Source organism: Flavobacterium sp. FG19, assembly GCF_057809475.1.
This window is the reverse complement of sequence record NZ_JBMDKA010000006.1, coordinates 57,672-236,108: the sequence shown is the minus strand read 5'-3', so window position 1 is coordinate 236,108 and position 178,437 is coordinate 57,672. Positions and strand designations below refer to the sequence as shown.

Annotated in this window: 150 protein-coding genes, 3 tRNA genes and 1 other RNA gene (1 of these 154 cut by a window edge); 54 read left to right on the top strand and 100 right to left on the bottom strand. The window is 36.0% G+C overall.

All coding sequences use genetic code 11. The features are described 5' to 3' along the window. Positions 1 to 98 precede the first annotated feature (98 nt). The 3 genes from ACODST_RS08715 to ACODST_RS08705 form a co-directional block, all read right to left on the bottom strand. A complete protein-coding gene (locus ACODST_RS08715; RefSeq protein WP_488931729.1) occupies positions 99 to 710 on the bottom strand; it encodes a hypothetical protein in 612 nt (203 codons plus the stop codon). Between the two features lie 360 nt (positions 711 to 1,070). Continuing rightward, entirely contained in the window at positions 1,071 to 2,504 is a 1,434-nt protein-coding gene (locus tag ACODST_RS08710) for a rubredoxin (protein WP_488931728.1), read from the bottom strand. A 276-nt stretch (positions 2,505 to 2,780) separates the two neighbouring features. Beyond that, the gene (locus ACODST_RS08705; RefSeq protein ID WP_488931727.1) at positions 2,781 to 6,296 is read right to left on the bottom strand and encodes a molybdopterin-dependent oxidoreductase; all 3,516 of its coding nucleotides are present in this window, start codon (positions 6,294 to 6,296) and stop codon (positions 2,781 to 2,783) included. Between the two features lie 173 nt (positions 6,297 to 6,469). Between ACODST_RS08705 and ACODST_RS08700 the strand changes: the two genes are divergently transcribed. Beyond that, the gene (locus ACODST_RS08700) at positions 6,470 to 7,174 is read left to right on the top strand and encodes a Crp/Fnr family transcriptional regulator (protein WP_488931726.1); all 705 of its coding nucleotides are present in this window, start codon (positions 6,470 to 6,472) and stop codon (positions 7,172 to 7,174) included. 123 nt (positions 7,175 to 7,297) lie between these two features. Here ACODST_RS08700 and ACODST_RS08695 read toward each other — a convergent pair whose 3' ends face one another. The 12 genes from ACODST_RS08695 to nirB form a co-directional block, all read right to left on the bottom strand. Further along, positions 7,298 to 7,615 (bottom strand): type II toxin-antitoxin system RelE/ParE family toxin, encoded by a 318-nt coding sequence (locus ACODST_RS08695; RefSeq protein ID WP_488931725.1) that lies wholly within the window; start codon positions 7,613 to 7,615, stop codon positions 7,298 to 7,300. Then, positions 7,615 to 7,848: a hypothetical protein gene (locus ACODST_RS08690; RefSeq protein WP_488931724.1), complete on the bottom strand. Its 234-nt coding sequence runs from the start codon at positions 7,846 to 7,848 to the stop codon at positions 7,615 to 7,617. The genes ACODST_RS08695 and ACODST_RS08690 overlap by 1 nt, the downstream gene beginning before the upstream one ends. A gap of 103 nt (positions 7,849 to 7,951) precedes the next feature. Next, positions 7,952 to 8,575: a class I SAM-dependent methyltransferase gene (locus ACODST_RS08685; protein ID WP_488931723.1), complete on the bottom strand. Its 624-nt coding sequence runs from the start codon at positions 8,573 to 8,575 to the stop codon at positions 7,952 to 7,954. A gap of 146 nt (positions 8,576 to 8,721) precedes the next feature. Next, positions 8,722 to 9,312, bottom strand: a complete 591-nt coding sequence (locus ACODST_RS08680) for a hypothetical protein (RefSeq protein ID WP_488931722.1) — start codon at positions 9,310 to 9,312, stop codon at positions 8,722 to 8,724. Between the two features lie 123 nt (positions 9,313 to 9,435). Beyond that, complete coding sequence (locus ACODST_RS08675) at positions 9,436 to 9,798, bottom strand: hypothetical protein (protein WP_488931721.1); 363 nt, start codon at positions 9,796 to 9,798, stop codon at positions 9,436 to 9,438. Positions 9,799 to 9,936: 138 nt separating this feature from the next. Continuing rightward, complete coding sequence (locus tag ACODST_RS08670; RefSeq protein WP_488931720.1) at positions 9,937 to 11,190, bottom strand: alginate export family protein; 1,254 nt, start codon at positions 11,188 to 11,190, stop codon at positions 9,937 to 9,939. A 79-nt stretch (positions 11,191 to 11,269) separates the two neighbouring features. Beyond that, a complete protein-coding gene (locus ACODST_RS08665; protein ID WP_488931719.1) occupies positions 11,270 to 12,769 on the bottom strand; it encodes an MFS transporter in 1,500 nt (499 codons plus the stop codon). Positions 12,770 to 12,867: 98 nt separating this feature from the next. Continuing rightward, complete coding sequence (locus tag ACODST_RS08660) at positions 12,868 to 13,527, bottom strand: response regulator (protein WP_488931718.1); 660 nt, start codon at positions 13,525 to 13,527, stop codon at positions 12,868 to 12,870. A gap of 730 nt (positions 13,528 to 14,257) precedes the next feature. After that, the gene (locus tag ACODST_RS08655; protein WP_488931717.1) at positions 14,258 to 16,060 is read right to left on the bottom strand and encodes a sensor histidine kinase; all 1,803 of its coding nucleotides are present in this window, start codon (positions 16,058 to 16,060) and stop codon (positions 14,258 to 14,260) included. Positions 16,061 to 16,066: 6 nt separating this feature from the next. Then, positions 16,067 to 16,651, bottom strand: coding sequence for a DUF4202 domain-containing protein (locus tag ACODST_RS08650; RefSeq protein WP_488931716.1), 585 nt, complete (start codon positions 16,649 to 16,651; stop codon positions 16,067 to 16,069). Positions 16,652 to 16,919: 268 nt separating this feature from the next. Then, a complete protein-coding gene (gene nirD, locus ACODST_RS08645) occupies positions 16,920 to 17,297 on the bottom strand; it encodes a nitrite reductase small subunit NirD (protein WP_488931715.1) in 378 nt (125 codons plus the stop codon). Between the two features lie 355 nt (positions 17,298 to 17,652). Then, a complete protein-coding gene (gene nirB / locus ACODST_RS08640; RefSeq protein ID WP_488931714.1) occupies positions 17,653 to 20,166 on the bottom strand; it encodes a nitrite reductase large subunit NirB in 2,514 nt (837 codons plus the stop codon). Between the two features lie 268 nt (positions 20,167 to 20,434). On the opposite strand from nirB, the gene ACODST_RS08635 reads away from it, so the two are divergent. Then, positions 20,435 to 21,208, top strand: a complete 774-nt coding sequence (locus tag ACODST_RS08635; protein ID WP_488931713.1) for an META domain-containing protein — start codon at positions 20,435 to 20,437, stop codon at positions 21,206 to 21,208. Positions 21,209 to 21,333: 125 nt separating this feature from the next. Here the strand turns inward: ACODST_RS08635 and ACODST_RS08630 are convergent, their stop codons facing one another. Together ACODST_RS08630 and ACODST_RS08625 are read right to left on the bottom strand one after the other, a co-directional pair. Continuing rightward, a complete protein-coding gene (locus ACODST_RS08630; protein WP_488931712.1) occupies positions 21,334 to 22,620 on the bottom strand; it encodes a DUF2130 domain-containing protein in 1,287 nt (428 codons plus the stop codon). Positions 22,621 to 22,935: 315 nt separating this feature from the next. Continuing rightward, entirely contained in the window at positions 22,936 to 23,817 is an 882-nt protein-coding gene (locus ACODST_RS08625) for a LysR family transcriptional regulator (protein ID WP_488931711.1), read from the bottom strand. Between the two features lie 308 nt (positions 23,818 to 24,125). Here ACODST_RS08625 and ACODST_RS08620 point away from each other — a divergent pair, with 308 nt between their 5' ends. Next, positions 24,126 to 24,833, top strand: coding sequence for a class I SAM-dependent methyltransferase (locus tag ACODST_RS08620; protein WP_488931710.1), 708 nt, complete (start codon positions 24,126 to 24,128; stop codon positions 24,831 to 24,833). Between the two features lie 79 nt (positions 24,834 to 24,912). Here ACODST_RS08620 and ACODST_RS08615 read toward each other — a convergent pair whose 3' ends face one another. From ACODST_RS08615 to ACODST_RS08600, 4 genes are all read right to left on the bottom strand, one after another. Continuing rightward, positions 24,913 to 25,374 (bottom strand): DUF3291 domain-containing protein, encoded by a 462-nt coding sequence (locus ACODST_RS08615; protein ID WP_488931709.1) that lies wholly within the window; start codon positions 25,372 to 25,374, stop codon positions 24,913 to 24,915. 138 nt (positions 25,375 to 25,512) lie between these two features. After that, positions 25,513 to 25,791, bottom strand: a complete 279-nt coding sequence (locus ACODST_RS08610; RefSeq protein WP_488931708.1) for a putative quinol monooxygenase — start codon at positions 25,789 to 25,791, stop codon at positions 25,513 to 25,515. 2 nt (positions 25,792 to 25,793) lie between these two features. After that, entirely contained in the window at positions 25,794 to 26,399 is a 606-nt protein-coding gene (locus ACODST_RS08605) for an NAD(P)H-dependent oxidoreductase (protein WP_488931707.1), read from the bottom strand. A 399-nt stretch (positions 26,400 to 26,798) separates the two neighbouring features. Beyond that, the gene (locus ACODST_RS08600) at positions 26,799 to 27,785 is read right to left on the bottom strand and encodes an aldo/keto reductase (protein ID WP_488931706.1); all 987 of its coding nucleotides are present in this window, start codon (positions 27,783 to 27,785) and stop codon (positions 26,799 to 26,801) included. 117 nt (positions 27,786 to 27,902) lie between these two features. Between ACODST_RS08600 and ACODST_RS08595 the strand changes: the two genes are divergently transcribed. Next, on the top strand, positions 27,903 to 28,748 hold the full coding sequence (locus ACODST_RS08595) for an AraC family transcriptional regulator (protein ID WP_109194259.1): 846 nt from the start codon (positions 27,903 to 27,905) through the stop codon (positions 28,746 to 28,748). Between the two features lie 223 nt (positions 28,749 to 28,971). Here ACODST_RS08595 and ACODST_RS08590 read toward each other — a convergent pair whose 3' ends face one another. The 3 genes from ACODST_RS08590 to ACODST_RS08580 form a co-directional block, all read right to left on the bottom strand. Then, positions 28,972 to 30,027 (bottom strand): SMI1/KNR4 family protein, encoded by a 1,056-nt coding sequence (locus ACODST_RS08590; RefSeq protein ID WP_488931705.1) that lies wholly within the window; start codon positions 30,025 to 30,027, stop codon positions 28,972 to 28,974. A 24-nt stretch (positions 30,028 to 30,051) separates the two neighbouring features. Then, positions 30,052 to 30,813 carry a C40 family peptidase gene (locus ACODST_RS08585; protein WP_488931704.1) on the bottom strand — a complete coding sequence of 254 codons (762 nt, stop codon included), beginning with the start codon at positions 30,811 to 30,813 and terminating at the stop codon, positions 30,052 to 30,054. Between the two features lie 65 nt (positions 30,814 to 30,878). Further along, positions 30,879 to 32,057 carry an acetyl-CoA C-acyltransferase gene (locus tag ACODST_RS08580; RefSeq protein WP_488931703.1) on the bottom strand — a complete coding sequence of 393 codons (1,179 nt, stop codon included), beginning with the start codon at positions 32,055 to 32,057 and terminating at the stop codon, positions 30,879 to 30,881. 239 nt (positions 32,058 to 32,296) lie between these two features. On the opposite strand from ACODST_RS08580, the gene ACODST_RS08575 reads away from it, so the two are divergent. The 4 genes from ACODST_RS08575 (at position 32,297) to ACODST_RS08560 (ending at position 33,182) form a co-directional block, all read left to right on the top strand. Further along, positions 32,297 to 32,380: transfer RNA gene (locus ACODST_RS08575), tRNA-Ser, on the top strand. A 14-nt stretch (positions 32,381 to 32,394) separates the two neighbouring features. Continuing rightward, positions 32,395 to 32,469, top strand: a tRNA-Pro gene (locus tag ACODST_RS08570). A gap of 14 nt (positions 32,470 to 32,483) precedes the next feature. Continuing rightward, a tRNA-Arg gene (locus tag ACODST_RS08565) sits at positions 32,484 to 32,557 on the top strand. A 103-nt stretch (positions 32,558 to 32,660) separates the two neighbouring features. After that, entirely contained in the window at positions 32,661 to 33,182 is a 522-nt protein-coding gene (locus ACODST_RS08560) for an ATP/GTP-binding protein (protein WP_488931702.1), read from the top strand. Positions 33,183 to 33,242: 60 nt separating this feature from the next. Here ACODST_RS08560 and ACODST_RS08555 read toward each other — a convergent pair whose 3' ends face one another. The 5 genes from ACODST_RS08555 to ACODST_RS08535 all read right to left on the bottom strand — a co-directional run bounded on the left by ACODST_RS08555 (position 33,243) and on the right by ACODST_RS08535 (position 36,958). Next, positions 33,243 to 34,244, bottom strand: coding sequence for a type I glyceraldehyde-3-phosphate dehydrogenase (locus tag ACODST_RS08555; RefSeq protein ID WP_488931701.1), 1,002 nt, complete (start codon positions 34,242 to 34,244; stop codon positions 33,243 to 33,245). A gap of 152 nt (positions 34,245 to 34,396) precedes the next feature. Then, on the bottom strand, positions 34,397 to 35,335 hold the full coding sequence (locus ACODST_RS08550; protein ID WP_488931700.1) for a ring-cleaving dioxygenase: 939 nt from the start codon (positions 35,333 to 35,335) through the stop codon (positions 34,397 to 34,399). A 337-nt stretch (positions 35,336 to 35,672) separates the two neighbouring features. Next, entirely contained in the window at positions 35,673 to 36,023 is a 351-nt protein-coding gene (locus tag ACODST_RS08545) for a cupin domain-containing protein (RefSeq protein WP_488931699.1), read from the bottom strand. After that, the gene (locus tag ACODST_RS08540) at positions 36,023 to 36,643 is read right to left on the bottom strand and encodes an alpha/beta hydrolase (protein WP_488931698.1); all 621 of its coding nucleotides are present in this window, start codon (positions 36,641 to 36,643) and stop codon (positions 36,023 to 36,025) included. Before ACODST_RS08540 ends, ACODST_RS08545 begins: the two co-directional genes overlap by 1 nt. A gap of 24 nt (positions 36,644 to 36,667) precedes the next feature. Beyond that, the gene (locus tag ACODST_RS08535) at positions 36,668 to 36,958 is read right to left on the bottom strand and encodes a GNAT family N-acetyltransferase (protein WP_488931697.1); all 291 of its coding nucleotides are present in this window, start codon (positions 36,956 to 36,958) and stop codon (positions 36,668 to 36,670) included. Positions 36,959 to 37,338: 380 nt separating this feature from the next. On the opposite strand from ACODST_RS08535, the gene ACODST_RS08530 reads away from it, so the two are divergent. Then, positions 37,339 to 38,016 carry a CBS domain-containing protein gene (locus ACODST_RS08530; protein WP_488931696.1) on the top strand — a complete coding sequence of 226 codons (678 nt, stop codon included), beginning with the start codon at positions 37,339 to 37,341 and terminating at the stop codon, positions 38,014 to 38,016. 186 nt (positions 38,017 to 38,202) lie between these two features. Next, entirely contained in the window at positions 38,203 to 39,339 is a 1,137-nt protein-coding gene (locus tag ACODST_RS08525; RefSeq protein ID WP_488931695.1) for a T6SS phospholipase effector Tle1-like catalytic domain-containing protein, read from the top strand. On the opposite strand, the gene ACODST_RS08520 is transcribed toward ACODST_RS08525, so the two are convergent. Then, on the bottom strand, positions 39,320 to 39,928 hold the full coding sequence (locus ACODST_RS08520) for an NAD(P)-binding domain-containing protein (protein WP_488931694.1): 609 nt from the start codon (positions 39,926 to 39,928) through the stop codon (positions 39,320 to 39,322). The genes ACODST_RS08525 and ACODST_RS08520 overlap by 20 nt on opposite strands. Before the next feature lie 341 nt (positions 39,929 to 40,269). On the opposite strand from ACODST_RS08520, the gene ACODST_RS08515 reads away from it, so the two are divergent. Continuing rightward, complete coding sequence (locus ACODST_RS08515) at positions 40,270 to 41,250, top strand: YheT family hydrolase (RefSeq protein ID WP_488931693.1); 981 nt, start codon at positions 40,270 to 40,272, stop codon at positions 41,248 to 41,250. 149 nt (positions 41,251 to 41,399) lie between these two features. On the opposite strand, the gene ACODST_RS08510 is transcribed toward ACODST_RS08515, so the two are convergent. The 20 genes from ACODST_RS08510 to ACODST_RS08415 are packed head-to-tail and all read right to left on the bottom strand — an operon-like array spanning position 41,400 to position 69,372. Next, the gene (locus ACODST_RS08510; protein ID WP_488931692.1) at positions 41,400 to 42,701 is read right to left on the bottom strand and encodes an ATP-binding protein; all 1,302 of its coding nucleotides are present in this window, start codon (positions 42,699 to 42,701) and stop codon (positions 41,400 to 41,402) included. Then, the gene (locus ACODST_RS08505) at positions 42,698 to 43,393 is read right to left on the bottom strand and encodes a hypothetical protein (RefSeq protein WP_488931691.1); all 696 of its coding nucleotides are present in this window, start codon (positions 43,391 to 43,393) and stop codon (positions 42,698 to 42,700) included. Before ACODST_RS08505 ends, ACODST_RS08510 begins: the two co-directional genes overlap by 4 nt. Further along, positions 43,386 to 47,468, bottom strand: a complete 4,083-nt coding sequence (locus tag ACODST_RS08500) for an eCIS core domain-containing protein (RefSeq protein ID WP_488931690.1) — start codon at positions 47,466 to 47,468, stop codon at positions 43,386 to 43,388. Before ACODST_RS08500 ends, ACODST_RS08505 begins: the two co-directional genes overlap by 8 nt. A gap of 21 nt (positions 47,469 to 47,489) precedes the next feature. Then, positions 47,490 to 48,929, bottom strand: coding sequence for an eCIS core domain-containing protein (locus ACODST_RS08495; protein ID WP_488931689.1), 1,440 nt, complete (start codon positions 48,927 to 48,929; stop codon positions 47,490 to 47,492). A gap of 56 nt (positions 48,930 to 48,985) precedes the next feature. Next, the gene (locus ACODST_RS08490; RefSeq protein WP_488931688.1) at positions 48,986 to 49,861 is read right to left on the bottom strand and encodes a DUF6734 family protein; all 876 of its coding nucleotides are present in this window, start codon (positions 49,859 to 49,861) and stop codon (positions 48,986 to 48,988) included. A 3-nt stretch (positions 49,862 to 49,864) separates the two neighbouring features. After that, positions 49,865 to 50,431, bottom strand: coding sequence for a hypothetical protein (locus ACODST_RS08485; RefSeq protein WP_488931687.1), 567 nt, complete (start codon positions 50,429 to 50,431; stop codon positions 49,865 to 49,867). 12 nt (positions 50,432 to 50,443) lie between these two features. Further along, positions 50,444 to 52,129, bottom strand: a complete 1,686-nt coding sequence (locus tag ACODST_RS08480; RefSeq protein ID WP_488931686.1) for a contractile injection system tape measure protein — start codon at positions 52,127 to 52,129, stop codon at positions 50,444 to 50,446. Next, positions 52,130 to 55,576: a hypothetical protein gene (locus ACODST_RS08475; RefSeq protein ID WP_488931685.1), complete on the bottom strand. Its 3,447-nt coding sequence runs from the start codon at positions 55,574 to 55,576 to the stop codon at positions 52,130 to 52,132. It lies immediately after the preceding gene. Between the two features lie 12 nt (positions 55,577 to 55,588). Further along, entirely contained in the window at positions 55,589 to 58,291 is a 2,703-nt protein-coding gene (locus tag ACODST_RS08470; RefSeq protein ID WP_488931684.1) for a hypothetical protein, read from the bottom strand. After that, positions 58,279 to 61,599, bottom strand: coding sequence for a baseplate J/gp47 family protein (locus ACODST_RS08465; RefSeq protein WP_488931683.1), 3,321 nt, complete (start codon positions 61,597 to 61,599; stop codon positions 58,279 to 58,281). The genes ACODST_RS08470 and ACODST_RS08465 overlap by 13 nt, the downstream gene beginning before the upstream one ends. 7 nt (positions 61,600 to 61,606) lie before the next feature. Next, the gene (locus ACODST_RS08460) at positions 61,607 to 62,017 is read right to left on the bottom strand and encodes a GPW/gp25 family protein (protein ID WP_488931682.1); all 411 of its coding nucleotides are present in this window, start codon (positions 62,015 to 62,017) and stop codon (positions 61,607 to 61,609) included. Positions 62,018 to 62,019: 2 nt separating this feature from the next. Further along, positions 62,020 to 62,310, bottom strand: coding sequence for a PAAR domain-containing protein (locus ACODST_RS08455; RefSeq protein ID WP_488931681.1), 291 nt, complete (start codon positions 62,308 to 62,310; stop codon positions 62,020 to 62,022). A 4-nt stretch (positions 62,311 to 62,314) separates the two neighbouring features. Next, positions 62,315 to 64,060, bottom strand: a complete 1,746-nt coding sequence (gene vgrG / locus ACODST_RS08450) for a type VI secretion system tip protein VgrG (RefSeq protein WP_488931680.1) — start codon at positions 64,058 to 64,060, stop codon at positions 62,315 to 62,317. Further along, the gene (locus ACODST_RS08445) at positions 64,060 to 64,743 is read right to left on the bottom strand and encodes a CIS tube protein (RefSeq protein ID WP_488931679.1); all 684 of its coding nucleotides are present in this window, start codon (positions 64,741 to 64,743) and stop codon (positions 64,060 to 64,062) included. The genes vgrG and ACODST_RS08445 overlap by 1 nt, the downstream gene beginning before the upstream one ends. 2 nt (positions 64,744 to 64,745) lie before the next feature. Next, positions 64,746 to 64,904, bottom strand: coding sequence for a DUF5908 family protein (locus tag ACODST_RS08440; RefSeq protein WP_488931678.1), 159 nt, complete (start codon positions 64,902 to 64,904; stop codon positions 64,746 to 64,748). Positions 64,905 to 64,906: 2 nt separating this feature from the next. Continuing rightward, positions 64,907 to 65,353, bottom strand: a complete 447-nt coding sequence (locus ACODST_RS08435) for a phage tail protein (protein WP_488931677.1) — start codon at positions 65,351 to 65,353, stop codon at positions 64,907 to 64,909. 2 nt (positions 65,354 to 65,355) lie between these two features. Continuing rightward, the gene (locus ACODST_RS08430; RefSeq protein ID WP_488931676.1) at positions 65,356 to 65,784 is read right to left on the bottom strand and encodes a phage tail protein; all 429 of its coding nucleotides are present in this window, start codon (positions 65,782 to 65,784) and stop codon (positions 65,356 to 65,358) included. A 30-nt stretch (positions 65,785 to 65,814) separates the two neighbouring features. Beyond that, positions 65,815 to 67,911, bottom strand: coding sequence for a phage tail sheath family protein (locus tag ACODST_RS08425; protein WP_488931675.1), 2,097 nt, complete (start codon positions 67,909 to 67,911; stop codon positions 65,815 to 65,817). Between the two features lie 19 nt (positions 67,912 to 67,930). After that, on the bottom strand, positions 67,931 to 68,773 hold the full coding sequence (locus ACODST_RS08420) for a hypothetical protein (protein WP_488931674.1): 843 nt from the start codon (positions 68,771 to 68,773) through the stop codon (positions 67,931 to 67,933). Then, complete coding sequence (locus ACODST_RS08415; RefSeq protein ID WP_488931673.1) at positions 68,770 to 69,372, bottom strand: Pvc16 family protein; 603 nt, start codon at positions 69,370 to 69,372, stop codon at positions 68,770 to 68,772. The genes ACODST_RS08420 and ACODST_RS08415 overlap by 4 nt, the downstream gene beginning before the upstream one ends. A gap of 396 nt (positions 69,373 to 69,768) precedes the next feature. Between ACODST_RS08415 and ACODST_RS08410 the strand changes: the two genes are divergently transcribed. Then, the gene (locus tag ACODST_RS08410; RefSeq protein ID WP_488931672.1) at positions 69,769 to 70,944 is read left to right on the top strand and encodes an MFS transporter; all 1,176 of its coding nucleotides are present in this window, start codon (positions 69,769 to 69,771) and stop codon (positions 70,942 to 70,944) included. 17 nt (positions 70,945 to 70,961) lie between these two features. On the opposite strand, the gene ACODST_RS08405 is transcribed toward ACODST_RS08410, so the two are convergent. The 4 genes from ACODST_RS08405 to ACODST_RS08390 all read right to left on the bottom strand — a co-directional run bounded on the left by ACODST_RS08405 (position 70,962) and on the right by ACODST_RS08390 (position 73,791). Further along, positions 70,962 to 71,441 (bottom strand): hypothetical protein, encoded by a 480-nt coding sequence (locus ACODST_RS08405; RefSeq protein WP_488931671.1) that lies wholly within the window; start codon positions 71,439 to 71,441, stop codon positions 70,962 to 70,964. A gap of 170 nt (positions 71,442 to 71,611) precedes the next feature. Further along, complete coding sequence (locus ACODST_RS08400) at positions 71,612 to 72,382, bottom strand: ThuA domain-containing protein (protein ID WP_488931670.1); 771 nt, start codon at positions 72,380 to 72,382, stop codon at positions 71,612 to 71,614. A 286-nt stretch (positions 72,383 to 72,668) separates the two neighbouring features. Further along, positions 72,669 to 73,154, bottom strand: coding sequence for an acyl-CoA thioesterase (locus ACODST_RS08395; RefSeq protein WP_488931669.1), 486 nt, complete (start codon positions 73,152 to 73,154; stop codon positions 72,669 to 72,671). A gap of 55 nt (positions 73,155 to 73,209) precedes the next feature. Continuing rightward, complete coding sequence (locus ACODST_RS08390) at positions 73,210 to 73,791, bottom strand: TetR/AcrR family transcriptional regulator (RefSeq protein WP_488931668.1); 582 nt, start codon at positions 73,789 to 73,791, stop codon at positions 73,210 to 73,212. Positions 73,792 to 73,939: 148 nt separating this feature from the next. On the opposite strand from ACODST_RS08390, the gene ACODST_RS08385 reads away from it, so the two are divergent. Then, on the top strand, positions 73,940 to 74,761 hold the full coding sequence (locus tag ACODST_RS08385; RefSeq protein WP_488931667.1) for a phospholipase A: 822 nt from the start codon (positions 73,940 to 73,942) through the stop codon (positions 74,759 to 74,761). 5 nt (positions 74,762 to 74,766) lie between these two features. Here ACODST_RS08385 and ACODST_RS08380 read toward each other — a convergent pair whose 3' ends face one another. Further along, positions 74,767 to 75,717: an alpha/beta fold hydrolase gene (locus tag ACODST_RS08380; RefSeq protein ID WP_488931666.1), complete on the bottom strand. Its 951-nt coding sequence runs from the start codon at positions 75,715 to 75,717 to the stop codon at positions 74,767 to 74,769. 79 nt (positions 75,718 to 75,796) lie between these two features. Then, positions 75,797 to 76,549, bottom strand: coding sequence for a hypothetical protein (locus ACODST_RS08375; RefSeq protein ID WP_488931665.1), 753 nt, complete (start codon positions 76,547 to 76,549; stop codon positions 75,797 to 75,799). Positions 76,550 to 76,732: 183 nt separating this feature from the next. Here ACODST_RS08375 and ACODST_RS08370 point away from each other — a divergent pair, with 183 nt between their 5' ends. Continuing rightward, positions 76,733 to 77,836: a fatty acid desaturase family protein gene (locus ACODST_RS08370; RefSeq protein WP_488931664.1), complete on the top strand. Its 1,104-nt coding sequence runs from the start codon at positions 76,733 to 76,735 to the stop codon at positions 77,834 to 77,836. Between the two features lie 22 nt (positions 77,837 to 77,858). Here ACODST_RS08370 and ACODST_RS08365 read toward each other — a convergent pair whose 3' ends face one another. The 14 genes from ACODST_RS08365 to ACODST_RS08300 form a co-directional block, all read right to left on the bottom strand. Beyond that, a complete protein-coding gene (locus ACODST_RS08365; RefSeq protein ID WP_488931663.1) occupies positions 77,859 to 78,434 on the bottom strand; it encodes a hypothetical protein in 576 nt (191 codons plus the stop codon). Between the two features lie 141 nt (positions 78,435 to 78,575). Beyond that, positions 78,576 to 79,061: a hypothetical protein gene (locus tag ACODST_RS08360; protein ID WP_488931662.1), complete on the bottom strand. Its 486-nt coding sequence runs from the start codon at positions 79,059 to 79,061 to the stop codon at positions 78,576 to 78,578. Positions 79,062 to 79,152: 91 nt separating this feature from the next. Further along, positions 79,153 to 79,491, bottom strand: a complete 339-nt coding sequence (locus ACODST_RS08355) for a hypothetical protein (RefSeq protein WP_488931661.1) — start codon at positions 79,489 to 79,491, stop codon at positions 79,153 to 79,155. A 124-nt stretch (positions 79,492 to 79,615) separates the two neighbouring features. After that, positions 79,616 to 79,969: a hypothetical protein gene (locus ACODST_RS08350; protein ID WP_488931660.1), complete on the bottom strand. Its 354-nt coding sequence runs from the start codon at positions 79,967 to 79,969 to the stop codon at positions 79,616 to 79,618. 187 nt (positions 79,970 to 80,156) lie between these two features. After that, positions 80,157 to 80,723 (bottom strand): hypothetical protein, encoded by a 567-nt coding sequence (locus tag ACODST_RS08345; RefSeq protein ID WP_488931659.1) that lies wholly within the window; start codon positions 80,721 to 80,723, stop codon positions 80,157 to 80,159. Between the two features lie 763 nt (positions 80,724 to 81,486). After that, the gene (locus tag ACODST_RS08340; protein WP_488931658.1) at positions 81,487 to 82,455 is read right to left on the bottom strand and encodes an RHS repeat domain-containing protein; all 969 of its coding nucleotides are present in this window, start codon (positions 82,453 to 82,455) and stop codon (positions 81,487 to 81,489) included. Positions 82,456 to 82,764: 309 nt separating this feature from the next. Beyond that, on the bottom strand, positions 82,765 to 83,355 hold the full coding sequence (locus tag ACODST_RS08335) for a hypothetical protein (RefSeq protein WP_488931657.1): 591 nt from the start codon (positions 83,353 to 83,355) through the stop codon (positions 82,765 to 82,767). An 11-nt stretch (positions 83,356 to 83,366) separates the two neighbouring features. Beyond that, on the bottom strand, positions 83,367 to 84,359 hold the full coding sequence (locus ACODST_RS08330) for an RHS repeat domain-containing protein (RefSeq protein WP_488931656.1): 993 nt from the start codon (positions 84,357 to 84,359) through the stop codon (positions 83,367 to 83,369). Between the two features lie 66 nt (positions 84,360 to 84,425). Further along, complete coding sequence (locus ACODST_RS08325; protein WP_488931655.1) at positions 84,426 to 84,920, bottom strand: hypothetical protein; 495 nt, start codon at positions 84,918 to 84,920, stop codon at positions 84,426 to 84,428. A gap of 12 nt (positions 84,921 to 84,932) precedes the next feature. Beyond that, positions 84,933 to 85,625 (bottom strand): JAB-like toxin 1 domain-containing protein, encoded by a 693-nt coding sequence (locus ACODST_RS08320; RefSeq protein ID WP_488931654.1) that lies wholly within the window; start codon positions 85,623 to 85,625, stop codon positions 84,933 to 84,935. 94 nt (positions 85,626 to 85,719) lie between these two features. Then, entirely contained in the window at positions 85,720 to 86,100 is a 381-nt protein-coding gene (locus ACODST_RS08315; RefSeq protein ID WP_488931653.1) for a hypothetical protein, read from the bottom strand. Between the two features lie 3 nt (positions 86,101 to 86,103). Further along, positions 86,104 to 89,562: a DUF6443 domain-containing protein gene (locus ACODST_RS08310; RefSeq protein WP_488931652.1), complete on the bottom strand. Its 3,459-nt coding sequence runs from the start codon at positions 89,560 to 89,562 to the stop codon at positions 86,104 to 86,106. 11 nt (positions 89,563 to 89,573) lie between these two features. Continuing rightward, the gene (locus tag ACODST_RS08305; RefSeq protein ID WP_488931651.1) at positions 89,574 to 92,636 is read right to left on the bottom strand and encodes an RHS repeat domain-containing protein; all 3,063 of its coding nucleotides are present in this window, start codon (positions 92,634 to 92,636) and stop codon (positions 89,574 to 89,576) included. A 615-nt stretch (positions 92,637 to 93,251) separates the two neighbouring features. Beyond that, positions 93,252 to 94,916, bottom strand: a complete 1,665-nt coding sequence (locus tag ACODST_RS08300; RefSeq protein WP_488931650.1) for a CocE/NonD family hydrolase — start codon at positions 94,914 to 94,916, stop codon at positions 93,252 to 93,254. Positions 94,917 to 95,136: 220 nt separating this feature from the next. Between ACODST_RS08300 and ACODST_RS08295 the strand changes: the two genes are divergently transcribed. Next, entirely contained in the window at positions 95,137 to 95,733 is a 597-nt protein-coding gene (locus tag ACODST_RS08295) for a M15 family metallopeptidase (protein WP_488931649.1), read from the top strand. Here the strand turns inward: ACODST_RS08295 and ACODST_RS08290 are convergent, their stop codons facing one another. From ACODST_RS08290 to tsaD, 8 genes are all read right to left on the bottom strand, one after another. Beyond that, positions 95,734 to 96,300 carry a hypothetical protein gene (locus ACODST_RS08290; protein WP_488931648.1) on the bottom strand — a complete coding sequence of 189 codons (567 nt, stop codon included), beginning with the start codon at positions 96,298 to 96,300 and terminating at the stop codon, positions 95,734 to 95,736. It lies immediately after the preceding gene. A gap of 2 nt (positions 96,301 to 96,302) precedes the next feature. Further along, entirely contained in the window at positions 96,303 to 97,484 is a 1,182-nt protein-coding gene (locus tag ACODST_RS08285) for a THUMP-like domain-containing protein (protein ID WP_488931647.1), read from the bottom strand. Between the two features lie 2 nt (positions 97,485 to 97,486). Next, entirely contained in the window at positions 97,487 to 98,578 is a 1,092-nt protein-coding gene (locus tag ACODST_RS08280) for an AI-2E family transporter (RefSeq protein ID WP_488931646.1), read from the bottom strand. Between the two features lie 107 nt (positions 98,579 to 98,685). Then, positions 98,686 to 99,639: a zinc metalloprotease gene (locus ACODST_RS08275; RefSeq protein ID WP_488931645.1), complete on the bottom strand. Its 954-nt coding sequence runs from the start codon at positions 99,637 to 99,639 to the stop codon at positions 98,686 to 98,688. 306 nt (positions 99,640 to 99,945) lie between these two features. Continuing rightward, positions 99,946 to 100,455: a TrmH family RNA methyltransferase gene (locus tag ACODST_RS08270; protein WP_488931644.1), complete on the bottom strand. Its 510-nt coding sequence runs from the start codon at positions 100,453 to 100,455 to the stop codon at positions 99,946 to 99,948. A 10-nt stretch (positions 100,456 to 100,465) separates the two neighbouring features. Then, positions 100,466 to 101,104, bottom strand: coding sequence for a DUF4159 domain-containing protein (locus ACODST_RS08265; protein WP_488931643.1), 639 nt, complete (start codon positions 101,102 to 101,104; stop codon positions 100,466 to 100,468). Positions 101,105 to 101,120: 16 nt separating this feature from the next. Next, a complete protein-coding gene (locus ACODST_RS08260) occupies positions 101,121 to 101,834 on the bottom strand; it encodes a 16S rRNA (uracil(1498)-N(3))-methyltransferase (protein ID WP_488931642.1) in 714 nt (237 codons plus the stop codon). Positions 101,835 to 101,836: 2 nt separating this feature from the next. Then, positions 101,837 to 102,859 carry a tRNA (adenosine(37)-N6)-threonylcarbamoyltransferase complex transferase subunit TsaD gene (tsaD, locus tag ACODST_RS08255; protein ID WP_488931641.1) on the bottom strand — a complete coding sequence of 341 codons (1,023 nt, stop codon included), beginning with the start codon at positions 102,857 to 102,859 and terminating at the stop codon, positions 101,837 to 101,839. A 204-nt stretch (positions 102,860 to 103,063) separates the two neighbouring features. Here tsaD and ACODST_RS08250 point away from each other — a divergent pair, with 204 nt between their 5' ends. The 5 genes from ACODST_RS08250 (at position 103,064) to ACODST_RS08230 (ending at position 111,298) form a co-directional block, all read left to right on the top strand. Beyond that, positions 103,064 to 107,545 (top strand): translocation/assembly module TamB domain-containing protein, encoded by a 4,482-nt coding sequence (locus tag ACODST_RS08250; RefSeq protein ID WP_488931640.1) that lies wholly within the window; start codon positions 103,064 to 103,066, stop codon positions 107,543 to 107,545. A 308-nt stretch (positions 107,546 to 107,853) separates the two neighbouring features. Beyond that, a complete protein-coding gene (gene pfkA / locus ACODST_RS08245; protein ID WP_488931639.1) occupies positions 107,854 to 108,840 on the top strand; it encodes a 6-phosphofructokinase in 987 nt (328 codons plus the stop codon). 94 nt (positions 108,841 to 108,934) lie between these two features. Further along, positions 108,935 to 109,939 (top strand): type I glyceraldehyde-3-phosphate dehydrogenase, encoded by a 1,005-nt coding sequence (gene gap, locus ACODST_RS08240; protein WP_488931638.1) that lies wholly within the window; start codon positions 108,935 to 108,937, stop codon positions 109,937 to 109,939. A 122-nt stretch (positions 109,940 to 110,061) separates the two neighbouring features. Next, on the top strand, positions 110,062 to 110,913 hold the full coding sequence (locus tag ACODST_RS08235; RefSeq protein WP_488931637.1) for an N-acetylglucosamine kinase: 852 nt from the start codon (positions 110,062 to 110,064) through the stop codon (positions 110,911 to 110,913). 10 nt (positions 110,914 to 110,923) lie between these two features. Next, positions 110,924 to 111,298, top strand: coding sequence for a methylglyoxal synthase (locus ACODST_RS08230; RefSeq protein ID WP_488931731.1), 375 nt, complete (start codon positions 110,924 to 110,926; stop codon positions 111,296 to 111,298). Here ACODST_RS08230 and ACODST_RS08225 read toward each other — a convergent pair. Both ACODST_RS08225 and ACODST_RS08220 read right to left on the bottom strand, forming a co-directional pair. Next, entirely contained in the window at positions 111,279 to 111,659 is a 381-nt protein-coding gene (locus ACODST_RS08225) for a RidA family protein (protein ID WP_488931636.1), read from the bottom strand. The genes ACODST_RS08230 and ACODST_RS08225 overlap by 20 nt on opposite strands. A gap of 111 nt (positions 111,660 to 111,770) precedes the next feature. Beyond that, positions 111,771 to 114,473, bottom strand: coding sequence for a putative LPS assembly protein LptD (locus tag ACODST_RS08220; protein WP_488931635.1), 2,703 nt, complete (start codon positions 114,471 to 114,473; stop codon positions 111,771 to 111,773). A gap of 82 nt (positions 114,474 to 114,555) precedes the next feature. On the opposite strand from ACODST_RS08220, the gene ACODST_RS08215 reads away from it, so the two are divergent. The 7 genes from ACODST_RS08215 (at position 114,556) to ACODST_RS08185 (ending at position 121,734) form a co-directional block, all read left to right on the top strand. Next, positions 114,556 to 115,674, top strand: coding sequence for an N-acetylmuramoyl-L-alanine amidase family protein (locus ACODST_RS08215; RefSeq protein WP_488931634.1), 1,119 nt, complete (start codon positions 114,556 to 114,558; stop codon positions 115,672 to 115,674). 51 nt (positions 115,675 to 115,725) lie between these two features. Continuing rightward, positions 115,726 to 116,691, top strand: coding sequence for an MlaD family protein (locus tag ACODST_RS08210; RefSeq protein WP_488931633.1), 966 nt, complete (start codon positions 115,726 to 115,728; stop codon positions 116,689 to 116,691). Between the two features lie 16 nt (positions 116,692 to 116,707). After that, the gene (locus ACODST_RS08205) at positions 116,708 to 118,039 is read left to right on the top strand and encodes a 4Fe-4S dicluster domain-containing protein (RefSeq protein WP_488931632.1); all 1,332 of its coding nucleotides are present in this window, start codon (positions 116,708 to 116,710) and stop codon (positions 118,037 to 118,039) included. 128 nt (positions 118,040 to 118,167) lie between these two features. Next, on the top strand, positions 118,168 to 118,959 hold the full coding sequence (locus tag ACODST_RS08200) for a (Fe-S)-binding protein (RefSeq protein ID WP_488931631.1): 792 nt from the start codon (positions 118,168 to 118,170) through the stop codon (positions 118,957 to 118,959). 97 nt (positions 118,960 to 119,056) lie between these two features. After that, positions 119,057 to 119,539 carry an ABC transporter ATPase gene (locus tag ACODST_RS08195; protein WP_488931630.1) on the top strand — a complete coding sequence of 161 codons (483 nt, stop codon included), beginning with the start codon at positions 119,057 to 119,059 and terminating at the stop codon, positions 119,537 to 119,539. Between the two features lie 609 nt (positions 119,540 to 120,148). Then, on the top strand, positions 120,149 to 121,285 hold the full coding sequence (bshA, locus tag ACODST_RS08190) for an N-acetyl-alpha-D-glucosaminyl L-malate synthase BshA (RefSeq protein WP_488931629.1): 1,137 nt from the start codon (positions 120,149 to 120,151) through the stop codon (positions 121,283 to 121,285). Between the two features lie 26 nt (positions 121,286 to 121,311). Next, positions 121,312 to 121,734: a protease complex subunit PrcB family protein gene (locus tag ACODST_RS08185; protein WP_488931628.1), complete on the top strand. Its 423-nt coding sequence runs from the start codon at positions 121,312 to 121,314 to the stop codon at positions 121,732 to 121,734. Between the two features lie 83 nt (positions 121,735 to 121,817). Here ACODST_RS08185 and ACODST_RS08180 read toward each other — a convergent pair whose 3' ends face one another. Together ACODST_RS08180 and ACODST_RS08175 are read right to left on the bottom strand one after the other, a co-directional pair. After that, positions 121,818 to 122,315, bottom strand: a complete 498-nt coding sequence (locus tag ACODST_RS08180) for a hypothetical protein (protein WP_488931627.1) — start codon at positions 122,313 to 122,315, stop codon at positions 121,818 to 121,820. A gap of 158 nt (positions 122,316 to 122,473) precedes the next feature. After that, positions 122,474 to 123,298 (bottom strand): UDP-2,3-diacylglucosamine diphosphatase, encoded by an 825-nt coding sequence (locus ACODST_RS08175; protein ID WP_488931626.1) that lies wholly within the window; start codon positions 123,296 to 123,298, stop codon positions 122,474 to 122,476. Positions 123,299 to 123,486: 188 nt separating this feature from the next. On the opposite strand from ACODST_RS08175, the gene aroC reads away from it, so the two are divergent. From aroC to ACODST_RS08160, 3 genes are all read left to right on the top strand, one after another. Beyond that, the gene (aroC, locus tag ACODST_RS08170; protein ID WP_488931625.1) at positions 123,487 to 124,545 is read left to right on the top strand and encodes a chorismate synthase; all 1,059 of its coding nucleotides are present in this window, start codon (positions 123,487 to 123,489) and stop codon (positions 124,543 to 124,545) included. Between the two features lie 52 nt (positions 124,546 to 124,597). Continuing rightward, positions 124,598 to 125,878 (top strand): dicarboxylate/amino acid:cation symporter, encoded by a 1,281-nt coding sequence (locus tag ACODST_RS08165; protein ID WP_488931624.1) that lies wholly within the window; start codon positions 124,598 to 124,600, stop codon positions 125,876 to 125,878. 118 nt (positions 125,879 to 125,996) lie between these two features. Beyond that, on the top strand, positions 125,997 to 128,189 hold the full coding sequence (locus ACODST_RS08160) for a response regulator (RefSeq protein ID WP_488931623.1): 2,193 nt from the start codon (positions 125,997 to 125,999) through the stop codon (positions 128,187 to 128,189). On the opposite strand, the gene ACODST_RS08155 is transcribed toward ACODST_RS08160, so the two are convergent. Continuing rightward, a complete protein-coding gene (locus ACODST_RS08155; protein ID WP_488931622.1) occupies positions 128,186 to 129,433 on the bottom strand; it encodes a DEAD/DEAH box helicase in 1,248 nt (415 codons plus the stop codon). The genes ACODST_RS08160 and ACODST_RS08155 overlap by 4 nt on opposite strands. Before the next feature lie 124 nt (positions 129,434 to 129,557). Next, positions 129,558 to 130,604 carry a formimidoylglutamase gene (locus ACODST_RS08150; RefSeq protein ID WP_488931621.1) on the bottom strand — a complete coding sequence of 349 codons (1,047 nt, stop codon included), beginning with the start codon at positions 130,602 to 130,604 and terminating at the stop codon, positions 129,558 to 129,560. Positions 130,605 to 130,704: 100 nt separating this feature from the next. On the opposite strand from ACODST_RS08150, the gene ACODST_RS08145 reads away from it, so the two are divergent. Then, complete coding sequence (locus ACODST_RS08145; protein WP_488931620.1) at positions 130,705 to 131,586, top strand: hypothetical protein; 882 nt, start codon at positions 130,705 to 130,707, stop codon at positions 131,584 to 131,586. Positions 131,587 to 131,754: 168 nt separating this feature from the next. Here ACODST_RS08145 and hutI read toward each other — a convergent pair whose 3' ends face one another. Next, positions 131,755 to 132,993 carry an imidazolonepropionase gene (hutI, locus tag ACODST_RS08140; RefSeq protein ID WP_488931619.1) on the bottom strand — a complete coding sequence of 413 codons (1,239 nt, stop codon included), beginning with the start codon at positions 132,991 to 132,993 and terminating at the stop codon, positions 131,755 to 131,757. A gap of 95 nt (positions 132,994 to 133,088) precedes the next feature. Continuing rightward, positions 133,089 to 134,141: a glutaminyl-peptide cyclotransferase gene (locus ACODST_RS08135; protein WP_488931618.1), complete on the bottom strand. Its 1,053-nt coding sequence runs from the start codon at positions 134,139 to 134,141 to the stop codon at positions 133,089 to 133,091. Positions 134,142 to 134,229: 88 nt separating this feature from the next. Between ACODST_RS08135 and ffs the strand changes: the two genes are divergently transcribed. The 5 genes from ffs (at position 134,230) to ACODST_RS08110 (ending at position 136,977) form a co-directional block, all read left to right on the top strand. Next, positions 134,230 to 134,327, top strand: an RNA gene (gene ffs / locus ACODST_RS08130) — signal recognition particle sRNA small type. A 172-nt stretch (positions 134,328 to 134,499) separates the two neighbouring features. Then, positions 134,500 to 135,303 carry an SDR family oxidoreductase gene (locus tag ACODST_RS08125; protein ID WP_488931617.1) on the top strand — a complete coding sequence of 268 codons (804 nt, stop codon included), beginning with the start codon at positions 134,500 to 134,502 and terminating at the stop codon, positions 135,301 to 135,303. 4 nt (positions 135,304 to 135,307) lie between these two features. Beyond that, on the top strand, positions 135,308 to 135,505 hold the full coding sequence (locus tag ACODST_RS08120) for a hypothetical protein (RefSeq protein ID WP_488931616.1): 198 nt from the start codon (positions 135,308 to 135,310) through the stop codon (positions 135,503 to 135,505). Between the two features lie 231 nt (positions 135,506 to 135,736). Then, positions 135,737 to 136,393: a fructose-6-phosphate aldolase gene (gene fsa, locus ACODST_RS08115; protein ID WP_456896565.1), complete on the top strand. Its 657-nt coding sequence runs from the start codon at positions 135,737 to 135,739 to the stop codon at positions 136,391 to 136,393. A gap of 89 nt (positions 136,394 to 136,482) precedes the next feature. Further along, entirely contained in the window at positions 136,483 to 136,977 is a 495-nt protein-coding gene (locus tag ACODST_RS08110) for a hypothetical protein (RefSeq protein ID WP_488931615.1), read from the top strand. A 106-nt stretch (positions 136,978 to 137,083) separates the two neighbouring features. Here the strand turns inward: ACODST_RS08110 and ACODST_RS08105 are convergent, their stop codons facing one another. The 3 genes from ACODST_RS08105 to ACODST_RS08095 all read right to left on the bottom strand — a co-directional run bounded on the left by ACODST_RS08105 (position 137,084) and on the right by ACODST_RS08095 (position 140,465). Continuing rightward, positions 137,084 to 138,553: an MFS transporter gene (locus ACODST_RS08105; protein WP_488931614.1), complete on the bottom strand. Its 1,470-nt coding sequence runs from the start codon at positions 138,551 to 138,553 to the stop codon at positions 137,084 to 137,086. Between the two features lie 168 nt (positions 138,554 to 138,721). Next, complete coding sequence (locus ACODST_RS08100; protein WP_488931613.1) at positions 138,722 to 139,423, bottom strand: LytR/AlgR family response regulator transcription factor; 702 nt, start codon at positions 139,421 to 139,423, stop codon at positions 138,722 to 138,724. Next, positions 139,413 to 140,465 carry a sensor histidine kinase gene (locus ACODST_RS08095; RefSeq protein ID WP_488931612.1) on the bottom strand — a complete coding sequence of 351 codons (1,053 nt, stop codon included), beginning with the start codon at positions 140,463 to 140,465 and terminating at the stop codon, positions 139,413 to 139,415. Before ACODST_RS08095 ends, ACODST_RS08100 begins: the two co-directional genes overlap by 11 nt. A 272-nt stretch (positions 140,466 to 140,737) precedes the next feature. On the opposite strand from ACODST_RS08095, the gene ACODST_RS08090 reads away from it, so the two are divergent. From ACODST_RS08090 to ACODST_RS08050, 9 genes are all read left to right on the top strand, one after another. Then, on the top strand, positions 140,738 to 143,926 hold the full coding sequence (locus tag ACODST_RS08090) for a SusC/RagA family TonB-linked outer membrane protein (protein WP_488931611.1): 3,189 nt from the start codon (positions 140,738 to 140,740) through the stop codon (positions 143,924 to 143,926). A gap of 12 nt (positions 143,927 to 143,938) precedes the next feature. After that, positions 143,939 to 145,432 carry a SusD/RagB family nutrient-binding outer membrane lipoprotein gene (locus ACODST_RS08085; RefSeq protein ID WP_488931610.1) on the top strand — a complete coding sequence of 498 codons (1,494 nt, stop codon included), beginning with the start codon at positions 143,939 to 143,941 and terminating at the stop codon, positions 145,430 to 145,432. Between the two features lie 69 nt (positions 145,433 to 145,501). After that, positions 145,502 to 146,524, top strand: a complete 1,023-nt coding sequence (locus ACODST_RS08080; protein WP_488931609.1) for a glycosyl hydrolase family 18 protein — start codon at positions 145,502 to 145,504, stop codon at positions 146,522 to 146,524. A 337-nt stretch (positions 146,525 to 146,861) separates the two neighbouring features. Further along, a complete protein-coding gene (locus ACODST_RS08075; protein WP_488931608.1) occupies positions 146,862 to 149,894 on the top strand; it encodes a SusC/RagA family TonB-linked outer membrane protein in 3,033 nt (1,010 codons plus the stop codon). Positions 149,895 to 149,904: 10 nt separating this feature from the next. After that, positions 149,905 to 151,485 carry a RagB/SusD family nutrient uptake outer membrane protein gene (locus tag ACODST_RS08070; protein ID WP_488931607.1) on the top strand — a complete coding sequence of 527 codons (1,581 nt, stop codon included), beginning with the start codon at positions 149,905 to 149,907 and terminating at the stop codon, positions 151,483 to 151,485. Positions 151,486 to 151,597: 112 nt separating this feature from the next. Beyond that, positions 151,598 to 153,538 (top strand): glucosamine-6-phosphate deaminase, encoded by a 1,941-nt coding sequence (gene nagB, locus ACODST_RS08065; RefSeq protein ID WP_488931606.1) that lies wholly within the window; start codon positions 151,598 to 151,600, stop codon positions 153,536 to 153,538. A 155-nt stretch (positions 153,539 to 153,693) separates the two neighbouring features. Beyond that, positions 153,694 to 155,760 (top strand): beta-N-acetylhexosaminidase, encoded by a 2,067-nt coding sequence (locus tag ACODST_RS08060; RefSeq protein WP_488931605.1) that lies wholly within the window; start codon positions 153,694 to 153,696, stop codon positions 155,758 to 155,760. Positions 155,761 to 156,242: 482 nt separating this feature from the next. Then, entirely contained in the window at positions 156,243 to 160,976 is a 4,734-nt protein-coding gene (gene chiA / locus ACODST_RS08055) for a T9SS-translocated chitinase ChiA (protein ID WP_488931604.1), read from the top strand. Positions 160,977 to 161,381: 405 nt separating this feature from the next. After that, positions 161,382 to 162,155, top strand: coding sequence for a TlpA family protein disulfide reductase (locus tag ACODST_RS08050; RefSeq protein ID WP_488931603.1), 774 nt, complete (start codon positions 161,382 to 161,384; stop codon positions 162,153 to 162,155). A 77-nt stretch (positions 162,156 to 162,232) separates the two neighbouring features. On the opposite strand, the gene rhuM is transcribed toward ACODST_RS08050, so the two are convergent. Together rhuM and ACODST_RS08040 are read right to left on the bottom strand one after the other, a co-directional pair. Continuing rightward, positions 162,233 to 162,985, bottom strand: a complete 753-nt coding sequence (gene rhuM / locus ACODST_RS08045) for a RhuM family protein (protein WP_488931602.1) — start codon at positions 162,983 to 162,985, stop codon at positions 162,233 to 162,235. Beyond that, complete coding sequence (locus tag ACODST_RS08040) at positions 162,942 to 163,226, bottom strand: virulence RhuM family protein (protein WP_488931601.1); 285 nt, start codon at positions 163,224 to 163,226, stop codon at positions 162,942 to 162,944. Before ACODST_RS08040 ends, rhuM begins: the two co-directional genes overlap by 44 nt. Before the next feature lie 256 nt (positions 163,227 to 163,482). On the opposite strand from ACODST_RS08040, the gene ACODST_RS08035 reads away from it, so the two are divergent. Further along, positions 163,483 to 165,102, top strand: coding sequence for an ABC-F family ATP-binding cassette domain-containing protein (locus tag ACODST_RS08035; RefSeq protein ID WP_488931600.1), 1,620 nt, complete (start codon positions 163,483 to 163,485; stop codon positions 165,100 to 165,102). Positions 165,103 to 165,633: 531 nt separating this feature from the next. Here the strand turns inward: ACODST_RS08035 and ACODST_RS08030 are convergent. The 7 genes from ACODST_RS08030 to ACODST_RS08000 all read right to left on the bottom strand — a co-directional run bounded on the left by ACODST_RS08030 (position 165,634) and on the right by ACODST_RS08000 (position 169,785). Next, positions 165,634 to 165,807 carry a hypothetical protein gene (locus ACODST_RS08030; protein WP_488931599.1) on the bottom strand — a complete coding sequence of 58 codons (174 nt, stop codon included), beginning with the start codon at positions 165,805 to 165,807 and terminating at the stop codon, positions 165,634 to 165,636. Positions 165,808 to 165,909: 102 nt separating this feature from the next. Continuing rightward, complete coding sequence (locus ACODST_RS08025) at positions 165,910 to 166,521, bottom strand: hypothetical protein (protein ID WP_488931598.1); 612 nt, start codon at positions 166,519 to 166,521, stop codon at positions 165,910 to 165,912. Positions 166,522 to 166,575: 54 nt separating this feature from the next. After that, positions 166,576 to 166,977 (bottom strand): hypothetical protein, encoded by a 402-nt coding sequence (locus ACODST_RS08020; protein WP_488931597.1) that lies wholly within the window; start codon positions 166,975 to 166,977, stop codon positions 166,576 to 166,578. Continuing rightward, the gene (locus ACODST_RS08015; RefSeq protein WP_488931596.1) at positions 166,974 to 167,519 is read right to left on the bottom strand and encodes a DinB family protein; all 546 of its coding nucleotides are present in this window, start codon (positions 167,517 to 167,519) and stop codon (positions 166,974 to 166,976) included. Before ACODST_RS08015 ends, ACODST_RS08020 begins: the two co-directional genes overlap by 4 nt. A 59-nt stretch (positions 167,520 to 167,578) precedes the next feature. Beyond that, positions 167,579 to 168,085, bottom strand: coding sequence for a Crp/Fnr family transcriptional regulator (locus ACODST_RS08010; protein WP_488931595.1), 507 nt, complete (start codon positions 168,083 to 168,085; stop codon positions 167,579 to 167,581). Between the two features lie 143 nt (positions 168,086 to 168,228). Beyond that, complete coding sequence (locus ACODST_RS08005) at positions 168,229 to 168,933, bottom strand: hypothetical protein (RefSeq protein WP_488931594.1); 705 nt, start codon at positions 168,931 to 168,933, stop codon at positions 168,229 to 168,231. A 135-nt stretch (positions 168,934 to 169,068) separates the two neighbouring features. Continuing rightward, entirely contained in the window at positions 169,069 to 169,785 is a 717-nt protein-coding gene (locus ACODST_RS08000; RefSeq protein ID WP_488931593.1) for a hypothetical protein, read from the bottom strand. A 153-nt stretch (positions 169,786 to 169,938) separates the two neighbouring features. On the opposite strand from ACODST_RS08000, the gene pyrR reads away from it, so the two are divergent. The 6 genes from pyrR (at position 169,939) to ACODST_RS07970 (ending at position 174,398) form a co-directional block, all read left to right on the top strand. Further along, positions 169,939 to 170,478 (top strand): bifunctional pyr operon transcriptional regulator/uracil phosphoribosyltransferase PyrR, encoded by a 540-nt coding sequence (pyrR, locus tag ACODST_RS07995; RefSeq protein ID WP_488931592.1) that lies wholly within the window; start codon positions 169,939 to 169,941, stop codon positions 170,476 to 170,478. Positions 170,479 to 170,588: 110 nt separating this feature from the next. Beyond that, a complete protein-coding gene (locus ACODST_RS07990) occupies positions 170,589 to 171,515 on the top strand; it encodes an aspartate carbamoyltransferase catalytic subunit (RefSeq protein ID WP_057120673.1) in 927 nt (308 codons plus the stop codon). A 148-nt stretch (positions 171,516 to 171,663) separates the two neighbouring features. Continuing rightward, positions 171,664 to 171,996: a ribonuclease Z gene (locus tag ACODST_RS07985; RefSeq protein WP_488931591.1), complete on the top strand. Its 333-nt coding sequence runs from the start codon at positions 171,664 to 171,666 to the stop codon at positions 171,994 to 171,996. A gap of 95 nt (positions 171,997 to 172,091) precedes the next feature. After that, positions 172,092 to 172,997 carry a ribonuclease Z gene (locus ACODST_RS07980; RefSeq protein ID WP_488931590.1) on the top strand — a complete coding sequence of 302 codons (906 nt, stop codon included), beginning with the start codon at positions 172,092 to 172,094 and terminating at the stop codon, positions 172,995 to 172,997. 85 nt (positions 172,998 to 173,082) lie between these two features. Next, complete coding sequence (gene pdxH, locus ACODST_RS07975) at positions 173,083 to 173,727, top strand: pyridoxamine 5'-phosphate oxidase (protein ID WP_488931589.1); 645 nt, start codon at positions 173,083 to 173,085, stop codon at positions 173,725 to 173,727. A 170-nt stretch (positions 173,728 to 173,897) separates the two neighbouring features. After that, a complete protein-coding gene (locus ACODST_RS07970; RefSeq protein WP_488931588.1) occupies positions 173,898 to 174,398 on the top strand; it encodes a CAP domain-containing protein in 501 nt (166 codons plus the stop codon). Between the two features lie 113 nt (positions 174,399 to 174,511). Here ACODST_RS07970 and ACODST_RS07965 read toward each other — a convergent pair whose 3' ends face one another. Beyond that, entirely contained in the window at positions 174,512 to 176,443 is a 1,932-nt protein-coding gene (locus ACODST_RS07965) for an OmpA family protein (protein WP_488931587.1), read from the bottom strand. 11 nt (positions 176,444 to 176,454) lie between these two features. Then, complete coding sequence (locus ACODST_RS07960) at positions 176,455 to 177,372, bottom strand: PorP/SprF family type IX secretion system membrane protein (protein WP_488931586.1); 918 nt, start codon at positions 177,370 to 177,372, stop codon at positions 176,455 to 176,457. A 392-nt stretch (positions 177,373 to 177,764) separates the two neighbouring features. Here ACODST_RS07960 and ACODST_RS07955 point away from each other — a divergent pair, with 392 nt between their 5' ends. Both ACODST_RS07955 and ppk1 read left to right on the top strand, forming a co-directional pair. After that, complete coding sequence (locus ACODST_RS07955) at positions 177,765 to 178,250, top strand: SixA phosphatase family protein (protein ID WP_488931585.1); 486 nt, start codon at positions 177,765 to 177,767, stop codon at positions 178,248 to 178,250. A 5-nt stretch (positions 178,251 to 178,255) separates the two neighbouring features. After that, a protein-coding gene (gene ppk1, locus ACODST_RS07950) for a polyphosphate kinase 1 (protein ID WP_488931584.1) crosses the window boundary here: on the top strand, positions 178,256 to 178,437 show its 5' portion. The gene runs 1,897 nt beyond the window's last position; only the first 182 of its 2,079 coding nucleotides appear in the window; its start codon is at positions 178,256 to 178,258; the stop codon falls past the right edge of the window.

Below are 178,437 nucleotides of genomic sequence, written 5' to 3'. Positions count from 1 at the left end.
ATTAAAAAGTCAAACCCCGTTATTTTAAACTTACACACTTTTTAGGATAGTGTCAAAATAAAAAAGGTTTAACTCATAAAGTCAAACCTTTCTCTTCATTATTTCTTCTTTTTAGCTTTTGCCTTTTTTTTAGACTTTGCTTTCTTTTTAGCAATTTTTTTAGCTTTCGCTTTGTCTTTTGCTTTTTTAGCTTTTTCTTTTTTCTTAGCGGCAGCTTTTAATTTTGCTTTTTTAGCTTTCTCTTTCTTTTTATCTTTTTTGGCTTTCTCTTTTTTCTTTGCCGCTTTCTTTTTCTCTTTTTCCTTGTCCTTATCTTTCACCTTTTTAGTTTTTTTATTGTTAGGTTTGTCTTCAGCAGTTTCTTTTGTTGAAGTAGTCTCTGTTGTAGTCTCTTCTTTTATTTCAGCTATAGGTTCTATAACTTCCGGTTTAACTACAGGTGCTGTAACTTTTTTTGCAGGTGTTCTGCGTACAGTAGTTTTTACTGTTGCTGCAGGAGCAGTTGTTTTTACTGCTGGTTTAGCAGGCGCTTTTGTTACAGTAGATTTTGCGGCAGCAGGTTTCGCAGCCGTTGTCGTTTTGGCCGGAGCTGCTTTGGCAGCTGTTGGTTTTACTGGCGCAGCTTTTGTTTCTTCTGCAGCTGGTTTTACGTTTTCTGCTGCTGGAGAATCAGTTTTTTCAGGAGTAATTTCTTCGGGTTTGTTTTCCATATATTAAGTGCTTTAAATGAGGGTATTAATAGTAGTGTAACCAAATTGTTAAGTTTTGGTTAAGTAAAGATAATTATAAAACAAGCTTTCTAATGTTAAGTTTTTTGATATTTTTAGGAATTAAATACCTGATTGTTAAAAGGTTAATTTTTTGTCTGAAAATTTAAACCTGAATTTCTTAACAATTCTACATGAAAAAATAGAAGAATTTGCTGTATAATAAGTCTTTTTGCTAATAAGCTCTTTTAAAAATGACGGCCCGGCCCTGATGGAAGCGGCATTCTTTTATCGTGCCGCGGCGCGATAAAAGATACAGCGGACAGCAGGAACAGCTCCTGATTAATATTTGAAATGACAGGATTAGTTTTTTACCAGCTCTAAAATTCTAAAATTGCTTTTTGGTGCTTCACAAAGAGAACAGCAATAGGTTTCTGGCAGATTTTCAAACAAAATGTCTTTAGGAATTCCCTGAGTTTCGTCTCCGTATTCAGAATTGTAGAGTGTTAAACATTCCTGACATTGGTAAATATCTCGTTTTTGTTTTTCTTTTGTCTGTTTATTTTCGTTAGTCTCAGCTGTAGTATTTCCGAGCTCATCGAAGTATTTCCGACTTAATTCAATTAAAATAGTCGGAAGTTCCAATTTGTCAATATCTTGTGAATGCACAATATATTCGCGTGTATTGGGGTCGAAATTCTTCGCAAACAAAACATTATAAGTATCTCTGATTTTAATAGACTCTAAAGCTGTCGGAAGTTCGTTTTTTTCGATTACAATCGAAGTAAAATAATGTCCGTCGCGATTGTATTCTGAAATTCCGAAATTCAGCCCGTAGGTACTGATATCAAATTGGTCTAAAGTTCGAACTAAAAAAGTTTTAAGATTCAAAGCCCATTCCATTGCTACTGGTAAATGCCAGTTTAATTCTAATAATGAATGACGAACGTTGATTCCTCTTTTACCAAGGAATTTTTCCCATTCTAATTTTCGGTCTTTCGGAATTCCTTTTATAATGAAAGATTTCCAGGGCGTAATCGAGATTTTTCCGATTTTGCATTCAAAACACAGATCGCACATTTCTTTCAGAAAATCCAGATCGTACAGATTATTTCGCCAATACAATCCCAGCCAGTATTGATCGATTCCCATATGATTCATTCCTTCGTAGTATGGAAAAGGATAAAACGGAATGTTCAGCGGTTTGTCAATTGTACGGTTATTAGTGTCTAAAGCTTCGCTGACCAGACTAAAAAGGGGGTCGATGTCGACTAATTCTTCTTCTTCGGCAATTTTTTCTATTTGATAATAAATTTTAGCCAAATCCCAAGTATAAAGCAGAACAGGGTAGGTTTCCATTTTTCCCCATTTTGGAAGACGGATGTATAAATACCAGTAGTCCTCGATTTCTGAAGCTATAAAATTCAAATGTCCTGTAAATAAAGGAACCAATTGCTGTTTCGGATCGGTTATGTTGACTTTCAGTTTTGGTTGTTCTTTGAATTCTTCTAAAATATAGAGAAAGCGATTTCCAGTTAACCAATTGGTATTTCTGAAAATATCGGTCGAAACATAAGACGATACAATATTATTTCCGCTCTTTTGATCAGGATAAACAAAATGATGTTTGCCTAAAGTGGTTTTGTCTAAAGATTTAAAACCTTTCGGGAAAATAATATCCTGTCTGGAACCAAAAGAAATGGAATCCAAACCTTCCTCTGAAGCGATATTTACAACCTCTCTAAGTTCTCCCGGCGAAATAACGCCTCCTTTTACTATTAATCTTGTTAGTTCCATGGTTTTTGTTTCAGGTTTTCTTTGTTTCAGGTTTCAGGTTTTGGATTGTGTTGATTTAACCGCAAAGTCCGCAAAGGTTTTTCACAAAGGTTTCTAAGGTTTATATTCTGTGTGTTAAATTGTTTTTTTTAAGTTCGCAAAGATTGACTAAAATCTATTCTCAAAGCTTTGCGAACTTTGTCTTCTTTAAATATACTTTGCGAATCTTTGCGAAAAAACTTTGCGCTCTTTGCGGTAAAATTTATGTTCAAAGTAAAGCAGCATTCAAAAAAGAACCTATTTACACTTAGCCAAAATTTCTTTTACCTCCGTTTTACAACTTCCGCATCCTAAACCTGCGCCTGTGTTTTTGCATAATTCCGTGAAATCGTTTACACCGCTTTTAATGGTTTCTTCAATGTTTCCCGAACCAACCTGACTGCACGAACAGACTAGTTTTCCGAGAACGGGTTTTGCATTTGAACTTCCTCTTAAAAGTGTATTTCGTTTGTCTGATAATTCGATTTTGCTTTCAATCATCGTTTTAAATTCAGCAAACTCGTTTTTGTCTCCCATTAAAATCGCACCGACCAGAAGATCATCTTTTACGATACATTTTTTGTAATAACGTTTTTTGAGATCGGTAAAAACGATTTCTTCGTACGAATCGTCATTCTCTGGAATCGTCAAATCGCCAATACTGCAAAGATTGATATCTTCTAATTTTAGAATATTCATCAAAATTGAACCTTTGTAATAACTGCTGATATCGCCAGCTAAAAAGTTGGCCAGAATATCAGCTTGTTCTTCGGCGGCAGAAGTGATTCCGAACAATTTATTGTTGAATTCTGCTATTTCTCCAATCGCAAAAATATCAGGATTTGAAGTCTGAAGATATTGATTGACTTTTACACCTCGTCCGCAGATTAAACCGCTTTCTCGGGCGATTTCGATATTCGGAATCGTTCCAATCGTATAGACAATTGCATTGGCTGTTAATATTTTACCGCTTTTTAAAGCAATCTCGATTTCGTTTGGATTATCGGTTTCAAAAACGGTACTGACTTCGTTATCAAAATAAATCTGAATATCGCGAAGCTGTACTTCTTCCGCCAAAAGTTTACTCGAAATACGATCCAATTGACGTTCCATTAAACGAGACGCACGCTGAATTATAGTCGTTTTTACTTTTTTATGTTTTAAAGCGGCAGCCAATTCTAATCCTAATAAACCACCGCCAATAATCACAACATGCTGTTCTTCTGGCGGAAGATTGGTGCTGTCAAGATGTTTTTTCAAACGATCAGCATCTTCTTTTCTTCGAACGGTAAATCGACCAGGAAGATGCAATTGTGCATTTTCCGGAACAAAGGGACGGCTTCCTGTTGCCAGAATCAAAGAATCGAAAGTATGAGTTTCACCTGAACTGTCTTTTATAATTTTACTTGAAGTGTCTATTTTATCAATAGCAACTCCAGCTTTCATGGTTATTTTTAACTTATTGAAAGTTTCGCCGTCTTTTACTTTTAAAAGCTGTTCCCAAGTAAATTCTCCCGTCATATATTCGGGAAGCAAAACACGATTGTAAAACGGATTTACTTCATTCGAAAAAACAATAATTTCATCGGTTGTATTGAATTCACGATAGTTTTGAATGAATCGGAAAGAAGCGGCTCCGGCACCTACAATGGCAATTTTCTGAAACGGTTTTACATATTTTTTGATTGAAACTGTGGTAAACTTAAAATCAGGTTCTTTTGAAACGGGATCGACAACCGTATTGGTTAAATTATTCGTTCGGTTTAAATCATTTTCGAGTTGTTTTCCCCAGTGCATTGGCAGAAAAAGTACTTTTTCTTTGATTGCATCCGTCACTTTTGCTTTTACCCGAACTTCGCCATTTTTGCTTGAAACCGTTACAATATCACCGTTTTTAATATCATTTTTAAAAGCGTCAATCGGATTAATTTCTAAAACCGGACTCGGAATATGGGTTAATAATCTTGACACTTTTCCTGTTTTCGTCATTGTGTGCCATTGATCGCGAATTCTTCCTGTTGTTAATATGAAAGGAAATTCAGCATTGGGCTGTACCGAAGTATTTTCGATAGAAACAGGCAGATTAAAAATCGCTTTTCCAGAATGTGTATAGAATTTTTTATCGGTAAAAAGTCTTGGTGTTCCTGGATGATTGTAATCCGGAACGGGCCATTGAAAAGTTCCCTCGGTTTTTAAACGATTATAATTTAAGAACGAAATATCAATATTGGTGTTTTTTGTAAGTGCGCAATGCTCTTTGTAAATTTCTTCGGCATTATTAAAATTGAAGCCGTTGAAATTCATTTTTTTAGCAAAACGAATTAAGATTTCGATATCCGGAAGCGCTTCTCCAGGCGCATTGATTCCTTTTGGTAAATACGAAATACGACGTTCCGAATTGGTCATCGTTCCTTCTTTTTCCAGCCAGCCTGCAGCAGGAAGAAGTAAATCGGCAAATTTGGCGGTATCCGCATTATGCGAAATATCTTGAACCACAACGAATTTGGCATTTTGAAGTGCTTTTTCGGCTCTTCGGGAATCAGGTAAACTCACTAGCGGATTCGTACAGATAATCCAAACGGCTTTCATTTTTCCAGACTCTAAAGCTTCAAACATTTCTGTTGCCGTTAAACCTGGTTTGTCTGAGATTTCGTCAACGCCCCAAAAGTCAGCCACTTCTTTGCGATGTGTTGGATTGGCAATATCTTTATGTGCGGCCAAAAGTGTCGCCATGCCACCCACTTCTCGTCCGCCCATTGCATTAGGCTGTCCAGTTAGAGAAAAAGGGCCAGAACCTGGTTTTCCAACTTGCCCCGTTAATAACGATAAATTTAAAAGTGCCGTATTTTTATCAACTCCAACAGCGCTTTGGTTCAGCCCCATTGCCCAAAGCGAAATAAAACCCTTTGCTTTTCCAATTAAATCGGCAGCGAGTTTAATATCGTTTACAGAAATACCGCAGAGCTTAGATGCTTTTTCAAGCGAAGTGCTTAAAACCAAGTCTTTGTATTGCTTGAAATTTTCAGCATGATTTTTAACGAAATCGTGATCTACATGGCCTTTTTCGATAATTCGTTTGGCAATCGCATGATATAAAATAATATCTGATCCGGGAAGAATTTGAAGATGTAAATCGGCGAAAGCAGCTGTATCAGTTCGTCTCGGATCGATACAAATTATTTTGGTTTTAGGATTTTTTTCTTTGTGTTTTTCTAATCTTCTGAAAAGTATAGGGTGACACCATGCGGGATTTGCTCCTGTAATTAGAAACGTGTCGGCTAATTCGATGTCGTCGTAAGCAATTGGCACAGAATCTTCTCCAAAAGTTTTTTTATAGCCTACAACGGCAGAACTCATGCAGAGTCGGGAATTAGTATCGATATTATTGGTCTTCAAAAAACCTTTCACAAGTTTATTTACCAAATAATATTCCTCTGTTAGACATTGTCCTGAAATATAAAATCCAACGCTGTCTGGCCCGTATTTTTTTATTATAGAAGAAAAAACGGCCGCAGCACGATCCAAGGCGGTATCCCAACTTACTCGCTCCAGCGGATACGATTTACTTCCTCGCATTTCGGGATATAAAATTCGGTCAGAAGTATCGTTGACTACGTAATGCAGATTCATTCCTTTTGAACATAACATTCCTTTGTTTACCGGATGATCTTTGTCACCTTCAACCATAACGCCGTTTTTAGCATCGTTAGTTACAACAATACCACAGCCAACGCCACAATACGAACAGGTAGTTTTGATTTTTGTGTTTTGCATTACAGTTCTTTTTTAGATACTAATTTTTGAATCTGTTTGTGTAAATAAATTACGTACACAAAAATAAGTATTTTTACGTATAAATACGTAATTTTTGAATTTATTTTTTTATTTTTGATGCATTAAAATGAGTAACAAGAAATTAGTTTTTAATCCGATAAAAATTTGGACTCATGAAAGAAGAACAAACGCTCTGTGATTCTTGTGCCAATGAAAATTGCTTTATCAAGAAACACCTGCATTTGGAGCAGATGAAAAACTATGTATCTAAGAAACAGCAGTTAATCTGCAAGAAATCGGATCCTTTTATTGTGGAAGGGGCGTCTTTGCAAGGCCTTTATTTTATCTGTAAAGGAAAAGCTAAAACCGTAAAAACGGGAATAAATGGCCGAGAACAAATTGTTCGTCTTACTAAAAACGGTGACATTGTAGGTTTCCGCGGATTTGGAACTGGAAAAAAATACTTAATTGGAGCTTATGCCTTGGAAGATACGGTTTTGTGTAATTTCAGCAATGAAACGATGATGGAGATTTTACAACACATTCCTGAATTTACGTATGCTTTGATGCTTTTTTACGCCGACGAATTAAATAAAAGCGAAAACAATATCCGGAAAATAGCCCACATGAATGTTCGTGAACGTGTAATCGATTTACTGCTTTATATTCATCGTAAATTTGGACAAATCAACGGGTTGATTGATATTGACCTTTCCAGAAAAGAAATTGCTGATTTTGCCGGAACTACTGAAGAACAAGCGATACGTATTTTGTCTAGCCTTAAAAAAGAATCTTTAATTAAAACGGAAGGAAAGCGTGTTGGGATTTTAGGAATTTCAGAGTTAAGATCTGAGATTATGGAGCATAAGTATTTTTAATCTAAGGTTCTAAGTTGCTAAGGTTTTTTATTATAGAGACGCACTGCAGTGCGTCTCGCACAGAAATGTTTTATGTTTGAATAGATTCTTGAGTTCAATACGTATTATTTCATGTATTGAAGTTTATTTTGTGCGTCTAAGTTTTACAGGATTTTGTCTTGTGTCAAAAACGTCAGCAATTTGGATTTGCTTATTTTCTTTATCTATGCTGTAAATAATCTTATAATTTTTACAGACTAAATAATGATATTCACTTTGTCGGTCAAGCAAAAGTTCTTCGATTTGAGTAGAAAGATTATTGGAAATGAGCTTATTTGGTTCAGAAATTATTTCCTGAATGATTTTTTTAGCGACTCTGATTCCAGCTCTATGAAGATAATAGTCGTAGATTTTATCAATTTCATTTTCTGCAAACTGCGACCAGACAATTTTTAATTTCATTATTTGTATTTTTCTAAAAGCTGAGAAGTCGTTTTATATCTTCCATTTTTAAAATCATCTTCAGATTGGTTTATTCTATTATTAAACTCTTCAATTGACATTGGTTTGAAAAAATCATTATCATCGGTAATGTCTTTGTTTTTTAATAAATTTTCCAGCTGAGAAATCAGTTCTTCGCTTTGAATTTTTAAAAATTCCTGAACAAATTCTATTTTTCTAGTTTGTAAATCCATGACATTGAATATTTTTTCAAATTTACGAATTATCTTCCAAGGGAATATTTTTTTAAGTTTTTTTTTGTAGAGACACATCACAATGCGTTTCTACGTCGGGTATTTATTTTTTTCTTCCCACAAATCGGATTACAGAACCTGTTCCGTTATGAAATAAACCTTCGTTGAGTTCAATTTCTTTTTCTTCTAATTCTATGATTTCGTAATTAGGAAAATCGGCTTTGATTTCTTCTATTGAAAAAAGAGATTCAATGTCTTTTGGTCCGCCTACTTTTTCATTTTTAGTTACATATTCTAAATGTTTTTTGCTGAAAGCTTCAAAGATTATAATTCCGTCTTTTTTTAATAATGCATTTAACTGTTTGTGAATATCCGATTTAATTTCTGCAGGAAAGTGCGCATAAATTAAAGCTATTGCATCAAATTGTGATGGTTCAAAATCTAGTATTTCTAGTTCACCAACTTGATAATCAATCGAAACATTGTTGTTTTTTGCCAAAAGAAGCGCTTTGTTTCTACCTTCTTCACTAATATCAAAAGCCGAAACTTCCCATCCTAGTTTTGCGGCAAAAACGGCATTTCGCCCTTCTCCTTCGGCAGGAAAAAGGATTTTGCCCGTTTGTAGCTTTTCAATTTGTTCTTTTAAATAATTATTTGGTTCTTCTCCGTATGCGAATTCTTCGGTTTTGTAACGGTCGTCCCATCTTTGAGTCCAGGTGTTGTTCATTATTTTTAAATTGGTTTAAGTTCTAAAACTAAATATTCAAGAGATCCATGTGTTTTCTATTTTATCTATAATCCATTTTTCGTTCACTTTTTTTATAAAGATTCTGAAGCCTTGTCCAGAAAGTCTGCCCCAAGTAAAACCACCATTTAAAATTCCAAATTTTTATCTTGATCAAATTGAATTCTAGAAAAAGAGACAACTCCATTAAAAACAAAAGGATATTCAGTTTTCCATATTTCTCTTCCTTTTGGAAATAGTGCAATATCTTTTAGTTCAAATTTATTTGGAAGTTTGATGTTTTTGTATTCGAATATATACGCACTGTCTTTCTTTTCTTTCGGAATTAAAGTTTTAGCGTTTTTAAAATGTGTTTTAAAGTATTTTGTCAAATCTTCTTCACTGTATTTTAGGGTGGAATCAAATGCAATAATTAATTTTGAGGTATCTTTTTCGATTTGTGCCATCCTGGCGTTTACTTCTAATAGTTCTCGGTCGTATTTTTCTTTTGCATTTGTTGTATCAATACCAATTCTATTTCCATTATCATCAAATATTGTTTTCCCGTAAAGAGGTGGTGGAACACTAAAAAGTCTATAATCAATGCATATGGAATCAATTAAATTCGGAAAAATTTCAGTCATTACACTTTTTTCAAATTCTAAGTCAGTAACGTTCTTTTCACAACTGAAAAAAATAATAATAATTAGTATTAATGCTGTGTTTTTAAAACTCTTCATGTATCAAATATACCAATTTAAAAAGTAGAATAATTTGTATTAAACACAAAAAAAACACCCTTTCTCAAAACAGAAAAAGGGCATTCTTTAAATTTCAGATTTTAAAAAAATCTCTTTATCTTTTTAAACAAGTGTAGTTACACCGCTATTAACATCAATTTCTGCAAAATTATGTTTTCCCATAACGATAAGCAGTTTGTCTGAATTATAGCCAACATATCTAATTTCAGGATTTCCTTTTTTAGGTTTTCCGCAAACCGAAATTACGTTGGTCTGCCATTTCAATTTACTTCTTTTGTAGGCTGATATGGTTTGTAAGTCGTTTTCAACATAATAAACCATGTTGTTTTTTTTAATGCCTCTTTTGGGTGTTTTGGCAAAGTTTATTTCGGAGTTTTTCGAAATTAAATCATCATTGTATTTTTGGGCAATACCAGTATGCGTAACAATGAAGGTTAACATTGATAGTTTTAAAAAAGGTTTCATCAGGATAGAATTTGGGGTTCATAATCGATTCAAATATAAATAATTAAAATATATAAGCGGCTTTTGATAAGTCAAAAAAAATACCCTTTTCCAGAAATAGGAAAAGGGTAAAATATAGAAGCTAATTTTGAAGAAAAATTATTTTTTCCAGCTAAAAATTCTGGGATTGACAGATATTGATAACCATGCCCAATTGTTGGTATGATCAGCGTCTCCGTTTTTAATAAATTCCATGGTTTTTGAACCAAACATCTGCGAGTAACCTCCTGTAATTGTGATGTCTTTTTTGAAATTGAAAATAAATGAAGCATCAATTTCAGTTCCTAAATAAGAATCCATTTTTTCGTTTAAAGGCGTAACGACATCAGCAGCCGATAAAAAAACATGAGGACTCAAAGCAAACTGCCATTTGTTTACATTGTAGCTTAGTTTAATAAAAGCATCTTGCAAACCGACATTATTTAAATGATTGGCAACATAAAAATAATCCATAAAACCATTAAAGCCATGATTGGTTCCAAAAATAGGATTGAATGATTTGATTACAGAGCTTCCGTCATTTACTGCTTTTCCGGATAAAAACTCATACCCTAAACCAGCTTTAAAAGCATCTGTAATGTTGTAATTGAAATTTGCGGCAGCATTCCAGGCGCTCACTTGTAAATCGGTGCTTTTTCCGGTTTGTCCGTAAAACCAAAGATTACTGTCAATTTTATTTGTTTTATATGCCAAATAAGGTCCAAAAGTCTGTTTGTAATCTACTAAAAGTTTCGCATCGGTATTGGCGTATTCGTAACCTGTATTTAGAGCAAGAAAGCTTAAACCAAGAGCTTCACTAAATTGGTTGTGATACCAGGCATATAGTAAAGCTTTGTAATTGGCAACGGTATAAGGTGTTTGAAAAGTATTTTCGGCAGTAGAATTATAAGCGCCTCCAAAATCCAATTTCTGTTTTTCTGTCTGAAACGTTATTGTAAAGGCATCATGGCTTTGAGCCTGCTGTCCCCAGTCTTGCTCTCCTAAAATACGCTGATTATCGTATGAAAGTACCTGACGTCCCATTCTGGCACTCCATTTCTCATTGAAATTGTATTGTGCCCAGGCTTCAAAAACTGCCACACCGTTTTTATCCGCTACTGCATTTGTTGGCACATCTCCCCAGGTTCTGGTATTCTGCAAAGTTAATTTTACAACTAATTCGTCTTGTTTGTAATTGAAATTTAAGCGGGAACGCTGTGAGATTTGTGAAGTTCCTTTTTGTCCTTCGGGTAGAAGTGTTCTGTAGCCGTTTCGGTATTCAAAACGGGGCCTGACTTGTAAATTTACATCCAATTCCTGTGCATTCATAAGTGCAGTTGTTCCTAATAGCAATAGAAAAATGATTCTTTTCATAAAAGTGGTATTTTTTTGGCAGCGTAAAATTATAAGAAAATTAGGCCTTTGCTAATAATAATCTAATTATTTTTTAATTTTAGTTTACGGCCGCTATAAGTTGAGGCTGCTCCGTCGTTTTTGTTTTGATTTCTTGTTTCTGGGTTATTTTTTTAGTGATGACATAATGCATCCAAACCAAACAGCCGGTTGAAAACAACAATATAAAAATCCATGAACTTGACCAGATTCCGGTGGCAGTTAATAAATATCCGAAGATTATCGGGCCAAAGAAACCACCCAATCCACCGATCATTCCAACCATTCCGCCTACAACGCCCACCTCGCTAGGGAAATATTCTGGAATATGTTTGTAAACTGCCGCTTTTCCAATTCCCCAAGAGATCCCGATTAGAATTACGAGAACCAAGAAAACCCACATATTGGCATCAAATTTAATAACCGTTACTCCTTTGGCGATAAGCTCTTTTTTAGCAACACTTTGATTGTGTGATACAACTACATCCTGCCAGCTTGAAGTGGTTGGAAAAATGGTGTTTTGAGCTGTATTTGCTGTTTTTTGCACAATTGGATATTCTTTATCTCCAACTTTTACGGTTTTATCGCTGATTTGGTTTACAACGCCTTTTTTAGCGGCTAATATTCCTGGCCCTGAAGTGGTGATTTCCATTTTCGGAATTGATAATAAGGCGCTCAAAATTACCGAAGAACCCAAAACCCAGTACATTACTTTTCGTGCTCCGAATTTATCAGATAAATAACCTCCAAAAGCTCTGATAACTCCAGATGGCAAACTAAACATTGTAGCAAACAAACCGCCCATTACTAAACTAGTCTGATACACATTCATAAAGTTTGGTAAAAGCCATTGTGAATATGCTACAAAACAACCGAAAACTAAGAAATAATAAGCTCCGAATCTCCAAACTCTTTGTGATTTTAATGGTAGAAGCATTTGAGAAACCGTTTTGGTACTGCTTTCTGGTTTTTTGTTTTGAGTGAAAAGCAAAAAGGCAATGCCAATTACAACTAAAGAAACAGCATAAATAACAGGAAGAACTTTCCAGCCATTTTGTGGATCATCGATTGAAAAATGATTTAATAATGAAGGTGCTAAAAAAGTGGTAATGGCGGCACCAGCATTTCCCATTCCGAAGATTCCTAAAGCGCGACCTTGCCATTCTTTTGGATACCAAATTGAAGTATAGCCAATTCCGACAGCAAAACTGGTTCCAACCATTCCGAAGAAGAAACTAAGTAAAGCAAACATGAAAAAACTGTCGGCGTAGGGAAGGAGGAAAAGCGGAATTGAGCTTAGAAGCAGTAAAAGTGTAAAAACATATTTGCCTCCAAATTTATCAGTTAAGATTCCAATTGGCAGACGCATGATTGATCCTGTTAAAATCGGAATTCCTAAAAGCCATCCCACCTGAACAACGCTCCAGTGGAAAATTCCGTTATCGACTAAAAAGGTTACTAAAACCCCGTTTAATGTCCAGCAGGCAAAACACACTGTAAAAGCCAATGTGTTCAAAAATAAAATTTTGTGAGATTGCGATAATGAGTTTGTCGTTTTCATAGTACTTATATTTTTTATCAAAATTAAGTACTATAACCTAGTTAAAAGATGCGAAAACGCAGTTTTTGAAAAATAATTAAGTATTTATACGTATTTTTTTAGATTAAAGAATACTCAGTCGCTTTGTTCGAAAGTTCCATTAAGTTTTTTACTTTCAGTTTTTTCATTAGATTGAAACGGTGTACTTCGGCAGTTCTTTTACTGATGTCCAATGCTTCAGCGATTTCTTTGTTTCCTTTTCCAGATAATAAAAGAGTTAGGATTTCTTTTTCTCTTTTGGTAATCATCATTTCTTCGCCCAAGTTTTGTTTTGGTTCTAATGAATTAACGGGATTCGTTAATTGACCAATTAAGATAGACGAAATGTCTCCGCTGAAATATTTTCCGCCAGCCGAAACGCTGTGCAGTGCTTTTAAGAATTCTTCTTTAGATGAACCTTTTAGTAAATAGCCATCTGCACCGGCTTTTATTGATTTCAATACGTATTCTTCCGATTCGTGCATCGAAAGCATAATGATTTTCACCGGATTGTTTTCGCTTCTAAGTTTTTCTACTAATTCGATGCCCGTCATGTTTGGCATACGAATATCGGCTATAAGTAAATCAGGTTTGGTTTCGGCAACTACTTCAAGTGCGTCGGCACCGTCGATGGCTTCGCCTACAACCTCAATGTTTGCTTCGTTTTCCAATAAAGATTTGATCCCGTCCCGAACAAAAACATGGTCATCTGCCAGCACTACACGAATGATATTACTCATAATTTACTTAATTTAGATTCTAGATTTTTACGTATATTCATCTATAACGAAGACGCTAATATACGTACTTTTTTTAAAAGTAAATTCCAATATTAAAATTTCTAATGTTGGAAATTCCAAATTTCAAAGTTTTCTATACGTAATGTTTGTAATCTCGACGAAGGAGAGATTTCCACAAGTAACTCTACAAAGATTGGCGATTATGATTGTCTTTTTTTTTGCACGCAGATTTTGCAGATTTAAACAGATTTTTTTCATTGTAAAGCTGGAAAGATTGTCGATTTTGATCACGGAATTTCTTGCGGAGATTTCTCTCCCGAAGCCTCGGGATCGAAATGGCAAGATTAAGGTTAACGTTACGTTTGTCATTCTGAGGAACGAAGAATCATACTCGGGAGTCGACAAAGATTGCCGATTTTGATTACGGAGTTTCTTGTGTGATTCTTCGTTCTCCAGAATGACAAAAAAAATGTGAAGTAAATAAGAGGTCTTTTGAAAACGATTGCCCGCGAGAGGGATAGGAGGAAGCTACCGAAGTAGCCCGGATAGCCCGACAGTATTAGGGAAAGTGGGCGCATATATACAAAGTTAGATAGCCCACTTTTTCTAATACTGGCTCGCCCTGATTAATTAGATAATGAGTTAATGTGGCAATTAGATAATTCTTAGAATGCGTTAAATAATTATCTATTTTTTTCAAATTGACACATTATCTAATTGACTAATTATCTCATTTAAGAATTGGGATGTTGAAGGTGATTCTCGTTCCTTCGCCTGGGATGGATTTGATGAAAACGCGTCCGTTGATGTATTGGATGCGTTCGTTCATGAATAATAAGCCCATTCCGGATTCGCTGTTGCGTTTTTTGTCGACTGATTTGATATCGAAGCCTTTGCCGTTATCGTCAACTATAATGCTTAATAATGATTCGCTATGCGAAAGCTGGACGATGATATGCGATGACTCGGCATATTTGATGGCGTTGTTTATTGCCTCTTGCGTAAGTCTGTAAATGTTGATTTCGATTAAGGAATCCAAACGTTGGTCAAAATCGGTTTTGTTATAAAAAAGAATTTCTTTTCCGGTTAGTTTTGAAAGTTCCTGAGTAAGTTTTGATAATGATGAAACGATTCCGTGATCGCTTAATTCCGGTGGCATTAGGTTGAAAGTTGCTGTTCGGACACCTTTTATAATGTCTAGCGAAAGTTTCTTTAAATACTCAATTTTTTGTTCCGATTTTTCTCTGTCATCTAAATTGATGCTTTCCAGACTGAATTTTAAACCTGTTAGCATTTGCCCAATTCCGTCGTGAATTTCTTTGGCGATTCGGTTTTGCTCGTTTTCCTGATTTTCAACGATTTTGCTTGAAATAATCTTTTGCTGGTTGATTTTTTCAGTGGTATTTTCAAGGTTTAGGCGCTCGACTTCGCGTTGTGCTTTTTTGCGTTCGGTGATGTTGAAACAAACGATTAGAAGTTCCAGTTCGTCTTTTTTGATCATTACGGGAACCATAGATAAATCGAGCCAAATGGTTTCGTTTTCTTTGTTTAAAATACTGATTTCGCCCTGCCAGCCACTGCGCTGTTTTTCGAAAATTAAACGATCGAAGTTAAGCTGTTCTTTTTCGTCAACAGTTAAAACTTCAGAGAATTTTTTGTTGGAAGAAAATTTGGTATAATTAAGCAGTTTTGCAAATTTTTCTCCGATATGAATGATAGAACCGTCCGGGGAAATTCGGCAATAGAGTAAGGTGTTTTCCATTGCATAATTGAGCGATTTGAGTTCTTTTACGGAGTTTTCCTTGATTTCGCTAAGGATTTCAGTGTCGTATGCGAGTTTTAAGGCTTTCTTTTCTGATGATAAAAGCTTGGCAATTAATCGCTCGATCTTCTTGTTGGTTGGTTTGAAAATGAAGAAGAATTCTAAAAGAAGAACCAGTAAAGTGAATCCGAAAATCCAGTATTCTATTCGGCGTTGTTCGGTTACTTTTTCATGTGCTTCGAGATCGTATTGCGTTACGATTTCGTTCATTTTGGAAAGGAAATTGCCTTCGTTTTCCAGAATTGTTTTTACGTTTTTTTCGGCAGACTGTTTTTTCTGCTTTAAATTTTGTAAAAACGAATCGGTGGATTTAACAATTTTATTGAAAATCGGATTGATTTCCAGATATAATTTATTGATCGTTTCTGATTTTTCTTTTGGAAAAGCCAGACTGTCGTTTCCGTTTTCGAGTGCGTTTTGATTCTTTTTCCACAGTGCCAAAACTTCTTCTAAATGTGAAATTTGCTCAGTAGAAGCGGTATCGGAAACGTAATGCAGAATCAGAACTTCTTTTACGATTTTCTGACTCAGCATTCGCTGTTTTCCTGAAAAGTTAATGATTTTGGAATCGCTTAACTGCTGATTCAGATTGTATTGCACTAAAATCTGACTGACAATTATAGTTAAGGCAATAGTAAGAAGCGCAAAAAAATACAGACGACGTAAATTTTTGAAAGTGATTTTGTCTTCTTCCTGATTGCTTTTTTTCATATTGTTTTACAATCCCAAAGAGGCTTTTATAAGATTTAAGTTTTCTTCGGAATAACTGATTTTCAAGGCTTCCTGATGTCCTTTGTCTGACATTTTATCCCAGGTTTTTTTGATGATGTTTTTCAGCTTTTCTTCGTCGTGTTTGTGAACGAATGGTTCTAGGTAATATTCTAAAAAAACCAGACAGATTACGTCTTCCAATAATTGGGTTTCGGCATCTTTTTTAAGTAGTTTTTTCTCAATCAAAAAAGAAACACGATCGATAAAAGCTTGATCGTAACCTGCTTTTGCCAGAATTTCAGCAGTAGTTTTTGAGTGGAATTTTTTCAGTTCTTCTCTCCATTTCAAATAACCTACACGATCCATTGGATAAGACTCGCGAGCAACTTTCCATCGGCAGATATGCTGGGCTTTTGAAGCAATCTGAATTTCTTCTGATGCATTGGGTTCAAATTCCATCAGTCTTTTGTACATCCTGTCTGAATACAATAATTCTTTTGGATATTCTTTGTTTTGATCGGTTTCGATGTTTGGATCCTGAGCGTTTTCTGCATCAATCCATTCACTTGCTTTTAGAAAAGGTGTGTTCATTTTTTTGGTTAAGTAATAGATTTCAAAGATACGGAATTATGTTTTTTTTCGCCACGAATTCACGAATTTGCGCAAATTATTGTTTCTGTTTTTGCCACAGATTACACAGATTAAAAGGATTTTTTCTAACGCAAACTTTAATCTTTGGCTATAATTTGAAATGTTTTTGCCACGAATTTCACTAATCTCCACGAATTTAATTATTGTAATTGGTGTAATTCGTGGCGAAAAAAAATCCTTTTAATCTGTGTAATCTGTGGCTATAAAATTAATCCGCAAAGCCAACGAATACTTCGTCTTCAACAATTTTAACAGGATACGTTGCAATGCTGTAATCGTCTCCGTTTAGGTTTGAACCATCAACTAAAGAAAAGGTCTTTTTATGCATAGGACAGGCGATTTTCGGAATGTCGTCTGTTGAACCTGTCATTCCTCTTGAAAGTACCATTTCCATTTTGTGCGGGCAGGCGTTTTGGCAAGCGTACCATTCGTTGCGTCGGGTGAAATTGAAAATCGCGATTTGTTTGTTTTTGTATTTGATGCATCCGCCTCGATTGGTTGGGAAATCTTCTACTTTACCTGCTTTGAACCAAATTGTAGCGTCGCTTGCGTGAACTGTTTCGTATTGATTTAAGATTTCTTCCATTTTGTTTTTTGTTTTGATTTCCTGTTTCTTGGCCCTCTTTTTACAATCAAGAGAGATTTGATGGCGCAGTAAAAAAGAGGGCAAGAAGGACAGCAAACGTTTAATTTATTTTTTTTCTTTTTTTTGGAGCTAGGTTTTTTGCCACTAAGGCGCAAAGACGCAAAGTTTTTTTAATCTTTTTAATCCTTTAATCTGTGGCTTTAATTTTAAACACATAGAAACATAGATTTATAGTTTGAAAAAAGAAATATTTAAAAGAAACTCGTTTCTTAACACATAGCTATGTGTGTTTTAAATAAGTGAAACGCCTTTTTGTATTTTTTGGATCTATGTTTCTATGTGTTTAAAAATATGTTTACGACCAGGCTTTTGGCATTTTTTGATCTCTTAGCGGAACAAAAACAGCATTATCATCTTTTTCTTCTGAGTTTATGAAATGATTGAAACGTTTTAATAATCTTGGTTTTTCCAGAACTTGTTTCCATTCGCATTCGAAAGTATTTACTAAAGTCTGCATTTCGGCTTCCAAGGTTTCGCAAATTCCTAAACTGTCTTCTATAATTACTTCTTTTAAATATTCTAAACCGCCATCTAATTTTTCTAACCAGGTTGATGTACGAATCAGTGGGCCAGCCGTTCTTATATAATACATTAAGAAACGATCCATGTATTTTATCACAGTTTCTTTGTCAATTTTCTCTGCTAATAAAACAGCGTGTTTTGGATTGGCTCCTCCATTTCCTGCTATATATAAATTCCATCCGCCTTCTACGGCAATTAATCCGAAATCTTTTCCGCGGGCTTCGGCGCATTCGCGAATGCAGGCAGAAACACCACCTTTTAGTTTATGCGGAGAACGAATTCCTTTGTATCTGTTTTCTAGTTCGATGGCAAATCCGGCGCTGTCGTCCATTCCGTAACGGCACCAAGCATTTCCGACACAGCTTTTTACGGCTCGAAGTGATTTTCCGTAGGCATGACCGCTTTCAAAACCATTGTCGATTAATATTTTCCAGATTTTCGGTAAGTCACTTAAATGCGCTCCGAATAAATCGACTCTTTGCGCTCCTGTAATTTTGGTGTACAAATCGAATTGTTTTGCCACTTCGCCAATCACGATTAGTTTTTCGGCTGTAATTTCACCTCCGGCAACTCTTGGAACAACAGAATAGGTCCCGTTTCGTTGAATGTTGGCTAGAAATCTGTCGTTCGTATCTTGTGTTGTAACATGTTTATTTGCCGTATCATTGTAAATACTAGAGAAAATAGAAGCTACAACTGGTTTGCAGATTTCGCAACCATCGCCTTTTCCGTGATGGTCTAAAACATCGTAGAAATTCTCGTATTTGTTGATTTTAACTAAATCAAATAATTCCTGACGTGTGTAGCTGAAATGTTCACAGATAACCTCTTTAACTTCTTTTCCTAAAGATTTTTGAGTCGCTTTTACCAAATCAGAAACCATTGGTTTACAGCCTCCACAACCCGAAGTTGCTTTGGTTGCTTTTACAACATCTGAAAGAGAAGAACAGCTTTCGTCTAGAATTTTACAGCAAATAGCGCCTTTGGTAACATTTTCACAAGAACAAATTACCGCTGTATCTGGTAAATCCATTACACTTCCTAAAGAAGAACCCTCAGAACCGTCACGAGAACCTAAAATCAAATCTTCAGGATTTTTAGGCAATGCCATTCCATTGATGTAAATCTGGAAAAGCGAATTGTAATCGCTGGAATCTCCAACTAAAATGCCGCCTAAAAGTGTTTTAGAATCTTTGGTAACATTGATTCTTTTATAAATTCCGCTTAGTTTATTTTCATAAATAATAGCTGTTACATTTTCATTCTCAATAAAAGGATCACCAAAACTCGCCACTTCAACACCAATTAATTTTAATTGAGTTGACATATCGATGGTTTCTCTCATGGTTTTGTCACCATTTAAGATTTGCTCTGCAGCAACATCGGCCATTTCGTAGCCTGGAGCAACCAATCCGTAAATGTTTTGGTTGTAAAGCGCAGCTTCTCCAATAGCAAAAATGCAAGGATCTGAAGTTTGCATTTGATTGTTTACTACAATTCCGCCTCTTACGCCGACTTCAAGTCCGGAAATTCTTGCCAGTTCGTCACGAGGTTTAATTCCAGCAGATATAACCAACATGTCTACTTTTAACAATTCGTCGTTGGCAAACATCATTCCGGTTATACTTTCTTTTCCGTCAATATATTGTGTTGCTTTGTTAAGATGAATTCCGATGTTTAATTCTTCAATTTTGGATTGAAGCATATCGCTTGCACCTTGATCTAATTGTCTCGGCATCAAACGAGGTGCAAATTCAACCACATGCGGATTCAATCCTAAATCTCTAACTGCTTTTGCCGCTTCTAATCCTAACAAACCTCCGCCTAAAACTGCTGCTTCTGTAGCTCCTTTTATTTTTATTTTTTTGGCGTAAGCCATAATCGCGTCAAGATCTTCTATAGTTCTGTACACAAAAACACCTTCTTTTTCGACACCTTCAATTGGAGGTACAAAAGCAGAGGAACCAGTTGCTAAAACTAAGTAGTCATACGTATGTGTTTTGCCTAAGTGTGTATGAATTGTTTTTGAATCACGATTAATATCTGTAATTAACTCGGATGTATTGAGAATAATATTGTTTTCTGTATACCATTCGGTTGTTGATAATGATAAGTCATCAGCTGTTTTACCTCCAAAGTACTCGCTTAAGTGAACGCGATCGTAAGCTCTTCTTGGTTCTTCTCCAAATACTGTGATTTGATACTTTTCTTGTCCTGATTTTGCGACAAACTTTTCGCAAAATTTATAACCAACCATGCCGTTTCCAACTACTATTACTCTAATCATGATTTCTTTAATTAAGTATTATTACGCAAATATAAGTATTTATACTTATAAAAATACGTAATTAATTTATTTTTTGAACAGATTAAAGTTCTTGTCACTACGTATTTTGTCGTAATCTTTTACGTAGTGCGGGTTTTGAATGATTTTGGAGTGATTTGATTTTTTTAAATTTGAAAGGATTCTAAATAAGCGTCTCAAAAAAATGTCGTAAATTCATAAGAATTTTATATGTGTTTTGCGAAAGAGAACATTCTTAAATATAAATCTCATGAAAAATATATTATCAATATTGTTATTAGCAACTTTACTAATTGGCTGTAAAACGACAGCAAACAAAGAATCTGGCACAACATCTTCTGTAAGATCTACAGAAGAAGATTTAAAATATTATTTTAAAGGAACAGGAAATGAACCTTTTTGGGGAATCAAAATAGGAAATGAGGAAATTGTTTTTACTTCATTAATACCTGGAAAAGAAAAAATTACTTTTCCTGCTGTTGAAGCGATTAAGGCAATGGATGCCAATGTAAAAATGTATAAAGTGAGTAATGAATCGGCTTCGGCAACAATTACAATTCAGCAATTGGATTGCCAGGATTCTATGTCGGGTGCAATTTCGCCTTATAGTGTAAAAGTTGAAATCAAAAATAATTCTGAGTTAGAAGTGAAGAAACTAAGCGGATGTGGAAAATACATCACTGATTACCGTCTTCATGATATTTGGGTTTTGGAAGAATTAAATGGCTACAAAGTTTTTGCAACCGATTTTCAGAAGGAAATGCCGAGAATAGAAATTAATTCAGCCGAAAACAGATTTTCCGGTTATGGTGGCTGTAATTCAATGAGTGGTTCTATTTTTTATGAAAAAGATTTATTGCGTTTTACAAAAGTGATTTCAACGCTTATGGCTTGTCCGCAAGGGAATAAAGAGGGTGAATTTACGAAAGCGTTGCAGAGTACGACTACGTATTCGATTGGGAATAATCAATTGATTTTGTCAAATCCTTCTGGAAAATTGGCTGTTTTTAAGAAGGTTGATTAATATTTGTTTCCCGCAGATTTTGCAGATTTTGCAGATATTTTTTACTGCCACAGATTCTACAGATTAAATTGATTTTTTCTGCTTAATCTGCAAAATCTGCGAGAGCTTTTATTTTTTAATCGAAGTTATTCAAACAATTCCTTAGGATCTTCCTCTTCCGGTTCTTCCTCAATAAAATCCAATTCTAAAGCTTTCACGCTTTGAACCGCATTTCCGGCAATACCGCGAATCGAACCATACATTCCTAAAGTATTATGAACCACTTTTTCGATTTGTTTTTCGCGCTGTTTCCAGATTCTCTGCATTGCTCTTTTTTCTGAATCTAAGTCGCTTTGCATTTGTGTAAAACCTTCTACAATTCCTTCAATCTGTAAACGGAATTCGTTGCTCGTCAAGAAATCATATAACATTGACATTTTATCCCCTTTATTCTCCTGAGCTTCCACGGCTTGACTAATTTGAATAAGAGACTGACGTAAAACGGCACTCAAACCTTTAAATTCTTCATAAGTGCAAATCCAGATTCCGTCTCGCATGCCCATTCTTTCCATTCCGTTGGGCATTACTTCGGTAACCAAAACTCCAATGTTTGCTCTTTTGGTACGAATGTCATTTTTGAATTTCTCTATCCAAGAAGGCTGGAATGCTTTGGTTCTTTTACTTTCGTAATAAATAGAACCGCAGTTTTGATGTTCACGAGTGTTTACAATCTGCAGACAGTCGGCACCGTTTGCGCCTTTTTTAACTTCGTCAATACTGTCAAGAGGGAAGTTGTTGGCCAGCCATTCTTCAATTGCTAATTCCATTACTTCGCCTTGCAATTGCATAGAACCTTGTTCCTGCTTGCGTTTCATTTCTTCAGTCAGCTTTTTTTGTTCTTCAAGCTGTTTTTGAAGTTCTTTGAATTTAAGTTCGTTTTTATCGTCTTCTTGTTTTCTGATTTTTTCGCGTTCCAAAGTCAGTTGAGCATTTAACTGTTTTTCCGCTTCGGCTTGAATGGCTTCTTTCATTTCCAGTTTTTCGCGTTGCAATTTTGCGATTTCGCCTTCCATTTTATTCAATTCCCTGATTTTTTCTGATTTTTCAGAGAGTTCTTTTTCCATCAAAAGCAAACGGTCTTTGTTTTCTTCTTCGAGTTTGGCTTTTAGTTTTTCTGAGATTTCTTTTTCGGCTGTTTTTTTCTCGCGCTCTAAACGCTCCGCAAAAAGTTCGTTTTCTTGTTTCTTTTTGGCTTCAAATTCGGCTTTGGCTTTTTCGAATTGCTCATTTTTAAGCTCTAATTCTTTATTTTGAATTGTAGCTTTTTGTTGGAATTCTTTACGGATGCTATCTTCCAATTGATGTTTTAATACGTCATTGACATCGATAGGAGTTCCGCAGTTTGGACACTGAATTGAAGATTGCTCAGCCATTTTATATTGAGATTTTATTGTAAAATTTGAATTTGCTAAGATATTTAAAAGTTCTCTTTTTGTGATGCGGATTTCTGTACTAAATTGTAACGATTTTTTGTTATGGCTACTAAGGCGCTAAGGCACGAAGTTTTTTGCCACAGATTAAAAGGATTGGAAAGGATTTTTCTTTCACGCAGATTTTATAAGATTTAAGCAGATTCTGCAGATGATTTTTGAAAATAAATCTGCTCAAATCTGCTGAATCTGCGTGAAATTTATTTTTTAAATAAAAACTTTGCGACTCTGCGACTTTGCGAGATTGAAAAAAGCGTCTTAGCGCCGTTGTGGCAATAAAAAAGCAACAGCAGATTGTGTAATCTCAGAATCATCTTCTCTTAAAGTGATAATCGAAACATCTGTTTTTAAATTGACTTTTTTTAATTCGATAAATCCAAGTTCGGGATCATGATTGTTTCTGGCGATATTGGATGGAACAATCGAAATTCCCAATCCATTTTTGACTAATTGTACAATGGAATTGATGTTATTGGCTTCGTGAATAATCTTCGGCGTAAAGCCATAAAAGGCGCATAATTCCAGTAAAACTTCGTGATAATGGGGTGCGTAATCTTTATTAAAGAAAACGAAAGTTTTATCTTTTAAATTCAGTATTTCTTTTTCAGATTTTAGCGGAATGTTCTTTTTATTAAAAACAATCGAAAATCCATCCTGAAACCATAAATGCGATTGTATTTTGGGTGAAGTAATAGGCGATCGAATAATCCCCATTTCGATTTTTCCTTGCTCCAAAGCAGTGATTTGTTTGGTGGTTGAAATCTCAAACAATTTGAAATTTACATACGGGAACTGTGTTTTCAGATGTTTAATTAAATCTGAAATCACAGCAGAATATATCGAACTGATGTAAGCGATTCTGAATTCACCCGAAACATTTTCGGCTATCTTTTTTGTTTTTAATGAAATGCTTTCGAGATTTTGAAAAAGATCTTTTACTTCTTTTTCGAAATATTTTCCGGCTTCGGTCAATTCGACTTTTTTGTTATTTCGGATGAAAAGCTTTGCTTGAAGTTCTTCTTCCAGTTCTGCGATTTGTCGGCTTAATGGCGGTTGTGAAATAAAGAGTTTTTCTGAAGCTTTGGTAAAGTTCAGTTCTTCGGCAACCGCTAAGAAGTATTTTAAGTGACGTAATTCCATGATACTTTAAAAGTATTAATGATTGATAAAAATAGTATTTTTAAAGTATTTATGAAAGAGATAGTTTTGGCTTTAGAAGTTAAGAGTTAAATGTTATGAGTTAAGCGTGAAAGAAATGACACATAACTCTTAACTAATAACCTCTAACTTTAAAAGAAAGAACAATTCTCTCGCAGATTTAGCAGATAGGGCAGATTATTAATTAATTTTATTAAAATCATTCTTAATCACAAATATTCCGATCATATAATAGCAAAAAGATCCCCTAAATCTGCTGAATCTGCGAGAGTTTAAAAAAAACAAAAGACATGAAAAAATCAACTATTACAGAAATCAAGGAACGATTTGATAATGATGTCGAACGATTTTCAAATTTAGAAACGGGACAAGTCGCCACAATTGATGCGACTATTTCTTTGGAATTAATTACTGAAGCTTCCAAACGTATTGTTCCGAATGCTGCAACTGTATTAGATGTGGGTTGTGGGGCTGGAAATTATACTTTAAAAATGCTGTCTAAAGTGCCCAATTTGAATTGCACTTTGGTCGATTTGAGTTTGCCAATGTTAGATCGTGCTTTTGAAAGGGTTTCAGCAGAAACAAACGGAAAAGTCGAAACCAAACAAGGTGATATTCGCGAAGTAGATTTAAAAGAAAACAGCTTTGATATTATTTTAGCAGGAGCAGTTTTACATCATTTACGTGATGACGAAGATTGGGAAAGTACTTTTACAAAGTTGTTTAAATTATTAAAACCAGGCGGTTGTTTAATGATTTCAGACTTAATCACGCAAGACACAGAATTATTGAACGAATATACGTGGCAGCGTTATGGAGAATATTTGGAAGGAATAGGAGGGGCGGAATATCGTCAGAAAGTTTTAGATTATATTGAGAAAGAGGATTCGCCTAGATCTATGAATTATCAATTGGATTTGATGAAAAAAGTAGGTTTCTCAAAAGTTGAAATCTTACATAAAAATATGTGTTTCGGAGCTTTTGGCGGAATTAAATAAGTTTTTTATAGCCACGAATTCACGAATTTATTTTTTAAATCTATGCGCATAGTATTTAAAATAATTCGTGAATTCGTGGCTATAAAACAGGCATCGGATATTTAGTTCTTAAATCGAAAACCAATTCTGATGGGCCGTTTTTTTGGAGGTAATCTAATTTTTCAACGGCTTCTTCCATGGTTGGAATTTGGCCTGCGGGAATCCACCACATGGCAGTATGGGCTTTTCCGAATTTTTGAAACCACTCTTTGCGACGTCTTAGAAACTCGCTATGAAAAGTTTTGTACATATAATGTTCCAATGTTTCAATACTTTCCCAAACCGATACGTTGATGATGATTTGCTCATCATTGTACGGATTCAGACTTGTGGCATTGTAGCTGTCGGTATCGTCTTTTAATCTCCATACAAAACCTTCGCTTTCTTCTGCTAGTTTATTTACAGTATCTAAATTGTCTACAAATTCTTTCATGATCGGATCGTTGATATCGACTCCTTTCATTTTGGCAATATTAATTTCGGCAAGATGGTATTTGCTCATAAAATAGATGTTTCTGAATTTTAGGCAATTTAGCTTTTTTCTGGATAGTTTTTCCGCCACGAATTCACGAATTTATTTTTTTTTAATCTATGCGCATAGTATTTAAAATAATTCGTGAATTCGTGGCGAAAAAAAAACTTATAAAATCTGTACTGTTTTGTAAACCTGTATTGGAGTTGAAACTAAGGATTCTGTTTTTTTGATGAAATCTTGCAGATATGATTGACTATTGTGTAAATCTAATCCTGGTTGGTCTTTCCATTCTTCCCAAAGAATAAAAACATTTTCGGAGGTATGTAAATCGTAACGAATGCAGGCCTCTTCTTTTCTAGTTTCGGTAACCAAATGAGTAAGCATATTTTTAACTTCAATTAAATGCTCTGGTTTACTTTTTAAAATTGCTGTAATCGAAATCATAATTATAAGTTTTTAAAAGTTTGCTCTAAGTGTTTCGTATAATTCTCTTTAAAGATAGCGATATTTTCTGTTGTAGCGCCTTTCTCAACATCATGAAAATGAAAACCGTCCAGTTTTTCCATTCCGGTGAATTTGTTCATTTTGTGGAAACCAAACATTACGCCGTCATCAACCGATTTTTGATCGAAGAATTCGCCTGGAAGTGTGAAAGCAGCTGCGGGAGCATTCCAACTTGTGGTCAGCATGTATTTACGTCCGTGTAGAAGTCCGCCGGTTCCGTAGTTGATGTCTGGATTTACACGGCTTCTTCCGTCGCTTTTGTAGATTCCTTTGTTGTGACCTGCTGTGAAAACATCGTCGATGTATTTTTTGAAAAGGTTTGGCAATTGAAACCACCAAACTGGTGTATGGTAAATGATGACATCTGCCCAAACAAATTTTTCTACTTCTTTGTCAAGATCGATATCGTCTTCTACGTGAGTTGTTTTGATTTCGTATTTGCTGTTTTTGGAAAGAAATTCGGTTGTCCAGTCCTGAACTGTTTTGTTGAATTTTCCGCCTGAATGGGCAAATTTCTGTCCGCCGTTAATTATGAATATCTTTTTCATTTTATTGTTGGTTTTATGAGCGTCTTTGTATTGAAATTAAAGGCGCATTTTTTATTTTTTAATCTCGCAAAGGCGCAGAGTCGCAAAATTTTTATTTGCTTAAATTGAGATATAAGTCTTTCTTTTGAAAACGGATGCGTGAGGGATAGGAGCGATATCCTTTTACTTTTTTCTTTAAAAAGTAAAAGATTTAGCGGATAGCCCGGTTCGCCGCGGCGAAACACGCCCAAATTATTTTAATTGTTGAGATTTTTTTAAACACATAGAAACATAGATTTTTCTTTCTTGAAAAGGGAATTGAAAGAAACTAGTTTCTAACACATAGCTATGTGATTTTTAGAAAAGTGAAACGCCTTTGGACGCAACGAATAACTATGTCTCTATGTGTTTAAAAAATAATTAGTCTAACTTAGAAAGCGCTTCATTAATGAAAGCAAGTTCTGAAGCTGATAAATCGAAATCCATTGTTTTTGCGTTTGAAATGGCTTGTTCTGCGTTTCTTGCTCCGGCTAAAACAATTGCGATTCCTTTTTGTAATGTTGTCCAACGCAATACCAATTGTGCGATAGAAATGTGTTTGTCGTTTGCTAGTGAACTTAGTTCTTCGATTAGAGTTTTTACTTTTTGTAAATCAAATTTTCCGAAGTAGCCGTTGCGATGATCGTTTTCTTTTAATTTGCTGTCGGTGAAATATTTCCCTGTCAATAAGCCTCTTTCCATTGGACTGTAGGCAATGATTCCGATGTTTTCTGCGACGGTAAACGGCAGTAAATCTTTTTCGATGCTTCGGTTTAACATACTGTAAGCCACCTGATCTGATGCAATCTGAACTGTTTTTTGAGCTTCTTTGATTTGTTCAATATTGTAATTACTTACACCAAAAGCTTTGATTTTTCCTTGCTGAATTAAGGTTTCAACGGCTTCCATGGTTTCAGAAATTGGCGTTGTGCTGTCTGGCCAGTGAATCTGTAATAAATCAATATAATCGGTTTTAAGGCGTTTTAAGCTTTCTTCGATTTCTTTAATTACGTTTTCTTTTGATGAGTATTTGTAAATAGGCACTTGTTTTCCGTTATCATCAGCATCAAAAAAGAAGTCTCCTTTTCCGTTGTTGCTTCCGTCCCAAACTAAACCGAATTTGGTTAACAATTGCACTTTCGAACGATCGTATGGTTTTATAGCTTCTCCGATCATTTCTTCGCTTAGACCAAATCCGTAAAAAGGAGCGGTGTCGATTGTGGTTACGCCGTGGTCGATAGAAGCCTGAACAGACTCGATTGAATCTTTCTTTTCGGTTCCGCCCCACATGGTTCCGCCAATGGCAAAAGCACCGTATGTTATAGCTGATAATTCTAGTTCTGAATTGCCTAATTTTCTATATTCCATGATTGTAAATTTATTTTGATTAATTTGACGAGGCAAAATTATACCATTTTTAAGGTTTTAATTTGGTATATATTTGTCTTTTTTAGGTATATTTGCAACTTCAAATAAAAACAGATTATGAAAAAAGAGAATTTATACGAGCCTTTTACGGTTTCTTTTGAAACTTTAAACGAATATCCGGATGTGGGTGATCGCCATAATTTCTTTGAACTGGTTTATATTCTGGAAGGAACTGGAAGGCAATGTATTAATAAAAATATTTTTGAGTATGATCCAGGGCATTTGTTTTTATTGACGCCAGAAGATTGTCATAATTTTACCATTGAAACCGAAACGAAGTTCTTCTTTTTAAGGTTTAATGATATTTATTTGAAAAATTCTAGTCTGCAAAACGAGAATGTACAACGTTTGGAATATATTCTTCAAAATGCGAATCATCAGCCGGGCTGTATTTTAAAAAATGATCCTGATAAGTGTCTGGTGAAGGTTATGATTGAAGCGATCTGTCGCGAGCATCAGGATAAAGATGTTTACAATCAGGAATTGATTCAGCAATTGGTGAATACTTTGATTATAATTGTGGCCCGAAATATTGCGAAATATCTTCCAGAACAGGTTAACATTGGAACAGAGGCAAAGGCAATGGATATTCTGCAATACATTCAGAACAATATTTATTTCCCTGAAAAAATTAAAGCGGAATCGATTAGTGATTATTTTGGGATTTCGAATACGTATTTAGGACGTTATTTTAAGAAGCATGCTAGTGAAACGATGCAGCAGTATATCAGTAATTATAAAACAAAACTGATTGAGCATCGTTTGCAGTTTAGTGACAAACGTATTAATGAAATTGCGTATGAATTTGGTTTTACGGATGAAAGCCACTTTAATAAATTCTTTAGAAAGCAAAAAGGGTATAGTCCGTCTGAGTTTAGAAAGACGATTCGATTGAGTGCTTAGGCTTTTTTAGCCACAAATTTTACAAATTCCCGCTATTTTTTTTTGCCACAGATTAAAAGAATTAAAAGGATTTTTTATTTCACGCAGATTTTAAATGATTTTGACAGATTTGAAAAAGATTTCTAAATCAATCAGCTTAATCTGTTTAATCTGCGAGAGTAAAAAATAAAAAATCCGTGTAAATCCGCGTTTTCGCAAAGCGAATCTGTTTTATCCGCGTACCTTAATTTTCTTTTTCAATAATAAAACTAAAATGCTCAGTTTTACCCGCTTTTAAATTGTTGATTTCATTTTGAATTAATTCTTCTAACGAATCGGCTACAATGATTCTTGACCAGGATTCGTTTTGAAGTTCTATGATTTGTCCAAATTTCCCTTTTGATGCAGGATCGGTATCGTAAAGTAAATAATCTCCGTTTCTTCCTGTAGCAAACGGAATCCATTTTGGATTGGCGTAGTTGTTGGTTTTGATTTTTTCGAAATCTACTTCATCTTGTTCCGGTAAATCCTCTTCGTCAAATTGAAGATCTTGTATGGAAATCCATTCTTCGGCAATATCTTGAAACGGAATTAATTCGTAACTCCAATTGTTTATCGCCAACTGAAATGCTGATGTAACGGCATCGTAATCGACATTTTGAACTTTGTAAAAATTTATTAGAGCAGTAGGAATTGTTATTTCATCTTCAATAACTGAGTGATTATTTATGTCGTCTTCTGAAATTCCTTCGGCAAGATTGTAATAATCATTATTTTCAGAAACAATTTTATTGATTTCGGAAATCCATTCTTTCCAAAGTGGTTGAAAGAATTTGAATTCGGGATCAATAGGGGCTGAAGCTTTTTTCTCTTCTTCTTCGCGTGGAGAAATACTCAAACTTGTGATTTCCCCGTCTTCTTTATCAAACCAAACGCTGATTCCGTTTAGGATAAAAGCACCGCTTCGATCGCCTTTAAAAAGTTTTACAAGTTGATTTTTATTGTTTTCGTAGTACTGAAATAACTCCTGTTCTTCAAAAAGAAATTCTCCTGTGAAGATACTTTTTGCACAATAATCATATTCTCTAACTTCAAATTCAACCGCAAGACTTTCTACGTGGACTCCTTCTTTAGAAAAAGCCATAATCCCTTGGTCGTCCCAAGTATAAATATGATTGTACTTTTTTTTAGTGTATCTGGAATCTCCTAAAGCCTCTTTTAAAACTTTTATATCAATTGGGAATTCGATGTTTACATTGTTAATCTGAAAGCCTGTTTTGGATAATTCAAGTTTTGTCATTTTGCTTTTTTAGAAGTTCTGAAATTAGATTATTTTCTTGATTACACGAAGTTTATGAGTGTGTTTGTTTAATTCTGGATTGTAAATTCCGGTATGGTCCAAACGATCAATACGAACTTTTCCACTTGCATGAATGATGTAGTTGTTTTCCATAATAATGCCGACATGGGTAATATTTCCTTCTTCATTATCAAAAAAGGCCAAATCACCTGGTTCGCATTCTTCAATAAAACTCAAAGGATCGCCTTCAAGTGCCTGCTGAGAAGCGTCTCTATGAATTTTGTAGCCATTTAGCTTGTAAACCATTTGGGTAAAACCAGAACAATCTATGCCAAAAGGTGTTTTTCCGCCCCATAAATACGGAGCATTCAAATACATAAAAGCAGTTTTGATTAAGGCGCTTTTGGGTTTTACACCGCTGGTTTTGGTTCCTTCGAAATCAAAGTTGGAAGTATTGATTTCGCTATTGTTTAAAAAAGATAAGGAAGCTCCAAGCGGAATAGGAAGCAATAGATTGTTTGGTGCTGTGATATAATCAATCAAATCAGCATTTAATATGATTGATTCTTTGCTCAAAAGGTCAAATTGCTCCTTGGTAATTTCCTGATATTGTTTAGAATCAACCCAGCCTTCATAGTCGTCAAACTGAATTCTTATTTTAGCCCATTGATTATGGCGTTCTAAAATTTCGATATGTTCGCCAAATAAAAGCTGTGTTACGATTTCACTTCTGTCACTAGCTTCAGCTCGAACGGGTACTATGGCTAAATTGCAAATTCCAAACATGTAAGGAAATTTATAAGTTGAAAATCAGGAGTCATATTGTAACTCCTGATTTTTGTGATATTGTTTTAAGCTCTTTCGATAACAATTGCTGATGCGCCTCCGCCTCCGTTGCAAATTGCAGCAGCTCCGGTTTTGGCATTGTTTTGTTCTAAAACATTAAGTAAAGTTACAATAATACGTGCTCCGGAAGCTCCAAGAGGATGTCCTAAAGAAACAGCACCACCGTTTACGTTTACTTTGTTATTATCTAAATTTAAAATTTTTGCATTGGCTAATCCAACTACAGAGAAAGCTTCATTAAATTCAAAGAAATCAACATCTGAGATTGAAATGCCAGCTTTGTCTAATGCTTTTGGTAAAGCTTTTGCAGGGCTTGTGGTAAACCATTTTGGTTCCTGAGCAGCATCTGCGTAACCTTTTATGTAAGCAAGAGGTTTTAATCCTAATGCATTTGCTTTTTCTTCAGACATTAAAACCAAAGCAGCAGCTCCATCATTGATAGTTGAAGCATTGGCAGCAGTAACTGTTCCGTCTTTTGTGAAAACTGGTGCTAAAGATGGAATTTTGTCTAATTTCACATTAGTATATTCTTCGTCTTTAGAAAATATAATAGGTTCGCCGCGTCTTTGCGGTACTTCAACAGGAACAACTTCATTGTCGAATTTTCCGGCATCCCAGGCTTTTGCACTTCTTTCGTAAGACTGGATTGCGAAAGCGTCTTGTTCTTCACGGCTGATTTTATATTCAGTTGCACATAAATCAGCGCAAACTCCCATTGCGTTGTTATCGTAAGCATCTGTTAAACCATCTTTCTGCATTCCGTCCAGCATTGTTGCCGGGCCAAATTTGTTTCCGGCACGCATTTGTACATAATGTGGAATCAAACTCATGCTCTCCATTCCGCCCGCTACTACAATTTCAGCGTCCCCGCATGCGATTGCCTGAGTGGCAAACATTACGGCTTTCATTCCGGAAGCACATACTTTGTTTACTGTTGTGGCAGCAACTTCGTCTGATAATCCTGCAAAACGGGCAGCTTGTCTTGCCGGAGCTTGTCCGACACCTGCCTGAATTACATTCCCCATGAAAACTTCATCGACTAATTTTGGGTCAAGGTTAATTTTTGAAAGGGCTCCTTTTATAGCGGCAGCGCCTAATTTTGGTGCAGGTACAGTAGATAACCCGCCCATGAAACTTCCGATAGGTGTTCTAACGGCAGAAACGATAACAACTCTTTTGTTCATGTTCTGTTTAATAATAGTTATCTAGCAAATTTACTGTTTATTTGAATAAATTCAAATTTTGTATTGAATAGGGTGAATTTTAAATTTAAGGTGAAATTTTTGTTATTTCTATTCGTTTGATTGTGAAGTAATTTGAAAAAAAGATTAAAAAAAACTAAAAAAAATCGAAAAAAAGCTTGTGAGATATGTAATGTTGTTATACCTTTGCAACCGCAAAACAGAACACGTTTCTTGAGCTTGGAGAGGTGCCAGAGCGGTAATGGAGCAGATTGCTAATCTGTCGACGGGTAACCGTCGCCAGGGTTCGAGTCCCTGTCTCTCCGCTTAAATTTTGCCTCGGGGTGTAGCGTAGCCCGGTTATCGCGCCTGCTTTGGGAGCAGGAGGCCGCAGGTTCGAATCCTGCCACCCCGACACTTTGAAATAATGGTCGCATAGCTCAGCTGGATAGAGCACCTGCCTTCTAAGCAGGCGGTCGAAGGTTCGAATCCTTCTGCGATCACAAAAAGCCACTCAATTTGAGTGGCTTTTTTGTTTTGTGTCTAATTTGATTATTTTTAGTTGTTTTTCAATGATTTTTAAAATGATTAAAAAATAATAACGACATGAGAATAGCTATAATTGGAGCTCATTTGACAGGTAAAACTACATTGGCGGAAAAACTGCATGAATCTTTTCCTGACTACGACTTTTATCCGGAGCCTTATTTTGAATTACAGGAAATGGGGGTTGTTTTTTCTGAAATACCTACTGAAGATGATTATATGATGCAGTTGGAATATTCTTTAAAACAAATCGCAAGAAGTGGCACAAATGCTATTTTTGACCGTTGTCCGATTGATCTTTTGGCCTATGCTCTGGCGGTTGATAATACATTAGATTTTCAATCTGTATATAATAAAATTCAAAATGCGATTAGTTCAATCGACGTTTTTGTACTTGTTCCCATAGAAAAACCCGATCGAATTTCATGCTCGCGTTCTGATTTACCAGAGCTTAGGGCTGAGGTAAATGATATTCTTTATGAATTAATTAGTGATTTTGATTTAAAAGTAATTGAGGTCAAAGGAAATTTATCTGAAAGACTGAATCAAATTCTAAATCAAATGGAGCAGTTAAAAAATTAAAACCAATCCAATAAATTATAAAGCTGTCTAATATTAAGACAGCTTTTTAGTTGTATAGAATTAGATTTTTTCGGCAATGTATTTTGCTACTTCGGCAAGACGGTTGGAAAATCCCCACTCATTATCGTACCATGCGGCTACAGAAAGCAGATTTCCTTCTTTTGCGGTAAGCGGCAGATCGATAATAGAAGAATGCGGATCGGCAACAATTCTTGCAGAGGTCCATTGCTCTTCTAAAACATCCATAACGCCTTTTAAGGGACCTTCAGACGCCGCTTTTCTAAATGCATCGTTTACTTCTTCGACAGTGCAGTCTTTAGTAGTTACCAGATTAAGCTCGGCGATACTTCCGGTTTTTGTTGGAACACGATACGCTTTTCCGGTAATTTTTAAATCTTTCCAGATAAACTGCAAAGCTCTCGCAGCACCAGATGAAGACGGAATTATATTTTCTGCAGCAGCCCATGAATCACGTCGGTCTTTCATTGGCTGATCGGTTAAAGATTGGGTGTTGGTGTAGGAGTGAACGGTTGAAAACAGACCGTATTCGATTCCGAAATTCTCCTGAATTACTTTTACTACCGCAGCCAGACCATTTGTCGTACAGCTTCCCATACTAATGATTTTATGGCTGGCAGAATCAAATTCTTCTAAATTAATTCCTTTTAAAAGCACAGCATCGCAATCGGCAAGTGATTTACTTGGTGCACTGACCAGAACATATTTTGCACCCTTGTCAATGTGTTTCTGTGCATTGTCTCTGGTTGTGGCACGTCCTGTACAATCTACAACGAGATCAACTCCTAAAGCTTTCCATTCCGGAATATCCAGTTTCGAATTTTTGTACGGAATTTTTCTGTCACCAATGATAAAATTATCATCAGCTGTTTTGACTTCTTCGTGCCATCTTCCATAATTAGTATCAACACTAAAAAGTGCTCCAAGCAGGTCAATATCCTGAATGTCTGCAATAACTTCAGGAACAAAAAGATTGTTTTTTAAGGCCACTCGAAGGAACTGTCTTCCAATTCGGCCAAATCCGTATAATGCTATTTTTGCCATGATTTATTATTTTAATGATTGTTTGTTCAGAGAATTATAACCGGCACATAGAAAACATTTTTTTTAGAGTGTTTTAATTTAATTTGTTGTTTATCAGTTTTTTATCTTAAAAGTACTCTTTTTTTAGGTTGCTATGTACCGATTTTTTTGGATTAATTAATTTTAACCAAATGATCTTCAATACTTTTTCTGTGTGCTTCGTATTGAGCAGGAAGTTTTAAGTTTTTACCTAATTCTTCTACGCTTTCGTCTACAGTAAAACCGGGATTATCAGTAGCAATTTCGAATAAAACCCCGCCTGGTTCTCTGAAATACAGTGAATGGAAATAATTTCTGTCGATTTGCGGTGTAATAGACAATCCGTAAGCTTCTACTTTTTCACGGAAGTGCATTAAAATCTCATCATTTTTTACTCTAAAAGCAACGTGATGAACAGTTCCGTTAGCGCCAAGTCCGCGTTTTTCATCTGTTAATTCTACCAAATCTACAATAGCGGCATTTTCGACAGCATCTGTTGCATAACGGTAACGATTTACATCCTGATCGATTAATTTGTAACCAAAAATTTCAGTTAAAACTGCTGCAGTAGGTTTGATATCGTTTAAAGTCAAAGTGATGTTATGAAAACCTTTGGTCGCCACATCAGCTTTTACTTCATCGGTTTCCCAGGGTTTTCTGCTGTCTTCTGTTTTAGATTCGATTAGTTCCAGTTTTAAACCGTCCGGATCTAAGAAAGTAAGGTATTTTTCTCCGAATTTTTCGGCCGGTTTATTGTAGATAACATTGTATTTTTCAAAACGTTCCTGCCAGAAGCCGAGACTGCCTTTAGGGACGGAATAGCCAATTTCAGTTGCCATTCCGGAACCTTTTCTTCCCTGCTGAATGCCTTCACCCCAAGGGAAAAAAGTTAAAATAGTTCCGGCACTTCCGATTTCGTCACCAAAATAAAAATGGTAGGTTCCCGGATCATCAAAATTTACTGTTTTTTTAATAAATCGTAATCCTAATATTTTTGAATAAAAGTCAAAATTGCGTTTGGCGTCACCTGCAATTGCAGTAATATGGTGTAAACCTAAGATTCTGTTTTCCATGGTATTTGTATTATTAATTGTTATTGATTTTTCGTTGATTTCTTATACAAATTTACCTCCATTATCCTTCCGGACCGATTAACCTAGATTAAGAAATAAAAGACCATTTTTTTATTCAGAAATTCATAACCAAATAACATTCCAGATGTTTTAAATACTTGTGATGTAAAGCTTTATCTGTGTTGTGTTTTTTTTGATATGACGATATATCGCCATTTTATGAAGGAAGCCGTTTTATTTAGAAAATAAAGTATTTTAAGAAAGACTTTTTTTGTTTTTTAGGCATAATTATCAAACGAAACAGAGGAAATAAAAAAGCCGGCAGGCTGCCGGCAGTTTATAATTTGATAAATATTGATTTTCGAAGTTTGGGTTCGAGATTTTTTGTTTTATGCCCTTTTCCTGTAGTGTCTTCAACTAACAGAATAGATCCGGTTTCAAATTTTCTTTTTTCTCCTAATGAAGTTTCAATTTCTACACCGCCTTCCAGTAAAACAATATACTGACGATCTGGTGCATTATGAAAGTCGTAATCATAAGAAGGAAGTACTTCTCTAAAAACTACAGATTTTACGGGTTCATCTTCAGACAGAAATCCAATATCTCCGTTGTTTTTTAAAGGAACTTCAAAGTCTTCAAAATGACTTTCGCCATTGGTATCACTGTAAACACGAGTTATTGTAATCATTATTTTTTTTTGAAAATTAATGCATTTGCACAAGTTACTTCGTCCTGACTAATGGTATGTCCCATATTCGGGTAGATTTTTTTGGTAACATCTGCACCCAGTTTTTTCATTAGTTCTTCTGTTGCATTTACTCTTTCAACGGGAACATGAAAATCAGGATCGCTGGTTCCGATAAAAACAGGTGTGTTTTCAAAATTTCCTTTATAATGATTTTCATAAACCTGATCGCCAATTAATCCACCGGTAAAAGCTGCAACACCACCGTATTTCGCAGCATTTCGGGATGTAAATTCTAAAGCCAGACAAGCGCCCTGAGAAAACCCAAGAAAGTAAATGTTTTCTTTTTCAATGCCGTTTTGCTGAATTGCTACCACTACCTGATGAATAGCTTCTAATGATTTTGAAAATGCAGGTTCATTTTCATTTATCGGAGCTAAAAAAGAATACGGATACCAGGTAGTGTTTTCTGCCTGAGGAGCGACCAAAGCAAAATCATCCACTTTAAGATGTTTTGCCAGAGAAAGTATATCGTGAGCACTGGCACCGCGTCCGTGAATCATAATTAAAGCTTTTTTGGCTTCATTTAAAGGAACGCCGTCTGTTAAAACTTCTGTATTCATAAGTTATGTTTTTTTTAATTAAAATTATTTTTTCCAGATATCCTGATATTCATCCGGATGTCTTTTAAATTGTGCGTGTACATACGGACAAAGAGGTAAAACCATCAAATTATTGGCTCGTACATAAGAAACCATTTCTTCTAATAATTTCTTTGCATAACCTTTGCCTTCAGCTTCCGGTTCTACTCCGGTATGGTAAACCGTTAATAGATCGGGTTTAAGGCTTACAGTCATTTCGCCCAGTTTTTTACCTTCTGCATACAGATTAAAAGCGCCATGTTTTTTTTCGTCTAATTCTAGTTTTATAGTTTCCATGATATTTTGATTTTGGTATTGTTGAATTTCTTTTACAAATGTACAGTACAATTAAAAACCGGCTGATTAATGTAGATTAAGAAAAAAGAAATCTTGTTTTTTATTTTGATTCTCTTACTGTCCGGTTGATTCGGCAGTTTTAAAAAGCACGGATATTTAAAGTTACTATTTGTATTGTAATAAACTTTCTTTTATACTAAAAAAAGAGAAATTAGTATACTTTAAATTAGGTATAAGTACTTGATTTTTATATTTTTAAACTGTTTATATTTGATGTGGTGGCTGCGGGACGTTATGATTTATTTACAGATTAGGAGAAAAATAATAATAATTCAGAGATGTAGGGAAATATAGAATAGTCTCATTTAATACAAGAAATTATGGAAGAGAATGAAACCAATACTTTTATTGCTAAACTGATCCTTTTCGCTTCTTTTATCATCATAATGTTTATGGTGATTTATTGGATTACCTGCTCTAAAGAACCGGAATATGCTGAAAAACTTTTTACGATTTTATTACCGCTTATCAGTACCTGGATGGGAACCATTTTAGCTTTTTATTTTGGCAAAGCCAATTTTGAAGCGGCAGCCAAAAGTTATAGCCAGGTGATAGATAAACTAACCCCCGACATTTTGGATGATATACTGGTAAAACAGGTAATGATAGATAAGTTTACGATGGTATCTGTTGATATTGAAAACTCTCTTGTCATTACTTTTAATTTAAAAGGACTGCGTGATTTTCTGGAGAGTATTAATAAAAGCAGACTGCCTATTTTAGAGAAAGGGAAAGTGAAATGTATCATACATAAAAGTACCCTGAGCAATGAAATGCTAAAGAAAACACCTGCTGCAACACTTGATGCATTTATAAAGGCGAATCCGGAAGTTACTGAATTTGTAAATATCAGCCAGGACAAAAAAGTAGAAGAGGCCAGAAAAATAATGAATGAAAAAAATTATAAAGATTTGTTTGTGATGGATGTAAATAATGAATTGGCGGGCTGGCTTACTGACACCCAGATTATACGGTATATGAACAATCAGAGAGTTTAATAAAACAAACTCATGATTCCGGAAAATAAAGCTGGATTTTAGACGAGTAAGTTTAAAAACTATTTTATAACGGCATCTTTATACATATTTATTCTTTGAAATAAATATGTTACAGAAGAGGAAATTATGTTTCAGGTCTTCTTTCGGGTTTATTTCAATTTTTGTATCATTTTAAAAAGTCAGATAATGTCAAAAAATATAGTAATCTGTTGTGATGGAACAGACAACAAACTAACCATAAACGAAAATACCAATGTTCTTCATTTATACAGCTGCCTTGAAAAAAGTGACAGGCAGATAACCTATTATCATCCGGGTGTAGGAACTATTGCTCCGAGCGGGACAAAAAACTGGCTGCTTAGAAAATGGAGGGTCATAAAAGATCTGGTCTCTGCTTCGAGCCTCGAAGAAAACGTTAAAAATGCTTATATTTTTTTAATGGATAATTATGAAAAAGGAGATAAAATTTACCTGTTTGGATTCAGCCGCGGCGCTTATACCGTGCGAATGCTCAGCGGACTAATTGAAATGTTTGGTTTACTGTACAAAGGAAATCAGGGACATTTACGATATGCCCTCGAAATTTATGTAAAAGGGGATAAGTTATTTCAGATGGCCAGTTCTTTTAAATCCCGATTTTCAAGACCGGCAGAAATTCATTTTATTGGGATTTGGGATACCGTTGTGGCCGCCGGAGGATTAATAAATTACTATAAAAGTTTTCCGTATTCCAGAAGTTTGGGAATTGCCAAAACGGTCAGACATGCCATTGCCATAGATGAAAGAAGAAAACATTATGATTTTTATGAAGTCTCAGAACAACATTCAGACTGCAAAGAGGTGCTTTTTGCAGGAGTGCATTCTGATGTAGGAGGTTCATATCCTGTTGAAGGTTTGTCTAAAATAGCTCTGGAGTGGATGCTCGCTGAAGCTTCTCATCATGATTTACTACTGTTAAAAAACAAAGTTGACCGCTATGTTTACGGAGTAAATTCAAGTTATCAAAAACCGGATTATACGCTGCCTATCCATAATTCTCTTACATTAGGATTTAAAATTTTTGATTTTGTTCCGAGACTGCGCTACAGCAGAAGCAGTCGTTTTCATAATGTAAGAATTGATTTTAGATTATGGCCGCAGAGAAAATTCCGTACAGGTACTTTGATTCACCAAAGTGTTGTAGATAAGATAGCCCATACAAACTATAAGGCTTCTAATATCACTTTAGGGAATCATAAGGTTTTATCGAATCAGACTATAAAGTACTTTTCGATAATAACATCAAAACCTACTATTACGGTACTTAATTCTGATTGTTCTTAAACGGATTAACAGAAAGCGGGTTTATAATGGTTTTAAGATTGACACCGGCATTTTGAAGGTGCAGTCTTCCGGAAAGATCCATTGGTGAAAAATCCAGTTTCTTTAAAAAGGCTCTTACACTATTTCTGGAATCGGCATGGTCTGCAATGAAAAAGATTTTTTCTTTGGTTCCGTAATCAGTATGTGAACGTTTGGGTTTTATCTCAACCGGATTGAACAGTTTTACAACATGGGCTTCAGGAAGGAGTGAAGCGGTAATTTTGTAAGTCATGGCATTGGTAATTCCTGAAAGCAGAGACTGCGGGTCAAAAATAAGACCGCTGGTATGTACGATTATTTTTCCGGACATATCCGGCAGGCTCTGAATAACCCGTTCCAGGTCATCTTTAGGGACGAAGAGCAGTATTATATCAGCAGCCGCTGCCTCTTCTATAGACCCAAGACTAACATTGGATCCCATTTTTCCAACTACATCCCTAATCAGACTGCTGCCTCTGGGATTGTTTACAATTACTTCAAATCCGGCCTGAGAAGAACGGCAGGCTAATTCCATAATAAGATTGCTGATTCCAATAATTCCAATTCTCATAACCTTCGTTTTTTAATTATTTATTGCTCACTAATAAAACTTAAAAATGCTGTTATTATACAAATGGTTTTCGGCAGATAAGGACGTTTTTAAAATGTTGTTTAAATTTACGGTAAATAGTTGATTTATAAGTAGGTATTTTTACTTGTTTTTTAGTGCTGAAAGAAATACCTTATTTTAAAAACAGGTTATTTTTTTCTGTAAAAAAATATTTAGGGATCGTTTCCCAAAAAAAAACTTTTGAACTTAGTGTACAAAAAAGAAATAAAAAAAGACAGTTTTAAACTACATATTGTTTGATTTCTTAGATTTGTATTACGTACCAGCAAATTTTTCCCATTATGCCTATAATTGAACAATCAGAATATAATTTTCCTTCGATTATGCATCGGAACAGGCATTTCTCGACTATTTATGCCGCTTTGTTTAAAAAGTTTGAAGTTCCGGGATATACAAGGGAAAAACATGAGTTGAAGGACGGGGATTTCATTACTATTGATTTTTTGATCAATGACCCCAAAAAAGCCGTTATTTTATGTCATGGTCTGGAAGGAGATTCCCGAAGAACTTACAATAACAGCTGTGCAGATTATTTTCAACAAAAAGGGTTTTCTGTTTTTGCATGGAATAACCGTACCTGCGGCGGCGAAATGAACCGGCTGCCGAGGCTCTATCATCACGGTGCGGTAGACGATCTGGATGAAGTGGTGCAGTTTGTTCTGCGAAAAGGATTTGAAGAGGTATATCTGATTGGGTATTCAATGGGAGGTGTGCAGCTTTTGAATTATTTTGGCTGGACAAAAATTGATGAACGTGTCAAAGCAGGGGTTTCTATTTCGGTACCAACTCACATTGCCACAAGTGCAGCTATTCTGAAACAGGGTTTTAACAGGGTGTATTTAAAGAATTTTACCATTGATATTAAAAAGAAACTGCGGTACAAAGCAGCCCAGTTTCCTGATTTTATAAACCGTGATCAGATTGATACTATTTCTTCTTTCGATGAAGTAGATCATTATTTTACAGCACCGCTGCATGGTTTTGCCAGCCGTGATGACTATTACCAGCAAGTTTCACCTGAATTTTCACTGAAAGATATAACCGTTCCGGTTTTGATTATCAATTCGCTCGATGATCCTTTTTTGGGTGAAAGATGTTATCCAAGAGCGATTGCACAGGACAGTGATTATGTTTATCTGGAAACTCCAAAGTATGGCGGCCATTGTGCTTTTCCACTGCGTAATTCTATGTATTCTTATGCCGAAAAAAGAGCCTATACATTTTTTAAATCTTGTAAGTCAGCTAAAACTATTCATGCTTAAGAATAAACAGAGGTTTAGAAAATTATGAATTTTATTAAAGTTGTTGTTATACCTGATGAAGTACAGATTTGAAATGCTGTCTGAGATTGTTATTTCTATTGACAGAAGGCTTTTTTACAGGATAAGTGAAAAACCGTAAACAGCACCTGTTACATCATTTTTCCTTCTTTTGCATATTCTTTTTTGATGCCTTGGAGCAGGTGGTTAAGATGAATACTTTCGTTTTGATCTTCCAGTGTTTTTAGACAGGCATACTGAATAATGTTTACAATATTAGCGCCTGTAATATCGTATTTTTTTGAAAGCTCGTTCAGGTTTACGTCTTCTGCGATTTTTTTCCCTTTAGGCAGATTGTTTTTCCATAATTGCAGGCGTTCGGTATGGGAAGGAACTTCAAATTCAATTATAGACTGAAATCTCCTTGTAAACGCAGCATCAATATTGGCTTTAAAATTAGAAGCCAGAATGACCAGTCCCGGATGGTTTTCGATACGCTGCAGCAGGTACGAAACTTCCTGATTGGCGTATTTATCATGGGCATCCCTTACGTTGGTTCTTTTCCCGAAAACGGCATCGGCTTCATCAAAAAAGAGAATCCAGTCTTTATCGGCAGCTTTATCAAACAGCGAAGAAAGGTTTTTTTCGGTTTCGCCAATATATTTAGAGATGATCATCGACAAATCAATTCTATATACATCTTTTTGGGTGTATTTTCCCAGAAGTGAGGCCGTGAGTGTTTTCCCGGTTCCGGGCGCACCATAAAACATCACCCTGAAACCGGGTTTTATTTTGGATTTCATATCCCATTCATTTAGCAGGATGTCATTAAACTTAAGCCAGGTTTCTATTTCTTTAATCTGATTTAAAGTGCTGGTATTAAGTACGAGATCATCCCAGTCTAACTGTGTTTCAATCAGCTGCGCCGGAAAAATACTGCTCATTTTTGGTTTCAGGATTTTTCCGGTCATGAATTTTTCGATATACTCGTCTTCCAGAACCAGTAAACCGCTGAGTTTGGGTTCTCCGTAAGGAACAGTTTCTAATTTGATAATTCCTTTTTGATATAAAAAAGACTGATTGTGCAGATAATTGTAAAAGGAAATCCGACTGTCGAGATCATTTCCGGCAATTAAAAACTGGGCCGTTTCGCCTGTTGGTAAAATTCCGCGGTGGTTTTTGGATTTAATACCGCCAAATTCAGGGAGTTCTCCGCCATCAGGCAGGTAATCTGCCACCAGGGAAGATAAAAACTCGGGATGGACGTGCGGGATCAATGCCAGTCCCAATATTAAAATTTCAATTTGAGGAAGCTTATTTTCGATAACAAAGTGTTCGACAAAAGAACGTTTATCTACGGCATAGACAGGTACTTCTTTTTGAATTTCATTACCAAAAAGTTTATCCATTTGAATTTCAAACTGATATTGGAGTAATGCTTTGATATTTTTCATAAGTGGTGTTTTTCAAATGATGAAAGATCAGTTTTAATATGACTGAAGATAAAAGGAATAAAACGCATCAAAAGTTCATTTTCCGGAACTTTTTTGCCAAATAAGTAGGCCAGCTGCCAGTTTTTAAGGCATTTTGCCTGATACGCCAGGTTCAGGTATTCTTCTATGCCAATTTTCATGTCATAAATCTGGTTCGCATCCGTATGTATAAGCCAGATGGTATCCAGAACCTTATTGTCTGTCTTTTTAAAACAGGCAGTAAGAGAACTCTGGATATCAAAAGCAAAAAACGTATCTGTTATTTTAAGGGTATTTAAAGTATGTGTAAAGGTTTGACTGTCATTGTACTCCTTGTCGAAAATAAAATCAGAAGAAGTAATGTTGATGTAACCGCTTAACAGTTCTTTTACGAAAGGCCAGGAGTACTCTTTTTTGAAATAGTTTTCAATTAAAAATTCATCTTTTTGAAAAGGTTCCGTATTGTCAGGCGTGTCTGTTAATTCCCATGCTACTTCAAGCCGGGAAGTCTGTTTGTAAAATTCCAAAATGGAATGGTCAATACTCAGTTCTGTTTTTAATTCTTTAGGAGGTAATGCCACGGTTACCGGTGTTTTAATAAGGATTTCGTGAGTATAAGCATTGCCGATCTCTTCAATTAAAGTCCATGAAAATAATTTTTTAAAATCAGTCATATTGTAATGTATTAGAATTTATAAGGTCATTAAATTTGGTATAGGCACTCATAAAGGCTGATTGATCTGTATACGCTGCTGATACTGCATTTCTGACCTGAATAAGATTTTGATAACCACCGGATGGTCTTGCTCTTACCAGCCTGTCAAAGAAGCCGGACATTCCGGTTACCCCTGCGCTGACTGCTTTTTCATTCAGGGCACTGGATGAGGAACTATTTACGGTTACCTGTACAACTGCAGAAGGAGGAGATTGTGTGAAACGTAAGGATTTTACAGCCGCACCTCTTTGTCTGGTTTCGGTATCATATAATCCATAGCTCATAGAAACTATATTCGGGATATCTTCAAAAACTCCTGTATTACCATAGGAAACATCAACATTGTAATATAAGATCTGATTATTATCCCATACCGCTTCTTTGGCAAAATGCTCAATCTGGTTTTCCATATCTCTTAAATTCATATCTCGTGTACCAGGAAATAAATTCTGAGCTGTTCCCGGACCATGTAACCTGTGATTTAAAAGGTGTGCTCTTACCCATTGACCGCTGCTTCGTAATGAAACTGGTATGTTCGACCAGCCTTTCGGATCATTGGTTGGGGTGGAACCTCTGGTATTGCCCGGAATTTTTGTTAAAGGAGCAGCTCTCAGTATATAAGCTCTTCCCTGGGTATCGGTGTCAAATTCAACATGAGATACAGGCAGTTCAATTCGGTGTTCCAGTACGCCTATTACAGCCAGATCTGTGGCAATATTAGTCAGATTGGTTCGTATATTTTCATAAGCAAGGCGAACAGGCTCATTGCCATGTCCGGCCAGGTAAGCGCTGTCTACAGCTCTTTTGTAACTGCCAATATTGGTTCCCAGTACATTTTTCTCTCTGAATAAATTCTCAATGGCTCTTGATTTGGCAGGATATTCAGCATCTGATTCCCTGGCCTCATGTATTTCCTGTCGTTTGTTATTTAAGAGCTGATTTAAGGTTTGTTTATCGCTGTAAACATTAATTTCAACACGTTCAACGGTCCCTTCAATTTTAAGATTGTGGCCTCCGTCAACATTTACAGCATGTTGTAATCCTACAATAGCCGGAATATCAGCGTTTCTGCCAGATTCTGCGCCTTCTGCAGCCGGAGCCGCTTTTACTGTAATTGGGGTATTGTTGTTGTTAATATTTGGCATTTCGGCATGAATGTTCCAGTTTTGTCCGCTTCGGGCCGCAGTAAGTCTCGTAAAGTGGTTTCGTGTTCGTATGATATCTAACCTTGAATGGATTTGTTCTTCATTCAGCGGACTTTGTTCTGATTCTGTGGCCAGACTGCGCAGGGCTTCTAAACCAGTTCCCCAGTGTCTTAATACTTCGGGAGTAGGAGGATTTGGCGGCGCATCGGCACCAGGAGGTGTTCCGGTTTCTCCTGCATGAGGATTTCCGGCGGAGTCGGTAACCTGAGGTGTTTCACTTCCGGTTCCTCCGGCGGCTCCTTCCTGAAATTCTGCCGGATGTTCTGCATTTGTTGACTGAGCAGGTGGTACATGATCGTTCATTAAATCGGTCATGAATTTATCGGAGTTGAAATCAACCGGAGCAAATTCGACTTCCGGTAATTGATCGGAACCTAAAACATAATCAACATCGGCACCAATACCAAACTCACCAGGCAGAGGATATTCCAGCTCGCCCAGCGGCCAGGTCCATTTATCATCAGGAGCAGGTGACCACCACGGGCTGTCTAATTCAACAAACAAGTCTCCGCCCAGTGCCAGAAAAGGCTGTGCGGCCATTTCAGCATGCCCGTGAATATAAAATTCTCCTTGTCTTCCGGCTTCCGGAGAAGCGGTTTCACGGTAGCCTATCGTTGGTGTCGCATCAACATATCCTCTGATTCCGGCCAGTGCATTGACTCCGACACCTACTTTTATGTCGTGTCCTAAAAGTTCAACACCCAAGCCGCCTTCTGCTCTTAAACGCAGTCCGGCAAACATAGACATGTTAAAAGAAGCCGAAAGGCTAAAGTCATTAAATACAGCAGGATCCGTAGAATAAGTTCCGACAGCTCTGATGTTATAAATTTTAGCAGGACCAATTTTAGCAAGTGCTTCGAGTCCAATGTTGGCAAACAGAAAAACATTCCCTACTAGAGGAACACCATACATTGTGCGGACTTCTACTGTAAATATTTCTCTGATATAATCCCGCTGTGCAAACAGTTCAACTTCTGCAGGCGGTGTAATTTCGCCATGAATAGTCACATGGCCTTCATTATCGATAATGACCATCGCTTTTCCGGTCATCCATTCTGTAAAACTAAAATCAACTTCTCCCCATCCGGCCATGGCTCTTGGTCCGGGAGTTGGTCCGCTGTTGGCTTCAGGAACGCCATTTGATGCTCTGGCGCTTTCATCGATCTGAGAAGGATCCAGCTGACTTAAAGCGGCATTTCTGGCAGTAGCGGCATCTGTAACTAATAAGGTTACCTGTCCGCTTATTTTTTCGGTTTGGTAACCTACTGTTCCTCTTATGTCGAAAGTTCCATTTAAAAATGCGGCATGGATACTTCCGTTAAAATTGGCCATATTTACAGCCAGGTCAATTTCACCTGTTATATTCCCTTCAGCATTGCGTTCAATTGTAATTTGGGCCGGATTTAAATTAGGGACTTCAATAGTTCCGCTGGCTCTGAAAGTGATATTTTCACCCTGAAGCCCAAAATCAAGCGACCCATTTACAAAGCCGCCCAGCTGTACAGGAATTCCGTTTGCGGTTAAGGTCAGATTTCCTCCTTCGATGCTGTTTTGGATATTAGGAACACTGGTTACATCAATACCTGCCCAGCCAAAGGTTTCGCTATGGTCTTTAATGGCATTGATGAGTCCTGCCGGATTTCCTATTAAGCGGTCTCCGGTTTTTACGGTAATATAACCCGATATTGTATCATTTTCGACCTGAATAGCCAGAACCGGGGTTATGTTTACGCTGCTAAAGGGGCTTAAATAACTGATGCCGAGATTAATACTTTGTCTGTTGTCTTTTGTGTTATAGGTACCATCGGTATTTTTTTTCATTTTGATAGTACCTGATGCCCATTGACCAAAGGTTACGTTTACATCTGCCCCTCTGTTTCCGGCTGCTTCAATTTGTGCTCCTATTGCTTCTGTAGGTGTAAATGATGCAGTCTGCAGGGAAACGCTTTCATTTGTTGCCGGTACTGGCGTAGCGGAGGCAGGGGGAGCGGCAGTTTTCTGAATCATTTTAGGCTGTACGCTACTGGCACCCTGCTGTACAGTATGGGTTAATTCATGTGCTAATAAGTGTTTCCCCGCTGTTGAAGCCGGGTTGTATTTGCCTTCGTTAAAATAAATATCATTACCATTTGCAAATGCCTGTGAACCTAATTCTTTGTTCATCTGGACAGCATTCGAATCGTTATGGATTTTTACTTTGCTGAAATCGGCGCCAAAACCGGATTCCATTTCGTTTTTTACAGATCCTGACAAAGGAGATCCGCCGCCTTTACTTTGATTTAAATTGCTTTCCAGATTAGAGTTTTCGGAAGGATTGGCATCTGCAGAGGCACTCATCTGCAGTTCTTTTTCGTCTTCTTTGGCCTGTATTTCTTCTTCCTCTTTAGCCTGAATTTCATCCTCGGTTTTCTTTGGCTGCAGTAATGGCTTTGGAACAGTGGTTTTTTCAACAGGTTTAGAAGTTTCCGGTATTGTATTTTCGGTTTTGTTTTGTATGGTTTCTTCTTTTTCTGTTTTTAACTGTACCACCGGTGTGATAGATTCGGCTAAAGGCTTTTCCTGTGCGGTGTTTTCAGTTTCTTCTTTTTTTGCTGGTTCGTCAGCTTTTTTCTGAACTGGATGAGGCGGACTAAAGAAAGGTTCTGAAACCGTATTTTGTTTTTGTGCGATTATCTGATCGGCAGCTTTATCAGCTTCGACTTCATATTTATCATTGGATTTTCCAATATTGAGCTTCGCCTGCACACCAAAAAAATCCTCGCCTCTTCTCGGACTAAAGGCGGAAGGGGTAGAAGGATTTGGTTTTGATTTTTGGCTGAAAGCTCCCATAATCGTTTTGTTATTTTGGTTTTATTGTCTGTGTTTGGTTCCTTTTCCGGAAAAAGCATTTTCTCCGCATGATTGAGGTGTTGAAATAACCATGCTGAATTTGTCTGCTTTTGCAGCGGTGAAATTAAAAGAGAAAGTCCCGCCAACATTGATGTTCATTGGACCTCTGACGGCTTTACCGGAAGAATCTAAAATCACTACGTTGTATACCGGACAGGCATTTTCACTTTTGTTTTTGGCCGTTGTTAAAGTGATAGAAAAGGACTTACAGTCTTTAGTCGGGTTTAAAGGTTCAATATGGGCTGGCTCCGATGAAAATTTGAAGCGGTTAAACAAGTCACAATCCTTTTTCTTGGGTGTTTTTTTCTTTTTACCATTTCCTTTGCCCACATAAATATCGTCTAAGCGTCCCATGGTCTGAATTCCGACAATTCCGTCATAAGTCAGTCCGTTGTCTGATTGAAAATCCAGAACAGCGGCTTTGGTTTCGCTGCCAAAATCACCATCGGCACCAAATTTCGGGAGCTGGTAACCAAGATCCATTAAACCGGATTGCACTTTTTGTACAGACTCTCCTTTTGAACCCACCGCCAGGCGATCTAAATTATCGTGTGTTTGTTCCAGTTTGTAATCACCTTTAAAACGGGCAGCTTCCAAATCTTCAGAAGCACCGGCATCAGGATCTGTTGATTTTTGAACAGCTCCGGTCTGTTGAATGGTATGAGTTAGTTCGTGTGCGAGTAAATGTTTCCCTTCTTTCGAATCAGGGTTGTATTTTCCTTTATTAAAATACACATCATTGCCATTTGTAAAAGCCTGAGCTCCCAGTTCACGGCTCATTTGAACAGCATTACTGTCGGTGTGAATTTTTACTTTACTGAAATCGGCACCAAAACCAGATTCCATTTCCTTTTTGGTTTTCTTGTCTAAACCGGCCCCGTTTCCTTTAGAACGGTCAAGTTTTTCTTCGAGACTATTGTCCTGTATTTCCGTATCAGAATTCTGCTCTTTTTTCTGAACGGCTTTTTCCTCTTCTTTTTGTTCTTTTTTCTGGGCTTTTTCTTCTTTTTCACATTCATCGCATTTAGCCTGAACTGGTTTTTCTTCCTCTTTCCCGGATTTTTTCTGAACCGGTTTCTCTTCTTCCTTTTCTTTTTTCTGTACCGGTTTTTCTTCTTCTTTTTTGTCAGACTTTTTCTGTACGGATTCTTCTTTTTTCATTTCTTTGGTCTGAACAGAAGAAATAGTTTCAGAGATTGGTTTTTGCTGTACTTCTTCTTCTGATTTTGATTGTAAAAGTCCGCCGGAAGCTGCATTGTTGACCACCTTATCGGCTGCTTTGTCAGCTTCAGCTTCGTATTTATCCCCTGGAGTTCCTGTGGTCAGTTTTTTTTGAATTTTGGGTTCAAAAAAGGGAGAAGAAGCGTTTATAACCGGTTTTTTATTTTCTAAAGTTCTCATGACTTCTTTGTTTTACTATTTGAAACAAATCTTTTTTAGATGATCAGAAATACTGTTTATGATGCCAGCATGGTTTGGAAGCGTGCATCTTCTTTTGAAATAATCTGGTGTTTTTCGAGTTCGGTCTTTATTTGCGCATACCAGTACGGAAATATTTTAAACAATCGATATTCTATTTCTTCTATAATGTCTTTTTTATACTTTTTAATACCAAATAAATGGCTGTATCCCATTTCACCGGCATATTTGCTATGCTCGGTTATGTTTCTTCCTTTAAGCAGTAATGTTGGGGTAATATTGTTATAGTGTAAGAGAGAAGCCAGATTGTACTGTTCAATTACGATGCAGGGTTCAAAACCAAGTTGTTTTAAGGGCGTAAATTCGTCTCGATGAGCAGTAAAAACAGTTTCTATTTCATAATAGGCATCTACGAATTTACTGCGAAGGGCAAGATCGTTAAATCCTAATACACCACAGCTGAAAGAATGTCCCAGACCGGGATGCCAGTAAGGGATGTCTTTAGTGTACTGATTGAAAAAATCAATCTGCGGTTTATAGTGTATTTCGTAACCACATTCTTTTCTTTCAAGGATAACACTATCGAAATCAAAATTGATTTTCTTTTTGATAAACACATCGGTATCAAGATGGACAAAAGGTTTTGTCTGTTTTTCTATCGCATGTATTTTAGATTTCATCCATAATTCCTTGTTTTGTTCGTTGGTTACTTTCGTGACCCTGCAGGGCAGCATGTATAAAAATTTATAAGCCGTTTCATCTGCGTAGAGTTCAATGTCTTTGTACCATAAATGGCTGTATAAAATGCTTAAAGCCGTCATGTAAATGGTTTCTTTAAGTTTATTGCCCATCTGCCAGCGGTTATTGATAAGAGGAAATGCATCCAGACTGTATATGATTCTTGGTTCTTCCATACATTATTTTTTTAAGGTGTGAAGCTGTTGTTTTTCTTCCAGATAGGAAACATTATTATACAGTGATGCTTTTTTACTATGTTTATAAAGTCTTTTCCATTCGTATTTTTCACCCATTGCCTCTGAGGTTACTTCTGGGATCTGAATGTTATGAAATGTTTTCATTTCGTTAAAATCGGCATGCCATACCAGGGTACCTAAAAGGGGAGACTGTGTCAGCTGTATTTTTGAAAAGTTTCTTTTGTAATAATCAGTATGGACATTTCTGTTGTTGATGAAATATTCTGATACTAAAACGTCTCCGCCTATATTGTAAAATCGGCTGAAATATCGTGTCAGGCCGTCATTTTCTTTAATTGGCAGCAGGTCTTCTTCATTTTCATAAATGATATCAATATCATTTACCGGCATATCATAATATGTCCGGAGGTTGAGATAATCTGCTATGCCGCCTACAAAAGCGATTTTTGACAAATCGAGCTTTTCAAAAATATTTTTGATGGCCTGTTTCTGTTCGTAGAAGATGTTTTTTTCATCCTCTTTCAAAAAGGTGTTTTTTTCAGTTTCCATATGTTTGTCTAATTACCAGTCTACAAAAATGATTTTGTCATGCCATACCAGCTTTACAACTCCTATATTCCATTTGATTTTTTCTAACAGTATATCCTGCGTTTTTCTTTCTAAAATAATTTTGGGGCTTTCGTGAGTAAGGATTATTTTTCCGGGTCTTTGTAAATATTCATTTCGTAACAGGGCGAACGAAGCTTTTTTCATAACAGGCCAGTTGTCTAAAACTGCCTGAAGCATTTCGTCAGCATGTTTTTTGAATTCTTCCGGTAATACAATGTTTCGGTTAATAGTCTGGTTAACGGGAATACCGCATAATACTTTTTCAAAGAGCATTTCGTTTTCATAATCCTGTTCTTTTTCGACAGCGATATAATGTAAAAGATGTGTCGCCATTTCTTTATCTGCGATACTTTTATCTTTTTTTAGCAGCTGGCAATTTTCGAAGAGCTGTTTTAAGAAAGGATGCACGAGTATCAATCCGGCATTATTAACGTAATGTACAGCAGGAATCTGGGGAATTACCGTTTCCTCTGAAAGTAAAGAGGCCAGTATTCTTTCTGCTTCTGCCGCCTCGTCTTTATTTCCTGAAACAGGGCTCAGTTGGTTTGTTTTGTTATTTTCGGACTGCTGAGGTAGTAGAGTGCTGAAATTATTTTCTTCGGTTTTGGTTTCTTTATTTTCGAAAACGGAGTCTGGTTTTACCGTTTTCTCAGTACCAGCACTTTCTGCTGGATTTTCTTTTGGATCAATAGTTGATTTTAGGTTTTCCTCTTGACTGCTTTCCGAAAGTTTTTTCAAAGCTTTCTGTTCAAAAAGAGTTTTTAGGGTTTTAATTTCATTTTCAAGACGGCTTATTACCGTGAAAACAGATTTGCCAGCGAGGTATAAACCGGTCTGTTCTGAAATAATTTCGGGATTGTATTTTCCAACGGGAAGTAAAGACGTAATCAAAAGGATTAATTTCTCTTTTAGGATAGTGTCATTGTGTTTTAACAGCTGTAAAAGAATGATATCCCAAATTAAATTTCTTTGTTTTAAGCCCAGTTTTGATTTTGAAATGATATTCTCTATAGTGTGTTTGATGTTTTTAGTAATTTCAGTATTGATTTTGTGGTCAGTTAATTCTAAAGACAGTGTTTTTTTCAGTATACCATAAATCTGGTTATCTGACAATTGTTTGATAAACCGGGCTCTAATCTGAGGTTTTTCAAGTACGTTTCGCAGTTTTAGACTGAAGGTTTTATCATGGATCATTTCTTTAAATTCCTCTTCATGTTCGACACTCAGGATATTATTTGAAGCTGTCCACCACGGATGAGTTCCTGTTTCAAGAAAGAGAAAAAACTCGTTCATACTTTTTTCCCCGCTTTTAACCAGTTGATATTGTTTTGTTTCTGAAAAACCATGTTCTATATGGTTTTCAATTTGTTTTTGAAACTGATTAATGATGTCGTGTTTGATGCTTTCAAAATTAAAATCTGAAGCGACCGAAAGATCAAGGTTTAGTTTTTCGATCTGAAAACTGCTGTCTGCAGGCAGTTTTTTATCGTACGTATCAAAATAGGTTTCTAAAAGAGGAAAAAGTTCTTCTTTTAGAAACGTATCGATATGGTCCTTAAGATAATAAGCCTTTTCTTTTGACCGGGTATTGACCTCAAGGAATAATGTATTGATAATATGTCTTTCAGTGGTCTGCATTTAACTTAAACTGCTTAGTTGTACTTCGATGGCCTCCAGAATAAAGGCAATGTTTTTAAACGGAGTTCTGAGACCGGAAAGGAATTCTTTTAATGTTCCGTTAGGATCTGTATTATACTTGATTCTTATATAACTTTTGAGCAGTGTATCAAAACGGCCTGTAATGGTAATAATCTGCTTTTCGATTTTTTCAAGATTCTCCTGTGGCTGGCATTTCAGAATAATATAGAACAGTGAAATATGGGTTTCTGTAAGGAAACTTAAGACTGTTTTTTCTTCTTCGGTTTGTGAATTTTTAACAGCCAGCAGCAGATTACTGTAAATCACAGCGGTAAACATTTCTACCAGCAGATGGTTAAAATCGCCATTAATATAAGCTGCAGTATCTTTATTTACAATGGCAGTTTGTCGTTCGATTTCCTTAATAAGCGAAAGAGTCTCCGGACTGAATTTTTCTAATTCCGGCTGTTTTTGTATGTTTTCAAAACCGCTTATCGCTTTTTTAAGGAACGCTGCGGCATTTTTAAGGCAGCTGTTTACGATCACTTTTTCGGTCAGAATCACTTCTTTGGCATCTACCGTTTCGCCGCATCTTTTGTTTAAGGCAGAAAGCGCTACTTTTATAGCGGTACTGTTATAAAGTGAAACAGGTCTTGTAATAGGCAGTATAGAGTCGGTTTCTACCTTTTCCTCTGCAATCGTCCATACATATCTTTCGGCATCTGTAGAATTGTTGGTTAGTATCAGTTCACTGTTTTTTACAGTATAACTAAAGGATGCTTTTGGCGGATTTGCAAGGGTTATGATAAGGTTAGAAGCTTTTCCGTTTACCATTACGGTAACTTTATCAACGCCGGCAGGGACATTATTTCCAATAAATACATATTCACCGTTTTCATTTTTAGAAACACCGTCGCCGGTTAAAACAGCTTTTACGCCTTTAGGTTCAATAGTAAAAACATGCGGTATTATATCATTTCGACAGATTGTTTTGGTGTCCAGGCTGATTTTTATGTCGGTAATTTCAAAAATTACAGAATGCTGTACCTGAAAACTACAATTGCCGTTGTCAGCGGTAACTTTAACCGGAAAATTATAACTGGCTTTAGCGGGCTGCTCGTATTTATACACGTGTTTTAGTTTTGTATCTGTACCGGTTACCGCATCGCTGCCATCGCCAAAATCCCAGGTGTATTTCATTCCGGACTGATTCTCTCCGGTAATTGTAAAGGCAGCAGTTACTTCATTTTTTTCAGGCGTTTGGGTAATGACAAAAGTGAAATCAAATTTTGGTTTTCTAAAAATGGTGACTTTACATTTGGTGTCAATATTGTTTACTGTAAAAGATATAGGCACTCCGATGAGTTCTTCACTTACCAGTTTTGGATCGAAAACAAATTCCCCGTATTGATTTTTGGTCACTCCGCCGTTTAAATCACTGTCTACGTCCGCTTTTACAAAGCCTCCTGCCGGGGTTACGTGAAATGGGAAGTAAGATGATGTTTCATCAAAACACAATTTGGTTATTGGTAAAGAAAGGGAAATGAAATTATCATCGCAGCATAAATACGGCAGACTGAAATCAGCAATGACAGGATTTAAAATGACAGATTCTCCATTATCGCCGTCTTTTTCAAAATCACCGGCCAGCGATCTGGACTGTGGATGTTCATATGGATAACCATAACCGTAGTAGGGATATGGAGCGTATTCGTCTTCTATATAAATCATTACAAACGTTCCGCCGGGTATTACACCTGCTTTGTGTTCATAACCGTGATTTTTGTTGAGGTAATAAGAAGTGAAGTTTTCTACAGTTTCCTTGGCTTCGGAAGCTTTTACACCTAAAACCACGACATTAAAACCTAAGCCATGCTGACGTCTGATGGTCTGGATAATTTTTAAAGCCTCTTTGTAATTTCTGCCCTGATGTCCCTCAATTCTGTAAAAATTATGATCAGAAAGGAGTTCAAGCGGTCGTTTGGTATTTAAAAGATTGTCGTGATAACTCCTGTTATTGCGCTGCTGTGCAATGGCTGTTTTTTCGTAGTCCCAAAGTTCTATAAGATGATTGCCCACATTATTGTAAAATGGGATGGCTTTTTTTCCTAACAGACCCAATTCAAAACTTGGGGTAATTTTGATATAATTGTAATTTACATTGTAATTGGCTAAAAGCTGTGCAGAGCGTTTTATCAGGCTGTTTAATTTTTGTACATCGGTATTTTTGCCGTAACAAATTTTAGCATCTTTACCTTCCAGATCCACAATAAATTCGGAAATGGTATTTACGCTGCCCTGTTCAAGAAGAATATCCAGAGGTAAACAATCGTTACAGATGCTTAAATTCTGCCCGGTCAGCAGTGGTGCTTTGTAAAAAGAATGTCGGTACTCAAAACAAGGTCCGGTTTTTACGACTTCTCCCAGCATCAGGTGTTTGGGAAACGATTTGATGTCCGGAAAACAGAATTCACCATCCATACCAGGTAATAAGAATTTTATTTCGTTATAAGTATCAATTACGTCATTAAGGAGGTCGTATCTGTATTGAAAATCCGGCGGAACATTGTTTTCATCAAAATTGTACAGGAGTGCCAGATTTTTTTTGACAGAATCCAGTAATACGGGCATTTGTAAGGCTGTAAGCAGCAGTTCGAAACCGTCACGAAGTTTAGGAACCACATTATTCTTAAAGATCCCGCTGGTAAACTTCTTTTTAATTTCGTTGTAATTGCTGAAATGCTCCGGCTGCAGTACAATACGGTTAGATACCAGTTCGGGCAGTTTATAGTAAAGACTGGAAAAGTTTATTTTACTGATGATCTGATCGTGGCTGTTAATCTGGGCTGCGACGGTTTTACTGACTATTAATGCTTTGTAATTTCCAATGATTTCCAGACCCTGATTATCGCAGGAAAGGCTTACACACAGGTCGGAATCTTTTTCATAGGTTTCGAGGTACAATAGTATTACGGCATCGTTTATCTCTAATCCGGTATTGGTTTTAAGACTGGTTATCGGAAAAGTATTTGCTTTGTCAAGCAGCAGCTGCTCGGCGGTTAAAAGTTCAAAAATTTCAAGCTGCTCAGTACCGTTGTAAAAAAAAGGTTTGTAAGCGGCTTTTTTATTGTCGTGTACTTTATAATGGGTGTATTCTTTATTTTCAAAATCAATGAATTCACCTCCGTTAACTTTCGTTTTATATAAATGAAAAAGATCACCATCTGTAGTTATACCGCTGCCTTGTGTTATCGAAATGTTTTTGGCAGACTGATTATAGGAAACCCTGAAGCCGCAAATAATACCTGCACCACTAAGACCTATCCTGGAAATACGGTCCTGGTCATCAAAAAAATCGACAATCTGGTTAAGATGTCCTTCTGTTAGTACCTGATTTTTAGTGAATTTTCGGTACAGGGTTGTTATGGTTGAAAGTTTTGCTAACATGGTTAATCGTATTTATAGTGATCCTAAATTTGTTTTTCCTAGTATTATTTTTTCGAATTGATTTTCATTTTCGTCACTGCAGTCAAATAATCTTCCTGTAGGATATAAATTGCTAAGGTTACTAAAGGCATTGATGAATTTTAGGAGTTCTGTTTCGGGTTGTTCCTGATTCAGAGGGGTTTTAGCAAATAAATATTCTTTGTAAGAGTTTTCGAACTGCACCAGTTCATTTTCTGCCGGGTTGTCGATTTCATTTTTTCGGTGTCCTATCCAGCATATTTTTGCCAATACATGCGATGGCAGTTCTTCTTTTATTACTTTTTCTATATAATTTCTAAAATCGGTATTGGCAAAACGCAGGGTATATCCGGGCAGTACAATGCTTACACGATAGGAGTAAGGGTCTAATGGTTCGCAGTTTTTACATTCATCTGTACAAATAGGCAGAAAAGCAGCCGGGTCGACCGTAGTCTGACTAACGTCAGGACGAAGCATCATATGTTCTACTATAAACAGCCCTTCTTCTGTAAATACTTCTTTCATAAAATAAATTAAATCCAGAATAGACTTTTTTACTTCTTCCGCTGTGTTGTAATAAGTGTATCGTTTGGCAATAATCCGGTCAGGATTGTTTTCATCTTTAATAAGCGGATTAATGATATCATAGGAGTATTTACCGGAATCGGCCCGGTGTATTTGTATGTTATCAATAACCTGCGGATCTGAAATTCCGGCTTTAAAAGCTTCTTCGACGTTATATTCCCTTGTCTGTATAATCTGCAGTACAGCAAAATAGAGTTCTCTGTTGGCCGTAGAAGTATCGTAATATTCTGTTGTTGCAGAGAGTATGATATTACCGGCATTGTCCCTGATTCTCCATCTGTAAACAAGCTGATTGTCTGAATCGATAAAATGATATACTTCAACGAAAGAATCCGAAAGATGTCTTCTGTTGTAGTTTTTGATGCCTAAAAGCCTTGCCAGTCTTTTTTTAACGCCCGAGACATTATCCGTATTCCACAGATTACTTTGCGGCTGTTTGTAATAATTAAAAGAACTGCCCCTGTTTTTGCTTACAATTTTATAATCTTTTAAAAAATCTTCTTTGTTTTTCAGTACGACTTCGTCCGTAGCGCTGCCGTAGATACTTTTGTTGATAAAAACGTATTCTGAAAAACGTTCGGCAAAACGCCCCAGAAGATGGTCCAGAATAATGTTGCGTCTTTCGATATTATTATCAAACTGTCTGAAGAGAATCTCAGTCAGAGAGTCATCGTTGTTTTCGGGATAATGCGTTACCAGTTCGCTAAGGCCTTCTATATCTTTTACAGCCTGTGTAAAAAAAGTTTTGGTAAGGCTGCCGCTTACTGAAAGTATTTCGTTAACCTTTCCTAAATGTTTAAAATAACCTGCCAGAATCTGATCAAAAAATAAAAGATAGGCTTTTAACTGTTTGGCCTGGGATTTTCTGGCTGCAGGAGCTTCAGAAGGAAGACCGGTTTCCCCGATACCATACGTATCCGGAAAATCGTTTTGTATAGTGGTATAACGGTCTATTTGGAGGTAACTTCCATTGGGCAGCTGAAGTTCTTTATGCTGGCTGGAATAAGTGATGGCCGCTTCTTTTTCGGCATTAATTTCTTCCAGATACACAGCGACCTGTTCTTTATTAATATTTAACGGCAGTACCCCTTTGTTATAATTAAAAACACTTTTATTGCAGATAACAGGTTTTTGATATTCTTTAAGGCATAGCAGCCATTCGTTTAAATTCTGATCACTTTCGCCGCAATTCCCAAGGGAGATGTCTTTGATGGTTATTACGCCCGGAACATTCATGATCAGTTTTATAATATCGGATAACCGTACTTCACTGGTCAGGTCTGCTTCGATTAGTTCTTTGGTATCTATAAAGCCGTGTTCTAAAACCGGTCCGTCAAAAATTTCTAAAGTAGAATAGCCTTTATCCATCATTTGTTTAACCGAGTAAAAATTTACCGTAGTCGATAAATAACCATCTAAGGCCGTTAATACCAGTGCATGTACCATTTCTTCATCGGCCTGAGTGTCTACTTCAATACTGGCACATATTTTTACAGGATATTCGTCGACTTTTATGATGTTAACCAGATCCTCACACAGATTTCGGTTAGCATGATATTTTTCGCGGATTTTTTCTTTGACACTATTAATTTCAGCTGGTTTTTTGCTGTCAAAATCTACATAAAGATCGTACAGTCCTTTTAGTTCAAATTGTTTTTTAAAACCTCTCGGAACTTCATTAAAATCTTTGGCATTATAGGATAACTGGTCTTCCTTGCAGTTTACGTAGACTGTTTTTTTATGTTTGGCCGGCCAGCAGTTTTTTACGCCTTCAATATCAATAAAAAGCTTTCTGTAATCTAAAGCGGTTACCGGACTTGCAGGCAGTACTTCTGAAGCTTTAAAAAATTGTGAAGGAATTCCTTTGTCTGTTTGATCCGAAGCCAGAATATTTTCAATAGGAAGATTTGTTCGCATGCCCAGATCAGTAATGGCGTAACAAAGCATTTCCAGTATGGTTATGCCGGGATCGTGCGAGTTAAAATCGGTCCATAATCTGCCGCCGAGCTGTTCGATGTACTCAATACCTTTTTTTCTCAGATAGAAAAAATCTAAGTCATCCTCAGCAGCCGTTTTTTTAGGAATAGTGATAGGTGAATCTAATACTGACATGTCTCTTTGGATTGGATAATGGGTTCTTTACAGGTTTTGATATCGGTAGAAATGATATGGTTTTTGACGGATACAAGAATTCGTTTAGGGTTAGAAGGCGATAACACAGATAAAAAATCCAGTGATGCCAGATAAGCAGGATCATTTGGGTTTTCTGATTCGATACCATCTTCGGGTTTGGCCATTTCTAATTCTGCCAGATAATCTACATAGTATAATTTTTCGATGTAATCAATTACGGTGCTTCGGTGTAATTCAATTCCAAACAGGATATCCTGACTGGTGTCAAATGCCCATGGAGATAAGAATTTTGCGATATCTTCATTCAGCTGTTTTTTATAAAAGTTCTCATCATATTCGGCATAGAACTTCACATTTAATTTGATGATCACTTTTTCGTATTCCGGATTAATAACAACCGCTTCTACGTGCATGCTGTTCAGGTTGTTTACATAATTCTGAATTTTGTTTAAAACAGCTTTGCTAACTCTGGGCTCATAAAGATCAAATACATTTTTGTTTATAATATCGGGCACCACTACAAGGGTGACATCGCCGGGAGACAAAAATGAATTTGTAGCATTATGGGTATGATTAAGACATTTTACCCTGAATACTTCTGGAAATTCCTGAAGGATAAGATGCTCATAATCCCAAAGCGTTATAGCCCTGTTTTTATGACGAAGGCGCTCACTCACCCGTTTGTAATAGGTCTCATCTGATTCCAGCGGTTTACCGTTGAACGAATTAAAAGGCTGAGAAACATTTTTAACCTGTGTTATCCGGGTTACCAGTTTTGAAATCGTTTCGGCAGGAAGTCCTTTTTCGAGATGCGATAATTCATTATCATTATTAAAAAATTCGGCCGTAACCACCTGTGTTTTAATATCAATTACTTTACAGACAGCGTCGTAGGCTTTATGCATTTTTGCCTTTAGCCAGATTAAACCATCCGGAAATAACGTATTGGTTTTAGAGGCCTGTTTCGGGATACTGAATTTGAGAATACCGGATTTTAAAAAGTTATCTGTTGAGTCAGCCAGAATTTCGTTTTCAATATTTTTCCAGTAATTATCGCAAAGCACGAACCATTCGACTTTTTGTTTTCCTGTAAACGATTCAGCCAGCGGGTTTTCGCTTCCTTCCAGTATTTGTATCAGTAAAGAAACCTGCTGTGTTATTTCTGCTTCTTCCAGTCCTATATAAAATTCACCTCCGTTACAATAATCAGGAACAATACGGCTGTTAATGGCACTGTTGGGGTTAAGAATTCCTTTTTGAATGGCTCGTTTTTTTAAATACGAATGTTCTTCACTCTGTCCAAAAGGTCCTTCCTGAAACAGTTTTATGCGTTCTGCGGCATATTCTTCTTCAGTCTGGTTTGTAAAAACGGCCGTTTCTTCGGCTGTATAATTTAAACTGATAGTTTCTGCAAAAGGCGTATAAGCTTCATTTGGAATAAGGGTTTCCGGATTTTCACTCATTACGGCAAGGGTATATATTTTAGGATATAAAGAATGCAGTAAAGACTGGTTGAGCGTTAACCGGATTGGCCCGCTCTTGCCAATTTCATAATTATGATCAGCGATTGAAAACGCTGTCTGGTATACGCCGTTTGTATTCGAAAACAAAACGGTATTGGTACTTTTATTTTCCCAGTTTTCTTTATTTAATATAGAAACAGTCGCCTTAAAATAAGCATCTGATTCTACAATAAGGTCTGCCGTATTTGTATTTAGGGTAAGATTAGTTCTTCCGGTTGTATCTGCTGCGATAGTTTCGGCCGGTTTTGGATCTTCGGGCTGGTTGGCCGTTGGTAATTTTACGGTTTCCTCAATAAACATTCCCTGAAGGAAAATAGTTCTGCTAATGGTATTAAGGTATTTTGTTTTATAGGCGTCATAATGGGTTTTAAAAGAGGAGGGCGTATTTTTCCAGTTGATGCTGACCTCAATGTTTTTCCATTTTTTTGAAAAGATTTCAGGATAGTTAATCAGAAATGAAGAACCTTTGGTAGGCTGTGTTGTAAAAGGATAAAAAGGTTTTTCGGCATTTAATATACCGGTATCGCTTTCCAGTTCTAAAGAAGTAACATCTTTTACGTCTACTTTTACCTGAATACTGCTGACTGTTTTGGTCACCAGATTTCTAAACAAATAATGTCCTCTTTTATTTTCGGTATGAATTAAAAAGCGAACCACAGGCAGCGTATCTGAAAAATGTTCTCCCAGTACTTTTGGATCATAATTGACAACGGCCGGAGTATCTTTTGGAATCTGGAATACAAGTTTTAACTGGTTTCCAGAAATACCGGATGTACCTGCTGTTTCGATAAGCGGGAATGCACCCAGCCATTCTTTTTCGCCGCTGCTGTAAACACTGATATTGCTGGCGAGTTCATTTACGGTTATGCCACCGGATTCAAAAGTAAACGGTTCATTAAATGTGATGGTAACCGCAATATTTCGTTCGCCTTCTTTTAATTGCAGTAACGGAGAAGCTATGGCAAAACCAAGGCGTGCCGCTTCCAGTTCGGTATATTTTGTTTCTCCGGAAGTATATCCAAAAGGCAGCCAGTATTTGGATTCTTCTTTAAGATTTTCTCCTTTTCCGTCCAGCGAATTGGCAATTTCACTGGCTTTTATTTCTCCTAGTTTAATGTCGTTGTATACACTTTTCAGCTGTGCAATCCGGGCTTTATTGGCTGCTAACTCTTCGGTGGTTTTATAAATAAGTCTTCGGCCTTCGGCATCTTTTCCGGCATCTAACTGGGTTTCAGCCACGATTTGTTCTTCGGTGCTTTTTTTGGCCAGTTCAAAAATAACATGGACTTTATCTGCTTTGGCAGGAAGTTTTTCAATTTGTAAAATGTCTTTATAAAAAAAGTCAAGGTGCTTTTTGGTAATTAAGTTGAAACGGGCCTGAGATAATTCCAGTAATTTCAGAAAACACACAAACAGGGTCATATGCGGTGTTAAGGTACCTTCAAATTCAATACTGCGGAGTGTTTCCGAAATATTTTGTTTTAGAATACTGTACGCTTTATCTTTTCGGTCAGGAAGTACTCCGGGAACGGTACCAAAATGTTCAAAAATCTCCTGCCAGCTGCCGGCCGCATTTTGGCTGTCGTTTGTGTCAAAAAAGTTAACCTGCTTGGCAAAGCTGTAGGTAAAAAGCAGCCAGTCTTCAATATCAAAGTCATGGAGCTTCAAATTGCCGGGATCCAGAATACTGTTCAAGCGCTCTCCCTGATCTGTGCCATTTCTTTTAAATAATATATCGTTTGTATGGTCGCTGTTGTTACACATAATGCTTTTAAATATTAGTTCCTTCTTGTTTATAGAAAGGATATACCATATTAGTTCTGGAGTTGGTTGCTCGTATTCTATAGTCTAAAATGACTAGTAATTCCCCTTTGAGATCATCTCCCTGGGTAATGTCAATTTTCTCGACATCGATTCTTGGTTCGTGATACAAAATGGCAGTTCTTATTAATTCGGAAACAAAAGTTTTTAAGGTTCTGTTTAGCGGATTAAAAAGAAGCTCATCGACATTGCATCCGTATTTAGGAAGCATGATGCGTTCTCCTACTTTGGTCGACAATAAAATTTCCAGACTGCTTTTAATGTCTTCTTCATCAGAAATCATTACCACAGATTTGGTTATTTTCCTAAACTCCGGCGGAAAACTCCATCCGGTTCCTAAAAAGGCTTTTTCACTTTCCATAATTAACCAATTAAAACAGTTGCACATCCGGCAGCTATAGTACCGCCGTGAGCGGTAGTATCGCCCATACGGGCAGCCGGTTTACCGCCAATTAAAACGGTTGCCGATCCTCCTAGTATCGTATCGGGAGGGCCGGTACAAACTGCCATATCACCCATACAGGCTGCCGGAACCCCGCCAATTAATACGGTTGCGGAACCCGGTGGCAGAATAGGTCCGCCCACATGAGGCACCGTTGCGGTTACCATTGGACAGACATGCATATCAGTAATTCTTGCGGCTGGTAATCCCATATTTTTAATTTATTTGTACCACACTTCCTTTTACAATCGCAACTGCTGCCGATGACATTTCGGCTCCTGCATTTCCTTCGGCTTTAAACATTGCTTTTGCTTTCAGGGAAACGTTGGTACCTTCTATGGTAACATCTCCTGTTGCAATAAGCTCTATATTGCCGCCGCTTTCCAGTTTGATCCCGCTGCTGTTGATCGTAATTACATTCGAATTTTCATCTTCGATTTTAATGACCCCCTGGTCTTCGTCTAAGGTTACTTTCTTGCCGGCCGGGGTTTCAATTCCGATGTTTTTTTTATCATCATCAAACATGATTTTCATTTCACTGCGGGTTACAATTCCTTTTTGATGGTTGTCATCTGAAGCAGTTATCGGAGCTGGTTTTCCACTGCTGTGCAGCATTCCTAACACAATGGCATTATTGGGATCCTCGTTTATAAAACCAATAATTACTTCGTCTTCAATTTCGGGTCTGAAGAAAATGCCTCTGTTTTCGCCTGCATCGGGTGAAGCTACACGACACCAGATTCCCTGTTCTTCATTATTGATGATCGGGATTTTTACCAGAATCCGGTCTTCGCTGTCTGGATCACCTTCCAGCTGGGTTACAATACCGGCATGAAGCCCTTTTATGGCCGGAATAATACCGGAACCTGTCGGGGTATGGATATCGTAAGTTTCTGAAAACCATTCCGGGTTTAGCCCGAATTGAGCATCAATAGTCCAGTTGCCTTCGGTTAGTTCATGAAAAACACCTGTTATGTAAGCTTTTCCGTTAAAGCGGTCACCCACGCCTTCGAGTGTAATGATGGTGTTGGGTTTTACTGCCGGAATCCCCTGGAATTTTACTCTTCCTCTGATTTTGGATAACTGCTGAAAAAGTAATTTGGCATCGGCCCAGTCCTGGAGTTCCGTTTCTGTAATGGCACCGCCATGTCGTAATTCCAGATTTTCAAGCTTGATCGTTTCCGATAAATCAGAAGCAGAAAGATTACCGTTCAGACTTATTCCGGGATCATTGGCTTCGATTTCAACGAGTTCCTGATTACTGTAGTCCCAGCTGTACGAAGACACTTTTGCAAATTGGTTTCGGGCGTCTATCTCGGCATCAAAATCAAGTAAAGAGGCTCCAAAAGTGACAGTTTCAACCGAAGATGCGGTTACATTGGGTTTACTGATGGTTATTTTTCCATTTTCGACAAAGCAGAGTTTACCATTGGCCTGTGCTCTTGAGACTATAAAATCCCAGTCGGAGGTATGGTACTGAACCAGTTCTTTATGACTGAAATTGGTAGCTTCTACGTCTTTGTCAAGTCCATAAGCGCCAATAATTTCTTCAAAAGCTTCACTGTCTTTTACATCATAAAAATATTTGCTCTTTCTGCCAATCGTAAGTTTTACAGCTTCATCTTTACATTCAACAATGAGCAGCGAAGCACTGTTTTTTATCTTAATAGAATGTTTAATGATAATTCCCTTGTAAATCGTTTCTTCATCATTATGATAACCTGCCGTTATTTCAATTTTTTTGCCGGGAATCAGTAAGTCTTCATTACTCAGTTTGAAATCCCTTTGCGAAGCTTCTCCGTCAGTCAGCACAATCTGGGCCATAGGAATCCGGTTGACCTCATTTTGCACCACAATACTTTTAACCTGATAGGTTTTAGATAATTCTTCTCCTTCAATTAAAATTTTATGCGTTACTAAATCGGCACTTTTACTGGTTTGTATGACTCCGCTGTTGTTCATCAGGCTTGTTTTTGTAAGGGCGGGAAGAATAATTTCTGCCCGGTTTCTAATTTTCTGAAATTGACAATGTTATTGACTCTGGCTACTTCCAGATAATATTTGGAATCGCCATAAATATTGTAAGACATCAAAGGCAGCGTATCGCCTTCTTTTACCGTTCTGTAATGGGTTAAATCCGGTGACTTATTGTTTTCTCTGGCTGCTCTTAAATTATCTTCGACAAAACCCTGAAATTTGGTTTTGGCAATGGCTCTTATCGGCGTTCCGTCTGGTTTAAAGAGTTTGAACTCAATATCCATTTCCGTCAGTGATCCTTTAAAAAGGAGTGTACCCCAGGAAATAATAAGGTAATTGGGTTTGTGCTCATCGCCATTATAATCCAGGATTACCTTTTTGAATTTCTCGATGTCATCAATAATTCCGTCGTCAGAACTGGGATAACCGCTGATTACACCAGACCGGTCAAAAACAAAATCAAGCTCCAGATTTTCGGGCAGTTTTTTATTAAACTTTGGCGAAACGGTACTGGTTCCGGAAGCCTGGGTTTCATCTGCTTCGATTTTGTAGTGATAGGTGTATTTTTCCGGATTCATCAGTGTGGAAAACTCACCGTCGGAGACCTTGTTATTAAATTCCGCATCTCGGTAAGCAGCCACTTTTAGTTTTTCTAATTCTCCTGCCATGGCTATCGTTCTTTTTTACGTTCAATGATTTTCATTACCTGGTCGACACATTCGGCGACGGCATCTTCATCTTTGCCTTTTTGAGCAGAAGCAGATGCTGCCGGTTTGGATCCTTCGTTCACGTTAATTTTAATGTGAAGCTCTTTTATTTCGATGGGCATAACTAGCTTTTTATTAAAGTAAAATAGTTGTACGTAAGCTCACAGTTTTCAACAGCAAGCTTACTTTCTTCAGCATTAAAATCGTCAACCGACCATTTTACGGGATAGGCATGCACTACGTTCCAGGAAACCAAAGGCTGATGTTCTTCGTTAAGCAGTTTGATGGTCAGATTTACCGGCTTGAAAGAAAAATTTTCGATGGCATCCCTGCACCAGTCAATAACAGCAGAATCAATTAACATTCCGCGCTTTAAAGTCAGATTGGCATACTTGGTTTTTACCGGAAGTTTGTGTTTGAACCTGTTTTCTCCACCTTCGGCAAATTCTTCGGTTTCGATGTCGACAGACAAACCGGAAACCGATTGAAACTGATGGTCTTTTTCCTGTGAACCAAGACCTTCAAATTCAACTAAAAAATGAAAACCGGCAGGTGGATAATAATTAGCCATAACTAGTCATTTTGAATGGATAAACCTTCATGAACCAATTCCATAGATTCGATAGCTACTTCATTTCCGTCTGCTTTTAAATCAGTTGACTGTACTTTGGTCGGCCAGGCATTTTTTACTTTCCAGGTCACTACCGGCTCATGCTCTTCGTTTAGAAGTTTGATGGTAATGTCCCTTCTTTCTATCGTATTTAGTTTTACCGTATTCCACCAGTTGTAGTATTCATTGTCACTTGCAAAAGTTCCTCTTTTCATGGTAATGTTGGAGAATTTCTGCATGCCCGGCATTTTAATTTTACTGTATTCGGGACTTGCTCCCTGGCGGTATTCAATTACCTCAGTTTCGACATCTAAGCCGGAAACTTCTGTAAATCCTATTTTTGTTCCTCCCCAGTCAACTGAGAAATGAAACTTTGATAGCGGATAACTCATGATCTGTATTTTTTAAATGTTGATAATTAATTAAGATTCCTGCATTTTGTGAGAGAAACGCAGAATGATAAACTCTGCCGGACGAACTACTGCCATTCCTATTTCGATAATCATTCGGCCTTCGAGAATGTCAAGAGCAGACATGGTTTGTCCCAGTCCGATTCGTACATAAAAAGCCTGTTCCGGTTTGGCTCCGGCCAGTGCTCCGGCTCTCCATTGCAGGATCAGGAAGTTTTCGATCATGGCTCTTACCCTGATCCAGGTATTGGCATCGTTAGGTTCAAAGACAAATTGTTCGGTTGCTTTTTTGATCGATTCTTCGGCCATATTAAAGAAACGGCGAACAGGAACATAACGCCATTCATTATCGTTGCCGGCTAAGGTTCTTGACCCCCAAATCAAAGTTCCTTTTCCAGTAAAGCTTCTGATAGCATTAATGGATTTACCGGCAACGGTATCAACATTTAGGTTGTCCTGAATGGTATTGGTAATTTTTACGGTTGGTTTGGTAACATAGTTCAGGCTCACATTTGCAGGAGCTTTCCAAACCCCTCTGTCTTTATCAACTCTTGCGTAAACTCCTGCTATAGCAGAGCTTGGCGGAAGTGTTATCGGCAGGTTGTATATTTCGGTAAGGATTTTATTGTAGGTGGCATTGTCAATAGCTTCCAGACTGCTCAGTTTTCTGCCGTTTAATTCGCCGTTGTTTACGTCTTTTCCATCTACCGATTTAATGGCATTTAAAAGTGCCGTAAGGTCTGTGTCAATGGCAGAAAAACTATTAGTAAGTCCCGTAATCCCGGTTTGTGCATTTAAAGGAGTATAGTTTACCAGTTTTTTTAATTCTTTATCAAAACTTACGTCATCAGTCTGTAAAATTTTCTGAAGCTTGGCTGCTGTGTTTTCAGTCTGTATTTTTTTCTTTAATGTTTTTAAGTTTTTGTATACAGAATCAATTTTGCCGGCCGCGGTAAAATTGAGATTAAAGGTGTTTAATGCCGTTGAAATATTTCCGGCAATAACCATATTTTCATCTGAGATAGTGCTGATGGCCGCATTGGCTTCTTCGTTTGCAGAATTTTTTAAAAGTGATAATTCTTCCAGTGAAGCCAGTAAAAGATCCAGCTTGGCTAAAAATGCTGTTTTTTTAACGGCATTGCTTACAAAGGTCCCGCCCAGATCAAAACCAGTTGTATCAGCACTGTACAGCTGTAACAGCAGGTTACTGATCTGACCTGCAACATCTCCGGCGGTGGGCTCACTAACCAGTTTGGTTACGGTAGCGTTGATTCCTGTAACGGGATGCTCAATAAATACAAGCCCCGCAGCAATCTGATCATAAGCCTTTGCGCTGTAAGAGTAATGTTTGATGATAATTTTACTGCTGTCGAAAGCATAATCGAGTATGGTTTCTAAATGCGGATAATAAGCCGCTCCGTATTTAATAGTGTCTTTTTCAGAACTGATTTGATCTCTTAAATCATCAATATTAGTATCGGTTGGACTTGATTCGTCATAACTTAGTGTATCGATCAGGGTAAATCGGTCCTGAAGTTCTTTACACTGTGTTAAGGCATTGTTATACAGTCCGTAGAAGTCAGTGGTGGTTATGGAAGATACCTGAGTAGCATCTGGAAAAAGAATCAGCGTAGGTTCGTCTATTTTTTCTAATTCAGCCAGTCCGTTATTTAATGCGGTGCTGTTATTGATTGCTGTAACAGCAGTATCGGCTTCATCAAGATCATTTCCATAACGGCCTACCGAAACAATATAGCAGGGACCACCGCCATTTGCAAAGAACAACTGCAGCGAATAGTACATTAAAAAAGGCTGCTTTGCAGTAGGCTGATCTACAATAATTGACCTTGCATCGCCGCTGTCTGTCGAAACATCGTTTATGGTAACGCTGATGGTTGTTTCGGGTTTTGCAAAACCAAAAAAGCGTTCGTATTCTAAGAGAGAGGTTATTCGTGTAGGCTTTAATTTCAAATCGCCATTAATCTTGTTCGTAGCCTTTTCAGTATAGCCAATAAAAGCGGGAATCGCTGTTTCTACCTGGGCGACAGAAGGGGGAAATTTTACGATTTCCTCAACATATACCCCAGGTGTTTTGTAAGTTGTTGCCATGATTAATTGTTTTTAATTATTAAATAAATATGTCTGAATAGTAATCACCATTGATTTTTTTGATTGATTTTACAGATGGGTTCGGATAATGACTGTCAGCCGGTTCCGGGGGCGAAAAATCAGTAAGAGGATCAATCTCAACAAAACCGTAACGGGTTAAGGGTTTTGCCGAATTGGTTTCAATTTCAGTTACCGCTTTTCTGTTAATGTATTTCCAGAGTGTTTTGCGATTGTCGAAATGAATTTTAAAATTGGGACTAAGCAATTTTCCGGGATTGGTTATAATATTTCCTGAAACATTGTCGCCTTTCAGGGTAAGCGAGACAATTCCGAAAATACCTTGTCCTTCAGACGGAGAAAGTGCTGAAATTAAATTGCCTGTAGTTTCTTCTGATACCAGATATCCGTTAGAAATGAGCTTATTGTCGTTTATTTTAGGGAGATATTCGAAAGTAGGCGGTTCTGTTGAAGGTCTGGTATTGCTAAATAGGAATATCTGGCTGAAAGCAGCATTCAGATTGGTATAATTTTCAAACTGATAATCGCTGATACGGATTAAAAAATCCAGTTTCAAATCAGAAGCCGCTTTTATAAAAGGATCTGTTTCATCTGTTTCTTTGACTTTGATATACACCCTAAAGCCGGTCTTCGTTTTCTTGAATACCATTTTATAATTTTTTAAAAGGGTATTGGCAGCTAAAGAAGGCGCTATATTGATAAATTCGCTGATGTCGAATTTCTGGATCATTTTCTGCTTGTCATCGACAGACATACTCTGGTATATTTCTTCTCCCTTGTTTAGAAAATAATTATGCAGGAAGGTGACTTCAAACAATAACGAATATGTGATACTAAAACTCATGATGGTGTGCCTGATTTGGTTATACCTTTGACTTTACTGATAAGCGCTCCTTCACTTTGTGCAATATTGCGCTCAATTTGTATCATACTTACTTTGTATAAAGCAGACGGAAGCTGTTTGCCTCCCAGAGTTCCCCAGATATAATTTAGTTCCTCAAAAGTGGGCGTGTAAAGCTCAACGGTAAACCTGAAATTGTCAATATTGGCCATGGCAACATTGTTTCGGTTAAAAATAGTATTGGCCTGTGTAAAGAGTTTTTTCCCCTGAAAAAAGGCAATGATTTTTGAAATGTCATTAAGCGAGTTGATGTATTTGTCTCTGTTGGCACTAAAAAGGAGGTAGAGGTTCAAATTAATAACACTGTTTTTGTAAATCGTTTTGTTGCTCTCGATCGTATGATTAGGGAAATTTTTTAAAGTGGATTCTTCATCTAAATTAATTAGGGTTAGTGCTACATTATCCTTTAAAGCAGTTCCTATTTCATCATTTTGAGATTCCAAAAAGGCAATATTTTCAGGTACAATAGTCCTGTCCAGCCCAATTTCTTCGAGATAGTTGTTTACTTGTTCGGCAATTATTTGAATAACTTCATAAACCATTTTGTAATAAACTTTTAAGGTGTTTTATAATGCGCTGGTTATCCCAAAGAAACAGTGATTGATAAAAACTGATTTTTGGCGTGTTTTTGGCTGGTTAAAGCAAGGCTGATAGATTTGTCGAAATTAGAAAAACAACAACCTATCAGGTAAGGGGAAAATTCCCCTATTTTTCAAGTATTTTCCCTTGTTAATATATTGATTGTTAGTGTTTTGTGTTTGTTTTGTTTCTTTCTTAGATATTTAGATTAACGAGCGGGAACAGCTGTTTTTGCTGGAAAAAACTTATTTTTTAAAGACAGAACCTACTCGTAATTCTAAAAGATTTACTAAAGTTTATCGGAACAGAAAGGGTATATTTGCAGCCTGTAATTTATATTCCGCCGCTTTTTTAAAATAATGTCACAAAAGAAAAAATCTATCTATACACTTCAGTTTATTCTGCTTTGTCTGAGCTCGCTTTTATTTTCATCCAGTTTTAATATGATTATACCGGAACTGCCAAGTTATCTGAGCAGTCTGGGAGGAGCAGAATACAAAGGGTTTATTATTTCATTATTTACTCTTACGGCGGCTGTATCACGTCCTTTTAGCGGGAAACTTACTGATAAATGGGGACGTGTTCCGGTAATGGGAGTAGGTTCTGTAGTTTGTCTGATCTGTGGATTTTTGTATCCCGTATTGAGTTCTGTTTCGGGATTTTTGTTTTTACGTTTGGTACACGGTTTTTCCACAGGATTTAAACCTACGGCAACTTCTGCTTATGTGGCCGATATTATACCTCAGGAACGCTGGGGGGAAGCGCTGGGGATGCATGGTCTTTGTTTTAGTATTGGAGGAGCGCTGGGACCGGCTTTAGGCGGTATGGTCGTATATGCTTACGGAATAGATGTTATGTTTTACAGTTCGTCGTTTCTGGCTTTTTTGTCGATCGTGATTGTAATGAATATGAAAGAAACTTTACCGACAAAAGAAAAACTTCACAGGTCGATGTTTTTAATCAGCCGAAAAGATATTATTGATTTGGGAGCGCTTCCGGCCGGAGTTATTACCTTTTTTTCGTACACGGCATTTGGACTTATCCTGACTTTAATTCCGGACTGGAGCGAACATCTTGGCGCACAGAATAAGGGAGTGTTTTTTACTGCTTTTACAGTGGCTTCTGTTTTGGTACGTTTTGGTGCCGGAAAAGTTTCGGACAGACACGGAAGAACCAATGTAATACTGGCAGGTCTCATTATTACCTCTGGCGCTTTATATGTTATTAGTGCCGGAACAACTCTAACAATGCTGTTAACCGGAGCCGCATTTTACGGAATGGGTACGGGTATTTTATCTCCGGCAATTAATGCCTGGACCATTGATCTAAGCGATCCTGCACATCGCGGAAAAGCAATTGCTACTATGTACATTTCGATGGAGCTGGGAATTGGATTGGGGGCTTTACTGGGCGGAAGTTACTACAGTGATCATATCCAGCGGATACCTCAGATCATGAAAATTGATATATTGGTGCTGTTTATGGGGATTCTGTATCTGTTATACTGGAAAAGAAAAACCGCTGTTAAAAAATAAAACCGCAGCAGCTTTAGTTAGTTTTCCGGATTTATTTTTCCATTTGAAAAATCTTCAAAAAACTGAAATGGATTGGTAACAAATTTCAGCGCATTACTGTTTTCAATACTATATCTGAAATGATGAGGCTGGGGTTCGAATACATTATTGTGCTGGTCCAAAATTAAAAAATCCAGTTCACGGCAGATTTGAAGAAATGAGTTAAGAAAATCTGTAAAGTCGTCTCTTAAATCTAGTCGGAACCTAATATGAGCAATCACGTTTTGATCCGGATTATAAGTAACGCCAATGTCTGACTGATCACTTTTGCCCCAGCTTTGAAATTGGTTCATGCCCCAGGATCTTTCAATAAAAGTGTCAAGTTTACCAAATAATAAATCTTTATCAAGATAAAAAATATCCGACCATAAAGAGGAGTAAAGGTCAATAGGATTATTTTTCGAGTATTCGTAAACACTTCTCGGGATTGCGTTGTAGTCCGTTTGCCAAATTGCCATATGATTGTTTCTAATGTTTCGCAGTCTGGCGAATTTACGGCAAGTTAATGAAAAATGGAAAAGACAGAATGTTTTTTTAAAAGGACTGTTTCTGTTTTGATACGATTCTCTTGTAAAAACAGCAGCACTTGTCAAAAACAATCAGACTGCAAAATATTAAAAATAAGGTGTTATTTTTTTCCGGCAGCCCAAAAAACAGCATTTTTAAATAAAGTAGTGTACGCTTCGTTTTGAAACAATTCAGGAGAATGTCCCATAAAAATATAAACATTTCGTGACGCCAAATGATCATTGGTCCATACTACAGGATGATCTCCCATTTTTATTTTTGAAGATGGTTCGTAAGTCGATTCGTCTACCGATGCCAATACGTGAACATTTTTTCTCGGGCTTTTATCATAGGTATACCATTCTTCTTTTTGTATTAAAAAGTCAGTGGGAACTCCTTTGGTTACAGGATGTGATTTATCCTCTATGGTCACTTTACCACTGGCAAAATCCGGTATGTAATTCACAAAGCGTATACCGCCCATAAAATCAGAAAACCATTTCCACATAGGATATCCGTCAAATTCGCCCAGCAGGGTGGCATGATGTAATCCTACCCAGCCGCCTCTGCCTTTAGTCATGTAGTTTTCAAATGCTTTCATCGATTTTTTGCTCCAGGTATATGGCGGATAATCGAGCTGAATAAAAACCTGGTATTTTTTGAGCAGCGCTTCAGTAATCGTTTTTGTATTTTCAATATAATCAATAGTAAAACTGCTGTCGGCTGCCAGTTTGTTCAGCCAGGGTTTTGCCGCCTGCGTAAAAGCAAGATGATGTCCGCCGTTTTCATACAAAACTAAAGCCCTGAATTTGGACTTTTTGGACTGACCATAAATAAAGCAGTTTAGCACTAGTATGACAGTTAGTAAGATTGTTTTTTTTATCCTAATCATAGAAAGATTTTCGGTTATTGATGGTAACTGATTTTAAAAAATCAGGATATTTAAATCCCTGTTTCAAGAAGCAAATTACAAAAAAGAGAAATTTTTTGATAATCGCTAAAGGCAGCATCGGAATAGATTACGGGTATACGAAAGCTTTTATTGACAAGGAGTATGAAAGAAATGCAGTAAAGAAAATGATGTGTATTTGATGGGCTTTTTCTGTTTATTTAAGGAAATTGTAAAGCCTGCAGCGAATAAACTACAGGCTTTATAATAAATGGCAATTGTTTACAGCTTAAGCGTAATTTTTTATTTTTTGAAAAATCTCCAGAGAACGGTTTTCAAAAACATTTTGTTCGATGGGAGTAACTACCGACTGGAACAGGGTCATCAGTTCCTCAGAATGATGAGCAGCTTTTTGAGCTTTTATATCATAATGAATGAACTTTATCCAAAGCAGTGCTTTTAATTCCGTTTGATTTTCATTCCACATTTTCATCTCCACCAGTAAAGTGTTTTTACTGAACTCAATTAATTGTGATTCAATAAGAACGGTTTCCATGGTATGGGCAGGCCTGATATAACTTATTTGATTGGAAGCCACCACCCAGCTTATTCCGGTGGTTTTCATAAGTTTAAAAATGTCCAGATTATAATGTTCTGCGATTTGATCTTCACGTACATTAATAAAATACTCCAGATATTTGGAATTGTTTAAATGATTGAAAGGATCACAGTCCTGAAACCTGATTTTCTTTTTTGTTTGTAGTACTTTTTCCATTTTTATTGTGTTTAGATGTTTACATACCGATCGGTATTTGAAAGATTAAATTTTTTTATTTTTTCATGGAAGGGATGATTACGTTGTCAATAAAATCCATTCCGTTATTCATGCAGTCGGCATCATCATGTGTAAATGACAGCAGTGAATTGCCTTCAATTACAGATAAAATAAGAAGAGCATATTTATGCGCATCTGTATCAGGCCTGATTTCACCATTTAGAATTCCATCGTTAATAATGTCAGTTAATCCGGTAATGAATTTTTTAGATAATTTTTGGGCCGCTTCAAATAATGAAGGATTTACAAATTTGGTATCGACAGAAACACGTAACATAGGACAGCCGCCTCTTTCTTTTACCAGTTCATAATAACTTCGATGGTAATTGGTTATAATATGAAGTTTGTTTAAGGCTCCTTCAGCAGCAGCGACTAACTTAAACAACGGTATGATAGCAATGTTTACGTTATACTGAAAAGCTTTTAGGGCAAGTTCTTCTTTGTTTGAAAAATTACAATAAACAGCTCCTTTGGTAAAACCGGTAGCTGCGGTGATGTCTGATAAACTGGTACCAATATAGCCCTGCTTATTAAAAACGGGAGCCACTTTTTCTAAAATATATTCCGGTGTATTCATAGTTGTAATTCTCTTTACAGCAAATATAAAACAAAAAACGCATTCAAATACCGATCGGTATGTGGAAAAATATAAGTTTTTTAATTTCAGATAAATGCTGTATATTAGTACAAAAGCTTCATAATAAGCCGTAATTTAAACTTTAAACATGTACTTAAAATATATATCTGCCCTCGTTATTCTGCTCTCCGTTACAGTAAATGCTCAAATTGTAGAAGATAAAAAAAACTTCCGTGCTGCCGATTCACTATTGAAAGAGGCCAGCTTTTCAGTTCATAAAGACAATTATTTTTTAACCGGAATTCCATTAGATGAAGCTACAACCCGCAATACGGCCGATGTAAAATATCAGATCAGTTTTAAACAGCGGCTGAGCTCCAAACCTTTATTTCATAATTTTTTTATGTATGTGATGTATACCCAGAAAGCTTTTTGGGATATTTATGCAAGTTCAAAACCCTTTTCGGAAATAAATTTTAATCCCGGTGTGGCTATTGTTCGTCCGTTTTATTTAAAAGGAGGAAGGCTGACTTACGGTACTATTTCGCTTGAACATGAATCTAACGGAAGAGATTCTATCTATTCCAGAACCTGGAACATGCTTGCTTTTTCTTTAAAATCGCAGATTTCACCACGCTGGACAGTGGGTTTGAGAGGATGGATTCCGTTTGTAGATAAGGAAGACAATCCCGGACTCACAAAATATGTAGGATACGGAGAAGCCAGCGCTACTTACCAGATACAGCCTGGACGATGGAGCGCTGATGTTTTGTTCAGAAAAGGGAGCGGTCTGATTAATTACGGATCCTTACAGACACAGTTAAACTGGAAACCGTTTAAAAAGGAAAATTATTACCTTACACTGCAATGGTTTATAGGATATACTGAAAGTTTAATTGACTATCAGGAACATAAAAGCATGATTCGCGTCGGCTTTACCATTAAACCGGATAATATGGGGATTTTTTAATCCTTTTATGATTTAGCATTTAAGATTTGTTCTATAATGATTTTTTGAACTTCTTCTGATTTTTCCATCAGTAAGGAATGTCCGGCATCTTCAAACAGGAATATTTTTTTCTTTGGTGCTTTCAGCTGTTTAAAATAGTTTTCGGCTATGGTATAATTGGTCTGGTAGTCTTTTTTTCCAATAAAAAAGTACACCGGGCAGTTTACTTTTGGCAGCTCCTTAAAGAGGTTCTGTTTTATGGCTTTATCCCAAGTTGGCAGCCAGATTTCAGACCATCCTTTCAGATATTCTTTAACAGCGGCGGTATCTTTATCAGGCAGGGCCTGTCCGTCATAATAAAACATCCATTTTCTGGAATAATAGATCTGGTCATACTGGTCAAAAGGAATTTTAACTCTGTTAAGTTCCTTTTCAGCCGTTACATTTCCCTTTGCTTTGGCCTCTGCTTTTAGTTTATCAAGCAGTAATTGTTCACTTTTTACCTGATTTATAACCGGACTGAAGGCAATGTAAGCGTTTAAAAGTTCCGGATGTTTTTGGGCCATATAAAAACCGGGCACAGTTCCCCAGGATTCGCCAACCAGATAAAGTTTCTTTTTATTGAATTTTTTCAGCAGTAGTTTTACCAGTTCATAGGTATCATTTTCCATTAATTCGAGCGTAATAGGAGAGGAGGTTTTGTTAACCGCCAGTGTTCTTCCGGTTTCCCTTTGATCCCATTGCACTACTAAAAAATGATCCTGAAGTTTGTTCGAAAAAGCTTCGGCCTGATTCATTCTCGAACTTCCCGGGCCTCCGTGTAAAAATAAGATCAGGGGAGCATTCGGGTTTCCTTTATACGAGATCACCTGTTTGATCTGACCTACAGCTAAAGTATCGTAACTGGTTTGGTTTTGTGAAAAGGATTTACTTAAGCATAATACGGTAAGAAGCAGGATAAAATTTACTTTTTTCATTGGTTAATGGCAGTTAATTTGGGGTTGAGCTGATTTCTTTTGTTTTACTAAAGTAATGATTTTGATTAGTTTAATCGTATTAGTAAGGTAAATTTATTGCGGGCAGCAGATTTTCTCTTGTTCCTTTTTTCAAATTAATCACATCAAATCTTTTGGTAGATGAGAAAGACCCGATATCACTGTCACTGTTAATTAAAATAGCACCAACAACTATAACATATTTACAATTGTATTGTGTACCGTCAATGAGTTCCTGGATTCTTTTATCGATCGATTCGTAAATGACTTCTGTGGCTTCGTAAAGTGGGATTTCGGCTTTCAGGATTCGGTCTTTTTGCTGGTAAAGGATCTGCTCAATAGTATTCATTTGATAATCAATTTCGGTAATATGTCCGGGCTCTATAACATTATCAAGTAATTTGTGGAGTGCGCCATGAGCCGCCCCGCAGCAGCTGGATGGTTTATGCTGCCCAAAACGGTTTATTTCACCAATGGTTCCGTCTTTAGAAATCCCGATATGCGGACCATAATATATAAAAACGGCTCCATCGTCCGGAACATGGCTGGCAAAAGCCTGCATACCGGTTAATCCGGTAAAAGGAAATCCGTCTAAGCCGCCCATTTTAAAGGGACCCAGAAATTCAGATGCTCTTACAGGATACTGAATACTGTTTACATCATCGCTGCAGATACTGTCTGCAAACATAATTTCTGCTGGTTCAAGATCCAGTTTTTCTTCAACGTAATCAATAATTTTATTGATAAAGTCAATGGTGGTTAAAGCATCCGGGTAGTATTTTCTAATAGTTTGTAGTTTTTCTCTTTTTTTCATTCGTAAGAAATTTGAATGTAGATAGGTAAAGTTATAAAATTTAAACATGTTTTAAGAACCGCAGTCTTTTTTCTGTTCTTTTTACAGTAGTGGCGTATTTTTTGTTTTTGTAAAAACTTGAAAATCATGTATTTTAACTTTTTTTTATTAAATTTGATAGTACAATTTCTAGCACAACAGATTATGGAAAAATTAAAACGCCCGGTTTATCTTAAATCCGGATCTGATGATTTTTTTAAGAAGATGCGTACAGAAGTGAACGATACGGTTTTACAGAACTCCTCTTTATATCTTTTAAATGTTGTAAAGTCGTTAGGTCTTTTAGTTCTCTTTTTTCTTTTTTACAGTTGTATTTTGTTATTTGGAAACAGCACGCCTTTACTTTTCCTTTTTTATATTGTATCAGGTTTTACCATGATCGTACTTTTTATAAATGCATTTCATGATGCTGCCCACGGTGCCTTGTTTAAAAAAGGAAAACATAACGAGTGGTTTTTATATGTTCTGGAGCTTTTTGGAAGTAATCACTGGCTCTGGATGCGCCGGCATATTAATCTGCACCATGCTTATCCCAACATACCGGATTGGGATATCGATATCAAACAAAGTGACATCATTCGTATTTTTCCTAATAGTCCTTTATTTAGGTATCATAAATACCAGCATATTTATATGTGGTTTATTTACCCGCTTTATAGTCTGAACTGGATTTATATCCGGGATTTTAAAGACTTTTTCGGCAGTCACAATAATTATGTTAAAAAGGTGACAGACCAAATTCCGCCAAAACAGGTTTTTATTCTTTTTGCGGCCAAAATTATCAACCTGTTTTACATTCTTTTTATCCCTATGATGGTATTAAACCAGCCCTGGCATATTGTTTTTTTCGGCTGGCTGGCAATGCATTTATCCGGAAGCGTTTTAGGTGTTGTAGCTTTGGTTTCGACCCATGTCGACGAAGATGCCCATTTTCCGGAAACAGATGAAAACGGAAACCTTTCTGCCACCTGGGCGCTGCACCAAATGATTGTAACTAAAGATTTCAGTACCAACAGCCGTCTGGCCAATTTTTTGTATGGCGGATTTACGCATCATGTGGCGCACCATTTATTTCCGGGTGTCGGACATACGTATTACCCCCATATTACGCCTATCATTATACGATATGCGCAGGAATATGATCTTCCGTACACTTCTTATCCTTTTTATCATGCCGTACGTTCTCATTTCAGAATGCTCAAAAATAAAGGGGTGAAAGAGAATATTTTGATGACAGGGGAGATTTAAAAAAGTTTTGTGGGCAAGCCTTTTATTCAAATAAACATTTCATATCAGGATTATTGGATAAAGCAGCTAGTTCTTGACCTAAAGACCCTATTTCAGTTTCCCACTTTTTCCATTCTTCTGTACGTGGATTTCGGGCAGCGATGAATGTATTTACATTATGGGATATAATTCTGGTCCTGTAACTTGTACCGTTCCAGTTTTCATCATTATTAATTTCTCCGAAATTAAAGCTAAAGGCTTTGATTATATTGTCAGAGAGATCAGATTTCTCAACAGAAAAAAAGTCTTCACTTCCTTTTTGATTGGTTACAAGAAATCCCTGAATCAATTTTTCTGGATTAGGATATTGCCGGAATTTATTTTCTTTAAATTTTATTCCAAAAAGATTTCCCCAGCCCACAAATGAACGGGAAATATTAACAATCCAGATATAATCGATAGCAATTTCGTTTTCAAGATTCCCTTGTTCATTCCTGATAATCTGAATACCACTTTTTAATTCCGAAAGTCCTAAATGAGAAGCGATATCTCTTTCTGTTTTTTCTAAATGTTTTAATTCCTGAATATACAGTTCGGTATGACTTTCTCTTTGATACATGGTCATGTATTTTAATTACTCTGCTAATATAAAAATTAAAAAGTCTGCTTATTGTAAAACCGCACTTTTATATAACTGTTTTGTCCTAAAATGGGTTTATATAAAAGTGTAAATAGGTAAACTTTTTTTGGAAAGAGGCAATTAAATAATCTTATAAGTTCCGCTGCCATCAAAACCATTTTGGGAATCGATATCTGCCAAAACCAATCCAATATCTGTTGGCTCAAATTTTGAAATTAACTGTCTCCAATATTTTTCGTTTATTAATTCACTGTCTGAATCAACTAAATCTTCATAATTGAAATATTTTAGGAACTCTATTAGTATATCCTCTTTTATAAATAGTATCAACCCTGTATCTGTCGAAAAGAAAGACAAATCTTCCGGGATAACCTGATCGTATTCAACTTTTATAATCTGGTTAGCTAAAAATAAGTTCTGACTTGGTTTATAGACAGCGAAAGGCGTATCTGTATATGGAAAAACGGCATCTCTTATATCTTTTGGTAAAATAGTAGTTTTTAAGAATTCATTTTTTATTTCAGTTAGATAAAGAGCGTCAATAATATAATACTTGTTTTTAATGCTCAGCTCCAGAGTTTCATTATTCTTAGATATAGTAGTCATTTTTTTATTTATTAAGGAACTCTGCTCAAATCACTTTCAAGATCTTATAAATCATAAAGAGAAAGAAAATAATAGATTTTTTTCATCTTACTTATTTATATTCGAAAGAAAAATAAATAATTGTATCTTTTTTATGAATCGCAAAGGTATCTTCACCTTTCTTTTTAACTATTGTATCACCAGTCTCAAAGTCGTCATAATGCCAGGCTAATAAAGTATTCTCTTCACGATAAATTTCAGTCTTATTATTTTTATTGTTTTTTATTTTAAAATTAACTTCTCTTCCATGATTTAAAGGTTTCTTTTCCAAAATGATAAAATTTAAATCCATATTTTGATAGTGGGATGCTGATTTAACACTATCATATTTTTTACAAGAGAACAAAATCAGTAGAGGTACTATATACAGATTTTTTATATTCATTTTCATTTTTTAAATAGTTAATACTAAAAATTTAGTAGAAATTATATATCCAGTTTAATGTATTAAGTAGTACCTACCACACGAAAGGATTTGTTCTAGAACGTGGCATTTAAGTGTTTATATTTAATTTTTATTGTTTAATATTTTCTTCTAAATTGTATTTTTCCAAATCCTTTTTTGCACCGATACAACCTAAATTAGCACTTTTAGTCAAATTTACCAATGCAAAAGCTTTACTGTTTTCATCTAATTTTTTAACAGCTTTATAATCTGAATTTCCATTACTATTAATTTGAAGAATAGTTTTGTAAATATTATAGTATGCATCCTTATCATTATATTTATAAGCCATAATCATTGAATAAGGAAGTGATGATTCATATTCTCCCTTTTCATAATAATAAATGCATAATCTTGCATATAAATCTTTATCTCCCGATTTTACAATAATTACTTTTGCTTCTTTAACTTCAGAATCCTTCATAATTCCATTATTACATGAGCAAAATAACGTAATTAGTAAAACACAATTGAATAAGTTCTTTATTCTCATATTAATATTATTAGTCATTAAATCTATTTATTAAACTACTATTATAATATAGATTTTAAAGTTCTGTAAAAGCAAAAGTCACTCCATAAGGAATGACTTTGTTTATCTTTAATTCTTCTTATTCTAAAATTCCTCCACTTAATTTCTTTGCTTCTTGTAATAGGGAATTACCAAGTGTAATATTTTTAGTTAAATATTTACCTTCCAAATAGTACTTACCAAGAATATATTTAGCGTTTGGATGTTCTTTGTCAGAAGCTTTTTCTAAATAATGTATAGCCATCTTTCTGCTCTCTTCATCTAAAAAATCAATTTCAGGTAAGCTTGTGGATGAATTTTTTTTATCCAATCCGGCTAATGCCATAAATACATTTAATGAGGCTTCTGAATAATTCCATTTGTTTGAAACGATAATTGAATAAATTAATACATCATTATAGGTACCAACCTTTACTATACTATCATAAAAGTTTTTATCAAACTTGTCGATTAACCTTTCTTTAAATTTTGGATTTAAATTGTCCTCATTTTGTGCTTCAGTTATATGCATGTCACTAAATTCAGCAACATACTTTTTTTCATAATCTCTAACTGCTGAATTAGTAATATAATCAGTGTAGTATTTTAATGTTATCACTAAAATTATTAGACTTAGAGCAATGCTTAAAAACAATTTTCTTTTCATGATTTTTTATATTATTTTTTTACTTAGGTTCTGCAATATCTTTTAAAGTTACTGGGTCAATTTCTACAGGCTGCCAATTCCATGGACGTTTACCTACTTCTTTACCACCTCTATATATTTTCCACTCTCCTTGTTCATACTTATTTGAGCCACTAAAAAACATACCAGAATCATTATTACTTGAAGGTGAAACATTTCTAGTTGGTCCAACAAAAATTACATTCGATAATTCTTCAATATCCGAAGCCTGTTCAAGAATACCTCCTTTTGCTCCATTTCTACAGGCATAAGAAATAAAAGTACCTCCATCTCTTTTTATTTCAACCCATCTTTCACCGACTGATGATTGAGTTAAGAAGTTGTCAAGACCATCTGAATATATTCTAGTTCCATCCTTTTTGGTTCCTCTATAGATTAAATGTCCATTATATCCATGTCCAAAAAACCTTGCTTATCCCTTATTTGCGCAAATCACTTTCAACATGTTATATAGAAAAAAGAGAAAAAAAATAAGAGAAGGAAGAGAAAGTAGTAGGTACGTCAAGAAGAATCTATCTTTACTTTTATTTTTAAACGCTGACACTATAACATTTATTGAAAAAAAGACTGATAAGAATAAAGATGGATAGAAAACAAAAAACACTAAAAAGCTAAATATTTTTCTAAAATAATCTTGATATAAAAATTGATGTAATAGGTACAAAGAAATTGCGACAATAAAAAAAACTATTGAGTATAATATATTTTTTTTCATATCTTAAATTTATTTAAAATTAAATCCATTTTTAATTGCTCGTTGATCTTCAGCACTATCTTGGAACAGTTCGTTCATTTGAGACCCAAAGTATACTGAATTATAACTAAACCCATTTCTAGCCATCCAATTTCCCCACATAAAGTTTCCGGCATCATATAAATTGTATATTGTTTGAGAATTTCCAAATTTAAAATAGTGCATATAAGAATTATATTCAGATCGAAATACTCCTGTTTCCAAGTAGTTTTTTTCTGCTTGAGAAAAATACTTTGGAACTAAATAACTCTCGGTAAAATCTGCATTACCACGAGACATAATTCCCGCCATGATAAACGCTCCCTGAATACTACCGAATCTTTGCAGTAAAGGATCCATACCTGCTTCTTTCATTGCTTTTGATAATTGAGATTTAGAAATAGCATAAAATAAACGATCACCTATAGCCCATTGTGGGAAATCACCTTGCCTGTCAGAATACGCGAAGTCATTCTTCTTATCATTAAAAAATAATTGTTTACCATTTTCATCAAAAAATCTGTTTGGTTTACCATTTTTAACAACATTTGTAACAATTCCAAAAGAATTAACTGTTATATCATCCTTGGGACTTTCATTAGTACTTTCGGAACTTGGCGCTTGATACACATTTACCAAATCCGAATCTTTAATACCATGATCTTTTTTCCACTCTTCTGTAGAATACATTCCGTCTGGATCTATAAATCTCATTGAATTATTATAGCAATATACATAAGGTGAAAAACGTCTGGATAACTCAGCCAATGGATCAATATTTATCCAGCGTCCTAAAACTGGATCATAATTCCGGGTTCCATAATCATACATATTAAGCCCCAGCTCATCCAGAAACTCTTTCCCGTTATACTTGTATTTTTGAGCAGGATTGGTTGAGGTAACGGCAGCATTATATCCTTTATGTTTTAAACCAAAAGGGTAATAATTATTTTCTTCCACAATCTCGGCACTGGTTGCAATACCGTTGCTGTCAGCATCACCGTAGCTTAAACGAACGTTTCCTAAATGGTCTTTGTATTGGTAAATATAAGTATAAGCTCCGTTATCGTTTCTTACATACTCTTTAGTAGTTTCTTCTTTTTCTTCTTTTTCGATGCTGGTTGCGCCACACGAAAGGATTCGTGCGGGAGCGGGGTAGAAATTACAAATTATATGTCCTGTTTAACGTGTAAGTAACACGTACCATAAGAAAGGGAGCGGGGTTACAATTCTAAAATCATATAACTAACTTTGACCATACTTATAAAACTACGACATAAGTAAAATGTCTCTTTTATAAACTTTCCAGCTTCCATTCTCTTTTATTAAAAATACGATAAATGTAGTCCCATATTTTCCTACTGATTTTGTCAATAATAATATGGCTTTATTCTTAGATATTTTAAAATTCTCTATATCAATCCTTCCAGCATATTTAATAGTTTTATCTTGTTCATTGTCATTAAAGAAGAAATAATATTTGCCAATTTTTTTTGGAAAATTAGAATCTAATGCGATTATTGAATATTCTTTTTTATCTATAACATCCTTAAAAATTACACTTAAATTTTTATTTTTTGCAAAATAAGATTTTGTAAAATCCTCTAATCCTGCAATATAATCTGTTTTTTGAGATAATCTTACAGATAATTTAGGATATGAAATAGAATCGCTCGGTGTAGTTATGAATGCTCCCCTACTATAGGCCACTGTATCAACTATCGTTAAAAAATTATCTTCAATAAACTTTTGTCCTGGATTAACCTGATTATTTTGCTTCTCAACAATAATTTCTTTTTTGCATGAAATAACTAATAACGAGCAACAAAAAGTCGTTAAGCAAATGTATTTTGTCATCATAATTTGTTTTTTTAGAAAAGTGGTGGTAATTTGTATTCTGGATCTTTAAAACTCCAATTGTATTTTTTAACTAGCTCTTTATTTTTAGAGAAGAAATTTCCAAGTTCATTATTGGTTAGTCCACCATTGATTATGTGTCCGTCAAAAGTAGCTCTTTCCCATCCCCAACCCATTTCATCAGTATCATATTTCTTTAAACCATTTGCTATTCTTCCTGCATGAACAAATTCATGTAATATAGTAACTGCAACAAAAAAAGAATATACTTGTAATTCATCATTTTTTTTAAGAGTTTCTAAGAATTGAGCATTTCCAATTTCAATAAAAATAAGTGAACTACTTTCAGTTAAGCCGTCAGGGCTATATTTATGTATTTTATCTAATGCCTTAAAGTCCATAAGTATACTACTATTAGTGTATTTTAATTTATCCAGAACCTCCATGGTTGAATAACCTGACCATTCGGATAATTTTTTTAGAATTTCTGGATTTGATTTTACATACCCGGTCAATTTTCTTAATATTTGCATAGTACGTGGATACTTTTTTTCATAGTCAAAGGCATTTTTTGGGTTAATTTTTGTTGGCATAATTTCACTATCAGTAATATCAGTTTTCTTACTGCCATCTGTATTTAAACCATAACTTCCCATTGCTTCCGAAAAAGAAATTTGTTGCCCAGAATCATTTTCATATTGACCTGTATTCCAATTGTAATGCTCTCCTGTCATTCCACTAGGATCAGCCCAGTAAACAGGATTTCCATTGAACGCAGTGTATGGGGATTGACTATGATGAACTATAGGGTCATGCACCACCCATCTCGCAATTGCGGGATCATATAAGCGCGCATCCATATCATACATATTAAGCCCCAGCTCGTCCAGAAACTCTTTACCATTGTACTTGTTTTTTTGAGCAGGGTTGGCTGAGGTAACTACAGTATTATATCCTTTATGTTTTAAACCAAAAGGGTAATAACTGTTTTCTTCTATAATGTTCAAGTTTTTGTTGTAACTCAAACATATATTTCTCCCGCTATATAATAATTATTTCAGTACAAAAGAATTTTACAATTTCTCTTGATAACATTTCATTCTTGGCTCAAAAATTATTGGAGGATTACCTTTTCCATATTCAGGCATCTTACCTAAAACATCTTGAAAACTTGTATTCTCATTTTTAATAATTGCATTATTCCCATCTCCAAATAAAAGAACAGGAATACCTTCCAACTTTGAATAGCCAATAAACTTTTTAAATGAATCTGGTCGGCTACCTTTAAAAATAATATAGTCCGTTTTTGAAATACAAATCTCATTTTTGTCAGACATTTTTTTTGTAATTATTAATAAAACTGGAAAATCGTATTTACTATAGTTTATAGTATCTTTTAAAATTTCATTAAGAGATTTTTCTAAGTTAGAGCCTTTTATATTATAAGTGCTTTCTATATTTAATAAATCGTCATATGAAATATCCTTGTTGTCAGATTTACAACTGCTCATTGTGACAACAATTATTAGGACGATTAATTTAAACATTATTTTTATTGCTTTTATCATTTTACTTTATTTTTAAAATTTTACTGTAGTACCTCTATTATAAATATAATTTGTAACGCGTCCAGGATACCATTTATCAAAATAAGCTTTCATTTTAATATCATTTCCTCCGTGAGCATTATCCTTTCCGTCAAGACCTGAAGGTGTTAATGAATAAGCACTTGGATGACTATGAGTGAACATATATTTAGTGATACTATTTTCTTCTAAAAATCCAGATAGCAATGTAACACCACCATATTCAATATCAGTTTTAAATGAAGTTGCGATGTAAGATTCTTTTGAGGAAGATATTATTGACCACTCCACGTTAGTATTATAGGCAAGGAAATTGAATAATTGCTTCATATTAGAATTATTTTTCCCAAAATAATATCTAAAATTCCCATACTTAGATGTTCCTTTTTCACCACCAATTCCTCCATTTATAGTACCCGCATCAACATCCATAGTTCTTGATGTCCTTTTTCCTTTATCATTCAAAGCAATTAATTTATCTACCTCTTTACCATTTTTATCTTTATACTTGGTTTCATCAACACGATTAATATTTCCATTTTTGTCAACAGTATAGGTATCATCGTCCGCAATAGTATGACTTGAAATAGCCACATCGGCATCAACTTGCTTTCCTGTGTCTTTATTTTTATAAATTCCTTCATCCCAATCGTAATAATTTCCTGATTGTCCTGCTTGTGCCTGCATTCCATCTGGGTTCTTGAGGGAGCAGGGGTTACGTCGTTATTTTATAAAAACACTTAATCTGTAACATTACCAGAATCATTATCCATTTAATATCCTACCGTAAATAGTGTTTAGCTGAATCCCTTTTAATTCTCATATCATAATAGTTGTCCATTTCTTCCTTAGAAAAATAGCAATAAACCATATAACTATCAAAATCTTTATCAGTATATGCGGACTTTATGTTAACAATATCATACGCCATAAAAAATGCTTTTGATTCTGCTCGATGATTTCGAGTATTAGTAATTTCACCAGCTAAAAAATGAATAACAAAAGGTAGATAATGCATTCTTTTTTTATCTTTCAATATTCCGTATATTTCTTTTTGTTTATTTATATAAGTTTCAACCTCGTATTGTTTATATCCTATAAAAACAAGAATTATAGTGATAATACCGATAAATGATTTCTTTATTATTGTTATTTTTTTCATATACTATTTTTTTACCCAAGACTTGCCATTCCATTGATATGTACCAGAAGATAGATTTGTAAAATTAGATATTAAATCAGATAATCCACTGGCTTTCTTTTTTGAATCTTCCTCATTTTGAGCTGTTTTGCCAAAATCAAAGTTCAAATGAGTAACTTTATTTTTATCATTTTTATAATAATAATCTGCACCTACAAAACCAGCATCTAACATTTCACCCGCCGTAGGAAATTCAGGAGTGTTGTACCACATTAATTTATCAATTAAGGCTTCAGCATCTTCTTCTGTATAACCAGCCTTAATTAACGATACCATTAATATATTTTTAGCTCTTCCTGTACACCAAAGACCTCCTTGGTCTTTACCATTTCCTGCTTCGTTTGCTATATAACTAGCTATAATTTTTTCAACATCTTTTGGTAACTTAACTCTCATACGAATTACAACATCGCCGCTTTTCGCATAATCCATAATAGTTTTTCGTTCATTAATATATCTAGAAAGGCCATATTCATTATTATACGACTCAGTAGAATCTTCTCTTGTCGCTGAACCACTCAAATTTCCATATGCTGTATTATAGTATCCCGTAGGTCTTGCACCTAATGCCGTATGCCCATTAATATAATATGTAGCATGATTATACCAGGTTCTTCGAGGTCCAATGTAGTAAATATAGACATCTTTACCATCTGGGTCTACAAACAAATTTGGGTTATTTAAAACATAATTATATGGAGATACTGGCAAATAATTATCAGCATTAGGATCAATGTTCATCCAGCGTCCTAAAACTGGATCATAATTCCTTGCCCCATAGTCGTAAACATTAAGCCCCAGCTCGTCCAGAAACTCTTTGCCATTGTACTTATATTTTAAAGCAGGATTGGTTGAGGTAACTGCAGCATTATATCCTTTATGTTTTAAACCAAAAGGGTAATAATTGTTTTCTTCCACAATCTCGGCACTGGTTACAATACCGTTGCTGTCAGCATCACCGTAGCTTAAGCGAACGTTTCCTAAATGGTCTTTGTATTGGTAAATATAATCAAAAACGCCGTCATTGTAAGCGACATATCCTTCGGGCTGCGGGAAAAATTTTAAAATACCGTCCTCATATACATACCCGCCTGCGTACTCGGTTGTACTATCAATAACGGGTACAAGCTGGCGGCCCTGAAATTCACGTTTTATTACATTTTTAGAAACTTTTTGGCCGCTGGCATCATAAACATATTCTATTGCTGCATTCCATGTTCTTCCTGCCATGCTTGCTTTTACATTAAAAGGAATTACTCTTGGCAGGTTTAAATGATTATAAATGATATCTGTAGTAATAATTTTGCCGCTATCCTGAAGCATATTGCCATTGCTGTCGTAGGTATAATTACTGGTACTGTTAAATCCTTCTGAAGAGCCTGAGCTGTCTGTTACGTTCATAAGTTTATTACCGGAATCGTACGTATAAACTAAATTGTCCATTTGTCCAAACTGAGTTGCGTTTTCATCCGTATTGCCTAGTCTGAGCAGTGTCAGAATGTTACCGTTTTTATCATAAGTTAAACTTTCATTATAGCGGTTGGCGTTATCAACAGCTTTGGTAAGCCGGTTTAAAGCATCGTAAGTATAGGTATAATTTCTTAAAGTGCTGCTGGTATTCGCTGTTTTCCAGAAAGTCTGGCTGATGTTTCCATTGTATAATTTCGTCCCTGTTGTAGGAGTGTTGTAATTGATCTGAAAAGCAAATAGATCAGTACCTATACTAGTAACATCATTAATGTTCTTAAGCCAGCCGCGAATAGTGTAGCCAAAGTTTACAGTCTGCAAACGCGGTTTAGTTGTTTTTCCTCCAACGCCTTTGCTTATCAATTGTCCCAGACTATCATAAGTATTGTCTGTAATAAATTCCTGCGCCTGATTGTTTATCTTTTGCTTTTGTGTCAGGAGCCTGCCTGCATTATCATAAGTAAAAGTGTCTATAATGGTAACAGGGGCTGCAAAAGCCTGTTGATGGGTGTTGGTTGTTTCCATCACCTTGCCTGTAAAATCAAATTTGGTTTTTGATGTATTTATGACCTCCAGATAGGCATTCTTCGAATAATTGTAAATCGGTCTTGCTTTAGTATCATAATAAATAACAGTTGTAATCCAGCTTAAATTATTCAGAACACGAACTTTGGTGCAGGTGCTCAATCCTTTTGCGTTGGTTATAGGGGTTATACCGTAAGATGCTGTACTTGCTGCTCCGGCCAAATCAATGTTACTGTAAGTATCATAATAATGAATCGTAAACAAATCAATTCCTGTATTTGGGAAAGCATTGTTAGAATAATTTACAGCGGAACTGTTAATGGTTAAAACGGTCGTCTGTCTGCTTTCATACAAGCTGGTACTGCTGTTGGCCAAAGACTGTACATCAGCTCTTGTGGTCTGAACGGTATTGGTATACTCACCTGTATAAACGGGTCTGTTAAAAGCATCGTATTTGGTAAACAGCCATTTATTATTAGCCCTTAAATTGGCATCCTGAGTCAGAATCGGCCTGTCGAGTTTGTCATATACAATATACTCCCAATCTTTACCGGGCAGTTTTTTTTCAATAAGACGGTTGCGAAAATCGTAACGGTACTGGTAACATAAATCGTTTAATACAGATTCTGTAATTCCGCCTTCGGCCTTTGGAGACAATACATAGGTTAGATTACCGTAATTATCGTAAATATAATAGGTATCATGCGGCAGGTTTTGGTTATAGGTTCTTTTAAGTATAACCTGACCTTCTTTATTTTTAAATTCTACCGTGGTATTGTTATTTCCAGATGTCCAGTTCTCGTCTTTAGTGATGGTTTTGTACAATTCACCAACAGCATAATTTGTAGAAAGGGTAAGGGCTGGCATATAAACGCCATTGGCATTCAGTGTAGTAGTTACTACGTATTTTTTTACCAGATCTGCAGCAACGCTGGTCATATAATCCAGTTTTATTTCGTGACCGCCGCCCAGTTTCCAATCGTTTCCGGGTGCCGCCAGTTTTAAGATTCTGTTAAGTGGTGAAGCTTCATATTCTTTTTGAGAAAAAGGATTTAGGGTGTTTTCATAGGCTGTAGTATTATAAAATGTACCCGTTTCTGTGAGTGCATTTGTTTTATAATGGAGCGAAGCGGCTGCAGCGGGTACATAAGGTAAATACTCTTTTGCCTGACGCCCCAAAGCATCATATTCAATAGGGGTAACGATATCTTTCCCTGTTGTTCCGGACTGTTGGTGGGCTACCTGCTGAACGGGACGCCCCAAACCATCAAAATACGTAATATTTTGATTGGCCTGCAGTACGGTAGGTGTTGAAATACTGGTAGTTGATCCTATTTTGTAGATGGTGGTTTTGATGTAATTCTCTGTTTGCGTCTGACTCAAAAGCAAAACCGGAAACAGCATCAGCACCCATACGATTATATTTTTCATGATGTTCTAAATTATTTTTTAAAATGATATTCGCTTTCGGATATGATATTTCCCCCATTATCCTTTACAGTCTGTAAGCTGCCAAAGGCATCATACAAATAGGTAGTTTTATAACCTCTGGGATCCGTAATAGTGCTGATTCCTTTTAGCGGTGCATAAGTATAGGTGGTAACCATAGCGTTAGGAAGTGCATTTCTTAAAGAGGTTAACTGCGTGAGTAAGTTTGCTTCTATATTAGCGTTTGATGCCGTTTGTATTGCTGTAATCAGAGAAGGAGTAATACTGGAATATACTGCGTTTTCGATCTTAGCAACGGGCAGGGTTTGGTTGTAACCCCAAATAATACTTACCGGAATACCGTTTTGAGGCGTATATTGTAAAATATTGCCTTTGGCATCGTATTGATTGTAAGTAATTTTATTTTCTAATGCACCAACCGGGGGAACCGAAATGCTGGTTAGCGTATTAGGAAATTTAGCACTGTATTCATTTTTAGGTAAGAGCTGAAGTGTTGTTGGGTTTTTATCGTAAACCGTAACTTTTTCGGCTATTTTATCAGTTCCTTTATAGTTTTCGATCTTTAGGGGAGTATCTATTCTGTTGGCTGAAACCAAATCAGCCGCATAAGGCAGGGTGGCTGCCTGCGAATCCTGAGGGTAGTAAAAATTACTTTTTAAAGGGGTACTGCCGGAAGTAGTACTTGTTTCGCTTGCCAGCTGATTTTTAGAGTTGTAAGTGAAAGTTTTGGTAACTACTACCGGATTACTTCCATTGCTGTCATAGGTGGTAGTAGTGTTCTGAACAGGATAATAATTGTATCTGAAATTTTTAACTGCGGCTGCAAACATCAGGGCATCTGTATTGGTACAGGAACCTATGGAGAAATTCCTGATGATTTGTTTTCCGAAATCATTAAACCTTGCAGCGTCATTTCTGTAGGTAATTACATTTTTTTTAAGCAGGGTATTGTTAGATTTATAATAGTAAGTTCCTGTTGTTTTCCCTCTTTCTAATTCTAATGAAGAGAAAGGCATATAGGCATCATCACCCTGAATCCAGCCTAATTTTCCTGTTGGTGCCTGGTCATCATGATTAATTCCGTTTTTATCAGTGCCATAATTCGTAAAATAGTATTTGGTATACGAACCGTCTGAGTTTACTTCGGCAACTTCATCATATCCTATATGGGATCCGTTTCCGTTAAAATTATAATTTGAAACAGAATTAAGCTGGTTTATAGTATAGGTAATTTTAAGGCTGCCATTAGCACTTAACCGGTCTGTCGCACTAAAACTATATTGAGGTTTTCCGTTTAAAACCCCGCTTGAAGTTAGTGTTGAAAGAGTAGCTGTTGAGGTATAACCATTTAAATAATAGTATTTTTTCTCGTTTGCCAGCTGATCTGTGTCTGTGTAATTTTTGATGCTGGCTATCCGGCTTCCTCCGGCATAACCCGTGTAAGAGGTTAAACCAATTCGGGAAGGCGGCACAACTCTCGAATGCTGATGTGCTTCCCAGGTAAAAGTTGAATATCCGCCTGTTGGGTATTTCATTTTGATCAGCAGCCCTTTTGTCGCATACAACGGATTGGTTACTCTTTTGTCAAAAGTTGTCAAAGCAGGATTACTGTTAAAATCTATATTATTTCCAAATCCCCAGTGATCTGTTTTGTTACCGCTGTAAGGAGGCATTGACGCAATATTATCATAGAAAAAGCCGTAATTTTTAATTTCCGGGCCATTACTGGTCTGTGTTAAACCGTTTAAAGAAAATCTTTCGGATGTGCTTTGATTGTAACTTAAATAGAAATATTTAAAATGAAAACCGGAACTAGTATTAAAATTACTGCTAACAGTTATCTGATCGAGTTTTTTCCATTGTAAAAGATTCGTGTTTTTATCTATAAGACTCAAATTTGGAGCCGCAGTACTCCATTTATTTAACTGCAGATCTGTATATCGTAAAGTGGTCGCTACAGAACTGCTGAATGTAAGGGTTTCGGTATCGGAGGTAATAGAAGTCAAATACATTGGAAATATATAACTTCCCATTAAATCATTGGTGTTAACACTGCCGGAAGCATTACCTTCGCTGCCTGTTCCGGCAGGACCGCCTGAAATATCTTTGCAGGTATAATTACTGCTGCTTACGGTATAATAAAGGTTACAGTTTATATAGTCTCTGTTATATTGTAAATTAATTTCTTTACCATTACTGTCAACAATCTTTTTTAAAAGCCATGTATCAGCTCTGACGCCCGGGAAAGATTCAGCTCCGTAAGGCGAAGAAAATTCTACGGCATTGGTTCCTCCAAATATGTATTTAGTGCCATTTTCCATTGTTAAAGTAAAACCTTTAAACATTCTGGCCTGATTATTCACCTGATTGCTTCCGAGATTGAATACGGGATTGTATTCGTTTATTAAATCCAGTATCTGTAAGGGACTTAAAAATCCGTCAAGTTCAACTTTGATATTTTCCTCCGATATAACGACCCATCCTTTTGCTGGCCCTGCATAATAAAATTTGCCACTGTGTCCGTAAACGTTAAAACTAAATTCATCAGCCTGGACATCGGGCGAATAAATATTGGTATTGTTAACACTAAAATAACTGTATAAATTAGCCGGAGTATACCAATTGGCTGCTGATTCTATGATTTGCGCCCCGGAAGTATTGGAAGCACTTGCCGGATTTGGATAATAGGGAACTACGGTGTACAAGGGAGTTTCGCCTCCTAATTCATCTATCAGACCTTTTACCTGCCTGTGAATGGTCCCAAAACTGCTCAGATTCCATCCAAGTCCAACCCAGCCCGGATGCTGATTAGGTTTTACTGAACCTGCATGATAACTCAGTATAACAGGAACACTTATTGAACCGGAAGTCAGGGTATGTATCGGTATAGATATATCGGGTGTTCCGGTAAATAAACTGACCGGGATTTCGCCAAATCTTTCCATGGATGCCGCATTGGGACTTTTAATATCCGGGATTATCGAAGACTGACTAAATGCAGATTGCATTAGTAATACGTACAAAATAATGGCGAAATGAATTTTACTTTTTTTCATTATTAATTCTATTGCGTTTATGGTTATGATAATTGTTATTTTGAAAGAACTAATATTTTGTTCTCTCATTAACGTAGAAGTATAAAACCGATAATTTAAATTGGATTACCTGTAAAAGTATTTGCTACACCTTATGATTATTACTTTTGAGATGAGTATTGCCGGTGTATTGGAAAGTTAATTAAGCTGTAATCTTACAAAATGTTTTTTATTTTTGCAAATAATTAACAAATTATTTCTCACTAATATAATGTGAAATAAAATATTGAAGCGGCAAACAGACCTGGTTAAATCTTTTAGAAAACATACCGGATGTTTTTACTAAATAACCTGATAGTATAGTTTTGGGTAATAAAAATGTTCCCGACATTACAACAGCCGGAAAGGGGAGTACCGTTTTAAATATTGGATAAAAAAACAGATTAACAATGATATTTTAAAGCTTTTACTTTATGGCAGTGGACAAAACAGCTTAATTATAGTAATACAATACTTAACAGATTATAAAAGAAATCTGTTATACATTTAATGGTGCCAGAATTATTAGAAATGGCAGGAAAGGGAATATTTTGATGACAGGAGAGATTTAAGTCTAAAATCTTCTTCAAACAGACGTTATTCCAAAACCGGGACCTGTATAAAACTGTCATTGTACCATTTAATCAGTAAAGGTTCTTTGGCATCCTGAATGGTTTCATCGCTTACGTCTTTTCCGGTTCCGTAGTTTAATTGTGAAAAAGGGTTTTTATTGACATTCAGTGCGATTAATAAACGGCTTCCTTTACTTAATTGTTTACTTACCAAATGAGTATTGCTAAAAGTTATGGTTTCGATCGTATCTGGTTTTAAAAGTTGTCTTTTTTCAATGTCTGCCGCATAACTCGCACGGCCTATAAAGTACGACAAATGAAAATAGTCACCATTTGGTGTTACTTCATACAGAGTTACGCCCAGGTCCATATCTTTTTTGCTAATACTGCATCTGACAGTTCCTAAAAACGAACCGTTTACAATCAAAGGAGTTTCCAATGGTTCACTGATAAAAAAATAACCGTCATTTATGCTGACCTCTTTTCGTATAATGGGACTTGGGTAATAATTGTTATTGCTCGTTTCCCGGTCGGCAAAATCGACTTCCTGCGATAAGAATTCGGTTTTCTTTGGTTCTTTATAATCTGCCCGATAGAAATCTCCTGTTTTCAGAGTGGTTAAATAAAAAGTCAGGAATTTATTGTGCATTTTTTCAAACGAAGGAGCGCTTTTCCATACATTGGCTCCCATCACTTCATAATTGATCCGGTCTTTTAAAATATCCGGTTTAACGCCGTTTTTTAAGATATAATCAAACCACTCATACGTAATCTTTTTGATATCAATTAAGGCAGTCGAATCGACTTTGTAATCATTTATTACAGTTTCACCGCCAATCTGGGTACCAAAATGCCCGTAAGGCCCAATTATAAGATAAAAAGGTGTTTTAGGACTGTATTTATGAAGTTCCTTTAAATAATACAAACTGGAGTTTTGCGAATCGTTATAATAGCCGTCAAATGCCAGAACAGGGATATTGATTTGTGAAAAGTCGGTTTTATAAGGTGCCATTTTCTGCCAGTACTCATCAAAAGAAGGATGACTGATCCATTTTTGAAACCAGCGGTTAGGCTCTCCATCAATGCTGTCCAGTTTTTTATAAGCCGCTCCCGTTTCCCACCATTTAAACTGCATTCCTCTAAAACGCTGCCGGTTATTTCCGGCTGTCGTATCAAGATATTTATTGTTGCCTACATAAAATGCCCATTCGTAATTGGGATTAATAAAAACATTGTTTTCCATAGGGAGTCCCATTCCGGGCCTGTTAGCTGCATAAGGAACAATGGTTTTAAGTGCCGGATGCATCTTTTTACAGGCTGCCCACTGGGTAAATCCATTGTAACTTCCGCCATACATACCGACGCTGCCATTGCACCATTTTTGTTTACTGATCCAGTCGATGGCATCGTAAACGTCATTGGCTTCATTTTCATAGGGATTAATTTCATTGGGGCTAAAACGCTTTCCTCTTGCATAAACCACAATGCCTATATAGCCCTTATCAGCAGATTCTTTAATTGTTTTGAGATCTCTTCCTTTGTCCCTGACATAAATAGTATATTGCAGAATAACAGGTTTGGGATTGTTATCGTTTTTTTTGCGGGCAGTCATAGCTGATAATACGGCACCATCGCGGGTAGAAATAGAAATACTGTCCTGAATAACATAATCATGTTCTTTATCAGCCATTTTTGCAGCTTGGGTCTGCTGCGCAGAAAGTAGAAATACATTTAAAAATAAACCCAGAAATAAAAATAAAGTCCTGTTATTCATAATCCGTAAGTCTTTAAGTGAAACGAATGTAATTATAAATTTATATATTTACTTTAAGAAAGACTCAAATTATAACTTCATGTTACATTTTATTAAATCCTCCGCTTTTTTTATATTTCTTTTCACAATGGTTTCCATGAAAGCTCAGCACGAGGCTTATGCAGAACCCGTAGAACACAAAATAGAAGATACCACTTTTGTAAACTTAAAAGACTACAGCAAAGATTTTGTCTACGATATGAAATATGCTACAGCGGATAATTTCCTGAAAGCTAAAGTGTATGATTGTGCTGAATGTTTTCTTCGCTTAAAAACAGTAAAAGCACTTATAGAAGCCAATAAGGATTTTATGAAGAAAGGATACAAAATAAAACTGTATGATTGTTACAGACCTTTGTCGATCCAAAAAAGGATGTGGGAAATAGTATCTAATCCTAAGTATGTGGCGGACCCAAAAAAAGGCTCCATCCATAACAGGGGAGGAGCCGTTGATATTTCGTTAGTGGATGAAAAGGGTAAAGAAGTGAATATGGGAACTTCTTTTGATTTTTTCGGACCGGAAGCCGGACATAATTATACTCAGCTTTCTGATGAGGTACTCAATAATCGTAAGTTTTTAAAAAGGATAATGATCCGAAACGGTTTCAATTCATTTGATTCAGAATGGTGGCATTATAATTTAAAAACCGGACTAAAAGATGCTGTTTCAAATCAGAAATGGCATTGTGAGTAATTACTCAACACATCTTATGTTCTGAACAAAATAGGTATTAGGCTGGTAGGTTTTACCATTCATTTCAGAAACTAATTCCCTTTTAACAACATAATCTTCTATATCTGTCAGGTATTTGATTCGCATAATAGAAACAGGAGAATTTTTTAATTCTTCAAAATTGTCTTTCATAAACATAAAAATTCCGGTGGTTACACGGTTATCAAAACCTTTGTCGTCACGAATCAGAGTGCCGCAGTTTTCCTGATTGATATGGATCAGCGTTACAATTTTTCCGTTTTCTAACTGAAGGAAAACTTTAGAATTTTTATCAAAGCAATTCGCTTTTAGAAAACTTTTACTTTTTTGGATAAGCTGTAAATTTAAAGTAGGTAAACCGTCTGTCTGCGCAAGTGAAAAGAAAACATAACTGGAGGTTCCCCCGAAGTTTTTCTCACTGATCAAATATTCATTGGTTACTTTATACGTTCCAATTGAATCGGTTACATTGGCACTGTATTCACAAGGTTTTTGAGCAAATAAAGTAAAGGCTGATAAAAAAAGAGCTAAGGTAATTAGTTGTTTCATTTTTAGTTTATTTTTCTGCAAATTAAAACTATTTTGTTATCATTTTTATCTGTTGTAAAAAAACTATAGATATTTCCTCCGTTTTTTATTTTCCATTTCTTTCTGATGTTCTCTACACTTTCAGGAAAATTGCGGGTTGTAACGTTCGCCTGCTGGTTTAAAAGCACTGTTTTCATTTCATTTTTTTGATACGAAATGACGTTTTCGATCTCAAAACGTCTTCCCGGAAAGGCAATCAGAGTATCAGATGTATACAAATGAGAGTGTTTGTGCAGTTTGCCTATTTTGAAAAACGAGCTTATTTCGTCAAAACCTCCCGATTTCATAATAGCCGGATTGGGCTCGTAAAGGTACTTTTGAGGAAGTTCATAAAAAAGTGTTTCGTTTTCGTTTCCTGAAACAAATTCAAAAGTTTCAGTTTTATCTTTTAAGATATTGGCTGTTTTTATCGTTATTTCTCCTCTGTACTGGTTGTGAATTTCAAAAAGAAGTTCCTTAACCTCATTTTCAAGCGCAATAATATGAATGTTTTTTACAAACTTTAATTCCGATAATCCGGCGGAAATATCTAGTAACGGGGCTGTTTTTATTAAGACAGAATCGGTATACTCAAAATAAAAATCCAGGGATTCAGGTACATTGGGCAGACAGTCTTTCAGCATAAAAACTTTGCCTTTGGCATCATTTCGTCGGGAAGGATCAATATAAATCCAGTCCCATTTTTGATTGAGACGGGTTAAAACATGAGCAGAATCGTCAGCATAAAAACTACAGTTCTGGACACCTAACTGTTCGTAATTGTGCTGTACGACAGAAGATAAGTCTTCGTTGATTTCGCAGTGGGCAATCGTTTTAAATCTTTTGGAAAAATAATAATCATCGACCCCAAAACCGCCGGTTAAATCAATTAAAGTTTCACCTGAAATTAAAGAAGCTTTATAAGCGGCTGTTTTTTCAGAAGAAGTTTGTTCGACAGATATTTTACCGGGATAAATAATGTTTGCTGTCGTAAACCACAAAGGCAGTTTTTCTTTGGCCTTGCTCTTAGCTTCAATTTGATTTAATACCAATATCCAGTCCACATCAGGAAAAGGATTCTTCTGAAGCGCCAGTCTGCTGACAGATTCACCACTATTCAGCGTTATAAATTCCTGAATATCGGGATGTAAAAGGGAAAGGTTCAAAGCTAGATTCTTTCAGTTAAAACAGAGATAATTTTGTTATTTGGAAAAAACTCTTTTAAAATAACTTTGATCATCGTAAACAAAGGAACAGCGATTATCATACCTACAATTCCAAAAGTAATCCCGCTGATCAAAGTAATCAGGAATATTTCCAGCGGATGCGAATTTACACTTTTTGATGAAATTATCGGCTGACTGATGTTGTTATCAATAGCCTGAACCAGCAGGAACCCTATTACCACATAGATAGTTGTAGGCAGAATTTCTGACCTGAAATCCTGACCAATTAAACTGATCATGGTTAACAATGCTGCCAGAATAGTTCCTATAATTGGACCTAAGTACGGAATAATATTGAGTACTGCGCATAAAAAAGCAATGACAAAAGCATTTTTATTTCCAAAAATCACCAGTACAATTAAATACAATATGAATACAACAGTTAATTGCAGTAAAAGCCCAATAAAATAGCGGGTTAACAGATGATTGATTTTAGTAATCGAATTTAAGATTTTATCTTCATTAGTGTCCGGAAGTATTCTTCTGGCCTGATCTTTAAAAATATCCTGATCTTTTATAAAAAAGAAAGTAATAAAAAATACCGATACCAGTCCCATTCCCATATCGGCCATAAAATTCAGTATAGAGTTTATAAATCCGGTAAAATAACTGAAATCCAAAACCGATGTTACTTTTGAATCTCTCAGCATTTTATTAAGATCAACGTGCTGAATGTTAAAGTAAGTTTCGATACTTTGTTCCGTTTCCATAAACTGTGCCTGCAGCTGATTGGTGTCTAACAAAGATAAATTATTGGCCTGTGAGATGATTAATGGTACAAATAAGAAAATAAAACCAATAAGCAGCAGTATCAAAAGAATGATGGTAGTGGTAGCAGCAAATGAATTTCCAAATTTTAATTTTTGTTTTAAAAACTGGACTAAAGGATTGGCGATCAGGCATAGGATTAAAGAAATACATAAATATACAATGACCGTTTGTATTTCGTATAAAAAGTACAATACCATACCAATTATAAGTATTGTTGCCAGTGCCCTGAGTATTCCGTTAGAAATAGTTTTAGAAGTTACCATATTTAAATTTTAGATCATAAATATAGGAAAAAGCTTTTGAAATTCTACAGGAAGCAAAAAAAAGCGGGATGAACAGATCCCGCTTTTAAAAGTTATTTCTTCAGCAATTATTGTGCAAAAGAATATCTGGCACCTCCACTTGTAAAAATAGCGGCAATTCTGCTTTTTTGTCCTTGTGAGAACATGTACATCGCATTATCATTTACATAATCCATGTAGTTCATAGTCATCTCTACAGGTGTTCCGGAACAAGTACTGTAATGAGGATAAGAAGGAACTCCGTAGTTTGGTGCATTATGCGTTGGAGTATCAGACACTAAGTCGCTTCCGCAGGTAGCATCTCCCCAAATGTGACGTAAGTTCATCCAGTGCCCTACTTCGTGAGTAGCCGTTCTTCCTAAATTGTAAGGAGCATTAGCTGAACCTGATAACCCGAAGTATTTAGGATCAATTACAACTCCGTCTGTAGAAGAAGCTCCACCAGGAAATTGAGCGTACCCTAAAATTCCGCCTCCAATAGTGCAGGACCACATATTAAGCTTTGTTGTCGGAGAAGTAGGTGCGATTCCGCCCTGAGCCGTTTTTTTCATGGCATCATTAGTTCCCCATGATGTTTTAGTTGTAGATTTTCTGATAACCTGATCCAAAACAAAAGTAATTCCAACATTCGCTTTTACACCTGAAAATAATGCCGGTACACTATTGTAATCAGAGTTTAATGCATTGAAATCTTTGTTTAAAACATCAATCTGAGACTGAATCTGCGCATTCGAAATATTTTCAGCAGTTGTTCTGTACAATACATTTACAACTACCGGAATTTCAATTTTACCATTAACCAAACGATTGGTCAGAAGTTTTTTGGCTGTAAAAGCTTCAATCTCGTTCATTCTGATGGCTAAGGTAGGATCGGCTTTTAACTGCGCCTCTAAAACATCCTGTGTCGCACAGCTGCGAAGGGTTGGAGCACTGGCTTCTGCGCCTGTAGCTTCTGCCTGATCGTTTTGACATGAAAACAGCATAAATGCTGAGAAAACTGTAGTAATAATAACTTTTTTCATAATTCTTGGGGGTTTTTGTTATAAAATATTAGTTTTGGTTAACCAGAACGCAATTTTATAACAAAAACTTTTTGTAGCCAAATGTTTATATTAATTTATTTGTGAGAATTTTAACAAACCCTTATATAGTCTAGTTCTTACAAAAATGTTAAAGTTTTTTTTGTGAAGTAAATTCTTAATTATGAATGTTTTAAGAATAAAAAAACTATGATTTAGATTTAATTCTAATCTTTGGATAAAGGAATGATTTGAAAAAGTAGTATTTTACTTTTTTTAGTCGTCGGACTATTTAAAGATAGTTTCTTTTTAAACTTTGGTGTACTGTGAAATAATTTCGTAAAGTGCTATACTGGCTGCCTGAACTACATTCATACTCGAATTTTTTCCAAACATAGTAATGTGTACGGTCTGATGGGAGATTTTTAATAATTCTTCTGAAATACCATTAATTTCGCTTCCTATGATAAGAGCCGTTTTTTTATTTTCGGCAACAGCCGCTTCTTTTAAGGGTTTGCTGTTGGTTGTTATTTCCAAAGAAATGATTTCATAGTGGCTGTCCTGAAGATATTGTATTAATTCTGAAGTTTCTTCAATGATCTGATACGGTACATGAAGATGGGTGCTGCGGGAAGTTTTATTAATTTTTCTGGGTGTCAGCGGAATATTTTTGCCTAAAAAAATGATGTTTTCGACACCAAAAGCTTCGGAAATCCTGAAAAGGGAACCAATATTCTGCTGAAAATAAATATGATCACAAACCAGTGTGACCGGAAATGTTTTCCTTTCAAATTGATTTTCTTCGTGGGTTAACTGCACTTTTTTAATTTTAGTTGGTAAAAATATAATGAATGATGTTGGCTCCCATTTTTAGAGCCTTATCACGCACATTCGCCGGATCATTATGCACTTCGGCATCTTCCCAGCCGTCTCCAAGGTCACATTCATAAGTGTACAATAATACCAGTTTATTGTCGACAAAAATGCCAAATGCCTGCGGGCGGGTTCCGTCATGTTCGTGAATTTTGGGAAGCCCGTTTGGAAAAGGAAAAGGCTTTTGGAAAATGGGATGGCTGGCCGGAATTTCAACCAGGTTATTGTTGGGAAATATTTTTTTGATTTCTTTTCGGATGTACTGATCCATTCCGTAATTGTCATCGATGTGAAGAAAACCGCCTCCGTTTAAATAATTTCTCAGGTTGCTGATATCAGAATCACTGAATACCACATTTCCGTGTCCGGTCATATGTACAAAAGGATACGAAAGTAAATCAGGGTTACCGGGTTCTACCGTTGACGGTTTTGCTTTTATACGGGTATTTATATTCGAATTGCAAAAACGGATTAAATTGGGCAATGAGGTTGGATTGGCATACCAGTCACCGCCGCCGCTGTATTTGAGTAAGGCAATTTCCTGCGAAAAAGAAGCCGTGGAAATCAGTAAGAATAAAATAAAAAGTTTTTTCATCTCTCTTTAGCAGTAATTAATTGGATGTTTCATTAAAAAATACCACACTATGGCAGGCTACAACTGCTGCAGTTTCTGTGCGTAAACGAGTATTTCCTAAAGTTACCGGTTTGTAGTTGTTTTCAATAGCCAGTGCAATTTCTTTCTCAGAAAAATCACCTTCGGGACCAATTAATACAATTACATTTTCATTTGGCTGTAAACTTTCTTTTAAAGACTTTTTATCGGTTTCTTCGCAATGGGCTATAAAATGTAAACCACTGCGTTTTTGCTTAACGAATTCTTTAAATGTTACGGCCGGATTTAGTCGGGGCAGAAACGTTTCGTTAGACTGTTTCATGGCCGATAAAATAATCTTTTCAAAACGTTCCGGGTTAATTACTTTTCTTTCGGAATGGTCACAGATAATCGGGGTGATTTCCTGAATACCTATTTCGGTTGCTTTTTCCAGGAACCATTCAAAGCGATCGTTCATTTTGGTGGGCGCAACGGCCAGATGCAGACGAAATTCAGGTTCGGCTGATTTTTGTATCGAGCGGATATCTACGATACATTTAGTATCAGAAGCCAGTGTGATGGCTGTTTCAAATAGTAAACCGGCTCCGTTGGTTACATACAAAATATCGGAATCTTTCTTTCGTAAAACCTTTACAATATGTCGGCTTTCCTCCTTATCAAAAGAAAAACTTTGAGTGTTTTCGTCTATATCCGGATTATAAAATAACTGCATAATTAAAATTCGATTCTCGCTTTTGAAACTACAGAAGAAGTTTCAAAACGCTTTGATAAATATTTTTGATACCCCACAATTCCAATCATGGCAGCATTATCGGTCGTATATTCAAATTTAGGAATAAAGGTTTTCCAGCCATATTTGGCCTCACTTTCTTTTAAAGTCGTTCTGATTCCGGAGTTTGCCGAAACCCCTCCGCCAATAGCAATTTGTTTAATTCCGGTTTCTTTAACAGCCAGTTTCAGTTTGTCCATTAAAATTTCAATAATGGTATGCTGAATAGAAGCACAGATGTCGTTTAGGTTTTCCTCAATGAAATTAGGGTTTTCCTGCTTGTTTTTCTGGATAAAGTACAAAATGGCTGTTTTTAAACCTGAAAAGCTGAAGTCTAATCCGGGTACTTTAGGTTTGGTAAAAGTAAAGGCTTTCGGGTTTCCTTCTTTGGCATGTTTGTCAATTAAAGGTCCGCCGGGATAAGGTAAGCCCAGAATTTTGGCACTTTTGTCAAAAGCTTCACCAACAGCATCGTCTGTAGTTTCGCCAATGATTTCCATATCAAAAAAGCTGTTCACTTTTACAACCTGTGTGTGTCCGCCGCTGATAGTAAGTGCCAGAAACGGAAATTCAGGTTTGTCGTAACCTTCTTCGTCAATAAAATGAGCCAGTATATGAGCATGCATATGGTTCACGGCAATTAACGGAATGTTTAATGCCAGTGATAATGATTTTCCGAATGAACTTCCCACTAAAAGTGATCCCATTAAACCCGGACCCTGTGTAAAAGCAATAGCACTTAGCTGTTCTTTTTGTACATTTGCTTTACGAAGTGCGGCATCAATAACCGGGACAATGTTCTGCTGGTGTGCTCTTGAAGCCAGTTCAGGAACTACACCGCCATATTGATTGTGAATTAACTGATTGGCCACAACATTTGAGAGAACTTTGTCGTTATGTAAAACTGCGGCGGCAGTGTCATCGCATGAACTTTCGATGGCGAGAATAAAAACCTCTGAATTTTGCATATAAAGGCACGATTTTGGATTATATTTGACAAATCAAATTTTTGAGTTTCTTTGATTGAAGCAGATGCCAAAATTAAAGAATTTTTATCAAAACAGTCGTCCTTTGTCTGTTCAAATTAAATTTATAGAAAAACAATAATAATAGCAGTTATCAAAAGAGTTAAGAAAATAGTATCCAGAACCCTGATTGGCTTAATTTTACTTTTGCTGGTACTGGCTGTCACATTGTCTCTGCCTGTCGTACAGACTAAAATTGCAAGATACATTACCGAAACGCTTAACACTGATTTTAAAACGAACATCAGCATTGAAAAAGCGGCCATTAATATTTTTGGCGGGGTAAAACTTAAAAAAGTACTCATTTTAGATCATCATAAAAAAACACTTATTTACTCGGATATTATTACTACCGATATTCTGAGTATAAAAAGGCTTATAGACGGCGACCTCATTTTTGGTGATGTACGTTTAACAGGTTTGATTTTTAATCTGAAAACCTACAAAAACGAAGACGAAAACAATATGAACAAGTTTATCAGCTTGTTTGAAACGGGAGAGAAAACGCCAAAATCGAATAAACATTTTCTTTTAACAGCCCGTAATGCCTATATTGACGGTGGAAATTTTTCTGTGGTAGACGAAAATAAAAGAACACCCCGATTTTTAGATTTTAAAAAATTAAATGCCTATATCAGCGACTTTAAATTATACGGGCCGGATGTCAATACCATCATTCACAGATTTTCATTTTTAGATCACAGAGGTTTGTATGTTTCTAATTTTGCCGGAAAATTTAGTTATACCAAAAAACAGATTAAAGTTGAAAACCTGGCCATAAAAACCAAAAGATCCTGGATTTATGGTAAAGCCATATTGAACTATAAGATTAAAGACTTCTTGGATTTTACAGATAAAGTTCAGTTCGATGTGGCGCTGGATTCTTCTTCGATAGCGTCTAATGATATTCGTTATTTTTACGACGGACTGGGTAAAAACCAGCATTTTAAACTCAAAACAAAATTAAAAGGACCTTTAAATAATCTGGACCTGAATCATCTGAGACTTAGTGATGCGAATGGTACTAAAATTTTTGGGACTATTAATTTCAGAAACCTGCTGGGAACAAAGGAGCAGAAGTTTTCTATGGACGGAAAATTCGATAAAGTTATTGCCAGTTATGATAATCTTGTTTTTATACTGCCCGGAATCTTAGGGAAAAAGCTTCCTAAAGAGATGAAACGAATAGGCAAGTTTAATATCACAGGAAAGGCAAAAGTCTCAACTACTGATTTGGAAACTGATTTTAAAATAGCGACCGATTTAGGAAACGGTAAAGTAGATCTTCATATGAATAATATGGATTTTATCGATAAAGCTTCCTATTCCGGTAATATTGTTCTGGACAATTTCAATGTCGGAGTCCTGCTGGGCCGAAAGGATATTGGCAGAACGACCCTCAATCTGGATGTAGACGGAGTCGGTTTTACCGAAAAATACCTGAATACTATTATTAAAGGGGATATTTCGAAACTGTATTACAATAATTACAATTACAGTAATATTGTGGTTAATGGTAATTTTAAGCTGCCATATTATAAAGGACAGATTTCAGTTAGTGATCCTAATTTAGGCTTAACATTTGACGGACTGGTTGATTTAAGTAAAAAGGTAAGCCGTTATGATTTCCATATCAATGTTGAAAATTCAGATTTACGAAAGTTAAAATTTGTCAATGATTCGATTTCTCGTTTTAAAGGAGATGCCGTTGTTCAGGTAACCGGAAATTCTATCGAAAATCTTCAGGGGAATATTATTATCAAAGATGCTGAATATCAAAATCCGCAGGCGGCTTATGTGTTTGATGAAGTGATTATAAGTTCCAATTTTGATGCCGATAAACTTCGAACAATCACTATTAATTCTTCGGATATAGTAGAAGGGAAAATAGTAGGTAAATTCCAGTTTGGCCAGTTAGATAAACTGGTGATGAATTCGGTGGGAAGCCTGTATACCAACTACAAACCTTATAAAGTAAAAAAGGGGCAGTTTCTCCGTTTTAATTTTCATGTATATAATAAGGTAGTAGAAATGCTGTATCCTGATATTAAAATCGATTCCAGTACCGTGGTGAGAGGAAAAATAGATTCGGATCTGCAGGAATTTAAATTTGGTTTCAGGTCTAAGCAGATTAATGCTGCTAAAAATACTTTTGACAATATCCGGATCAGCATCGATAATAAAAACCCGCTTTATAATGCCTTTGTTGAACTGGACAGTATTAAAACCCCTTATTATAAAATACGCGATTTTAATTTAATCAATGTCACTTCAAAAGATACTTTGTTTGTGCGTTCTGAGTTCAAAGGGGGAGACAAAGGACAGGATTATTTCAATCTGGATTTATTTCATACCATCGATAAAAAGAAAAACAATATCGTTGGGATTAAAAAATCGGAAATGAAGTTTAAAGATTATTTATGGTATTTGAATGAAGATGCTAATAAAGACAATCAAATTGTTTTTGATCAGTATTTTAAAAACTTTACCATTGATAATATTGTATTGTCGCACGAGAATCAAAAGATTGATTTAAATGGTATTATTAAAGGTAAGGATTATAAAGACGTTGTTCTAACTTTTGAAGATGTTGACATCAATAAGATTACACCTTACAACTCGAAGTTTGTTTTTAATGGAAATTTAAACGGGAGTATCAACTATAAGCAGAACAGGGATGTTTACCAGCCTACAGCCAATATTGTGGTAGATCATCTTAATTTGAATAAAATTGATTTAGGTACCCTGAATTTTGATATTTCGGGTGACCAGAGTTTTAAGAAGTTCACGGTAAATTCCTCAATTGTAAACGGATTTGCGGAATCGTTCAGGGCAAACGGTACTTTTGCTGTAGAAAACAAAGAAACATTCCTGGATTTGAATTTAAAACTTGAAGGTTTTAACCTGGCTACTTTAGGAACTGTAGGAGGCGATGTTTTGTCTAATATCAGAGGATCGGTTTCGGGGAATGCCGCGGTAGTCGGGAATGTTAAAAAACCGGAAATTAACGGACGTTTGTATGTTGAAAAAGCCGGAATGACCATTCCGTACCTGAATACCGATTACGAATTGAGCGACCGTACGGTGATTGATTTAACCGATGAGAAATTTCTGTTTAGAAACAATCAGCTTACCGATACTAAATATGGTACCAAGGGACTGCTGAACGGAACAATAGAGCATCATAATTTTGGCGACTGGAAACTGGATCTGACCGTTACTTCAAAACGACTGGTAGCGCTGGATACAAAAGACAGTGAAGATGCGGCTTATTTTGGAACCGCCTTTATAAACGGGACCGCTAGTATTAAAGGACCAACCGAAAGTTTGTTTATTAAGGTAGATGCTAAATCTGAAAAAGGAACCGAAGTTAAGATTCCAATCAGTAATGTCCAGAACTCCGGTGAAAGCAGCTGGATCCATTTTGTGACGCCAAAAGAAAAATACAACCTCTCTAAGGGTATTGTAGAAAGAACCCGAAACTATAATGGTCTGGAACTGGAGTTTGACTTTGATATTACACCAGATGCCGAGGTAGAGGTAATTCTCGACAGAAATTCCGGTCATGGTATGAAAGGAAAAGGATACGGTTCGTTACTGTTTAAAATTAATACTCTGGGTAAATTTAATATGTGGGGGGATTTCCAGGCTTACGAAGGAACCTATAACTTTAAGTACGGCGGATTGATTGATAAAAAGTTTGCGGTTAAAAAAGGAGGTTCTATTATCTGGGAAGGTAACCCGATGAAAGCACAGCTGAATTTAGAAGCCGTTTACAGGACTTCGGCAAACCCGGCTGTATTACTGGATAACTCTTCTTTTAATAAAAAAGTTCCGGTAGAAGTTGTAATTGGTTTAAGAGGAGATTTAACAAGTCCCGAGCCTAATTTTGATATTCAGTTCCCTTCGGTGAGTAATGTATTGAAATCGGAAATACAATATAAACTGGACGACAAAGATATTCGTCAGACTCAGGCTTTGTATCTGTTGTCTACAGGATCCTTTATGAGCCAGGACGGATTTAATCAAAGTGATTTATCGGGAACCTTTGCCGAAACTGCAGCCAGTCTGCTGGGGAATATTATAAAATCGGATAATGATCTTATTGATATTAACCTGAATTTTATCTCGGCCGACAGGAGGTTAGGGCAGGAAGCAGACGGGCAGTTTGTAGCCAATATTTCTTCACAAATTAACGAAAGGATTTCAATCAACGGTAAAGTAGGGGTTCCGGTTGGAGGTGTAAACGAATCTGCTATTGTAGGGGATATTGAAATTTTGTATCGTGTAAATGAAGACGGATCCATGAACCTGCGTTTGTTTAATAAGGAAAACGATATTAATTACATAGGACAGGGAATAGGATATACGCAGGGTGTGGGTATCTCGTATGAGGTTGATTTTGATACGTTCAGCGAATTGGTAAACAAACTGTTTAAAAGTCATAAACTTGAAAGAGCTATAAAAAAATCAGACGATTATCAGGATTCTAATCTAAACCCTGATTATCTGAATTTTAAAAGTGCTAAAGAAGCGGAGAAGGAGAAAAAGAAACCAGAGAAAGAAGAAGAGAAAAAACCGAGACCTCAGAACAATAATGAAGGCCTGATTCCGGATAACGATTTTTAGCCTGCTGTTAAAAAAATACTATAAAAACCCATTCGCTGTGTCGAATGGGTTTTTTTATGCTAATTTTATAGTTTTGGTTGTTTTTGCCAAAGTTTTGAATTTAAGATTTTTATAACACTTCATTTGTCTAATGTTAATTTTAAAGAATTAATTAAAAAATGGGGTATTTATTATTGTAAATGAAATTTTTGGTATTAAAAAACTTATTAACGAAAACGTTTGAATTTAACAGATTTTATTAATTAATAATAAATACAACCTGAAAAGTGATGAATGTTTGCTAATTTTACAACTTTAATACTTAAATAATGTCAAAAACAATAAAAAAAGTAGGTGTTCTGACCTCTGGGGGAGATTCACCTGGAATGAATGCTGCAATACGATCTGTTGTTCGAACATGTGCTTTTCATAATATAGAATGCATAGGGATTTATAGAGGGTATCAAGGAATGATCGAAGGAGATTTTAAAGAAATGGGTCCCCGTAGTGTAAACAATATTGTAAATAAAGGAGGAACGATCCTGAAATCAGCCCGTTCAGTTGACTTTAGAACACCGGAAGGTAGAAAAAAGGCGCACGAAAACCTTTTAAAAGCCGGGGTAGATGCGCTGGTTGTAATTGGTGGTGACGGAAGTTTTACCGGAGGTTTGGTGTTTAATTCAGAATACAATTTTCCTGTAATGGGAATTCCGGGTACAATTGATAACGATATTTACGGTACAAGCTATACGTTGGGTTATGACACTGCTTTGAATACTGTTGTTGACTGTATTGATAAAATCAGAGATACTGCCAGTTCGCATAACCGTTTGTTCTTTGTAGAGGTTATGGGAAGAGATGCTGGTCACATTGCCCTTAATGCCGGAATTGGTGCCGGTGCAGAAGAAATTCTTATTCCTGAAGAAGACTTGGGTCTTGACAGACTTTTAGATTCTCTTCAAAAAAGTAAAGCTTCAGGAAAATCATCCAGTATAGTAGTAATTGCCGAAGGAGATAAAATTGGTAAAAACGTATTCGAATTGAAAGATTATGTTGAAGCTAATTTACCTGAATATGATGTGCGTGTTTCGGTATTAGGACACATGCAGCGTGGTGGTTCACCATCTTGTTTTGACCGTGTACTGGCAAGCCGTTTAGGTGTAAAAGCAGTAGAATCTTTATTAGAAGGAAAATCCAACTATATGGTTGGGGTTAGAGAAGATAAAGTAGTTTTAACTCCGCTTGAGCAGGCAATCAAAGGGAAATCTGAAATCGACAGAGAATTATTAAGAGTGTCAGACATTATGTCGACATAATATATAAGACAAAAGTTTAAAAAGAAAAGAAGTTTATTGTGAGGAAATTAGACTTTGAATTAGTGTAATAAAAACAAAAGCAAAATTTAGTAAAATGTCAAAAGTAAAATTAGGAATAAACGGATTTGGACGTATCGGAAGAATCGTTTTTAGAGAGTCTTTTAACAGAGATAATGTAGAGGTTGTAGCGATCAATGATTTATTAGATGTAGATCACTTGGCTTACTTATTAAAATATGATTCAGTTCACGGTCGTTTCGACGGAACTGTAGAAGTTAAAGAAGGAAAATTATATGTAAACGGAAGAAATATCCGTATCACGGCAGAAAGAAACCCTGCTGACTTAAAATGGAACGAAGTTGATGTAGATGTAGTAGCTGAATGTACTGGTATCTTCACAACTGTTGAAACTGCAAGCGAGCACTTAAAAGGCGGAGCTAAAAAAGTAATCATTTCTGCTCCTTCTGCTGATGCTCCAATGTTTGTAATGGGAGTAAACCACGAAACTGCAAAAGCTTCTGATTTAGTTGTTTCTAACGCTTCTTGTACTACAAACTGTTTAGCTCCTTTAGCTAAAGTAATCAATGATAACTTCGGAATTGTTGAAGGTTTAATGACTACAGTTCACGCAACTACTTCAACTCAAATGACTGCTGACGGACCTTCCAGAAAAGACTGGAGAGGTGGACGTGCTGCTGCTATCAACATCATTCCTTCTTCAACAGGTGCTGCTAAAGCGGTTGGAAAAGTTATTCCTGAATTGAATGGAAAATTAACTGGTATGGCTTTCCGTGTTCCTACAGCTGACGTTTCTACAGTAGATTTAACTGTAAAAGTGGCTAAAGAAACTTCTTATGAGGAAATTATGGCTGTATTGAAAAAAGCTTCTGAAAACGAATTAAAAGGAATCTTAGGATATACTGAAGATGCAGTAGTTTCTCAGGACTTTATTTCTGATAAAAGAACTTCTATCATTGACGCTACTGCAGGAATTGGTTTAAATTCAACTTTCTTCAAATTAGTATCATGGTATGACAATGAGTACGGATACTCAAGCAAATTGATCGATTTATCTGTGCATATCGCAGGTTTAAAATAATAATACATATTTTTGCAAAATCCCGTTATCACCAAGTAACGGGATTTTCTTATTTTGTTACGTCTTTAATTAATGTAAAAAATACACTTATTGAAGAAAAACTAATCCAAAAAACAAAAGAAATGAAATTAATAGTTGACAGTGGAAGTACTAAAGCCGATTGGATTGCAATTGATGATAATGGAAAAGTATTGTTCACAACACAAACCTTAGGATTAAATCCTGAAATCCTTGACGGACCGGAAATTATTTCAAGACTAAACGATCGTTTTGATATTTTACAAAATAAAAAAAATGCAACACATTTGTTCTTCTACGGAGCTGGATGTGGAACTGAAAGAATGCAGCAGTTTTTAAAGCAGGTATTTCAGGAGTATTTTTCGAATGCTATTGTAGATGTTCAGGAAGATACATACGCGGCTGTTTATGCTACAACTCCAAAAGGCGAAGAAGCAATCGTATCGATCTTAGGAACCGGGTCAAACTGCAGTTACTTTGATGGTAAAGTATTGCATCAAAAAGTTCAGTCATTAGGATATATCGTAATGGATGACTGCAGCGGAAACGTTTTTGGAAAAGAACTAATCAGAAAATACTATTTTAATAAAATGCCTAAGGAACTGGCTGTTGAACTTGAAAAAGAGTACGATGTTGATCCTGATTTTATTAAAAACAAATTATATAAAGAGCCAAATCCGAATGCTTATTTAGCGACTTATGCTAAGTTTTTAATCAAACATAAAGACACTGAATTCTGCCGAAAAATTATTTTCAAAGGAATGAAATCTTTTGTAAAAAACTACATCAGACAGTTTGATAACTGCAAGGAAGTTCCGGTACATTTTGTTGGTTCTATTGCCTTTTATCTGAAAGATGAATTACAGGAAACTTTCGATAAATACGAGCTTAAATTAGGAAATGTATTAAGAAGACCTATTGATGGTTTAATTGCTTACCATGTCGCTAATCAATAGTTCCGGGTTTATGGAAATTGCCATTATTGCACATGATGGTAAAAAAGCAGATTTAATTGATTTTTTAATTAAAAATGAAGCGGTACTGCACCATGAAAAAATCAGATTGATTGGTACAGGAACTACCGGAGGAAAAGCGGAAGCAGCGGGATTTAAAACGCAGAGAATGCTTTCGGGACCTTTAGGAGGTGATGCGCAGATTGCTGGCAGGGTAGCAGAAGGAATAACCAATATGGTGTTCTTTTTTAAAGACCCTTTGTCAAGCCATCCTCATGAAGCAGATATCAATATGCTGATTCGTGTTTGTGATGTACATAATGTGCCGCTGGCAACCAATGAAGCAACGGCACAATTATTATTAAATGCTATTGCACAGCAATTATAGAAATTTCAACATTTACATTTTTAGGCAGACATGCCACCTGAACCGTTTCACGTGCTGGAGCGGTTTTTTCATTAAAATACGATCCGTAAACTGTATTGATCGCACCAAAATTATTCATGTCCATAATGAAAATGGTTGATTTAACAACATTTTCAAAAGTCATATCGGCAGCTTCAAGAATTGCAGCAATATTCTGCATTACCTGATGCGTTTCATCGTTAATATTGTCAGTTATCAAATCTCCGGTTGCCGGATTAATGGCAATTTGCCCGGAAGCATAAAGAGTATTGCCTGATAAAACAGCCTGGTTATAAGGGCCGATAGGAGCCGGGGCTTTTTCGGTAAAGATTATTTTTTTCATATCTCGTTGTATTTACTTTTTAGAAAAATAAGGAACTGTCGTTTTCTTTGTTGAGATCTGTAGATTAAACAACGGTTGTTTTGTAATAAATAAAGCGTTTTAAGCAGCGATTTATCTGTTTAAAGTACTTCGTTTATTCCACTTAATATCGCTTAACATACCGGATTTAATTCCAATAAAGAAATTCCAGTTAGAGTTTGTTCCAAGAGGTGTCCAGTTAAAAGCCATTCTCCAGCTCAATAAATCCCTTTCAAAACGGAACTGGGTAAAAGTAACCCCTTTTTGTACAAAATCGTAACCGGTAGAAACTCCACCTTTCCATTTTGGCGTAATGTCCATATTAGCAGAAATCATGATCGAGTTTCCGGTAATTTTATTTTCACGGGCTGCATTAGAATAAGTTAAGGAATAAGCCATTGTCATATCCCATGGTATTTTAGAACTGAAAAACTCAGATATAACATCTTCTTCCCGGTCCGGCTCATTAGCAAACTGACTGTTCCGGCTGTCGTTTAAGTCGGTATTGGTTCCAAATAAGTCGTCATTTCGACCTCCGTTTCGCTGGCTTTGAGTGTTTTTTTCTTTTCCGGAATCTTTGTTCGAAAACGAATAGTTCATGGTAATATTGGCACTAGTCATTCTGAATAAACTTCCGCCGTTGTCAATGTTGTACTTGTTGATTACGTTACCGGCATTATCGATAGCGTAAGGGTTTAAAACAGCTCCAAAGTTCATATTCATTTTATTGTCAAAAAACTGCGTTCCGCCGCTTACTACAATAGGCTGCCATGCCAGAGTCTGTTTTCCGTCTGCACTAAAATTGTAACTCGTATTAAAGTTTAAATTGTTTAACAGCATGATTTTTTTAGGTTCTGTTTTTGTGCTGTCGCGGTCCCTTACTTTGGCTTCAAAAGTGTTGCTTAAAGAGAAACCTACAATGTTGGAGTTGCTTAGTCCTGGTGCTCCGTAAATACCTCCTGCAAATCTCGAATACTGATCTGTCGAGATTTTACCGGCTGCATCTACCGTATAATAGTCATAATATCTTTCAAAACTTGGTGTATAGGAATACGTTATACTTGGTCTCATGACGTGACGTATAGCCTGAATTCTTTTGTCTTCGCCAAAATTAAACGTACCATAAATAGTTGTTCCTAAATTGGTGCTCAGATTATAAGTCCGGTAAGAATCAAAACCATTTATTGTTTTGTCTGCTACCACACCCTGACTGGCATCAAATCCTTTTTCAATAGTTTTAGTAACCCAGGTTTCCTGATAATTTGTGGAAGCTCCTGCACTAAAATATTTGAATATTTTGAAGTTGGTACTAATAGGAATAGAGTGCTGCATTCCTATCTGGGCATCTCTGAACATCTGCGGTTTAAAAAAAAGCGAATCGGTAGTGGTGATACTGTTTTTACCTGTTACGTTGTATTGTAAGTTGATGTTTTTTATAAAACCTTTTTTTACCCCGTCTTTACCTACAAACGGATAAACACGGTCAATACTTCCCTGCAGGTTTGGAAGTGTCATGATAATCTGTTCGGTCTGCGTATTCTGCTGGTGGGTAGCTGATAACGAAATACGGGATCCCGGTATAGTGTTAAAGGTTTTATTGTATGAAATAGAAGAACTTAAAGTATTGTTCAGGTTAGATCCAACGTTGGCCTGGTTGATAGAACGCTGGAAGTATTTACTACTACCCATATTCACAGAAGCAGAGAAAGTCGAATTTGGATTAGACTTGGTGTCTTTAGAGTGTGACCATTGGATGTTGTAAATATTCTGTTTCGAATAATCAGGATATCCTCTCTCACTGCTGATCAGGTTTTCAAAGCGGATATTAACATTTCCGCGGTATTTGTATCGGGTGGCATAGGCGGATTCAAAACGCATAGCATAACTTCCGTTGGTATAGTAGTCACCCAGCACCGTCAAATCATAATTATCGCTTAAAGCAAAGTAATACCCTCCGTTTTGTAATGAGAAACCTCTGGTATTGGAATCGTTATAACTAGGAATTATGATACCTGAAACACTTTTTTCCTGACTTAAAGGGAAAAAACCATAAGGCAGTGCCAATGGTGTAGGGACATCTGCAATTACCATTTGAGTTAAACCGGCTACGATTTTTTTACCCGGTACAAACTTAATTTTGTTGGTCTGGAAGTAATATTCCGGATTGTCAATATCCGAAGCAGTAGTAATACGTGCTCCTTTCAGATAATAAACAGAATCATTTTCTTTTTTAGTAACAGCGGCTTTAATATTAAGTTCTCCCTGTTTGGTTCTTGAATTGTATATTAAGGCTTTTTTTGTTTTAAAATTAAAACGGATAGAGTCCGGCTGTACTTCACTGGTTCCCTGTTTAAAGTTAGGGTATTGTATCAAAACTCCGGCAGAATCCTTTATCCTTCCGGCATATACTTCGTCATTTTGGTAATCTAAAACAATGATACCCGATTTTAATTCGACATCCTTATAATACAATTCGGCTTCATTGTACAAAGTAATCAGTTTTTTCTTCTGATCGATTTTAGCATAATCTTTAGCTTTGTACTTTACTTTTCCGTCCAGAAAAGTCTTTGTGGGCCTGACAGTATCAAGTTTTATAGTGTCATTTGGAATTATTTTGGGTTTATCTTCTTGTTTTGCAGCGGGTAAGGGCTTTTTTTTAGGTTTTGTTTCCTGCGAATATAAATTACCATATCCTAAAGTTAGGAAAAATGATATTAAAACGATATTAAATAAGTTTGTCTGCAAAGGTTTAAATGCTATTTTTGTAAAATTATGGCTTGTTTTTTGACATGTCAAACTTACATATAATTTTTTGGCAAAAATAATCAATTGTAAAAATTATAACAGCTGCGTTTTATTAAAATTAACTTTTAAATTTATGAATGGTTTCAACAAAATGAAGGTAATCTTTACTTTTTTTCTAACAATAGTCTCATTTTGCGCCTACAGTCAGTCAAATGTTTTTAAAGTAACACTTGATGCCGGTCACGGAGATCACGACTTTGGTGCAGTTTACAGCGGACGGATTGAAAAAAATATTGCATTAGCTATTGTTTTGAAAGTGGGGAAAATTTTAGAGCTTAATCCGAATATCAATGTAATCTATACCCGTAAAACCGACGTGTTTATCGATTTGGTCGAAAGAGCCAATATTGCCAACAGAGCCAATTCGAATATTTTTGTTTCAATACACTGTAATGCTAATAAAAATACAGCAGCAGACGGTACGGAAACGTATGTAATGGGTTTAAGTAAAGTAGCCTCAAATTTGGAAGCTGCAAAAAAAGAGAACTCGGTAATTACTCTTGAAAAAGATTATAAACGTAAATACGAAGGTTTCGATCCTAATTCTCCTGAATCTATGATTGGAATGACCTTAATGCAGGAAGAGTATCTGGATAACAGTATTTCGCTGGCCAGTAAAATTGAAGATAACTTTGAAAGACTGGGTAAAAAAATCAGACAGGGAGGTGTGAAACAGGCTCCGTTTATGGTACTTCACAAAGCTTATATGCCGAGAGTTTTAGTAGAAACAGGTTTTATTTCTAACCCAGCCGAAGGAAATATACTCAATTCAGAAGAAGGTCAGGACGATATTGCCAAAGCGATTGCTGAAGCCATCTTAAGTTATAAAAGAGAATATTTTGGTTCCGGGACTCCCGAAGCGGCCGAAGCAAAACCGGTAAAAGACACTTCTACTCCTGCTAAAACTAAAACCGTAGAAACCGTAAAAAATGCTCCAAAAGGAACTTTCTTTAAAGTACAGCTTATTGCCAGTATCAAAAACACACCGCTGGAGCCTAAAAACTTTAAAGGTTTAAAAAATGTAACGATGGTATACGAAAATAATATTTACAAATATTTCTATCAGGAAACCTCTAATTACGAAACCGCCAAAAAATATCTGGAAGAGGCTAAGGATAAAGGATATGGCGCTGCTTTTTTGGTAGCTACCAAAGACGGAGAGAAGATTAGTATCCAGGACGCTGTTAAATAATCGTCACAAGTTCGGATATTTGTATTAATTTTGTAACAAACACTTAGAATTTTGAAAGTAACAAGAGAAATTAAAACGGCTATTTTAGTCATCGCATCAATATTATTATTTATCTGGGGATACAGTTTTTTAAAAGGAAAAGACCTTTTTACCGATTATCATACCTTGTATGTGGAATACGATAATGTAGAAGATTTATCACCGTCAGCTGCCGTTACTTTAAACGGACTGGCTATTGGAAAAGTAAATAAAATTACTATTAATAAAGATACCGGAAAACTTCTGGTTGAACTTCAGCTGAAAACTGATTTTCCAATTTCTAAAACCAGTAAAGCGGCTTTATATTCACCAAGTTTAATAGGCGGAAAACAAATCAAAATTCTTCCAAATCTTGCTGATTCAGAACCGTCAGAGGACGGACAGAAACTGGATGCGGCAGTTGAATTAGGATTAACTGAATCTTTAGGGGGAAAAATTGAGCCAATTGAACAAAAACTCAATGCAATGCTTGTCAATATTGACAATCTGGTGAGCGGACTGAACAATGTTTTAGACAAAAAAGGACAGGCAGATTTAAAGAAAACTTTAGCCGAGCTGAGCCAGACCATGGAACAGTTTCATAAAGCTTCAGGAAGTATCAATACTATTTTAGATACTAATAAATCCCAGATTAACGGAGTCGTGACGAATTTTAATAAAATGTCAAGTAACTTCAATAAAATATCGGATTCTTTAAACAAAGCCGATTTAGGAAAAACGGTTCGTAACCTTAATCAGGCGCTTGCTAAAGTTGACGGTTTAATGGCTAATTTAAATTCAGGAAAAGGCACCGCAGGTAAATTGCTGAACGACGATGCGTTGTATAATAACCTGGCAAAAACATCAAAGGAGCTTGAATTGTTATTGCAGGATGTTCGTTTATACCCAACCCGTTATGTAAATGTTTCCCTTTTTGGAAAGAAAAACAAACCTTATGTAGCACCTGCTGAAGATACAAATTCAACTGATAAAAAATAATAAACTTTAATAAAGAATGGGCTATTTAGACAATATTTTGTTTGCTGTTCTTCTGATAGCAGGCTTTGGCTTTTTTGCGGTGAGTGTAAAAAAGATCATCAGAAATATTAAGTTAGGAGTCGACGTTGATCGTAAAGACAATCCGAAAGAACGCTGGAAAAACATGGCGCTGATTGCTTTGGGACAGTCTAAAATGGTACGAAGACCCATAGCCGGAGTTCTGCATATTGTAGTTTATGTAGGTTTTATAATTATTAATATCGAACTGCTTGAGATTATTATCGATGGTTTGTTTGGTACCCACAGAATTTTTGCACCTTATTTAGGTGTCGTATACGATGTTTTAATTGCTTCTTTTGAAATACTGGCTATTTTGGTAATTGCTGCCGTAACGGTATTCTGGATCAGAAGAAATGTTGTGAAATTAAAACGTTTTATCAATCCGGATCTGAACGGTTTCCCAAAAAGTGATGCCAATTACATTTTGTATTTTGAAACAGTTCTGATGATCCTGTTTTTGTTGATGAATGCTGCCGATCTGCATTTGCAGAGTGTTCCGGGAGGTGTTTTTCATAGAGCAGGAAGTTTTCCGGTAAGTCAGTTTATAGCGCCTCTTTTTAACGGTATGTCCAATGAATTGGTGGTGATTTTATTTGAAGCTTTCTGGTGGCTGCACATTGTTGGTATTTTAGTGTTTATGAACTATCTGTATTTTTCAAAACACCTGCATATACTTTTGGCTTTCCCGAATACTTATTTTGCCAATTTGAAACCGGAAGGACAGTTTGATAATTTAGCTTCGGTGACCAAAGAAGTGAAATTAATGATGGATCCTAATGCCGATCCGTTTGCAGCTGCTCCGGCCGATGAGAATGCCGTTCCATCAAAATTTGGAGCCAGCGACGTTCAGGATTTAAACTGGGTACAGCTTTTAAATGCTTATACCTGTACAGAATGCGGACGCTGTACTTCTTCGTGTCCGGCCAACCAGACCGGAAAAAAATTGTCTCCCCGTAAAATTATGATGGACACAAGAGATCGTTTACAGGAAGTAGGGAAAAATATAGATGCCAACAAAGGTGTTTTTGTACCAGATAATAAGTCTTTATTAAATGATTATATCACTCCCGAAGAATTATGGGCCTGTACATCCTGTAATGCCTGTGTAGAAGAATGTCCGGTAAATATCAGTCCGTTATCGATCATTATGGATATGCGCCGCTATTTAGTAATGGAGCAGAGTGCCGCACCAATGCCGCTAAATGCCATGATGACGAATATTGAAAACAATGGGGCACCGTGGCAGTACAGCCAGCAGGACCGTTTAAACTGGAAAAACGAGAATTAAAAAAGTTTAATCGGTTATTTGTGTAACCGTTTAATAGATTTGAAAATATTTAAGGTTTTTGGTAAGGTTGTGACAAAGAGTGTGATTAACCAAATAAACGATTAACCTATTTAACAAAAGTGAGAGAGATGTCAGAAAGTTTAGTAGTACCAACAATGGCAGAAATGCTGGCAGAAGGAAAACAACCGGAAGTTTTGTTTTGGGTAGGATGTGCAGGAAGTTTTGATGATAGAGCAAAAAAGATTACAAAAGCTTTTGTGCGTATTTTAAACCGTACAAATGTTTCTTTTGCCGTTTTAGGTACAGAAGAAAGCTGTACAGGAGATCCTGCTAAAAGAGCTGGTAACGAATTTTTGTTTCAGATGCAGGCCATGATGAATATTGAAGTCCTGAATGCTTACGAGGCAAAGAAAATTGTTACGGCTTGTCCACACTGTTTTAATACACTAAAAAATGAATATCCTGAATTGGGAGGAAATTACGAGGTTATTCATCATACAGAGTTTTTAAAATCGTTAATTAATGATGGAAGACTGACTGTAGAGGGCGGACAGTTTAAAGGAAAGAAAATTACTTTTCATGATCCATGTTATTTAGGAAGAGCAAACAAAGTTTATGAAGCGCCCAGAGATTTAATTGAGAAACTGGATGTTGAATTAGTTGAGATGAAACGTTCTAAAGCCAACGGTTTATGCTGTGGGGCAGGAGGAGCTCAGATGTTTAAAGATGCGGAGCCCGGAAATAAAGAAGTAAATGTACTGCGTACAGAAGATGCACTGGAAGTACAGCCTGATATTATTGCTGCCGGATGTCCGTTTTGCAACACTATGTTAACTGATGGTATCAAGCATGCACATAAAGAGGGTGACGTAAAAGTAATGGACATTGCGGAGTTAATTGCAAATGCACAGGATCTTTAAAAAAGATAGTAAGGTTCTGAGGTACTAAATTACTAAGGTTGTTAGTCTGAAGTACTTTAAAGAATCTAAAAGCAACAATCTAAAATTTAAAATTAAAATGTATATACCTTTTGAAAATTTACCTGGTGAATCAAAAGTGTGGATTTACCAATCGAACAGAAAATTTTCTGAGGAAGAGTTTTCTGAAATAGAAACCGATTTAAAAGCTTTTGTAGAAGAATGGGCCGCACATGGAACCAGTCTTGAAGCTTCTTTTCTGTTGAAATATAACCGTTTTATTATTCTGGCTGTAAATCAGGAAGTGCAGGCTGCAACTGGTTGTTCTATTGACAGCTCAGTTGAGTTTATTCAGGGATTAGAGAAAAAGTATAACGTTGATTTACTTGATAAAATGAATGTTACTTTTAAACTGGGCGAACATATTGCACACAAACCTTTGATCGATTTTAAGAAAATGGTCAAGGATAAAGCGGTAACCGCAAATACAGTTGTTTTTAACAATCTCGTTACCAATATTGAAGAGTTTAATGAAGCCTGGGAAGTTCCGGCTGCAGACAGCTGGCACAGCAGGTTTTTCTAATAAAAAATAGGATAAGGACAAAGGCATGAAATTTAGGTTTCATGCCTTTTTTTGTTGTTTGCTTCGCCAGTTTGGATAAAATCTCGTTTAAAGTTTCAGGTTTTATCAGGAATGACAAAATAATGGTTTTAACTTTATCAAAGTTTTTAAATTTGACAAAGTTCGCTGAGATTAGTTTTGGATATAATTTTATATTATGAAAACATTAAAAATAATAGTCATTACACTTATTCTTTTGGTTTTAATTGCTTTTTTTATACTTGATTATTTTACAGGCCAAATGTTTAAAGGTCTGCATCCTTCCTGATTTTTTGAGGAGAAGTGATTGTAAAAACAAAAAGATTCTATCTAGCCCCGATGGAAGCGGTATCTCCCGATTTAGAAAAACAAGGCTTTTTCGGCCGTAGTTTTTGTTAATCGGGAATTTAGCGAACAGCGGGAGAGAAGGTTCTCCAGGTAACGACTTTTCCTGCTCCTGATTAAAATTAAAAGCGAATAGAATCTAACTGTCTAATTATCTGAGATCTCTAAGGATTTACAAAAATCTAACAATTCAAAAGGTCAATTCAACGCTATTTTTGAGTATTTTCGTAGAATTAAATTTAATCCATGAAAATAGCAATAGTTTGTTATCCAACATTTGGCGGTAGTGGTGTAGTAGCTACAGAATTAGGCCTTGAGCTAGCCAGACGAGGACACGAAATACACTTTATAACGTATAGTCAGCCGGTGAGACTGGCACTTTTGAATCCTAATGTTCATTATCACGAAGTAAACGTTCCGGAATATCCTCTTTTTCATTATCAGCCTTACGAACTGGCTTTGTCCAGTAAGCTGGTAGATATGGTGAAATTGTATAAAATTGAACTGCTGCATGTGCATTATGCCATTCCTCATGCTTATGCAGGTTATATGGCAAAACAGATGCTGAAAAACGAAGGAATTAACCTTCCAATGATTACCACTCTGCACGGAACTGACATCACACTGGTAGGAAACCATCCGTTTTATAAACCGGCGGTAACGTTCAGTATAAATAAATCAGATTATGTGACATCAGTTTCACAAAGTCTGAAAGATGATACTCTGAAATTGTTCAAAATTAAAAATAAGATAAAGGTAATCCCTAATTTTATTGAACTGGACAAAGTGAAAAAAGATCCAAATGCTCCGTGCCATCGTTATGTAATGGCTAAAGAAGAGGAACGTATTGTGACCCATATCAGCAACTTCAGAAAAGTAAAACGCATTCCGGATATCATCAAGATTTTTTATAATATCCAGAAAGAGATGCCTGCCAAACTAATGATGGTAGGTGACGGACCTGAGAAAGAAAAAGCAGAGGTTTTGTGCATGGAACTGGGAATTTACGACAAAGTAATTTTCTTTGGAAACAGCAATGAGATTGATAAGATTTTATGTATGACCGATTTGTTTTTACTTCCTTCAGAAACAGAAAGTTTCGGACTGGCAGCGCTGGAAGCTATGGCCTGCGGTGTACCGGTTATTTCAAGTAATTCAGGAGGTCTGCCGGAAGTTAATTTTGACGGGGTTTCGGGGTATTTAAGTAATGTAGGCGATGTCGAAGAAATGGCGGCCAATGCTGTTAAAATCTTAAAAGATGATAAAACACTGAGTGAGTTTAAAGCCAATGCACTGGAAGTAGCCAGAAAATTTGATATTAAAAACATTCTGCCTAAGTATGAAGCTTTATATCAAAAAGCAATAGACGATTATAAAGAATAGAAATAGTAATCTGAAAATTTGAGTACATGAAAAAAGTAATTCCGGTTTTAGCAGTTTTTATTTTAATTTCCTGCGGTGCTAAGAAAACTACAGAATCCGCCGCTTTGTATGAGGTGTTAACAGAACAGTCCAGCGGAGGCGGAAATATAAAATTCTTTGAAATCCTTACAGAACCTAATGAAATCAAAATGCTTCAGAATGATCCGCTTTTGGCCGATAAAATGAAACATGATGATATTAACAATTCCAATTATGTTATTCTTAATATGGGTGAGAAAAACACCGGAGGTTATTCAATAGGAGTAGAGAAAGTAGAAGAAACAGATAAGAATATTATCATAACCATAAAAGAAAACAGTCCTGCTCCGGATGCTATGGTAATGCAGGTAATCAGTTATCCTTATACTGTTGTAAAAGTGCGTTCTAAAAAAGAAATTATTATTAAATAAGGCAGATTTCTGCCGGAATAAATAAAAAAAACCTGTCGCTTTTAAACGACAGGTTTCTTCTTACAATTATTTTTTATTTTTAATTAGAATCGGAATTTAACGCCTAAACCAACGTCAAATCCAAAGTTGTCATCGTCATAATAACCGGAACCAATTTCTGGTCTTGCATCTAATGACAGGGTAATAGGCACTTCTTTAAAACGGTATTCTATACCAATATCCCCGGCCGCAAAAACATACGTACCGCTGTCATTGTATCTGTAGTTATTGTTGTAATAATCATGATCCCAGGCTGCAAGTCCTCCCCCTACACCGGCATACCAGTTAAAGCCGCCGTCAATGTTCCATACCCATTGGTAAAGGGCGACCCCTTTTATAGCGTCAACATCACTGCTGTTTCTCCATCCCAGATCAAATTCAAGTCTGTTTTTCTGGTTTAATCCTAATTGGTAAGATACTTCTCCTCCAAATCCGTTATTGTCCCCCAAACGTAATCCTAAAGCGTGTTTTGAAATTTCTTGTGATTGAGCCGTAAATGCTAATCCAAAAAGCATAATGGCAGATACTATTATCTTCTTCATAAAATGGTTAATTAATTTTTGTCAAATTTAAATTTCCTTGTATAGGAAGAACGTATAACATTTTTAGAAATTGTTATATAATTCACATTTTTTTAAATTCAGACGAAAGGTTCTGCTTTTTAAAAAGCGTGTGATGGCTTTATTTTACTGGGATTTTGTTATTTTTTTAGGATGATGTTGGATAACATTTGCGAGGTAAGAATGTCTTCCATTTCAAAAAGATTTTCTTCTTCGGTAAAATTACTGTGTGTGTAAGAATATAGCTTCCAGCGCTTTTTATGGTATTCCAGTGCTGTTAAATTTTCGACCCAGTCCCCCGAATTAAGATATAAAGTAGAACCGTGTTTGTTTTCCTTAGTAAGGATTTTAGGTTCGTGTATATGACCGCAGATTACATAATCGTAATTTTTTTCAATGGCCAGATCAGTTGCTGTTGTTTCAAAATCAGAGATGAATTTTACAGCTTTTTTAACGCTGGCTTTTATTCTTTTGGAAAACGAATACGGTTCACGGCCCAGTTTTGCCAGACACCAGTTGGCAAAACGATTCATTAGAATGAGATAATCATAACCTAAACCGCCCAGCTTGGCAATCCATTTAGAATGCTGTACAGACGCATCAAAAACATCTCCGTGAAAAATCCAGGCTTTTTTATCGTCCAGTTCTAATACTAATTTATCCACCAGTGAAAAATTACCCATATTCATATCGCTGAATTTTCGAAGTATTTCATCGTGGTTTCCGGTGATATAATATACTTTGGTACCCTTTGAAGCCATACCAATAATTCTCTGAATGACCCTTAAATGTGATTTTGGGAAATAGGATTTTCTAAACTGCCAGGCATCAATAATATCACCATTGAGTACTAAGGTTTTAGGTTTGATGGTTGACAGGTAGTTGTTTAGCTCTTTAGCGTGACTTCCGTAAGTTCCCAAATGGACATCAGAAATAATGACCAGTTCGACATTTCGTTTTTTCAATTTTTCGTATTTTGAAGTTCAGCAAATAAAATAATATCCGGTCAGATTTATTTTATCAAAAGGTTACTAATTTGAAGTCAATTTTAATAAATTGTGATTTTTAAACTGTTTAATCTTTAATTAATATTACCAATTTTTAATTTTTTAATTTAATTCATAAAACTTACATTTGCTCAAAACAAATAACAATGGCAGGAAACAGCTACGGCACCCTATATAAAGTTACCACATTTGGAGAATCTCATGGTGAAGCTTTAGGCGGAATTATTGATGGTTGTCCATCAGGAATAGAACTTGATTTCGAAGCGATTGAAGTTGAAATGTCCCGAAGAAAACCAGGACAGTCAGCTATCGTAACACAAAGAAAAGAACCGGACAGCGTTCAGTTTTTATCCGGAATTTTTGAAGGTAAAACTACTGGTACGCCAATTGGTTTTATTATTCCGAATACCAATCAGAAATCAGACGATTACTCTCATATAAAAGATAATTACAGACCAAGTCATGCTGATTATGTATACGATCAGAAATACGGATTTCGTGATTATCGCGGAGGCGGAAGAAGTTCTGCACGTGAGACCGCGAGCAGGGTAGTGGCAGGGGCAATTGCCAAACAGATGCTTCCTGAAATTAAAATTCATGCTTATGTTTCTTCGGTTGGGCCAATTCACCTGGATACGCCTTACCAGGAACTGGATTTTTCTAAAATAGAAAGTAATCCGGTTCGCTGCCCGGATGAAAAGTCGGCAGCAGTTATGGAAGAATATATTCGTGATATCCGTAAGCAGGGCGATACCGTTGGAGGTGTGGTTTCCTGTGTAATTCAAAATGTTCCCGTTGGTTTAGGTGAGCCGGTTTTTGATAAACTGCACGCTGAATTAGGAAAAGCGATGCTTTCTATAAACGCCGTAAAAGGTTTTGAATACGGAAGCGGTTTTTCAGGTTCTGAAATGAAAGGAAGTGAACACAATGATTTATACAATCCGGACGGAACTACTCAATCGAACCGTTCAGGAGGAATTCAGGGCGGAATCAGCAACGGGATGGATATCTATTTCAGGGTAGCTTTTAAACCGGTTGCGACTATCATGCAGACTCAGGATTCTCTGGATAATAAAGGAAATATTACACCTATGACCGGAAAAGGACGTCATGATCCGTGCGTGGTGCCTCGTGCAGTGCCTATTGTGGAAGCAATGGCTGCGATTGTTTTGGCTGATTTTTATCTGATCAACAAAACATATTAATAAAAAGTAAGGCAGTGAGGGTCTTATATTTTAATAATTAAAAAGTAAAGTAATGTTAGTTACAGAAACGAAGAAAAAATCATTTATTACAGGATTAACAGGACAGATTTTAATTGCAATGGTTTTGGGAGCAGCTCTCGGAATTATACTGCATAACTCTATTTCACCCGAAGCGGCGCAGTCATTTAGTACTAAAATTAAAATGCTCGCTACTATTTTTATCCGATTGGTGCAGATGATTATTTCTCCTTTGGTTTTTACCACTTTAATCGTGGGAATTGCCAAATTAGGAGATATAAAAACGGTAGGAAGAATTGGAGGAAAAGCGCTGGGATGGTTTTTTACAGCTTCATTTATTTCTTTATTAATAGGGTTGTTTTATGTAAACATCCTGGAACCGGGAGTTGGGTTAAAATTAAGCCATGTTGATATGGCTTCGGCTTCAGAAGTAACAGCTAAAACACAAAACTTATCTTTTGAGAATTTTGTAGAACATATTGTTCCTAAAAGTATTATTGAAGCAATGGCGACCAATGAGATTTTGCAGATTGTAATATTCTCTATTTTCTTTGGTCTGGCCGCCGCTTCTTTAGGAAGTACGGTTAAACCAGTTATAAATGCACTTGATAAGGTGTCGCATATTGTGCTTAAAATGGTTAATTATGTAATGAACTTTGCTCCAATTGGAGTTTTTGGTGCCATTGCTGCTGTTTTTGCCATTCGTGATGCAGAAGAGCTTCTGATTACTTACTTTAAGTTTTTTGGTTCTTTTTTATTAGGGATAGGTACACTGTGGGTTGTTTTAATAGTGGTTGGTTTTATTTTTCTGAGAGGAAGAATGATTGACCTGTTAAAACGTATTGTCGGGCCTCTCGCTATTGCGTTTGGAACAACAAGCAGTGAAGCGGTTTTTCCTAAGCTGACAGAAGAACTGGAAGCTTTTGGTGTAAAAGACAGAATTGTATCCTTTATGCTGCCTCTTGGTTATTCGTTTAATCTCGACGGAAGTATGATGTACATGACTTTTGCCAGTATTTTTATTGCACAGTTTTATAACGTGCATTTAGATTTAGGGACTCAAATGGCTATGTTATTGGTTTTGATGCTGACCAGTAAAGGAATTGCCGGTGTACCAAGAGCCAGCCTTGTTGTAGTGGCGGCGACCTGTGGTATGTTTGATATTCCGGTTGAAGGTATTGCTTTAATCCTGCCAATAGATCATTTCTGTGATATGTTCAGAAGTGCTACAAACGTTTTAGGTAATGCTTTGGCAACTTCAGTAGTGGGTCAATGGGAAGGTAATAATGAAACTGATACTGTATCAGAAGCTTAAAACATTTTTTTTCGTAAGAAAAAAGAATGTGACAGAGATAAAAAAGAAAGCTGTATTTTTATAGAAAATACAGCTTTTTTTTATTTTTAAGTGTATATTTGATAAAACTAGCCGATTAATGCCCCCAAAACGGATTTTTTTACCTGTACTTCTCTTTTTGTTTCTGAATTGTTTCAGTCATCTGGCTCTAGCACAATCTGAAACACCCTCTGAAAAAAAAATCGATAAGCTTATAAAAGAAGCCTGGATTTATTACAAAGATTCTAATTTTGAAAGGTCACTCGTCACTTCCAGAGTAGCCTTAAATCAGGCAGCGGCTTTTAAAGACAATAATTTAATTGCTAAATCATACAAAGTGATTGCGGCCAATTTTAGTGAGCTGGCTGAATTTGATAAAGCTATCTTTTATTATAACAGGGCTTTGTATTATGCTAACAGAACTAATAATGATTCTATAAAATACAGTCTGCATAACAATATTGGCAATATTTATTGTTTTGAGAAGAAACAGTTTGATAAAGGAATTCATTATTATAAAAAGTCCATTGCCTATAGTTTAAAAATAAACGATATGAACCAGGTGTATTTTACAAACGTTAATATTGCCTGGGCTTATTTTGATGTTGGCAAGTTTAAGGAAGGTTATCCGTATTTGAAATTTGTTGAAAATAATACCGAAAAATACGGCGCCAAAGCTACCGAAATTATAGTGTATATGCTTAACGGGATGTATGCGAACCATATTAATGACCAGACTGCCGCAAACCGGTATTTTTTAAAAGCGATAGCGGCAGGTGAGAACAGCGATGAACAGTCTGATCTTTCGTATACGCACTTGGAATATTCCCGTTTTTTGAATAAAATAAAGAACTATGAGCAGGCGTATAAACATCTGCTTTTGTTTAATGAGATTACAGCTGAACTTTATAATCAGGAAAAGCTCAAAAAAGCTTCTCTGGCTGGTTTTAATCTGGAACTGGACGAATACAAAAGACAGATTGATAAAATTGAAAATGAAAAGTCTTCACAGTCACAGAGTCTTAAAAAATCAAGAATTATTGTTATTCTCTTTATTCTTATTTCATTTATTCTTCTTTTCCTGATAGTGACTTTAATTAAAAATATTGATTTCAGGAAAAAACACAATTTAGAGCTTGTAAAGGCGAAAGAAATTGCCGAAGAGGCCTCTCTGCTCAAAACCCAGTTTATTTCCACTATAAGCCATGAATTACGCACTCCGCTTTACGGTGTTGTAGGCATTACTAATATGCTTTTGGAGGAACATAAAGAATTATCACAAAGCCAGCATTTAAGTGCCCTGAAGTTTTCGGCCCGGTATTTATTGTCACTGGTAAATGATATTCTTCAGATAAACAAAATTGAAGAAAATAAAGTAGTTCTGGAAAGCCTCACTTTTAATATTTCGGATGAAATTACTATGATTAAAAATTCACTGGCTTTTTTATCTCAAAAGAACAATAATAAAATTAACGTAGCAATTGACCAGGCAATTCCGGAATATTTAATAGGGGACAAACTGCGTCTTGGACAGATTTTAATGAATCTGGTGAGTAATGCACTCAAATTTACCAAAGACGGAGAAGTAGATATAACTGTAAAATTAGACAGGATTGAAGGAAAAATGTATTACCTGCACTTTTTAATAAAAGACAACGGCGTGGGGATTGCAGCGGTCGATCAGAACAAGATTTTTGAAAAATTTGTACAGGTAGGTCGTAAAGATGAAGACTATCAGGGAACAGGACTGGGACTTAGTATTGTAAAACGATTGTTAGGTCTTTTTGGTAGTACAATTACTTTAGAAAGCGATCTGGGGGCAGGAACTTCATTTTCTTTTGTAATTCCTTTAGAGTATGACCCTTTAAAAACAAGAAAAATCATAGAAGATATTGAAGTGGACTTAACTTCCAGCGAAATTTACAAAATTCTGATTGTGGAAGACAATCAGATCAATCAACTGGTGACTAAAAAAATCATCGAAAAGAACAATTTTATCTGTAAAGTTGTGGATGATGGTTTTGCTGCTCTTACCATATTGGAGAAAGAAGAATTTGATCTTATTCTGATGGATATTAATATGCCTTTGATGAATGGATTTGAAGCAACAAAACGGATACGCCAGCAGGGAATAAAAACTCCGGTTGTAGCACTTACGGCATTTGATAAAGACGAAATAACGGAGGAGGCTGTTGCGTCTGGAATGAATGACATTATTGTAAAACCGTTTGAACCGGTTAAGCTCTTTAAAATTCTGAATTATCTGATAAACGAAGCTAAAAACGCTGGTTAATACCAGCGTTTTTTATTCTTTTTAGAGGTATTGGATTTTCTGGACTTGTGAGCGCCTCCGCTTCGGTTTGAATTTTTAGGTTTTTCACCAGGTTCCGGACTTCCGGCATGCCATTGATAAGGATGATCACTAATCGTTTTAACATCTACCTTTATTAATTTCTGGATATCTTTCCAGTACGGATGCTCATCTTTTCCGCAAAAAGAAATAGCGATACCTCCGTTTCCGGCACGTCCTGTACGGCCAATACGGTGTACATAAGTTTCAGGGATATTGGGTAAATCAAAATTGATAACATAAGGCAGCTGCTCAATATCAATTCCCCTTGCAGCTATGTCTGTAGCGACCAAAACACCAACTTCCTTATTTTTAAAGGCTTCCAGAACCCGTTGTCTGGCATTTTGTGACTTGTCTCCGTGAATAGCTTCTGCCGGAATCTCTTTTTTACGAAGTGCTTTTACCACATTGTCAGCACCATGTTTGGTTCTGGCAAAAACAAGCACATTTGATAAGTTTTCGTTTTTTATCAAATGGTACAGCAGATTTCTTTTTTCGGTTTTGTCTACAAAGTAAATACGCTGCTCGACATTTTCGGCTGTAGAAGAAACAGGCGATACTTCTACTTTTTCAGGATCCTGTAAAAACATTTCTGCCAGTTCAAGAATAGCAAGCGGCATCGTAGCAGAGAACAATAAGGTCTGTCTGTTCTTAGGTGTCAGTTTTACAATCTTTTTTACATCGTTTATAAAACCCATATCCAGCATTTGATCTGCTTCGTCCAGTACTAAAGTATGCAGCTGGTCGAGATTCAGGAAACCTTGTTTGTGCAGATCCAGCAATCGGCCCGGAGTTGCCACTAAAACATCAACACCATTTTTTAAAGCATCAACCTGGGGATTTTGCGAAACTCCCCCAAAAATGGTCAGCTGGGTTAAGTTGGTATATTTGGAATACGTGTCAAAACTCTGACCAATCTGAACGGCCAGTTCACGTGTTGGGGTTACAATCAGGGCACGAATCTGTTTGGCTTTTTTTGATGAACCTACAATCCGGTGAAGCTGATGAATAATAGGAATGGCAAAAGCAGCTGTTTTTCCGGTACCTGTCTGCGCACAGCCAATAAGATCCCTTCCGGCTAAAACAACCGGAATGGCTTTTTCCTGAATAGGTGTGGGGTTTAGATAGCCTTCTTCAAATACGGCTTTTTGTATACTTTTTGAAAGTGATAAATCTTCGAATAACATATCTTACGAATTAAGAATTTTAGTTTTAAGTACTAAATTCTCTGCAAAGATAGGTTTATTCAGTTAATCGTTTATTTGAATCTTTGATTATTTGGGAAATGTGTGGTTTTAGACCACCTGCTCTTCATTGTAATTTGTCCTTTTCATTATTGGCTTTTATAAAATCGGTTATCAGGTAACCAATTAGTTTTCCAATTAAGTTATTGTTTGGAGAGTCGGCCAGATCAGGTGCTCCTTCACAAATATGCAGATAAGCAGCATTTTTGTGCTGTGCAAAGAACGAAATAAACTGTCTTAATTCTTCTACAGAAAATCCGCTGATCGTCATAGCGCTGCTGGCAATGTTAGGAATCGCATCTAAATCAATCTCAATACCAAAAGCATCAGTCTTGATAAATTCCAGTGCAAGAGCCATTTCTCTTGTAAAATCTTTCTCTTTACGGATGTTAACGCTGTCATATGTATTATAGCGAACGCGGTCTTCCAGTTTTTTTATTAAATCCAGGACACTTTTGGAAGTGTAGTTTTCATGAAGGCCGAAAATAAAGTATTTTTTCAGGAAACCTTCTTCATAAGCATAAGAGAATCCGTTGCCGCTGTGGCGTCCTTCCAGAATTCTAAAATCAGAGTGGGCATCAAAATTAATAGCATTAACAGGTTTTCCTTTTGCCAGGGCAGAACCTTTAATGTTACCATAAGCATTGTTATGTCCGCCGCCAATAATAATAGGTGTTTTTCCGGCTTTAATGATCGTAAAAATAATATGAGAAACTTCTTTGTCGATTCTTTCAACCAGCTGGCTTAGCTTAGAACGGTCGTCAATGTCATTAAAATCCAGTTTTTCAACATCACGCATTTCTTCAGCTACATCAAGCTGTCCTAAAACAATAATCTGGCTGCCTTTTGAAAAACGGTTGTGCTGGATGTTTGCAATACTTTTAATCGCATTTTCCCAGGCAGAAGCAGTTCCGGGTCTGCCGTAATTAGCACGAACACCTATGTCTTCCGGTATTCCTAAAAGGACATACTTAGCCTCAGATTCTTGTAAAAATTTGATTTTGTCAGCTCCTTTCGGAATTGTAATCATTTTTTCTCCGAATTTTATTTCACCACTACGATGATTTGTGACTTTTGCCAAATCATTAACAGTAAAAGGAATCAATTTCTCCATGAAAAAAATTTATTTTCCAAAAATAATATAATTGTAACAACTTACGTTATTAACATCATATATTAATTATTAAATTTGTTATTATAGAAAATTATTAAATATGGAAAACCCAAAGAACAACAACAATTCAAGTCTAAAAGCGGTAATAGCGGTTTTAGCGGTCCTACTGATTGGTAGCTTAGTGTATATTTTTAAACTATCTTCTGATACTGATGTAGTTAAGACAGAACTTACTACTACAATGACAGAAAAAGAATCTGTTATGAAAGATTTACAGGAATTAAAAGCAACTTACGATGCTGCAATTGCTGAAAATACATCAATGTCTGACGAGTTAATTCAGGAAAGAGATAAAGTTGTCGCTTTGATGGAAGATTTGAATAAATCTAAAGGTGATGTTTCTAAGTATAAATCTCAGGTTCAGGCAATGCAGAACAAAATGAAAACTTTAGTTGCTGAGAACGACGAATTGAAAAAACAAAATGGTGTTTTAACAGTTCAGAGAGATAGTACAATAACTGTATTAGGAGAATCTAAAAAATATAACGAAGTACTTGTAGGGCAAAACGAAGAGCTTGCTAAAACAGTAGAAAGAGGTTCTAAATTGTCAATTTTAAATACTAAAACTTCTGCTTACAAATTAAGAAGTTCAGGAAAACAAATTGAAACAGACAAAGCAAGCCGTGCTGATATTTTAAAAGTAAGCTTTACTATTGCAGAAAATCAAATCGCTAAATCGGGTGACAAAACGTATTATGTTCAGGTTATCGATGCTAAAAACAATGTTTTAGGCGAGAAAAAAACAGAAAGTTTTGGAGATAATTCTTTAACATACAGCTTTAAAACCACTGTAAAATATGAGAATAAATCTGTAAATGTAACAGAAGATCTTCCAGGAAAAGATTTTGCAAAAGGAACTTATTTTATCAACGTTTTTGATAATGACGAATTGGTTTCTAAAACTAGTTTCAGCTTAAGATAATTCTGCCAAAGGTAAATACCACTTAGATATTAAAGGTCTGTGATTTTCACAGACCTTTTTTTATGGATAAATGTGAGTTTGTTTAAAACAATATGCTAAACACTACGTTTCTGTAGTTGAAACTACAGACTATGTTTGTATGATTTCTATTTTGTGAAAAAACAAAGTTTATTCCAGAATTTTTCCTTCAATAAAAACAGATTCGATTAAATTGCTTCCAAAAGCATAAGGAATCTGGTAGTAAGACGAAATAGATTTGGTTATAATTAAATTGGCTTTTTTACCTTTTGTAATACTTCCGTGGGTTTCAGAAAGTCCCATAGCATAAGCGCCATTTAGGGTTGCTGCATTTATGGCTTCTTCCGGGGTCATTTTCATTTTGATACAGGCCGCTGCTACTACAAAATTCATGTTTCCGGATGGGGTAGAGCCGGGATTAAAATCGGTAGCTAGTGCTAATGGTAATCCGGCTTTTATCATTTCTCTTGCCGGAGTGTATGGAATACTTAAGAAATAAGAACATGATGGCAATGCGACAGGCATGGTTTCAGTATTTTTTAAAGCTTCAATATCTTCCGGATTCATTATTTCAAGATGATCTACGGAAAGTGCATTAAATTTAACTCCTGACTGAATTCCTCCTATAGAATTAAACTGATTAACGTGAATTTTAGGTTTTAAACCGAATTCAATTCCGGCCTGCATAATTTTTTCTGTTTCTTCGACAGAGAAATAACCGCTTTCGCAGAAAACATCTACATAATCGGCCAGTTTATTTTGGGCAATTTCGGGAAGCATTTTGTTAATGATTTCATCAATGTAGCCAGTTTTGTTTTCTTTATAATGAGTCGGAAAAGCATGAGCACCTAAAAAAGTCGCTTTTATTGCCACCGGATAATTCCCGGAAAGCTTTTTAATAACACGCAGCATTTTTAATTCACCTTCAGTAGTTAGTCCGTAACCTGATTTAATTTCTACCGCACCGGTTCCTAAATGCATGACTTCTTCTAAGCGGACTTTTGATTGTTTGTAGAGTTCTTCCTCAGAAGTTTCATTTAATTTTTTAGCTGAGTTAAGAATTCCGCCGCCGCGACTGGCGATTTCTTCGTACGTTAAACCATTAATGCGGTCAACAAATTCCTGTTCGCGATTTCCGGCATATACAATGTGAGTATGGCTGTCGCACCAGGCAGGAAGAACAACTTTTCCAGCTGCGTCAATAATTTTGTCCGCTTTAATTTCGGGAAGGGTTTCCATCGAACCAAAATCAGCAATTAGATTATTTTCTAAAACTAAAAAAGCATTTTTGATTGTCGGAAGTTCAGCCATTTCTGCTCCGGAGACTTTAGCAACTGAAGTTTCGCGGACTTGAAGTAATTCTTGTATGTTTTTGATTAAAGTGATCATTAGAAAGGATTGTTATAAAACACAAATTTCACAAATTATCACGAACTAATCCGTGTAATCTGTGAAATTTGTGTTTTTAAATTATTGTTTTTTATTTATTCAGAAACCGTAATTTCGAACATTTTGCTCCAGTTTTTACCAGTTACAAAAATGGTTTTAGTTTTAGGATTGTACGCAATACCGTTTAAAACATCATCTTTGGTAATGTCGGTCATTTCTTTGCGTAAACCTGATAAATCTAAAATTCCTTCAACAGCTCCTGATTCCGGATTTACAACCGCAATGGCATCTTTAAACCATACATTAGCATAAATTTTTCCATTTATCCATTCAATTTCATTAACTGCTTTAATTTTTGACTCTCCCGAATAAACGTTGACATAATCAATCATTTTCTGAGTAGAAGGATCAACTTTCCAGATTTTTTCAGTTCCATCAGTTTGATAAATGTACTTCCCGTCATTTGTCATTCCCCAGCCTTCGATATCTTTTTCATAATCAAAAGTTTTTTCCAGCTTTAGAGTTTTTGCATTGTAGATAAAGCCTTTTTTATTCTTGTATGTTAACTGGAATAATTTATCATTTATAAATGTTATGCCTTCTCCAAAATATTGCTGGTCAAGATCAATTTGTTTGAAAACTTTTCCAGTTTTATAATCGTACTTTTTTATAAAGGAAGCTCCTTCTTGTCCTGTGCTTTCATATAATGTGTCTTTGTAAAATTCCAATCCTTCTGTAAAAGCTTTTTTATCATGAGCAAAAGTGTTAATGATTTTATATTTTAAAGCTTTTGGCTGAACATCAGAAACAACTTCAATTCTTTTGGTAGCATCAGAAGAATCTCCGCCAAAATAAACAACAGCTTTTAGATATTGATACCCTAATTTTTGATCTATTAATTCAAATCTAAATTCTTGTTTACCTTTTGTGCCCCCAACTCTTTGGTCGTTTATAAAGTAAGCAACGCTGTCGATTTCTTTCGAATTTGGGTTTAAAATTCCAATTGTAAGCGCTTCTTTTGGCGTAAAATGTGCCGGAAATGCAGAATCATCGATTGTAAACAAAGAATTTTCACCTTTATTTTTATCTCCACATCCAATTAATGTGATTCCTAATAAAATGACAGCTAGGAAGTTATATTTTTTCATAGTTTAAAATTTGAATAAGCCAATATACGACGATATTTTTATAGTGACAAAGCCCTTGCAAAAATATAAAAAGGTTGTATATTTGCACCGGCAAGTCCTACACGACCAGCTCCTGCAGACTCCCCCAGGATGGGAACATAGCAAGGGTACGCGGTTGAGCGGTGCGATGTAGGTCGCTTGCCATTTTTTATTTTTTAGAATTTATATAAAAGCAGTCTTCCTTCGGGAGGATTTTTTTATTTTTGGACCTTTCGAAGTTGGATATCATTGGCAGGAAGTTAAAAGTGGAGCACTTTATAAATAACTTAAAAGAAGACCAGTTTCCAAAACTCAGAACTCTTAACCTATAACTATAAAAATGAGTAAAGTCGTTTTAATTACCGGAGGATCCTCAGGGATTGGAAAATCAATTGGTGAATTTTTACATGCAAAAGGTTTCGTTGTATACGGCACAAGCAGAAATCCGGAGAGAATATCAGATTCAGTTTTTCCTTTGGTAGCGCTGGATGTTCGCAATGGTGATTCAATTAAATCAGCAATTGCCCATGTTATTGAAACTTCGGGCCGTCTCGATATTGTGATTAATAATGCCGGAGTCGGAATTACGGGGCCGCTGGAAGAAATTCCAACGGAGGAAATCAAAAATAATTTCGAAACCAATTTTTTTGGTCCTGTTGAAGTTATGAAGGCGGTTTTGCCGCAAATGCGGGAGCAAAAATCAGGTTTAATTATTAATGTTACTTCGATTGCCGCTTATATGGGGCTGCCTTACAGAAGTGTGTATTCGGCGTCAAAAGGAGCTTTAGAATTAATTACTGAGGCTTTAAGAATGGAAGTGAAACAATTCGGGATCCAGATTACAAACGTGGCTCCGGGCGATTTTGCTACCAATATTGCATCAGGACGTTATCATGCGCCGGTTGTAAAAGGTTCTGCTTATGAAAAAGTATATGGAGATACGCTGGCAGCGATGAATGAACATGTAGATGCCGGCAGTAATCCGAATGAAATGGCTGAAGCCGTTTTTAAAATTATCCAGACAGGAAATCCTAAAATACATTATAAAGTAGGGGTATTTATGCAGAAGTTTTCAATTGTTTTGAAAAGGGCACTGCCGGATAAAGTATATGAAAAAATGCTTATGAATCATTATAAACTGTAGTAGTATGGATCAGATAAAAGAATTTTTGCCGGTTATTTTTAGTGTTTTATTTTTAGGAGTTATTTGGTTTATTATACGAAGAGTCTTTAGTTCTATAAGCGACAAGATTAATAATTCTGAAGCCTATAAAGAAGATACTTTGAGGGTTCTTGAAGAAATCAGAGATGAATTGAAGGAATTGAATAGAAATAATTCTAAATAATTTTAAAGATGCAAATGCTGTAGGTTTATACTTGTAATTTTACTTAGTAGTTTAAAAAATGTAAAAAATACACTTATTTTTAACATATAATTTTAAAATGGTTTTAATTTTAAAAACGTTATTGATATTGATTTTGTAATTTTGCAGCTAGATTTCTTTAAATACTTTATTTGAAGTAAAATTTACAAAAGTATAAATACGAACAAACCATTTTTAATTAAACAGATAATTATGAAATTTTTTATAGACACAGCTAATTTAGCTCAAATTAAAGAAGCACAGGCTTTAGGTGTTTTGGATGGTGTAACCACTAACCCGTCATTAATGGCGAAAGAGGGGATTACAGGAAAAAATAACATTTTAAAGCATTACGTAGATATCTGCAATCTGGTAGAAGGTGACGTAAGTGCTGAAGTAAACGCTCTTGATTTTGACGGAATGGTTAAAGAAGGTGAAGAGCTGGCTGAATTGCATGAGCAGATTGTTGTAAAACTGCCTATGACCAAAGAAGGGGTTATGGCTGCTAAATATTTTTCGGATAAAGGAATTAAAACGAATGTAACACTTGTTTTTTCTGTAGGTCAGGCTATTTTAGCTGCTAAAGCGGGAGCTACTTATGTTTCTCCTTTTGTAGGACGTTTAGATGATGTTTCTACAGACGGTTTAAATCTGATTCAGGAAATTAGAGAAGTTTACGATAACTATGGTTACGAAACTCAGATTTTAGCGGCTTCTGTACGTCATACTATGCATATTGTAAACTGTGCTAAAATTGGTGCAGATGTTATGACAGGACCACTTTCTGCAATTTACGGATTGTTGAAACATCCTTTAACTGATATTGGTCTAGCTCAGTTTGTAGCGGACTTTGAAAAAGGAAACAAGTAATACTTAAGTACTTATAAAATTTAAATCGCCTTTTCCTGTCGGGGAAAGGCGATTTTTTTTACTTTTATACTGATGTTAAAATGTTGGTTATGAGAGTGGTAATTTTAATTTTGTGTTTTTTAGCAGCTGTTTTTTCGGGTAATGCACAGGCTGAAATTTTGAAAAGTGTTAATGATGCGGGTGATGTGGCCACATTTGAACTCGATTGTACAATTCAGTTTCAAAGTCTGGCAAAAGGACTTCGTTACAATATAACCCGTCATGAATTTAAAGGGCCGGAAATGAAAAACAGCTACAGGCTTCTTTTGGTTATGGATGGTTTTTATTCAAAGACTTTAAATAAAGAAATGACAATATCGGCCGTTTTAAGTGACGGAACTGTTTTGGAAGCCAGAAAAATTATTGAAGATGACGGTTTTTTTGATGGTGCCTGTACTTTGAAAATTAAAGATCCCAAAGTGCTGTTAGAAGCGAATATAGATAAAGTTATTGTGCATGCTGATAAAGATGTTGTCTATTCGATTTCAGAGCAGAATAAAGCAGTTTTTAAAAAGAACCTGAGTAATATTATTAATGCTAAGTAGAGTGGGAGTGGTAAAGCTATAAAGGTTTTGTTCTGTAAATAAAAAAAATCCAAATTCCAATTAAATCGGAATTTGGATTTTTTTATATATTGAAAATTTAAAATTTTTAGTGTCCGCCGCCTTCGCTTTCAACATGGCTGATGCCTTGTCTTTTTAGGATTTTAGGACAGTAGAAACCGTAGAATCCTAAATAAGCAAAACCAAGAAGCGGTATGATATAAGAGAAGTGTGTCCATGAAATTCCAAAGATACCATCAGGTTTTGTAAGGTCAAGATCACAGATACTTCCCTGAACCAAAGGAATAACACCACCACCAAGAATCATCATGATTAGGAAAGAAGAGGCTTTTCCTGTGTTTTTTCCTAAACCGGCGATTGCTAAATCGAAGATAGAAGGCCACATGATAGATAAGAATAATCCTCCGGAAATAAAGAAGAATTTAGCAATTGACGGATCCGGCCATACTAAACCGGCAATCATCATGGTAATTCCCGAAAGACCAAAAAGCATTAATGTTTTTCCGGCATTTTTTCCTCCAACAAAACTTACTCCGATAAATACTAAAATCCAGATTGGATAAATATAGAAAGAAGAAACATCGTGTGCAGCAAAAACGTTAGCTCCAATGATTACTCCAAAGGCAATAGCCGGAACAATGAATTTTAAAGCAGTATTTACTAATTTTGAAGTGTCAAAAACGTTTACACCACCATTCCAGCGGCCAATCATTAAACTTCCCCAGTAAAGGGCAATAAATGGTGCAACAGCATCTTCAAGGATGTTTCCAAATTCGTGTGTATGCAATAAAGCGGGTAAGTTACTAATAATGGTTACCTCAGTACCTACATAAATAAAAATCCCAAGCATTCCTAAATATAGTTGTGGATAATCCAGGATGTTGAATTTATTGTGACCGTCTTTGATAACGGCTTCTTCTTGTTTTTCAGGATCTTCAATTTTAGAGAAGTTCATGAAAATAGCTACTGCGATAAACGCAAGGCCAAGAATAATAAAAGGTAATTTGATATCTTCTAATGAAAGAGCTGTTTTTTTGTTGTCGCCCATTCCAAATAAAGCAATACCTAAAAGGATAGCTCCAATTGTAGTTCCGAATGAATTAATACCTCCTGCTAATGTTAAACGGTGTGCCCCTGTGGAAGGACTTCCCATTTTAATAGCTAAAGGGTTGGCTACAATCTGTTGAATTGAGAAACCTAAACCTACAGTAAACAAAGCAGTTAAAAAGAAAGGGAAACTTTCCATTGTCGCAGCCGGAACGAATAAAAAGGACCCGACAGCCGAAAGTACTAAACCGGCTGAAAGTGTTTTTTTGTATCCGAATTTTTGCAGTACATCGAGCTTTAAAGAAACTAAAAAGAATATGATGGAACCTACAAAATAAGCAGCGTAAAATGCCCAGGCTACCAGTTGTGACTGTACTTGTGACAAAGTAAATACTTTTTTGAATACTGGAATCAGGATGTCATTGGCAGATCCAACAAAACCCCAAAAGAAGAAGACGATTATCAATGAGATAAACTGTCCCCATTTGGTTTGAACATTTTCTGAACTCATAATTGTAATTAGGTTAATTTTTTAATAAACTGTTTTTTGAAGACCGTAAATATATTTGTTACAAGAGTCAAAAAAAAATTATTGCCTGAAAATAATGTTAAATTTAAACCAACAGCATTATTTATTCAACAATGTGTTAATTTATATAGAGTTAGAAATGTTAAAGTTTTATTCCAGAATTCGGTTTTTTACGTCTTTGCTGTAATTTCTTCCAATTGGAATGGTATAAGACTGGATCTGGATGCGGTTTCCTTCAATAGATTTGACCTTATTCAGGGCAATGACATAAGATTTATGGATGCGCAGGAAACGATCTGCAGGTAATTCTTCAGATAATGAAGTTAATGATTTGTGTGTAATGTAGGTTTTATCAGGTGTTACGACTTTTATATATTCTTTCATCCCTTCGATAAAAAGGATTTCTTCAATATTAATTTTCATCATTTTTTTATCTACTTTGATAAAAATATGAGAGTCCCCTTTTGTGACATCAATTTTGATATTGTTTTTTAAATTGAATTCGGTCGTGATTTTATTGATGCATTTTATAAAGCGGGGAAGCGGAATAGGTTTTACCAGATAATCCAGGACATCAAGATCATAACTTTCGGCTGCAAATTCCCTGAAAGCGGTAGTGATAATAACTTTGGTTTTGTTTTCAATGAGACTGATTAGCTCAAAACCGGTCATCATAGGCATATTGATATCCAGAAAAACGGCATCTACAGAGGTACTGTTTATAAAGTCCAGAGCTTCCAGAGAATTGTTGAATGTGCCGATAACCTCAAAATCTGTAAAATTGTTAAAGTAATTTTGCAGCACTTTGATTGCTAAAGGTTCATCATCAATCAATACACATTTAATTTTCATTTTGGATAGGTATTTGCAAACGAATTATATAATAATTCAGTTTTATCTTGTGTTTTAAACTGAAATTGTTTTTGTAAATTAACTTTAGTCTTTTTTTTGTGTTGACTAAACCAATGCCTCCTTTAGACTTAACATTTTGTGAAATTACAAAATTATTTAAGATTTCAAAGTCTAACATTTTATTGTCGATAACTTTACAATTGATTTTGATTTTAAAGTTATTATTGTTTACACCGCCGTGTTTAAAAGCATTTTCTACTAAAGAAATGAAAATCAGAGGCGGCACCACTACATCTTCTATATCTGATTCTAAATTGATAGTGACTTCTACATTGTTAAAACGGAGTTTTTCAATTTCGATATAATTCTGAATATAATCAATTTCTTTGATCAGCGGAACAAACTTGGTTCCTTTAACATCGTACAATACATACTCCATGAGGTTAGAAAGTTTGATGATCACATCCGGTACTTTATCTGAAGATTCTAAAGATAAAGCGTACAGGTTATTTAAGGTATTGAAAAAGAAGTGCGGCTGAATCTGGTTTTCGAGATATTTGAGTTTGATCTTAAACTGGTTTTCCCGGAGTGATCTGTTTCTTTCCCTCTCGCGAAGCCAGGTTAAGGTAAGGTAAACTGAAGATGCCATAGCCAGAACATACAATTCTCCAATACATACAGCTACTATATGGTTTATTTCGAAAGGATGATATTCTCTGTTGGCTTCCGGCCAGATGTTTTCGGATACTATATAATAGGTAAGAGCTGTTTTTAATAAATAGATTCCAAAAAGACTTAGCAGTAATGCCAGGGTATACGTAATATATTTTTGTTTAAGTACGTATTTAGGCACTAAAACAAAAAGATTAAAATACACCAGCGGTATATGAAGTGAGAATTCAATTAAATTGGATTTAAAAGAATAAGGGTAATCATTAAAGTAGGCTCCCCATCGTAAAAAGTTGAGAGTGAAATAAGAACCCCAGAACCAAATATGATTCTGCAGTTTTATATCAAATTTTAATTTTCGGATTTCGTTCAACTTTTCTTTAACGTTTTGTTATTAATTGTACAGGTGGGGTAATCATTCTGCAACTTTACACAATTACGGGCTAAAACGCAATTCTTTTGAATAAAAAATTATAAAAAAACAGTATTAACACTTTATTTAATTAGGATAACGATTTCGTAAAACATAATGTTGAATGTTTTATGTCGTTTGTTTAAAAATTCGAACCGTTTGTATAAAATATTTTTTTTAACAGTCCCTTAACAATAATTTTATCAGCATAACTAATCAAAACCATGATAAAAATGAAACAAATTATGTTAGTCCTTATGATGGTTTTTACTGCACAGGTAACACTGGCACAAGTAAAAACGGTCAAAGGTTTGGTAAGCGATCAAAACGGATTGCCTCTGCCAGGGGTAAGTATCCTAGTTCAGGGTACAAAAACGGCAAGTCAGACAGATTTTGACGGAAAGTATACGATTCAGGCATCAGCAGGAGATGTTCTGGTATTTTCGTATATAGGATTTACAACTAAAACGGTAACAGTAGGAACTTCACCAACAGTAGATGCGGTGTTAGCTCAGAACACCCAAAATCTGAATGAGGTTGTTGTTACGGCGTTAGGGATTAAAAGACAAAAGAAAGAATTGGGGTATGCAGTTCAGGATGTTAAAGGTGAGCAGCTGAACAAAGTAATTACAACCAATGTAGCGACAGCACTTTCAGGAAAAGTAGCCGGTGTCGATGTTTCGATTCCGTCTACCGGTGTTGCGGGATCAACAAGAGTAATTATTAGAGGTATTTCGAGTATTGGTGAAAACAACCAGCCTCTTTATATTGTTGATGGTGTGCCTATTGACAATACAGGATTGTCTAATGATGCTGCTGCCACCAGTAAATGGTTCGACGGAAGGGATAACGGAGATGGTATTTCCAGTATTAACCCAAACAACATTGAAAGTTTGACTGTACTAAAAGGTGCTGCAGCAGCCGCTTTATACGGATCGAGAGCTTTGAACGGTGTAATTTTGATTACAACCAAAAAAGGAAGTAAAGGAAAGCTGAAAGTGGAGTTAACAAGCGGCGTAAGTTTTGACAGAGTAGATGCTAAATATTCGGACTATCAGACTGAATACGGATCCGGAACAAACGGAACCCTGCCTGACCCTGCCAAAGCACCTTCTGAAATTTACAGCTATACTACGAGTGCCTGGGGACCTAAATTTTCTGAAAGTGTAGGACAGGAAGTGAAAATTTTTGATGGTTCAATGAAACCGTATAAAAAAGTAGATAATAATATCCAGGATTTCTTCAGAACCGGATTTACTACTACAAACGGAATCTCATTATCTGCAGGAAGTGATAATGCTTTTGTACGTTTTTCATACAATAATTTAAATAATGATGATGTGGTGCCGGGATCTGGTTTAGAAAGAAATGATGCCAGTTTAAACGCTACGATAAAATCTGAGAAATTTACTCTTGATGCTAATGCCAGCTATACCATTGAAAATGCAGAAAACAGACCGGGATTAGGAGATTCTCCAAACAACGTTGGATATTCATTAAGCGGTCTGGCACCTAATATTGACCAGGCATGGCTAAAGAATTATAAAAACGAGGAAACAGGGCAGATTTATCCATGGAACAACAATGTGTACCAGCTTAATCCTTATTTTACAGTAAATGACAACCATAACTTTTCTAAGAAAAACCGTTTTATAGGAAACGTTACCGGAACCTATCAGTTAGAGAAATGGCTGGGATTAACTTTCAGAACAGGTCTTGATACCTATACTTTTAACGCTACTGATTTTATGGCAGCAGGGAGTACCTGGCCGGGAAGAGACGAAGGATACATTGGTCTGGACAATATCAATGTTTCAGAAATGAATACGGATATTATTGCTACCCTGAGCGGAATAAAATTGGCTGAAAACTTTACTTTTTCAGGAATCTTAGGAACAGGACGCAGAGATTTTAAAAGAGATCAAAACTCAAGATTCGGAACAAAAATTATTGAACCGGGTACAGAATACATTAGTAATTTTGTGAATCAGACCGAAAATGCTCCGGTAGTAACCAAAACAAGAACCAATTCTGTTTACGGTTCTGCCAAGTTTGATTACAAGAACTATTTATATGCGGAGTTTACAGGAAGAAATGACTGGTTCAGCGTAATCAATAAAGATGCTTTTTATCCGGCGGCTTCGTTAGGTTTTATCTTCTCAGATGCATTTAATTTACAGGGAGATACTTTTAATTACGGTAAATTTAGAGCTTCGTGGGCAAAAGTTTCAAATGCTCCCGGCGCTTACAAAAACGCACTTAACTATACTACTTTTTCATCATATGACGGACAAAGTGTTGTTAACATCAAAAATAGTGCAGCGCCAAATGCTAATTTAACATATCAGTCTAAAAGAGGAATTGAGTTTGGTTTTGAAACCGGATTCTTCAAAAACAGATTACGTGCAGACATTACGGTATACCGTGAGGATACTTCAGATCAGACCCTTGATTTAGCTTCCTCTGCAACATCGGGATATGAGTTTCTTTCTGTAAATGCCGGAAAATTACGAAATGAAGGTATTGAGATTTTCTTATCGGGAACACCAATAAAAACCAATAGTTTTGAATGGGGAATTGATTTGAACTTCTCGAAAAATAAAAACTCAATTATAGCATTACATCCTAATATTAATACGTATGCTATTTCTGAAGCCCGCTGGGCCGGAGCAGCTATTGTAGCTCAGGTAGGCGGAGAGTACGGAACTATTATCGGACGTGATTTCTTAAGAAATGAAGCAGGAGAGAAAATTATAGGAGCCAACGGACTTCCTTTATTTACAGATGAAAAAGTAGCTTTAGGAAAAGGTCTTCCTGACTGGGCGGCAGGTTTAACAAACCGCTTTACTTATAAAGGAATTACACTTCAGTTCTTACTGGATATGAAATTTGGAATGGATGTATATTCTATGACCAACTCGGTAGCTGCACAAAAAGGACTTCTTGATATTACCACTGAAGGAAGAGATGCTTACAACCATGCAAGAGCAGATGCAATGGCAAATGATCCTGCTTTTGATCCTTCAACCTGGGTTCCTACAGCAGGTTATATCGCAGAAGGAGTTGTAAACACAGGAACAGCGGCAAATCCGGTATATGAAAAAAATACCACACCGGTTAATCCGCAGAATTACTGGAATACTGTATTCAGCAATACTCCGGCACCATTTATCTACGATGCTTCTTATGTGAAATTAAGAGAGGTAAGTTTAGGTTATAATATCCCGGAAAGCGTTTTTAGCGGAGCAAAAATCAATTCAATTTATGTTTCGGTATTTGCAAGGAATTTATTGACTTTCAATAAAGATTTACCAAACGTTGATCCGGAATCTATGTATACTTCCGGAAATGGACAAGGTTTCGAATATGGCTCGCTGCCATTTAGACAATCGTATGGTTTTAATATTAAAGTGGCATTCTAAAAAAAAGAAATTATGAAATTTAAGAAAATATTACTAGCCATCGTCATAATGTTTGCGGCAGCTGGCTGTACCGAAAATTTTGACGAACTGGAAAAAGATCCGGTTGCGTTGTCTGCTAATCCGGCAGGGCAGTTAACCTTTACACAATTGTGTATGTCGGGAGACGGATTTTATCAATGGAGAGCCAATCTTATTTACTCAGGAGGTTTTGTACAGCATTATGCAGGTTCCTGGGCGGTTACTGAATATGGAAACAAATTCAAAAAAGATGACGGTTATGCGACTGCTCTTTGGAGAAATGTATATGCCAACGAATTAAAAAACGTGGTGGATATTCTGGATAAAACCAGCGGAGACCCTGCAGCGGTGAATATGAATGCAGTGGCTAAAATTATGAAAGTAATGGTAGCACAGCGTTTAACCGATTTGTATGGAGATGTACCGTATTCTGAAGCCGGTTTAGGATTTTCAAAAGGAATTGTAACGCCTAAATACGATAAACAGGAAGATATTTACACCGCTTTCTTTAGCGAATTAGACGAAGCTTACAATCAGTTAAATACAAACGGAGGTTCGGTAAAAGGAGATTTATTCTATGGTGGCGATATTTCCAAATGGAAAAAACTGGCTAATACCATGAGACTGCGCCTTGGGATGAGACTTTCTGAAGTAAAACCTGCCGAAGCTGAAAAACAGGTAAAAGCAGCTTTTCAAAATGGTGTTTTTGAGAGCAATGCTGATAACTGTATCATGAAACATTTAGATGCGACATTTAATGATAATCCGGCTTCTCTGGATTTTAGAGGAAACGGTTTGTCCTATGCTTTTGTTGGAAATGAGCATGGTGATCATTTCAGTTCGCTTTTAATTGATTATTTGAAAAATAACGATGATCCGAGACTAACTATGCTGGCGACTCCAACCAAGGTAGGACCAGTGATGTATGCAGGAGTTCGTCCTGGTACTTTTAGATGGGATATTCCGGGAGGAGGTTCTGATGCTGCGTCAGGAATTCAGCCTTATTACAAACTAAAAACAACTCCTTACCTGCACGTTAGTTATTCAGAAGCACAGTTATTATTGGCAGAGGCAGCGTACAGAGGGTGGATTTCAGGTTCAGCAGCAGCTTATTACAAAAAAGGTGTTGAGGCCGGTATCAAACAATTGGAAATTTACGGAGCTCCTGCAGCAAGTCAGTCCAGTATAGATACCTATACAAATGCCCATCCACTAGCAGCCGGAACTGAAAAAGAGCAGATTGGAACCCAGATTTGGATCACATATATCTTTAACAGTATAGAAGCCTATTCGAACTGGAGAAGAACAGGATACCCTGTATTGCTTCCAATTACAAACCCGGATTCTGAAACAAACGGAGTTACGCCAAAACGTTTATACTATCCGAATGATGAAATGCAGAAAAATGAGAAAAATTATCTGGAAGCTTTATCAAGAATGGGAGGAACAAATGACTGGTTAAATAAAGTTTGGTGGGATGCCAACTAAATAAAATCCTAAAAATATAAGTTATGCCTAATAAGGTCATATTTTCATTCTAATTAAATCAAAAAAATTATGATAAAAAATAAAGCCTTATTAGGCATCCTTTTTTATATAAGTTCTCTTTTCTCAGTTTACAGCTGTACCAATGAAAAAGAAAAGGACAACGATGAATCCAAAACGAAAACCGCAAGAGTAGTCGGGTATTTGTCAACAGACAGTTTCAGTAAAATTACGTCTATTCAGTTTTGCAAATTAACCCATCTGAATATTGCCTTTGCCAATCCGGATAAAAATGGGAACTTGGTTTTTGAAGGAGATATTGATGCCGTAGTAAAATATGCAAAATCAGTAAATCCAAAACTGTTAGTCAGCATTTCGCTGGCGGGCGGAGTGATTTCGGCAGAACAGGCTGCAAACTGGTCAATGCTTATTGATAAACCAGAAAACCGGCCGGCCCTGATAGCCAATATCCTAAAATTTGTAAAAGATCATAATTTAGATGGTGTCGACGTTGATCTTGAGTGGGATGCGGTGACTTCCGGTTATAGTGGTTTTGTTACCGAGTTAAAAAAAAGCACAACGACAGCCAATAAACTTTTAACAGCAGCACTGCCCAATAATACACGATTTGTGCATATAAATTCAGAAGCTTTAAATGCTTTCGATTTTATAAATATAATGGCGTATGACAGTACCGGGCCATGGAGCCCAAATAAAATAGAACAGCACAGCTCTTTTGAATTTGCAAAGGAAGGTGTTGAATTTTGGAAAAAACAAAATCTGTCAGCTGAAAAACTCACTCTTGGAGTGCCGTTTTACGGTTATAATTTTACGTATGCCGAAGTAACCAGTTCTACATTTGGTCAGATTGTCGAGGCGGGAACCCAATTTGCCGATCAGGACGAAGTTGGAAAAATATATTATAATGGCCGGACTACTATTACAAGAAAGGTCGAATATGCTTCAGAAAATACCGGAGGCATTATGATTTGGGAACTGGCACAGGATTCTTTTGGAGAATATTCCTTACTGGAGGTTATTCACAAAAAATACACTTCGTTAAAGTTCAAAACTACCAGTTTATGCGGAAATTAGTCTGAACTGCAGTTGTTCTTACAAAACCTTAGTATTAATACGTATTTGGCTTCATTTGTTGCTTTTGGCAGAAATGAAGCTTTTTTTATTATACTAAAAATCAATAGGCTGAGTGTTGTTGATTTTGAAATATTTTTATGAAATATCTTTAAATATTGTATAAAAATGCAGAAAATAGGCTGAAAAACGCATTTAATAGACAGGAAAACGTTTTCGTGTAACGGATTATTGAATGATTTATGTCGTTCGTTTAAAATTTCCCGCCGTTTGTATAATATATTTTTTTTAACAATCCCTTAAGAATAATTTTACGTCATAACTAACAAAATAAATAAACATGAAAAAAATTTTCTTAATCTTTATGATTGTTTTTACGGCGCAGGTTTCGCTTGCTCAGGTAAAAAATGTTAAAGGTGTGATTACAGATTCTGACGGGATGCCATTACCGGGTGCATCCGTTGCTGTACAAGGAGGTCAAAAAGGGGCTACTACCGATTTTGACGGACTGTACTCCATTGAGGTTCAAAAAGGACAGACATTAGTTTTTAGTTATGTAGGCCTTGAAACACAGTCAATAGTTGTAGGAGATGCGTCTACAATTAATGTTAAAATGCAGGTTGCCGCATCAAACGCTTTAAATGAAGTGGTGGTAACTTCATTAGGTCTTAAGAAAACCAGAAAATCTTTGACTTATGCCGCTCAGGAACTTAAAGGAGAAGAATTAACACGTGTAAAAGATGCCAACGTTATTAATACAATTGCAGGTAAGATAGCTGGTGTTGCGGTTACAAAAAGTTCAGGTGGTACGGGAGGGTCTACAAAAGTGGTAATTCGTGGAAATTCATCTGTGGTAAACAGCCAGCCTTTGTATGTTATTGATGGTATTCCAATGCTTAACTCAGGATCAGGACAGCCTAATGAATCATTTGGTAGTTTAGCAGGTGGTAATCGTGATGGAGGAGATGTTGTTTCATTAATTAATCCAGATGACTATGAAGGGATGACGGTACTTAAAGGCGCTGCAGCTTCTGTATTATATGGGTCTCAGGGAGCAAACGGTGTTATTTTACTTTCTTCTAAAAAAGCAAAAACAGGCAAAGCAAATATAACAGCTTCTTCTGTAACAACTTTTGAGGAAGCGGCTTATATGCCAAAATTCCAAACTGATTATGTTGCAGCAGCTGGTGCAGATGAATCTTGGGGACCTGCAGGAAAAACAAAAGATCATGTAAAAGATTTTTTTACAACGGGAACAACTCAGATTACTTCATTAGGTTATTCTATAGGATCTGAAAACTCTTCTACTGCTTTTTCTTATGCTAATACTTCAGCAACTGGTATTATCCCTGAAAATGCTTTAAAGAAAAATAATTTCGGAATTAGACAAACTGCTAAATTTTTTGATGACAAATTAATTTTTGCTGCGAATGCAAACTATACTTCTCAGACTATTATAAATAAACCTGTAAATGGTTTCTACTTTAATCCACTTACAGGAGTTTATTTAATGCCAAGAGGTTATGATTTTGATCTTTACGAAAAAAATTATGAAGTTTTTGATCCTTCAAGAAACTTAATGGCACAGAACTGGATGACCAATAGAGATATTATGCAGAATCCATTCTGGGCAATTAACAGAAATAAATCTGAGGATAAAAATGACTTCTTTAATGGTGCATTATCATTAACATATAAAGTAAATAATTGGTTAAGCATTGCTTCAAGATACAGTTATAACAGAGTGACGAGTATTTTTGATAAAAGAATTTATGCTACAACACAAGGAACTCTTTCGCACATAAATGGGCGTTACATTAATGAAAATGCTTTAAGCACACAGCGTTACGGTGATTTAATAGCTACAATCAATACAAAAATTGGATCTGACTTTAGTTTTAATGCTAATATTGGTGCTAGTATAAACAACACAATGACAAATCAAAAAACAATTTTGGATTCTGGAATTGGCGGTGGTTTGAAATATGCAAACTGGTTTACTTTACATAATTTTAATAATAACGATGGTAACTATCAAACAATCGATTCACACAGAGAGATACAGTCTGTATTTGCTGCAACGACATTTGGGTACAAAGACATGTTGTTTCTTGACCTAACGGGAAGAAATGACTGGTCATCTACTTTAGTAAATACAGGTACTCCAAGTTACTTTTATCCATCGGTTGGTTTAACAGCTTTGATCAGCGAAATGACTACGCTTCCGGAATGGATTAATTATGGTAAAGTTCGTGGTACATATGCACAGGTTGGTAATGATATTTATCCGTTTATTTCAAGCCCAAGTAACTATTATACAAATGGAAGCGGAGCTAAATATAATCCATTAGTTGCTCCAAAGCCTGGAACTACATTAAAACCAGAATTAAAATCAGAATTTGAATTTGGTACAGAATGGAGAATGTTTAATAACAGATTAGGTTTTGAAATTTCGTACTACAACTCAGAAACAAAAAATCAATATTTACAAGTAGTTGCTCCTGTTGGAAATGTTTATGGAGTTGATTTTTATGGAATTAATGCAGGAAGTATAGAAAATAAAGGTTTCGAGATTGTCTTAAATGCCGGAATCGTTAGAAATGATAAATTCTCATGGGATTCTGCTATTAACTTTTCACAGAACAAAAATAAAGTAAAAGAAATCCCTGAAGAATTGGGTGGAAAAGTAAATTTAACAGACCCAGGCGTTAACGGATATAAATATACTTTAACAGAAGGCAGACCTTTTGGTGTTATTGAAGGTTATAAAATGCTGAAAGATGATCAGGGAAGAATTTTATTAAACAGTGACGGTAAAATTCAAAAAACTGAGTTTGTTGAATTAGGTAATTCAAACCCGGATTTTATGTTAGGTTTTTCTAACTCTTTCAAATTAGGATCTTTCTTCGCAAATGTTTTGATTGATGGACGTTTTGGAGGTGATGTTATGAGTTTAACAGAAGCACAGAATGATGCATTTGGAGTTTCAAAAGCTACAGGAGATGCCAGAAATGCCGGAGGTGTTAAAATAAATGCTGTAATGCCAAACGGCACGGCAGTAACAACTATGGATGCTCAGACTTATTATACGCAAGTAGGAGGAAGAGCGGGTATTACAGGTGAATATATGTATGATGCAACAAATGTAAGTGTTAGAGAGGTTTCTATAGGATACAACTTCAATCCTAAAGCATTACCGTTTATTCAGACAGCAAGTATTTCGTTAATTGCAAGAAACTTATTCTTTATTTATAAAGATGCACCATTCGATCCTAATATTGCATTGAGTACAGGACAAGGTTTACAAGGAGTAGATATTTATGGTTTACCATCTACTAGAAGTATCGGTCTTAATTTAAATGTAACTTTCTAATTCTAACATCATGAAACTAAATAAAATAACACAAGCAGTTATCTGCAGTTTATTGCTCGCTTCAGTGAGTTGTACAGATAACTTTGAAGATATAAATTCAAATCCGAATGGTATTTCGCTTCCGGATTTTGAGCAGGATTTTAACCATATTAAAGGGGGATTTGCCCCAATGTTTAATAATATTCAGGTTCTTAGTCCAGAATGGGTTTATCAATTACAGCAAGGCTTAAACTCTGATATTTGGTCAGGCTATATGGCAACTCCAACCGGTTTTGAAGGAGGTGTAAATAATACAACATACTCATTGATGGATAACTGGAATGGATTTATATGGGATTACGGTTATAAAAATGTAATGTTTAATGCATTTGATATTGCCAATAAATCTAAAGGAAAATACGATCAGTTTTATGCCTTGTCACTGATTCTTAAAGTAGAGGGAATGCACAGAATGACAGATACTTTCGGGCCTATCATCTACTCTAAGTTCGGTTCAACCGATGCAACAATCGGGTATGATTCTCAGGAAGAGGTATATACTCAAATGTTTGCTGAACTGGATACAGCTGTTGCGGAATTAACAAAAAGAGTAGATGCAGGAGAAGCTTCAACTTTTGCATCAACAGATATGAGTGGTTATGCAGGGAAATATGAATCATGGGTAAGATTTGCAAATACACTTCGTTTAAGGCTGGCTATGCGTATTGTTAAAGTTAAACCTGCTTTAGCAAAAACAGAAGCAGAAAAAGCTGTAGCTCACAAATTTGGTGTTATGCTGGTTAATGATGATTCATTCAAAATTGTCTCACCAGTTTATACAAACCCAATTGCAACAATCAGTGGTTCGTGGTTAGATATACGTATGTCTGCTGATATGGAGTCTATAATGAAGGGATATCAGGATCCTAGAATAGCTTCTTATTTTGATACATCAAAACAATTTCCTAATGAATATAAAGGAGTAAGAACAGGAATAGCAATTAGCGGAAAATCGGATCATCAGGATTTTTCAGGAATTGGTGCTGTGGTAAGATCAAAAGAAATCTATCTTTTGAATGCTGCCGAAGCTTATTTCTTAAGAGCTGAGGGGGCTTTGAGAGGCTGGAATATGGGAGGTACTGCTCAAGAATTATATGAAGCTGGTATCAAAGCATCATTTGATCAAAGAGGGGTTTCAGGTGCAGCAGGTTATATAGCAGATAATACAAAAAAGGCAATTGCTTATGTTGATCCTAATTTTCCTGAGAACAATTCACCAGCCGTAAATAATGTTACAGTTGCCTGGGACGGAGCTGCAACAAATGAGGTGAAACTGCAAAAAATCATTACTCAAAAATGGATTGCTGGTTTTCCAGAGGGACAGGAAGCATGGTCTGATTACAGAAGAACCGGATATCCTAAATTATTCCCGGTACTTAAAAACTACAGTGGTGGAGCAATTACAACAGAGTTTGGCGTAAGAAGAGTCAATTTTGTTCAGTCTGAAAAAGCTGGAAATTCCGGAGGTGTTGCTACAGGAGTTGCAAAATTGAATGGTCCTGATACAGGAGGAACCAGAGTTTGGTGGGATACTACCGGAGCGAACTTCTAAAAAATAAAATTACGATTCGAGATTTTAAGTTTGGTTAGTAAATGGTATAAGCAGTGCGAATTGCTTATACCATTTCAAAAACCAAAATTGTACATACCAAAAAAGAAAAAAAATGAAAAGTGCTTTAGACATAAAACCTGATATCAGCTACAAAAGTGCAGGTAAATTTGAAGAAACCCGATTCGAAAAAATTCATAACGAGATCTTCAAAAGTTCTGCTGAGGCTTCGGTAATTGTAGCGCAGGAAATCGCTCAATTGATCAGATCCAAGCAGGAAAAAAATAAATCTTGTGTACTGGGTCTGGCAACAGGTTCTTCTCCTGTAAAAGTATACGAGGAGTTAGTCAGAATGCACAGAGAAGAAGGACTGAGCTTTAGCAATGTGATCACTTTTAATCTGGATGAATATTATCCAATGAGCAAAGAGAACAATCAGAGCTATCACTATTTCATGCACCAGCACCTTTTTAATCATATTGATATTAAACCTGAAAATGTTAATATTCCTGATGGAACAGTTTCGATTGACGAACTCAATCAATACTGCATCGACTATGAAATGAATATTAAACAGGCAGGCGGACTTGATTTTCAATTGTTAGGAATCGGCCGTACAGGTCACGTGGGTTTCAACGAACCGGGATCGCACATCAATTCCGGAACCCGAATCATTACCCTGGATCATATTACAAGAGTCGATGCCTCGTCTGATTTTAACGGAATCGACAATGTTCCGAAGAGAGCCATTACCATGGGGGTTTCTACCATTATGCGTTCTAAGAGAATTGTATTAATGGCCTGGGGACAAAACAAGGCTGATATTATCAAAAGAACGGTTCAGGGCGATATAAGCTCCGAAGTTCCGGCAACATTTTTACAAAATCACCCTAATGCTACTTTTGTTTTAGACCAGTCTGCAGCATCAGAATTAACCAGGTTTAAAACACCATGGCTGGTAGGAGAATGCATCTGGACACCAGAATTAAAAAGCAAAGCCATTGTATGGTTATGCCAGAAAACCAATCAGGCAATTTTAAAACTAACAGACCGTGATTATAACAACAACGGAATGTCTGATTTACTGGCTCAGGAAGGTTCTGCTTACGATTTGAACATCAATATGTTCAATGTTTTACAGCATACCATTACCGGCTGGCCGGGCGGAAAACCTAATACAGATGATTCACATCGTCCGGAAAGGGCCAATCCTGCCCAAAAACGAGTTATCCTTTTTAGTCCGCATCCTGATGATGACGTGATTTCGATGGGAGGAACTTTTTCAAAACTGATCAAACAAGGGCATGATGTACACGTAGTATATCAAACCTCCGGAAATATTGCCGTTACAGACGATGAAGCACTTAAATTTGCCGAAGTCTGCAGCGATTTTACAGGAAATAACCTTCCAAAAGATATCAATTTCAAATCGGTTATTGAGTTTCTGAACAACAAATCAGAGAACCAGATCGATTCGCTGGAAGTGCGAAAACTAAAAGGCTTAATCAGAAGAAGGGAATCTTACGCCGCAGTACGTTATATTGGGCTGAAAGACGAAAATATTCACTTTTTAGATCTTCCGTTTTATGAAACGGGTCAGGTAAAAAAGAATCCGCTGGGACTTGAGGATATTGCTATTGTCAAAGAAATTATTGCCAGGATAAAACCGCATCAGGTATTTGCAGCAGGAGATCTGGCAGACCCGCACGGAACACACGAAGTTTGTCTGAATGCCATTTTTGCCGCAATGGCCGCACTGAAACCGGAAAAATATATGAACGACTGCTGGTTATGGCTGTACAGAGGAGCCTGGCACGAATGGGACATTCATGAAATCGATATGGCCGTTCCGCTTTCTCCGTCAGAAGTACTGCTCAAACGCCATGCAATTTTGTACCACCAGTCTCAAAAAGACCGTGTTATGTTTCAGGGCAACGATTCAAGAGAATTCTGGGTAAGGGCAGAAGACCGAAATAAAAATACAGCCATTTTATACGATAAATTAGGGCTTGCAGAATACGAAGCTATTGAAGCTTTTAAACGTTTTGATTATTAAAGTTGTTTTTTAAACCGATTCGGGTGAGAGCGAATCAAACTGCAAAATTCAGATTGACCTCAGGCAGATAGTGAGGTAAGCGGAAGTCTTTCTGAGTTTTGTTTTTATCTAATTTACATGGATGCTTTTACGGCATCCCGCCAAAAAAACTAAAAATGAAATATTTATTTGTACTACTATTAGCAGGTGTAACAGCCGGTGCTCAGGTTAAAAAAGAGCAGCTAAATCTTATGCCATGGCCTCAAAATGTTGTTGTAAACGAAGGAAGTTTTACTTTGAGTAAAAATTTTAAAGTAAATATCTCCGGAAATCCTGATCAAAGGATTTTTGGTGGAGTAACCCGTTTTCTGCGCCGGTTAGATGGTAGAACAGGTATATTTTTCGAACAGGGTTTTATTACTAAATTAAATGAATTTCCAAGTGCCGAATTACAGATAAACTGTACTAAAAGCGGAAAAATAGGTTTATATGAAGATGAAAGTTACAGTCTGGATGTTAAACCAAACAAAATCACGATTAATGCGACCAGCGATTTAGGGGCGTTGCACGGATTAGAAACGTTGTTACAGCTGCTGCAGAATGACAGTAAAACTTTCTTCTTTCCGGTTTCGCAGATTTCAGATTTTCCAAGATTCACCTGGAGAGGATTAATGCTTGATGCCTCAAGACATTTTCAGCCGGTTGATGTGGTTAAGAGAAATATAGATGCTTTGGCAGCCATGAAAATGAATGTTTTCCACTGGCATTTAGTAGATGATCAGGGTTGGAGAATAGAAACCAAAAAGCATCCTAAATTAATCGAATTAGCTTCGGATGGATTGTATTACACACAAGAGGAAATTAAAAATATTGTAAAATATGCCGATGCACGGGGTATTTTAATTGTTCCAGAAATAGATGTTCCGGGTCATGGATCGGCTATACTTACTGCTTATCCTGAAATAGGAAGCAAATTGATCACACTGACCGGAGGAACTTCCGAAAAAAACATTGAAGGTACCGCAATTGCGACCTATGGAATTGAAAGAAATGCGGGGATATTTTCACCAACATTAGATCCTTCAAATCCTAAAACATACAAGATATTAAGTGAGCTTTTTGATGAGATTTGCCCTTTATTTCCGGGAGATTATTTTCATATAGGAGGAGACGAAAATGAAGGAAAGGACTGGGATGCCAATCCAAAAATTCAGGAATTCAAAAAGAAACATAATTTAAAAACGAATCACGAATTACAGACTTATTTTACCATGCAGTTAGCGCCAATGCTTAAAAAACATGGAAAACAATTAATGGGCTGGGAAGAGATTCTGACCAAAGACCTTTCTAAAGAAGCCATTGTTCATTCCTGGAGAGGACCAAATGAAGGAGTAGTGGCAGGACAGTCACTGGTTGATGCTGTGCAAAAGGGATACAAAACCGTATTGTCAAACGGATTTTATATCGATTTGATGTACCCAATTGCAAGTCACTATTTAAACGACCCAATGCCAAAAGGTGCTAATTTAACAACAGAAGAAAAAGCAAGGATATTGGGAGGTGAAGCCACTATGTGGACAGAACTTGCCACACCGGAAACAATTGATTCAAGAATCTGGCCGAGAACCGCTGCTATTGCCGAAAGACTCTGGTCTGCCGAAAACATTACAGATGTTGCCAATATGCGTAAACGTCTGGAGCAGATTTCCTTTAGACTGGAAGAATTAGGGTTAACCCATATTCGAAACAAAGGGGTGATCCTGAGAAATATTGCCAACAATCAGAAAACAGAAGCACTTGACGAATTTTCGAATGTATGTGAACCTTTAAAAGGATATACCAGAAACAAAGGCGGAACAGAATACCAGATGTATTCACCGTTTACACTTTTTGCAGATGCCTGTACCCCGGATGCTAAAGATGCCCTGGCATTTAACGAAGCCGTTAGTCAGTATCTGACTGATAAATCAGCGGACAATAAAGCTAAAGTAGCAGCCTTTTTAAATAAATGGATTGGCCTGCATAAAGAACTAACCGGATTAAGTGCAAATGCACCATTAGTACAGCCGATTCTGCCTCTGGCAAAAAAGTTAAGTGATGCTTCGCAGGAATTACTGCTTGTTTTAGATAACAAATCGACTCTAAAAACAGCCGATTTGAAAAACCTGATAGAGCAGTGCAATACAAAAGATCATGCCGACGTAGAGCTGTCAGTTTATGAAAGTTTAAAGAAATTAATTTAAAGGTTTGGTTTGAATTAGTATTTAGTAAGTTTAAGTTGCCCTATTGTTTTATGAGTGCTGATTATCTCTGCCAGAAACCGCTGGCAGAGGTAATTAAAAAATAAACTTCCTGATTTTCTTTTTTGAATCTTCCTTAATCATAATAAAAAAATAACCAGTAACGGAGTATTAACCCTTTAAAAACCAAATAAAAAGAATAGAATTTTAAACATGACAATAAAAGAGTATAGATTGATGAGTAGTCCCAAATTTATCATTTGTATTTAAGATTAATTTTTTAAAAATTATAAATAAATATCAATCACTACTATTGGCTAATGATGATGTGAGATCGGTAATAGTAATATTTATCTATAGAATTTAATTTGAGTTTATTTCCAATCGGCAGCAGCCTTCCAACCTGCAGCTGAGCGAAAACCCGGAAGTTTTTTTAACTGCCGCGGCCCAAGTATTTATTTTCTATTAACCAATATTTATTAATTATGAAACATTATTACAGATTGCTCTTTTTGTTACTGTTTCCCTTACTGGCGTTGGCACAACCTGCCCACGGTAAAAAAGTAGTGGGGTATTATGCACAATGGTCTATCTATGCCCGGGATTTTAATGTCCCGAAAATTGATGGAAGTAAATTGACGCATTTGAATTATTCTTTTTATGGGACCACCTATGATCCTGCCCATCCTGAGAATACAAAATTAAAATGTCTGGATACCTATGCCGATTTTGAGCATATGGAAGGCGGCATTCCGTGGGATGCTCCGGTAAAAGGAAACTTTTATGACTTAATGAAACTTAAGGAAAAGTATCCTCATTTAAAAGTTTTAATCTCTGTTGGAGGCTGGACAAAAGGTCAGGACCTTTCCCCAATTGCCGCAAGTCCGGTGGCAAGGGCAGCTTTAGCAGCAGATATGGCAAATTTCATTACAACTTATCCGTTTATTGATGGTTTCGACATCGACTGGGAATATCCTCTTTCGGGCGGAACTGACGGAACTGAAATTGTAAACGGAATGCCGGTACCTCCTCAAAAATACAGTCCTGACGACAACAAAAACTTAGTGCTTTTATTAAAAGCCATGCGTCAGGCCATGCCTAATAAACTGGTTACGATTGCGGCCGGAAATAATGTCCGCAAAGTAGCACAGCAATATTTAGGACCTAATAACAGAGCGCAGTACGGAATGACAGAGGATATTTCGACTTATTGCGATTATATTACTTATTTCGGATATGATTTTGGCGGTAACTGGTACGATAAAACCTGTTACAATGCCCCTTTGTATGCCAGCGGAAACCCAAATGATCCTTTGTATGGTGCCACACAATCTGAATCACTGGATGAACTGACTAGTCAATATCTAAATGTAATTGGTTTCCCGGCAAATAAATTAATCATGGGATTACCTTTTTATGGAAAGAAATTCGATAACGTTGCCACAAATTCAACAAACGGATTATTTGCTGCAGCACCAAGATATATAGTTCCCGGATGTACAAATCCGCAAAACCCAACAGGAACATGGGATGGTTCCGGAGCTTGTGAAAAATCAGGAAGTATCGAAATTTGTGATTTAGTCGGAAATCCCGTTACCAATTCACATGCTTACTTAGATCCAAATACAATGCAGGTTACGGCAAGCGCAGCTTCTGCAGGATGGGTACGCTATTTTGATAACACTACCAAAGTACCTTATTTATATAATGCTGTTACAAAAGAATTTATCTCTTACGAAGATAAACAGTCAATGGACTTAAAAGTACAGTATATTAAATCAAGAAATTTAGCAGGAGGTATGATTTGGGAATTATCTCAGGATACCAGAGGTGCTATTCCTAATTCATTATTAAATCAGGTTGATACTTCATTTGGAAGTGTTGTACCAGGTACCGTAAATATTTCAGGTTCGGTTAAAAATGGATCAGCATTAGTTACCAATGTTACGGTTGAATTACGTAATGCAGCTAATGTGGTGCTTCAGACCGTTACTTCAGCTACAGGAAATTTTGCGTTCAATAATCTGACTTCGGGACAAAACTATACACTTACAGCTGTAAAAGCGACTTATAGTTTTACTCCGGTAACTTTAACAAATGTAACGGTCAACCAGACAGCAGTTGTTATAAACGGAACACAGCCAACTTATACGGTAAGCGGAACAATTCTTAACGGAAGCACTCCGGTTTCCGGTGTAACCGTTTCTGCAGTTTCCGGAAGCTCAACTTTAACAGCCGTTTCAAATGCAAGCGGGGTTTACAGCGTTGCAGGTTTAACAGCAGGATTAAATTATACGGTTACTGCCGCCAAAACGGGCTTCTCCTATACTCCGGCTTCAACCGTTTACAATGCAATTGATGCCAACAAAACGTTGAATTTTACACAGGGTCCAGCAATTGTAACGTATACCGTAAGCGGAACAGTTCTTAACGGAACAACTCCGGTTTCCGGCGTTACCATTACAGCAGCTTCTACAGCAGGAAATGTGACGGCAACAACTAGTTCAACCGGAACTTATTCGCTTACATTAGCTTCCGGCGGGAATTATACAGTGACTGCGGCTTTAACAGGACAGACTTTTACGCCGGCATCTACCGTTTATTCTAATTTAAATGCGAATAAAACATTAAACTTTACTCAGGATGTTGTGGTGACTACAAGCAAAATCAGCGGAACCGTTAAAAACGGAACAACTCCGGTTGCTGGTGCCAAAGTAGAAATTGTTTTACCGTGGACAGATAACACACACAACTGGAAAAGCGTTTTAGCGACAACTGATTCGCAGGGAAAATACAGCTTTGATAATTCGGTTACAGACGGTTATACTCAAATCACAAGTTTGAAACTGAATACCTGGCAAAACGGAGAAATAAATTATTATCCAAACAATCTGGCCAATTTTGCTGTGCCTTCTACACCAACGGTATACAATTTTAATACCAGTGCTGCTGCAAAATTGGCACAGGTTCAGGCCAATTTAATCAGTGGAACCGTTAAAAACGGAACGACTCCGGTGGCTGGTGCCAAAGTAGAAATCGTTTTACCATGGACAGATAACACCCACAACTGGAAAAGTGTTCTGGCAACAACAGATGCATCCGGAAATTACACTTTCGATAATTCAGTTGTAGCAGGTTATACACAAATTTTAAGTTTAAAACTGAATTCATGGGAAAATGGAGAAGTAACGTATTATCCGAATAACTTAACCAACTTTGCTGTTCCAACAACCCCAACAGTTTATAATTTTAACAGACAGGCGGTGGTTACGACCAAACCGGTGGTTACTATTACAGCGCCAACAGCTTCGACGATTGCTATAAATTTAGGATCAGCGATTAATTTTGCTGCTACTGTTGGATTAAGTGCATCAGATGCTACAACAATATCATCTGTGGTATTTAGTTTAGACGGACAAACCATAAGTGCGACTAATTCTTCAGGAACTTATACATCGGTTTGGACACCCGCAGCAAATCAATTTTCGGCTAGTCATACTTTAACTGTTACGGCTACGGCATCAAACGGAACAACAGAATCAAAAACGTATAGTTTTACATTAACTTGTTCAGGTGCAAATTGTCCTAATACATTACCTGTAATTACCTGGAATTCGCCATCAAATACTACTGTGTACCAAAGTTCTTTTCAGGTGGTGCCAATTTCGGTTACGGCTGTGGACAGCGACGGATCGGTTTCAGGTGTTACTATTACAATCAATGGCGGCACATTTAATATGACAGCCGGTACCAATAATACCTATACCTATAATTTTACACCATCGGCTTATCAGGATTATCCGGTTGTAATTAAAGCAACCGATAATAAAGCTGCTGTAACTACATTAAACAATACTATTAAAATTGCCACAGTAGGTACTAACAGATTCATTCCGCTGCCATCTAAGGTTATTTTAGGATATGCACATTCCTGGGAAAATGCAGGTGCTCCATTTTTATATTTCTCTCAAATGGTGGGAAGTAAGTTTAATGTAGTCGACTATGCTTTCGTAGAAACCGTTAATCGTGATGGTTATACGCCAATATTAACTACCAACGATACCAGATATTTGACAAATGGTGTTTTCAATAAGCAATTGTTGAAAAATGATATAAAATCTTTAAGAGACAGCGGTGTTCCTGTTATTGTTTCTATAGGAGGTCAAAACGGTCATGTTGTTTTAGAGAATGTTACTCAGAAAAATATTTTTGTTAATGGTCTAAAAGCCATTATCGATGAATATCAATTTGATGGAGTTGATATTGATTTTGAAGGCGGATCAATGAATTTTAGTGCAGGAGGTTTAAGAGATATTTCTTATGCGGGTATTTCTGCTTATCCAAGATTAAAAAACGTAGTAGATGCTTTCAAAGAATTAAAAGCGTATTATGGCCCTGGATTTTTATTAACAGCAGCTCCGGAAACACAATATGTACAAGGAGGGTATACTACCTATACGGACACTTTCGGTTCCTTCCTGCCAATCATTCAAAACTTACGTAACGAACTGGATTTGTTAGCAGTACAATTGTATAACACAGGAGGAGAAAACGGATTAGACGGGCAGTATTATGGTACCGCTAAGAAATCAAACATGGTAACTGCCCTGACAGATATGATAATAAAAGGGTATAATATTGCTTCAACAGGAATGCATTTTGATGGTTTACCAGCCTCAAAAGTTTTGATTGCCTTACCAGCTTGTCCAAGTGCAGCCGGAAGCGGTTATTTAACGCCTACAGAAGGAATTAACGCCATGCATTATTTAAGAACCGGAACTACTTTTTCCGGAAGAACCTATACTATGCAGCCAGGCGGGCCCTATCCTTCTTTAAGAGGATTAATGACCTGGTCTGTAAACTGGGATGCTTCTTCCTGCGGTAATTCATCTGAATTGTCTAAAGCCTATGCTGCTTATTTTGCATCACAGTCAGCAGCCAAAACGCTGGCACTGGATGCTATTTCTTCAAAAAACAATGCCACGATAGCGTATTTTAAAAACAATGCCTTATCGGTTACCAATGAAAACGAAGAGATCGCTCAGGTTGATGTATTTAATGTTCTGGGGCAAAATTTAGTAAGCCACAGAAATATACAGAATAATAAAGAAGTCCTGCTTTATAATAACAGTTTCGCTGCTAAACAATTGTTTTTAGTAGTGGTGACAGACAAGTCAGGAAATAAAAAATCATTCAAAGTAATGAACTTTTTAAATTAAGATTACGATGACTGACAACTTAGAAATAAAAAATTGGGACGGTTAAAATTGAGTTTGGTTATTTATGTTTTAACTATTTTTATTTCGAACAAATGCTGTGAACTGAGGTAATTTGTTATTTGGTTTTTGCCTCACGTAGCGCATTATGAACCCGGCAATTTTATTGCCGGGTTTTTTTTTATGACTTCTGCTTAGCGGACTTAATAATTCAAAAAGCACGAGGATGACAGGGATTTGCACCGATTTTCCACTTGATTTTTTATACAGATTTAAACAAAATCTGTTGCAATCCGTGTTTTCGCCTTAGCGAATCCGTATCATCCGCGTACCATATCTTCATAATTCGGTTGAGGTTCCCAACTATTTTAAGTACTTTTGACTTTCAGGATTATCGTATAAAACTTCATGAAAAAAATTATCAGCATTGCAGTTACCTTTATATTTTTTACTTCTTGTTCAGGTCAGACTGAATACGGAAAACCAGAAGTTGATCCGGTGAAAATTCAAAGTAAATTTATGGACTGGTGGTCTTATCAAAACAGTAACATTATGCTTTCCGGAGATTTTACTGCTCTTGATGAATCTTCAAAAGAAATCTCAAAAAAAGCATTTTTGAATATTCTGGTAAACGAAAATTTTATCCCGATCCGATTAAAATCAGCAGATTCAGTTTATTATTATAAGCTCTTTAAAATTCTTCCCAATTCAGATACCAGTATAAAAGCAACAATTAATCAGCAGGCTTTTGATGTTTTAAAAAATTACGAAATGGAAGGAAAACCTTTTCCGGATTTTTCTTTTAAAGACTTAGACGGGAATATAATTTCAAATACATCGATGAAAGGTAAAATCATCGTAATTAAATGCTGGTACATTCATTGTGCAGCCTGCATCAAAGAATTTCCCCAGGTAAACGCTTTGTTTTCAAAATACAAAGACCGAAAAGATATTCTTTTTATAAGCCTTGCCGAAGACACTCCGGAACAGTTAAAACCATTTCTGGCAAGAAAACCACTTTCGTATTCCGTTATTCCAAACATGAAAGAATATATGAATGAAAAACTGGATTTAAATGCTTTTCCGACTCATTTTATTTTAGATAAAGAAGGAATAATTAAAAAAGTAGTCTCTAATTTCGAAAGCCTTGAAGCGGCTTTGGACAAAGAAAGCAAATTGTAGTTTTTTTGCCATATAAAGTTCATAGAAGAGATTATAAGTTTAGTTTAAATGAACTTATTTACTTATATGGTTAGAAATTATTCTTTTTTAAATTTCATAATTTCCTTATCAAAATCCGATAAATATTCCTTGTCTTGAATGATTCGGTATTTGTCAAATTCCATCTCAGCTTTAATTTTTGCTTCCAGAAAAGATATTTTTCTTTTGTCTGCTAATATTGGATAACTGGAAAGTTGTAAAAAGTTATTCAGAAAAACCGTCCAGTCTTCCATTTGCATTATGATTTGTCTTTTAGCATAGTTTTCTGCCAAATCTAAGTATGCAGAAACAATCCGGTTTAGTTCCTGAAGATGGGCTTGATTTAAATAATTTTTAGCAACACTAACATCGCTTTTTTGAATTTTGCCATCTGGAGCATCTTTCCAGGTCGAAAGTCCCATATAAATTTTGGCTGCATCTGCTTCCGTATAAATAATTTCTGCTGCGGTTTTACCTGTGATTGCCCAATGGAGTTTATTTTGAACGGTTGTGAAAAAAGCTTTAGTCTCTGTACTATCTTTTTCATAATTAGCAGAAAGGGCATAGATGTCGGTGATTTTTTGATAAAAACGTCTTTCCGAAGCTCTGATTTCACAAATGCGTTCTAGTAACTCTTCAAAATAATCTTTCCCAAAAGCTTTCCCATTTTTAAGCATTTCATCATTCAAAACAAAACCTTTTATGATAAACTCTCTTAAGGTTTTAGTGGCCCAAATTCTAAACTGAGTAGCTTGTTTAGAATTTACCCTAATAACCAACTGCAATAATTGCATCAAGATTATAAAAATCAATTTCTCTGCTGACTTCTCTTTTTCCTTCGATTTGAACTGCTCGAATTTTTCGAGTAGTTGAATAAGAATCTAATTCCAGGCTTTTATAAATTTCTTTTAAATGATATGTTATCGTATGAGATTCAACTCCAAACAATAAAGCCATAGCTTTTTGCGAAAGCCAAAAATTTTCATCTAAAAAAGTAACTTCAATATTAATGTTCACTTCAGAAGTTTGATATAATAATATTGGCGCCTGCATAATTCAAGTAAAATAAGAAGTGAAGATAAGTAAATTGTAATTTTAAACCATATAAGTCATATAAGAATATTTAAGTTTTCTTTTAAACGAACTTATATGACTTATATGGTTTTATTTTCTGCCTGGCTTCCTTTTTCGAACCTCTGCACCTCTGCGGGAAAAATACTCGTTTATATAAAAACCTTAGTGCCTTAGCATCTTTGCAACTTAGAACCTTTTTCACTACTTTTGCACCAAATTAATAAAAAAGACATTCATGTTAACAGTCAATAATTTATCAGTTCAGTTTGGTAAAAGAGTTTTATTTGACGAAGTAAATACTACGTTTACCCACGGAAATATTTACGGCGTAATTGGAGCAAACGGAGCAGGAAAATCTACTTTCTTAAAAGTAATTTCAGGCGATATTGATCCAACTTCTGGTCACATCCATTTAGAGCCGGGAAAACGTATGTCGGTTTTAAACCAGAACCACAACATGTTCGACGAACATACCGTTTTAGAAACCGTTTTAATGGGAAATAAAGTGCTGTATGCTGTTAAAAAAGAAATGGATGAACTTTATTTAGATTATAACGATGCCAATGCCGATAGAATAGGGGAGCTTCAGGTTCAGTTTGAAGAAATGAACGGTTGGAACGCCGATTCTGATGCTGCAGCTATGTTGTCTAACTTAGGAATCACAGAAGCAGATCATTATACTTTAATGAGTGACATGGAAGGAAAAATGAAAGTACGTGTGCTTTTGGCACAGGCACTTTTCGGAAATCCTGATTTGCTTATTATGGATGAGCCTACCAACGATCTGGATTTCGAGACCATTGCCTGGTTAGAAAACTTCCTGGCAAACTATGAAAATACAGTAATTGTAGTATCTCACGACCGTCACTTTTTAGATGCGGTTTGTACCCATATTTCTGATATTGATTTCGGAAAAATCAATCATTACTCAGGAAACTATACATTCTGGTACGAGTCCAGCCAGTTAGCGGCCAAACAGCGTGCACAGCAAAACAAAAAAGCAGAAGAGAAGAAACAGGAGCTGGAAGAATTTATTCGTCGTTTTAGTGCCAACGTGGCGAAATCGAAACAAGCTACTTCCCGTAAAAAAATGATTTCAAAACTGAATATTGCCGAAATCAAACCATCCAGCCGTCGTTATCCTGCGATTATCTTCGATCAGGACCGTGAAGCCGGAGATCAGATTTTAAATGTAGAAAACCTTTCTGCATCTGTAGACGGAGAAGTTTTATTTAAAGATGTGGATCTGAATATGGCGAAAGGCGATAAAATCGTTCTTTTCTCCAAAGATTCTCGTGCAACAACTGCTTTCTACGAAATCCTAAACGGAGAACAAAAAGCAGATTCCGGAAGTTTCGATTGGGGAATTACAACAAACCAAGCCTATTTACCAGCTGAAAACCATAAATATTTCGAAAACGACTTAACTTTAGTAGACTGGTTACGTCAGTATGCTAAAACAGAAGAAGAGCGTGATGAGGTATTTATTAGAGGTTTCTTAGGAAAAATGATTTTCTCAGGAGAAGAAGCTCTTAAAACATCCAGAGTTTTATCCGGAGGAGAAAAAGTACGTTGTATGTTGTCCAGAATGATGATGGAGCGTGCGAATGTTTTAATGCTTGATGAGCCAACCAACCACTTGGATCTGGAGTCTATTACAGCTTTCAACAACTCATTGAAAAACTTTAAAGGTTCTGTGATTTTCACCACGCATGACCACGAGTTCGCGCAGACTGTGGGTAACAGAATCGTAGAATTGACTCCAAACGGAGTTATCGATCGTTACATGACATTTGACGAATATCTGGATGATGAAAAAATCCAGGAGCAGAGAAAGAAGATGTACAATCTTTAATTTTTGAAATTCCAATAATTGAAATTCCAAATTCCAATCTTTGACTTTACAGCTTTGTCAAAGTTTTAAATAAATAAAAATCCCAAACTCCAGGTTTATTTGGAATTTGGGATTTTTTGATTTGAGCCTGGTTTTAAACACATAGAAACATAGGTTTTAGTGTAATATGTCGAGTAAATAAAGACTACAAAAGAGAAATACATTTCTCTCGCATAGCTATCTATGTTTCAGAGAAAAGTGAAACGTCTTTTTTTAAGTTCAGGAAGCTATGTTTCTATGTTTTTAAAAAATATAGCCGCCAATTGCACGAATTTCCACGAATTAAATTTGCGTTAATTTGTGTAATTCGTGACAAAAAAAGATCCCGCTTTAAAAATTGGAATTTGGGATTTTTTTGCTTTTAAAAAATATAGCCACCAATTGCACGAATTTCCACGAATTAAATTTGCGTTAATCTGTGTAATTCGTGGCAAAAAAACAATCCCTGCTTTAAAAATTGGAATTTGGATTTTTTTTATTCTTTATTTCCCATTATTTACTGCCGAACATTTTCGCGAAAATCCAGACAATAATCGCAATAATAAATATCACGATAAAAATCCCGAATCCCATTCCGGCTTTAAAAATGTCTCCAACGAGTTCACAGCTTGTAAATGAAAACAGTATTACCAATACCATTAACAATCGTAGTATTTTATTTTGCATGATTCTGATATTTTAAATTGATACTTAAAATTACTTCACGAATCAGCAAAAAAACTTATAGAATTTTGAGAAAAAGTTTTAGGATTTGGAGATGGAAAAACATTAGAGTTTTATTAAACTCCCCTTTTCTATTTTGTATTTTCCGCCCGAAATACAGTTTGCTTCAAAATAGGTTTTATAATTCAGGTTTTTGGTATTTTGTTTTTTTACCGAAAGAATAGTACTGTTTAAAATCAGTTCACACTCACATTTTGAAACAATCAACGGTTTTTCCTCTTCCCATTCTTCAGTTTTAAAAGAGCGGTTAATCGATAAGACAGTTAGATTATTCAAATCAATTATTTGAAAATGGGATTTTGCCTCGAAATGGTCCCTGCCTCCAAATTGAGAAGCCGTGATGTAAGTAATAAACCTGCTGTCTGCAGATAACTCAAAAGAGCTGAAAGTTTCATCTTCATTGGGTAAATAAAAAACAATGAAGCTTTTGTCCCGTTTATAAAACAAGGCTTTTTGGACCAGATTAGTTTTGTCTTTCCAGTCAGCAATAAAAAATAAACTGTTGTTTAAGTCACTTTCTTTTCGAAGTTTTAAAACCTTTTCAGCGCTGTCAATCTTGTCAATTGCCGTTAAGGGAATGAATTTTAGATCTTTTTCAGTTTGAGAAAAAGAAAAAACAAATACCCAAAAAGTAAAAATCATAAAAGTGTTTTTCATGGCATTTTTGATCAGGAGTTCTGCTAAATATTTTACTAAAGTAAGGTTTAAATTTTATAAGAAACTTTTTTTCATGGTTTTAATTTCAAGAAACACAAGCCCCGATATAACCACTATTTCTACTAAAAAGTAAATGATTCCCAATATAGAAATGCTTTCATAGTAATACATAACAACAGCCAAAGTAAGAATACAGTACAATATATTGGCAGTGCAGATGATTCTTAAAAAAAGTTTCCAGTTATGCGGTGCTGCAGCAAAACAGCCAAAGGAGTAAACAGAAAAAAGCACAGCAATAAAAGAAAGGTATTCAAAAAACTTTTCCGGCAGTCCGATAAACTCATAAAAATTCCTGAGCACCCCAAAAAGTAAGACAAAAGTCAGCAGGGCACCACAACCGTCCAGAAAGAAAAGATAGAGCGGTTTTTCGGCAGACCATTTTATTATTTTTTTCATCTTTCGAAAGCATTTTTAATCCTGTCAATCTGATCCAGGTGTCGTATCATATGATTGATATAAAAACGAAAAGTATCGCCCAGTTTTATTTTTATCAGACTCGAAATAGACGTTTCTATTTTGATTTTGTTTAAACTGACATTTCGGGACTCGTTCAGTAAATCCAGCAATTGCAGCTGCTGATTGATAAAACGGTCGATTACACTTTTGTCCAGTTTCGCATTTAACGGATTTTTACTTTTAAAAGTTTTCATTTTATTCTGTTTTTCCGGCAGCATGCTTTTGGCAAAATAATCGCCTAAAATTCCGCTTTTAAATTCCGTTTCCGCTTTAGTATCTGAATTTTCGATTTTATGTTTCAGCTGCGGCAGATAAAAATCACCGTATAAATTTAAATGTTCCAGACATTCCAGGATACTCCAGGAAACCGGATTCTCTTTCCACGTCAGGAAATGTAAATCCTTATTTTTCAGCTTTTCCGCTTCATTAATAATTTGTCTGGTCTGTTCAATAAGCGATTGCAGTAATGGTTCTGATTGCATAGTGTTCTGTTTTTTTATGCAAAACTCCAAAAACTCCTTTTAATACTTCTTGATTGAAATCAAGATTTTTTTAATCGGGATAAAGTTTCAGGACTCATTCTTAGATAATTGGCAATATGTTTATTTGGAATTTCCTGAAAAAGCTGCGGACTTCTCTTTAAGACCCTTTCATACCGCTCCTTAGGAGAATTCGTTAATATGTCAATTTCACGATCGAGCTGCTGAACCACCAGATTCTCTAATATAGCAGTCCATAAATTTCGATTATTTTCTATTTTTAAGAAATTTTCTATTTGTGTTTTGGTGATTACTTTTAAAACCGTCTTTTTTAAGGCCTGAATAAATAAATCCGAGGGTTTGCCGGTTAAAAAAGAATCCAGGGAAACAATCAGATTGTCTTTATATCCCAGTCGTATTGTTTGTTCCTCGTAATCATCTAAAACAAAAATCCTTAAACTCCCGCTTTCCACAAAATAAATATTAGTATCGATACTGCCTTTTACTTTTAGAAATTCATTTCGGTTTAACGTAATTGTTTTTTCAGAGAGCCCGACAATTTCTTTCATCAGCTGTTTGGTTTTGGTTTTACTAAAATAGGCTTTCTGTTCAAAAAACGATTGTACAAAAGAATGTTTTTGAACAGCAATTTAGATTTTTTTATTGTTTTTGTATTGATTATCTGCTGTTTTTAGAACAAGTGATTACAATATCAGTCTTTACCATCAAAAAAGCTTTTGTGTTCTTTCTCCGTTAAATAACCATTTAATTTTAGGTCAATTTTGTTCGAAACAGGATTTAAGGTGACTTCTATTTTTTCTCCATGTAAAAAATGAAACCATTTAGAATCCAGGATATGCGTTTTTTGTTCTTCGGCCAAAGCTTTATATTCGGCTGAATGGTTATAGTCATATTTTTCAGAAAGATATTCCGTATCCGTGATCATAATTTCGCAGGGTTTAAAATAACACATCGCCGATTCTATGGCAAAAAACACCTTCTTTTTACCCGCCGCAACAGTATCTGTCTGAGTTTCGTTTAGTAAAAAGCCCCGGTCTGTTTTAGTTTTATTTTGAAACAGTACTGTTCCTCGTTTAGGATTCTTTTCCGCTTCTAAGGTAAAGTCGGCACAACAGCAGCCCTGTTGTATTTCGTACACTTCGTTAGCTTTAAATTTCGTTAAAAAATCAAGCGTATAATTTTCAGCGACAACCTTGCACGAGTCAAAACCGGATGTATTTACTCTGATTTGGATTAAGGTATCTTTTTCTCCAAAATGCTGTCCGTTAAATTCAAATTGTAATGGATGGGAAGCTTCTTTTCCCGGATATACAGGATTTTTTAGTTTTACAACGGCAGTCTGGCCAAAACTTTTTAAACAGATAAGCAGGAGGAGAGTGAAGAGATTTTTTTTCATACAGAGCTGACGGATTAATAATAGAAGATCGTTTTTTGATATCTAAAGTAAATAAGTTTTAGCAATAAGCCATAAATTGGTTTGCGTTTGGGAATATTTATGCAGCGTCAGATAACTTCTCACAACTGAGAAAAACTACTGATGCATGAAGTCTAAAGCCTTTTGTGTCAGAACACCATTTTTTTCATGAAAAAACACTAAACATTTCCTTAGTTCCAAATCATTGTTTGTGTTTCCGACAAAAGTAAATATAGAATTTGTTTTGGTGATTTCAATGTTAGTGGTTCCGTAGGCCAGATAGATATCAATTTTTTGAATATTCTCATAGTATTCCGTTTTACTCCAAAAACTGCCTCTGTGTTCAAAAGAGGCTTCTTTTAAAATTAATTTTGGATTGAAATTGTTCACTGCCCATACGAATGGGAGTTTCACGTTTTTTAAACCTACGAAGCCCGCTATTAATTTTATTTCAATATTTTTTCTGTTAACATATAAAATGACCGGATTTTGGCCATCTAAATCTCTTTTGGAACGACCCAGTAAACCTATTTCGTGTTCATTGACAACCGCTGTATCCAGTTCGGATGGATGAACGTAGGTGTACATTCCGTAATAATGCCCGGATATTGACCATCCTTTCGACTTTTTAAGAGTGATAACTCCAAAATCTCCGGCGGGAGATCCGATATAAACAGGACCATATTCAGACATAATTTTCATGGCTTCTTTTCTTATGTCTTTAATTGTATCAGTATTGTTAAAAACAATGTAACTGCCATTTTGAAATAAAACCCAATCCTGAAATTTAGGATGGATTGCAAGTCTGACATTTTCGATTAAGTTGTGATTCATTTCTAACTGATGTAATGGAAATATTTGCAGATGCTAAAGTATATTATAAAACAGGATAAGAATTAAAATCGATAAAAAATATTTCCAACCCCAACACCCCGCCAAATAAATTCTGATTTTGTATATTTGCCCGATTAATCATTACAATTACTTATGAGCCAGAAAGTATTACTTAATTCAAAAGAAGTTACTATCATACTCCATCGTTTGGCTTGTCAGTTAATCGAAAAACATCTTGATTTTTCAGACACTATTTTAATCGGGATTCAGCCCAGAGGTGTTTTTTTAGCTGAACGTTTAAAACAAATTTTAGAGAACGAATACCAGACTCCTGAGATTTCACTGGGTTATCTGGATATCACTTTTTTCAGAGATGATTTCCGCAGAACCGACAAACCGCTGGAAGCCAATAAAACCCAGATCAACTTTATAGTGGAGAACAAAAAAGTCATTTTTATTGATGACGTATTGTTTACCGGACGCAGTATTCGCTCGGCGTTAACCGCTATCCAGTCTTTTGGAAGACCTTCAGAAATTGAGCTTTTGGTATTAATTGACAGACGTTTCAGCCGTCATTTACCTATTCAGCCCGATTACAGAGGCCGTCAGGTAGATGCTATTAATGACGAAAAAGTAAAAGTAAGCTGGAAAGAAAATGATGGTGAAGATGTGGTTCACTTAGTGACGAATTAAGTTTAATCGGTTAACCGGTTAATTGTTTAATCGGTAATAACACCGATTAAGCGATTTTACAAAAAAAAAACGATTAAACAATTCAACGATTAAACAAATAAACAATACAAATGAAAGAATTAAGCGTAGATCATTTATTAGGCATAAAATACATTAATGAAAATGATATTAACCTGATTTTTGAAACGGCAGATCATTTTAAAGAAGTCATTAACCGGCCAATTAAAAAAGTTCCTTCATTACGAGATATTACCATTGCCAATATTTTCTTTGAAAACAGTACCAGAACCAAACTTTCTTTTGAATTAGCGCAGAAACGTTTATCTGCTGATGTGATCAGTTTTTCGGCAGCTCAGTCATCCGTTAAAAAAGGAGAAACCCTGATTGATACTGTAAATAATATCCTTTCAATGAAAGTTGATATGGTTGTAATGCGCCACTCCAATCCCGGAGCGGCTTATTTTTTATCCAAAAATGTCAAAGCCAGTATTGTAAACGCTGGAGACGGAGCGCACGAACATCCAACTCAGGCTCTGCTGGACAGTTATTCGATCAGAGAAAAACTGGGCGATGTAGCCGGAAAAAAAGTAGTGATCGTAGGCGATATTCTGCATTCGAGAGTAGCCTTGTCCAATATATATGCTTTGCAGATGCAGGGAGCAGAAGTTAAAGTATGCGGGCCCAAAACACTGATTCCGAGATATATCGAATCACTTGGTGTTACGGTGGAACCTAATTTACGCAAAGCACTGGAATGGTGCGACGTGGCCAATATGCTTCGGGTACAGAACGAGCGTATGGATGTAAATTTCTTCCCGTCGACACGTGAATACGCACAGCAGTACGGAGTAGACAAACCGCTTTTAGATTCACTTGGAAAAGAAATTGTCATTATGCACCCGGGACCAATTAACAGAGGAGTAGAGATCACTTCTGAAGTGGCCGACTCTGATCACTCGGTAATTTTAAATCAGGTGGAGAACGGTGTAGCGATTAGAATGGCGGTTATTTATCTTTTAGCTTCTAAGATTCAGTAATTTTTAAGTTTTCAGTCTCAGTCTCAGTTTTCAGTTTCTAACTGAGACTGAGACTGAAAACTGCGACTGAATACTGGAACAGGAACTAAAAACTGTAAAAAAAACTTCGTAAATTAGCACCTTAATAATATAAGCCCCGCAAATTATAATGAAAGTAGATCAAAAAGGACATACCGTTACGATAAAAGACACACAAGGCGATTTTAACGGCTTTGTGGAAAAAGTAACGCAGCAGTTTAAAACCTTTGAAAAACACAATGTTATCATCGATTTATCGTCGGATACTGAGATTTCAGAAAATGACCTGAAAGTTTTTTTACCACTGATAAAACTTCAGAAAAAAGCAAAAAAATCGTTTGTCATTGTGGCTTCAGATCTTGATTTTAATGCTGTTTCAGATAAATTAGTGGTGGTGCCTTCACTTTTGGAAGCCCACGATATTATCGAAATGGAAGAAATCGAAAGAGACCTCGGATTTTAAAATTGGTTTAATTGTTTATTCGTTTGACCGTTTAATCGATTTGATTTAATTTTATACGATTAAACAATTTACCAAATAAACGAATAAACAATAAATTGGAATTAACCATACTTGGCTGTTATGCCGCGACTCCCAGAACACTTACGAACCCGACTTCACAGGTTTTAGAAATTAAAAACCATTTGTTTTTAATTGACTGTGGTGAAGGAACCCAGGTTCAGCTTCGAAAAAATAAGATCAAATTTTCAAAAATAGAGCACATCTTTATTTCACACCTGCATGGAGACCATCTTTACGGGTTAATCGGGACTATTTCGACATTTTCCCTTTTAGGAAGAACAACAGATCTGCACATATACGGACCAAAAGGAATCAAAGAACTGATTCTTCTTCAGTTAAAGCTTACGGAATCCTGGACGACCTATAGTTTGTTTTTCCATGAACTGGAATCCAAAGAAAGCGAAGTTGTTTTTGAAGACAAAAAGGTTATTGTTAAAACAATTCCGTTAAACCATCGTGTTTATACAAATGGCTTTCATTTTCAGGAAAAACCGGATGACAGAAAACTGAATGTTGAAGCCGTTCAGCATTACAATATCCATGTGGCTTATTATCAGAAAATAAAAAACGGAAGTGATATTACGCTGGACGACGGAACTATAATTGAAAATGAAAAACTGACTTTTGATCCGGCACCGACCAAAAGTTATGCCTTTTGTTCGGATACAGCGTATCATGAAGCCGTAATACCAATTATCCAAAATGCAGATGTTTTGTACCATGAATCCACGTTTTTAGAATCGGAAGCACGACTTTCTGCAAAAACAGGACATTCTACGGCCAAAGAAGCAGCTACGATTGCTCTAAAAGCCAATGTAAAACAATTAATTTTAGGTCATTATTCAACCCGTTATGACGGTATAGAACCCTTTAAGCAGGAAGCGGAGGAAGTTTTTCCAAATGTGCTTCTGGCAGACGATGGTGTTTCGTTTGAATTTTAAAAAAAAGATCAATCAGTTAATCCCGATAATTTCGGGTCTGATTTTTAATTTTTTAACCTGAAACCAATCTAAAACTAAAAAAAACATGAGTGATTTAAGCAATTACAGAAGATCTTATGAAAAGAGTGAATTGTTAGAAACTAATATTCCGGAAGATCCCATTAATCTTTTTAACAGATGGTTTCATGAAGTGGAAGATTTTGGCGGAAGCGGAGAAGTAAATGCGATGACTGTTTCTACGATTGGCCTTGACGGATTTCCAAAATCCAGAGTGGTTTTACTGAAGAAATTTTCAGAGGAAGGTTTTATATTTTATACCAACTACAATTCTGAAAAAGGAAAGGCAATAGAAGCCAATCCTAATGTATGTTTGTCTTTTTTCTGGCAGGAAATGGAACGCCAGGTAATCATAAAGGGAATTGCTCAAAAAACCTCTGAGATTATTTCTGATAATTATTTTGATTCCCGTCCCGATGGAAGCAAGCTTGGAGCTGTTGTATCACATCAGAGCGAGGTAATTCCGTCCCGGACTTTTCTGGAAGACAATTTAAAAAAACTGGAAGCCGACTATGCAGGAAAATCCATACCAAGACCTGATAACTGGGGCGGCTATATCGTGACACCACTTCAGGTAGAATTCTGGCAGGGAAGACCCAATCGTCTTCATGACCGGATTCGGTATACCGGTCAGTCTGATTTCTCATGGAAAATCGAGCGCCTTTCTTCTTGATTTGTAGGATTTTTATCTTTATTTTAAAATAAATAGTGTAGTTCATCGATTATTTTTGTAGTTTACCGATGAATTGAATACGTTTGCGTAAGAAATTTAAAGCAATAAGCACATATATAAGTTAAAGCATTTGCCCCAACATTTACTTTAGAACTAACGACTATTTGATTATGAAAAAGATTATGTGCGCCATGGTGTTCATTGTGATGTCAATCACAATGAACTCATGCTCTGCTGACGATGCCGACGGGACTGAAACAAATACTTCAAAGGAAGAAGTAGTTACGGAGTTTAGCTATAATTCTTCTGAATTAGAAACCATGCAGTTAATAAACGAATACAGGGTTAGTATTGGTTTGAAGGCATTGGTAAAAAGTAATCACATTTCTTATCAGTGCAAAGAGCACAATAAGTATATGATTGACAATAATGTTGTGAATCATAACGGATTTGCATCGCGTTCGAATAATGTGATGCGCGTGCTTGGTGCCAAAAAAGTAGGAGAAAATGTGGCTTATGACTACAAGACTTCTGAGGCTGTAGTAAAAGGCTGGCTGGAAAGCCAGGGACATAAAGATAATATAGAAGGCGATTTTACTCATTTTGGCATAGCGGTGACTACGAATGCCGATGGTAAAAAATATTATACGAATATATTCGCAAAGATTTAAAAAGGAAACGTTTGAACTGGTTGGTTAGTTGTCGTTGTAATACCTGAGTTATAACGACGTTTTATTAAAAAAGCTGTCTGCAAAGACAGCTTTTTTAAGTTTTAGATCATTTGTTATAAACCTGTAATGATAAATTCACTTCTTCGGTTCAGCTGATGTTCTTCCTCGCTGCATGGAACATGATCAGAACAATGGTTTACAAGCTCAGTTTCTCCATAACCCTTTCCGGTTAACCGTTTTTTATCGACTCCATTTTCAATAAGCCAGTCAATGGTTGAGGCTGCTCTATGGTCAGACAGTGACTGATTGTAGGAATGTGATGCCCTGCTGTCAGTAAAAGAACGGATATCCAGTTTCATAGCAGGATGCTGTTTTAATACATCCAGTATTTTCTCCAGATCTAAAGCAGCTTCGGTTTTAATAGTAGATTTGTTCAAATCGAAGTAAATCATATTAATTCCAAAACATTTTCCCAGATCGTCTCCCACGACTACTTTGCAGACTGTTTTATCAACGGCAATTGGGAGATTCGTTTTTCCTGTTGTTTTTTCTATGATTATGCTGACTTCTTTGGTTGCATATTCTGGTTTTTCAGCTCTCACACTATAGCTTTTCCCGCATTCAGCAGAAAAAACATATTTTCCTTCGGTATCCGCTGTCAAAGTATTTTTTACTTTCTGATCTTCATATAAAGTAACTTTTGTTCCCGGCAGAACCACTCCGGTGGACGCATCGGTGATCACACCGTTTAATTCCTGTGTGCAGCGGAGTCTTTTGGTTTCTAAAAACTTGTATATATCATCAGAACCCTGTCCGCCGTCTTTATTGGAAGAAAAATAACCTCTTCGGGAAACCGGATCAATACTATACGCAAAATCATCTTTTGGAGAATTGATGTCATTACCCAGATTTTCAATATCGTGGATCGTTCCGTCAGCAGCAATTTGTCCTGAAAAAATGTCAAGACCGCCCAGTCCGGGATGTCCGTCTGACGAAAAATAAATCTCATTTTCACTGGTTACATAAGGAAAGGTTTCTTTGCCTTCGGTATTAATTTCTTTTCCCAGATTTTCAGGAGTTCCAAAACTGCCGTCGTTGTTAATGCTGACTTTGTAGATATCTGATTCTCCTGCGGAACCGGGCATATCCGACGAAAAATACAATGTTTTTTCGTCAGGACTTAACGCCGGATGCGCCGTACTGTATTGATCACTTGTAAACGGAAGAGCGGTGATATGAGTCCATTTTCCATTTTCAAAACGGGCTTTGAATAGTTTGACTAAGGTAACATTATGAGCATCCTTTCCTTTTTTACCATTGACAAAATTGTTACGGGTAAAATAAACAGTATTACCATCTTTGGTAAAAACTAGAGTCGATTCATGAAAACGGCTGTTAAGCTCTGATTTAATTTTGTTTACTTTAGAGGACGTTCCGGTTTCAGGATCAATTTCGGCATCATAGATATTGGTGAAATATTCGCCCGTCCATTTGTGTTTTCGCTGTGAAAAATTCCCCGTATCTCTTGCCGAGGCAAAATAGATTTTGTTTTTGTAAACAAAACTTCCGTAATCAGAATATTTAGAATTTATTCCGGCATTTTCAATTTGGTAACGTCCTGAGTTGGCTTTGATTTTGTCGGGATAGTTTACATTTTCCTTGTATAATTTACCTCTCGAATCGTTTTTGTATTCAGTGCTGAATTTTTCGAGTATCTGACTGGCTTTATCCACTTGTCCGGTTGATTTTAAACACTGGGCGTACCGGTAATAATACTCGGCTTCCGGTGAGGTGTTTAGCATAAAAAGTTCATCGTACCATTTTACCGCATGGTCAAAATCGGAATTGAAATAATAAGAGTTCCCCAGCTTTTTAAACAAATCTTCTGACTTATATCCTTTATCAGCGATACGCTCATAGGTTTTAACGGCATCAATATAGGCATAAGCGTCGTATTTTTTATCTCCTGAATTCATACTGGCCTGCTGGGAGTAGCCAGAGAGAATGTTTAGAATTAGTAAGCAGTGAAGCGTAAAATTTTTCATGATTATTAATTTTAGAAGAAACGGGGAGTGGTCATTCTGCCATTGTTTTTGAAGAATTCATAACGCAGGAATATTTCATGCGAACCTGAGTTATAGTTGTTTAATTTTGTGGTTTCACGATCGTAGCCATATCCTAAATACAGCCCGTCAGTAATTTGAAAACCAACTATGGCACTTACAGAAGCACTCCAGCGGTAGGCTATTCCGGCTGTAAATTTTTCGAAGAATAAAAAATTAGCCGAGATATCTACCTGTAAGGGCGCTCCTTCAACCATTTTAGCCAGCAGGGCCGGTTTAAATCTGTAGTATTGGTATTTATCCAGATCAAAAACATAACCTCCCATTAAATAGTAATTGATTTTGTCTTTGTAAATGGCAATATCGTTGTCATCGTAACGGTTGGTTTCAATGAAATTAGGTACAGAGAATCCTATATACGCTTTATCGGAATGCCAGTATACACCGGCCCCGATATTAGGTGAAAATTTATTGTCTAAATTCTGAAACTGCGGGTCAAGCTGGTTTTCGGGATTTAACCTGCTAAGATCCAGGTTGAAGATATTGGCAGTTGCTTTTATACCAAAGGACAGTTTAAAACCTGCAGAGGTATGAATGGTATACGATAAGTCAGCGGATAAAGTGTTTTCATTAGTAGGGCCTATTTTATCATTTACCAGTGATAATCCTACTCCTATATTGCTGTTGTTTATGGGCGTGTTAGCAGAAAAACTGCTGGTTTCCGGTGCTCCGTCCAGACCAACCCATTGGGTGCGGTAGAGACCGAAAATGCTTAATGCACCGCGCGATCCCGCATAAGCAGGATTTATGTTTATGGCATTGTACATATACTGAGTGTATTGTGCATCCTGCTGTGCATAGGCTGTAAAGACTCCAAATATAATGACGAATAAAAATAATTTTGTCCCCATAATAAAATCTATTATTAATTATTACCTATTGATTCTGTGATGCTTTCGAATCGCAAAACCAATAATTTCGCTTGTTCAAAATTAAGTAAATTTTTGTTAATAATAACTTAGTTGTTTGTTTTTCAATAAGTTGTGATTTTTATGTGAAAATATATTTATTCATTTTCTTTTATCGGCGGGATAACACCGCCGTTATCTGCTGTTATGCACAGAGCAGAATCCGGAGTAGTCATACTAATGGTGAGCATAGTTAGAGTATTATTCTTGGGATGTTAAAATTTATGATGAATGTTAACAGAAATAAAAAAAGGGAGAGTATTAAAATTTCTTTTGTAAATTAGAACTTCAATAAAACGGCAGTTATTTTCTGCGTTTTTTTAAACCTTCTGCTTATGAAAAATTTAATTTTAATACGTCATGGAAAATCGAGCTGGGAAGCCCCTTTAAAAGATTTCGACAGGCCTTTAATGAAAAGAGGGATTTTAGATGCTCACGAAGTTTCCACCAACATTTTAAAATATCTTCCTAAAACTTATATAATCTGGAGCAGCACCGCTGCACGTGCTTCTGAAACCGCTTTAATATTTGCCCAAAACCTGTCTTATCCAATAGACAGCATTGTGTACAAAGACGATCTTTATACTTTTGATGAAAGACAGCTGGAAAAGGTTATTAAATCGTGTGATAATAGTTTCGAAAGCGTTATTCTTTTTGGACATAACGAGGCTATTACAAATTTTGTTAATAAATTTGGGGATGTTTTTATTGATAATGTCCCGACCTCAGGTTTTGTATCTTTACAATTCGATTCAGACAGCTGGGAATCTATTAATAATGGCAAAACCAATAAAACCCTATTCCCCAAAGACTTAAAATAATTACAGTGTACGAACAAAAATATATCGATAGAGAAAAAAGCTGGTTAGCGTTTAATGCAAGAGTACTTCAGGAAGCGGCAGACAACACCGTTCCTCTTTTAGACAGACTGCGATTTGTTGGAATTTTTTCAAACAATTTAGATGAGTTTTTTAGAGTTCGATATGCCGCCATTCGAAGACTGAGTCT

Excerpts from the sequence above, each read along its gene's own strand:
- ACODST_RS08715 (WP_488931729.1), bottom strand. The coding sequence starts at position 710 with ATGGAAAACAAACCCGAAGAAATTACTCCTGAAAAAACTGATTCTCCA.
- ACODST_RS08710 (WP_488931728.1), bottom strand. The coding sequence starts at position 2,504 with ATGGAACTAACAAGATTAATAGTAAAAGGAGGCGTTATTTCGCCGGGA.
- ACODST_RS08705 (WP_488931727.1), bottom strand. The coding sequence starts at position 6,296 with ATGCAAAACACAAAAATCAAAACTACCTGTTCGTATTGTGGCGTTGGC.
- ACODST_RS08700 (WP_488931726.1), top strand. The coding sequence starts at position 6,470 with ATGAAAGAAGAACAAACGCTCTGTGATTCTTGTGCCAATGAAAATTGC.
- ACODST_RS08695 (WP_488931725.1), bottom strand. The coding sequence starts at position 7,615 with ATGAAATTAAAAATTGTCTGGTCGCAGTTTGCAGAAAATGAAATTGAT.
- ACODST_RS08690 (WP_488931724.1), bottom strand. The coding sequence starts at position 7,848 with ATGGATTTACAAACTAGAAAAATAGAATTTGTTCAGGAATTTTTAAAA.
- ACODST_RS08685 (WP_488931723.1), bottom strand. The coding sequence starts at position 8,575 with ATGAACAACACCTGGACTCAAAGATGGGACGACCGTTACAAAACCGAA.
- ACODST_RS08680 (WP_488931722.1), bottom strand. The coding sequence starts at position 9,312 with ATGAAGAGTTTTAAAAACACAGCATTAATACTAATTATTATTATTTTT.
- ACODST_RS08675 (WP_488931721.1), bottom strand. The coding sequence starts at position 9,798 with ATGAAACCTTTTTTAAAACTATCAATGTTAACCTTCATTGTTACGCAT.
- ACODST_RS08670 (WP_488931720.1), bottom strand. The coding sequence starts at position 11,190 with ATGAAAAGAATCATTTTTCTATTGCTATTAGGAACAACTGCACTTATG.
- ACODST_RS08665 (WP_488931719.1), bottom strand. The coding sequence starts at position 12,769 with ATGAAAACGACAAACTCATTATCGCAATCTCACAAAATTTTATTTTTG.
- ACODST_RS08660 (WP_488931718.1), bottom strand. The coding sequence starts at position 13,527 with ATGAGTAATATCATTCGTGTAGTGCTGGCAGATGACCATGTTTTTGTT.
- ACODST_RS08655 (WP_488931717.1), bottom strand. The coding sequence starts at position 16,060 with ATGAAAAAAAGCAATCAGGAAGAAGACAAAATCACTTTCAAAAATTTA.
- ACODST_RS08650 (WP_488931716.1), bottom strand. The coding sequence starts at position 16,651 with ATGAACACACCTTTTCTAAAAGCAAGTGAATGGATTGATGCAGAAAAC.
- nirD (WP_488931715.1), bottom strand. The coding sequence starts at position 17,297 with ATGGAAGAAATCTTAAATCAATACGAAACAGTTCACGCAAGCGACGCT.
- nirB (WP_488931714.1), bottom strand. The coding sequence starts at position 20,166 with ATGATTAGAGTAATAGTAGTTGGAAACGGCATGGTTGGTTATAAATTT.
- ACODST_RS08635 (WP_488931713.1), top strand. The coding sequence starts at position 20,435 with ATGAAAAATATATTATCAATATTGTTATTAGCAACTTTACTAATTGGC.
- ACODST_RS08630 (WP_488931712.1), bottom strand. The coding sequence starts at position 22,620 with ATGGCTGAGCAATCTTCAATTCAGTGTCCAAACTGCGGAACTCCTATC.
- ACODST_RS08625 (WP_488931711.1), bottom strand. The coding sequence starts at position 23,817 with ATGGAATTACGTCACTTAAAATACTTCTTAGCGGTTGCCGAAGAACTG.
- ACODST_RS08620 (WP_488931710.1), top strand. The coding sequence starts at position 24,126 with ATGAAAAAATCAACTATTACAGAAATCAAGGAACGATTTGATAATGAT.
- ACODST_RS08615 (WP_488931709.1), bottom strand. The coding sequence starts at position 25,374 with ATGAGCAAATACCATCTTGCCGAAATTAATATTGCCAAAATGAAAGGA.
- ACODST_RS08610 (WP_488931708.1), bottom strand. The coding sequence starts at position 25,791 with ATGATTTCGATTACAGCAATTTTAAAAAGTAAACCAGAGCATTTAATT.
- ACODST_RS08605 (WP_488931707.1), bottom strand. The coding sequence starts at position 26,399 with ATGAAAAAGATATTCATAATTAACGGCGGACAGAAATTTGCCCATTCA.
- ACODST_RS08600 (WP_488931706.1), bottom strand. The coding sequence starts at position 27,785 with ATGGAATATAGAAAATTAGGCAATTCAGAACTAGAATTATCAGCTATA.
- ACODST_RS08595 (WP_109194259.1), top strand. The coding sequence starts at position 27,903 with ATGAAAAAAGAGAATTTATACGAGCCTTTTACGGTTTCTTTTGAAACT.
- ACODST_RS08590 (WP_488931705.1), bottom strand. The coding sequence starts at position 30,027 with ATGACAAAACTTGAATTATCCAAAACAGGCTTTCAGATTAACAATGTA.
- ACODST_RS08585 (WP_488931704.1), bottom strand. The coding sequence starts at position 30,813 with ATGTTTGGAATTTGCAATTTAGCCATAGTACCCGTTCGAGCTGAAGCT.
- ACODST_RS08580 (WP_488931703.1), bottom strand. The coding sequence starts at position 32,057 with ATGAACAAAAGAGTTGTTATCGTTTCTGCCGTTAGAACACCTATCGGA.
- ACODST_RS08560 (WP_488931702.1), top strand. The coding sequence starts at position 32,661 with ATGAGAATAGCTATAATTGGAGCTCATTTGACAGGTAAAACTACATTG.
- ACODST_RS08555 (WP_488931701.1), bottom strand. The coding sequence starts at position 34,244 with ATGGCAAAAATAGCATTATACGGATTTGGCCGAATTGGAAGACAGTTC.
- ACODST_RS08550 (WP_488931700.1), bottom strand. The coding sequence starts at position 35,335 with ATGGAAAACAGAATCTTAGGTTTACACCATATTACTGCAATTGCAGGT.
- ACODST_RS08545 (WP_488931699.1), bottom strand. The coding sequence starts at position 36,023 with ATGATTACAATAACTCGTGTTTACAGTGATACCAATGGCGAAAGTCAT.
- ACODST_RS08540 (WP_488931698.1), bottom strand. The coding sequence starts at position 36,643 with ATGAATACAGAAGTTTTAACAGACGGCGTTCCTTTAAATGAAGCCAAA.
- ACODST_RS08535 (WP_488931697.1), bottom strand. The coding sequence starts at position 36,958 with ATGGAAACTATAAAACTAGAATTAGACGAAAAAAAACATGGCGCTTTT.
- ACODST_RS08530 (WP_488931696.1), top strand. The coding sequence starts at position 37,339 with ATGGAAGAGAATGAAACCAATACTTTTATTGCTAAACTGATCCTTTTC.
- ACODST_RS08525 (WP_488931695.1), top strand. The coding sequence starts at position 38,203 with ATGTCAAAAAATATAGTAATCTGTTGTGATGGAACAGACAACAAACTA.
- ACODST_RS08520 (WP_488931694.1), bottom strand. The coding sequence starts at position 39,928 with ATGAGAATTGGAATTATTGGAATCAGCAATCTTATTATGGAATTAGCC.
- ACODST_RS08515 (WP_488931693.1), top strand. The coding sequence starts at position 40,270 with ATGCCTATAATTGAACAATCAGAATATAATTTTCCTTCGATTATGCAT.
- ACODST_RS08510 (WP_488931692.1), bottom strand. The coding sequence starts at position 42,701 with ATGAAAAATATCAAAGCATTACTCCAATATCAGTTTGAAATTCAAATG.
- ACODST_RS08505 (WP_488931691.1), bottom strand. The coding sequence starts at position 43,393 with ATGACTGATTTTAAAAAATTATTTTCATGGACTTTAATTGAAGAGATC.
- ACODST_RS08500 (WP_488931690.1), bottom strand. The coding sequence starts at position 47,468 with ATGGGAGCTTTCAGCCAAAAATCAAAACCAAATCCTTCTACCCCTTCC.
- ACODST_RS08495 (WP_488931689.1), bottom strand. The coding sequence starts at position 48,929 with ATGAGAACTTTAGAAAATAAAAAACCGGTTATAAACGCTTCTTCTCCC.
- ACODST_RS08490 (WP_488931688.1), bottom strand. The coding sequence starts at position 49,861 with ATGGAAGAACCAAGAATCATATACAGTCTGGATGCATTTCCTCTTATC.
- ACODST_RS08485 (WP_488931687.1), bottom strand. The coding sequence starts at position 50,431 with ATGGAAACTGAAAAAAACACCTTTTTGAAAGAGGATGAAAAAAACATC.
- ACODST_RS08480 (WP_488931686.1), bottom strand. The coding sequence starts at position 52,129 with ATGCAGACCACTGAAAGACATATTATCAATACATTATTCCTTGAGGTC.
- ACODST_RS08475 (WP_488931685.1), bottom strand. The coding sequence starts at position 55,576 with ATGTTAGCAAAACTTTCAACCATAACAACCCTGTACCGAAAATTCACT.
- ACODST_RS08470 (WP_488931684.1), bottom strand. The coding sequence starts at position 58,291 with ATGTCAGTATTAGATTCACCTATCACTATTCCTAAAAAAACGGCTGCT.
- ACODST_RS08465 (WP_488931683.1), bottom strand. The coding sequence starts at position 61,599 with ATGTGTAACAACAGCGACCATACAAACGATATATTATTTAAAAGAAAT.
- ACODST_RS08460 (WP_488931682.1), bottom strand. The coding sequence starts at position 62,017 with ATGGAAAGTGAAAAAGCCTTTTTAGGAACCGGATGGAGTTTTCCGCCG.
- ACODST_RS08455 (WP_488931681.1), bottom strand. The coding sequence starts at position 62,310 with ATGGGATTACCAGCCGCAAGAATTACTGATATGCATGTCTGTCCAATG.
- vgrG (WP_488931680.1), bottom strand. The coding sequence starts at position 64,060 with ATGAACAACAGCGGAGTCATACAAACCAGTAAAAGTGCCGATTTAGTA.
- ACODST_RS08445 (WP_488931679.1), bottom strand. The coding sequence starts at position 64,743 with ATGGCAGGAGAATTAGAAAAACTAAAAGTGGCTGCTTACCGAGATGCG.
- ACODST_RS08440 (WP_488931678.1), bottom strand. The coding sequence starts at position 64,904 with ATGCCCATCGAAATAAAAGAGCTTCACATTAAAATTAACGTGAACGAA.
- ACODST_RS08435 (WP_488931677.1), bottom strand. The coding sequence starts at position 65,353 with ATGGCTAATTATTATCCACCTGCCGGTTTTCATTTTTTAGTTGAATTT.
- ACODST_RS08430 (WP_488931676.1), bottom strand. The coding sequence starts at position 65,784 with ATGAGTTATCCGCTATCAAAGTTTCATTTCTCAGTTGACTGGGGAGGA.
- ACODST_RS08425 (WP_488931675.1), bottom strand. The coding sequence starts at position 67,911 with ATGGCAACAACTTACAAAACACCTGGGGTATATGTTGAGGAAATCGTA.
- ACODST_RS08420 (WP_488931674.1), bottom strand. The coding sequence starts at position 68,773 with ATGAGTTTTAGTATCACATATTCGTTATTGTTTGAAGTCACCTTCCTG.
- ACODST_RS08415 (WP_488931673.1), bottom strand. The coding sequence starts at position 69,372 with ATGGTTTATGAAGTTATTCAAATAATTGCCGAACAAGTAAACAACTAT.
- ACODST_RS08410 (WP_488931672.1), top strand. The coding sequence starts at position 69,769 with ATGTCACAAAAGAAAAAATCTATCTATACACTTCAGTTTATTCTGCTT.
- ACODST_RS08405 (WP_488931671.1), bottom strand. The coding sequence starts at position 71,441 with ATGGCAATTTGGCAAACGGACTACAACGCAATCCCGAGAAGTGTTTAC.
- ACODST_RS08400 (WP_488931670.1), bottom strand. The coding sequence starts at position 72,382 with ATGATTAGGATAAAAAAAACAATCTTACTAACTGTCATACTAGTGCTA.
- ACODST_RS08395 (WP_488931669.1), bottom strand. The coding sequence starts at position 73,154 with ATGGAAAAAGTACTACAAACAAAAAAGAAAATCAGGTTTCAGGACTGT.
- ACODST_RS08390 (WP_488931668.1), bottom strand. The coding sequence starts at position 73,791 with ATGAATACACCGGAATATATTTTAGAAAAAGTGGCTCCCGTTTTTAAT.
- ACODST_RS08385 (WP_488931667.1), top strand. The coding sequence starts at position 73,940 with ATGTACTTAAAATATATATCTGCCCTCGTTATTCTGCTCTCCGTTACA.
- ACODST_RS08380 (WP_488931666.1), bottom strand. The coding sequence starts at position 75,717 with ATGAAAAAAGTAAATTTTATCCTGCTTCTTACCGTATTATGCTTAAGT.
- ACODST_RS08375 (WP_488931665.1), bottom strand. The coding sequence starts at position 76,549 with ATGAAAAAAAGAGAAAAACTACAAACTATTAGAAAATACTACCCGGAT.
- ACODST_RS08370 (WP_488931664.1), top strand. The coding sequence starts at position 76,733 with ATGGAAAAATTAAAACGCCCGGTTTATCTTAAATCCGGATCTGATGAT.
- ACODST_RS08365 (WP_488931663.1), bottom strand. The coding sequence starts at position 78,434 with ATGTATCAAAGAGAAAGTCATACCGAACTGTATATTCAGGAATTAAAA.
- ACODST_RS08360 (WP_488931662.1), bottom strand. The coding sequence starts at position 79,061 with ATGACTACTATATCTAAGAATAATGAAACTCTGGAGCTGAGCATTAAA.
- ACODST_RS08355 (WP_488931661.1), bottom strand. The coding sequence starts at position 79,491 with ATGAAAATGAATATAAAAAATCTGTATATAGTACCTCTACTGATTTTG.
- ACODST_RS08350 (WP_488931660.1), bottom strand. The coding sequence starts at position 79,969 with ATGAAGGATTCTGAAGTTAAAGAAGCAAAAGTAATTATTGTAAAATCG.
- ACODST_RS08345 (WP_488931659.1), bottom strand. The coding sequence starts at position 80,723 with ATGAAAAGAAAATTGTTTTTAAGCATTGCTCTAAGTCTAATAATTTTA.
- ACODST_RS08335 (WP_488931657.1), bottom strand. The coding sequence starts at position 83,355 with ATGATGACAAAATACATTTGCTTAACGACTTTTTGTTGCTCGTTATTA.
- ACODST_RS08325 (WP_488931655.1), bottom strand. The coding sequence starts at position 84,920 with ATGATAAAAGCAATAAAAATAATGTTTAAATTAATCGTCCTAATAATT.
- ACODST_RS08320 (WP_488931654.1), bottom strand. The coding sequence starts at position 85,625 with ATGCAGGCACAAGCAGGACAATCAGGAAATTATTACGATTGGGATGAA.
- ACODST_RS08315 (WP_488931653.1), bottom strand. The coding sequence starts at position 86,100 with ATGAAAAAAATAACAATAATAAAGAAATCATTTATCGGTATTATCACT.
- ACODST_RS08310 (WP_488931652.1), bottom strand. The coding sequence starts at position 89,562 with ATGAAAAATATAATCGTATGGGTGCTGATGCTGTTTCCGGTTTTGCTT.
- ACODST_RS08305 (WP_488931651.1), bottom strand. The coding sequence starts at position 92,636 with ATGAAAAAAAGTAAAATTCATTTCGCCATTATTTTGTACGTATTACTA.
- ACODST_RS08300 (WP_488931650.1), bottom strand. The coding sequence starts at position 94,916 with ATGGCTGATAAAGAACATGATTATGTTATTCAGGACAGTATTTCTATT.
- ACODST_RS08295 (WP_488931649.1), top strand. The coding sequence starts at position 95,137 with ATGAAAGCTCAGCACGAGGCTTATGCAGAACCCGTAGAACACAAAATA.
- ACODST_RS08290 (WP_488931648.1), bottom strand. The coding sequence starts at position 96,300 with ATGAAACAACTAATTACCTTAGCTCTTTTTTTATCAGCCTTTACTTTA.
- ACODST_RS08280 (WP_488931646.1), bottom strand. The coding sequence starts at position 98,578 with ATGGTAACTTCTAAAACTATTTCTAACGGAATACTCAGGGCACTGGCA.
- ACODST_RS08275 (WP_488931645.1), bottom strand. The coding sequence starts at position 99,639 with ATGAAAAAAGTTATTATTACTACAGTTTTCTCAGCATTTATGCTGTTT.
- ACODST_RS08265 (WP_488931643.1), bottom strand. The coding sequence starts at position 101,104 with ATGAAAAAACTTTTTATTTTATTCTTACTGATTTCCACGGCTTCTTTT.
- ACODST_RS08260 (WP_488931642.1), bottom strand. The coding sequence starts at position 101,834 with ATGCAGTTATTTTATAATCCGGATATAGACGAAAACACTCAAAGTTTT.
- tsaD (WP_488931641.1), bottom strand. The coding sequence starts at position 102,859 with ATGCAAAATTCAGAGGTTTTTATTCTCGCCATCGAAAGTTCATGCGAT.
- pfkA (WP_488931639.1), top strand. The coding sequence starts at position 107,854 with ATGTCAAAAACAATAAAAAAAGTAGGTGTTCTGACCTCTGGGGGAGAT.
- gap (WP_488931638.1), top strand. The coding sequence starts at position 108,935 with ATGTCAAAAGTAAAATTAGGAATAAACGGATTTGGACGTATCGGAAGA.
- ACODST_RS08235 (WP_488931637.1), top strand. The coding sequence starts at position 110,062 with ATGAAATTAATAGTTGACAGTGGAAGTACTAAAGCCGATTGGATTGCA.
- ACODST_RS08230 (WP_488931731.1), top strand. The coding sequence starts at position 110,924 with ATGGAAATTGCCATTATTGCACATGATGGTAAAAAAGCAGATTTAATT.
- ACODST_RS08225 (WP_488931636.1), bottom strand. The coding sequence starts at position 111,659 with ATGAAAAAAATAATCTTTACCGAAAAAGCCCCGGCTCCTATCGGCCCT.
- ACODST_RS08215 (WP_488931634.1), top strand. The coding sequence starts at position 114,556 with ATGAATGGTTTCAACAAAATGAAGGTAATCTTTACTTTTTTTCTAACA.
- ACODST_RS08205 (WP_488931632.1), top strand. The coding sequence starts at position 116,708 with ATGGGCTATTTAGACAATATTTTGTTTGCTGTTCTTCTGATAGCAGGC.
- ACODST_RS08200 (WP_488931631.1), top strand. The coding sequence starts at position 118,168 with ATGTCAGAAAGTTTAGTAGTACCAACAATGGCAGAAATGCTGGCAGAA.
- ACODST_RS08195 (WP_488931630.1), top strand. The coding sequence starts at position 119,057 with ATGTATATACCTTTTGAAAATTTACCTGGTGAATCAAAAGTGTGGATT.
- bshA (WP_488931629.1), top strand. The coding sequence starts at position 120,149 with ATGAAAATAGCAATAGTTTGTTATCCAACATTTGGCGGTAGTGGTGTA.
- ACODST_RS08185 (WP_488931628.1), top strand. The coding sequence starts at position 121,312 with ATGAAAAAAGTAATTCCGGTTTTAGCAGTTTTTATTTTAATTTCCTGC.
- ACODST_RS08180 (WP_488931627.1), bottom strand. The coding sequence starts at position 122,315 with ATGAAGAAGATAATAGTATCTGCCATTATGCTTTTTGGATTAGCATTT.
- aroC (WP_488931625.1), top strand. The coding sequence starts at position 123,487 with ATGGCAGGAAACAGCTACGGCACCCTATATAAAGTTACCACATTTGGA.
- ACODST_RS08165 (WP_488931624.1), top strand. The coding sequence starts at position 124,598 with ATGTTAGTTACAGAAACGAAGAAAAAATCATTTATTACAGGATTAACA.
- ACODST_RS08160 (WP_488931623.1), top strand. The coding sequence starts at position 125,997 with ATGCCCCCAAAACGGATTTTTTTACCTGTACTTCTCTTTTTGTTTCTG.
- ACODST_RS08155 (WP_488931622.1), bottom strand. The coding sequence starts at position 129,433 with ATGTTATTCGAAGATTTATCACTTTCAAAAAGTATACAAAAAGCCGTA.
- ACODST_RS08150 (WP_488931621.1), bottom strand. The coding sequence starts at position 130,604 with ATGGAGAAATTGATTCCTTTTACTGTTAATGATTTGGCAAAAGTCACA.
- ACODST_RS08145 (WP_488931620.1), top strand. The coding sequence starts at position 130,705 with ATGGAAAACCCAAAGAACAACAACAATTCAAGTCTAAAAGCGGTAATA.
- hutI (WP_488931619.1), bottom strand. The coding sequence starts at position 132,993 with ATGATCACTTTAATCAAAAACATACAAGAATTACTTCAAGTCCGCGAA.
- ACODST_RS08135 (WP_488931618.1), bottom strand. The coding sequence starts at position 134,141 with ATGAAAAAATATAACTTCCTAGCTGTCATTTTATTAGGAATCACATTA.
- ACODST_RS08125 (WP_488931617.1), top strand. The coding sequence starts at position 134,500 with ATGAGTAAAGTCGTTTTAATTACCGGAGGATCCTCAGGGATTGGAAAA.
- ACODST_RS08120 (WP_488931616.1), top strand. The coding sequence starts at position 135,308 with ATGGATCAGATAAAAGAATTTTTGCCGGTTATTTTTAGTGTTTTATTT.
- fsa (WP_456896565.1), top strand. The coding sequence starts at position 135,737 with ATGAAATTTTTTATAGACACAGCTAATTTAGCTCAAATTAAAGAAGCA.
- ACODST_RS08110 (WP_488931615.1), top strand. The coding sequence starts at position 136,483 with ATGAGAGTGGTAATTTTAATTTTGTGTTTTTTAGCAGCTGTTTTTTCG.
- ACODST_RS08105 (WP_488931614.1), bottom strand. The coding sequence starts at position 138,553 with ATGAGTTCAGAAAATGTTCAAACCAAATGGGGACAGTTTATCTCATTG.
- ACODST_RS08100 (WP_488931613.1), bottom strand. The coding sequence starts at position 139,423 with ATGAAAATTAAATGTGTATTGATTGATGATGAACCTTTAGCAATCAAA.
- ACODST_RS08090 (WP_488931611.1), top strand. The coding sequence starts at position 140,738 with ATGAAACAAATTATGTTAGTCCTTATGATGGTTTTTACTGCACAGGTA.
- ACODST_RS08085 (WP_488931610.1), top strand. The coding sequence starts at position 143,939 with ATGAAATTTAAGAAAATATTACTAGCCATCGTCATAATGTTTGCGGCA.
- ACODST_RS08080 (WP_488931609.1), top strand. The coding sequence starts at position 145,502 with ATGATAAAAAATAAAGCCTTATTAGGCATCCTTTTTTATATAAGTTCT.
- ACODST_RS08075 (WP_488931608.1), top strand. The coding sequence starts at position 146,862 with ATGAAAAAAATTTTCTTAATCTTTATGATTGTTTTTACGGCGCAGGTT.
- ACODST_RS08070 (WP_488931607.1), top strand. The coding sequence starts at position 149,905 with ATGAAACTAAATAAAATAACACAAGCAGTTATCTGCAGTTTATTGCTC.
- nagB (WP_488931606.1), top strand. The coding sequence starts at position 151,598 with ATGAAAAGTGCTTTAGACATAAAACCTGATATCAGCTACAAAAGTGCA.
- ACODST_RS08060 (WP_488931605.1), top strand. The coding sequence starts at position 153,694 with ATGAAATATTTATTTGTACTACTATTAGCAGGTGTAACAGCCGGTGCT.
- chiA (WP_488931604.1), top strand. The coding sequence starts at position 156,243 with ATGAAACATTATTACAGATTGCTCTTTTTGTTACTGTTTCCCTTACTG.
- ACODST_RS08050 (WP_488931603.1), top strand. The coding sequence starts at position 161,382 with ATGAAAAAAATTATCAGCATTGCAGTTACCTTTATATTTTTTACTTCT.
- ACODST_RS08040 (WP_488931601.1), bottom strand. The coding sequence starts at position 163,226 with ATGCAGGCGCCAATATTATTATATCAAACTTCTGAAGTGAACATTAAT.
- ACODST_RS08035 (WP_488931600.1), top strand. The coding sequence starts at position 163,483 with ATGTTAACAGTCAATAATTTATCAGTTCAGTTTGGTAAAAGAGTTTTA.
- ACODST_RS08030 (WP_488931599.1), bottom strand. The coding sequence starts at position 165,807 with ATGCAAAATAAAATACTACGATTGTTAATGGTATTGGTAATACTGTTT.
- ACODST_RS08025 (WP_488931598.1), bottom strand. The coding sequence starts at position 166,521 with ATGAAAAACACTTTTATGATTTTTACTTTTTGGGTATTTGTTTTTTCT.
- ACODST_RS08020 (WP_488931597.1), bottom strand. The coding sequence starts at position 166,977 with ATGAAAAAAATAATAAAATGGTCTGCCGAAAAACCGCTCTATCTTTTC.
- ACODST_RS08015 (WP_488931596.1), bottom strand. The coding sequence starts at position 167,519 with ATGCAATCAGAACCATTACTGCAATCGCTTATTGAACAGACCAGACAA.
- ACODST_RS08010 (WP_488931595.1), bottom strand. The coding sequence starts at position 168,085 with ATGAAAGAAATTGTCGGGCTCTCTGAAAAAACAATTACGTTAAACCGA.
- ACODST_RS08005 (WP_488931594.1), bottom strand. The coding sequence starts at position 168,933 with ATGAAAAAAAATCTCTTCACTCTCCTCCTGCTTATCTGTTTAAAAAGT.
- ACODST_RS08000 (WP_488931593.1), bottom strand. The coding sequence starts at position 169,785 with ATGAATCACAACTTAATCGAAAATGTCAGACTTGCAATCCATCCTAAA.
- pyrR (WP_488931592.1), top strand. The coding sequence starts at position 169,939 with ATGAGCCAGAAAGTATTACTTAATTCAAAAGAAGTTACTATCATACTC.
- ACODST_RS07990 (WP_057120673.1), top strand. The coding sequence starts at position 170,589 with ATGAAAGAATTAAGCGTAGATCATTTATTAGGCATAAAATACATTAAT.
- ACODST_RS07985 (WP_488931591.1), top strand. The coding sequence starts at position 171,664 with ATGAAAGTAGATCAAAAAGGACATACCGTTACGATAAAAGACACACAA.
- pdxH (WP_488931589.1), top strand. The coding sequence starts at position 173,083 with ATGAGTGATTTAAGCAATTACAGAAGATCTTATGAAAAGAGTGAATTG.
- ACODST_RS07970 (WP_488931588.1), top strand. The coding sequence starts at position 173,898 with ATGAAAAAGATTATGTGCGCCATGGTGTTCATTGTGATGTCAATCACA.
- ACODST_RS07965 (WP_488931587.1), bottom strand. The coding sequence starts at position 176,443 with ATGAAAAATTTTACGCTTCACTGCTTACTAATTCTAAACATTCTCTCT.
- ACODST_RS07960 (WP_488931586.1), bottom strand. The coding sequence starts at position 177,372 with ATGGGGACAAAATTATTTTTATTCGTCATTATATTTGGAGTCTTTACA.
- ACODST_RS07955 (WP_488931585.1), top strand. The coding sequence starts at position 177,765 with ATGAAAAATTTAATTTTAATACGTCATGGAAAATCGAGCTGGGAAGCC.